At 72.7% G+C, this 225633-nt stretch carries 198 protein-coding genes and 4 pseudogenes (1 of these 202 cut by a window edge); 92 read left to right on the top strand and 110 right to left on the bottom strand.

The annotated features are described in order from the left end of the window. Positions 1–33 carry the 5' end (the start) of a protein kinase gene (locus tag ACIQU4_RS20385; RefSeq protein WP_403732404.1) on the bottom strand. It extends 1797 nt beyond the left edge of the window, so the window shows 33 of its 1830 coding nt (coding positions 1–33); it begins with the start codon at positions 31–33; its stop codon lies off the left edge, out of view. 114 nt (positions 34–147) lie between these two features. After that, positions 148–780: a TetR family transcriptional regulator gene (locus tag ACIQU4_RS20390; protein WP_403732407.1), complete on the bottom strand. Its 633-nt coding sequence runs from the start codon at positions 778–780 to the stop codon at positions 148–150. Between the two features lie 94 nt (positions 781–874). Between ACIQU4_RS20390 and ACIQU4_RS20395 the strand changes: the two genes are divergently transcribed. Together ACIQU4_RS20395 and ACIQU4_RS20400 are read left to right on the top strand one after the other, a co-directional pair. Then, complete coding sequence (locus ACIQU4_RS20395; RefSeq protein ID WP_385583619.1) at positions 875–1051, top strand: hypothetical protein; 177 nt, start codon at positions 875–877, stop codon at positions 1049–1051. Between the two features lie 2 nt (positions 1052–1053). Next, on the top strand, positions 1054–1353 hold the full coding sequence (locus ACIQU4_RS20400; protein WP_403732409.1) for a DUF4190 domain-containing protein: 300 nt from the start codon (positions 1054–1056) through the stop codon (positions 1351–1353). 21 nt (positions 1354–1374) lie between these two features. Here the strand turns inward: ACIQU4_RS20400 and ACIQU4_RS20405 are convergent, their stop codons facing one another. The 3 genes from ACIQU4_RS20405 to ACIQU4_RS20415 form a co-directional block, all read right to left on the bottom strand. Next, complete coding sequence (locus ACIQU4_RS20405; protein ID WP_403732412.1) at positions 1375–2334, bottom strand: aldo/keto reductase family oxidoreductase; 960 nt, start codon at positions 2332–2334, stop codon at positions 1375–1377. A gap of 274 nt (positions 2335–2608) precedes the next feature. Beyond that, positions 2609–4330 carry an acyl-CoA dehydrogenase family protein gene (locus ACIQU4_RS20410; protein WP_403732417.1) on the bottom strand — a complete coding sequence of 574 codons (1722 nt, stop codon included), beginning with the start codon at positions 4328–4330 and terminating at the stop codon, positions 2609–2611. A gap of 96 nt (positions 4331–4426) precedes the next feature. Beyond that, a complete protein-coding gene (locus ACIQU4_RS20415) occupies positions 4427–4993 on the bottom strand; it encodes a PadR family transcriptional regulator (protein ID WP_403732423.1) in 567 nt (188 codons plus the stop codon). A gap of 237 nt (positions 4994–5230) precedes the next feature. On the opposite strand from ACIQU4_RS20415, the gene ACIQU4_RS20420 reads away from it, so the two are divergent. From ACIQU4_RS20420 to ACIQU4_RS20430, 3 genes are all read left to right on the top strand, one after another. Further along, positions 5231–7093, top strand: a complete 1863-nt coding sequence (locus ACIQU4_RS20420) for a M1 family aminopeptidase (protein ID WP_403732427.1) — start codon at positions 5231–5233, stop codon at positions 7091–7093. Between the two features lie 118 nt (positions 7094–7211). Next, the gene (locus ACIQU4_RS20425; protein WP_403732430.1) at positions 7212–8288 is read left to right on the top strand and encodes a HEAT repeat domain-containing protein; all 1077 of its coding nucleotides are present in this window, start codon (positions 7212–7214) and stop codon (positions 8286–8288) included. Then, a complete protein-coding gene (locus ACIQU4_RS20430; RefSeq protein WP_403732432.1) occupies positions 8213–8590 on the top strand; it encodes a hypothetical protein in 378 nt (125 codons plus the stop codon). Before ACIQU4_RS20425 ends, ACIQU4_RS20430 begins: the two co-directional genes overlap by 76 nt. On the opposite strand, the gene ACIQU4_RS20435 is transcribed toward ACIQU4_RS20430, so the two are convergent. Then, positions 8587–9807 (bottom strand): GDSL-type esterase/lipase family protein, encoded by a 1221-nt coding sequence (locus tag ACIQU4_RS20435; protein WP_403732435.1) that lies wholly within the window; start codon positions 9805–9807, stop codon positions 8587–8589. The genes ACIQU4_RS20430 and ACIQU4_RS20435 overlap by 4 nt on opposite strands. Before the next feature lie 181 nt (positions 9808–9988). Here ACIQU4_RS20435 and ACIQU4_RS20440 point away from each other — a divergent pair, with 181 nt between their 5' ends. From ACIQU4_RS20440 to ACIQU4_RS20485, 10 genes are all read left to right on the top strand, one after another. Beyond that, positions 9989–11437: an alpha/beta hydrolase family protein gene (locus tag ACIQU4_RS20440; protein ID WP_403732438.1), complete on the top strand. Its 1449-nt coding sequence runs from the start codon at positions 9989–9991 to the stop codon at positions 11435–11437. A 117-nt stretch (positions 11438–11554) separates the two neighbouring features. Then, positions 11555–12166, top strand: coding sequence for a DapH/DapD/GlmU-related protein (locus tag ACIQU4_RS20445; protein ID WP_403732441.1), 612 nt, complete (start codon positions 11555–11557; stop codon positions 12164–12166). 431 nt (positions 12167–12597) lie between these two features. Further along, positions 12598–13776: a hypothetical protein gene (locus ACIQU4_RS20450; protein ID WP_403732444.1), complete on the top strand. Its 1179-nt coding sequence runs from the start codon at positions 12598–12600 to the stop codon at positions 13774–13776. Further along, the gene (locus ACIQU4_RS20455) at positions 13773–14594 is read left to right on the top strand and encodes a WecB/TagA/CpsF family glycosyltransferase (RefSeq protein ID WP_403732447.1); all 822 of its coding nucleotides are present in this window, start codon (positions 13773–13775) and stop codon (positions 14592–14594) included. The genes ACIQU4_RS20450 and ACIQU4_RS20455 overlap by 4 nt, the downstream gene beginning before the upstream one ends. Continuing rightward, complete coding sequence (locus ACIQU4_RS20460; protein ID WP_403732450.1) at positions 14594–15850, top strand: nucleotide sugar dehydrogenase; 1257 nt, start codon at positions 14594–14596, stop codon at positions 15848–15850. Before ACIQU4_RS20455 ends, ACIQU4_RS20460 begins: the two co-directional genes overlap by 1 nt. Before the next feature lie 4 nt (positions 15851–15854). Next, positions 15855–16964 carry a non-hydrolyzing UDP-N-acetylglucosamine 2-epimerase gene (gene wecB / locus ACIQU4_RS20465; protein WP_403732453.1) on the top strand — a complete coding sequence of 370 codons (1110 nt, stop codon included), beginning with the start codon at positions 15855–15857 and terminating at the stop codon, positions 16962–16964. A gap of 146 nt (positions 16965–17110) precedes the next feature. Beyond that, entirely contained in the window at positions 17111–17836 is a 726-nt protein-coding gene (locus tag ACIQU4_RS20470; protein ID WP_403732456.1) for a chain length determinant protein, read from the top strand. Continuing rightward, positions 17833–19308: an oligosaccharide flippase family protein gene (locus ACIQU4_RS20475; protein WP_403732459.1), complete on the top strand. Its 1476-nt coding sequence runs from the start codon at positions 17833–17835 to the stop codon at positions 19306–19308. Before ACIQU4_RS20470 ends, ACIQU4_RS20475 begins: the two co-directional genes overlap by 4 nt. Positions 19309–19313: 5 nt before the next feature. Next, entirely contained in the window at positions 19314–20432 is a 1119-nt protein-coding gene (locus ACIQU4_RS20480; protein WP_403732462.1) for a hypothetical protein, read from the top strand. A 61-nt stretch (positions 20433–20493) separates the two neighbouring features. Beyond that, positions 20494–21300 (top strand): glycosyltransferase family 2 protein, encoded by an 807-nt coding sequence (locus ACIQU4_RS20485; RefSeq protein WP_403732465.1) that lies wholly within the window; start codon positions 20494–20496, stop codon positions 21298–21300. A 13-nt stretch (positions 21301–21313) separates the two neighbouring features. Here the strand turns inward: ACIQU4_RS20485 and ACIQU4_RS20490 are convergent, their stop codons facing one another. Together ACIQU4_RS20490 and ACIQU4_RS20495 are read right to left on the bottom strand one after the other, a co-directional pair. Next, a complete protein-coding gene (locus ACIQU4_RS20490; RefSeq protein ID WP_403732468.1) occupies positions 21314–22276 on the bottom strand; it encodes a glycosyltransferase in 963 nt (320 codons plus the stop codon). Next, the gene (locus ACIQU4_RS20495) at positions 22228–24246 is read right to left on the bottom strand and encodes an O-antigen ligase family protein (RefSeq protein ID WP_403732471.1); all 2019 of its coding nucleotides are present in this window, start codon (positions 24244–24246) and stop codon (positions 22228–22230) included. The genes ACIQU4_RS20490 and ACIQU4_RS20495 overlap by 49 nt, the downstream gene beginning before the upstream one ends. Before the next feature lie 109 nt (positions 24247–24355). Between ACIQU4_RS20495 and ACIQU4_RS20500 the strand changes: the two genes are divergently transcribed. Next, a complete protein-coding gene (locus ACIQU4_RS20500) occupies positions 24356–25036 on the top strand; it encodes a hypothetical protein (RefSeq protein WP_403732474.1) in 681 nt (226 codons plus the stop codon). A gap of 14 nt (positions 25037–25050) precedes the next feature. On the opposite strand, the gene ACIQU4_RS20505 is transcribed toward ACIQU4_RS20500, so the two are convergent. The 7 genes from ACIQU4_RS20505 to ACIQU4_RS20535 all read right to left on the bottom strand — a co-directional run bounded on the left by ACIQU4_RS20505 (position 25051) and on the right by ACIQU4_RS20535 (position 34780). Beyond that, positions 25051–26097 (bottom strand): glycosyltransferase, encoded by a 1047-nt coding sequence (locus ACIQU4_RS20505; protein WP_403732477.1) that lies wholly within the window; start codon positions 26095–26097, stop codon positions 25051–25053. Then, complete coding sequence (locus ACIQU4_RS20510) at positions 26094–29393, bottom strand: DUF4082 domain-containing protein (protein WP_403732480.1); 3300 nt, start codon at positions 29391–29393, stop codon at positions 26094–26096. The genes ACIQU4_RS20505 and ACIQU4_RS20510 overlap by 4 nt, the downstream gene beginning before the upstream one ends. A 38-nt stretch (positions 29394–29431) precedes the next feature. Continuing rightward, positions 29432–30547 carry a DegT/DnrJ/EryC1/StrS family aminotransferase gene (locus tag ACIQU4_RS20515; protein ID WP_403732483.1) on the bottom strand — a complete coding sequence of 372 codons (1116 nt, stop codon included), beginning with the start codon at positions 30545–30547 and terminating at the stop codon, positions 29432–29434. Further along, positions 30544–31359, bottom strand: coding sequence for an acetyltransferase (locus ACIQU4_RS20520; RefSeq protein WP_403732485.1), 816 nt, complete (start codon positions 31357–31359; stop codon positions 30544–30546). Before ACIQU4_RS20520 ends, ACIQU4_RS20515 begins: the two co-directional genes overlap by 4 nt. Beyond that, the gene (locus tag ACIQU4_RS20525; protein ID WP_403732486.1) at positions 31356–32540 is read right to left on the bottom strand and encodes a DegT/DnrJ/EryC1/StrS family aminotransferase; all 1185 of its coding nucleotides are present in this window, start codon (positions 32538–32540) and stop codon (positions 31356–31358) included. Before ACIQU4_RS20525 ends, ACIQU4_RS20520 begins: the two co-directional genes overlap by 4 nt. After that, a complete protein-coding gene (locus ACIQU4_RS20530) occupies positions 32537–33544 on the bottom strand; it encodes an SDR family NAD(P)-dependent oxidoreductase (RefSeq protein WP_403732488.1) in 1008 nt (335 codons plus the stop codon). The genes ACIQU4_RS20525 and ACIQU4_RS20530 overlap by 4 nt, the downstream gene beginning before the upstream one ends. A gap of 114 nt (positions 33545–33658) precedes the next feature. Continuing rightward, positions 33659–34780 (bottom strand): Gfo/Idh/MocA family protein, encoded by a 1122-nt coding sequence (locus ACIQU4_RS20535; protein ID WP_403732491.1) that lies wholly within the window; start codon positions 34778–34780, stop codon positions 33659–33661. Positions 34781–35194: 414 nt separating this feature from the next. Here ACIQU4_RS20535 and ACIQU4_RS20540 point away from each other — a divergent pair, with 414 nt between their 5' ends. From ACIQU4_RS20540 to ACIQU4_RS20555, 4 genes are all read left to right on the top strand, one after another. Then, positions 35195–36070: a glycosyltransferase gene (locus ACIQU4_RS20540; RefSeq protein ID WP_403732494.1), complete on the top strand. Its 876-nt coding sequence runs from the start codon at positions 35195–35197 to the stop codon at positions 36068–36070. A gap of 133 nt (positions 36071–36203) precedes the next feature. Further along, a complete protein-coding gene (locus ACIQU4_RS20545; RefSeq protein WP_403732496.1) occupies positions 36204–37544 on the top strand; it encodes an MFS transporter in 1341 nt (446 codons plus the stop codon). Continuing rightward, positions 37541–38554 carry a TolB-like translocation protein gene (locus tag ACIQU4_RS20550; protein WP_403732499.1) on the top strand — a complete coding sequence of 338 codons (1014 nt, stop codon included), beginning with the start codon at positions 37541–37543 and terminating at the stop codon, positions 38552–38554. The genes ACIQU4_RS20545 and ACIQU4_RS20550 overlap by 4 nt, the downstream gene beginning before the upstream one ends. A 74-nt stretch (positions 38555–38628) precedes the next feature. Then, positions 38629–39417, top strand: coding sequence for an SDR family NAD(P)-dependent oxidoreductase (locus tag ACIQU4_RS20555; RefSeq protein WP_403732502.1), 789 nt, complete (start codon positions 38629–38631; stop codon positions 39415–39417). A 30-nt stretch (positions 39418–39447) separates the two neighbouring features. Here ACIQU4_RS20555 and ACIQU4_RS20560 read toward each other — a convergent pair whose 3' ends face one another. Beyond that, complete coding sequence (locus tag ACIQU4_RS20560) at positions 39448–39621, bottom strand: hypothetical protein (protein ID WP_385586132.1); 174 nt, start codon at positions 39619–39621, stop codon at positions 39448–39450. Positions 39622–39763: 142 nt separating this feature from the next. Here ACIQU4_RS20560 and ACIQU4_RS20565 point away from each other — a divergent pair, with 142 nt between their 5' ends. Beyond that, on the top strand, positions 39764–40570 hold the full coding sequence (locus tag ACIQU4_RS20565; RefSeq protein ID WP_403732507.1) for a hypothetical protein: 807 nt from the start codon (positions 39764–39766) through the stop codon (positions 40568–40570). A gap of 31 nt (positions 40571–40601) precedes the next feature. On the opposite strand, the gene ACIQU4_RS20570 is transcribed toward ACIQU4_RS20565, so the two are convergent. From ACIQU4_RS20570 to ACIQU4_RS20580, 3 genes are all read right to left on the bottom strand, one after another. Next, a complete protein-coding gene (locus tag ACIQU4_RS20570) occupies positions 40602–41000 on the bottom strand; it encodes an SHOCT domain-containing protein (protein WP_403732510.1) in 399 nt (132 codons plus the stop codon). A 192-nt stretch (positions 41001–41192) separates the two neighbouring features. Further along, positions 41193–42614, bottom strand: a complete 1422-nt coding sequence (locus ACIQU4_RS20575) for a DUF2252 domain-containing protein (RefSeq protein WP_403732513.1) — start codon at positions 42612–42614, stop codon at positions 41193–41195. Positions 42615–42762: 148 nt separating this feature from the next. After that, positions 42763–43677, bottom strand: coding sequence for a YhjD/YihY/BrkB family envelope integrity protein (locus tag ACIQU4_RS20580; protein WP_403732516.1), 915 nt, complete (start codon positions 43675–43677; stop codon positions 42763–42765). A 228-nt stretch (positions 43678–43905) separates the two neighbouring features. Between ACIQU4_RS20580 and ACIQU4_RS20585 the strand changes: the two genes are divergently transcribed. After that, the gene (locus tag ACIQU4_RS20585) at positions 43906–45228 is read left to right on the top strand and encodes a chloride channel protein (RefSeq protein WP_403732519.1); all 1323 of its coding nucleotides are present in this window, start codon (positions 43906–43908) and stop codon (positions 45226–45228) included. Here ACIQU4_RS20585 and ACIQU4_RS20590 read toward each other — a convergent pair. The 6 genes from ACIQU4_RS20590 to ACIQU4_RS20615 all read right to left on the bottom strand — a co-directional run bounded on the left by ACIQU4_RS20590 (position 45222) and on the right by ACIQU4_RS20615 (position 53729). After that, positions 45222–45467: a winged helix-turn-helix domain-containing protein gene (locus tag ACIQU4_RS20590; RefSeq protein ID WP_403733093.1), complete on the bottom strand. Its 246-nt coding sequence runs from the start codon at positions 45465–45467 to the stop codon at positions 45222–45224. The genes ACIQU4_RS20585 and ACIQU4_RS20590 overlap by 7 nt on opposite strands. A gap of 86 nt (positions 45468–45553) precedes the next feature. Continuing rightward, entirely contained in the window at positions 45554–45973 is a 420-nt protein-coding gene (locus tag ACIQU4_RS20595) for a hypothetical protein (protein WP_403732521.1), read from the bottom strand. Between the two features lie 96 nt (positions 45974–46069). Continuing rightward, the gene (locus tag ACIQU4_RS20600) at positions 46070–46858 is read right to left on the bottom strand and encodes a GNAT family N-acetyltransferase (RefSeq protein ID WP_403732524.1); all 789 of its coding nucleotides are present in this window, start codon (positions 46856–46858) and stop codon (positions 46070–46072) included. Between the two features lie 213 nt (positions 46859–47071). After that, positions 47072–49123, bottom strand: a complete 2052-nt coding sequence (gene kdpB, locus ACIQU4_RS20605) for a potassium-transporting ATPase subunit KdpB (protein ID WP_403733096.1) — start codon at positions 49121–49123, stop codon at positions 47072–47074. Between the two features lie 41 nt (positions 49124–49164). Beyond that, positions 49165–51093, bottom strand: coding sequence for an amino acid permease (locus tag ACIQU4_RS20610; RefSeq protein ID WP_403732527.1), 1929 nt, complete (start codon positions 51091–51093; stop codon positions 49165–49167). Positions 51094–51200: 107 nt separating this feature from the next. Then, the gene (locus tag ACIQU4_RS20615; protein ID WP_403732530.1) at positions 51201–53729 is read right to left on the bottom strand and encodes an ATP-binding protein; all 2529 of its coding nucleotides are present in this window, start codon (positions 53727–53729) and stop codon (positions 51201–51203) included. Positions 53730–53847: 118 nt separating this feature from the next. Here ACIQU4_RS20615 and ACIQU4_RS20620 point away from each other — a divergent pair, with 118 nt between their 5' ends. Continuing rightward, positions 53848–54642, top strand: a complete 795-nt coding sequence (locus ACIQU4_RS20620; protein ID WP_403732532.1) for an aminotransferase class IV — start codon at positions 53848–53850, stop codon at positions 54640–54642. An 18-nt stretch (positions 54643–54660) separates the two neighbouring features. Here the strand turns inward: ACIQU4_RS20620 and ACIQU4_RS20625 are convergent, their stop codons facing one another. Next, complete coding sequence (locus tag ACIQU4_RS20625; RefSeq protein ID WP_403732534.1) at positions 54661–55176, bottom strand: hypothetical protein; 516 nt, start codon at positions 55174–55176, stop codon at positions 54661–54663. Between the two features lie 216 nt (positions 55177–55392). Here ACIQU4_RS20625 and kdpF (ACIQU4_RS20630) point away from each other — a divergent pair, with 216 nt between their 5' ends. From kdpF (ACIQU4_RS20630) to ACIQU4_RS20665, 8 genes are all read left to right on the top strand, one after another. Beyond that, positions 55393–55482, top strand: a complete 90-nt coding sequence (gene kdpF, locus ACIQU4_RS20630) for a K(+)-transporting ATPase subunit F (protein WP_037836698.1) — start codon at positions 55393–55395, stop codon at positions 55480–55482. A gap of 72 nt (positions 55483–55554) precedes the next feature. After that, a complete protein-coding gene (locus tag ACIQU4_RS20635; protein ID WP_403732536.1) occupies positions 55555–56316 on the top strand; it encodes a DUF4118 domain-containing protein in 762 nt (253 codons plus the stop codon). A 244-nt stretch (positions 56317–56560) separates the two neighbouring features. Next, positions 56561–56650 carry a K(+)-transporting ATPase subunit F gene (kdpF, locus tag ACIQU4_RS20640; protein ID WP_037836701.1) on the top strand — a complete coding sequence of 30 codons (90 nt, stop codon included), beginning with the start codon at positions 56561–56563 and terminating at the stop codon, positions 56648–56650. Between the two features lie 8 nt (positions 56651–56658). Then, positions 56659–58323, top strand: a complete 1665-nt coding sequence (kdpA, locus tag ACIQU4_RS20645) for a potassium-transporting ATPase subunit KdpA (RefSeq protein WP_403732539.1) — start codon at positions 56659–56661, stop codon at positions 58321–58323. Then, complete coding sequence (kdpB, locus tag ACIQU4_RS20650) at positions 58320–60419, top strand: potassium-transporting ATPase subunit KdpB (RefSeq protein ID WP_403732542.1); 2100 nt, start codon at positions 58320–58322, stop codon at positions 60417–60419. Before kdpA ends, kdpB (ACIQU4_RS20650) begins: the two co-directional genes overlap by 4 nt. 8 nt (positions 60420–60427) lie before the next feature. Beyond that, positions 60428–61105 carry a potassium-transporting ATPase subunit C gene (locus tag ACIQU4_RS20655; protein ID WP_403732545.1) on the top strand — a complete coding sequence of 226 codons (678 nt, stop codon included), beginning with the start codon at positions 60428–60430 and terminating at the stop codon, positions 61103–61105. A 100-nt stretch (positions 61106–61205) separates the two neighbouring features. Continuing rightward, positions 61206–61889, top strand: coding sequence for a response regulator (locus ACIQU4_RS20660; RefSeq protein WP_053691963.1), 684 nt, complete (start codon positions 61206–61208; stop codon positions 61887–61889). A 76-nt stretch (positions 61890–61965) separates the two neighbouring features. After that, complete coding sequence (locus ACIQU4_RS20665; RefSeq protein ID WP_403732549.1) at positions 61966–64512, top strand: ATP-binding protein; 2547 nt, start codon at positions 61966–61968, stop codon at positions 64510–64512. Here the strand turns inward: ACIQU4_RS20665 and ACIQU4_RS20670 are convergent. Then, a complete protein-coding gene (locus tag ACIQU4_RS20670; protein WP_403732552.1) occupies positions 64505–65698 on the bottom strand; it encodes a cytochrome P450 in 1194 nt (397 codons plus the stop codon). The genes ACIQU4_RS20665 and ACIQU4_RS20670 overlap by 8 nt on opposite strands. Before the next feature lie 115 nt (positions 65699–65813). On the opposite strand from ACIQU4_RS20670, the gene ACIQU4_RS20675 reads away from it, so the two are divergent. Further along, positions 65814–66503, top strand: a complete 690-nt coding sequence (locus tag ACIQU4_RS20675) for a TetR/AcrR family transcriptional regulator C-terminal domain-containing protein (RefSeq protein WP_403732554.1) — start codon at positions 65814–65816, stop codon at positions 66501–66503. A 302-nt stretch (positions 66504–66805) separates the two neighbouring features. Here the strand turns inward: ACIQU4_RS20675 and ACIQU4_RS20680 are convergent, their stop codons facing one another. From ACIQU4_RS20680 to abc-f, 10 genes and pseudogenes are all read right to left on the bottom strand, one after another. Then, positions 66806–68014, bottom strand: a complete 1209-nt coding sequence (locus ACIQU4_RS20680; RefSeq protein ID WP_403732557.1) for a PP2C family protein-serine/threonine phosphatase — start codon at positions 68012–68014, stop codon at positions 66806–66808. 124 nt (positions 68015–68138) lie between these two features. Beyond that, positions 68139–71003: a hypothetical protein gene (locus ACIQU4_RS20685; RefSeq protein ID WP_403732560.1), complete on the bottom strand. Its 2865-nt coding sequence runs from the start codon at positions 71001–71003 to the stop codon at positions 68139–68141. Next, positions 71000–72112: an AAA family ATPase gene (locus tag ACIQU4_RS20690; protein WP_403732563.1), complete on the bottom strand. Its 1113-nt coding sequence runs from the start codon at positions 72110–72112 to the stop codon at positions 71000–71002. Before ACIQU4_RS20690 ends, ACIQU4_RS20685 begins: the two co-directional genes overlap by 4 nt. 37 nt (positions 72113–72149) lie before the next feature. Further along, positions 72150–73514, bottom strand: a complete 1365-nt coding sequence (locus tag ACIQU4_RS20695) for a VWA domain-containing protein (protein WP_403732567.1) — start codon at positions 73512–73514, stop codon at positions 72150–72152. Next, a pseudogene (locus ACIQU4_RS20700) lies at positions 73511–74948 on the bottom strand (hypothetical protein). The gene ACIQU4_RS20695 and the pseudogene ACIQU4_RS20700 overlap by 4 nt, the downstream one beginning before the upstream one ends. Positions 74949–75568: 620 nt before the next feature. Continuing rightward, the gene (locus ACIQU4_RS20705) at positions 75569–75853 is read right to left on the bottom strand and encodes a hypothetical protein (RefSeq protein WP_387292899.1); all 285 of its coding nucleotides are present in this window, start codon (positions 75851–75853) and stop codon (positions 75569–75571) included. Positions 75854–75974: 121 nt separating this feature from the next. Then, positions 75975–76388 carry an ArsR/SmtB family transcription factor gene (locus ACIQU4_RS20710; RefSeq protein ID WP_403732570.1) on the bottom strand — a complete coding sequence of 138 codons (414 nt, stop codon included), beginning with the start codon at positions 76386–76388 and terminating at the stop codon, positions 75975–75977. A 181-nt stretch (positions 76389–76569) separates the two neighbouring features. Beyond that, positions 76570–76944, bottom strand: coding sequence for a hypothetical protein (locus tag ACIQU4_RS20715; protein ID WP_403732573.1), 375 nt, complete (start codon positions 76942–76944; stop codon positions 76570–76572). 183 nt (positions 76945–77127) lie between these two features. Then, positions 77128–78066 (bottom strand): virginiamycin B lyase, encoded by a 939-nt coding sequence (locus ACIQU4_RS20720; protein WP_403732576.1) that lies wholly within the window; start codon positions 78064–78066, stop codon positions 77128–77130. A 39-nt stretch (positions 78067–78105) separates the two neighbouring features. After that, positions 78106–79812: a ribosomal protection-like ABC-F family protein gene (gene abc-f, locus ACIQU4_RS20725; RefSeq protein WP_403732578.1), complete on the bottom strand. Its 1707-nt coding sequence runs from the start codon at positions 79810–79812 to the stop codon at positions 78106–78108. A 119-nt stretch (positions 79813–79931) separates the two neighbouring features. Between abc-f and ACIQU4_RS20730 the strand changes: the two genes are divergently transcribed. Beyond that, the gene (locus ACIQU4_RS20730; protein ID WP_403732581.1) at positions 79932–80564 is read left to right on the top strand and encodes a TetR/AcrR family transcriptional regulator C-terminal ligand-binding domain-containing protein; all 633 of its coding nucleotides are present in this window, start codon (positions 79932–79934) and stop codon (positions 80562–80564) included. 14 nt (positions 80565–80578) lie between these two features. Here the strand turns inward: ACIQU4_RS20730 and ACIQU4_RS20735 are convergent, their stop codons facing one another. The 5 genes from ACIQU4_RS20735 to ACIQU4_RS20755 are packed head-to-tail and all read right to left on the bottom strand — an operon-like array spanning position 80579 to position 88029. Next, positions 80579–83107, bottom strand: a complete 2529-nt coding sequence (locus ACIQU4_RS20735; protein ID WP_403732583.1) for an aldehyde dehydrogenase family protein — start codon at positions 83105–83107, stop codon at positions 80579–80581. Then, the gene (locus ACIQU4_RS20740; protein ID WP_403732586.1) at positions 83104–84312 is read right to left on the bottom strand and encodes an acyl-protein synthase; all 1209 of its coding nucleotides are present in this window, start codon (positions 84310–84312) and stop codon (positions 83104–83106) included. The genes ACIQU4_RS20735 and ACIQU4_RS20740 overlap by 4 nt, the downstream gene beginning before the upstream one ends. Next, positions 84309–85445, bottom strand: a complete 1137-nt coding sequence (locus ACIQU4_RS20745) for a GNAT family N-acetyltransferase (protein WP_403732589.1) — start codon at positions 85443–85445, stop codon at positions 84309–84311. Before ACIQU4_RS20745 ends, ACIQU4_RS20740 begins: the two co-directional genes overlap by 4 nt. After that, positions 85442–86746 (bottom strand): MFS transporter, encoded by a 1305-nt coding sequence (locus ACIQU4_RS20750; RefSeq protein WP_403732592.1) that lies wholly within the window; start codon positions 86744–86746, stop codon positions 85442–85444. The genes ACIQU4_RS20745 and ACIQU4_RS20750 overlap by 4 nt, the downstream gene beginning before the upstream one ends. Next, the gene (locus ACIQU4_RS20755) at positions 86743–88029 is read right to left on the bottom strand and encodes a phenylacetate--CoA ligase family protein (protein ID WP_403732595.1); all 1287 of its coding nucleotides are present in this window, start codon (positions 88027–88029) and stop codon (positions 86743–86745) included. Before ACIQU4_RS20755 ends, ACIQU4_RS20750 begins: the two co-directional genes overlap by 4 nt. Positions 88030–88341: 312 nt before the next feature. Here ACIQU4_RS20755 and ACIQU4_RS20760 point away from each other — a divergent pair, with 312 nt between their 5' ends. After that, the gene (locus tag ACIQU4_RS20760; protein WP_385586036.1) at positions 88342–88962 is read left to right on the top strand and encodes a molybdopterin-dependent oxidoreductase; all 621 of its coding nucleotides are present in this window, start codon (positions 88342–88344) and stop codon (positions 88960–88962) included. Between the two features lie 76 nt (positions 88963–89038). Next, entirely contained in the window at positions 89039–89365 is a 327-nt protein-coding gene (locus ACIQU4_RS20765; protein ID WP_403732598.1) for a hypothetical protein, read from the top strand. 29 nt (positions 89366–89394) lie between these two features. On the opposite strand, the gene ACIQU4_RS20770 is transcribed toward ACIQU4_RS20765, so the two are convergent. Continuing rightward, the gene (locus ACIQU4_RS20770) at positions 89395–90387 is read right to left on the bottom strand and encodes an alpha/beta fold hydrolase (protein WP_403732601.1); all 993 of its coding nucleotides are present in this window, start codon (positions 90385–90387) and stop codon (positions 89395–89397) included. Positions 90388–90498: 111 nt separating this feature from the next. Further along, entirely contained in the window at positions 90499–91944 is a 1446-nt protein-coding gene (locus tag ACIQU4_RS20775; protein ID WP_403732604.1) for an MFS transporter, read from the bottom strand. Positions 91945–92083: 139 nt separating this feature from the next. Here ACIQU4_RS20775 and ACIQU4_RS20780 point away from each other — a divergent pair, with 139 nt between their 5' ends. After that, complete coding sequence (locus ACIQU4_RS20780) at positions 92084–92905, top strand: helix-turn-helix transcriptional regulator (RefSeq protein WP_403733100.1); 822 nt, start codon at positions 92084–92086, stop codon at positions 92903–92905. A 65-nt stretch (positions 92906–92970) separates the two neighbouring features. On the opposite strand, the gene ACIQU4_RS20785 is transcribed toward ACIQU4_RS20780, so the two are convergent. Further along, complete coding sequence (locus tag ACIQU4_RS20785; protein ID WP_403732607.1) at positions 92971–93357, bottom strand: hypothetical protein; 387 nt, start codon at positions 93355–93357, stop codon at positions 92971–92973. Positions 93358–93690: 333 nt separating this feature from the next. Here ACIQU4_RS20785 and ACIQU4_RS20790 point away from each other — a divergent pair, with 333 nt between their 5' ends. Then, positions 93691–95136: a glyceraldehyde-3-phosphate dehydrogenase gene (locus ACIQU4_RS20790; RefSeq protein WP_030159005.1), complete on the top strand. Its 1446-nt coding sequence runs from the start codon at positions 93691–93693 to the stop codon at positions 95134–95136. Between the two features lie 65 nt (positions 95137–95201). Further along, positions 95202–95741, top strand: a pseudogene (locus tag ACIQU4_RS20795) (hypothetical protein); the annotation flags it as partial. Between the two features lie 422 nt (positions 95742–96163). On the opposite strand, the gene ACIQU4_RS20800 reads toward ACIQU4_RS20795, so the two are convergent. The 3 genes from ACIQU4_RS20800 to ACIQU4_RS20810 form a co-directional block, all read right to left on the bottom strand. After that, positions 96164–96397, bottom strand: a complete 234-nt coding sequence (locus tag ACIQU4_RS20800; protein WP_403732609.1) for a superinfection immunity protein — start codon at positions 96395–96397, stop codon at positions 96164–96166. A 61-nt stretch (positions 96398–96458) separates the two neighbouring features. Further along, positions 96459–97262, bottom strand: coding sequence for an NPP1 family protein (locus tag ACIQU4_RS20805; RefSeq protein ID WP_403733103.1), 804 nt, complete (start codon positions 97260–97262; stop codon positions 96459–96461). 185 nt (positions 97263–97447) lie between these two features. After that, a complete protein-coding gene (locus tag ACIQU4_RS20810; RefSeq protein ID WP_403732612.1) occupies positions 97448–98332 on the bottom strand; it encodes a methylenetetrahydrofolate reductase in 885 nt (294 codons plus the stop codon). Between the two features lie 113 nt (positions 98333–98445). Between ACIQU4_RS20810 and ACIQU4_RS20815 the strand changes: the two genes are divergently transcribed. From ACIQU4_RS20815 to ACIQU4_RS20835, 5 genes are all read left to right on the top strand, one after another. Then, complete coding sequence (locus ACIQU4_RS20815) at positions 98446–99417, top strand: hypothetical protein (RefSeq protein WP_403732614.1); 972 nt, start codon at positions 98446–98448, stop codon at positions 99415–99417. Between the two features lie 48 nt (positions 99418–99465). After that, positions 99466–100191 carry a response regulator transcription factor gene (locus ACIQU4_RS20820; RefSeq protein ID WP_403732616.1) on the top strand — a complete coding sequence of 242 codons (726 nt, stop codon included), beginning with the start codon at positions 99466–99468 and terminating at the stop codon, positions 100189–100191. Continuing rightward, positions 100188–101633, top strand: coding sequence for a sensor histidine kinase (locus ACIQU4_RS20825; RefSeq protein ID WP_403732619.1), 1446 nt, complete (start codon positions 100188–100190; stop codon positions 101631–101633). The genes ACIQU4_RS20820 and ACIQU4_RS20825 overlap by 4 nt, the downstream gene beginning before the upstream one ends. Before the next feature lie 114 nt (positions 101634–101747). Next, on the top strand, positions 101748–102164 hold the full coding sequence (locus ACIQU4_RS20830) for a hypothetical protein (protein WP_403732622.1): 417 nt from the start codon (positions 101748–101750) through the stop codon (positions 102162–102164). Further along, positions 102161–102391, top strand: coding sequence for a hypothetical protein (locus tag ACIQU4_RS20835; RefSeq protein WP_403732625.1), 231 nt, complete (start codon positions 102161–102163; stop codon positions 102389–102391). Before ACIQU4_RS20830 ends, ACIQU4_RS20835 begins: the two co-directional genes overlap by 4 nt. A gap of 70 nt (positions 102392–102461) precedes the next feature. Here ACIQU4_RS20835 and ACIQU4_RS20840 read toward each other — a convergent pair whose 3' ends face one another. Beyond that, positions 102462–103166, bottom strand: a complete 705-nt coding sequence (locus ACIQU4_RS20840) for a TetR/AcrR family transcriptional regulator C-terminal domain-containing protein (RefSeq protein WP_403732627.1) — start codon at positions 103164–103166, stop codon at positions 102462–102464. A 75-nt stretch (positions 103167–103241) separates the two neighbouring features. On the opposite strand from ACIQU4_RS20840, the gene ACIQU4_RS20845 reads away from it, so the two are divergent. Continuing rightward, positions 103242–104828: a monooxygenase gene (locus ACIQU4_RS20845; protein ID WP_403732630.1), complete on the top strand. Its 1587-nt coding sequence runs from the start codon at positions 103242–103244 to the stop codon at positions 104826–104828. Here ACIQU4_RS20845 and polX read toward each other — a convergent pair. Continuing rightward, the gene (gene polX / locus ACIQU4_RS20850; protein WP_403732633.1) at positions 104773–106497 is read right to left on the bottom strand and encodes a DNA polymerase/3'-5' exonuclease PolX; all 1725 of its coding nucleotides are present in this window, start codon (positions 106495–106497) and stop codon (positions 104773–104775) included. The two genes, ACIQU4_RS20845 and polX, sit on opposite strands and share 56 nt — an antisense overlap. 147 nt (positions 106498–106644) lie before the next feature. Here polX and ACIQU4_RS20855 point away from each other — a divergent pair, with 147 nt between their 5' ends. Further along, entirely contained in the window at positions 106645–108018 is a 1374-nt protein-coding gene (locus tag ACIQU4_RS20855) for a GH1 family beta-glucosidase (protein ID WP_403732636.1), read from the top strand. After that, complete coding sequence (locus ACIQU4_RS20860) at positions 108015–109271, top strand: MFS transporter (protein ID WP_403732638.1); 1257 nt, start codon at positions 108015–108017, stop codon at positions 109269–109271. The genes ACIQU4_RS20855 and ACIQU4_RS20860 overlap by 4 nt, the downstream gene beginning before the upstream one ends. A 91-nt stretch (positions 109272–109362) precedes the next feature. Here the strand turns inward: ACIQU4_RS20860 and ACIQU4_RS20865 are convergent, their stop codons facing one another. Further along, a complete protein-coding gene (locus ACIQU4_RS20865) occupies positions 109363–109596 on the bottom strand; it encodes a chaplin (RefSeq protein WP_403732641.1) in 234 nt (77 codons plus the stop codon). Between the two features lie 416 nt (positions 109597–110012). On the opposite strand from ACIQU4_RS20865, the gene ACIQU4_RS20870 reads away from it, so the two are divergent. The 3 genes from ACIQU4_RS20870 (at position 110013) to ACIQU4_RS20880 (ending at position 114130) form a co-directional block, all read left to right on the top strand. Continuing rightward, positions 110013–111896 (top strand): ABC transporter ATP-binding protein, encoded by a 1884-nt coding sequence (locus tag ACIQU4_RS20870; RefSeq protein WP_403732644.1) that lies wholly within the window; start codon positions 110013–110015, stop codon positions 111894–111896. After that, positions 111893–112789, top strand: a complete 897-nt coding sequence (locus ACIQU4_RS20875) for a serine/threonine-protein kinase (protein WP_403732647.1) — start codon at positions 111893–111895, stop codon at positions 112787–112789. Before ACIQU4_RS20870 ends, ACIQU4_RS20875 begins: the two co-directional genes overlap by 4 nt. 69 nt (positions 112790–112858) lie before the next feature. Further along, positions 112859–114130 (top strand): pyroglutamyl peptidase, encoded by a 1272-nt coding sequence (locus ACIQU4_RS20880; RefSeq protein WP_403732650.1) that lies wholly within the window; start codon positions 112859–112861, stop codon positions 114128–114130. Between the two features lie 5 nt (positions 114131–114135). Here the strand turns inward: ACIQU4_RS20880 and ACIQU4_RS20885 are convergent, their stop codons facing one another. After that, positions 114136–115869: a DUF885 domain-containing protein gene (locus ACIQU4_RS20885; protein ID WP_403732653.1), complete on the bottom strand. Its 1734-nt coding sequence runs from the start codon at positions 115867–115869 to the stop codon at positions 114136–114138. Between the two features lie 209 nt (positions 115870–116078). Here ACIQU4_RS20885 and ACIQU4_RS20890 point away from each other — a divergent pair, with 209 nt between their 5' ends. From ACIQU4_RS20890 to ACIQU4_RS20900, 3 genes are all read left to right on the top strand, one after another. Beyond that, the gene (locus tag ACIQU4_RS20890; RefSeq protein WP_403732655.1) at positions 116079–116504 is read left to right on the top strand and encodes a hypothetical protein; all 426 of its coding nucleotides are present in this window, start codon (positions 116079–116081) and stop codon (positions 116502–116504) included. A gap of 82 nt (positions 116505–116586) precedes the next feature. Next, entirely contained in the window at positions 116587–117237 is a 651-nt protein-coding gene (locus tag ACIQU4_RS20895; RefSeq protein ID WP_403732657.1) for a hypothetical protein, read from the top strand. A 73-nt stretch (positions 117238–117310) separates the two neighbouring features. Next, the gene (locus ACIQU4_RS20900) at positions 117311–117511 is read left to right on the top strand and encodes a hypothetical protein (protein WP_403732660.1); all 201 of its coding nucleotides are present in this window, start codon (positions 117311–117313) and stop codon (positions 117509–117511) included. A 77-nt stretch (positions 117512–117588) separates the two neighbouring features. On the opposite strand, the gene ACIQU4_RS20905 is transcribed toward ACIQU4_RS20900, so the two are convergent. The 8 genes from ACIQU4_RS20905 to ACIQU4_RS20940 form a co-directional block, all read right to left on the bottom strand. Further along, positions 117589–118386: a hypothetical protein gene (locus ACIQU4_RS20905; protein WP_403732662.1), complete on the bottom strand. Its 798-nt coding sequence runs from the start codon at positions 118384–118386 to the stop codon at positions 117589–117591. A 166-nt stretch (positions 118387–118552) separates the two neighbouring features. After that, positions 118553–118972, bottom strand: coding sequence for a hypothetical protein (locus tag ACIQU4_RS20910; RefSeq protein ID WP_403732665.1), 420 nt, complete (start codon positions 118970–118972; stop codon positions 118553–118555). Positions 118973–119063: 91 nt separating this feature from the next. Next, the gene (locus tag ACIQU4_RS20915) at positions 119064–120434 is read right to left on the bottom strand and encodes an MFS transporter (RefSeq protein ID WP_403732667.1); all 1371 of its coding nucleotides are present in this window, start codon (positions 120432–120434) and stop codon (positions 119064–119066) included. Between the two features lie 74 nt (positions 120435–120508). After that, positions 120509–122533, bottom strand: a complete 2025-nt coding sequence (locus ACIQU4_RS20920) for a prolyl oligopeptidase family protein (RefSeq protein WP_403732670.1) — start codon at positions 122531–122533, stop codon at positions 120509–120511. A gap of 83 nt (positions 122534–122616) precedes the next feature. Further along, positions 122617–124266 carry a glutamate synthase subunit beta gene (locus ACIQU4_RS20925; RefSeq protein ID WP_403732672.1) on the bottom strand — a complete coding sequence of 550 codons (1650 nt, stop codon included), beginning with the start codon at positions 124264–124266 and terminating at the stop codon, positions 122617–122619. A 44-nt stretch (positions 124267–124310) separates the two neighbouring features. Continuing rightward, positions 124311–125177, bottom strand: coding sequence for an alpha/beta fold hydrolase (locus tag ACIQU4_RS20930; RefSeq protein WP_403732675.1), 867 nt, complete (start codon positions 125175–125177; stop codon positions 124311–124313). 92 nt (positions 125178–125269) lie between these two features. Beyond that, a complete protein-coding gene (locus ACIQU4_RS20935) occupies positions 125270–126046 on the bottom strand; it encodes a nucleotidyltransferase domain-containing protein (RefSeq protein WP_403733106.1) in 777 nt (258 codons plus the stop codon). Positions 126047–126124: 78 nt separating this feature from the next. Continuing rightward, positions 126125–126562 carry a MarR family winged helix-turn-helix transcriptional regulator gene (locus tag ACIQU4_RS20940; RefSeq protein WP_403733109.1) on the bottom strand — a complete coding sequence of 146 codons (438 nt, stop codon included), beginning with the start codon at positions 126560–126562 and terminating at the stop codon, positions 126125–126127. 91 nt (positions 126563–126653) lie between these two features. Here ACIQU4_RS20940 and ACIQU4_RS20945 point away from each other — a divergent pair, with 91 nt between their 5' ends. Next, on the top strand, positions 126654–127550 hold the full coding sequence (locus tag ACIQU4_RS20945) for an alpha/beta fold hydrolase (protein WP_403732679.1): 897 nt from the start codon (positions 126654–126656) through the stop codon (positions 127548–127550). Here the strand turns inward: ACIQU4_RS20945 and ACIQU4_RS20950 are convergent. Together ACIQU4_RS20950 and ACIQU4_RS20955 are read right to left on the bottom strand one after the other, a co-directional pair. Beyond that, entirely contained in the window at positions 127529–127810 is a 282-nt protein-coding gene (locus tag ACIQU4_RS20950) for a DUF6225 family protein (protein ID WP_403732683.1), read from the bottom strand. The two genes, ACIQU4_RS20945 and ACIQU4_RS20950, sit on opposite strands and share 22 nt — an antisense overlap. A 74-nt stretch (positions 127811–127884) precedes the next feature. Then, positions 127885–128448 carry a TetR/AcrR family transcriptional regulator gene (locus ACIQU4_RS20955; protein ID WP_403733112.1) on the bottom strand — a complete coding sequence of 188 codons (564 nt, stop codon included), beginning with the start codon at positions 128446–128448 and terminating at the stop codon, positions 127885–127887. A 12-nt stretch (positions 128449–128460) separates the two neighbouring features. Here ACIQU4_RS20955 and ACIQU4_RS20960 point away from each other — a divergent pair. Then, positions 128461–128685 (top strand): annotated as a pseudogene (locus ACIQU4_RS20960) (indole acetimide hydrolase); the annotation flags it as partial. 57 nt (positions 128686–128742) lie between these two features. Here ACIQU4_RS20960 and ACIQU4_RS20965 read toward each other — a convergent pair. The 4 genes from ACIQU4_RS20965 to ACIQU4_RS20980 all read right to left on the bottom strand — a co-directional run bounded on the left by ACIQU4_RS20965 (position 128743) and on the right by ACIQU4_RS20980 (position 134036). Then, positions 128743–130398, bottom strand: coding sequence for an isovaleryl-CoA dehydrogenase (locus tag ACIQU4_RS20965; protein ID WP_403732686.1), 1656 nt, complete (start codon positions 130396–130398; stop codon positions 128743–128745). Continuing rightward, complete coding sequence (locus ACIQU4_RS20970; RefSeq protein WP_403732688.1) at positions 130382–130996, bottom strand: TetR/AcrR family transcriptional regulator; 615 nt, start codon at positions 130994–130996, stop codon at positions 130382–130384. Before ACIQU4_RS20970 ends, ACIQU4_RS20965 begins: the two co-directional genes overlap by 17 nt. 97 nt (positions 130997–131093) lie before the next feature. Further along, positions 131094–132416 carry a cytochrome P450 gene (locus ACIQU4_RS20975; protein WP_403732691.1) on the bottom strand — a complete coding sequence of 441 codons (1323 nt, stop codon included), beginning with the start codon at positions 132414–132416 and terminating at the stop codon, positions 131094–131096. A 162-nt stretch (positions 132417–132578) separates the two neighbouring features. After that, positions 132579–134036: an MFS transporter gene (locus tag ACIQU4_RS20980; protein ID WP_403732694.1), complete on the bottom strand. Its 1458-nt coding sequence runs from the start codon at positions 134034–134036 to the stop codon at positions 132579–132581. A gap of 100 nt (positions 134037–134136) precedes the next feature. Between ACIQU4_RS20980 and ACIQU4_RS20985 the strand changes: the two genes are divergently transcribed. Further along, complete coding sequence (locus ACIQU4_RS20985; RefSeq protein ID WP_403732697.1) at positions 134137–135036, top strand: helix-turn-helix domain-containing protein; 900 nt, start codon at positions 134137–134139, stop codon at positions 135034–135036. Between the two features lie 45 nt (positions 135037–135081). Here the strand turns inward: ACIQU4_RS20985 and ACIQU4_RS20990 are convergent, their stop codons facing one another. Further along, on the bottom strand, positions 135082–137415 hold the full coding sequence (locus tag ACIQU4_RS20990) for a HelD family protein (RefSeq protein WP_403733114.1): 2334 nt from the start codon (positions 137413–137415) through the stop codon (positions 135082–135084). Positions 137416–137626: 211 nt separating this feature from the next. On the opposite strand from ACIQU4_RS20990, the gene ACIQU4_RS20995 reads away from it, so the two are divergent. The 7 genes from ACIQU4_RS20995 to ACIQU4_RS21025 all read left to right on the top strand — a co-directional run bounded on the left by ACIQU4_RS20995 (position 137627) and on the right by ACIQU4_RS21025 (position 144259). Continuing rightward, a complete protein-coding gene (locus tag ACIQU4_RS20995) occupies positions 137627–137818 on the top strand; it encodes a hypothetical protein (protein WP_037845637.1) in 192 nt (63 codons plus the stop codon). Positions 137819–137963: 145 nt separating this feature from the next. Continuing rightward, positions 137964–138746: an aspartate/glutamate racemase family protein gene (locus tag ACIQU4_RS21000; protein WP_403732701.1), complete on the top strand. Its 783-nt coding sequence runs from the start codon at positions 137964–137966 to the stop codon at positions 138744–138746. A gap of 2 nt (positions 138747–138748) precedes the next feature. Further along, entirely contained in the window at positions 138749–139099 is a 351-nt protein-coding gene (locus ACIQU4_RS21005; RefSeq protein ID WP_403732704.1) for a hypothetical protein, read from the top strand. Between the two features lie 47 nt (positions 139100–139146). Further along, on the top strand, positions 139147–139902 hold the full coding sequence (locus tag ACIQU4_RS21010; protein WP_403732707.1) for a hypothetical protein: 756 nt from the start codon (positions 139147–139149) through the stop codon (positions 139900–139902). Positions 139903–139992: 90 nt separating this feature from the next. After that, positions 139993–142002, top strand: coding sequence for a hypothetical protein (locus ACIQU4_RS21015; protein WP_403732710.1), 2010 nt, complete (start codon positions 139993–139995; stop codon positions 142000–142002). A 166-nt stretch (positions 142003–142168) separates the two neighbouring features. Beyond that, positions 142169–142543 carry a CU044_2847 family protein gene (locus ACIQU4_RS21020; protein WP_403732713.1) on the top strand — a complete coding sequence of 125 codons (375 nt, stop codon included), beginning with the start codon at positions 142169–142171 and terminating at the stop codon, positions 142541–142543. A gap of 33 nt (positions 142544–142576) precedes the next feature. Further along, positions 142577–144259, top strand: coding sequence for a hypothetical protein (locus ACIQU4_RS21025; RefSeq protein WP_403732715.1), 1683 nt, complete (start codon positions 142577–142579; stop codon positions 144257–144259). Between the two features lie 50 nt (positions 144260–144309). Here the strand turns inward: ACIQU4_RS21025 and ACIQU4_RS21030 are convergent, their stop codons facing one another. Continuing rightward, the gene (locus tag ACIQU4_RS21030; protein ID WP_403732717.1) at positions 144310–145098 is read right to left on the bottom strand and encodes an SGNH/GDSL hydrolase family protein; all 789 of its coding nucleotides are present in this window, start codon (positions 145096–145098) and stop codon (positions 144310–144312) included. Then, complete coding sequence (locus ACIQU4_RS21035; RefSeq protein ID WP_403732720.1) at positions 145085–145654, bottom strand: PadR family transcriptional regulator; 570 nt, start codon at positions 145652–145654, stop codon at positions 145085–145087. The genes ACIQU4_RS21030 and ACIQU4_RS21035 overlap by 14 nt, the downstream gene beginning before the upstream one ends. A 119-nt stretch (positions 145655–145773) precedes the next feature. Here ACIQU4_RS21035 and ACIQU4_RS21040 point away from each other — a divergent pair, with 119 nt between their 5' ends. The 3 genes from ACIQU4_RS21040 to ACIQU4_RS21050 are packed head-to-tail and all read left to right on the top strand — an operon-like array spanning position 145774 to position 147445. After that, on the top strand, positions 145774–146217 hold the full coding sequence (locus ACIQU4_RS21040; protein WP_403732722.1) for a nuclear transport factor 2 family protein: 444 nt from the start codon (positions 145774–145776) through the stop codon (positions 146215–146217). Positions 146218–146261: 44 nt separating this feature from the next. Next, a complete protein-coding gene (locus ACIQU4_RS21045) occupies positions 146262–146576 on the top strand; it encodes a MazG-like family protein (protein WP_403732725.1) in 315 nt (104 codons plus the stop codon). Continuing rightward, positions 146576–147445 (top strand): hypothetical protein, encoded by an 870-nt coding sequence (locus ACIQU4_RS21050; protein ID WP_403732728.1) that lies wholly within the window; start codon positions 146576–146578, stop codon positions 147443–147445. Before ACIQU4_RS21045 ends, ACIQU4_RS21050 begins: the two co-directional genes overlap by 1 nt. Here ACIQU4_RS21050 and ACIQU4_RS21055 read toward each other — a convergent pair. Beyond that, positions 147414–148418, bottom strand: coding sequence for an endonuclease/exonuclease/phosphatase family protein (locus tag ACIQU4_RS21055; RefSeq protein ID WP_403732731.1), 1005 nt, complete (start codon positions 148416–148418; stop codon positions 147414–147416). The two genes, ACIQU4_RS21050 and ACIQU4_RS21055, sit on opposite strands and share 32 nt — an antisense overlap. Before the next feature lie 40 nt (positions 148419–148458). Then, on the bottom strand, positions 148459–150573 hold the full coding sequence (locus tag ACIQU4_RS21060) for a SpoIIE family protein phosphatase (protein WP_403732734.1): 2115 nt from the start codon (positions 150571–150573) through the stop codon (positions 148459–148461). 208 nt (positions 150574–150781) lie between these two features. Here ACIQU4_RS21060 and ACIQU4_RS21065 point away from each other — a divergent pair, with 208 nt between their 5' ends. The 3 genes from ACIQU4_RS21065 to ACIQU4_RS21075 all read left to right on the top strand — a co-directional run bounded on the left by ACIQU4_RS21065 (position 150782) and on the right by ACIQU4_RS21075 (position 156788). After that, positions 150782–151246 carry a hypothetical protein gene (locus ACIQU4_RS21065; protein WP_403732737.1) on the top strand — a complete coding sequence of 155 codons (465 nt, stop codon included), beginning with the start codon at positions 150782–150784 and terminating at the stop codon, positions 151244–151246. 174 nt (positions 151247–151420) lie between these two features. Beyond that, complete coding sequence (locus tag ACIQU4_RS21070) at positions 151421–155350, top strand: helix-turn-helix domain-containing protein (RefSeq protein ID WP_403732740.1); 3930 nt, start codon at positions 151421–151423, stop codon at positions 155348–155350. Between the two features lie 130 nt (positions 155351–155480). Beyond that, a complete protein-coding gene (locus tag ACIQU4_RS21075) occupies positions 155481–156788 on the top strand; it encodes a serine hydrolase domain-containing protein (protein WP_403732742.1) in 1308 nt (435 codons plus the stop codon). A 65-nt stretch (positions 156789–156853) separates the two neighbouring features. Here ACIQU4_RS21075 and ACIQU4_RS21080 read toward each other — a convergent pair whose 3' ends face one another. The 9 genes from ACIQU4_RS21080 to ACIQU4_RS21120 all read right to left on the bottom strand — a co-directional run bounded on the left by ACIQU4_RS21080 (position 156854) and on the right by ACIQU4_RS21120 (position 164378). Further along, complete coding sequence (locus tag ACIQU4_RS21080; protein ID WP_403732745.1) at positions 156854–157627, bottom strand: class I SAM-dependent methyltransferase; 774 nt, start codon at positions 157625–157627, stop codon at positions 156854–156856. Between the two features lie 47 nt (positions 157628–157674). Continuing rightward, entirely contained in the window at positions 157675–158622 is a 948-nt protein-coding gene (locus ACIQU4_RS21085) for a transporter (RefSeq protein WP_403732747.1), read from the bottom strand. Continuing rightward, entirely contained in the window at positions 158619–159557 is a 939-nt protein-coding gene (locus tag ACIQU4_RS21090; RefSeq protein ID WP_403732750.1) for an ABC transporter ATP-binding protein, read from the bottom strand. Before ACIQU4_RS21090 ends, ACIQU4_RS21085 begins: the two co-directional genes overlap by 4 nt. After that, positions 159554–160000 carry a GntR family transcriptional regulator gene (locus ACIQU4_RS21095; RefSeq protein ID WP_403732752.1) on the bottom strand — a complete coding sequence of 149 codons (447 nt, stop codon included), beginning with the start codon at positions 159998–160000 and terminating at the stop codon, positions 159554–159556. Before ACIQU4_RS21095 ends, ACIQU4_RS21090 begins: the two co-directional genes overlap by 4 nt. Before the next feature lie 86 nt (positions 160001–160086). Further along, positions 160087–160926: a hypothetical protein gene (locus ACIQU4_RS21100; protein ID WP_403732755.1), complete on the bottom strand. Its 840-nt coding sequence runs from the start codon at positions 160924–160926 to the stop codon at positions 160087–160089. Then, on the bottom strand, positions 160910–161836 hold the full coding sequence (locus tag ACIQU4_RS21105) for a sigma-70 family RNA polymerase sigma factor (protein WP_403732757.1): 927 nt from the start codon (positions 161834–161836) through the stop codon (positions 160910–160912). The genes ACIQU4_RS21100 and ACIQU4_RS21105 overlap by 17 nt, the downstream gene beginning before the upstream one ends. Further along, positions 161833–162060 (bottom strand): hypothetical protein, encoded by a 228-nt coding sequence (locus ACIQU4_RS21110; RefSeq protein ID WP_403732761.1) that lies wholly within the window; start codon positions 162058–162060, stop codon positions 161833–161835. Before ACIQU4_RS21110 ends, ACIQU4_RS21105 begins: the two co-directional genes overlap by 4 nt. A 145-nt stretch (positions 162061–162205) precedes the next feature. Continuing rightward, positions 162206–163579: an ATP-binding protein gene (locus tag ACIQU4_RS21115; RefSeq protein ID WP_403733116.1), complete on the bottom strand. Its 1374-nt coding sequence runs from the start codon at positions 163577–163579 to the stop codon at positions 162206–162208. Between the two features lie 121 nt (positions 163580–163700). Beyond that, positions 163701–164378, bottom strand: a complete 678-nt coding sequence (locus ACIQU4_RS21120) for a response regulator transcription factor (protein WP_048479473.1) — start codon at positions 164376–164378, stop codon at positions 163701–163703. 132 nt (positions 164379–164510) lie between these two features. Here ACIQU4_RS21120 and ACIQU4_RS21125 point away from each other — a divergent pair, with 132 nt between their 5' ends. Further along, positions 164511–165155 (top strand): hypothetical protein, encoded by a 645-nt coding sequence (locus ACIQU4_RS21125; RefSeq protein ID WP_403732766.1) that lies wholly within the window; start codon positions 164511–164513, stop codon positions 165153–165155. Positions 165156–165192: 37 nt separating this feature from the next. Here the strand turns inward: ACIQU4_RS21125 and ACIQU4_RS21130 are convergent, their stop codons facing one another. Further along, the gene (locus ACIQU4_RS21130) at positions 165193–166098 is read right to left on the bottom strand and encodes an aldo/keto reductase (RefSeq protein ID WP_403733119.1); all 906 of its coding nucleotides are present in this window, start codon (positions 166096–166098) and stop codon (positions 165193–165195) included. Between the two features lie 87 nt (positions 166099–166185). Between ACIQU4_RS21130 and ACIQU4_RS21135 the strand changes: the two genes are divergently transcribed. Next, positions 166186–167178 carry a DUF5937 family protein gene (locus ACIQU4_RS21135; protein ID WP_403733122.1) on the top strand — a complete coding sequence of 331 codons (993 nt, stop codon included), beginning with the start codon at positions 166186–166188 and terminating at the stop codon, positions 167176–167178. Between the two features lie 3 nt (positions 167179–167181). On the opposite strand, the gene cynS is transcribed toward ACIQU4_RS21135, so the two are convergent. After that, the gene (gene cynS, locus ACIQU4_RS21140) at positions 167182–167652 is read right to left on the bottom strand and encodes a cyanase (RefSeq protein ID WP_403732768.1); all 471 of its coding nucleotides are present in this window, start codon (positions 167650–167652) and stop codon (positions 167182–167184) included. 49 nt (positions 167653–167701) lie between these two features. Continuing rightward, complete coding sequence (locus ACIQU4_RS21145; protein ID WP_403732771.1) at positions 167702–168331, bottom strand: carbonic anhydrase; 630 nt, start codon at positions 168329–168331, stop codon at positions 167702–167704. Between the two features lie 124 nt (positions 168332–168455). Here ACIQU4_RS21145 and cynR point away from each other — a divergent pair, with 124 nt between their 5' ends. Beyond that, positions 168456–169343 carry a transcriptional regulator CynR gene (cynR, locus tag ACIQU4_RS21150; RefSeq protein ID WP_403732774.1) on the top strand — a complete coding sequence of 296 codons (888 nt, stop codon included), beginning with the start codon at positions 168456–168458 and terminating at the stop codon, positions 169341–169343. Between the two features lie 9 nt (positions 169344–169352). Here the strand turns inward: cynR and ACIQU4_RS21155 are convergent, their stop codons facing one another. Beyond that, positions 169353–169832, bottom strand: a complete 480-nt coding sequence (locus tag ACIQU4_RS21155; RefSeq protein WP_403732776.1) for a hemerythrin domain-containing protein — start codon at positions 169830–169832, stop codon at positions 169353–169355. 117 nt (positions 169833–169949) lie between these two features. Between ACIQU4_RS21155 and ACIQU4_RS21160 the strand changes: the two genes are divergently transcribed. Then, positions 169950–170693: an IclR family transcriptional regulator gene (locus ACIQU4_RS21160; protein ID WP_403732778.1), complete on the top strand. Its 744-nt coding sequence runs from the start codon at positions 169950–169952 to the stop codon at positions 170691–170693. An 88-nt stretch (positions 170694–170781) separates the two neighbouring features. Further along, on the top strand, positions 170782–171108 hold the full coding sequence (locus tag ACIQU4_RS21165) for a putative quinol monooxygenase (RefSeq protein ID WP_403732780.1): 327 nt from the start codon (positions 170782–170784) through the stop codon (positions 171106–171108). Positions 171109–171133: 25 nt separating this feature from the next. Here ACIQU4_RS21165 and ACIQU4_RS21170 read toward each other — a convergent pair whose 3' ends face one another. Beyond that, the gene (locus ACIQU4_RS21170; RefSeq protein ID WP_403733125.1) at positions 171134–172717 is read right to left on the bottom strand and encodes an AMP-binding protein; all 1584 of its coding nucleotides are present in this window, start codon (positions 172715–172717) and stop codon (positions 171134–171136) included. 193 nt (positions 172718–172910) lie between these two features. Continuing rightward, complete coding sequence (locus tag ACIQU4_RS21175) at positions 172911–174752, bottom strand: hypothetical protein (RefSeq protein WP_403732783.1); 1842 nt, start codon at positions 174750–174752, stop codon at positions 172911–172913. 260 nt (positions 174753–175012) lie between these two features. On the opposite strand from ACIQU4_RS21175, the gene ACIQU4_RS21180 reads away from it, so the two are divergent. Next, positions 175013–176554, top strand: coding sequence for an alpha/beta hydrolase (locus ACIQU4_RS21180; RefSeq protein WP_403732785.1), 1542 nt, complete (start codon positions 175013–175015; stop codon positions 176552–176554). Between the two features lie 69 nt (positions 176555–176623). Here the strand turns inward: ACIQU4_RS21180 and ACIQU4_RS21185 are convergent, their stop codons facing one another. The 3 genes from ACIQU4_RS21185 to ACIQU4_RS21195 form a co-directional block, all read right to left on the bottom strand. Continuing rightward, positions 176624–177316, bottom strand: a complete 693-nt coding sequence (locus tag ACIQU4_RS21185) for an RraA family protein (protein ID WP_403732788.1) — start codon at positions 177314–177316, stop codon at positions 176624–176626. Between the two features lie 99 nt (positions 177317–177415). Continuing rightward, on the bottom strand, positions 177416–177664 hold the full coding sequence (locus tag ACIQU4_RS21190) for a hypothetical protein (protein ID WP_030160982.1): 249 nt from the start codon (positions 177662–177664) through the stop codon (positions 177416–177418). Positions 177665–177738: 74 nt separating this feature from the next. Then, positions 177739–178851 carry an alpha/beta hydrolase gene (locus tag ACIQU4_RS21195; RefSeq protein WP_403732790.1) on the bottom strand — a complete coding sequence of 371 codons (1113 nt, stop codon included), beginning with the start codon at positions 178849–178851 and terminating at the stop codon, positions 177739–177741. A 391-nt stretch (positions 178852–179242) separates the two neighbouring features. Between ACIQU4_RS21195 and ACIQU4_RS21200 the strand changes: the two genes are divergently transcribed. Then, positions 179243–179449, top strand: coding sequence for a hypothetical protein (locus ACIQU4_RS21200; RefSeq protein ID WP_403732792.1), 207 nt, complete (start codon positions 179243–179245; stop codon positions 179447–179449). Positions 179450–179617: 168 nt separating this feature from the next. Next, positions 179618–180118: a hypothetical protein gene (locus tag ACIQU4_RS21205; protein ID WP_403732795.1), complete on the top strand. Its 501-nt coding sequence runs from the start codon at positions 179618–179620 to the stop codon at positions 180116–180118. A gap of 101 nt (positions 180119–180219) precedes the next feature. On the opposite strand, the gene ddaH is transcribed toward ACIQU4_RS21205, so the two are convergent. Beyond that, entirely contained in the window at positions 180220–181056 is an 837-nt protein-coding gene (gene ddaH / locus ACIQU4_RS21210) for a dimethylargininase (protein WP_403732797.1), read from the bottom strand. 191 nt (positions 181057–181247) lie between these two features. Then, the gene (locus tag ACIQU4_RS21215) at positions 181248–182915 is read right to left on the bottom strand and encodes a phospholipase D-like domain-containing protein (RefSeq protein ID WP_403732800.1); all 1668 of its coding nucleotides are present in this window, start codon (positions 182913–182915) and stop codon (positions 181248–181250) included. A 308-nt stretch (positions 182916–183223) separates the two neighbouring features. Between ACIQU4_RS21215 and ACIQU4_RS21220 the strand changes: the two genes are divergently transcribed. Continuing rightward, positions 183224–183877: an RDD family protein gene (locus ACIQU4_RS21220; RefSeq protein WP_403732803.1), complete on the top strand. Its 654-nt coding sequence runs from the start codon at positions 183224–183226 to the stop codon at positions 183875–183877. A gap of 207 nt (positions 183878–184084) precedes the next feature. After that, positions 184085–186367, top strand: a complete 2283-nt coding sequence (locus tag ACIQU4_RS21225; RefSeq protein WP_403732806.1) for an alpha-N-acetylglucosaminidase — start codon at positions 184085–184087, stop codon at positions 186365–186367. A 10-nt stretch (positions 186368–186377) separates the two neighbouring features. On the opposite strand, the gene ACIQU4_RS21230 is transcribed toward ACIQU4_RS21225, so the two are convergent. Together ACIQU4_RS21230 and ACIQU4_RS21235 are read right to left on the bottom strand one after the other, a co-directional pair. After that, positions 186378–187331, bottom strand: coding sequence for an MASE1 domain-containing protein (locus tag ACIQU4_RS21230; RefSeq protein WP_403733128.1), 954 nt, complete (start codon positions 187329–187331; stop codon positions 186378–186380). A 45-nt stretch (positions 187332–187376) separates the two neighbouring features. Continuing rightward, complete coding sequence (locus tag ACIQU4_RS21235) at positions 187377–188210, bottom strand: PP2C family protein-serine/threonine phosphatase (RefSeq protein WP_403732809.1); 834 nt, start codon at positions 188208–188210, stop codon at positions 187377–187379. Positions 188211–188420: 210 nt separating this feature from the next. Here ACIQU4_RS21235 and ACIQU4_RS21240 point away from each other — a divergent pair, with 210 nt between their 5' ends. From ACIQU4_RS21240 to ACIQU4_RS21265, 6 genes are all read left to right on the top strand, one after another. Beyond that, the gene (locus ACIQU4_RS21240; RefSeq protein WP_385591514.1) at positions 188421–189341 is read left to right on the top strand and encodes a MurR/RpiR family transcriptional regulator; all 921 of its coding nucleotides are present in this window, start codon (positions 188421–188423) and stop codon (positions 189339–189341) included. 316 nt (positions 189342–189657) lie between these two features. Beyond that, on the top strand, positions 189658–190029 hold the full coding sequence (locus tag ACIQU4_RS21245) for a hypothetical protein (RefSeq protein WP_030160958.1): 372 nt from the start codon (positions 189658–189660) through the stop codon (positions 190027–190029). Between the two features lie 59 nt (positions 190030–190088). Further along, positions 190089–191015: a ketopantoate reductase family protein gene (locus tag ACIQU4_RS21250; protein WP_403732815.1), complete on the top strand. Its 927-nt coding sequence runs from the start codon at positions 190089–190091 to the stop codon at positions 191013–191015. A gap of 224 nt (positions 191016–191239) precedes the next feature. Then, positions 191240–191431 carry a DUF5302 domain-containing protein gene (locus tag ACIQU4_RS21255; protein WP_030160954.1) on the top strand — a complete coding sequence of 64 codons (192 nt, stop codon included), beginning with the start codon at positions 191240–191242 and terminating at the stop codon, positions 191429–191431. A gap of 219 nt (positions 191432–191650) precedes the next feature. Beyond that, positions 191651–192064 (top strand): rodlin, encoded by a 414-nt coding sequence (locus ACIQU4_RS21260; protein ID WP_403732818.1) that lies wholly within the window; start codon positions 191651–191653, stop codon positions 192062–192064. 173 nt (positions 192065–192237) lie between these two features. Beyond that, the gene (locus ACIQU4_RS21265) at positions 192238–193155 is read left to right on the top strand and encodes a glycoside hydrolase family 19 protein (protein ID WP_403732821.1); all 918 of its coding nucleotides are present in this window, start codon (positions 192238–192240) and stop codon (positions 193153–193155) included. 21 nt (positions 193156–193176) lie between these two features. Here ACIQU4_RS21265 and ACIQU4_RS21270 read toward each other — a convergent pair whose 3' ends face one another. From ACIQU4_RS21270 to ACIQU4_RS21290, 5 genes are all read right to left on the bottom strand, one after another. After that, positions 193177–195978 (bottom strand): AAA family ATPase, encoded by a 2802-nt coding sequence (locus ACIQU4_RS21270; protein WP_403732823.1) that lies wholly within the window; start codon positions 195976–195978, stop codon positions 193177–193179. A gap of 209 nt (positions 195979–196187) precedes the next feature. Continuing rightward, on the bottom strand, positions 196188–197972 hold the full coding sequence (locus ACIQU4_RS21275) for a S8 family serine peptidase (RefSeq protein WP_403733131.1): 1785 nt from the start codon (positions 197970–197972) through the stop codon (positions 196188–196190). 578 nt (positions 197973–198550) lie between these two features. Beyond that, positions 198551–202708 (bottom strand): trypsin-like peptidase domain-containing protein, encoded by a 4158-nt coding sequence (locus tag ACIQU4_RS21280; protein ID WP_403732826.1) that lies wholly within the window; start codon positions 202706–202708, stop codon positions 198551–198553. A gap of 4 nt (positions 202709–202712) precedes the next feature. After that, on the bottom strand, positions 202713–203060 hold the full coding sequence (locus ACIQU4_RS21285) for a CU044_2847 family protein (RefSeq protein ID WP_403732829.1): 348 nt from the start codon (positions 203058–203060) through the stop codon (positions 202713–202715). A 276-nt stretch (positions 203061–203336) separates the two neighbouring features. Further along, complete coding sequence (locus ACIQU4_RS21290; RefSeq protein ID WP_403732832.1) at positions 203337–204080, bottom strand: DUF1838 family protein; 744 nt, start codon at positions 204078–204080, stop codon at positions 203337–203339. Positions 204081–204204: 124 nt separating this feature from the next. On the opposite strand from ACIQU4_RS21290, the gene ACIQU4_RS21295 reads away from it, so the two are divergent. The 6 genes from ACIQU4_RS21295 (at position 204205) to ACIQU4_RS21320 (ending at position 209579) form a co-directional block, all read left to right on the top strand. Further along, complete coding sequence (locus ACIQU4_RS21295; RefSeq protein WP_403732834.1) at positions 204205–205200, top strand: DUF1996 domain-containing protein; 996 nt, start codon at positions 204205–204207, stop codon at positions 205198–205200. Between the two features lie 99 nt (positions 205201–205299). Continuing rightward, entirely contained in the window at positions 205300–205905 is a 606-nt protein-coding gene (locus tag ACIQU4_RS21300) for a sigma-70 family RNA polymerase sigma factor (RefSeq protein WP_403732837.1), read from the top strand. Beyond that, entirely contained in the window at positions 205902–206633 is a 732-nt protein-coding gene (locus ACIQU4_RS21305) for a zf-HC2 domain-containing protein (RefSeq protein WP_403732840.1), read from the top strand. Before ACIQU4_RS21300 ends, ACIQU4_RS21305 begins: the two co-directional genes overlap by 4 nt. A 265-nt stretch (positions 206634–206898) precedes the next feature. Further along, positions 206899–207831: a RimK family alpha-L-glutamate ligase gene (locus ACIQU4_RS21310; protein ID WP_403732842.1), complete on the top strand. Its 933-nt coding sequence runs from the start codon at positions 206899–206901 to the stop codon at positions 207829–207831. Next, on the top strand, positions 207828–208631 hold the full coding sequence (locus ACIQU4_RS21315) for a RimK family alpha-L-glutamate ligase (RefSeq protein WP_403732844.1): 804 nt from the start codon (positions 207828–207830) through the stop codon (positions 208629–208631). The genes ACIQU4_RS21310 and ACIQU4_RS21315 overlap by 4 nt, the downstream gene beginning before the upstream one ends. Before the next feature lie 93 nt (positions 208632–208724). Beyond that, on the top strand, positions 208725–209579 hold the full coding sequence (locus tag ACIQU4_RS21320; RefSeq protein ID WP_403732846.1) for a DMT family transporter: 855 nt from the start codon (positions 208725–208727) through the stop codon (positions 209577–209579). On the opposite strand, the gene ACIQU4_RS21325 is transcribed toward ACIQU4_RS21320, so the two are convergent. From ACIQU4_RS21325 to ACIQU4_RS21365, 9 genes and pseudogenes are all read right to left on the bottom strand, one after another. After that, complete coding sequence (locus ACIQU4_RS21325) at positions 209576–210409, bottom strand: PaaX family transcriptional regulator C-terminal domain-containing protein (RefSeq protein ID WP_403732849.1); 834 nt, start codon at positions 210407–210409, stop codon at positions 209576–209578. The two genes, ACIQU4_RS21320 and ACIQU4_RS21325, sit on opposite strands and share 4 nt — an antisense overlap. Before the next feature lie 61 nt (positions 210410–210470). Then, entirely contained in the window at positions 210471–211196 is a 726-nt protein-coding gene (locus ACIQU4_RS21330) for an Asp/Glu racemase (RefSeq protein WP_403733134.1), read from the bottom strand. Between the two features lie 88 nt (positions 211197–211284). After that, positions 211285–212190, bottom strand: coding sequence for a fumarylacetoacetate hydrolase family protein (locus ACIQU4_RS21335; protein ID WP_403732852.1), 906 nt, complete (start codon positions 212188–212190; stop codon positions 211285–211287). 16 nt (positions 212191–212206) lie between these two features. After that, positions 212207–213403 carry a cupin domain-containing protein gene (locus ACIQU4_RS21340; protein ID WP_403732855.1) on the bottom strand — a complete coding sequence of 399 codons (1197 nt, stop codon included), beginning with the start codon at positions 213401–213403 and terminating at the stop codon, positions 212207–212209. Beyond that, complete coding sequence (locus ACIQU4_RS21345) at positions 213400–214485, bottom strand: carbon-nitrogen hydrolase family protein (RefSeq protein WP_403732858.1); 1086 nt, start codon at positions 214483–214485, stop codon at positions 213400–213402. The genes ACIQU4_RS21340 and ACIQU4_RS21345 overlap by 4 nt, the downstream gene beginning before the upstream one ends. 10 nt (positions 214486–214495) lie before the next feature. Beyond that, on the bottom strand, positions 214496–216799 hold the full coding sequence (locus ACIQU4_RS21350) for an FAD-dependent monooxygenase (protein WP_403732861.1): 2304 nt from the start codon (positions 216797–216799) through the stop codon (positions 214496–214498). 52 nt (positions 216800–216851) lie between these two features. Then, complete coding sequence (locus ACIQU4_RS21355; RefSeq protein ID WP_403733137.1) at positions 216852–217283, bottom strand: acyl-CoA thioesterase; 432 nt, start codon at positions 217281–217283, stop codon at positions 216852–216854. A gap of 147 nt (positions 217284–217430) precedes the next feature. Beyond that, positions 217431–219068: pseudogene (locus tag ACIQU4_RS21360) on the bottom strand (AMP-binding protein); the annotation flags it as partial. A gap of 172 nt (positions 219069–219240) precedes the next feature. Then, the gene (locus ACIQU4_RS21365) at positions 219241–219744 is read right to left on the bottom strand and encodes an ATP-binding protein (protein ID WP_403732864.1); all 504 of its coding nucleotides are present in this window, start codon (positions 219742–219744) and stop codon (positions 219241–219243) included. Between the two features lie 244 nt (positions 219745–219988). On the opposite strand from ACIQU4_RS21365, the gene ACIQU4_RS21370 reads away from it, so the two are divergent. After that, positions 219989–220951 (top strand): alpha/beta hydrolase fold domain-containing protein, encoded by a 963-nt coding sequence (locus ACIQU4_RS21370; protein WP_403732867.1) that lies wholly within the window; start codon positions 219989–219991, stop codon positions 220949–220951. A 172-nt stretch (positions 220952–221123) separates the two neighbouring features. Further along, positions 221124–221843, top strand: a complete 720-nt coding sequence (locus ACIQU4_RS21375; RefSeq protein WP_403732869.1) for a phosphatase PAP2 family protein — start codon at positions 221124–221126, stop codon at positions 221841–221843. Positions 221844–221890: 47 nt separating this feature from the next. Here ACIQU4_RS21375 and ACIQU4_RS21380 read toward each other — a convergent pair whose 3' ends face one another. From ACIQU4_RS21380 to ACIQU4_RS21390, 3 genes are all read right to left on the bottom strand, one after another. Then, positions 221891–222922, bottom strand: coding sequence for a LacI family DNA-binding transcriptional regulator (locus ACIQU4_RS21380; protein WP_403732871.1), 1032 nt, complete (start codon positions 222920–222922; stop codon positions 221891–221893). Between the two features lie 63 nt (positions 222923–222985). Further along, on the bottom strand, positions 222986–224521 hold the full coding sequence (locus tag ACIQU4_RS21385) for a carboxylesterase/lipase family protein (RefSeq protein WP_403732874.1): 1536 nt from the start codon (positions 224519–224521) through the stop codon (positions 222986–222988). Positions 224522–224647: 126 nt separating this feature from the next. Beyond that, positions 224648–225379, bottom strand: coding sequence for a phosphatase PAP2 family protein (locus ACIQU4_RS21390; RefSeq protein WP_403732876.1), 732 nt, complete (start codon positions 225377–225379; stop codon positions 224648–224650). Between the last annotated feature and the right edge of the window lie 254 nt (positions 225380–225633).

The following is a 225633-nucleotide window of genomic DNA, read 5'->3' on the forward strand; positions in this document are numbered from 1 at the left end:
TCGGTCTCCAAGGACCGTCCCCCGCCCCCACATATGTCCCCCTCGTGATCCGGTGCTTGCTGGTGGTCAGCCGAAAGCCCGTCCGGCAGAGGATACTTGGGCGCCCGGGAGCGCCCGGCCCCGGCTATCGGGAGCGCCCGCCCCCGGCTAGGCCTGGTTGGTGGGCCAGTGCACCCGTCCCGCGTGGATCAGCCGGAGCTGGCGGCGGGCGGTGCGCGTGACCGCCGCCCGTTCCCCGTCGTCCGGGCCCGCGGCCAGGTAGGCGGACACCGTCATCACCATGTGGTCCACATAGAGCCGCGCCAGCATGAGCAGGTCGTCCGCGCTCCAGCCCCTGCTCAGCGGGTCGGCGCCGAGCCGTTCGGCCACCTCGACGGCGAACGCGTCGAGCTGTCCCGCCACCGCCTCGCGCACCCTGCGTACGCCGCCGTGGCGTTCGCGCACGATGAAGCGGATGTGCGCGGGGTACTCCCGTACGAGTTCGGCCATCAAGTCCACCGTCGTGTCGATCCGCTGCGCCGCCTCGCCGGACGCGGCGAGGGTCGAGCGTACGGTGCCGTGCAGGCTCTGCAGCGCCTCGTCCACCAGGGCGATGCCCAGCTCCTCGGTGTCCCGGAAGTGCCGGTAGAACGCCGTCGGGGTCACCCCCGCGACCCGGGTCACCTCGCGCAGACCGAGGCTGCCCAGGCTCTGCTCCTCCAGCAGCGACAGGGCCGCGTCCAGCAGGGCTCTGCGGGTTTTGTGGCGTTGGGCCTGGCGTGCCCCGATGGTCTCACTCATGACGAAAAGTCAACCCCCGATTCTCGAAATCTGCGCGCTTGCATTTAGACTGAGCAGTCAGTGCACAACTGTCTCCTATTTTGGAGGAAGCACGATGCTCTTCCTGATAGCGGCCCTCATGCTGATGGGGATCGCCCTGGGAACCGTCGCCCACGTGCCCGTTCACGTATCCCTCGTCGCCACGGCCGCCATCGCCTGCTGGCTGCTGGTCTTCGCGGTCCGCGAGCGGACAACCCGCCGGCACCGGCCGGCCGGCCGACAGGAGGGATGATCATGAACGTACCCGACACGGCGCTCCGCTCCCCCGCCGCCACACCCACACCCACACCCACCCCCGCCGTCCGTCAGGCCGACGGGATGGCGGTGGCCTCCTTCGTGTTCGGCCTTGTCGGCCTCCTGGCGATGAACCTGCTCCTGGGGCCGACGTCGATCGTCCTCGCCGCCCTCGCACTGCACCGCGGTACGAGCCGGCCCGGCCGCGCCCGGCTCGGTCTCGCCCTGGGCATCGCGGACCTCGCCGTCCTCGCCTGGCTGGTCAGCGCGGACCAGACCTGGTCGTGGAGCATCGGCTGAGCCACCCGCGCGCCGGCACCGCTACGGGAGCGGGGCCCCGCGGGCGGTGAGCCACAGGTCGTACCACTCCTCGTGCGTGAGGTCGGGCTCGCGCAGCGCGGCGTCGCGGCAGGCACGGATGCGCTCGGGGCGGCCGCTGCCCACGACGGGGGCGATCCGCGCCGGGTGCCGCTGGAGCCACCACAGCAGGACCGTCTCCGGCGTCGTGCCCTTGGCGTCGGCGAGGTCCCGTACGAGACGGCCCGTCGCCCGCTCGGCGGGGCTCTCCTGCCGTCCGGTGAAACGGCCCTGTGCCAGCGCGCCCCAGGCCTGGAGGCGGACCCCGTACTCCAGGCAGTACTCGACCGTCCCGGCCGGGAACCCGCCCGCCGCTGCCGCGGGCGTGTTGACGAGGACGCCGTCCTCCAGCCAGTCCCTGCGGTCCAGGCTCATCTCCAACTGGTTGGCGACCAGCGGGAATGCGAGGTGCCGCTGGAGGCGGGCGATCTGCGCGGCGTTCATGTTCGAGACACCGAAGCGGCGGACGAGCCCCTGCTCGCGCAGCGAGGTGAGCGCCGCCGCGACGTCCTCCGGGTCGGCCAGCGGATCGGGCCGGTGCAGGAGCAGGACGTCGACGGCGTCGGTGCGCAGGCGCCCGAGGCTCTCCTCGACCCGCCGCACGATGGTGGAGCCGCGCAGGTCGTAGATCCCGGGGCGGTCCCCGTCCGCCAGTCGGATCCCGCACTTCGTCTGCAGCACGATCCGCTCGCGCAGGCCGGGGGTGCGGGCCAGGACCTCACCGAAGACGGCTTCCGCCTTGCCGCGGCGGTAGATGTCGGCGTGGTCGAAGGTGTCGATGCCACTGTCCAGCGCCGCCACGATCGCCGCCTCGGCCGCGTCGATGTCGGCCGGTCCGTACGCATCCGTGTCCCAGCTGCCGCCGAGCGCCATGCATCCGTACAGCAGCCGGGTGCCGTCCTTCTCCGGTGGTGTGATCGCCATGCCGCTCACCCTACGAGGCCGCAGGCTTCGTGGCGGGCCGGGGGCGGGGGGCCTCCACGGGCTTCCTCTGCGGCGGAGGCGTCCTCGGCGGGTAGGAGGGCGGCACCTTCGGTCCGCTCGTACGGGTCGGCATCGTCGTCATGCGACCACGCTACGGGCTGGGGCGCCTTGCGGGCCGGTGAGTTCCCGAGGGAGGGCCGCGGCAGGCCCACCACCGCGCGGGTTGCGCGGTGGTGGGCCCCCAGCGGCTCCTGCGGCTCCTGCGCTGCCCTCGTTACGGGGCCATCTCGTACGCCCCGGACAGCGCCTCGACGCGGTCCCAGACCCGGGCCGAGCGGGCTTCGTCGACGACCGGGCGCCGGACCGCGCCGAGCGCCCAGCCCTGCTGCTGCTCGGTGGCGGAGTCCTTGCCGTGCAGTTCGACGGCGTGCGCCGAGAAGTCCCGTACGAGCACGGCGAACAGCTCGTCCAGCACGTCCTCGTCGAGGCCGGTCAGCCGCGCCTGCTCCAGGATCAGCTGGCCGTGGACGACGAGCGCGAAGAGCTGGCCGACGGCGAGCAGGAGGTCGAGGTCGCGGCTCTGCTGCTCGTCCGGGGCGGCGGTGGTGACGAACTCGCAGAGCGCGTCGGCCTGTTCGCGGAACCGGGCGACGTTCGGCACCGCGGCGTACGCGTCGAACGCGGGGCGCCAGTCGTGGAAGCGGACGGAGCCGAGGCCGCGGGCCGGGCCCTGCCGGAAGAGGAAGTCGTCGTCGGCCGCGTCGAGGCGGGTCGGCACGGCGGGGTAGTCCACCGGGTCCAGCAGGTGGTTGCGCATGAACTTGAGGATCAGCGCGAGGTTGACGTGGACCGTGCCCTCCAGCTTGGGCAGTCCGCGGATCTCGACGGCGGCCTGGGCGAAGTAGTTGTCCTTCTCGAAGCCCTTGGCGGCGATGACGTCCCACATCAGGTCGATGACCTTCTCGCCCTCCGTGGTCACCTTCATCTTCGTCATCGGGTTGAAGAGCAGGTAGCGGCGGTCGTCGGGGCCCGCGGTGCGGAAGTAGTCGACGGCGCGGTCGCTGAACAGCTTCATCCCGACGAGGCGTACGTACGCGTCCGCCAGCTCGCGGCGCACGTGCGGGAAGGCGGTGACGGGGCGGCCGTAGAGGATGCGGTTCTGCGCGTGGGTGACGGCCTCGTACATCGCGTGCTCGCAGATGCCGATCGAGGCGGTGCAGAGGTTGAACTTGCCGACGTTGACGGTGTTCAGGGCGGCGTCGAAGGCGGCGCGGCCGGTGTGCAGGACGTCGTCGGCGCCGACCGGGTACTCCTCCAGGCGGAACTCGCTGACGTACTTGGAGGAGTCGACGACGTTCTTCACCAGATGGTAGGCCGGATGGCGGCTGTCGGCGGCGAAGAAGACGTACCCGTCCGGGCCCTCGACGTCCGTGCGGCGGCCGAAGACGGAGACGAGGCCGGCGGCGTTGCCGTTGCCGATGTAGTACTTGGAACCGGTGGCGCGGAAGCCGCCGTGGCCGTCGGGCTCCAGCAGCATGTCGGTGGAGTAGATGTCGGCGCCGTGGGTCTTCTCGGAGAGGCCGAACGCGAACACCTCGCCCTGGGAGAGGAGTTCGGCGGCGCGGGCGCGGGCGGCGGCGTTGTCGCTCTGCCAGACGGGGCCGAGGCCGAGGATCGTCACCTGCCACGCGTACCAGTAGTCCAGGCCGTAGAACCCGAAGATCTCGTTGAGGGCGGCGATCCGGGCGGTGTCCCAGCGCTTGTCCGGCCGGCCCTCGGCGTCGGCGGACGGGGTGAGGAAGGTGGCGAACAGGCCTTCCTTGGCGGAGAAGGCGAGGAAGTCGCCGAGCCAGGCGCGGGTGCGGTAGTCCTCGATCAGCTTGCGCTTGCCGCGCTCCTCGAACCAGTCGACGGTGGCGCGCAGCAGCCTGCGGGTCTCGGGGTCGAAGTGCTGCGGGTCGTAGGTGCGCGGGTTGAACAGGAGGGAGTCGGCCATGGAGGTTCGCCTTCCGGAGAGGGTTGAGGGGTAAAGGTGCCGGTTCCGAAGGTGCCGGTTCTGAAGGTGCCGGTTCCGAACCGGGGGGGCAGCGGCTCAGGCGCGCGGGCGGGGCGCTGCGAGCCGGTGGACGGTGGCGAGTACGTCGTCGAGCCAGGCGATCGTCATGCGCTCGTACGCGATGCCGCCGCGGAGGACGACGTGCTGCAGTTCCTGGCCGGCGTCGAGCGGTGCGGGGGCCTCGGGGCCGGTGAAGTCGCGCAGTTCCCCGGCGAGGTAGCGGGCGAGCCGGTCGCCGTGCGCCCGGCGGTGCCGCTCGACCTCGCGGACCAGTGCGGCCGGGTCGTCGAAGGCCGCGCCGCGGATCTTGACGGCGAGGTCGTGGCGGAGGCTCTCGGGTTCGATCGGCTCGTGCAGCCACCGCGAGAGCGCGGCGCGGCCCGGGTCGGCGACGGAGTACTCCTTCTTGTCCGGCCGGCCCTGCTGGGCCACCTCGCGGGCGGCGAGCAGGCCGTCGGTCTCCATGCGCTTGAGGACGCGGTAGATCTGCTGGTGGGTGGCGGTCCAGAAATAGCCGATGGACCGGTCGAAGCGCCGGGCGAGCTCATAGCCTGACCCCGGCTTCTCCAGCAGCGAGACGAGGATCGCGTGTTCGAGCGCCATGCCCCCGATCCTTCTATGCAACTCGTTGCATAGACAAGTGGCAGCGCCCGGGTGAGACGCGGCTCACCCGGGCGCTGACGGCGTACGAACCTTTTACCCGTCCCTGATGGCATGCCCCGGTCAAATCTGCCAGGCTCTTCCGGCACACGCACAGCCCGCGGCTGCCCTCCGGCGCACCCGAGCCGACCGGGCGGCCACCGAGCAGGCCGGAATCCGGCCGCCTCAAAGGAGTTCCGCGTGAGACCGACCCCCCACAAGGCCCTCGCAGCGTGCATATCCGCCTTCGCCGCGTTGGCCACCGCCGCACTGTCCATCACCCCGGCCACGGCCGCCCCGCACCGGGCGTCCCCGGCGGCCACCGCCTGCACCCCGGGCCAAGTGGTCGCCAACGGCGGCTTCGAGAGCGGCACTTCGCCGTGGACCCAGTCGCAGACCAGCATCATCACCAGCCGCGCCGGTCAGGCCGCGCACGGCGCCACCACCTTCGCCTGGCTGAACGGTGTAGGCCGTACGCACACCGACACGCTCTCCCAGAACGTCACGATCCCGTCGGGATGCAGCACCGCCACCCTCACCTTCTGGCTGCACATCGACACCGCCGAGACGACCACGTCGACGAAGTACGACAAGCTGACGGCGAAGATCGGCAGCACGACGCTGGCGACGTACTCGAACCTCGACAAGAACACCGGCTACGCCCAGAAGTCGTTCGACGTGTCGGCCTTCGCGGGGCAGACCGTCAGCGTCGCCTTCACCGGTACCGAGGACTCCAGCCTCCAGACGAGCTTCGTCGTCGACGACGTCGCGCTCGACACCTCCGGTGGCACCACCCCGCCCGGGGACTCCACGCGCACCCCGGCCGCCCCGTCGTACACCGTCAACCTCAGCAGCAACACGAGCGGCACCGTCTGGACCGGCCACGAGAGCGCCAGCTTCACCAACGCCTCCCCCACCCCGCTCAGCGAGGTGTACCTGAGGCTGTGGGACAACTACCACGGCACCTGCTCCGCCATGCCGATCACGGTCAGCAACGTCACGGGCGGCACCGCGGGCGCCCTCTCGGTCGCCTGCACCGCGCTCAAGATCGACCTGCCGACGCCGCTGACCCAGGGTCAGACCGCCACGATCGGCTTCGACTTGGGCATCACGGTGCCCAGCGGCGCCGACCGCTTCGGCTACGACGGGGCCTTCAGCATGCTCGGCAACGCCCTGCCCGTCCTCGCGGTCAGGGACGGAGCGGGCTGGCACCTGGACCCGTACACCAACAACGGAGAGTCCTTCTACTCTCTGGCCTCCGACTTCCGCGTGGCCCTCGACCACCCGAACACCCTGCTCGTCCCGGCCACCGGCGCGTCGGTGGACACCCCCGGCACGAGCGGGCGTACGGTCACCACGGCCACCGCGACCAAGGTCCGTGACTTCGCCTGGGCGGCCGGCCCGTTCAGCAAGATCTCCGGCACCTCCGCCGCCGGCACGCCGATCAACATCTACTCCGTGTCCGGCATCAGTTCGGCCGACTCGCAGTCGATGCTGACCACCGCCAAGTCCGCCGTGGACGCGCACTCGGCGCGGTTCGGCGCCTACCCGTACGGCGAACTGGACGCCGTCATCGACAACAACTACTGGTTCGGCGGGATGGAGTACCCCGGATTCGTCCTCGACCTGGTCAGCACCACGGCGCTCACCCACGAGATCGGCCACCAGTGGTGGTACGGCATCGTCGGCGACGACGAGTACACCAGCCCGTGGCTCGACGAGGCGTTCACGGACTACGCCACCGACCTGGCCCTGAACAAGACGGGCGCCAGCTGCTGGAGCAGCGTCTCGTGGGCCTCGTCCGCCGAGAAGATCACCAACTCCATGGGCTACTGGGACGCCCACTCCTCCCGCTACTCCACCGTCGTCTACGGCTACGGCAAGTGCGCCCTGCACGACCTGCGGCGCGTCCTCGGTGACACGGCCATGGCCAACCTGCTGAAGGGCTACGCCACTTCGCACTGGTACGGCGTCTCCACGACCGCCGAGTTCAAGGCCGCCGCGCAGGCCGCCACGACCACGGACCTGACCTCGTTCTGGACCCAGCACCGTATCGACGGCTGACCTGACGAAGGCCGGGAACCGGCCTGGCAACGATTCGCCGCGGTGGGCGCCTCTTCCGGCGCCTGCCGCGGCGAACTCATGCGTGCCGAAGGAACCCTGGCCGCGCGAGAATCGCCTGATGAACGATATGGGTGGGACGACCGGGGATCTGAAGGACAGCGTCGACGCGTGTGCCCAGGGGTGGCTCGGCGGGCTGATGATCAATCCGGCACTGCCCAACTCGGCGCCGGCGCGCTTGCTCACCGTCGAGGAGCTGCCCGGCCACTCCTCGTTGTGGCTTCAGTGGCGCACCCTCGACGCCGAAGCCACCGGCATGCTGGTCACCTCGCCGCATGCCGGTCACCGGAAGCAGGCTCTGGAGAACCCGGACGCCGACGTCGACGTCCTGGCGGGGCTCGCGCACGATACGGAGCCCCGGATCCGCTTCGCCTACGCCGTGCTCGTCGGTGACTTCGGCCGGCGCATACCGGACGGCGTGCTGGAGACCCTGGCCGGGGACGGCGAGGCACGCGTCCGGCGGGCGGCGACCGGCCATCGGGGACTTCCCCTGGCCGTACGGGCCCGGCTCGCCCGGGACGAGAACGGCTCGGTACGGGCCGCAGCCCTCACCCCGGAGGTGTGGCCCCTGCTCGGCGCCGACGTACGCGAGGCCCTCCTCGCCGATCCGGAGCCCGAGGTCCGCAAGGCCGTCGACAGCCTGCTCGCCCCTGAGCCCGAGCCCGTGCCCGTGCCCGTGCCCGAAGTCGCTCCCGGGCTCCGCGTCGAGGACCCCGACCCGTACGTACGCCGGGCGGCCGCCGAGGATCCGAGCGTGGAGACGGGTTTGGCCCTGCGGCTCGCGGACGATCCCGACGACGGCGTCCGCCTCGCCCTCTCCCTGCGGGAGGACCTCACCGAGGAGCAGCGCTCCGCGATCGCCTACGTCGTACCGGACGGCTACCACACGCCTCCCCGCTGGGTGGTGGAGCGCGGCCACGAACCGGAGGTCGCCCGCCGGGCCGCCGCCTCCGGCCATGTCCTGCTGCGGCGGAGCATCGCCATGCAGGAGCGGCTCCCCGCCGATGTGGTGGAGCTGCTGGCCGAGGACGAGGACTTCTTCGTCAGGCTCACCCTGTGCGAATGCTGCCACGACGCACCTCACGAGCTCGTGGTCGAGATGTACGCCAACTGCACGGGCTCAAGTGGAGCTTCCTGAGCCGCCATCCGAACTTCGCCAGGCCCGGCCTCGCCCGCTACGCCGACCACCCCAATCCCCGGCTGCGCCATGCCGCACTGTCCGATCCCGACGGCGGCCCCGATCTGGTGCTGCGCCTGGCCGCCGACCCGGCCGTCTCCACCTGGGCCGTACGGGACCCCCGGCTGCCCGCCGGCGAGTTGCTCCGGCGGCTCGCCCTCCCCGCCGGCGCACTCGCCGCCGCGGCCAACCCCGCCCTGCCGCCCGCGGTGATGCACCGGCTCCTCGACCTGGCCGGGGTGGCCGCCGGGCCGCCGCGCTAGGCCGTGCCCGAGGGAGCGAAGGGGCCGATCGTGCCGAAGGCTCGTTCGGCGAAGCGGGTGCCGATGCGGTGGTGGGAGGCGGCGTCCGGGTGGAGCTGGTCGGGGAGCGGCAGTTCGGCGAAGTCCGCCTCCCCGTACAGTTCGCGGCCGTCCAGGTAGTGGAGGTTCGCGTCCTCGGCGGCTCGCTGCTCGACGATGCGGGCCAGTTCCTCCCGGATGACGCCCAGCGTCAGCTTTCCGGCGGCGCGCTCCGCCGGATCGCCCGCGGCGCGGAACTGGAGCCTGCCCTCGCCGAGGGTGCTGAAGTCCGGGGCCGTGGGGCCGGGGGTGTCCTCGTGGATCGGGCACAGGATGGACGAGACGACCAGCAGGGGCACGGTGGGGTGCCCCTCGCGGAGGGTGTCGAGGAAGCCGTGCACGGCCGGGGTGAAGGCGCGCAGCCGCATCAGGTCGTGGTTGACCAGGTTGATACCGATCTTGACGCTGACCAGGTCCGCCGGGGTGTCCCGCATGGCCCGGGCGACGAACGGGTCGAGCAGGGCGCTGCCCCCGAATCCCAGGTTGACCAGGTCCACACCGCCGAGGGAGGCGGCCAGCGCCGGCCAGGTCGTGGAGGGGCCGGCGGCGTCCGAGCCGTGGCTGACCGAGCTGCCGTGGTGCAGCCATACCCGGCGGCTGCCGTGCGGTGCGGGCTCGACGGGGGCGTCGGTGCGCAGCGCGACGAGCTCGGTGAACTCGTTGTACGGAAGCCAGATCTCGACGTCCTTCGGGCGGTCGGGCAGAGCGCCGAACCGGACGGTGCCGACCGGGCCGGGCCGGGTCTCCACGGACCCGGTGGTCATGTCGACCGTACGGACGTTGCCGCCGGTCACACCGGCCTGCGCGGCGAGCCGCCCGTCCACGAGCAGGTCGTACAAGCCGTCGGGACGGGGCGGGGCGCCCACGTAGGCCATCTTGGTGCGGAGCGTGTCGAGCTCGATGACGGTGGCCCGGGTGCGGAACACCAGCCGTACGCCGGAGGGCTGTGCCTCAGCCATCGCCATTTGCCCGTCGGTGTTCTGCGCGCGGGCCCACGCGGGGAGCCGGTGCGGGAGCAGGCCGTGCCCGGTGCGCTCCAGGTCGAGCGCGCCGCGCAGGAGGTCCGCGGTGAGGGGCGTGGTGAGGGGTGCGGTGGTCCCGTCGGAGGGGCCGGGTACGGATGCGTGCTGGTGGTTCATGGCCCCAGCGTGTCAACCGGATGCCTGATCGGCACATCACTTTCCCCGGCCTGCCCAGCCGATGTCGACCACGCGGGCCCGAATGCGAACGCGCCGGGTGCGACTCGGGTCGCAGGGGCCACCAGACCTGAGGGGGACGCCGCGGTCGGGGCGGGCCTCGGACCATGGCGAGGTGAATGCGATGAACGCGCACGTGCAGATGTCCCCCTGGGAAGCCCTCCTCGTGCTGGGCGCCTTCGCGCTCGTACTGGTGCGGTGGCTTCCTCCCCGCCCCCGGCGGCCGGTCGCCTTCGGCGCGGCGGGCGTGGTCGTACTGTCCGGGGCCGTGCTCGGCGTACTCGGGCTGCGCTGGCAGATGGTGCCGGTGCTGGCCGGTGCGGCCGTCGCCCTGCCGTTCGCCGTGTCGCCGTTCCTTCGGCGCGCGCCGCGCAGGGCTCCGTGGTGGCTGGCGCTGCCGGGGTCGGCGGTGTGCCTCGCGCTGGTCGCCGCGGGCCCGGCGGCGCTCCGGGCCCTGCCCACGCCGGTGTTCCCCGAACCGACGGGCAGCTTCGCGGTCGGCACCAGCGTCATCGAGCTGACCGACCCGGAGCGCCCCGAGAGCGCCACCGCCGCCCCCGACGACCGCCGTACGGTCGTCGCCCAGTTCTGGTATCCCGCGCGGAAGCCCCCCGCGGGCGGTCGCCGGGCCCCGTACCTCGGACGCACGGAAGACGAGGCACGCGTGGTCTCCGAGGCGCTCGCCGACTACGCCGGTCTTCCCGGGTTCCTGCTGGACGGGCTCCCGCGCGCCCGCACGCACGCCGCCTACGACGTCCCGGTGGCGGACACCGCGGGCGGCAACCGCAACGCGGAACGGTTCCCCGTCGTGCTGTTCTCCCCCGGCCTGGGCGGGGTGCGCACCCAGAACACGGCCTGGGCCGAGGAGTTGGCCGGCCACGGCTATGTCGTGGTCGGCCTCGACCACCCCTACGACTCCGCCGCGGTCGTGCTCGCCGACGGCCGCACGATCCGTACGGAGGTCTCGGCGACGGGCGACGACGCCGAGGACGAGAAGCGGGCGGCCGCCTGGACGGCGGTCCGCGCCGCCGATCTGAGCTTCGTACGGGCCCAGTTGGGCCGCATCGACAGCGGAGAGGTCGCCGGCCCGCTCACCGGACACCTCGACACCGCCCGCGTCGCGGCGGCCGGCCACTCCCTCGGCGGCGCCGCCGCCCTCCAAGCCGCCCGCCAGGACCCCGCCTTCGCCGCCGTCATCGACCTGGACGGCTTCCCCCACGACCCGTCCCCGCAACCCTTCCGCCAGCCGGTGCTCGCGCTCACCCAGGCCATCGGCCCGGACACCGACCCGGACTACCTCCCGCGCCTCACCCGCGTCCTCGGCCTCAGCAGCGCGACGGCCTACCGGCTCACCGTCCCCGGAGCCGCCCACCTCACCTTCACCGACGCCCCGCTGTACCTGCCGCCCCTCCCCTCGCTCGTCGGGTCCCTGGACCGGACGGAGGGCCCGCGCATCACCGCCGCCGCGAGCCTCGCCTTCCTCGACGCCGCCCTGCGTGACGGCCGGGGCGATCCGACCGCGGCCCTGTCTGCGTACGGCACCCTCGCCGTCCACCGTCCCGGGGGCCGATGAGGTCTCAAGTCCGCCGCGTGAACAGTCGGTTGAACTCCGGGGTGGGTCGGTCGCGCCGTGCATATGCTCCCTCCGTACGTCGTACGCCAGTACTTCGAAACGTAAGGGGACCGCTTCGTGAGTGTCCGCATCCAACCCTCCTCCCAGGTCGACGAGAGCGCCGAACTCGGGGACGGGACCACGATCTGGGATCTGGCGCAGGTACGGGAGGGCGCGCGGCTCGGGCGCGACTGCATCGTCGGACGGGGGGCGTACGTGGGCCCCGGCGTACGGATCGGCGACAGCGTGAAGCTCCAGAACTACGCGCTCGTCTACGAGCCCGCAGAACTCGGCGACGGGGTGTTCATCGGCCCGGCCGCCGTGCTCACCAACGATTTCTACCCACGGGCCGTCGACCCGGACGGCAAGCAGAAGCGCGGTGGCGACTGGGAGGCCGCCGGTGTCGTCGTGGCCGAGGGGGCCTCGCTGGGGGCCCGGTCGGTGTGCGTGGCCGGGGTGCGGATCGGGCGGTGGGCACTGGTCGCGGCCGGCGCCGTCGTGTCCCGGGACGTACCGGACTTCGCGCTGGTCGCAGGGGTACCGGCCCGCCGCATCGGCTGGGTGGGCCGGGCCGGGGTCCGCCTGGTGGAGCGCGAGGGCGAGCCGGGCGTGTGGGAGTGCCCGCGCACCGGCGCACTGCACGAGGAGAAGGACGGAACCCTGGCCGAAACGCCGGACAAGCGGAACTGACGGTACGTCCGCACTTTAGGTCAGTGGCATTTCCGCAAAACCGCAATCAACGAACATCCTTGGGCATACCTTGTCCCTGTACACGGGATCTGAGCAGGCAACAGGCTTTGTTCAGTGGGGGGTTGTACACGACGAGGGCATCGCGGACCAAGTGACGACGGACGGCGCGCAACGCGCCCGTCCGGCGCTGCCGTTCGCGCGTGCTCCGGTCCGGGGCATCGCTGGGGGGATCCAGTGGGCGGCCTCGGACGGTCCGTGCCATCCGGGGGAGTCACACCGTCGGCACGTGCGCCGTCATGCGCAAACCCCTCCGCCGAACGACGACCGCCGGGTCTGTCCGAGGAGCGATCAGAGGGGGTAGGTGTGTTGGAGCCGTACAGCTCGGACATACGAAGTGCGCGCAGCACGCGGAAAGCCTGGGTGGGGACCCGGTGACCGCGACACGAGCCGCACGATTAGGGGCACTGGCCCACGAGGACCCGTCGCTGCACGCCCTCGCCGAGCGGCTGCTCGCGCTGGCCGAGGCGGGACTGCCCGAGATGTACCTCCCGGGCGCCGACACCTTCGTGTTCACCCGGGTGGGCACCGTCACCTCCGACGGCGTCCGCCGGATGGAGGCCCGCGGGACCAGCACCCGGTACGCGGCCATCACCGCCCTGGGGGCACGGTTCCTGCCCGAGGACCGGCAGCGCGCCCTGTTCGGCGGACACGGCGTCGAGGAGTACGCGGGTCTGCTGGTGGAGCGGCTGCCGGCGGTGACGAACCTCGGCGACGCGGCGCTCATCGCCTGGGCGGCCGCCGAGACCGGCCACCCGAAGCTGACGGACGCCCTCGCACGGGTGGCCGTACTGGACGTCCCCGGACGTCCGCAGTACACGGTCGAGGCGGCCTGGGTGCTCTCCGCCCTCGCCGCGGCCCGCAGCGCGGCGGACGTGGAGGACCGGCTGGCGGTCGCCCGCGACCGGCTGCTGGCGGCCAGGGCGGCCGGCGGTCCGCTGTTCCCGCACGCCACCGGTCCGGGGCTGGTCCCCGGATACCGCTCGCACGTGGCCTGCTTCGCCGACCAGACCTATCCGCTCCAGGCGCTGGCCCGGCTGCACGCGAGCGGCCCGGACCCGGAGGCCCTCGCGGCCGCCGAGGCCTGCGCCGCCCGGATCTGCGAGCTCCAGGGGGACGGCGGACAGTGGTGGTGGCACTACGACGCCCGCACGGGCGGCGTGGTGGAGGGCTACCCCGTCTACAGCGTGCACCAGCACGCCATGGCGCCGACCGCGCTGTTCGACCTGGCCGAGGCGGGCGGCACCGACTTCGGCGCCGCCGTCCGCCGGGGGCTGCGCTGGATGACGGACGTGCCCGAGATCAGCGGACCCGACGGCACCCCCCGCGAGCCCATGATCGTCGAGAAGTACGGGGTCACCTGGCGCAAGGTCTACCGCGGAGACCCCGCCAAGGCCGTCCGCGCCGCCCGCGGGCTCACCACCAAGGTGGCCCCGCGGGCCCGGCTGGCCCCGCTCGACCGGGTATTCCGCCCCGACGTGATCGACCGCGAGTGCAGGCCGTACGAGTTCGGCTGGCTGCTCCACGCCTGGCTCGGGGGGCTGGAGAGATGACCCGAAGGCACGACCTCCATGGCCGACCATCCCGCCACACCCTCTTCGGGGTCACGCTCGACGCCCTGACCATGGACGAGACCGTGCAGCGCTGCCTCGACGCGGTGCAGCGCGGCGAACAGATCGAGATCGGCATGGTCAACGCCGCCAAGCTGGTCAACATGCGGCGCGACCCCCGCCTCGCGGCGGCGGTCTCCGGCTGCGACCTCGTCCTCGCCGACGGCCAGGCCGTGGTGTGGGCCGGCCGAGTCCTCGGCGTCCGGCTGCCCGAACGGGTCGCGGGAATCGACCTGTTCATGCGGCTGCTGGCCGCCGCCGAGACAGCCGGCGTGCCCGTCTACCTGCTCGGCGCCCGGCAGGACGTACTGGAGCTGATGCTCGGCCGGATCGCGGAGCGCTTCCCGGCGCTGCGCGTGACCGGCAGCCGCAACGGCTACTTCGACGACGCCGACCAGCCGGCGATCGCCGACGCCGTCGCGCAGAGCGGGGCCCGGCTGCTCTTCCTCGGCATGACCTCGCCCAAGAAGGAGATCTTCACCGCCGGCTACGGCAAGCGCACCGGCGCCCACGTCGTGCACGGCGTCGGCGGCTCCTTCGACATCCTGGCCGGCGTCACCAAGCGGGCCCCCGTGGTCTGGCAGCGCATGGGCCTCGAATGGTTCTACCGCGCCCTCCAGGAGCCGCGCCGCCTCGGCAAGCGCTACCTCACCACCAACACCGCCTTCCTCCTCATGACGGTCCGCGAACTCATCCGCCGTACGCCGTCCGCACTGCCGCCCGCCACATCGTCTGCCGGTTCCGCGAACAGGAGTCACTGATGCGCGTCGTCGTCGTGGGACAGGGATACGTCGGCCTCCCGCTGGCCGTCAGGGCCGCCGAGGTCGGGCACCAAGTGATCGGGTACGACGTGGACGCCCGGCGGGTCAAGAGCCTCGCCGCCGGCGAGTCGTACGTGGAGGACGTCTCCTCCGAACGGCTGACCCGGGTGCTGGAGCGCGGCGCGTACCAGCCCAGTGAACTCGCGCGCGACTGCGGCGGCTTCGACGTCGCGGTCGTCACCGTCCCGACCCCGTTACAGGACGGTGCCCCCGACCTGCGCTACATCGAGGAGTCGGCGCACACGCTGGCCCGCTTCCTGCGGCCCGGCGCGACCGTGATCCTCGAATCCACCACCTACCCGGGCACCACCGAGGAGCTGTTCGGCCCGATCCTGGAGGACGGTTCGGGCCTCACCGCCGGCGCCGACTTCCACCTCGGCTACAGCCCCGAGCGCATCGACCCCGGCAACACCGTCTGGGGCTTCCAGCAGACGCCCAAGGTCGTCTCGGGCGTGGACGCCCGCTCGCTCAAGGCCGTCGAGACCTTCTACGCCGACCTCGTCGACAAGACGGTGCCGGTGAGCTCGCCCAAGGAGGCCGAGCTGGCGAAGCTGCTGGAGAACACCTTCCGGCACGTGAACATCGCCCTGGTCAACGAGATAGCCATGTTCGCCCGCCACCTCGACATCGACGTGTGGCAGTCCATCGAGGCTGCGTCCAGCAAGCCGTTCGGCTTCATGAAGTTCACCCCGGGCCCCGGGGTCGGCGGCCACTGCCTGCCGATCGACCCGTCGTACCTGTCCTGGCGGGTCCAGCGCGAGCTCGGCCAGAGCTTCCGCTTCGTCGAGCTGGCCAACGACATCAACAGCCACATGCCCGAGTACGTGGCGCGCCGCGTCATGGACGCGCTCAACACCAAGCGCCGGTCCGTCAACGGCTCGAAGATCCTGCTGCTGGGCCTGGCGTACAAGAAGAACACCGGCGACGCCCGCGAATCGCCCGCGGTGCGCATCTCCCAGCTGCTCCTGGACATGGGCGCCAAGGTGCGCGCGGCCGACCCCCACGTGGTGGAGGGCCTCAAGGTCGACTCCCGTCTCGTGCGGGTGGAGCCGACCCGCAAGGAGCTGGCCGCGGCCGACGTGGTCGTCCTGCTCACCGACCACGACTCCTTCGACTACGCGATGGTGACCGAGCACGCCTCGTTCGTACTCGACTGCCGCAACCGGCTCTCCGGACCCACCGTGGAGGTGCTCTGACACCATGCCCAGGATCATCTGCGTGGCCGGAGCACGGCCCAACTACATGAAGATCAAACCGGTGATGGACGCACTGGAGCGCCGCGGCGCCGAGGTGGTCCTCGTCCACACCGGCCAGCACTACGACGAGTCCATGAACGACGTCTTCTTCCGCGACCTGGGCATCCGTCCGCCCGACCGGTACCTGGGCGCCGGGTCCGGTACGCACGCCCAGCAGACCGGCCGGGTGATGGCGGCCTTCGAGCCGCTGCTGGACGAACTGGCCCCGGACGCGGTGGTGGTGGTCGGCGACATCAATTCCACGCTGGCCTGCGCCCTGGTCACCGCGAAGGCAGGACCGCTGCTGGCTCATGTGGAGGCGGGCCTGCGCAGCCGGGACTGGAGCATGCCGGAGGAGGTCAACCGGGTCGCCACCGACCGCGTCAGCGACTACCTGCTGGCCCCCTCCCCCGACGCGGCCGCGAACCTGCGGGCGGAGGGGTACCGGGAGGACCAGATCCACGTCGTCGGCAACGTCATGATCGACACCCTGCTCGCCAACCTGGACCGGGCCAGGGCCTCGGACGTACTGGACCGCTACGGGCTCACCCGGGGCGGGTACGGACTGGTCACCCTGCACCGGCCGGCCAACGTGGACGATCCCGCGGCCCTGCGCGGTCTGCTGAAGGCACTGGGCGAGGTCTCCGACCGCTGTCCGCTCCTGCTGCCCGTGCATCCGCGGGCGGCCGAGCGGCTGGCCGAGATCGGAGTCCCGGGCGGGATCCGGATGGTCCCGGCCGCCGGATACCTGGACTTCATCGCGCTGCAGGACTCCGCCCGGGTGGTGCTGACCGACTCGGGCGGCGTCCAGGAGGAGACCACCGCCCTCGGCGTGCCCTGCGTGACGCTGCGGGAGAACACCGAGCGGCCGATCACCGTCGAGGAGGGCACCAACGTACTGGCGGGCACCGATCCGGAGCGCATCACGGCCACCGTGAACCGGGTGCTCGACGATCCGCCCGCGCCGCGCTGCCCCGAGCTCTGGGACGGGCGCGCGAGCGAGCGCATCGCGCAGGTCCTCATGGACGGCGGGACGGCGGGGACGCGGCCGCGGCCCACCGATCTCGCCCCGTAGGACCGGCGGCACCGCACCACCGCAGGACCACCGCACCACCGCACCACCGCACCACCGCAAGAACCGAACAAGAGCAAGAACCGTAATCCGCACATGAAGAGAGCGGCGGCGCGTGGACGACACGACGCCGCCGCGAGGGGGAAGACGTGGATCTCGCGGAGATCTGGCGGGTCATGCGCAGGCGCTGGTACGTGCTGCTGCCCGGACTGCTGCTCACGGCCGCGCTCATCGCAGGCGTGTACGTGCTGGTCCCGGTGGAGTACCGGTCGCAGAGCACGGTGACGCTCCTGAACTCGAAGAAGGCCACGGTGGCCTTCGACGGCAACCCCTTCCTGAGCACCCAGGCCTCGCTCACCGGCATGGCCGACGGCCTGGCCCGCAACCTCAACTCCGACGACTCCCGGGCCGGCCTCAAGGCCCAGGGCGTCACCGGGGAGTACGAGGCGAAGATCGCCGACAACGCGCAGGGGCCCTTCATGTGGCTGAGCGTCACCGGAACCGATCCGGCCGCCGTCCTCAAGTCGGACCAGGTCTTCACCGCCTACGCCGAGAAGCGGCTCCAGGAGTTCCAGTCCCAGCAGTCGGTGACGCCCGAGGCCATGATCCGCATGGCCACGATCGTCCCGCCCCAGAAGCCGGAGGCGCAGACCAAGACCCGGCTCCAGTACCTGATCATGGCGGGGGCGCTGGGCTTCGTACTGAGCCTGGTGGCCACCTTCTTCGTGGAGGCGCGGCGCCGCAGGTCGGACAAGCCGGGCCGGCACCGGCCCGCTCCGGCCGAGAGCGCCGAGTCCGACGCTGTGCCCGACGCCGCCGGCTCCGGAGCCGGTGCCTCCCGTACCGCCCGGACATCCGCCGGAGCCTCACCGTGACCGGGACCGGGACCGACGCCGGTGTCCGGGCCGCCCCGCCCGAGGCGCCCTCGCTGGCGCGCAAGGTCGGCTCCGCCGCCCGGTGGAGCCTGGTCAACACCGTGGTCATGCGCCTCGGCAACTTCGTCACCGGCATCATCCTCGCCCGCTTCTTCCTCGGTCCCGAGGCCTGGGGCGTGTACGGGATCGCCCAGACGGTGCTGCTGGTGCTGCTCTCCGCGAACGAGCTCGGCGTCTCCCTCGCCATCGTGCGCTGGGAGGGCGACCCGCGCCGCTTCGCCCCGACCGTGCTCACGCTGAGCGCCACCTCCAGCTGCCTGCTGTACGCCGTGCTGTTCGCGGCGGCTCCCGCCGTGGCCCGGGTGCTCGGCTCGCCCGAGGCCTCCGGGATCCTGCGGGTGATGTGCGTGTGCGTGGTCCTGGACGGTCTCTCGCAGGTGCCCGCCGGATTCCTCACCCGGGAGTTCGCGCAGGGCAGGCGGATGGCCATCGACGGCGCCAACTTCGTCCTCAGCACCGGTGTGACCCTGCTGCTGGCCGTCCAGGGGTGGGGCGCGATGAGCTTCGCCTGGGGCTCCGTGGCCGGCAACGCGGCCGCCCTCCTCGGATGCTGCCTCGCCGCGCCCGGCACCCTGAAATTCGGCTGGGACCGGGAGCAGGCGAAGGCGCTGCTCCGCTTCGGGCTCCCGCTCGCCGGGGCCAGCATGCTCGCCCTCGGCGTCGTCAACGTCGACACCATGGTGGTGGGTTCGTCCCTGGACCAGCTGGCCCTCGGCTTCTACGTGCTCGCCTTCAACATCTCCGGCTGGCCCGTGCGGATCATCTCCGAGGCCGCCCGCCGCGTCTCCTTCGCCGGGTTCTCCCGGCTGGCCGATTCGCCGGGGGCGCTGGCCGGCGGCTTCGGCCGCGCCCTGGGCGTGGTGATGACGGGCACCGTCCCGCTGTGCGTGCTGCTGGCCGCCCTGGCCGCGCCGATCGTGGGGCTCGTCTACGGTGACCGCTGGCTGCCCGCGGCCGCCGCGCTGCCCTGGCTGATGGCGCTGGGGCTCGTACGGATCGGCTGCGAGCTGGCGTACGACTGTCTGGTGGCCATCGGCCGGCGCCGCTCCCTCATCGGAGTGCAGGGACTGTGGCTCGTCGTCCTCGTCCCGGCCCTGGTGATCGGCGCCGGCGCGGGCGGGATCGTGGGGGTGGCCCAAGGGCACGTCCTGGTCGCCTGCGCCGTCGTGGTGCCGGTGTTCCTGTTCGCGCTGCACCGCGGCGGCGTCGGCCTGGGGACCGTGGCAAGGGCCTGCGCCTGGCCGTTCCTCGGCGGCGCCGTGATGGCCGCCGTGGTCCTCGGCCTGGAGCGGCTGCTGGGCGACGGGGTCCTCGCGCTCCTCGCGACCGGGGCCGCGGGCACCCTCTGCTACGTCGTGTGCATCCTGCCGAGCCGCGGCTTCCTGCGCGGCTCCGCGCAGGCAGAGGGGTAGCCGCAGTGACACGCGACCGGAGGCGCCTCGTGGCCTGGCTGCTGGCCGGGATCGTACTGGCCGTCGTACTCGCACTGTACGACGCCGATCGGACCGGGGTCAGCGAGCCCTCGGCCGGGCCCTCGGCCGGGCCGTGCCCGGACAGCGCCCTCCAGTGCCCCGGCGCCACTCCCCCGCCCGAGCCCGCGCCGTCCGCCTCGCCGTCCGCGGACCCGTCCGCATCGGACGGTCCGGATCCCTCCGCCAGTACGGCTCCGACCTCGGCCACGCCCGCGCCGGGCACGAGCCCGGGGCCCGGGGGGCCTTGCTCCTCGCCCGGCGCCTGCGGATTCCCCGAGGCCCGCACCACCGGCCCGCGGATCGCGCTGGAGCGGCACGACACGGGCAACATGTCCGTGAAGACCGACGGCATGGTCATCAAGGGCTGGGACATCCGCGGTTCCCTGGACGTCTACGCCAACGACGTGACCGTCATCGACAGCCGGATCACCTCCACGAACTGGTGGGGGATCAACCTCCGCCCCGGCTTCAGCGGCCTGCGCGTCCTGCACACCACCATCACCGCCGTACCGGGCAAGGGTCCCGACAACGGCGGCGTCGACTACGCGGTCTCCAACATGGGCGGCAGCTCGATCGAGGTCGGCTGGTGCGACATCTCCGTGTTCGGCAACGCCCTCTCGATGGGCCAGGGCGAGATCCACGACAACTACGTGCACGACATCGTCCCCTTCCGCAACCAGGGCGGCGAATGGCAGCACACCGACGCCGTCATCAGCGGCGGCGGCAACAAGGGCCACCTCACCATCCGCCACAACACCCTCCTGAACCCCGTCCCCGTGCACCAGGGCGCCAGCGCCGCCGTCGGGCTCTTCGCGGACACCGGCAACGTCTCCTCCGTGGTCGTGGACGGCAACTGGCTGGCCGGCGGGGCGTACGCGCTGTACGGCGGCGGGCCCGGCGCGACCGGCATCCAGGTCACGGACAACGTGTTCTCCGCCGAGTACCACGCGAACGCCGGCGCCTACGGGCTGGTCGCCGCCTGGAACGCGGGCGGCGCCGGGAACGTGTGGCGCGGCAACCGTACGGCCGACGGCCGGCCCGTGGTCCCCGAGCCCGCCCCCTGACGACCTGACGATCCGACGACCTGCCGACCTGCCGACCTGCCGATCGAACCGAGAGGACATCATGCGCCGCATCGCCCGGTCCCCCTGGGAGCTGCTCAAGCGGGCCTTCGGCTGGCTGGTGCTCTTCGAGGCCAGGAACAAGGTCCTGCTCGCCCCTTCCGCCGTGCGGTTGCGGTTCTTCGAGGACGCCGAGACCGCCCGGCTCGCCGCCGTCCTGGGTGGGGCGCCGACCGCCCTGGTGGCCACCGTGATCGCCACCCACCGGCGTCCCGAGGCACTGCGCGCGGCGGTCCGCTCGGCTCTCGGGCAGAGCGTCGCCGACCAGGTGGTCATCGTGGTCGACGACGGTGCCGGCCTGCCCGAACTGCCGCAGGATCCACGGCTGTTCGCGGTGTCGCTGGCGCGCAACACGGCGACGGCCGGAGTCGTGCGCAACGTGGGGATACGGCTGACCCGCTCGCGGTACGTGGCCTTCCTGGACGACGACAACCTCTGGGAACCCGACCACCTGGAGCAGGCCCTCGCGGTGCTGGAGCCGCCCGGCGGGCCGGAGGCCGTGTACACCGCGCTGCGCCGGGTGCTGCCCGACGGCTCCGAACGGGACGTGCTGTCGGTGCCGTTCGACCGCCGCCGGGCCGCGCACGAGGCCTTCCTCGACACCAATGCCTTCGTGGCGCGCCGCACCCGGTCCCTGTACTTCAGCCGGCTGCGGCGTACGCCCGAGGTGCTGCCGCGCGAGGACTGGGAGCTCGTACGGCGCTACGCGCGCCGTCACGAGGTCCGGCACGTGCCCCGGCCCACGGTCCGCTACCTGGTCAACCCGGAGAGCTTCTACACCGCCTGGGACGGGCAGACGCCCGCCGGGTGACCCGGCTTCCGGCTCAGGGACCGGGCGTGGCGCGCAGCGCGGACGGGCTGGCCAGGGCCCGCGCCGCCGCCAGGCTCGCCGGCCGGCCGAGCGCGGCGCGCGAGGTCTCGCGCAGCAGTACGGCCCCGCGGAAGGCGGCGGTCGCCGCCGCTCCGTGCCGGCGGCCGTAGAGCCGTACCCGGTTGAGGGTCAGCAGGGTCCACAGCCGGGGCGAGACCTGCGAGTCCCCGCCGAGGTGGACCGCGGAGGCGGCGGGTTCGAGCCGGGTGGCGAAGCCGCGGTCCCCGGCCCGCAGGCAGTACTCGGTCTCCTCCGAGTACAGGAAGAAGGATTCGTCCCAGGCCCCGCAGGCGTCCAGGCAGTCCCGGGAGAGGGCCATGAGGGCGCCGGTCGCCCAGTCGGCGACCGTCGCCCGCTCGTACGCGGCCGGGTCGGTGACCAGCTCGCTCCAGCGCGGGAAGCGCCCGGCCCGGCGGTTGCCGATCACCGCCTCGCCCAGGGCCCGCGTCACGCGCGATTCGCGGCGCAGCGAGTGCTGGAGGGCGCCGTCCTCCTCGTGGAGCAGCGGGACGCTGATCCCGACGCGGCGGCCGCCGGACAGGGGTACGTCGAGCGCGTCGACGAGGAGTTCGGCGCAGCCCCGCCGCATCCGGACGTCCGGATTGCACACGAGGGCGGCGCGGAAGCCGCCCTCCCACGCGGCGGCGGCCTGCAGGGCGGCGTTCACCCCGGCCGCGTACCCGGCGTTGCGGCCGGTCTGGACGACCGTCGCCCCGGGGGCCAGCGAGCGGACGACGTCGACGGTGTCGTCGGCGGAGTCGTTGTCGGCGACGACCAGGCGCCAGTCGAGCCCTGCCATGCCGTCGGGCAGGGAGGCGAGGAACTCGGGCAGCACCCGGGCGCTGTTCCAGGTGACGACGAGGACGGCTACGGGACCGGCCGTACGAGATCGGTCCGGGTTGCGGCGGGAGGGCATGCGGACTCCACGGTCGGGGGCTTCGGCGGCGCGCCGCGCCGGATGAAGCCGAGGTAACTGCCCCCGGCGGCGATCGTCAGGAAGAACATCCCGGCGAACATCGGAAAGCTGAGGGCGTCGAAGGTGGCGCTGCTGACGAGGGCGACGAGGGCGGAGGCGAAGAACGCCTGGCCGAGCTCCCGGTCGGACTCGTCGGCGGCGAGGCGGCGGATGGCCCCGCCCTGGTGGATTCCGGTGAGGAACAGCGCCAGGAGGGCGAGCAGGCCGAGCAGGCCCATCTCCGCCAGGGTGAGCATGTACTGGTTGTCGGTGAAGAAGTAGAGGTCCGGCGTGAAGGTCCCGAGGCCCCGCCCGAACAGCGGGCGCTCCTCCAAGTAGGGGACGATCGCGCTGTACTTGACGGTACGGGCCTGGGTGCTGCTGTCGGAGTTCGACAGGAAGGACCCGAAGAGCGTGGTGATGGTGCCGATCAGCCCGGGTACGGCGACCTTGAAGCAGGCCACGGAACCGAACAGCAGGCCGATCGCGGTCCAGCGCCGCTGCGGCTTCCACCGCGGCACCATCACCAGGACCACGATGAGCACCCCGATGATGGAGGTGCGCGACACGGTCAGCGGCAGGGCTCCGCCCATGAGGGCCACCGGCCCCCAGCGCTGCCGGCGGCTGAGGTGGCTGCGGACCGGGTCGAAGGCCTGCTGGACGGCGAAGGGCAGCATCAGGGCCAGCATGCCGCCGAACTCCAGCGGCTGGGCGGTGGTGGAGCGCGGCCTGGTGAACGCCCCGCGGTCGAGCGTGGTGATCTGCGCGACGCTGGAGTGGAGCCCGGGGATGCTGATGTGTTCGGCGATGTTCGTCGCGGTGAAGAAGTCGTAGTAGCCGATGGCGGCGACCACCGACCCCATCACCACGGCCCGGCGCAGCAGGACGTCGAGGCGGGCCCGGTCCTGGACGCCGGCGGAGACCAGCACCACGATCGACACCCAGACGAGCAGTCCGATCAGGCCGCGGTCCGCGCCGAGCACCTCCTTGTGGGTGCTGCCCCGGGTGGCGTTCGCGAGGTACGAGGCCAGGACGGAGACGGCCAGCAGCCACATCACGACCCGGGGCAACCGGGTGCCCGCGGCCGGCCGGATCCGGCCGGTCAGCCAGGTCGCCAGGTACCAGAACAGGCCGAGGAGGGCGAACACGTTGGCCGGGGTACCCACCCCGCCCATGCCCGGGAGGGTCAGGTTCGAGGGGATGAAGAAGGCCAGCCCCAGGTAGCCGCTGAGCAGCGTGGTGGCGTCCGGCTGCCGGCCCGGCAGCCTCCTGCGGACGCGCGCCTTGGGTGCGCCGGCCGCGGCCGCCGCCTCGCGCCTGCGGCGGCGGGCCACCAGCAGGGTCTCCGTCACGAAGGAGAGCGTGAAGCCGGCGGTCACGCCGGCGATGACCACCCCCAGCACCTGCTGGTAGCGGCTCTTGAGCTGGGGCACCGGGGTCTGCGGCAGCACCACCGGGGCCGTCTGGACGAAGTACGCGGGCTGTACCTTGGCCGCCGCCTGGAGTGCGTTGAGCTGCTCGCCGGCGAAGGTGGTGAGCGTACTGGTCTCCTTGAGCACCTTCGTACGGTCGGTGCCGGTGACGGTCAGCGTGAGCATCGGGCCCGAGGTGTTCGCGGCGAAGCCGACCGTGTACGGGTCGCTCACGCCGAGGCCGTGCAGGTCTCGCGCCGCGTCGGCCCCGGACAGGGTCCTGATCAGCACGTCGGCGGTGACGACCAGCGAACCGCCCGCGTTGGAGATGGGGTTGCCGAAGGCGGGGGCCAGTTCGGCCACCGCCGTGGAGTCGAGCAGCGCCACCGAACTCTGCGACTGGTACGCCACGGGCACCGAGCGGTACAGGTGCAGGCCCGCGAGGAGTCCGATCACCGTCAGGGGGACCATCACGTACCAGCGGCGCCGCAGCACGGCGGCTATCTCACCGATGCTCACGAATGCCCCCTCACGAATGCCTCCTTGCGCCTGCCGGAACCGATGGCGGGCGGACCGGCGTCCTGGAAAGATCGAACGCGACGGAAGGAATCCTGTGTCGCCTGGTGAGTTGTTCCGCACGCTTCGCCGCCGCTGGTACGTCCTGGTCCTGGTGGCGGTGCTCGCGGCCGCCGGGGCCGTGCAGGTGCTCCGCCCCACCCGGACCTATGTGAGCTCGGCGATCGTCGTGCTCAAGCCGCCGGTCACCGGCAGCCAGCCCAATCAGCTCGCCAATCTCCAGCCGCCGCTGGCCGCCGTGTCGTACGCGGCGGTGCAGCAGCTCGAATCGCCCGCCGCGGCGGCCGAGTTGCACGCCGCGGGGGTCGACGGCACCTATCGGCTGATGCCGCGCAACAGCGGCACCAGCGTCACCCCCCGCTATCTGATCCCCTCGCTCCAGGTGCAGGCGGAGCACGCTGATCCGGCCGCCGCCAACCTGGCCGTACTGAAGGTCGTCGAGGCCTATACGAAGCGCATCGCGGCCATGCAGGCCGAGCAGCGGATCCCGGAAGCGGCGCGGATGAGCGTGACCCTCCTCGTGCCGCCGACCGCGGTGGCGCAGACGGGGACCAAGAGCCGCGCACTGGCCGGGACGGCGCTGCTGGCCGGGGTCTGCGGGATGGCCGCCGCGCTGTGGACCGATCGGCTCGTGACGCGCCGGAACCGGCGCCGGCGCGAGAGCGCCGACACCGGTCCGGGGGACGAGAGCGAAACCGAGAGCCGCGTCCTCGTGACCGCGGCAGCCGGCTGAGTACTGCTGGTTCATCAAATCCCTCGGCGTTTCCAGGACTGCCACCAGAGCCACTCGCGCCCCCGGTCGGCGACGGCCGAGAGCACCAGCGGCTGGAGGTACGGCATCGCGCGGGCCCCGATCCGCCGCCGCCTGCGCAGCGCCCGGTACTCGGGGAGCCCGGTGTACTGCGGCAGGCACTCGGCGGCGAACGCCTCCAGCTCCTCGACCGGCACCACCCCGGTGCGCCCGCGGTCGTACGCGCGGTAGGCGCGCCGCAGCGCGTACCGGGCGAGCCGGGTCCGCGCCAGGGCCGACAGCCGGCCGGCCTCCGGGAGCAGGCCGGCGCACTTGTCCAGGACCGAGTCGAAGGCGACGAGGCGCTGGCGCAGGTCGTCGAGCTGCCCGCCGAAGTCGGTGGTGGACATGTTGTTGCCGTGGACGCGGTAGAAGGCCTGGTCGGCCCCGCGGACGTAGCCCACGTCGGCGTGCGCCGCGAGCCGCATCCACATCTCGATGTCGCCGGCGTGCGGGAGCTCCGGGTCGTAGCCGCCGACCTTGCGCTGGAGGCTGGTACGGACGACCACCTCGGGCGAGGTGATGCACCCGGTGCCCTCACGGAACCGCCGCTCCAGCCACCACCGGCCGGGGTAGACCACCGAGCCGGTGCTCCGGGTGCGGGCCGCGGGAAGCGGTCCCCCGTGCTGGAACCGGAGCGGCCGGCCGTAGGCGAAGCCGGCCTCCGGGTGGGCGTCGAGCAGGGCCGCGGCGCGCACCAGGGCTCCGGGGACCAGCCGGTCGTCGGCCGAGAGCAGGGCGACGTAGTCCCCGTCGGCCCACTCCAGGAGGCCCTCGTTGTAGGTGGCGATGTGGCCCTGGTTGCGCTCGTGGACCCGGACCTCGATCCGCGGGTCGGCGGCGGCGAGGGCCCGGGCGACGTCGGCGGAGTCGTCGGGCGAGGCGTCGTCGATGATCAGTACCCGGACGTCGACGCCCGGCTGCTCGTCCAGGACGCTCTTGACGCAGTCGGCCAGGAAGTGGCCGTACTTGTAGCAGGGGATCACCACGCTGACGGTGCTCACTGGCCGCTCACCTCCGTCGAGCCCTCCGCCGCGAGGCCGTTCGGCGCCGTGGTGGTGAAGACCGGGCCGACCCAGTAGTTCACGGAACCGAAGGTGTTGGTGGGGAAGGCGGTGGAAGCGCCGTACTTGTAGAGGCCGTTGGCGCCGCCGCTGCCGTCGGCCGGGGCGACCAGCGGGTAGGAGCGGTGCGCGGCCGTGAAGTAGCCGCCGTCCACGGAGTACTTGCCGTTCGGCGCGTGGTAGGAGGCCACGTAGCTGGTGCCCGCGGTGATGGGCACCGGGGTGGCGAAGTGGAGCTGCTGCCAGCCGGACAGGGTCTCGCTGCCGAAGGTGCCGGTGGCGAGGAGGGTACCGTCGGCCGACCACAGGCTGCCGGTGTGCGTACCGGTGTTCCCGGGGCCCTTGTAGAAGGTGATGCCCGTGACGTATCCGCCGACCGCGGACTGGAAGCGGGTGCCCAGCTCTACGGAGTTGGTGTCGTCGCCCACGTTGGCGGTGCTCGGCTCGGCGGTGGGTCCCCACAGGGTGCAGGGGCAGTTCACCGTGGGCGGGCTCGCGCTGGTGCTGAAGGTCCAGGTGACCGGCGCGGCCATGGTGTTGCCCCACAGGTCAGCGGCCTGCACCGAGGCCGTGTAGGTGGTGTTCAGCACCAGCTCGGTGGACGGGGTGAAGGTGGCGCTGTTGGAGGCGGTGAGGACCTTGCTGCCCGGGACGGTGGCGCCGCCCGGGTCCTTCAGGGCGAAGGAGAGGGTGTCGGAGTCGATGCCCTCGCTGAAGGTGGCCTTGACCGCGGAGGTGATCGCGGTGCCGGTCGCCGCGGACTGCGGGGTGATCGAGGTGACGGTGGGAGGCGTCGTGCTCGCGGTGGAGGTGTCCAGGACCGCGTCGACCCAGTAGTTGCTGCCGGACGCGGCCGTGGACGGGAACCCGCCCGTGGCGCTGTAGCGGTAGACGCCGTTGCCCCCGTCGGTACCGCTGCGCAGCGCGGTCAGCGGGGCGAGCCCCGCGTCGGCGGAGGCGAAGGTGTTGTCGAAGGAGTACCCGCCGTGCGGGGCGAAGTAGGAGGCGATGTACGTGGTGTTGGCCTTGACCGGGACCGGCGAGGAGAAGTTCAGCTGCTGCCAGCCGGACGCCGTCTCGTTGGTGAAGGTGCCGGTGGCCAGGCGCTGGCCCGAGCTGCTCCACAGGCTGCCCGTGTGGGTGCCGGTGTTGGCCGGGGACTTGTAGAAGCGGACGCCCGTGATCGAGCCGGGCGCCGAGGAGCGGATCTTCACGCCGAGTTCGACGGCGCTGCCGTCACCGGCGTTGACGGTGCCCGGTACGGCCGCGGCCGGCCAGACGGTGCAGGGGCACTGCTGGGGTCCCACGGTCAGCGGCACGGTGGTGGTGGCGCCGATGTTGACGCTGTCGTCCACCGCGCGGACCTTGATCTGGACGGGTCCGGGGGTGGTCGGGGTCCACTTGTAGTTCCAGGACCCGACTCCGGTGGCGGCCTTCCAGGTGGTGCCGCCGTCGGTGGAGACCTCCACGCGGGCCACCACGCCGCCGCCGCTGTCGCTGGCGGTGCCGGTGACGGTCACCGGGCGCAGTGCGGGCACCGTGGCGTTGGCCGCCGGGCTGGTCACGCTGATGGCCGGGCCGGTGGTGTCCGTGGACGCGCTCGCCGCGATGAGGTTGCTCTGGAGGGACTTGGTCTGGACGCCCATGTCGGCGAAGACGTTCACCGTCGCCTGCTGCATCCGCTTGTCCTCGGTGACCACCGTGTCGTCGGGGTTGCCCGTCGGCATGTTGGTCAGGCCCCAGGACCACTGCACGGTGCCCGCGCCGAAGACCAGGGCGTGCGAGGTCGGGTCACGGAAGGCGACCAGGCTGTGCGTCGCGGTGCCGTTCCCGTACGTGTTGCCGTAGTCGAGCCGGAGCTTGCCGTCGTTGATGTCCACCGTCGTGGAGGACATCGCGATCTGCCCGGGCGGCCGCGCCGCGTCCTCGATGTCGCTGTCCCATTCGTAGCCGAGCGTGCCGGCCGGGAAGGTGGCGGTCTGGGAGGGGGTCAGGCTCGCTACCGTGGTGCCCCGCCACAGCCGCATCTTGGCGAACGAGCCGGGCACGGTGATCGCGTCGCTGCGGTAGCCGTTGACGCTGAACAGCGAGCCGGTCAGCTGGTTCTGCGGCTGGTACGGCCGTCCGTTCGTGGAGCCGGCCGGGTCCATGAAGGTGCCCGTCCAGATCCCGCTCGGGTCCGGGATGCCGTTGGGCTGGGGGAAGGAGAGCTTGGTCTCCTTGTAGCAGACCAGCGTCCGGTTGGCGGTGGCCGCGCCGTCGATGCTGGGCGCCAGCCGGGTCTTCCAGAAGACCTCGTTGCCGCTGAAGTACGTCTGGTGGACCCCGGCGCGCCGCGCGTTCAGCGCGTTGGTGAACTGGTCCTGGGTCCAGTACTCGTCGTGGCCCGAGGACATGAACACCTTGTGGTTGCCCAGCTGCGTCGCGCCGCGTGTCGACATGTCGATGCCGGACATGTAGCTGACGTCGTACCCGTTGCGCTCCAGCCACGAGATCATCTGGTACTCGGACCCGTAGATCCCGTTCTCCCCGCCGATGTCCATCGGCCGGTTGTAGCTCACCTCGTACGCCCGGCCGTCGGGCGCCGGTCCCCCGCCGTCGTACAGGTCCTGGCCGCCGTAGTTGTTGTACGCCTGCCAGGTCTGGTCGCTGGTCTGCACGACGATGTCGGAGTGGCTGGAGTCGTTGCGGACGACGAACGGGTACGGCATCACCCCGTTGCCGTCCGCCTGGTCGAGGTTGGCGATGTACAGGCCGGACACGGCGTCGGCCGGCACGGTCCACGTCGCGGTCACGGGCCAGTTGCCGCAGTCGACCAGGCCGGTGGCCGCCTTGGTGGTGCAGCTGCGCGGGTTCCCGCCCGGCTGGAAGTTCGCCGGGTAGGTCTGGGCCGCCTGCGCCGCGGTCGACATCAGGCGGGCCCCGTCACCCCCGTAGTGGCCCAGCCGGTAGACCGACACCCGGTACGGGGTCGGCGACTGCACCTTGAACTGCACGGTCTCGCCCGCCTGGACGCTCATCTGGGCGCTGAAGCCCTTGATGTCCCCGTAGGCGCTGGGCGAGAACCAGTCGGACATCGGCGTGCCCGGCTTGGAGTTCTCGCACACGATCGCGTTCGTGCCGGGACCGCAGGGGTCCACCGCACCCGCGACCGAGGACGGAGGTAAGACCGTGGCCATCAGGGCGGCGACCACGGTGAAGAGGCCGTACCGGAGCAACCTTGTCCGTCTGTTCATCTGTACCTCTTTTTTGTGCGTCGGCGCGGCGCAGGGCGTCAGCGCAGCGCGTCGGTGAGCGCGTCCACGACCCGCTGCTGTTGGGCGGCGGTGATCTGCGGGAAGAGCGGGAGGGAGAGCATCCGGTCCGCGGCCCGCTCGGCGTGCGGGAAGTCCCCGCGGCCGTGGCCGAGGTGGGCGAAGGCCGGGGTGAGGTGGACCGGGGCCGGGTAGTGCACGCCCGCGCCGATGCCCTCCGCGTTGAGCTTGCCGACGACCGCGTCGCGGTCCGCGCCGCTGACCCGGACGACGTACAGGTGCCATACGTGGACGTTGCCCTGCGCCGTGACCGGCAGGGTGACGCGTCCGGCGGCGGCCAGATCGCCCAGCAGCCCGTCGTAGCGGGCGGCGGCGGCACGGCGGGCCGCGTTGCCGTCGGCGAGCCGGGCCAGCTTGGCCCGCAGCACCACGGCCTGGAGGCCGTCCAGCCGGCTGTTGAACCCGGCCACGTCGTGCCGGTATTTGGCGATACCGCCGTGGTTGGCCAGGGCCCGTACGAGGTCGGCCCGCTCCTCGTCGTCGGTCACCACCGCGCCGGCGTCGCCGTACGCGCCCAGGTTCTTGCCCGGGTAGAAGCTGGTGGCGGCGATCCCGCCGCTGCCGGGGGTACGGCCTTCGCGGTCGGCGCCCTGGCTCTGCGCGGCGTCCTCGACGACCTTGGCGTACGAGGGCAGCTGTGCGGCCAGCTCCGCCGCGGGGGCGCACTGCCCGTACAGGTGGACCGGGACCACGGCGCGCGTGGCCTTGCCGACCGCGTCCAGGGCGGCCTGCGGATCCATGAGCAGGGTGTCGGGGAGGCAGTCGACCAGGACCGGGCGGGCGCCGATCCGGGCGACGGCTCCGGCGGTGGCGATGAACGTGTTGGCGGGCAGCACCACCTCGTCGCCCACGCCCACCCCACTGGCGCGCAGGGCGAGTTCGAGCGCGTCGGTGCCGTTGGCCACGCCGACGCAGTGGCCGACCCCGGCGAAGGCGGCGTACTCGCGCTCGAAGGCGCGGACCTCCTCACCGCCGATGAAGGCGGTGTCGGCCAGCACCCGGTCGAATCCTGCGCGTAATTCCTGCGCGACCTCGGCGTGCGCCGCCTTCAGGTCCACGAGCGGTATCTGGTTCATCCGACTGTGCTCCCCATCCGTGTCTCCGGCCTCGTGCGTGTCTCGGGCCTGATCCGTGTACCCGGCCCCCGGCCGGTCTCCTCGCCGTCGGCCCGCAGCTCGTCGAGCGCCGGGCCCCCCGCCTCGCGCAGCCGGCGGGCGGGGCTTCCGGCCCACACCTCGCCGGGCGGCACGTCGGCCAGGACCGTGCTTCCCATTCCGGTCAGCGACCAGGCGCCGACCGTGGTGTTCTCCCGTACGAGGGCGCCCGCGCCCACGTACGCCCCGCGCCCCAGCCGCACCCCGCCGCCCAGGCGGACCCCCGAGGCGAGGGTCGCGAAGTCCCCGACCGTGTCGTCGTGGGTGAGGACCGCGTGCGGCATGACCGCCACGTGGGCCCCCACCCGTACGGCCGCGGTCAGCACGCAGTGCGCGAGCAGCACCGAGCCCGGGCCGAGCACCGAGGACGCCGAGACCGCGGCCGTGGGGTGGACCACGGTCGCGTACCGGCGCTCGGGCAGGGCCAGGCGCCGCACCAGGCGGGCCCGTACCGCGTAGTCGCGCGGGCTGCCCACGCAGACCACGACGCGGGCGCCTTCGTACCGGTGCTGGTGCAGCAGCTCGCTGCCCCCCAGCACCGGCACCCCGTCGGCGTCCCGGCCGTGCAGGGCCGGGTCGTCGTCCAGGTGCCCGGCGAGCCGCCACCTCGGGGCGCGGCCGCGCTCCCCGTCGGCGGTGACCGTGTCCCGTACGGCCTGGGCGGTCTCGCGGGCGAACCCGCCCGCGCCGACGATCAGGAGGTCCTCGGTGACCCGGGCGTGCGGGGCGGTCATCCGCCGGCCTGTTCGCGCAGCACCGCGACCACCCGGTCCTGCTGGTCCTGCGTCATGGTGTGGAACAGCGGCAGGATCAGCGAATCGCGGCTGATCCGCTCGGTCACCGGCAGCGGCGCCGCCGCGTGTCCGGCGTACGCCGGCTCCAGGTGCGAGGCCATGATCCCGCGCCGGGCCGAGATCCCGGCCTCGGCCAGCACGGCAAGCAGCTCGTCCCGGCCGACCGGGAAGTCCGCGGTCAGCAGCACCCAGTACGACTGGAAGTTTCCCTCGCCGTGACCGGGGTCGCGGACCGGGCGCAGGCCCGGGACGCCGGTGAGCAACTGGCCGTACCGGGCTGCCAGTTCGCGTCGGCGGGCCACGATCGCGTCCAGTTTGCCGAGCTGCACCAGGCCGACCGCGGCCTGGATGTCGGTCATCCGGTAGTTGTAGCCGACCTCCAGATAGGCCTCGGTGATCGGCTTGCTGCTGGCGTGACGCTGCGCCGCGGACACGTTCATGCCGTGCTCGCGCAGCCGGCGCAGGCGCGCGGCCCACTCGGCGTCGTCCGTGGTCACCATGCCGCCCTCGCCGGTGGTGATCACCTTGCGCGGGTGGAAGGACCAGGCGGCGAGCAGGGCTCCGTGGCCGACCGATTTGCCGCCCACCGTCGCGCCGATCCCGCAGGCCGCGTCCTCCACCAGCGGGACACCCCAGTCGGCGCAGGCCGCGCGCAGGGCGTGCACGTCCGCCGGCACCCCGCCCTGGTGGACGGCGAGGACGGCCTTGGTGCGGGGGGTGCGTACGGCGTCCACGGTGTCGGAGGTCAGGTTCCCGGTGGCCTCCTCGACGTCCGCGAACACCGGGTGCGCTCCGACGTAGCGCACGGCGTTGGCGGTGGCGATGAAGGACAGCGAGGGGACGATCACCTCGTCGCCGGGGCCTAGGTCCAGCGCGATCAGCGCCAGGTGCAGGGCCGTGGTGCACGAGCTGACGGCGATGCCGTGCTCGGCGCCCACCCGTTCGGCGAAGGCCCGCTCGAACGCGGCGACCCGGGGGCCCTGGGCGACCCAGCCGGAGAGCACCGCCTCGGCGGCGGCCTGCGCCTCCTGCTCGCCGAGCCACGGGACCATGACGGGGATGCGGGCGGGGGCGGGGGCGGGGCTCCGGGCGCTGATCGGGGCGGGGCGCTGGGCGCTCATCGGCCGGCCTCCCCGGCCGCCGCCTGAGCGGCCGCGTCCGCCGCGCGCTCGGCCCGCCACCACTCCACCAGGTCCCGCAGCCCGCGGCTCATGTCGATCTCGGCGGTGAAGCCGAGCCGCCCCGAGGCCTGCGAGGTGTCCGCGAGGCGCCGGGTGACCCCGTTCACGGCGCGGGCCGGTCCGTGCTCCGGCACCATCCCCTGCGCGCCCATGGCCTCCAGCAGTCCGACGGCCAGGTCGCGCAGGCTGGTCTCGGACCCGCTCGCGACGTTGAACACCTCGTCGGTCAGGTCCGATTCGGCGGCGAGCAGGTTGGCCCGCGCGATGTCCCGTACATCGGCGAAGTCCATGGTCTGGGTGCCGTCGCCGAGGATCAGCGGCGGTTCGCCCGCGGTGATCCGCTCCATCCAGCGGATCAGCACCTCGGTGTAGAGCCCGTGGATGTCCATCCGGGGCCCGTAGACGTTGAAGTAGCGCAGCGCGACGTAGTCCAGCCCGTACATGGCGTGGAAGCTGCGCAGCATCCCCTCGTTGAAGGCCTTCGCCGCCCCGTAGAAGGTGTCGTTGTTGTACGGGTGGTGGCGCTCGGTGGTCGGGAAGGTCTCCGCGAGCCCGTAGACCGAGGCGGAGGACGAGGCGACCACCTTGCCCACACCGGCGGCCACCGCCGCCTCCAGTACGTTGAACGTGCCGTCGACCAGCACCTCGTTCGCCAGCCGCGGCTCCTCCGCGCACTGGGTGATCCGGATGGCGGCGAGGTGGAAGACCAGCTCGGCGCCCTCGGTCGCCTTGCGTACGGTCTCCCGGTCGCGGATGTCGCCCTCGACGACGTCCACCGCGCCGCTCTTGAGGGCGCGGGCCAGATTGGCGGCCCGACCCCGCACGAAGTTGTCGAGCACGACGACCTCGCGCGCCCCGTTGTCCACCAGCAGGTCGACCACGTGCGAGCCGATCGTGCCCGCCCCGCCGGTGACCAGAATCCTCTTGCCTCGTACGCTGCTCAACGCCCTGCCCCTACTGAGTCGGTCATGGTGTTTCGTGCCGGTGCGCCCGGCGCGGTGTGCACGCCGGACGAGGTGGTGCGGGTTGCGGGTTGCGGGTTGCGGGTGCGCTAACGGTCAGCGTCCGGTGCGCAGTCCGACGACCGCGCCGCGGAATTCCAGGCTGCGGGAGGCGGCTTCGAGGATGTCGAGCACCTGGAGGCCCGCCCGGCCGTCGGTCAGCGCCGGCCGCCGCGTCCGGACGGCGGCGGCGAACTCCTCGACCATGCTGCGCAGGGCCTCCCTCTCGCCGAGCGCGGGCGCCACCATGTCGCCGGTCCGGTAGGAGACGAGCATGTCCCGGCGCTCGTCCGCGCCGATCTCCTGCGGGGCCGTCATGTCCACCCCGCGGTCGAAGACGGCGACGCGCTGCGTGGGGTTGAGGTCGTCCCAGACCAGGGTGCGCTTGGAGCCGCCGACCATCGTCGTGCGGACCTTCACCGGGGACAGCCAGTTGACGTGGACGTGGGCGATGGCGCCGGTGTTGAGCGTGAGCGTCAGATAGGCCACGCAGGACTGGCCGGCGCCGATCGGGTCGGCCCCGTGGGCGGCGACGGCGACGGGGTGCACGTTGTCCGGGAGGATGAAGTCGAGGACCGAGAGGTCGTGGGGGGCCAGGTCCCACAGGACGTCGATGTCCTTCTGGACGAGCCCCAGGTTGATCCGGACCGAGTCGACGAACTGGATGTCCCCGAGTTCGCCGGAGCGGACCATGTCGCGGATGCGGGCCACCGCCGGGGTGTAGCAGTAGGTGTGGTCGCACATGAGGGTGAGGCCGCGTTCCTCGGCCTCGGTCACCAGGCGCAGCCCGTCCTCGTAGGTGGCGGCCAGCGGCTTCTCCACGAGGACGTGCTTCCCGGCGCGCAGGGCGGCCAGCGCCACGTCGAGGTGGGTGCCGGCCGGGGTGGCCACGGCGACCGCGTCGACGGCCGGGTCGGCAAGAACGGCCGCGTAGTCGGCGGTCGCCTCGACGGTGGAGTAGCGGCCGAGCACCTGCCGCGCCCGGTCGACGTCCAGGTCGCAGAGCCAGCGGAGCCGGAACTGTGGACTGGACTGGAAGTTGCGGACGAGATTGGGGCCCCAGTAGCCCGCGCCGACGACGGCGACGCCTAACGGCTCCACCGGCCCCGCAGCCGTGGCTCCGGCGTCGCGCACCGCATCTTTCGCGGTGTCCTTCGCGGTGTCCTTCACAGCGTTCACCTTTCCTTCCGCGCCCGCCCGCGGGCGTATCGACAACCCATGGCCGGGACGCGTGCGAAGGAAGGGGGTGCCGCCGACGGCCGGAGCCGGGGCGCATGCGCGACCCGTGCGTGACGACCTGCCCGACGGTGATGGCCCCCCACGACCGATGCCCTACGTGTTGCGACGTACTTCCGCCCCCCGGCCGCCCGGCACCCCTCGCACCGGTCCGGCCACGGGCAGGCGGCCTGTTCCCCCAAGCCGCCCTACCCGCATGTACCCCAACTGCCCAACTGCCCTGCTCCGACTGGATTTCAGCGTCGCCGAAGCACCCCGAATCCGGTCGGCCGCGTTCAATCTAGACCACCGGGAGTACCCCCGGGGAGAGTTGGAGGAAACGGTCGGCTCGGGTGTTCGAGCGTGCATACTTCCGGGGTGACCAGCATCGTGATCCCGGCCCACAACGAGGGCCGGGTCATCGGCCGGCTCCTCGACGCGCTCCTGGCCGATGCCCCGGAATCGGGGCCCGGCATCGTCGTGGTGTGCAACGGCTGTACGGACGACACCGCCGCGGTGGCGGGCGCGCGGGGGCCCCGCGTACGGGTGGTGGAGATACCGACTCCCTCCAAACACACGGCACTTCGGGTCGGCGACGAGCACGCGCAGGGCTTTCCGCGCCTGTACGTGGACGCCGACGTCGAGGTCGGGGCGGCCGACGTACGGGCGCTGACCGGCGCCCTCGCGGCCCGTCCGGACCTGCTCGCCGCGGCCCCCGGCCGGGACATCCCGCTCTCCGGGTGCGCCTGGCCGGTCCGTGCGTACTACCAGGTCTGGCAGCGGCTGCCCGCCGTCCGCGAGGGGCTGTTCGGGCGGGGCGTCATCGCGGTGACCGAACCGGGGCACGCCCGGATCGCCGCCCTGCCCCCGCTGATGGCCGACGACCTGGCGGCGTCCCTCGCGTTCACGCCGCAGGAGCGGGGCGTGGTCGAGTCGGCCCGGGTCGTGGTGCATCCGCCGCGCACCTGGGGGGACTTGATCAGGCGGCGCGTCAGGGCGGCCACCTCGTCCGCCGAACTGGAGCGCTTCCAGGCCTCGCGGGCGCCCGGGGGTGCGGAGGGGGCGCATGCGCCGTCCGCGCGCACCGGCACGGGCGATCTGCGCGCCCTGCTGCGGGCCCAGCCGCGGCTGCTTCCCGGGGTGGTGGTGTTCGTGGTGGCGGCCCTCGCCGCCCGGCGGGGGGCCCGCAAGGCCATCCGGTCCGGGGACTTTTCGACGTGGCTGCGCGACGAGAGCAGCCGACAGCAGAACTGAGCTGGGCCGAGTTGAGCCGAGCACCTGCGTTCCGCCGAATCAGGCCGTGCGCCGTCCAGTTGGCCCGTACAACCACTAGGGTCTCACTCACACGTACGAGTGACCAGACCGTCGGCACCGGGAGCTCCAGAGCATGTACCTCGCGGACCGCTCCGCGCCCGCCGGCGCGAAGACCGCACCGGACGGCGGGCCCGTCCGGGCCCGCGCGGTCGCCCAGGCCGTCCTCGCGCTGGGCACGGTCAGCCTGATCACGGACGTCTCCTCGGAGATGGTCACCGCGGTGCTGCCGCTGTACCTGGTCGCCGGGCTCGGGCTGAGTCCGCTCGGCTTCGGCGCGCTCGACGGGGTCTACAACGGGGTCAGCGCGCTGGTGCAGCTGACCGGCGGCCACCTCGCCGACCGGGTCCGCAACCACAAGCTCGTCGCGGGCATCGGCTACGGGCTGTCCGCCCTGTGCAAGCCGCTCCTGCTCCTCGCGCACAGCCTGGGTCCGGTGGGCGTGGTCCTCGCGCTGGAGCGCACCGGCAAGGGCCTTCGCACCGCTCCGCGCGACGCGCTCATCTCCCTTTCCACACCCGCCGAGTTACAGGGCCGCGCGTTCGGCGTGCACCGTGCCATGGACACCACCGGGGCGCTGCTCGGCCCCCTCGCCGCGTTCTTCATCCTGAACGTGGCGGTGGGCGGGTACGACGCCGTCTTCGGCGTCAGCGCGTGCATCGCCGTGCTCGGTGTGGTGGTGCTGATGCTGTTCGTCCCGTCGGGGGCGGGCCCGGGCCCGGATCACGTCGAGACGGTGAAACCGGGCGGCGCGAAGCCCGCCGGGGCGAACCTCCGCGAGGCGGCGGCGCTGCTGCGCCTGCCCCGGCTGCGCGCCCTCGCTCTCTGCGCCGCCCTGCTGGGCCTCACCACCGTCAGCGACGCCTTCCTCTACCTCCTGCTCCAGGACCGCACCGGCATCCGCGAGCAGTGGTTCCCGCTGCTCCCCCTGGGCACCGCCGCCGTGTTCCTGCTGCTGGCCGTGCCGGCCGGCGCCCTGGCCGACCGGATCGGCCGCCGTAGCGTCTTCCTCGCCGGGCACGCCCTGCTGCTGGCGGGGTACGGGCTGCTGCTGTGGGCCCCGCACTGGCCCGCCCTCCCGTACCTGGTCCTCGCCCTGCACGGCCTGTTCTACGCCGCGACCGACGGGGTCCTGCCCGCCGCCGTCGGCGCGACCGTCCCGGCGAAGCTGCGGGCCACCGGCCTCGCCCTGGTCGGTACCGGACAGGCGCTGGCCCGCTTCGTCTGCTCGCTCGCCTTCGGCGCCGCCTGGACGGTGTGGGGCGCGGGTCCGGCGCTCGCCGCCGCCGCGGCCGGTCTGTGCTGCTGCGCGGCCGTCGCCGGATTCGTACTCCGCCCGTCGGCCCCGGAGCCCGATCCGCAGTCCGCTCCGGAACCCGCTCCCGACCCCGCCCGACTCCCCCGAGGAACCCGATGACCCGCTCACGCCGGCTGCTCGTACTCGCGGTGGCCGTGCTGCTCCTCGGGGGCCTCGCCGCCGCGCTGGTACTGCGCTCCGCCGCCCGCGCCGAGCAGACGCACGAGGGGGACCCCACGGTCGCCCAGGGCCGGGTCACGCTCGGGCAGCAGAACCGGCTGGCCTTCCTCAACGGCGCGCAGGGCCCGCACCGCGGGGCCCTGGTCTCGGTCCCGGGGCAGACACCGCAGACCGAGCGGACCGCCTCGGGCCTCACCTGCCAGCGCTTCCACGCCGCCGCCGGCACCGGTGTGTGCCTGAACTCCTCGCCGGGCGCGCTCGCCCAGGACAACAAGGCCCTGATCGTCGACTCGGATCTGCGCACGCTGCACGCCTTCCCGCTCGCGGGCACCCCGTCGCGGGCCCGGGTCTCGCCGAGCGGCCACTTCGCCGCCTGGACGGTGTTCGTCTCCGGCGAGTCCTACGGCGCCGCGTTCTTCTCCACCCGTACGACGATCGTGGACACCCGGACGTGGGCGGTCGAGCCGGACCTGGAGAAGTTCTCCATCGTGCTGGACGGCCGCCCCTACTCCTCGGGGGACGTGAACTTCTGGGGCGTCACCTTCTCCAGGGACGACGACACCTTCTACGCCACCCTCGCCACCGCCGGCCAGACGTACCTGGTGAAGGGCTCGGTCTCGCGGCGCAGCGTCACCACCCTCGCCCAGAACGTCGAGTGCCCGTCGCTGTCCCCGGACGAGACGCGGGTCGTGTACAAGAAGCGCGTCATGCGCGGTGCTTCGCTGTGGCGCGAGCACGTACTGGACCTGCGCACGCTGCGGGAGCAGCCGCTCGCGGAGAAGCGCAGTGTGGACGACCAGGCGCTGTGGCTCGACGACCGCACGGTGGCGTATGCCCTGCCCGCCGAGGGCGCGCCGGACACCACCGACCTCTGGACGGTCCCGGCCGACGGCTCGGGCACCCCCCGCCTCCTCACCCCGGCGGCCTCCTCCCCGACCCGCCTGGGCTGATACAGGGCCACCTGCCTGACGTCGCGGCCCTGTCGGGACCGCACCGGGCCCGTATGCGTGCAGACTCGGTCCTCGTGGATCTGCATCTCACGGACAAGGTGGCCCTGGTCACCGGAGCGAGCAAGGGCATCGGCCTGGCGATCACGCGGGCGCTGGCCGGCGAAGGCGCCCTGGTGGTCGCCGCCGCCCGTACGGTGGGCGGCCCCCTGACGGAGCTGGCCGCGGGCGGGCGGGTCCGGCCCGTCGCGGTCGACCTGGCAACTGCGGACGGACCGGAACACGCGGTACGGGAGGCGGTCGCGGCCTTCGGCGGGCTGGACGTCCTGGTCAACAACGTCGGCGCCGTCCGGCCCCGGCTGGGCGGGTTCCTGTCGCTGACCGACGAGGACTGGACCTGGGCCCTGAACATCAATTTCCTGACCGCCGTCCGCACCACCCGGGCCGCCCTCCCCCACCTGCTGGAGCGCGGTACGGCATCGATCGTCACGGTCAGCTCGGTCAACGCGTACCTGCCCGACCCGGGGGTGATCGACTACTGCGCGGCGAAGGCGGCGCTCGCCAACTTCTGCAAGGCGCTGTCCAAGGAGGTCGGACCGCACGGCGTACGCGTCAACACCGTCAGCCCCGGCCCGGTCGAGACGGCCCTGTGGCTCGGGGATCAGGGCGTCGCCGCCACCGTGGCGGGCGGTACCGGGAGCACGCCGGACGACATCGTCGCGGGCGCCGCCGCGCAGTCCGTCACCGGGCGCTTCACCCGCCCCGAGGAGGTCGCCGACCTCGTGCTGCTGCTGGCCTCCGACCGGGCCGGCAACACCACGGGCTCCGACCACACCATCGACGGCGGACTCGTCACCACGCTCTGATTCCGGCCGCGGTCCGGGCGCGGGCAGGGATCAGGTCCGCTTGTCGGCGAGGATGCGGTCCGCCGCGTAGTGGGGGCATGAGGCCGTGTGCCAAGTGACCGTCAGGATGCCGGCCTCCGCCGACAGGGTGCGCGCGGTGCCGTCCTTCGGGCCCGCCTGGCAGTACGTGCACACCACGGGTCTCGGCTTGGGGAACTCCAGCATGGTCGGCCCTTCCCGCTCAGACGCACCGGATACGCCAACTCCTATCAAACCTGGGCGGAACCCGGCCCGATACCTGCCGGTAGGCCCGGAATTCCTGCAACCCGGGCGGAGATGTGATCCGGGCGTGAAGTAGTTTTTGGGCATGAGCATGCCGCCGCCGTCCCCGTACTCCCCCGGTCCGTACGGACCCCCGCAACAGCCCGGTCCGTACGGCGGTCAGCAGTACCCGTACCCGCCCCCACCGCAGCCGTACCACGGTCAGGGCGGGTGGGGGCAGCCGCCGATGGGGCCGCCGCCGGGCGGGCGCCGGACCGGGAAGAGCGCCGGCGTCATCGCGGCCACGGTGGTGGGGCTCGTGGTCGCGGGATTCGTGCTGAACCGGATGAACGAGGTGAACCAGCACACCGGCGGAGTCGGATTCCCCGCGGCCAAGTACCGGCTCACGGTGCCGAAGACCCTGCTGGGCGGCGCGTACACGCTCTCCGAGGACCTGTCGCAGACCCAGGGCAAGGAAGCGATCAAGGGCTACGACCCGCAGATCCGCAACCCGAAGCCCGCCACCGGCCGGTACACGTCCGGATCTCCGACGGAAGCGGACGGGGTCCTCGTCCTCTCCGGGATGTACGGCCAGTTCAAGGACCCGGCGGATGCCCGCAGGAAGATGATGGACGGAGCCTCGAAGGCCGACGGCGCGAAGACGGCGGTCCACCCGCGGGACATCACACCGACCGGCACCGGCATCACCGTGACGTGCCAAGTGCTGACATCGGCCCAGGAGGGTGAGACGACCACCCTGCCCATGTGTTCCTGGGCCGACGAGAACACGAGTGCCGCGGTCGCCCTGGTCACGCCCGAGACCGCCCGGCAGGACCCCGCCTCCGTCGACCTCGACGGCCTGGCCAGGACGACCCTGAAGGTACGCGCCGAGGCCAGGCAGCCGATCGACTGACCGGGCAGGCCGGGTGGCGGGGGTGGCGGGGTCAGGCCAGGAGCTTCGCCTTGGCCTGCTGGAATTCGGCCTCGCTGAGCGCGCCCTTGTCCTTCAGGTCGACGAGCTTGGCCAGCTCGTCGACGTGCGATCCGCCGGCCGGGGCCGTCCCGGCCGTCTTGCGGATGTAGCTCTGGAACGCGGCCTCGTTCTCCTGGGCGCTCTTGACGTCCCGCTGGGTCATGCCCTTGCCCCGGACGATGACGTAGACCAGGACACCGAGGAAGGGCAGGATGATCACGAAGATCAGCCAGCCCGCCTTGCCCCAGCCGCTCATCTCGTGATCACGGAAGATATCCGTGATGATCTTGAAGAGCAGGAACAGCCACATGATCCACAGGAAGAACCAGAGCATGGACCAGAACACACTGAGCGCGGGGTAGTCGTCCATGGACGCCTCCTTCGGGCGGGCCCGATGCCCGCGATCAGCAGTATTGGCGCGCGTACCGCCTTCCGCATGTCGAGCCGGCCCCTGACGGTCCCCTTCGCACGGCCGTAACGGCGCCACCGCCGATGCCCTCCGGGCATATCGCACGTTCCGCGGGACTCACCCGGTCGGGTCCCTCCGCCGTGGCGGCCGCCGTCACGCCGACTCCGTCACCACCCGGCCGGAGGCCACCGCCTCCACCAGCGCCTGGTGGTCGCGCTCGTTCCGGTCGGCATAGGACTCCGCGAACCGCACCAGCGCCCGGTCGAAGACGTCCCCGCTGCCCAGATAGGCGGCGATGGCGATCCGGTCCCCGGACCGGGCATGTGCCCGGGCCAGCGCGGTGCCGCACACTCCGCCGTACGTGCGCATGCCGCGCGGCACCATGAGCGCCGGCTCGACGCTCCCCTTCCAGTCCCGCAACTGCCGTACGTAGAAGTCCCGTTCGCGGCCGTCGATCCCCGTCACCCGGTGCCAGCCGAGGAAGATGTCACTGGCCGCCTGCATCAGGCGCTGCCCGGCCACCACCCGCTCGCCCTGCATGGCGTACTCCCCGGGGCCGGCGTACGGGGCGAGGACCGACTCCCCCGCCTCCTTGGCCTGCAGGATCAACGGGTCGCCGCCGTCGCGCCCCAGGAGCAGGATGATCCAGCACCGGGTGCCCACACTGCCGACGCCCACCACCTTGCGTGCCATGTCGACGACGGTGTACTGCCGCAGCAGGTGCCGCCGGTCCGACGGCAGGGTCTGCCCGTAGCTCTCGACCAGGTCGCGGATCTGCTCCTCCAGCGAGCTGCGCTCCTCGCCCGGCAGCAGCTCCGAGAGGGGTGTGACCAGCGGCGGAAGCGACCTGAACCGGCGCTCCCCGGCGACCACCTCGGTGAGCTTCCCGGCGGCCTGGAGACTGTCGCGCCCGCGCGCCTTCGCCAGCGCCTCGGCCAGCTTCCTGCGGCCGCGCGAGCGCAGTTCGGCCGTCGCCAGCGTACGGAGCTGTTCCGCGTCGACCCGCGCGTACCAGACGTCGAGGTGACTCATCGCGGCATAGCGGCGCATCTGCTCGCGGTAGGACCTTGCCGTGGACCCGACGATCGCGGCTCGCTCGCGATCGTCGAAGCCGTTCTCCCGCCCGGCGATGGCCAGGCTCACGGCAAGCCGCTTGACGTCCCATTCCCACGGTCCGGGCAGCGTCTCGTCGAAGTCGTTGATGTCGAACAGCAGATTGCGCTCCGGGGAGCCGAGGAGCCCGTAGTTCAACATGTGGGCATCGCCGCACAGTTGGACGCGCAGTCCCGAGTCCGGTGTGTGGGCCAGGTCTGCCGCCATGACGGCGGCGGCACCCCGGTAGAAGCGGAACGGCGACTCCACCATCCGCCCGTACCGGATCGGCACCAGGTCCGCCACCCGGCCGTCCGACTGCCGTTCGAGTACGTCCACCGGATCCTGGCGGTGCGCGGGCGGCTCGAACTCCCCGTGATCGGAGCGGGGTGCCTTGCGTCGGGCGGATCGGCCGCGTACGGCCCGCTCCTCGGCGGACAGCCGCCGGATGTCTTCCTCCGCCCTTGCGGCACGCATTGCCATCGCCATGCACCTCCAGGCCACGTCACTCGGCCCCCGCTGCCCAGCATGGCACTCCCGGCAGTGCGCTGCCGTCCGTACGAAGCGGCCCCTGGAGGCGCTCGGCCCTGCTCGGCTCTACGCGGCCCTGCTCAGCCCTGCTCAGCCCTGCTCAGCCCTGCTCGGCTCCCTGCCGGTTCGGAGTCGGACTGCCCAGCCGGCGGGCGAGGAACGGCTCCTGCGCCATGACGGCCCCCGTGGTGATGCCGATGGCGACGGCCGCGCACACCACGATCAGCCAGGACAGCAGAACGAAGACCGAACCGGCTGAGCCGAATTCGTCCAGTGCCCGGTTGAGGGCGATCGGCATGTAGAAGCGCGCGGTGATCGAAAGGGCGGTGAGGCCAACGGCGGTGAACACCGCTCCCGGCAGCAGGGCGAGCCAGCCGACCAGTCCGCCCAGCAGCAGGTGCTGGGTCCACCACCACACCAGCGTCTGGAAGACGAGGGTGAGCGGAATGCCCAGCCAGAGCCCGAGGCCGAACCCGTTGCGTATGGGGCCCTGCACGGCGAGCAGGCAGATCCAGACGGCGATCCAGACGAGCCAGCGCCAGACCGCGATCCGCGCCCCCTTACGCGGAATCTCCCACGCCCGCTTGCACAGCCGCTGCATGGCTCGGCTGACGGCGGTCGCGGACAGCAGCACCATCAGGGCGCCCACCAGGCCCACCGCATTCTGGAAATCTCCGTGGGAGCCGGCGAAGATGTCGTTCAGTTGCTCGCTCGCCGCACCGTTGAGCCCGAACACCGCGCGCACCGAGGCGACCAGTTGCTCCCGTACGGCCTGCGGGGCGAACGAGGCGAGGACGAAGAGCAGCGGCACGGCCGTCAGGAAGCACTGCGCGGCGAGCCGTGTCGCGGAGTCGAAGATGTCGACCGCCAGCATGCGCTCCGCGGCGTTGGTGACCACCGGGAAGCGGGACTCGGTCTGGTGCTTGAGCCGCCGGGCCTCCGCCGTCGCGGCCCGCGACCGGGCCCGCCACCACGAGGGGTGCAGGGCACTGCGCACGTTCTTGCCGGAGGGCATCAGTGCACCGACAGCACCGGCGGGGTGGTCGTCGTCATCGGGGGTCTCCTCAGAGAAGGGCCTCGCCTTCATTCTGGCCCGGCCGACCTGGCGCGTCGCGGTGATCGGGCGGATGGCCGAACAGGCGAGGTTCCGGGGCGCGCGAAGGTGCGGGCGTACGGGCACGGTGCTGCAATGGGCTCAGGCCGCACGCACGGGTGAGGACGGGGGACGGGAAGGAACGGCTCCATGACGCAGCCGGCGGAAGCCGCGAAGCTCGGCGAGCTGCTCCGGGCACCGGGGTACCTCAAGACGCTGCTGTTCTGCGGGCTCGTCGGCATCCCGGTCTCGCTGGCCGCCTTCTGGTTCCTCGCCGGGCTCCAAGAACTGGAACGCCTGGTGTGGGTGGACCTCCCGCACGCCGCCGGGTTCGACTCACCACCCTGGTGGTGGCCGCTTCCGCTGCTGCTCGTCTCGGGCATCTGCGTCGGGCTGATCGTCACCCACTTCCCCGGGGCCGGCGGGCACATCCCCGCCTCCGGTCTGCACCCGGGCGCTTCCAGCCCCGCAGTCCTGCCGGGGGTGCTCCTCGCGGCCGTGTTCAGCCTCCCGCTCGGCGCCACGCTGGGCCCCGAGGCCCCCCTCATCGCGCTGGGCGGCGGACTCGCGGTCGCCCTCCGGCACCTCACGGGTACCCCGGAGACACCGATGAGCACCGCGTTGCTGGGCGCGGCCGGATCGGCCGCGGCGATCGCCGCCATCTTCGGCAATCCGCTGATCGCCGCCGTGCTGCTGATGGAGATCGCGGGCGTGGGCGGGCCCCAGCTGTTCGCCGTGATGCTGCCGGCGCTGCTGTCCAGCGGCATCGGCTCGCTCGTGTTCACCGGGTTCGGCCGCTGGACCGGTCTGTCGACCGGCAACCTGAAGCTGAATCCGGGCGTGGAGTTCCCCCGGCTGGACATCGGTGACGTGGTCTGGTCGATCCTCATCGCCGTGGTCATCTCCTGCGCCGTGCACCTGATCCAGCACGGGGGCCGGCTGACCGCCGTCCACGTCGCCGGACGGCCGCTGCTCGTCACGACCCTCTGCGCGCTCGCCGCCGGCGCCTGCGCGGCCGCCTACGCGCTGGGCACCGGCCTCAATCCCGCGGACGTGGCCTCCTCTGGCCAGGACACGATGGGCCGGCTGGTCGGCGATCCGCACGCCTGGGGCGTGGGCGCGCTGATCGCCGTCCTGCTCTGCAAGGGCGCCGCGTTCTCCCTGTGCCTGGGCAGCCTGCGCGGCGGCCCCATCTTCCCGTCGCTGTTCCTCGGCGCGGCGGCGGGCGTCCTCTGCTCGCCCCTGCCCGGCCTGGGCGTCGGCGCGGGACTGGCGGCCGGTATGGCCGCCGCCACCGTGAGCGCGCTGCGGCTTCCGGTCAGCACGGTGGTGCTGGTCGTCCTGGTGCTGGGCAGTACGGCGATGATGCCGGTGGCGATCCTCTCCACGGTCGTGGCCTTCGTGACGGCCGAACTCCTCCCCCCGGGCCCCCCGATCCCCCCGGTCGGCCGCAGCCCCCGACCCGCTCACTGACCCCAGTCGCCGGCGATCGCCCTCAGGGCCGCGAGATGCCGCTGGTACGCGGTGCGGCCCTCCGCGGTCACGGCGATCCAGGTCCGCGGACGCCGGCCCACCCTTCCCTTGTGAACCTCGACGTATCCGGCGTCCTCCAGAGCGGCTACCTGCTTGGAGAGCACCGAGTCGGTGACCTCCACGAGGTCGCGCACGAAGCCGAACTCCGCCTTGTCCAGAGGCATCAGGGCCGCCATCACCGAGATCCGGACGGGTGCGTTGAGCAGCGGATCGAGCCCGTGCCGTGGGTGGGAACCAGCGTGGGGTCCGCCGCCGGGGTCCGCCGTCACGACGACCGCCGCTGTTCGAGACCGGCCCCGATGGCAAGCGGCAGGGCGCAGGCGAGCGCGCCGACAGCGGTGAACGGCACGCTGTCGGCGAAGAGGGTGCTGCCCAGCGCCACCGTCCCGGCGAAGACCAGGCCCCACGTCGCCACGATGACCCCGTGCCTGGCACCGAACCCGCGCCGCACGACCGGCTGCCGGGCGGCGTACGCACTCAGCCCGCCGACCAGCAGTACCTGGGCGACCGCCAGGGTGGCGGCTGCTGCGAACCCGTGCCACAGCAGTGCCGCCGGGACCAGGAGCAGCTGGCTCCCACCGAACACCGCGAGGTAGCGCGCATACCACCCACTACGCCGCCGCGCGGCCTTCTCCAGCGTTGCCGCCCGTCCCAAAGCCCCGACGGCGTTTCCCGACGTACCCACAGCAGCTCCCCCTCAACTCCACCATCAATCAACTACTTTCCAGAATGACCTCTACTTTCCACTTTGGCAAGTAAGATGGCGGGCGGTCTGGTGCGGCTACGCGTGAGCGGGGGCCGGGTGGGGTGGGGAGGGTGTGCGGGGGCCTCGGGTGGCGTAGTGGACGTACTCGTGCTCCAGGCGGAAGCCCGCCCGCCAGGCCAGGAGGCGGCTGGGGCGGTTGTCGCGGGCGCAGGACCAGGTCGGGGTCCGGCCGCGGGCCTCGATGTCCTCGCACAGGGCGCTCACGCAGGCCAGTCCCAGGTGCCGGCGCCGGTGCCCGGGATCGGCGAGCACCGCGACGTCCTCGTACCGGCTGCCCGCGAAGTACACGCACGCCACCGCCAGCAGCTCGCGCCGGTGGAAGGCGCCCCATGCGGCGCCGGAGCCGGACAGGCCGTGCGGAGCGCCCCAGGTCCCGTGGATCCACGACGCCTGCGGCCCGAGCGCCGCCAGTGCCTGCGCATCGCCCGCGCGGAGGCGCCGTACGGTCACCCCGCGCGGCGGACGGGCCGGCAGGGCGGGGGCCCGGCGGACGTACATCATCCGCTCCCAGGGGGTGACGCCCTCCAACGCCGTGTGCAGCGAGGCCGCGAACCCGGCCGAGGCGTGCACGTAGTGGGCTGCCAGCGGGCGGAGTTCCTCGGCGGCGAGGCCTCGCGGGTCGCCGCGCAGCAGCGCGTGGTCGCCGCAGGAGACCGCCAGGACCCGGGGGTTGCGGGGGCGGTCGCACCACCAGCGGCCGTTCCCCGTTCTCAGCACGTGCTCGGCGAGCGCGCCGATGCCCGGGGATCCGGCGGGGAACCACGGGGCGAGGGACGGGAGACGGGAAGGGTGCAGCTCGATCACGGGGCCACCTCTGGGGCGGAAGGGAGGAGGCCGGGGCGGCCGGACGGGGGCCGCCCCGGCAGCGGAGCCGACGGCGCGCGGACGCGCAGGCCGAGGTCCGTGGACTCATCCAACCCGAGCCGCGAGCGATGCCTCAAGGCCTCTTGCGTGTCCCTGATCCGGCGTTGACGGAACTCGTCCACGGAACTCCTCCACGGAGCTCGTCCACCGAGCTCATCCGAGCCCGGGGACCGCGGAGACCACCAGGTCGATGAGCTTGATGCCGACGAACGGCAGGACGAGGCCGCCCAGCCCGTACACGGCGAGATTGCGGCGCAGCAAGTCGTGCGCGGACGCGGGCCGGTAGCGGACGCCGCGCAGCGCGAGCGGGATCAGCGCCACGATGATCAGGGCGTTGAAGATGATCGCGGAGGTGATCGCGGAGGTCGGACTCCGCAGGCCCATGACGTTCAGGGCCCCGAGCCCGGGGTAGGCCGACGCGAACATGGCGGGGATGATCGCGAAGTACTTCGCGACGTCGTTGGTGATCGAGAAGGTGGTCAACGCACCCCGGGTGATGAGGAGCTGCTTGCCCACCTCGACGATCTCGATGAGCTTGGTGGGGTTGGAGTCCAGGTCCACCATGTTCCCGGCCTCCTTGGCGGCCGAGGTGCCCGTGTTCATCGCGACACCGACGTCCGCCTGGGCGAGGGCCGGTGCGTCGTTCGTACCGTCACCGGTCATCGCGACCAGCTTGCCGCCCGCCTGCTCCCGCTTGATCAGGGCCATCTTGTCCTCGGGCGTCGCCTCGGCCAGGTACTCGTCGACTCCCGCCTCCGCGGCGATCGCGGCCGCGGTCAGCGGATTGTCGCCGGTCACCATGACCGTACGGATGCCCATGCTGCGCAGTTCCGCGAAGCGGTCCCGGATGCCCTCCTTGACCACGTCCTTGAGGTGGATGATCCCGAGCGCCCGCGGCCCCTCCCAGTCGTGGACGGCGACCAGCAGCGGCGTGCCGCCCGACCGGGACACCTGCGCGGCCCGGTCGGCGGTCTCGGCCGGTACGCTCCCGCCCCGCATCGTCACCCAGTCGCAGACCTCCTGCACGGCCCCCTTGCGGATGGCGCAGCCGTTGCCGCCCGCCCAGCTCAGGTTGATGCCGCTCATCCGGGTCTTGGCGCTGAAGTGGACGAAGCGCGGGTTGCTCAGCTCGTGCTCCGCGGGGGCCTTCAGGCCGTACCGCTCGGCGAGGGCGACGACCGAACGACCCTCGGGGGTGTCGTCGGCGAGGGACGACAGCTGCGCGGCGTCGGCGAGCTTGCCATGGTCGATGCCGGGCAGCGGGACGAAACGTTCGGCTTCGCGGTTGCCGGTGGTGATGGTGCCGGTCTTGTCGAGGAGCAGGGTGTTCACATCTCCCGCCGCTTCCACCGCCCGGCCGCTCATGGCCAGGACGTTGCGCTGGACGAGCCGGTCCATGCCGGCGATGCCGATCGCCGACAGCAGCGCCCCGATGGTGGTGGGGATCAGGGTGACCAGCAGGGCGACCAGGACGGGCGTGGCCTGGGCGGCGTGCGCGTACCCGGCCATCGGCTGGAGGGTGATCACGACCAGGATGAAGATGACGGTCAGGGCGGCCAGCAGGATGTTGAGGGCGATCTCGTTCGGGGTCTTCTGCCGGGCCGCGCCTTCGACCAGGGCGATCATGCGGTCCAGGAAGCTGTGTCCCGGGCGCGAGGTGACCCGTACGACGATCGAGTCGGACAGGACGGTCGTACCGCCCGTGACCCCGGAGCGGTCGCCGCCCGACTCGCGCAGCACGGGCGCCGATTCGCCGGTGACGGCCGACTCGTCGACCATGGCGGCGCCGTCCACGACGTCCCCGTCGGCCGGGACCGTCTCGCCCGCCTCGACCAGGACGAAGTCGAAGGGCTGGAGTTCGGCCGGGGTGACGGCCTCGGCCGGCGCGTGGCGCAGGTTCGTTCCGTACGTCCAGTGCTGCAGCCGCAGCGCCACCGTGTCCGTACGGGCCTTGCGCAGCGACTCGGCCTGGGCGCGGCCGCGGCCTTCGGCGACGGCTTCGGCGAGGTTCGCGAAGAGCACGGTCAGCCAGAGCCAGACGCTGATGACCCAGGTGAAGACCGACGGGTGCAGCAGTGCCGACAGCGTGGTCAGTACGGAGCCGACGGCGACGACGAACAGCACGGGTTTGCGGACGAGTTCGCGCGGGTGGAGCTTGCGGACGGCCTCGCGTGCGGAAGCGGCGAGCTGGTCGGGCTCCAGCATGCCGGCGGGGCCCGGGCGTTGGTGCTTGCGGGATCGCTGGGTCACCGGGGCCTACGCCCGTCGTCGGTGATGCCGGTGGCGCCGGTGGTGTCGGTGACACCGGTGATGCGGAACCGCAGTCGGCAGATCACCGCGTCCGTGTCTCGGCGTACCGCGTGGGCCACGACCGAGCCGCGCTGGTTCTGCAGGAGCCGCTGCCACAGGTGCGCCGGCTCGGTCTCCGGGATCAGTACGGTGACCTGCGCGTCCGGGTTGGTCGCGGTGAGTTCGCGTACGTAGCCGGAGACAGGGCGGCCGAGGGCGCGGGTCGGCGAGGTGACCTCGACGAGCTCGACTCCCGGGTTCCACAGCTCCCAGTCGCGGCGCAGAGCCTCGGCCGCCTGCCGGTCCTCGGACGCGGAGTGCGTGACGGTGACGGCGAGGACCTCGTCGCCCAGCGAGCGGGCGGCGGTCAGTGCCTGGCGGGTCAGCTTCGACAGCCCGGAGACGGGTACGACGACCAGCGAGCGGGACCGAGTCGGGGACTGCGGGATCCGGCCGAGCTCCAGGCGCTCCCCGATCTGTGCGTACGTCCGCTGGATCTTCTCGAAGCCGAGGACCAGCAGCGGCAGGGCGAGGACGATGATCCAGGCGCCCTCGGTGAACTTGGTGGCGGTCACGACGACGGCAGCGACACCGGTGAGGACCGCTCCGAAGCCATTGAGCGCCGCCTTGTTGCGCCAGCCCGCGGGGCGTTCCCCGTACCAGTGCCGGACCATTCCGACCTGGCAGATCGTGAAGCCGACGAACACGCCGATCGCGAAGAGCGGGACGAGGGTGTTGGTGTCGCCGCCCGAGAAGACCAGCAGGGCCGCGGAGACGGCGGCCAGTGCGAGCACGCCGTGGCGGTGGACCTGGCGGTCGGCCTTGAGCGAGAAGAGGTGCGGCAAGTAGTTGTCGCGGGCCAGCAGGCTCATCAGGACGGGCAGTCCGCCGAAGGAGGTGTTCGCGGCGAGCGCCAGCAGCACCATCGTGGCGAACTGGACCACGTAGAAGGCGATGTTGTGCCCGAAGGAGGCGTCGGCGAGCTGGGCGAGGACGGTGACGCCCTCGACCGGCTGGAGGTGGAAGCGGCCGATCAGGATGGACAGGCCGATCAGCATCACGCCGAGCAGGGCGCCGAGCGCGACCTCGGTGCGCTGCGCGCGCCGCGCGGCCGGGGCACGGAAGGACGGCACGGCGTTGGCGACGGCCTCGACACCGGTCAGGGCCGAACAGCCGGCAGCGAAGGCCTTCAGCAGGAGCAGCGCGCCGACGGCCCCCGAACTGTGTTGCAGTGCGCCCTCGCCGAGGGCGGAGGCGTGCCCTGCGGCGGACGCCGTGCTGACGGGCCCGTCCCGGAAGAGACCGACGGTGATCATGGCGAGGATCGAGCCGACGAACACCGCGGTCGGTATCAGGAAGGCCTTCGCCGAGTCGACCACGCCGCGCAGGTTCACGACCGTGACCAGCACCAGGACGGCCAGGCACATCCAGACCCGCTCGCCGTACAGCTCCGGGAACGCCGAGGTCAGCGCGGCGACTCCGGCCGTGACCGACACGGCGACGTTCAGCACGTAGTCCAGGATCAGCGAGGCCGCGGCCACCAGGCTCGTACGCCGTCCCAGGTGCCGCTTGGCCACGGCGTACGAGCCGCCGCCGTCCGGGAACGCCGCGATCACCTGCCGGTACGAGGCCACCAGCACCGCCAGCAGCACCGCGATCGCCACGGTGACCGGGAGCGTGAACCCCATCCCGTACGCGCCGGCCGCCGCGAGCACCAGAACGATCGACTCCGGCCCGTAGGCGACGGACGCCATGGCATCCAGCGAGAGCGCGGCGAGCCCCTGGAGCGCGGTGAGCTTGTGCCGGTCGCCGGCCCGGGCATCGGGGGGCTCCTCCGTGCCGGGGACCCTGGTCGCCGTGTCCGTCTTACCTGTGTGCATGGCCATGTTGTTGCCGGTCCCTCCGATTGAGCAAAGACGAGGGACAGCGTCTGGGCGGGAACGGGGCATCGCCAGCCGTCTTGGCGACATCCATACGTCCGCCACCCCACTCTTCACGCCCTCCTGACGACAGCGGGCACCTCGGCGGCGGGGAGGGCGAGGACCATGGTCAGGCCGCCGCCGGGGGTGTCCTCCGGTGTGAGCGTGCCGGCCATCGACTCGGTGAGGCCGCGCGACAGGGCGAGGCCGAGCCCGACGCCGGTGGTGTTGTCGGTGTCCCCCAGCCTCTGGAACGGTACGAAGGCCTTCTCCCGGTCGGCGGCGGGCAGCCCGGGCCCGCGGTCGACGATCCGGAACTCGACGCGGCCGCCGAGCGCGCTGGCCGTCAGCAGCACCGACGTTCCCGCCGGGGCATGGCGGGCGGCATTGCCGAGGAGGTTCGCGATCACCCGTTCCAGCAGCGGCGGGTCTGCGAGCACGGCGGGAACCGTCTCCAGCCCCCGGGTCTCGACGGCGGGCGCATCGGGCGGCAGGCCTTCGAGGGCGGCCGGCAGCACCTCCTCCAGTACGGTGGGGCGCAGGCTCAGGGTCAGCGCCCCGGCCTGGAGGCGGCTCATGTCGAGCAGGTTCTCGATCAGCCGGTTGAGGCGGGCCATGGACTCGTCGGCGGTGGCGAGGAGTTCGGCCCGGTCCTCCTCGCTGAACTCCACGTCCCTGCTGCGCAGGGAGCTGATGGCAGCCCAGCCCCCGGCGAGCGGTGTGCGCAGGTCGTGGCTGACCGCGGCGAGCAGCGCCGTACGCATCCGGTCCGCGGCCCTGACGGGTTCCACTTCGGCGGCCGCCTCGGCGAGGCGGGCCCGCTCCACCGCGGCGGTCACGTGAGCGGCGAAGGCGGTGAGGACGCGGCGCTCGGAGGACGGCAGCGTACGGCCGCGCAGGACCAGCCTGGCGTCCTGCCCGATCGGCACCTGCGTCCCGGGAACGCCCGTGCGCGCAGGTGGCGTTGACGCCTCGGCCGCCGGTACGTCCAGCAGCTCGACGGAGTCCATGCCGAAGGTCTCCCTCGCCCGTTCCAGGAGCGCGGGAACCGTCTGGTCGCCGCGGACGATCGACCCGGCGAGCGAGGACAGCGTCTCCGCCTCGGCCGTCGCCCGCGCCGAGCGGCGCGAGAGCCGCAGTGACCGGTCCACCACTGCCGCCACCGTCCCGGCCACCACCGCGAACACCACGGTGGCCAGCACGCTGTCGAGGGTCGACGTGAACGCGCCGACGGGCGGGATGAACCAGTAGTTCAGCAGCAGTGAGGCGGTGACGGACGCGACGACGGCGGAGACCACCCCGCCCACGCAGGCCACGCCGACGACGGTGAGCAGGAAGAGCAGGGCCTCGCTGGTGAGGTTGAGGCTGCCGCGCGTGTGGTCGAGGAGGAAGGTGAGCGCGATCGGCAGGACGAGGCCCAGCACCGGCCCCGCGATGAGGCGTGACGTCGGCAGCGTGCGCCGGCGGGACGGCAGCAGGCGTCCGCTGCCCGCCCGTTCGTGGGTGACCATGTGGACGTCGATGTCGTCGGAGTGCCCGACGACCGTCTCCCCGATGCCGCGCCCGGTGAGGAAGCGTTCGAGGCGGCTGCGGCTGCTGGTGCCGAGGACCAGCTGGGTGGCGTTCTCGGCGCGGGCGAACTCCAACAGCGCGGTCGGGACGTCGTCGCCGACGACGCAGTGGTAGCTGCCGCCGAGACTCTCGGCGAGGGCCCGCTGCCCGGCCAGCGCGGCGGACGAGGCCCCCGCGGCCAGGCCGTCGCTGCGGGTGATGTGCACGGCGAGCAGGTCGCCGCCGGCCGACCGGGCGGCGATCCGGGCGGCCCGGCGGATGAGGGTCGCCCCCTCCGGGCCGCCGGTGAGCGCGACCACGACCCGCTCCCGGGTCTCCCACACCCCGCCTATGCCGTGCTCCGAGCGGTACTTCTGCAGGGCCTCGTCGACGCGGCCCGCCACCCACAGCAGCGCGAGCTCCCGCAGGGCGGTCAGGTTCCCGACCCGGAAGTAGTGGGCGAGCGCCGCGTCGACCTGTTCCGGCGGGTACAGATCGCCGTGGGCCATCCGGCGCCGCAGCGCCTCGGCGGGCAGGTCGACGAGTTCGAGCTCGTCGGCGCGGCGCACCACGTCGTCGGGCACGGTCTCGTACTGCGGCACACCGGTGATCTTCTCGACCACGTCACCGAGGGACTCCAGGTGCGCGATGTTCACGGTGGTGACCACGTCGATCCCGGCGGCGAGCAGCTCCTCGACGTCCTGCCGGTGGGCGGAATCGGGGCCGCCGGGGGCATCGGTGTGCGCGAGCTCGTCGACCAGCGCCACCTCGGGCCGCCGGGCGAGGACCGCGTCCAGGTCCAGCTCCCCCTGGGCACGTGGCAGGAGTTCGAGACCGGCGAGCTTCTCCTGCGTACGACGGCGCCCGCGGCAGTCGACGTACGCGACCACCACATCGGTGCCGCGCTCGGCCCGGCGCCGGCCTTCGTCGAGCATCCGGCAGGTTTTGCCCACCCCCGGTGCCGCGCCGAGAAGGACCTTCAACCGCCCGCGCCGGACTTCCGCCGCCACCACCGAACCCGCCTCCTCGTTCCCGACGCGCGCGTAGGACACGACACCGCCAGGTCATCATCGGGCGAGTGCGGCGCCCGGCGGGGTCCGGCCCGGGGACCTTGACGCGGTTCTGTCGCGGCCGTCCGGTGCGCGGGGCCACGACGTGCAGACTGCGGGTATGGCAACCCTGAACGGCTCCCCCGCCTCCCCCGCGGCCCTACAGGCCCTCGCACTGACCAATTACGGGCATTTCACCACCATGAAGGTCGAGGACGGCGGGGTGCGGGGGCTGGCCCTGCACCTCGCCCGGCTCGTCGCGGACTGCCGTGCGGTGTTCGGGGCGGAGCTGGATCCCGAGTGGGTGCGGGAGTGCGTACGCAGGGAGGCCGGCGGCGGGCGGGCCGGGGCGGTCATGGTGCGGGTCACGGTCTTCGACCCCGAGCTGGACCTGACGGCCCCCGACCGTGCGCGGCGGCCGGGCGTGCTGGTGACGACACGCCCCGCCGCGGGCACTGCCGACCGCCCGCTGCCGGCGCTGCGCGTGCAGCGGCTCCCCTTCCACCGCGATACGCCGTCCGTGAAGCACGTGGCGCTGTTCGGGCAGCTGCGGCTGCGGCGGGCGGCACGGCTCGCCGGGTTCGACGACGTGCTGTTCGCCGGTGCGGACGGGCCGGTCTCCGAGGGCTGCACGTGGAACATCGGCTTCGTGGACGAGGCCGGGGCCGTGGTCTGGCCCGATGCCGAGGTGCTTGCGGGGACGACGATGCGGCTGCTCCGGGCCGCCGGGGCCGGACATGTCACGGCTGCGGTGACGGATGTCCGGCTGCGCTCGATGCGGGCGGCGTTCGCCACGAGCACCGGCCTCGGCGTACGGGCGCTGGCGGCGGTCGACGACATCGCCTTCCGCGCCGACGACCCGGTGATCGGCGCACTGCGGGAGTCCTACGCCGCCGTACCCCTGGAGCGTCTGTAGCGGGGTGGTGGAACCCCTTCAGGCGGTGTCCATGTCGGAGATCTTGAAGACCGTCCTCATGGTCTGCCGGTCGATGAGGCGCGCGAGCCGCCGGAGCGCGTCCGAACCCTCCCTCAGGGTGCCGAGGGACAAGCTCACCTGGACGCCCTGGTCGAACAGGTGCCACAGGGCCGGGTTCGCCGCGAGGACCCGCGGATCGACCTCCAGCCGGTTGCCGTCGAGGTCCCTCAGGACCAGTCGCTGCGCGACACCGTCGTGCCAGGCGACCGAGACGAGCCGGTCGGTGCGGACCCGGCGGTGGTGGAGCGGTCCCCGGGTCATGAGCATGCCCGGGGTGGCGCGGACCCGGGTGGGCCAGAGGACGGCGAGCAGTGTGAGGCCGAGGGCCGTCCAGAGCAGGACGCGCTGCCAGTGGGTGCAGCCGGCCGCGGCGTCGACGGCGAGGAGCAGTCCCGGGAACAGCACGGCGATACCGGCTGCGGCCCGGGCGTCCGGCGCCCAGTTGTGGTCCTGCACGAGTTTCGGTCCAGGCATGCGGTCCATGGAACGGCGGCGGTCGGGCACCGGCCCGCATCGCTGACGTTCTTCTGACACCGGAACCGCAAACCCTGACGTCCTTCTGATGCGCGGGAGTGGAAACCGTATGAAACGCATCAAAAGGCCGTTCCCCTCCGATACGCCGGCGGACCGCGCGGGCACTGTGGAGGTGGCGGAGCACCGCCCCCACCAGGAGAATCGGAGACATGATCCATGGACGCTGAGAACGTGGTCGGGCTGATCATCGCCCTCGCTCTGCTCGGCTACCTCATTGCGGCCCTGATCAAGCCCGAGAGGTTCTGACAAGGTTCCGATCGACCCGACCGACCCGACCCACCCGAATCGTGACCAGCGCGTCCGGACGGGAGGCAGCACATGTCCGGGTATCGACTCCACGACAGCCTCGCCCTGATCGCGGCCCTCGTGGTCCCCTTCCTCGTGGCCCTCGCGCTCGTGCCCTTCCGTACGGATCTCTCGGCGACGAACGCCGCCCTGATCCTGGTCGTCGCCGTGGTCGCGGTCGCCGCGTTCGGCACCCGGGCGGCCGGGGCCCTCGCCGCGCTGTCGGCCGCGGCCTGGTTCGACCTCTTCCTGACGCAGCCGTACGGTCGCTTCACGATCACCGAAGGTGACGACGTCCAGACGGCCGTCCTCCTCCTGATCGTCGGCCTGATCGTCTCCCAGCTGGCCGTCCGCGCACGCCGCCTCCAGGGCGCCGTGGCCACCGATGCCTCGCACCTGTCCCAGCTGGAGGGCACGGTCCGGCTCGCCGAGGGCGGGAGCTCCCCCGAGGCCGTCGTCGAGCACGTGCGCCACGAACTCATCGGCCTGCTGGACCTGCGCGGCTGCCGCTTCGAGTACGGGTCGCTCATCGGGCACCTGCCCCGGCTGGAGCACGACGGCACCCTGTGGCTCGGCCTCGACACCGGGGAGAGCGAGGCCACGTACTGGCCCGACCTGTGGCCGGAAGGCGAGACCGAGCTGCGCGCCCTCGGCGGCGGGCACTACTACGGACGCTTCCTCCTCGACCCGGTACCGGGGCCGCTGCCCCCGGAGCAGGCCCGGCTCGTCGCCGTCGCCCTCGCCGCGCAGGCCGGCGCCGCCCTGGATTCGGCCGGGCTGGCTCACGGCGGCTGAGCCTCACCGCTGCCGAACCGGTTCTGCGTCAGGGTGGCATCAAGAGATCCGGCCTGCCCGTATGGAGCCCGTCAAGAGGTCTTAACGCCCGCCTGAGCTCGCGGTTTGCTCTACATCGGCCGTCTGGCCGAAATCCATTTCATCACTTCATCCAGGAGCTCACGATGGCCGATCTGGCCTTCGTCGTCACCACGGTCGCGGTCTTCGCGCTGGTGGCTCTCATCGCCCGAGGGGTGGCCAAGCTGTGACCGCCGAGAACATCGTCGGCCTGCTCGTGGCCGTCTCCCTGCTGGGTTACCTCGTCCTCGCCCTCGTGTACCCGGAGAGGTTCTGAGCACCGATATGAGCCCCGTAACCGCTGGTGTGCTGCAGCTGCTCGCGCTCGTCGCCGCGCTCGCCCTCGCATACCGTCCGCTCGGCGACTACATGGCCCGGGTCTACTCCTCCGAGAAGCACTACCGCCCGGAGAAGTGGATCTACAAGGCCATCGGCGCCAACCCCTCGGCCGAGATGCGCTGGCCCGCGTACCTGCGCGGCGTCCTGGCCTTCTCCGCAGTGAGCGTCCTCTTCCTCTACGCCCTGCAGCGGCTGCAGGGCAGCCTGCCCGGCTCGCTCGGCTTCGTGTCGATCGACCCCGACCAGGCGTTCAACACCGCCGCGTCCTTCGTGGCGAACACCAACTGGCAGTCGTACTCCGGCGAGCAGGCCATGGGCCACGTCGTGCAGACCGGCGGCCTCGCGGTGCAGAACTTCGTCTCGGCCGCGGTCGGCATGGCCGTCGCCGTGGCCCTCGTACGGGGCTTCGCCCGCTCGCGCACCGGCGAACTCGGCAACTTCTGGTCCGACCTGGTGCGCGGCACCGTCCGGATCCTGCTGCCCATCTCCGTGATCGGCGCGCTGGTCCTGGTCGCCTGCGGTGTCATCCAGAACTTCGCCGGCATCCACGAGGTCGGCCAGTTCTTGGGTGGTAAGCAGCAGTGGAACGGCGGGGCGGTGGCCTCGCAGGAGGTCATCAAGGAGCTGGGCACGAACGGCGGCGGTTACTTCAACGCCAACTCGGCCCACCCCTTCGAGAACCCCACCCCGTTCTCCAACCTGTTCGAGATCTTCCTGATCCTGGTCATCCCGTTCGCGCTGACCCGCACCTTCGGCCGCATGGTCGGCAACCTGCGCCAGGGCTACGCGATCCTCGCCACCATGGGCATCATCTGGCTCGGGTTCACCGCCCTGATGATGTGGACCGAGTTCGCCCACCACGGCCCGGCCTTCGACATCGCCGGCGGCGCGATGGAGGGCAAGGAGACCCGCTTCGGCATCGGCGCCTCCTCGATCTTCTCCGTGGCGACCACGCTCACCTCGACCGGTGCGGTCAACTCCTTCCACTCCTCCTTCACCGGACTGGGCGGCGGCATCCAGCTGCTGGGCATGCAGCTCGGCGAGATCGCGCCCGGCGGCGTCGGCTCCGGCCTCTACGGCATGCTGATCATGGCGATCATCGCGGTGTTCATCGCGGGTCTGATGGTCGGCCGCACGCCGGAGTACCTGGGCAAGAAGATCGGCACCCGCCAGATCAAGCTGGCCGCCTGCTACATCCTCATCACCCCGGCGCTGGTGCTCTGCTTCACCGCCGCCGCGATGGCGCTTCCGACGCCCGGCAACTCGATGGCCAACCCGGGTGCGCACGGCTTCTCCGAGATCCTCTACGCCTACACCTCCGGCGCCAACAACAACGGCTCCGCGTTCGCCGGCCTCAACGCCGACACGCAGTGGTTCAACAGCACCATCGGCATCGCCATGCTCCTGGGCCGCTTCCTGCCCATGGTGTTCGTCCTCGCGCTGGCCGGCTCGCTCGCCGAGCAGCAGCCCGTACCGGAGACGGCGGGCACCCTCCGTACCGACAAGCCGCTCTACGCGGGCCTGCTCGTCGGCACGATCGTCATCATCACCGGTCTGACCTATTTCCCCGCCCTCGCGCTGGGTCCGCTCGCTGAAGGGCTCGCCTCATGAGCACCATCACCCCCACCCGTGCTCCGCACGAAGACCTGCCCACCGGACACAAGCCGCCTGCCGGCCGTGTCGGCGGCGGTCTGTTCGACCCCAAGGCGCTGCTCAAGTCCTTCCCCGACGCGGTGAAGAAGCTCCACCCGCGCGTCATGGTCAAGTCGCCGGTCATGTTCGTGGTCCTCGTGGGGTCGGTGGTCACCACCGCCCTGGCGATCAAGGACCCGACGGACTGGTTCGGCTGGGCGATCACCGCCTGGCTGTGGCTGACCACCATCTTCGCCAACCTCGCGGAGGCCGTGGCCGAAGGCCGCGGCAAGGCCCAGGCCGACACCCTGCGCAAGGCGAAGACGGACACCGTCGCCCGCCGTCTGACCGACTCCGGCGAGGAGCAGGTCCCGGGCACGGAGCTCCGTATCGGCGACCTCGTGGTCTGCGAGGCCGGCGACATCATCCCCGGCGACGGTGACGTCGTCGAGGGCGTCGCCTCGGTCGACGAATCGGCCATCACCGGTGAATCGGCCCCCGTCATCCGCGAGTCGGGCGGTGACCGCAGTGCGGTGACCGGTGGTACGAAGGTCCTCTCGGACCGGATCGTCGTCAAGATCACGACGAAGCCCGGCGAGACCTTCATCGACCGCATGATCGCGCTCGTCGAGGGCGCGGCCCGCCAGAAGACGCCCAACGAGATCGCCCTCAACATCCTGCTGGCGTCGCTCACCATCGTCTTCCTGCTCGCCGTCGTCACCCTGCAGCCGTTCGCGATCTACGCGGACGCCAAGCAGTCGATGATCGTGCTCACCGCGCTCCTGGTCTGCCTGATCCCCACCACGATCGGCGCCCTGCTCTCGGCCATCGGCATCGCCGGCATGGACCGGCTCGTCCAGCGCAACGTCCTGGCCATGTCGGGCCGTGCGGTCGAGGCCGCCGGCGACGTGTCGACCCTGCTGCTCGACAAGACGGGCACGATCACCCTCGGCAACCGCCAGGCAGCCGAGTTCGTCCCGGTCAAGGGCACGACGGAGGCCGAACTGGCCGACGCCGCCCAGCTGTCGTCGCTGGCCGACGAGACCCCCGAGGGCCGCTCGATCGTGGTCCTCGCGAAGGAGAAGTACGGGCTGCGCGAGCGCCACCAGGGCGAGCTCGCCCAGGCGGAGTGGATCGCCTTCACCGCCCAGACCCGTATGTCGGGTGTGGACGTCGACGGCAAGAAGACCCGCAAGGGCGCCGCCGGTTCGGTCATCACCTGGGTGAAGGAGCAGGGCGGCGAAGTCTCCGACGACGCCGACCTCCTCGCCAACCGGATCTCCGAGGCCGGCGGCACCCCGCTCCTCGTGGCGGTCGAGGACGAGAAGGGTGCCCGGATCCTCGGTGTCATCCACCTCAAGGACGTCGTCAAGGAGGGCATGCGCGAGCGGTTCGACGAACTGCGCCGCATGGGCATCAAGACGATCATGATCACGGGCGACAACCCGCTGACGGCCAAGGCCATCGCGCAGGAGGCCGGCGTCGACGACTTCCTCGCCGAGGCCACCCCCGAGGACAAGATGGCCCTGATCAAGCGGGAGCAGGCGGGCGGCAAGCTGGTCGCGATGACCGGTGACGGTACGAACGACGCACCGGCCCTCGCCCAGGCGGACGTCGGTGTCGCGATGAACACGGGCACCTCGGCCGCCAAGGAGGCCGGGAACATGGTGGACCTGGACTCCAACCCCACCAAGCTCATCGAGATCGTCGAGATCGGCAAGCAGCTCCTCATCACCCGGGGCGCGCTCACCACGTTCTCCATCGCCAACGACGTCGCGAAGTACTTCGCGATCATCCCGGCCATGTTCGCCGTGGTCTACCCGGGCCTGGACAAGCTCAACGTCATGGGCCTGCACTCGCCGAACTCGGCGATCCTGTCCGCGGTCATCTTCAACGCGCTGATCATCATCGCGCTGGTGCCGCTCGCCCTGAAGGGCGTGCAGTACAAGCCCACCAGCGCCGACAAGATGCTCCGCCGCAATCTGGGGATCTACGGACTCGGCGGCCTGATCGCCCCGTTCATCGGCATCAAGCTCATCGACATGCTCATCACCCTCATCCCCGGAATCGGCTGATATCCGCCATGAACAACTCCGTAGGCAACACCGCCCGCCTGCTCGGCGCCGGGCTGCGCGCCCTCCTCGTCCTGACCGTCATCTGCGGCGTGCTCTACCCGCTCGCCGTCACCGGCATCGCCCAGGTCGCCTTCGGCGACAAGGCGAACGGTTCCGAGATCAAGGACAAGAGCGGGCAGGTCGTCGGATCGTCCCTCATCGGCCAGACCTACAACCTGCCGAAGCAGAACCCTGACGACCCCGAGGAGGCGGCCAAGCCGGACCTGAAGTGGTTCCAGCCGCGCCCCTCCAACGGCCTCGGCTCCAACAGCGTCAACCAGCAGTACTCCCTGATCCTCTCCGGCGCCACCAACAAGGCGGGCGACAACCCGGATCTGGTCAAGCTGGTCACCGACGCCAAGGACGCCGTGATCGCGGACAACTCCACGGCGACGTACCAGGTCAAGCCCTCGGACGTACCGGCCGACGCCGTCACCTCCTCCGGCTCCGGCCTCGACCCGAACATCTCCCCGGAATACGCGAAGATCCAGGTCCACCGGGTCGCGGACCGGAACGGCCTCGACGTCAAGCAGGTCGAGAAGCTGGTGAAGGACAACACCACCGGCCGCACCCTCGGCTTCATGGGCGAGCCCCGCGTCAACGTCCTGGAGCTGAACACGGCGCTCAAGGCACTGACCAAGAGCTGATGGCCGTCCTGCTCACTCGGACGGGAATCCGGTGGGGCGCGGAAGCTCCGCGCCCCACCGGTTCCTTATCCGCCCGCAACGAAGAAAGGCTGTACACCCCATGACCCGGGTGCTCGTGGTGGAGGACGATCCGCAGCTCGTACGCGCCTTGAAGATCAATCTTCAGGCGCGCAAGTTCGAGGTGGCGGAGGCAGGTGACGGCCGCGCGGCCATCCGGCTCGCCGCCGACCGCAAACCGGACGTCATCCTCCTGGACCTCGGCCTGCCGGACATGGACGGCGTGGACGTGATCAAGAGCGTCCGCGGCTGGAGCCGGGTGCCGATCCTCGTACTGTCCGCGCGCCACACCTCCGAGGAGAAGATCCGCGCCCTGGACGCCGGCGCGGACGACTACGTGACCAAGCCGTTCAGCATGGACGAGCTGCTGGCCCGGCTGCGGGCCGCCACCCGGCGGCAGGAGGACCCCGCCTCCCCCGCCGGCCCCTCCGGGATCACGACCGACGAGTTCACCGTCGACCTCGCGGCCCGGAAGGTGGTGCGCGGCGAGCGCACGGTCCGTCTGACGCCCACCGAGTGGCATCTGCTGGAGCTGCTGATCGCCCATCCCGGTCATCTCGTCTCCCAGCGCAGGCTGTTGCTGGAGGTGTGGGGGCCGACGTACGCCGAGCACACCAACTACCTGCGCGTGTACATGGCCCAGTTGCGGCGCAAACTGGAAGCGGACCCCTCGCACCCCCGATACCTGATCACCGAGCCGGGCATGGGCTACCGCTTCGAACCCTGACGGACCTGACGGACCTCACGGACCTGACGGACAGACACGGCACAGCACATCGAGTGGAACGAGAAGTCGGCACCAGATGAGACGCGGAAAGCTCCGGATCTACCTCGGCTCGGCACCGGGCGTCGGCAAGACGTACGCCATGCTGTCCGAGGCACACCGCAGGATCGAGCGCGGCACCGACTGCGTCGTCGGCTTCGTCGAGCACCACGGCCGGCCGCGTACGGAGGTGATGCTGCACGGCCTGGACATGACTCCGCGACGGGAGATCGCGTACCGCGACAGCACGTTCACGGAGATGGACGTGGACGCCCTGCTGGCGCGCAGGCCCGCGGTCGCGCTCGTGGACGAGCTCGCGCACACCAACGTCCCCGGCTCGCGCAACGCGAAGCGCTGGCAGGACGTCGAGGAGCTGCTGCAGGCGGGCATCGACGTCGTCACCACGGTCAACATCCAGCACCTGGAGTCGCTCGGCGACGTGGTGGAGGCGATCACCGGCGTCCGGCAGCGCGAGACCGTTCCCGACGAGGTCGTCCGGCGCGCGGACCAGATCGAGCTCGTCGACATGTCCCCGCAGGCCCTGCGCCGGCGGATGGCGCACGGGAACATCTACAAGCCCGACCGCGTCGACGCCGCGCTGTCGAACTACTTCCGGCCCGGCAACCTCACCGCCCTGCGCGAGCTGGCGCTGCTGTGGGTGGCCGACCGGGTGGACGAATACCTCCAGGAGTACCGGGGCGAGCACAACATCCGCTCCACCTGGCAGGCCCGCGAGCGCATCGTCGTGGGCCTCACCGGCGGGCCGGAGGGGCGCACCCTGATCCGGCGCGCCGCCCGGCTCGCGGAGAAGGGCGCCGGGGGTGAGGTCCTCGCCGTCTACATCGCGGCCAGCGACGGCCTCTCCTCGGCCTCCCCGAAGGAACTGGCCGCCCAGCGCACGCTGGTGGAGGACCTGGGCGGGACCTTCCACCACGTCATAGGCGACGATGTCGCGCACGCCCTGCTGGAGTTCGCGCGGGGCGTCAACGCCACGCAGATCGTGCTGGGCGTCAGCCGCCGCCGGCCCTGGCAGTACGTGTTCGGGCCGGGAGTCAGTGCCACGGTGGCCGTGGAGTCGGGCCCCGACCTCGACGTCCACCTGGTCACTCACGACGCCGCGGCCCGGGGGCGGCGCAGCCTGCCGGTCGCGCGCGGCGCCCGGCTGGGCCGCTCGCGCCTCATCTGGGGCTGGCTGACCGGCGTCGTCGGCCCGGCGCTGCTGACGCTGCTGCTGCACGAGGTCGTACCCGAGCTCGGGCTCGCGAACGACATGCTGCTCTTCCTGACGTTCACCGTGGCCGCCGCGCTGCTCGGCGGGCTGCTCCCGGCCCTCGCGTCGGCCGCGTTCGGCTCCCTGCTGCTGAACTACTTCTTCACGCCACCGCTGTACCAGCTCACGATCTCCGACCCGCGCAACATCGTCGCCATCTCGATCTTCGTCGGCGTGGCCGTGTCGGTGGCCTCCGTCGTCGACCTGGCCGCGCGCCGCACCCACCAGGCGGCCCGGCTGCGCGCCGAGTCCGAGATCCTGTCCTTCCTCGCCGGAAGCATCCTGCGCGGCGAGGACTCGCTGGAGGCCCTGCTGGAGCGGCTGCGCGAGACGTTCTCCATGCGGGCCGTGGCCCTGCTGGAACGTGCCGACGAGGTCGAGCCGTGGACGACGGCCGCCACCGTCGGCACCGATCCGGTCAGCCGTCCCGAGGACGCCGACGTGGACATGCCGATCGGGGAGAACATGTCCCTGGCCCTGTCCGGGCGGGTCCTGCCGGCCGAGGACCGCCGCGTCCTCGGCGCCTTCGCCGCGCAGGCGGCCGTCGTACTCGACCGTCAGCGCCTGGTCGACGAAGCGGGCAGGGCCCGCGAACTCGCCGAGGGAAACCGGATCCGTACGGCCCTGCTGGCGGCCGTCAGCCACGATCTGCGCACCCCGCTCGCCGGGATCAAGGCGTCCGTCACCTCGCTCCGTTCCGACGACGTCGAGTGGTCCGAGGAGGACAAGGGCGAGCTGCTGGAGGGCATCGAGGAGGGCGCCGACCGGCTCGCCGCGCTGATCGGCAACCTCCTGGACATGTCCCGCCTGAACACGGGCTCCGTCGTTCCGCTGATCCGGGAGACCGACCTCGACGAGGTCGTCCCGATGGCGCTGGGCGGCGTACCCGACGGCAGTGTCGAGCTGGACATCCCGGAGATCCTCCCGATGGTCGCCGTCGACCGCGGGCTGCTCGAACGGGTCGTGGCCAACGTCGTCGAGAACGCGGTCAAGTACAGCCCGGACGGGCAGCCCGTCCACGTGTCCGCCAGTTCGCTGCTCGACCGGGTCGAGCTGCGGGTCGTGGACCGCGGACCGGGTGTTCCCGACGAGGCCAAGGACCGGATCTTCGAACCCTTCCAGCGGCACGGGGACGCCCCGCGCGGCGCGGGGGTCGGCCTCGGGCTCGCGGTCGCCCGCGGTTTCACGGAGGCGATCGGCGGCACGCTGACCGCCGAGGACACCCCGGGCGGCGGGCTCACCATGGTGCTCACCCTGCCGACGGCCGGGGACACCCCGGCGGCCGCGGCGGAACTGCCGGCGTCGGCGGTCACGTAAGGGTGACCGGGAGGCGGTGCACGCCGTAGATGTTCATGCCGGTCCGCAGGGGCACGTCCTCGGCGGGCACGGCGAGGCGCAGCCGCGGAAAGCGGGCGAGGAGCGCGGGCAGGGCCACGCGCATCTCGGCGCGGGCGAGTTGGGCGCCGAGGCACTGGTGGATGCCGTGGCCGAAGCCGAGCTGCCCGGCGGCCTTGCGGCGGACGTCGAGGGTGTCGGGGTCGGCGAAGCGGAGCGGGTCGCGGTTGGCGGCCTCGACGGAGAGGGTGACGCTCTCGCCGGCCTTGATCACCTGACCCTCCAGTTCGACGTCCTCCAGGGCCACCCGGACCATGGTGTGGGCGACGCTGAGGTAGCGCATCAGCTCTTCGACGGCGCTGTCGGCGAGGCCGGGATCGGCGCGCAGGGCGGCGAGTTGGTCCGGGTGGCTGAGCAGGGCGAAGGTGCCGTGGGCCAGCATGTTGGCGGTGGTGTCGAGGCCGGCGCCGAGGAGGAAGCCGCCGAGGCCGGCGAGTTCCTCCTCGGTGAGGTCGCTCTCGGTCAGATCGCCGAGCAGGTCGTCGGTCGGGGCCGTCCGCTTGGTCCGGACGAGCCGCGTCATGTACTCCTGCAGCCCGCCCATGGCGGCGAACCGTTCCTCCGTGCTCGCCTCCACGCTCATCAGGGCCACGGTGAAGTCGTGGAAGGTCTTGCGGTCCGCGTAGGGCACGCCGAGCAGCTCGCAGATGACCAGGGCGGGGATGGGCTGCGCGAAGGCCTGGACCAGGTCGGCTTCGGCGCCCTGCCGCTCCATGGCGTCCAGGTGCTCGGCGGCGATCTGCTCGATCCGCTCGGTCAGCAGGCGCATGCGGCGGGCCGTGAACCTTCCCGCGAGCAGCCGGCGGTAGCGCGTGTGGTCGGGGGCGTCCATCCCGGTCATGTCGCCGACGGGGGCCGGGGGCAGCGCGCCTTCGGGGCCGCCGGGGAAGGGGAAGTGCATCAGCTCGTAGCGGGAGCTGAAGCGGGGGTCCGCCAGCACGGCGCGTACGGGGCCGTAGCCGGTGGCCAGCCAGCCCTGGTGGCCGTCGGGGTAGACCATGCGGCGGACGGGCTGCTGCTCCCGCACCTCGGTCAGTTCGGCGGGCGGGGCGAAGGGGCAGCCGGCGGGGCGTGCGGTGGGCAGTGAGGTCAGCGGTTCGTGGTTCACGGTTCGGTTCCTCCGCGCTCGACTTTTACGGTGTGCAACTGCTTGGACTTGCACACCGTAAAAGAAGACTTGCACGGCGTGCAAGAGGTTGCGGGAACTGAGCTACGCTGACGCCATGCCGCGTGAGACGTTGAACCGTGACCAGATCGTCCGGGCCGCGATCGAGCTGCTCGACGCCGAGGGCATCGAGGGCCTGAGCATGCGCCGCCTCGGCGGGCGACTGGGCTCGGCGCCCACCGCCATGTACTGGCACGTGGGCAACAAGGAGAACCTCGTCGTCCTCGCCGCGGACCGGGTGTGGGGCGAGATCGAACCGCTGGACCCCGGTACGGCCGGCTGGCGCGCCGCGGCGCGGGCCCTGGCGTTCGACGCGCACGCGCTGGCCGCGCGGCACCCCTGGCTCATCAACGCCATCAGCACGCACTTCGTGTACGGGGACGGGGTGGCCCGGTTCCAGGACCACAGCTACGCGGTGTACGAGGCGGCCGGGTTCACGGGATGGGACCTCGACTGGGCGGTGAACACCGCTTACACGTTCGTGGCGGGCTCGGCCATCGACGAGGCGGTGACGGCGGCGATGGCGAAGGCGCAGATACGGCCGGGCAGGGGCGCGGAGGGCGACGGTCCGGTGCAGGACGTGGTGACCTGGGCGACCGGGATCGCGTCCCGGTACCCGCGGCTGCGCGCCCGCCTGGAGGAACAGGCGGTGGCCGACCCCGCCGAGACGACGCGCCGGAAGTTCGAGTTCGGCATCGAGGCCATCCTGGACGGCCTGGAAGCCCGACTCGCCCGCGGGACCACGTAGGCCGCCCGGCCGCAGCACCCCCCTGGGGCTGCGGGCCGAGCGGCCCTTGTGTCGTGCGACGGCGACGATCGGGAGCGCGTTCCGTCGCTTCCGGCCCCCCACGGTCCGGTCCGGTGGGCGTCATCCCGGCAGTGTCAGGTCACTGGCCGCTCAGCCGCCGCCCGGTCGCCCGCGAACCTGTCTCGCGCTACCGCCGCGAGATCATTCTGCCCGCCGAACCCCCCACCACCAGCCCGCCTTGACGCCCCCCTTCCGCCCAACCCCCCATCCTTGACGCCGTACTGACGCCTCTTAACAAAGCACTACTGGGGCCTGCGGGGGCGGATGCGGGCGGCCAGTACGGCGACGTCGTCCTCGGCGTGGCGGGCGTCCAGGGCCGCCACCACCGCGTCCACCATCTCCTCCACCGTCTCCCCCGCCGGCAGCCGCAGCCCGGCCAGCCGGGCCAGCGAGACATCGATGTCCTCGCCGCGCCGCTCCACCAGCCCGTCGGTGAACATCACCAGGGTCTCCTCCGTGGTGATCAATCGGGTCACGCCCTCGTAGCCGCCCACCCCGGTGCCCAGCGGCGGTCCCACCGGCACGTCGACCAGGACCGCCGTGCTGTCCGCCCCGAAGATCGCCGGCGGCAGATGGCCGGCGCTCGCGAAGTCCGCGACCCCGCGCGAGGGGTCGACCCGTACGAGCAGGCAGGTGGCGGGCCGCCGGGCCGGGTCCTCGGCCACCAGCGCGTCCAGCTGGCGCAGCACTCGGTGGGGGGCGAGATCCGTCGAGGCCACGTCGCGCAGCGTGGAGCGGTAGGCGTTCATGTCTACGGCGGCGTCGAGCCCGTGACCCATCACGTCCCCGACCACCAGCAGGGTGCGGCCGAAGTGCAGCCGGACCGTCTCGAACCAGTCCCCGCCCACCAGGGCCCGGGAGCCGACCGGCAGGTACCGGCTGGCCATCTCCAGATTGGGGTGCGGCCGGCCCGGCTCCGACACCAGCGCCCGCTGCAGGTTCAGTGCGGTGTCCTCGGTGGCGGCCAGCTCCCGGGCATGGCCCAGGTACACCGCCGCCAGCCGGGCCGCGAAGTGGACCGTCGCCGCCTCGTGGTCGCTGAAGCCGCCGTGGGCCCGTACGGCCAGCACCGCGCCGTGGACCCGATTCCGGGCCAGCAGCGGAACCGACACGAGGTGCACCCGGGTGCCGCCGGAGACCACCACCCACTCGGAGAGGGCGTGCCCGCCGTCCATGGCGCGTACGGAGGGCGACTCGTCGGTCTGCGCGGTCAGCAGCCCGACGGCCCCGGCTACCGCGACCCGGCTCAGCGTGCCGTCCTCGGCCCGCAGGTCCACCGCCACGGCGTCGCACAGATTGCGGAACAGGAAGCCGGCCAGCTCCTCGCACGTGGTGTTCTCGTCGAGTCTCGTCCCGATCTGCTCGGCCGCGGCCTCCATCGCGCGCAGCCGCGCGCGCAGCGCCTCGTACTCCCCTGGTGGCCCGGCGGACCTCCCGTCATGCTCCGACAAGACACCTCCCCGGCCCCGGCAGCCGAAGAAGCCATTCCACCAGCACCACCCGCCGCCCGTACGTTCGCCGCGCGCCTGCCGGGCCGGCGGATCACCGTGGCGTCGCTGCAGGCCACCCCGACGACTACCGCTGACGGGCGGCCAACAGCGCCTCCAGGGCCTGCGCGGTGTCCGGATGGCGCGTGACCAGGGCCGCGCCCGCCCGGGCCGGATCCGGCGCGGTCCACGTGCCCCCGCACCCCAGCAGGACGGCGACGGCGTCGCAGGTCTGCGGGCGGGCCCTCAGCAGCGCGGCGGCTCTGCCGCCGGCGGGCGGCACGGCTGCCACTGCCGGCTGGTCCAGCCACGGCGGCACCCACGTGTCCAGCGCCGCCAGCCGACCGGGGAAGATCCGCCCGGCCTCGCGGATCAGCAGCGGAGCCAGTTCAGCGCCGTCGGACCGCAGCGTCGTGATCAGGGTCGGCAGCCAGGGCAGCAGCACCGGATCCGGGAGCCGCGCGAACGCGTTCGACACCGCCTCCACGACGAAGTCGGCCAGCTGCGGCACCGGCTCCAGCGCGTGCAGGAATCCGCTGAGGTAGCGCGGATAGGCGGGCACGACGAGGGGGTTGCCCAGCAGTTCGTCGCACCGCGCCCGCAGCTCCGTACGGGAGAGCTGTCCGAGGTGCACCCGGGCCGCCCACAGCAGCGCCACCTTGGCCGGCTCCTGCGGATGCGACTGCGCGAAGGCCAGCTCCAGCTGGGTCCGGTCGCAGCCGAGCGACAGGGCCAGGCCCTCCATGCTGAACAGGAAGCCCAGCATCGCGGCGACCTGCCGGACGGTCGCGTCCTCGTCGGTGAACGCCGTCGGCAGCAGGGTGCAGTAGTGCGCGTAGCCCGTCTTGGCGAACGACTCGATCCACGCGGGCAGCACCGGTTCGCCGGTCCGGTAGTAGGCCAGCAGCCTCCGCACCCGCCGCAGTACCTCCGGCGCGCCGTCGACGCTGCGCTCGGTCGCCAGGATCTCCAGGGCGCGCGTGCCCAGTTCGTCGGCGAGGCGGCGGCTGCGCAGGTACAGCGTCGCGTCCTCCACGGCCTGGAGCACCGTCGCCGTCGTCGCCTGCGGCGCGTACGCGGTGCGCCGCAGGCGCTGCTCCAGGACCTGCTCGATGCTGACGCCCTCGTAACCGAGCTCGATCAGCGCCCGTTGGTGCGTGCCCAGTGCGAGGTCCCAGGACTCCTGGATGGGCCGCTCCCCGAGCCGGCGCTCGCCCATGATCGGCCGCGCCGTCCCCTGCGGCATCAGGTGGCGCAGCATCCACAGGACGTCGGAGCACTTCTCCAGTTCGGGGCGGGAGGCCATGTCCAGCAAGGCCCGCTGCACACCGCGCTGCTGGAGCCGCAGACCCAGCGGAGCGAGCCGGTCGTGTACGTCGCGCGCCAGCGGCGGCAGCGCGTCGTAGCCGACCTGGCCGATCCGGTCGCCGCCCATCATGATCTCGACGAGGCGGCGCACGTCGCGCCGGCCCGGCACCGTGTCCTTCTCGATGCAGGTGATCGCCGCGTCCTGGAAGTCGTACGGTGTGGGCTTGGCCCGGTCGCGCATGCCGGCCAGCAGGATCGACGTCTCGAAGACGGCGATCGCGTCGGCGGTGGAGGCGAGGTAGCCGGCCCGGCGGGCGGCGCGCACGATCTCCACCGACCAGCCGAGCAGTTCGGCCTCGTCCAGCCGGTCGAGTACGGGCGGACGCCGCAGGAACCCGGAGAGCATGTCGGCGGCCGTATCGGAAGCCGCCTCCGGCGCCGCCGGGGCGGGAGCCGCCTTCCGCGGCTTCGCCGCCTTCTTCGTGCCCGCCTGCCCCGCGAGCCGGAACGGCCGTATCCGCGTCCGCTTGAGGTTCTTCGCCCACTGCGTGGCCGCGATCGACACGGAACCGGCCGCGAGGCCGAACTGCTCCTCGATCGCCGCGTGACTGGACGGGATGAGGCCGTATTGCCACGTACTCGCGCTCGGCGCGCTGATCTCGAACTGGTCGGCGCCGTGGACACCGAACTCGGCGACGCGGCTGGCCGCGTGGAACGCGCCGCAGACGTACAGGCAGTCGGCGGGATCGGTGCCGGACGCGGCGAGGTGCTCGCGCATCCTGGTCCACATGTGGCGCTCGCGGTCCTCGTCCACGCGCACCCGTGCCGGGTCCCCCGGCGCCAGCCGCCGGAACAGGCTCCCGATCAGCAGCATGACCTGCCGGTACGTGTCGTGGTCGCTGTCGCCGAGGGGCAGTTCGACGTACTGGTGCCACCACTCCGACCAGTGCCGCACCCGGCCGTGGTGCAGCAGGTGCTCCTCCAGTTCGGCGAAGCGCGGGCGCAGGTCGCCGATCTCCACGCCGACCGCCTCGCCGTGCAGCGCGGCCTCCTCCTCGGCCGCCGGGGCCGCGTCCGGGTCGGCCGGCTCCCCGGCCGACCGCGCCCCGTCGTCGTCCGCCTGCCACTGGAAGACGTGGTCCGAGGAGCGGTCGACCAGGACCAGCTCGACCCCCGGCGTGTCCAGCGCGTAGGCGATGGCCTGGTACTCGGCCGAGGCCTCCGTGATCGGTGCGACCACCGACAGCGGCGCCCATTCGGCCGGGAAGCCGTCGACCTCGCTCGCGAACGCCTGCACCGCCACCGGGAGCCGGCAGTTGCGCAGCTCGGTCAGGAGCGGCGCCATGTCCTCGCAGAGCTCCAGGTAGACGACCTTGGGCTGCTTCTCCCGCAGCCGCCGCGCCATCGCGACGGCCGAGGCCGGCGAGTGGTGGCAGACGGGGAAGACCTCCAGCGGTTCGCGTACGGCGCGGTCGACGTCGTCGACGATGCCGAGGAGGATCCCCTCCAGCGCGTCGGGTCCGTCGGCGAAGGCCGTGGCGGCTTCCTGGAGCTGCGTGCGCAGCGCGTCGAAGGTCGTGCCGTGCTGTACGGGGCTCTCCTGTACGGAGGTCTCCTGTACAGGGGTCTCCTGTACAGGGCTCATGACAGGGTGGCGATCGCGTCGCGGCCGCCCTCCAGGAACTCCGGCCAGGAGCCGCCCTCTTCCTTGCTGCGCGGCTCGACGACTCCGTGCAGGTACTTGTTGAGGATGGCCAGGTCCTCCGGCTCGCGCCGCGCCAGCGATCCGACGAGCGAGGAAGCCAGCGTGTGGGCGGTCAGGGTGCGCTCGCCGAAGAAGTTGCTGTGCAGGATCGCGTCCTCGAGCACGCCGATCTGCTCGGCGGTCGACAGCGCCGACTCCAGCTTCTCGTCGTCACTGCCGGCCGCGGCCGTCGAGGCGCGCAGATCGCTGAAGCTCTGGAGCAGTACGTCGAGCAGGGTCGGCGGCACGTCCAGCTCGATCTGGTGCCGGCGCAGCAGTTCCTCGGTGCGGAAGCGGACGATCTCCTCCTCGCTCTTCTTGTTCGTCACCACGGGGATGCGGACGAAGTTGAAGCGGCGCTTGAGCGCGGAGGACAGGTCGTTGACACCGCGGTCGCGGCTGTTGGCCGTCGCGATGATGGAGAAGCCGGGCTTGGCGAAGACGATGTTCTCGCTGTCCAGCTCGGGGACCGAGATGTACTTCTCCGAAAGGATCGAGATCAGGGCGTCCTGGACGTCACTGGTGGAGCGGGTCAGCTCCTCGAAGCGCCCGATCGCGCCGGTCTCCATCGCGGTCATGATCGGCGAAGGGATCATCGACTCCCGCGACTGGCCCTTGGCGATCACCATGGACACGTTCCAGGAGTACTTGATGTGGTCCTCGGTGGTGCCTGCCGTACCCTGCACCACCAGCGTGGAGTTGCGGCAGATCGCGGCGGACAGCAGTTCGGCCAGCCAGCTCTTGCCGGTGCCGGGGTCTCCGATCAGCAGCAGGCCGCGGTCGGAGGCCAGGGTGACGATGGACCGCTCGACGAAGCTGCGGTCGCCGTACCACTTCTGGGAGATCTCCCGGTCGAGGCCGTCGGAGCGCTCGGACCCCAGGATGAACAGGCGGACCATCTTCGGGGAGAGGCGCCAGGAGAAGGGCTTGGGTCCGTCGTCGACGGACTCCAGCCAGGCCAGCTCCTCGGCGTACTTGATCTCGACAGGAGCGCGCAGCAGGTCGGACATGTCAGGGCCTTTCTCGGAATTCGCACTATTGAAGGTGTCAGGCGAGGAACGTCTTGAGCTCGTGGACGAGCTTGCGGATGTGGCCGGAGAGCACCGGCGTGCCGAGGTCCTTGAAGCGCTCCCGGAACCACGGATTGACGCTGCCTCGGCCGGAGCTGGTCACCGAGCCGACCGGGATGAACTTGGCGCCCGAGCGGTGGATGGCGGCCATGCTCTCGAACAGCGGCTCGGTCTGCCATTCGTAGAAGTCCGAGATCCACACCACGACGGTGTTGCGCGGCTCGGCGATCTTCGGCTGGGCCAGCGCCATCGCGACGGTGCCGTCGGTGCCGCCGCCGAGGTTGGTGCGCAGCAGGGTTTCGAACGGGTCGTGCACCCACGGGGTGAGGTCGAGCGCCTGGGTGTCGTACGCGATGAGGTGGACGTCCACCTTCGGCAGTCCGGCGAAGATCGAGGCCAGGATGGTGCAGTTGACCATCGAGTCGACCATCGATCCCGACTGGTCGACGACCACGATCAGCCGCTGCGGGGTCGTCTTGCGCGCGGTGTGCCGGTAGTAGAGGCGGTCTACGTAGAGCCGCTCCTCCTCCGGGCTCCAGTTGGTGAGGTTCTTCCAGATCGTCCGGTCGAGGTCGAGGTTGCGGAACACCCGCTTGGGCGGGACCGAGCGGTCCAGGGCGCCGACCGTGGCCTTCTCCACCTGGGTGCGCAACACCTCGGAGACCTCGTCGACGAAGCGGCGGATCAGGGCCTTCGCGTTGGCCAGCGCCACGCCGGACAGATTGTTCTTGTCGCGCAGCAGCTGCTCGATCAGCGACATGCTCGGGGTCAGCCGAGCGGCGAGCACGGGGTCGGCCAGCACCTCGCGCAGATGCATCCGCTTGACCAGATCGGCCTCGATGGCGCCGAGTTCCGGGCCGATTCCCCCGGCCCGGGCGCCGCGCAGCTCGCCGGGCCTGCAGCCGAGCGAACGCTCCAGCCAGCCCGCGTCGGACTGCCAGCGGGACAGCTGCCCGGCCGTGACCGTACCGGAGCCGGAGGAGAAGACGTTGAGCAGCACCTTCGAGACGAGGGCCGCGTGCCGTACCTCGGCGGCCCGGTCGCGTCCGCCGTCGCCGTCACCGGCTGCCGCGGAGTCCGGCCCGGGCTCCGGCGGTGCCATCAGACCGTCGAACTCGGCGGCCAGCTCCGGGTGGCGCTGCACGATCGAATCGACGGACGCCTGCGGGTCCAGCAACGCCGTCGGCAGGCCGAGGTCCTCGACCACGGCCAGGCTCGCGGACTCCAGCGTCACCTGCTCCTGCGGATCGAAGAGCCGGGCGAGGAGGCGCCAGTACAGCACCTGCCGGCGGTTGTCGTCGGGGACGGGAGGCGCCTCGGCTCCCTGTTCCTGTCCGGTCATTTCCGCAGCAGCCTTCCGGCTCGTTCGCGCAGCACCGCCGCGGCGTCGGTGGCGGCCTTCTCTGCCTTCACCCCGGCCTTGTCGGCCGTGCCCCCGGCCCATGCCCCGGCGTGCACCGCGACCGCCTTCTTCCGTACGGTGGTTTCGACGGCGAGCGGCTGGACGGTGAAGGTCCCGGCGTCCCAGCGGAGCAGGCCGATGCACGCGTTCGACGTGGCGACGGCTTCCGGGGTGAGGGGTCCGGCGGTCGGGATCCGGTCCGCGTCCACGGCGAAATCGGCCCCTGCGACGGTCAAAGTGAGCGCACCCTCATCGTCCGTACGGGTGGCGTAGCCCTGCAGGAAGACGGGTGCGGCGATCCGCGCCGGGTGCCGGTCCAGGGGCGCGGCAGCCGAAGCGCTCGCGGCGGACAGGGACACGCGGGCGGTGGCGAAGGCGTCGACGGCCTCGCCCGGGCGGGCGTACGCGTCGCTCCAGATCAGGTCGCCCTCGGCGGTGACCGGCATGTCGGCGAGGTCCATCGAGCGGCCTTCGCCGACCGCTGCCAGGAGCGACATGTGCGGGCGGAGCAGCTGCCACAGGCCGGCCCCGACGATCGTGTCGGGCTTCGGCGCCGAGACGCCGGCCCGCACCAGCCGGGGCGTAGTCCCGTCCGCGGGCTCGAACACCGCGTGGACCTGGGCCTGTACGGCGGTCGCGTGCTCGTGCAGGTCGACGCCGAGCGGCAGGAGCCGGCCGGTGGCCGTCCCGGTCACGGGTACGTCGGCGGCGCCGGGCAGCGTCAGCAGCAGCGCACGCGACCACAGGTCGGCCCAGCGGCGTACGGGGAAACGGTCCAGGGTGGCACCCGGGCAGGAGGCGGCCAGTTCGGCGGCGAACCCGTCGAGGAGCGTCGCCGGGCGGCGCAGCGCCGGGTCGGGAAGCATCGCGGAGACCACCGGGGCCGACGCGGAGACCAGCTCGTGGTCGATGCCCTGCCAGCCGGCGCGGGCGAGGTCGCAGAGCCAGGAGCGTGCGGCGGCGAGCAGGTTCGGCGCCTGCGGCTGCGGCCCGCCGGGGGCCGGGACGCCGTCCTCGGCGCGGGGCCGGCCGGTCACCTCCTCGACGCGGGTCGTCAGCGCATCGTGGACGGAGCCGAGCAGTGCGGTACGGGCGGCGGCGAGGGCCACGAAGTGGTCTTCGCCCGCGGCTCCGGCCGCCGTCTTCTCGGCGGCTTCGGCGACCCTGGCGGCCAGCGGGCTCCCCGCGACGGCGTCGGCGAGCTCGGACAGACCGGCGGCCTGGGCCGGCCGGGGGCGCAGGAGGCCGGCGACGAGGACCTCGTCGAAGGCGTCGACGGCGGCCAGGGCTTCGTCGAGCCCGGCGACGGTCTCGACGAGCGGGCCGGCGCGGTCCCCCGCGCTCGTGGCCACCTCCCTGGTCGGCGGGAACCACTGCATCTCGGGCAACGGTGCGGTGGTCGGCGCGAGTTCCAGGTAGGCCAGATGGCGCAGGAACCGGCTGAACACGGGCGCGGCGGCCGCGGTGTCCCCCTGCGGAGGACGGACGCCGACCATGTCGGCGGTGATGCCCGCCGCGGTCGGCTCACCGTCGGCGGCCGGGGCGTGCAGGTAGCGGGCGACGCGCGGGGCCCCGTACTGGAGCACCGCCTCGTTGATCATGGCCCGGATGTGGTTGCAGAACGAGCCCCGCGCGCCTCCGCAGGGCCGGTTGTTGTTGGTGCTGCAGGCGAACGCGTAGGTACCGGCCGCGACCGACGAGACGTAGACCCGCTCTATGTCCGATCCGCTGGACACCACGCCCTGCAGGCGTCCGTCGGCGAGTTCGACGAACGGGACCTTGGCGAGTTTGCGCGGCCGCGCGGGTGGCACCACCCGGGCCGTGCTCGACCTCTCCCAATCTGACAACGCACCCATCTCCTATGCAGCAAGGCGAGTTCCGCGCCATTCGGCGGACACTGCTGAACATAGGTGCGAGCACTGACAACGCCCTGGTCGCGGGCGGTCCTAGGCCGTGCCTTTCGGATCAGGCCGGCATGAGCCGAAAGACACGGCCTAGCCTTCCGCCAGCTGCGCCACCCAGCCGTACGGAAGCTCCGCGCCGTCGAGCGTCACCGCTTCGACGGTACGCGTCAGGGGGTCGATGTCGGCCTGCACGCCTTCCCCCGCGTACCGCGGATAGCCGGAGGCCCCGAAGTCACCGGTGGCCTCGACCACGGCGGTGCGCAGCACGCCACGCCGGGCGGAATCGCCGGGCTCGGCGAGCCCCGGGCGCAGGACGACGGTGTACCGGTCGGGGGCCGATGCGGAGGCGGGGTCGGGCTCGGCTGAGGGGTTCATGCAGCCCAGGCTAGCCACCGCCCGGCCGATCGGCCGGTATCCCGAGGCCGCGCCCCGTTCGCGTCCACCGTCCACCGTCCGGCGTCCGCCGCCCGGCCCGACCCCGCGGCGTTCGGGCGGCTCAGCGTCCCGGCCCCGCACCGGTTCCGGCACCGGTTCCGGCACCGGTTCCCGCATGACCGGTGCCGGCACCGGTGCGGGGTTCCACTTGGCGCAGTTCGGCGAGGAGTTCGCTCTGGCCTGCCAGCAGCTCCGTCAGGATGCGGCGGGCCGCGCGCAGGAGCTCGGCGACGTCGCCCCCGGCGAGGGCGTAGTTGACGGTCGCGCCCTCGCGCGTGGAGACGACGATGCCGGAGCGGCGCAGGACCGCCAGTTGCTGGGACAGGTTGGACGGCTCGATGTCGATCTCTGCCAGGAGTTCGCGTACGGGCCTCGGACCGTTCTGCAGGAGCTCCAGAACACGAATCCTGACGGGGTGTCCGAGCATGCGGAAGAACTCGGCTTTCGCCTGGTACAGGGGTACCTGCTTGCCCACGAACGCTCCCGCCGTTGCTTCGACCCGTATATGCGGTCCGGGGCCGGTGAGTTGCCCGCGCCCCTTGCACCCATCATTCCGCCCGGCGGGCCCACGCGCGTCCCTGCTTGACCAATTTCGGATGTGCCGGATTGAAGAGTTCTTCAATTCGTGGGCATGCGTGGGCTCAAGGAAGCGGCGCCTAGAGCTCCAAGGCGGATTCGATGCGCTTGAGCTGGTGCCGGGCCATGGCCAGATTGGAGTTCGCCTTGTTCAGCACGACATACAGGAACAGCCCGTTGGTCCCCCGGCCCCGCAGCAGCCGGATCAGGTGGTACTGATTCCCGAGGGTGATGAGCAGGTCTTCGATCTCGTCGTCCAGGCCGAGCATTTCCATCGTGCGGACCTTGGCCCGGATCACATCGGTGTTTCCCGCCGCGGCGACCGCCAGGTCGAGGTCCTTGCCGCCACCGAGCGTCCCCAGTGCCATTCCGCTGGTGTAGTCGACCAGGGCAACCCCCAGGGTGCCCTCGATCGAGGTCATCGTCTCCTTCAACGAGACTTCCACATTCGCCATCGGCGCCCGCTCCCTCATCTCCGCGTTCACGGCCGGCGCCCGCTTGCGCTGCACACCGGACCACTTGTGAGGCTGACGCTACTGAGCGTGCGCGGAAGCGTGGGGAGAACGGGAGATTTGACGGAAAACCTCCCATCCTTCGTCTAAGATCCGCCCGGCACAAACGACCGTGCCCGCGTCCGGTCAGCGGTTCCCGGACCGGCCGACGTCGAACCGCGTGATCGCGCCGTGCTCCAGTGCCACGTACAGGGCGCCGTCCGGACCGAAGGCCAGGCCGTGGGGCTCGCTCCCGGGCGGGTCGAGCGGGTACGAGCCGACCCGGCCCGCCGGGGTGATGCAGCCGATCCGGCCCGAGCCCCACTCGGTGAACCACAGGCGGCCGTCCGGGCCGGCGGTGATCGCGTGGGGGCGGCAGGCCGCGTCGGCGAGCGGAAACTCGGTGATCTCACCGAGGGGCGTGATCCGTCCGATCCGCCCGGCCCCGATCTCGGTGAACCACAGCGCCCCGTCGGCGCCCGCGCAGATCCCCACGGGGGCGGCCTGTGCGGTGGGCAGCGGGTGCACGGTGACGTTCCCGTCAGTGGTGATCCGCCCCACCGCGTGCGCCTGGTTGAGGGTGAACCACAGCGCGCCGTCCTCCCCCGCCGTGATCATGGATGGGAACGCGCCGGCCACGGGCAGCGGGAACTCCCGGACCTCGCCGTCCGTGGTGATCCGGCCGATCCGGTCGGTGTGCAGCTGTGTGAACCAGAGGGCGCCGTCGGGGCCCGCGGTGATGCCGTACGGGCCGCCGCCGGGGCCGGGGAGGGCGTACGAGCAGGCCTCGCCGCCGGTCGTGATGCGGCCGATCCGGTGGTCCTGGGTGCGGGTGAACCAAAGGGCGCCGTCCGGTCCTGCCGTGATGATCGATGGACCGCAGGAGGCCGAGTCCAGTGCGTAGGTGGCGAGTTGTCCGTCGGGATCCAGGCGGGCGACGGCGCCGCCATGGACGAGGGTGCACCACAGCGCGCCGTCGGGGCCGACGGTGAGCGCGTACGGGCCCGAGGCCGGATCCGGGACGGGGAACGCGGTGAGTGCGCGCCGCCCGGGGGACTCGGGAGACGTCGGAGAAGGTACGGGCACGGTGCCCCTTTCAGGGAGTGGGACGTGGACACAAGGGCGTCATGCGGCCGGCGGGGCCGCCTGGGCGTGCGCGTGTGCGTGTGCGTTCGCGTGTGCGTGTGCGTTCGCGTGTGCGCTCGCGTGCAGCGCCAGCCGGCGCCCCCGCCACCGGGCACGCAGCATCCGGTCGTGGCTGACGAGGACGACCGCTCCCGGGAAGCCGGCGAGGGCGGCCTCCAACTCCTCGACCAGCGCCGGGGAAAGGTGGTTGGTCGGCTCGTCCAGCAGGAGCACATCGGCCGGTTCGCAGACCATGCGGGCCAGCGCGAGCCGCTGCCGCTGCCCCGCGGAGAGGTCTGCGATCCGCACGTGCAGGCAAGACCGGTCGAACAGGCCCAGGCCCAGCAGCCGTTCGGCGTGCTCCTCGGCGCTTCCCGCCCGCTGCCGCCCGAACGCGGCGAGCGCACTGTGGCCGGCCGGACCGGGCTCGGCCAGCTGCGGCAGGTAAGCCGTCCGCACCCCGCCGGAACGTACGACGTGCCCCCGGTCCGGGACGACCGCGCCGGCCAGGATGTCCAACAGGGTGGTCTTGCCCGCCCCGTTCGCGCCCGTGACCAGGATGCGGTCACCTGCCGAGAGGCTCAGGCCGACGGGTGCCAGCCGCCCCGCCACCTCGACGCCGTTCGCCTCCAGCAGCAGGCCCCGCGCACCGCCGCTCCGCAGCGAGGGTGAGAAGCGCAGCGGCTCCGGCGGCGCGGGAACCGGGTGCGCGAGGAGCCGGTCCAGGCGCTCCCTGGCGTTGCGGACCCGGGAGGCCAGCGAGGACTGCACCCGGCCCGCCGCACGGTCGTACGCCATCTTGTTTCCGTCCTTCATCGCCCGGCCGGGCGCCACCCGGCGGGCCGTGACCGAAGCGGTCTCGCGCAGCCGGGCCACCTCTGTGCGCCAGGCTGCGTGGGCGTCGGCCCGGCGCTGCCCTTCGGCGGTCCTGCCGGCCAGATAGCCGGCGTAGCCGTTGCCGTACCGGGTGACGACGTGGCGGTCTCCGTCCACCTCCCACAGCGCAGTGGTCACCCGGTCGAGGAACACGCGGTCGTGCGAGACGGCGACCGTCGTGCCGGCGCGGCCCCGCAGGTGGTCTTCGAGCCAGTTCAGGGCGTTGTCGTCGAGGTGGTTGGTGGGTTCGTCGAGGAGCAGAACCTCGGGAGCGGCCACGAGCAGGGCGGCGAGGCGCAGGCGGACCTGTTCCCCGCCCGAGAGGCCGCCGACGGCGCGGTCCCGGTCCAGTTTCACCAGGCCGAGGCCGTTCAGGGTCCGCTCGACGCGGGCGTCTGCGTCGTAACCGCCGCGCAGTTCGTACGCGGCCAGCAGGTCGGCGTACTCCGCGAGGACGGGGGGCCGGCCCGCGTCCTGTCCCGGCAGGTGCTCGATCCCGTCGGCCATGGCCGCTTCGAGCAGGCGCATCCGCCGCTCCATGGCACGCAGTTCGCTCAGGGCGCGGCCGAGGATCCGCTGCACGGTGTGGTGGGCGGGGAGCTGCTCCTCCTGCGCGAGGTGGCCGATCCCGCCGTCGGCGTGAGCGAAGACCTCGCCGCGGTCGGGTACCTCCAGCCCGGCGAAGAGGCGGAGCAGGGTGGACTTGCCGGAGCCGTTCTCCCCCACGATGCCGAGGCGGCCGCCGGCGGGAACGGAGCAGCTGACCGCGTCCAGGACGAGGCGGCCGTCGTAGGACTTGGTGACGTCAAGGGCGCTGAGCTGTGGGGTCATGGGGGTCTGCCGATCCGTCGCGGTGGGTGGCGGGCGCGGGTGCATGCGTGGTGTGCGCACTGCTGTGGACCATCGGAACCACTCCCTAAAAGCGACGTCGGTTGCGTTAAGATCCTGACATGGACTCTCCTTCCTCCGCAAGCGATCTTCCTGAACCGGCCGTCCGCAGGCGCACCGGCGGCCGCACCGCACGTGTCCGCGGCCAAGTCCTCGCGGCGGTCGGGGAGCTGCTGGTCGAGGACGGCTGCGACAGCCTCACCGTGGACGCGGTCGCGGGCCGCGCGGGCGTCCACCGCACCACCGTCTACCGCAGGTGGCGGGACGTGGGCGGGCTGCTCGCCGATCTGCTCGACTCCGCGGCGGACGACTCCTGGAGCCCACCGGACACGGGCTCACTGGAGGAGGATCTGGTGGCCCTGAACCAGGAGGTGTTCGACGCCCTCGCCGACGGCCCGACCCTGACGACGGTCCTGATCACGGCGTCCTTCCGGTTCGACGAAGCCGCCCGGGCCCTGAGCCGCTTCTGGGACGACCGCCACGCACGCTCGGCGCCGGTCGTCCTGCGGGCGGTGGCCCGGGGTGAGGCTCCCGCGGCCACCGACCCGCGCGCCGTGCTCGTCACCGCGACGGCCCCGCTCTACCACGAGCTCCTGCTGCTCCGGGCCGCACCGGACCCCGCGCTCCCGCGCCGCGCCGCCCGCGCCGCGGCCGCGGCGGCGCGGGCGGGCGCCTTTGCCGCCCCAGCCCCCTAAGGCAGTCGCCGGGACTACCGCCTGCGGTCCACCACCGCCAGCAGCTTCCCGCTGGTCGCCGTACGGTCCAGATCGGCTCCGTCCACCACCTCGACCGCGAAATCGAGCAGCTTCTCGCCCACCGCCGACCCCAGCTCCGGGTACGCGGCCAGGAACGCCTCCCGCGCCCGCTCCGGATCCGGAGCGTGGGCGCTCTCCAGCCTTACGGTGAGGCCCTCGCGGGCCGCCCCGGCCGTCAGGACGGCCTGGAGCTCACCGCCGTACCCTAGGTGCTCCCCGGCGATGGCCACGAAGCGCCGGTAGTTGAGGAAGTACGTCGCCACCCGCATCACCTCGCCCAGCCGGCCCAGCAGCTCGAAGCGCGGCGCGTGGCTGCCGCACGGGCAGCGCCCGGGCAGCGCGCGCCCGAGGTCTCCGATCACGTACCGGTCGAGGTGCTGGCCGCGCCGGGCGCGGGTGGTGAAGACGAGCCTGCCGGTCTCCCCCGGGGCCACGGGCCGGTCCTCGTCGGCATCGACGATCTCCAGCGTGTGCAGGTCGGCGTGGAGGTGGTGGACGCTGCCGCCGCTCTCCGTGCACTGGTAGCCGAGCGGGCCGAGGTCCGTGCTGCCGTAGGTGATGGAGTGGATGACCTCGATGCGATAGGTCTCGGTCAGCGTCCTGCGCTGCTCCTCGGTGAAGTGCTCCCCGCCGTAGTAGATCTTACGGAGGCCTCCGTACGAGCGGAGCAGGTCCGCCTCCTCGTGCAGGAGCTGCCAGAGGTACGAGGGCATGCCGAACAGCGTGTCCACCTCGTACGCGGCGATCATCTCCGCGGTGGCGCGGTGGTCGGAGCCGGCCGCCATCGGCATCTGGACGCCGCCGAGCCGCTCCAGGATGGAGAAGAAGCTGATGAACCCGCCGTACATGCCGCCGCAGTAGAAGAGGTTGGCCGTACGGTCCCGGGCCGGGTCGTAGCCGGCGGCGAGGAGACCGCGGGCGGCGGCGTGCATCTGCGTGTCGTAGTCCTCGTACGTGAACAGCGACAGGGCGGGCGTACCGGTACTGCCACCGCTGCGGAAGTACAGCTCGGCATCTCCGCGGTCGACCTCGCGGTTGAGGTCCTGGACGGCGGCCTTGTCCAGGAGCGGCCCGGTGGGCGGCGCGAAGACGGCCGGCCGGGCGAGGTCGTCGAGGCAGGCGGTGGCGGCGAAGCGCGCGTCGGCCTGGACGGCGACGCGGCGGCTGTAGCGCTGGAGGGCGTAGACGCCGTCGTGCGGTTCACCGGCGTAGCCCGCGGTCATGGCCCCGACGGGGGTGACGCGGGTGGCTCCGGCAGCCAGTACCAGGGCGGAGAGCTCGGCGATGTCGGTGCGGCTGCCCGCGACGCCGGCCGTCTGGAGGTAGCGGCGCATGGGGCGCAGCGCGGCGATGAGGTCCTTGCGGGGCAACGGCTTGACCCAGACGCTCCGGTGCAGCGGTGAGGCGGTGAGGGCGGGGCGGGTGTCGGCCATGACGCGCCAGGTGCCGTCGGGGGCGGCCAGGACGCGGGTGAGACCCAGGTGCTCCTCCAGACGGGCGAGGTGCTCGGTCGTGGTCAGTTCGGCGTACTCGGCCGGATCGAGGTCGCGATCCGACGCGGCGGGCGCGGGCTGCGCGGCCAGGGCGGCGGCGAGGCGCTCGGCGAACGCGTGCAGGACCTCGGTGTTCGCGGCATCGGTGTCGAGGTAGACGACCTGGGGGCTGGAGCAGGCCTGCTGCTCGAAGAGGCAGACGTCCCCGGCCAGGGCGGTCACCGTCGCCTCGTCGGCCCAGGCGTCCTGCGTGACGTAGGCGAAGGAGATCTTGTGTCCCCACTCCACCAGGCGGCAGCCGGCCGGGACATGGGCGGCGACGCCCTCGACGGCGCTCTCGCCGCCCCAGACCGCGACGGCGTCGGCGGGTGCGCACATCAGGCGCAGCCAGTCCTGGCGGGAGGAGGGGAAGCGGAGCACGATGATGCGCTCGGCGAGGGCGCCGGTCGGGTCCTGCGCGGCGAGTTCGGCGAGGAGGTGCTGGGCGAGGAAGGTGTCGGCGCTGCTGGTCTTGAGGACGTTGACGTTGCCGGCGAGGAGTCCCTCGATCAGGCTGAGCGGGGCGACGGTGGCCGCATTGCCGGGGGCTATGTGGGCGACGAGGCCGACGGGCGCCCAGGCCTCGTACACCGTTTCCTTGGCGTCGGGGCGGTTCAGCCGCTGCGGGGCGGTGCCGCCCAGCTCGCGGCGGAGCTTGCGGGTGAGGGAGGAGCGGCCGAGGAACTCGGCGAGTTCGGCCAGGAGTTCCTCCCGGTCCGCGTCACCGCCCTCGGGCAGGTGCGGAGCCAGCCGCTCCCGTACCCGGTGGCCGGGGTCGCGCAGGGCGCGGGAGAGGGCGTCGCAGGCGGCCAGTACGGTCTCGGTGTCCAGCGGCGCGGCGAGCGCGGTCTCGACGGCGGCGGGCAGGGTGGCCAGTCGGCGGGCGGCCTCGTCGTCCCCGATGAAGGTGCCCTGCCAGTAGTGGTGGTTGAGGTTGATGGTGTCGGTCACGACATTCCCTTCATCAGTTCGGCGGCGGCCACGGCACAGCTGCGGTTGCGGCTGACCCCGGCCCGGCCGTGGATGGTGAACCACGGGGTGGTCAGCTCGCAGCCGCACTCCTCGCCCGGGTGGAGCGAGGCGAGGTCGCCCATGACGACGCTCTGCGCCGGTACGGAGGTGATGTACGGGGACACCAGGTGCAGGTATCCGCGCTCGCCGTACGGCAGCGGTTCGAGGGTGCGGGTCGAGCGGATGAACACGCGGGACCAGACGGGCGCATGGAGGTTGTGGTGCGCGCACTCGATGTACGGGATGCAGTGCTCGACCGAGCCGAAGGTGTCCCGGATCCGCTCCGAGGGGACGCCCAGCTGCTCGGTGACGCGGGCGTACAGCTCGTGTTTCCCGATCTGCCGGTCGGTGTGGCCCTTCCAGCCGCCGCCGAGGATGATCAGGGAGCCTTCCGGCAGCTCCAGCGGCGGGAGGCCCATGGCCCGCATCCGCTCCAGCGTGAACCAGAGGAACGCCGGGAAGCCGAGGATGCGGACGGGTACGTCGTCCTCGGCGAAGCGGCGCAGCGCGGCGACGCAGCCGAACGGGTCGAACTCGTGCCCGTTTCCGGTGTTGCGCAGGGCGTACTCGACCTGCCGGGCCGGGGCGAAGTCGCACAGGTAGTTGTCGGTGAACGAGGTGCCCAGGTTGAGGTCGCGGGCGGGCTCGTAGCTGTAGAGCAGGTAGTTGACCGGCTGGTCGGGGGTGATCCAGCCGTTGTGGTCGAAGATGCGGGCGACCATGCGCTGGGCGGAGCGGATGGTCCACTCGTCGAAGAACATCTGCGACTTCTGTCCGGTGGTCCCGGAGGAGGTCAGGTGGAGGTGGACCTCTTCCTCGGGTATGGACAGGACCTCGTGGCGCTTGAAGAAGTTCGCGTGCACCAGGGGCGCCCGGTACGGGGTGTCCGGCCGCGCGCCGTCGTCGTACAGGCTGCGGAAGAACGGGGAGCGCTCGCGGTGCCAGTCGTTGATCTCCGCCATGGCGGCGGTGAACAGCTCCTCCTCGGCGGGACCCGAGGTGTAGGGCCCGGTCAGGTCGCAGAGCTGCTGCACCCGGCCGAGGGCGGCGGCGTCGGGGACGTCGACGGGGGCGAGATGGGGTTTCGCGGGGGTCGCGGAAGGGGGCGTGGAAGGAGTCGCGGAAGGGCGCGTGGAAGGGGTCATGAAGCAACCTCACGTACGGGCAGATGCGTCGACGCCCAGGCCGACACGTAGGAATCGAGGAAGGGCCGCAGCGGCGGGTCGACGACCAGCCCGCGGAAATCGATGTGCTCGGCGGTCCGGGACATCACCACGTAGTCGTGGAAGCCGTCCCCGTCCCGGCGCATGGCCGGATACAGGGCACCGGCGATGAAGCCCTGGGCGGCGAAGGCGGAGAGCGCGGCGTGGTGTTCCAGCGGGACGAGCGCCTCCACGTAGCCCGCGCCGGCGCGGGTCAGGGTGCGGGTGACCGGCTCCAGCCAGCCGGCGGCGGCCGCCGGGTCGGGGTGGGCGGTGACCAGGGCGCAGTAGCCGCCGGTGCGGTTGAGGTAGGCGTACACCTCGAAGCCGCCGTCGTCGGGGGTGAGCAGGATGTTGGGGGTGTGCAGCGGGTAGAACCAGCGGCCGGTGTCGGGGAAGTGCTCGTGGAAGCGGCGGCGGACGAAGGCCGGCGCCTCGATCATCTCCAGTCGGCGGGGGGCGGGCCCGGCGGGCACCGGTCGGGGCGGTGTGGGCCGGGCGTCCGCGTAGCTGATGCCGAGGCTGGCCTCGGCGGTGCGCAGCAGGGGCAGCAGGGAGGCGGGGACCTCGGCGACGGGCACCCGGCGGTCCAGCACCCCGGGCGAGTGACGCGCGTAGAGTGCGAGGCTTTCGCGGCTGCTGAGATCCACGGCGTTGGGCAGGATCCCGAGCGGGCGGAAGCCGTTGCGGGCCACGACGCGCTGGGGTCCGGCGCTGACGGTACGGACGGTGGCGTACACCGAGTCGAGCTTCCCGGCGTCGAGGGTGCCGGCGCACACGGCCTCGGTCAGCTGCCCGGCGAGCCCGGATCCGCGCTGGTCGGGGTGGACGGCAAGCCCTTCGAGGCGGCCGATGCGGCTGCCGGGTTCGCTGTGGACCGCCGCCGATCCGGCGAGGGCGCCGGTACGGGGGCAGCGCGCGACGAGCCAGAGCGTGTGCGGATCCTGGATCAGCCGGGACATCTCGGCGGGGTCGGTGCCGAGGGCGGTCGGGTAGTGCGGGCCGTAGACGGCGTAGTAGAGCTGGCGGAGATCGGCGATGTCGGCCGGGGTGGCCTGCTCGATCGCGGCGGTCATCGCGTGCCTCCTGCGGGGGTGGGCTCCGGCGCGGGAGCCGGGTCTGGTGCCTCCGCCGGGCGGGAGTGGCCGGGCAGCAGGGCCAGGGCGAGGGCGGCGGGCACGAGCCCGGCCGCCTGGATCAGGCAGAGCGTCTGGGCGGAGAGGTGGTCGCCGAGGAATCCGAAGAGCAGCGAGGCGACCGGGAAGGTCGCGCCGAGCACGGCCTGCATGACGGCGAAGAACGCGGGCTTGTCGGCGGCCGGGACCAGCCGCTGGAACAGGGCCACGAAGCGGACTCCGATCACCCCGACGCACCAGCCGGTCAGCAGCAGGGACCCGGCGATGACGGGCCGTGCGGCGATCAGACCGGGGACGGCGAGGGCGGCCGCCATCACGCCCAGGCACGCGGTGCCGACCACGGCGGGCCGGCCGGGCACCCGGGCGCCGGTGAAGGAGCCGACGAGCGTGCCCACGCCGAGCGAGGCCTCCAGGAGGGCGACGGTGCCGCCGTCGCCGTGCAGCACGGAGGCGGTGTACAGCGGCATGACGACGAAGACGGCCGTGGTGAAGAGGTTGGCCGCGGTGAAGCAGAGCAGGATGCCGCGGACGTACGGCATGGAGCCCAGCAGCTGACGCAGTGTCCGCCGCGGCGCCCGCTCCCCACCGGCGGCGGCACCGGCGGCGGCATCGGCGGCGGGGTGTTCCGCGGTGCGGAACCGTACGGTCGCGATGAGCAGGGCGGCCGTCGCGTAGGCGGCGGCGCAGCCGACGGCGAGGCCGGCCACCCCGGCCGCGTCCACGACGAGGGCGCCGAGCAGGGCTCCGCCGAGGCTCGCCAGCGACTGGGTGGACAGCTCGAAGCCGGTCGCGGCCTCGATGTCCGCGTCGTCGACCAGCTCGGGCACGGAGGTGGTCAGGCAGGGGTCGAAGAAGGCCTGGCAGGTCGCCAGGGCGAGGGCGGCGGCGTACGCCGCCGCGACCGGGAGCTCGCTCGCGCCGGCCCACACGGCCAGCGCGGCGGCGGCGGCTCCCGCTCCCCCGGCCGCGGTGCGCAGCAGCGAGCGGTGGGCGAAGCGGGCGATGGCGCGGGCGACGAGCGGGGCCAGGACCACGGCGGGCAGCGTGCTGACGGCCATGAACAGGCCGGCCGCGAAACCTCCGTCACCGGAGGCGGCGTCGCTGATGAGCCACCAGGAGACGCCCACCTGGAACATGCGTACGGCGGCCTGGGTGAGGACTTGGCCGAGCCATACGGTGCCGAAGGCGCGGTTGCGCAGGACGAGGGGCAGTCGGCGGGCGGGCACGGTGGGCGTCGTCATGCCGTCGGCCTCTCGTCGAGGACGCGCACCAGCTTGCCGGAGCGGGAGTTGACCACCAGGTCGCGGTGGCGGACCCACTCGACGCGCAGCGGGTGCACGAATCCGCTGGCGACACTGTCGGGGTAGAGGGGCCGGGTGGTGTTCAGCCCGGTGACGACCGCCTTGGCCAGGACCTCCAGGCCGGCCGCGTCCTGGCCGGGGGCGGTGCCGGGGGCGGTGGCCAGGCGCAGGACGAGGCCGTCGCGCCCCTCCCAGCGGCGTACGACGAGCTGCATGCCGGTGACACGGCAGTCGGCGTCGGCCTCGGCGACGGCGTTCGTGACGTCCTGCCAGTACAGCGAGACGGGGCCGACGCGTACGCCTTCCTCGGCCCGGCCGAGGATGCGGAACGCGCCGCCTTCGGTGTCGGTCCACTCCGCGCGGTCGCCCGCGGGGTAGCGGATGACGGGCATGAGGCGGCGGTAGAGCTGGGTGACGACGACCCTTCCGGGGCGGCCCGGCTCGTGGATCGGTTCGCCGGTCGTCTCGTCCAGGATCTCGACGAGGGTGTGCGGGGCGAACGGGCGGTGCGTACGCGTGTCTTCGCCCGCTCCGGGCACGGGCCGGCCGAGGAGGCCGCCGTCGACGCTGGCGTAGCCGAGCGAGCGGGGTGTGGCCTGGGGGAAGGCCGCCGAGAGGAGGCGGCGCTGGTCGTCGAAGAGGGCTTCGCCGCCGAAGAACAGGAATTCCACGCCGGGCAGTTGGCGGCCGGCCGAGGTCAGGTGCTCGGCGAGGCGGCACAGCGTGGTCGGCGTACCGGCGACGACGTCGGCGGCGAAGTCCTCGATCGTGGCGAGCGTCGACTCCAGCGGTGCGCCGCCGCCTATGGGCAGGCGGACGTTGGCTACGGGGGCGTGCGCGAGCGAGTCCAGGATGAACAGGAAGCTGGCGTAGAGCTCACCGGCGTAGAAGAGGTCAGCCACCCGGTGCCCGGGCCGCAGGCCCGCGTCGACCATGCCGGAGCCGAATGCGGTGACGAACTCCTCCCATTCCTCACGGGTGTAGCAGGAGAACCGCGGCGTGCCCGTGGTACCGCCCGTCTTGAACACGACCGCTTCCCCGAGGGGGGCGGTCAGGACCCGGTTGTCGCTCAGGGTATTGGCGGCCCAGAACGCGTCCTGGTCCACTACGGGCACGTCGGTGATCCCGCTCACGTGCGGTGGCAGGTCCGCGTAGAGCTCGGCGTAGAAAGGGGAACGGTCGCGGGCGAAACGCACGAGGTCTGAAAACTGCTGGACGGGCATGCTGCCTTTACCTCGAAAGATGAAAGATGAAAGTTGGAATAGGCGGGAGACAGGCGGCGCACGCGTCGGGGAGTGGTGGAACTCACACCACTCTCATCCGTTGATCAGTCAACAATGCGGACGTTGCGCACAGTTGGCGAGCGCGGCGCTGACCTGATGTCTGTTCACATGATGAGACAAGAGGAACGCACCGCCAAATCGATCGATGGCGGGACCACGGACTTCCGGCCCCCGGGGCCGAAACCGCACAGTCCGGCGGTTTCCTTTCGAAGGGATTCGGCGCGCCATTGCGAATGCGCCCGACCGGCCATAATGAAGGGAAGGGCAATCTCTAGCGAACAGGACGACGACCTCGTGGGAACCGCACCCCTGCCTCCGGGCCAGCGCCTCGCCAAGGGCTGGCCCGTCTCGCACTACGGCCCGGTCCCGAAGTTCCGTCCCGAGCGCTGGTCCCTCCAGGTCTTCGGCGCCACCGCCACGGGCGACAAGTACGCCTGGTCGTTCGACGAGCTCTCGGCGCTGCCCTGCGTCACCATCGAGACCGACCTGCACTGCGCCTCCGGTACGACCTCGACGGACCACGAGTTCTTCGGAGTCGCCGCCCGGACGATCCTGGAGCTCGCTCCCCCGGCCCCGCAGGTCACGCACGTCATGGCCTGGGCGGAGTACGGGTACAGCGCCAACCTGCGCCTCGGCGACTTCACCTCCGACCGGACCGTTCTGGCCACCCACCACGGCGGCGAGCCCCTCACCGTCGAGCACGGGTTCCCGCTCCGCCTGGTCGTCCCGCACCTCTACGGCTACAAGGGGCCGAAGTGGCTGCGCGCGATCGAGTACATGACGGCCGACCGGCGCGGATTCTGGGAGGAGCGCGGGTACCACAACATCGCCGACCCCTGGACGGAGCAGCGCCACTCCTACCAGGAGGAATAGCCGGTCCGACCAGGCACTGCGCCCCCGGCACACGGCCATCCGTGTCCCCGGCGCCCAGCGAATCGTTTGCGCAGGCATGACGACGACGCGCTCCACGCTCGCCACCACGGCGCGACACCGGGCAGTTGCGGATGACGGCGACGACCCCCCGTACGTCCCCGCCGCCCGGCAGCCGGCCCACGCGGCCGTGTCCGCCCCGCTGTTCGAGCAGCTCGCCCGGGAGTGGGCGGCGCGCGGGGCCACCGTGCCGGGGCGGCCGGATCCGGCCTGGCGGCGGCTGATCTCCTGGGAGCACTTCGAGCGGGAGACCGCGGCCACCGTCCGCGACCTGCACCTGCGCGGCCCGGAGCCGGTGCCCGTGCCCGCCTCCCCGGGGAATCCTCCCCGGTGGTTGCGGGCTTGAGGCCGTGACGGGCCGGGGCGTCCGGAAGGTCACCGACCGGCGCGGATCCGGCCCGCGATCAGCCGGATGGCGCTGACCGTCAGGTCCGGGTCGTGCAGCTGTACGTAGTGGTCGCTTCCGGTGGCCAGGAGGTGCGGGGTCTGCTGCCCCAGCTCCACCAGTCCCTGCTGGACCGCGGGCCAGGCGCGCTCCAGCGGTGCGAGGAGCACCTTCGGACTCCCGGCCGGGGCCGCGAAGGGCTCCGTCTTGCTCAGTACGGCCATCGGTACCTTCGGCAGCGGCTTCGCCGCCCGCACCGCGCCGACCGCGCCGTCGATGTCGGCCTTCTCGAACCCCGGGTCGGCGTCGAAGGGCGTACCGGGGTTGTTGAGCAGCCTCACGTACGCGGGCCACTGCGCGCCGAAGTACGGCCCCATGTCCGTGCCGAACGCGTCGACGAAGACGAGGCCGGCCGTCTTCTCCGGATGCCGCTGGGCGTACAGACGGGTGAGCATTCCGCCGAAGGAGTGGCCGACGAGCAGATACGGTCCGGGCACGTGCGCCGCCGTCAGCACCCGGTCGAGGTCCGCGGCCATGGCGGCGAGGGAGCGCGTGCCGTTCCGGGGCGTGCTGCGGGTGGTGAGCGCCGGCGGGTTCGCGTAGCGGATGGTTCCGGGCCGGTCGTACGTGCACACCCGCGCGAAGGCCGCGACGCCCGGGAACACCGCCGGTGACTTGGGGACGGGCGGGCGGGTGTCGGTGAGGTTCCAGGTGTCGGAGGAATCGTGCAGCCCCGATTCCAGGACGACCGTGGGGCTGCCGCTCCCCTTGCAGCTCAGCCAGAGCCTCCGGCCGCCGCCCACGTCGACCTGGCGGGAGAAGTCCTGAAGGGCCCGGCTCGGCCCGGAGGCGGATGGGGACGCGGAGGCGGAGGCGGAGGCGGCCGGGGCGCCGCGCAGGGACGGCGGGCCGCCGCACCCGGGCAGGGCGGCCAGTGCCGTCGCCGCCAGGGCGGCGGTCAGGAGCGGGATCCGCTGTCGCATCGGTGCTCTCCGGTTCCTCGTGAGCCACCCCGCCCCGTACCGTCCCGCCCGATCATCCGGTACGAGCGGCCCGACCTCCGGGATCGCCGCACGGGCAGCCGCCGCTCCCGGTCAGGCCTTGCGCGTACGGCCGCCGCCCAGGCCGAGGCCCACCAGGACCGCCGCCGCGACCACGATCGCCGCGTCGATCACCAGGACCGTACGGACCCCGCCGAACAGCGAGGCCTGCGTGGTGGCGAGGACACCGAGCAGCGGGATCCCGATCGTGAGACCGACCTGCTGCGTGGTGGTGACCAGGCCGGTCGCCAGCCCCTGCTCCGCGTCGGGCACGCCGCTCGTCACGGTGAGCCCGTACGAGATGATCGCGCCGAGGTGGAACATGCTGGCCAGCGAGACGGCGACGGTCGCCACGAGCGCGCCCGACTCGGCGCCCACGGCGAGCAGCGCGGCGGTGAACAGCCCCTGGCCGAGCAGCGAGCCGGTCAGCGTGCGCCGGGCGCCGAAGCGACCGATGACCTTCGGTGCGTACGAGCCGGCGAAGGCGGAGGCGATGCCCTGGACGCCGAAGACCAGACCGGTGCGGAAGGAGGACAGCCCCAGCGTCTCCTGGAGGTACAGGGTCAGGACGAAGACGACCGTCGACATCATCGAGAAGGTCACCAGACCGCCGATGTTCCCCCAGGCGATCGTGCGCCGCTTCAGCATCGGCAGCGAGACCAGCGGGGCCGGGCTCTTCGACTCGACCACGGCGAAGGCGACGAGCAGGGCCAGGCCGGCGAGGAGCGTGCCCCATACGTCCACGCCGCCGAATCCGCGCTGGGCGGCCGTGGACAGGGAGTAGATGAGCGCGAGCAGACCGCCGGTGACGGTGATGGCGCCGGGTACGTCCAGGCGCGGCCGGTCGGGGGTCCGCGATTCGGGCAGCAGGCCGGGGGCGAGGGCGAGCACGATCACGGCGGTGACCGCGAGCAGCCCCATCGTGGAGCGCCAGCCGAGGGTGTCGGTCATGACGCCGCCCAGGAGCATGCCGATGGTGAAGCCGAGGGAGAGCAGGGTGCCGGAGATGCCGACGGCCTTGTCGCGCAGCGGGCCCTCGGGAAAGGTCGTGGTCAGCAGGGACATGCCGGTCGGCACGATGACCGCCGCGCCGAGGCCCTGGAGGGCGCGCCCGGCCAGGAAGGACGCCGGGTCCCAGGTAAGGGTGGCCAGCAGCGAGGCGGCGGCGAAGAGGGCGAGGCCGAGCAGGAACAGCTTCTTCCTGCCGTACAGATCGGCGATCCGGCCGAAGAGGAGCAGGAAGCCGCCGGACGGCAGCGCGAAGGCGGTGACCGCCCACTGGAGGGCCGACCGGCTCAGGCCCAGGTCCTTGCCGAGCACCGGAAGGGCCACGTTCAGCACGGAGAAGTCCAGCGCCACCATGAACTGGGCGGCGCAGAGCACGAAGAGGACCAGCTTGGCCCGGCCGGTGAGCCGCTCGGGGGTCCGGGGGTCTGCAGCCCTTGCTGTGGTCTTCGTCGCTGTCGTCGTTGTCGTCGTTGTCTGAGAATCGATCGCCATGGCCACACCCTCGCGGCCCGGGAATGCCCGTGGAGAGTGGGAACTTATCCTGTTGGTGGCACCACCAGGCAGCCGACAGGGGGATTGAGTGGCTACACCGATCGACAAGCACCGCCGTTCCGAGCTGCGCGAGTTCCTGATGAGCAGACGGGCGCGGGTCACCCCCACGGCGGCGGGCCTGCCCGACGGCGGGGCCCGGCGCCGCACTCCGGGCCTGCGCCGGGAGGAGGTCGCCGTGCTCGCGGGGGTCGGGGTGTCCTGGTACCAGTGGCTGGAACAGGGCCGCGACATCACGGTGTCCCCGCAGGTGCTCGACTCCGTGGGCCGGGTCCTCAAGCTGTCCAGCGCCGAGCGGCGGCACCTGTACGTACTGGCGGGGCTCAACCCGCCCGCGCTCGAAGTGGCGCCCGCCGACCGGGACATGTGCCAGGGACTGAAGCGGCTGATCGACGCCTGGATGCCGTTCCCCGCGCACATCATGGACGCGTACTGGAACACCGTGCTGTACAACGACGCGGCCGCGCTCGTACTCGGCATGCGCCCGGAGATCGTGCAGAACTGCCTCATCGCGTACTTCACCGACCCCATCTACAAGGCCCGTTCGCCGCGCTGGGAGGAGAACGCCTGCAACGTGGTCGCCCAGTACCGGGCGGCGAGCTCGGAGTGGCCCGAGGACGAGGGGTTCCGGGCCGTCATCGAGGAGGCGCGGGAGCTCAGCCCCGAGTTCGCCGTGCTGTGGGACCAGCGGGACATCCGGCCCGGCGGCCAGATGCGCAAGGAGATCGAGCACCCGGTCGTGGGGACGCTGTTCGTCGAGTCGACGCAGCTGCGCGTACCGGCCCGGCCCGACCTCTCGATCGTGCTGCACACCCCGCTGCCGGCCACCGACACGGCGGAGAAGCTGGAGTGGCTGACCTCGGCGGAGGGGCGACGGGGAACCATGTACCCGATCGCCGGCTGACCCCGTACGCGGGTGCCCGGACCGGCCGTGAGGCCGGCCCGGGCACCCTGGCGACCGGCGACCGGCTACCGCTCGCCGGACACGGTGCGGGTGATCTCTTCCTCCACCGCGCGCAGCTCTTCCTGCCGGCCCATGAGGATCAACAGCTCCCGGTAGTTGGTCAGTGCGGTGACGAGAAGATCGCCCCAGCCGGGTTCCATCGCGTACATGCGCCGCGCGGCGGCGACGGACTCTGCGCGCAGGGCCAGCGCGATCTCCGGCCGGTGCGCGAACTCGTAACGGCTGAACTTCCACAGTGCGGCGGACAGCAGGGGCAGATAGGCCAGGGGGCTCACCTGGACCAGGACGCGGTAGGCCGCGACCCGCTCGCGGACCGGCGGCTTCGCCGATCCGAGGAGGGCGACCCGGGCTCGGAGGACTGCGTCGTGATTGATGTTCGCCGAGTGATTCATGACGGTGATTCTCAAAGCCGCAGGGGGGCCCAAACAAGGGCAATCGACTGTGCCCTTGATCCTACGAAAACACCCTCTGACCTGTCATGATGGGTACGTCTTCACCCCTGCGCCCCCGGACGGCCCGCCGGCCTCCGCGACGGGATGCCGCCCCCTCGCTCCTCCCCCGCCTCCCTCCCCCGCCCTCTTTCGCGTACACGTGGGCCACTCGGAGGATCACCCAGGCGTGAATGCGACATATCACCCCAAACGATCACCCGGGAGGTACCCCCTGAGTGGTCAAAGTGGCGTGGGGTTAGCATGTGAGCGCCGCCTAGCTCGAAAGATAAGCCTGTGACTGTCAATGACGACTCGTTCACCAACTGGAAAAACCGCGAGGAGATCGCGGAGTCGATGATCCCGATCATCGGGAAGCTGCACCGCGAGCAGGACGTGACGATCCTGCTGCACAGCCGCTCCTTGGTGAACAAGTCGGTGGTCAGCATCCTGAAGACGCACCGATTCGCCCGGCAGATAGCCGGCGAGGAGCTCTCCGTCACGGAGACCCTGCCGTTCCTGCAGGCGCTCACCACGCTGGACCTGGGCCCCTCCCAGATCGACATCGGCATGCTCGCCGCCACCTACAAGGCCGACGACCGGGGCCTGTCGGTGGAGCGCTTCACCGCCGAGGCCGTCGCCGGGGCCACCGGTGCCAACAAGATCGAGCGCGGCGAGGGCCGCGACGTCGTCCTGTACGGCTTCGGCCGGATCGGCCGCCTCGTCGCCCGCCTCCTGATCGAGAAGGCCGGCTCCGGCAACGGGCTGCGCCTGCGCGCCGTCGTCGTCCGCGGTGGCGGCGAGGCGGACCTGGTCAAGCGCGCCTCGCTGCTGCGCCGGGACTCCATCCACGGCCAGTTCCAGGGCACGATCACGGTCGACGAGGCGAGCAGCACGATCATCGCCAACGGCAACGCGATCAAGGTGATCTACGCCAACGACCCGAGCGAGGTCGACTACACGGCGTACGGCATCAAGGACGCCATCCTCATCGACAACACCGGCAAGTGGCGCGACCGCGAGGGCCTCTCCAAGCACCTGCGCCCCGGTATCGACAAGGTCGTCCTGACCGCTCCGGGCAAGGGCGACGTCCCGAACATCGTGCACGGCGTCAACCACGACACGATCAAGCCGGACGAGCAGATCCTGTCCTGCGCCTCCTGCACCACCAACGCGATCGTCCCGCCGCTGAAGGCCATGGACGACGAGTACGGCGTGCTGCGCGGCCACGTGGAGACCGTCCACTCGTTCACCAACGACCAGAACCTGCTGGACAACTACCACAAGGCCGACCGCCGCGGCCGCTCCGCGCCGCTCAACATGGTCATCACCGAGACCGGTGCCGCCTCGGCCGTCGCCAAGGCGCTGCCGGACCTCAAGGCACCGATCACCGGCAGCTCGATCCGCGTCCCCGTCCCGGACGTCTCGATCGCGATCCTGAGCCTGCGCCTCGGCCGCGAGACCACCCGCGAGGAGGTCCTCGACTACCTCCGCGACGTCTCGCTGAACTCCCCGCTGAAGCGCCAGATCGACTTCACGACCGCGCCCGACGCCGTGTCGATGGACTTCGTGGGCTCGCGCCACTCCTCGATCGTCGACGCCGGCGCCACCAAGGTCGACGGCGACAACGCGATCCTGTACCTCTGGTACGACAACGAGTTCGGCTACTCGTGCCAGGTCATCCGGGTCGTCCAGCACGTCTCCGGCGTCGAGTACCCGACGTACCCGTCCCCGGCGGTCTGACCCCGTCGCACCCCCGCTCCACCCACGGCCCGTTCCACCGCCCACCCCGGCGGCGGAGCGGGCCGCGTGCGTGGGCGGGGACGCTGACGCGGCTGTTCGACGTGACGGCGACGAAGGACTGGGCGAACCGCACGGCGGCCGCGGACGTCGTCGTCGACGGTACCGTCCTGCTGCCCCAAGTGCCGGTCCCGTACCTGCTGTTCCTTGAGAAGCAGCTCACCGACCTGCACACGTTCGTACGCAAGCTCCCGGTGCTGGACGCGTCGGAGGCGTGGAACCTCGACCCCTCCACGGACTCGTGGAAGACCGACCCGGTCCGCACGATCCGCACGATCCGCACCAAGAAGGTGCCGCGCAACCACGTGAAGGCCGAGGCCACCGAGAAGCACCCGGCACAGGTCGAGGTGTACTACGAGGACGTCCCGGTCGGTTACTGGACGACGGTGAAGTTCTCCGGAGCGCTGCCGGCCCGCCGGGTCAACGAGCTCCTCGACCGCGTCGAAAAGCTCCAGCAGGCCGTCAAGTTCGCCCGCGAGGAAGCCAACGGCACCGAGGTCACCGATCAGCGCGTCGGGGATGCGGTGTTCGGCTACCTGTTCCGGTAGCCTCAAGATCGCCCCTTGTGCGAGCGAGGGGGTGCGCGCGCAGCGCGCAAAGCTGAAACTGATGTTGAAGCTGACCAAGGGGTGTCAGTTGGGGGTTCGAATCCCTCCCCCGGCACACGTGCCGGGGTGGCCCAAGCCGGGCAGAGGCGGCCCCGTGAAACTCAGATTCTCGCTCCAGTCTCAGCATTCGCCGCCGAACGCCGGATCGACCGAGCGCGGACGATCATCGATGGATGGGGGTTCAAGTCCCCTCTGCGCCTCTCTCGTGGCGCGGTAGTTCAAAGGCAGAACACGTCGATCTCAGAATGATCCGCGACTCTTGAACGCCGCCGGTGTGCGCAATTGGGTGGCAAGCAGGAGCCCGGGAGCTGGATATGCTCCCGGGCTCCGTCACGTTCCCCGTCCCGCCCCGCCCCCGCCCGTCAGAGGTCTCGGCTCGGAGCCGGGGTGGGTGTGGATGTGGGTGTGGGCGTGGGTGTGGGTTTGCGGAGGGTCAGGTACAGGGCCAGGAACCAGCCCACGAACGTGCCGCCGAAGAACAGGTTGATGACCAGCACGAGCCAGCGGTTGTCCGTCTCCCGGTTGAAGGCGAGGATCGACGGGAGGAAGTAGAGCCCCACGCCGATCACACCGATGGCCACCGTTATCAGGTCCATGCCCCTACCGCCCCCCGCCTTGGTCGTGTACAGCACCAGGCTAACGGGTGGTTGCCGGGCGTTATGCGTAAGGGTCGAAGGGGATCGGGGGCTTCGAGGCGTTCAGGGCGTCGTTGAAGCGGCTGTCGGTGATCTTGATGGTGGCGGAGCCGAAGTCCGCGTTCATGAGCTTGTCGCGCAGGCCCGCCGGGTAGCCGTTCCAGCCGACGAGGCGCGGGTAGAACCAGTTGCCGGTGTGGTTCTCGGCAGGCTCGTCGTTGCCGTTGGCCAGGCGGTAGAAGTGCGTCGAGGCGCCGTCCTTGTGGTAGACGACCTTGGCATGGGTCCCGTCGAAGCGGACCTGCGAGCGCGGGTACCACTTCCAGCCGCTGTGCTGCGAAGTCGACACGTACTGGACCTCGTTGTCCTTGATCCAGACGACCACGTGCTCGAAGTCGTGCCGGTGCCCGATGGCCAAGGGGCCGAGCGTGGCCTGGTCCTTCTCGAAGTAGCCCGCGTACATGACGGCGCACCAGCCGTTGTTGCACTTCGCGCGGGAGTACGTGTTGGAGTTCTGCAGCTGTACGAGGTCACGGCAGTGGCCGTTCACCGCTCCACCGGGCTTGAGCCCGGGGTTGAGCACACCGCTGCTGCTGATCGCGGCGGTGGCGTAGCAGCCGTCCCCGTCGTAGTCGAAGGCGGGCGAGAAGGTCTGTTCGAGGCCGTCCGCGTTCTGCGGCAGGGCCGGTATCACGTCGGCCACGGCGACGGCCGGAAGGGCCAGCACGAGCGCCGCGGCCCCGAGCCCGGCGGTGGTCACGGTCCGGCGGAATCCGGCCCACCGCCGCCCCGGGCGGGAGGCCTCGACCCCGGCCTCTTCGTTCATCGTCCTCGTCGGTGACAGCAGGCTGCGCACATCATCTCCTGACCTGTACATGTAGATCCGGGCACCGAGGCGAACGCTAGCCGGGCAGCGTTCAAGTCCGGGTCGAGTCAGGAGAATTCGAGATGTACTCCGACGGCTCCGACGGCTCCGACAGCTCCGACAGCTCCGACGGGACGTGCCTCCGCTCAGCCGCCGACGCGGTCCAGCATCGCGCGGCGCCAGCGCTCCGTCTCGGCGATCTGGTTGAACGTGAACAGGTGCAGACCGGCCACCGCCGCCTCGGGCGCTCCGAGCGCGGGGGCGCTGCGGCGCAGCAGCCGCTCCGGGGAGTAGCCGCCCGGTGCCGCGAAGCGCAGGAACCACGAGGGGTGCCGGGTCAGGAACTTGGCCGACTCCCCCACGCCGATCTTCGTGGCCATGGCCAGCAGCTTCGCGCGCTCGACGGGGCCGGCGACCCCCACGTGCACGGGCAGCGTGATCTGCCGGCGCCGTACCTGCCCGATCCACTGCCGCAGGGTCGCCGGGTCGAAGCACAAGTTGCTGACGATGTACGTCGCGTGCGGCTGCTTGTCCCACATCGCCCGCACGGTGACCTCGTCGTCGATGAGGGGATGGCTCTCCGGGTAGCCCGTGATGCCGACGTGCGCGAACGGGCTGCCCAGCTCGCCGAGCCGGCGCAGTACGGGCAGGGCCGCGTCGTACGCCCCGGCCGGCGGGTCCGCGTCCCCGGCCGGTACGAAGACGTCCTCGATGCCGGCGGCGACCAGCCGGTCCACGATGTCCCTGAGGTGGCCGGCGTCGGTGATCTGCCGGGCCGGGAGGTGCGGGACGACCCGGTAGCCGTGCCCGGCCAGGCGGGTGGCGAGTTCCAGGGTCGGGCCGATGCCCTTGGCCGGGGAGGCGGTGACGGTGACCGGCACGTCGGCCGGGACGTGCGCCAGGACCTTGTCCTCGGTGGCCTTCGCCGGCAGGACCTCGTAGCGGACCCTGCGCAGGAGCTCCGCGAGGCCGCCCCCGGTGACCGGGGCCTGCGCGGGGCGTTCGGGATACGGCGTGGGCCGGGCGGACATGCCGCTCCTCCTCGGGTGGCGGTGGTGCCGCATCGGCGGCTTTCTCGGCCCCCATCATGCCGGGTGGGCAAATGTCGTCGTTCGCCGCGTACGGAAGGCCGCAGGCTTGGACCATGGAACACGTTGCCGCACTGACCGCGGAGCTCCTCGAAACGGACCGGACGGCGGGGGCCCGCCGGGCCGCCCCGGCGGCGCTGCGGGCCGTGGCTTCCGTCCGACCCGCCACATCCGCCAAATCCGCCGCATCCGCCGCGTCCGTCGCCGCCCTCGGCCGAGCCCCACTGCGCAGCGCCGGCGCCTGCGCCGCCGAACGGTCGGCGCTGATGGAGCTCTTACAGGTCGCCGCCTGGATCCTCTTCGACGCCGAGCGGCACAGGATCTCGCAGCGGCTCAGCCGCCGGGCGCTCGCCCTGGCCCGCACCCTCCCGGAGGAGGCCCGCTCCGTAGAGCTGCTCGTCCTGTCCGTGCTGTGCCTGCAGGAGGAGCACCTCGGGCGCCCCGCCGCATCGCTGCGCATCTCCTCGTCCGTCCTGGCCGGCCGGGACCTCCCGGCGCGGGTGGCCGCCATCTTCCACGTACGGGAGGCCCGCGCCCGTGCCCGGCTCCGGCAGGGCCACCGGGCGCTGCGGTCCCTCGCCGCGGCCAGGGAACTCCTGGCGGACGGGCCCTGCGAGCGCGATCCGTCCTGGACCTGGTGGTTCGACCGGTCGGAACTCGACGGTCACCACGGTCTGGCCCTCGCCGACCTGGGAGATCTCGACGGCGCCGCGTCCCTCCTCCACGAGGCGGCGGCCGCGGGTGACGCACCCGCCTACCGGTCGCTGTTCTCCACCGAGCTGGCCTCCGTACTCGCCCGGGCCGGCGCCTGGCGCGAGACCGACGCGTGGCTGTCGGGCCTGGTCGAGTCCGTCCCGGACATCGGCTCCGTCCGCGCCCTGAACGCCCTGGCGCGCACGACCCGCACCATCGAACGCGGCCCTCGTGTCCCCCGCGCCCTGCGGGACACCAGCAGGCACCTCGCCGCGAGCCTGCGCAAGGAGACCGGCCCTGCGCACCCCGCCTTCCGGACGGTCCGGCGGCCGTGAGATGGTCGCCCCGGCCTCCGCGACGGGGCCGCGCGCGAGGAGGGCAGTGTGACCGGCACCGGCAGTACATCCACCGGACGGGTACTGGTGGCGGACGACGACGCCGCCATCCGACGCTCCCTGGAGCGCGGGCTGCGGCTGAGCGGCTTCACCGTGCTGCTCGCCGAGGACGGGCCCGCCGCAGTCGCCCTGCTCGCCGAGCGGACCCCGGACGTCCTCGTACTGGACGTCTCGATGCCCGGCCTGACCGGCACCGAGGTCTGCCGCGGCCTGCGCGCCCGCGGCGACGAGACTCCCGTCCTGATGCTGTCGGCCCTCGACGAGGTCGCGGACCGGATCGCCGGACTGCAGGCCGGCGCCGACGACTACCTGGTCAAGCCGTTCGCCCTGGAGGAGCTCGTCCTGCGCCTGCACGCCCTGCTGCGGCGCCGCCCGACCCCCGCTCCCGCCTCGGACGTACTGCGCGCCGGCCCGCTCGTGATCGACGAGGCCCGCCGCCAGGTACACCACAAGCAGACCGAACTCCACCTCACCCGGCGCGAGTTCGAACTCCTGCTCCAGCTGGTGCGCAACGCCGGGATCGTCCTCACCCGGGACCAGCTGCTGGACCGGGTGTGGGGCTACGACTTCGAGGTCCGCAGCGACGCCGTCGACACCTTCGTCAGCTATCTGCGCCGCAAGCTGGAGGAGGGCGGGCGCCCGCGTCTGATCCACACCGTGCGCGGCGTCGGCTTCGTCCTGCGCGTCCCCGGGGCCCGGGAGAGCGGGTCGTGAAGCTCGCCACGCGCATCGCCCTCTCGGTGACGGTGGTGGTGCCCCTGCTGGTGCTCGCCGCCGGCCTGCTGGTGCTCGGGCTGGTCAGCCGCGATCTCCACCAGCAGCAGGACACCCGGCTCCAGGACCGGGCCTCCGCCGTCCTCCCGGACGTCAAGACGCTGCTCACGGCCGACCGCAACGGGAAGCCGAAGGTGGAGCAGAACCAGCACCGCAAGGTCCTCGGTGACGTCCTCGACGCCGGCCTCCGCGTCCGTTCGGCGGACGGAGCCGTCGTCCTGGAGGGCGGCCCGCAGCCCGCCGACCCGGTGCGACTGCCCGAGCAGACCCCGGACGGACCGGTCACCGTCCGGGCCAAGGGCCGCGCCTGGCGGGTGCTGACCGTCCCGGTGGCCGGGCCGGCGCCGGGCACGCTGTGGCTGTTCACCCCGGCCTCGGCCGCCGACCCGCAGGTCGTCGCCGTACGCCGCCGGGTCCTGCTGGTGGCCCTGCTGTCGGCGCCGGTCGCCGGGCTGCTCGCGTACGGGCTGGCCGGCCGCGCCACCGCCTCCGTACGCAGGCTGAGCCGTCGGGCCGCCGAACTCGACCCGGGAGCGGGCGCGGCCGCCTTCGCCAGCGCGCCCGTGAACATCGCCGAGGTGGACGAACTGTCCTGCGCCATCGGCCAGTTGCTGGACCGGTACGAGGAGCAGGCCGCCCGCACGGCGCAGGCGCTGGACACCGCCCGCTCGTTCTCCTCCGCCGCCTCGCACGAGCTGCGCACCCCGCTGATGAGCATGCGGACCGACCTGGACGTCCTGGCCGCCCACCCCGACCTCTCCCCCGCCGAACGGGCCGAGATCGTAAGGGACTTGCAGCGCGACCACGCCCGCCTGCTGGACCTGCTCACGGCCCTGCGGATGCTCGCCCGGGGCGATCTGGTGGAGGTGTCCGCGTTCGCCTCCCTCGACCTGTCCGAGCTGGTGGACACCGTGGTCGGCGAGAGCGCCCGCCGCCATCCCGAGGCGCAGCTGGATGCGGAACTCCCCGCGGAACTGGGGGTGTTCGGGTGGGATGCCGGGCTGGCCATCCTGCTCGCCAACCTGCTGGGCAACGCGGCGGTGCACGGCCACCAGCCGGACGAGCCGGCCAGGATCGCGGTACGGCTGCACGCGGAGGGCGGGCACGCGGTGCTCACCGTGGACGACGCGGGGCCCGGTATCCCGCCCGGCGAGCGGGAAGCCGTCTTCCGGCGGTTCCACCACCGCCCCGGCAGCCCCGGCTCCGGGCTCGGGCTGACGCTCGTCGCCCAGCAGGTCGCGCTGCACCAGGGCACGGTCAGGATCGGGACGCCGCCCGGCGGCACGGGCACCCGCTTCGAGGTGCGCCTGCCGCTGTCGGCTGCGGACGCCCCGACCCTGCGGCTGCCGAAGCGACGCGACTGGATCTCCCGGGGCGACTGAGGACGCCGGCGACGGCCCCTGTGCACTCACAAAGTTTCCACAAAGACACGCCCTACCGTCCTGACGGGTCGGCCGCCAGTGAGCCGGCCCGTTCGCACCGAAGGGGATACAGCCATGCTCCCGAACCGTAGGACCGCCGCCGCCACGATCGGCGCCCTCGCGCTGGCCGGCGCTCTGATCTCCGCCGCTCCCGCGCAGGCCGAGTCGGCAAGCCCCGCACCCGCCGCGCCGAAGACGGCCAAGTCCGCACCGAAGGGCGACGGCGCCAAGGCGATCTGCAAGCGCCTGCCCAAGACGGAGACCCGCGTCAGCACGGCCATCACCCGGCTCAAGGGTGACGCCACCGTCCCCGGCTCCGTCGCACGCCTGGAGCAGCGCGTCGTGAACGCCCAGACCGCCGGCCACACGGAGGTCCACACCTACCTGAACGACCGCCTGACCTTCCGCAAGAGCCTGCTGCCCACCCTCCAGAAGCGGCAGGACGACCTGAAGGCCGTCAGCACCTGGTGCTCCGCGCAGGAGTCCAAGTGACCCCAGTGACCGTGCCCCGCCGCGCCGCCACGGCGCTCGCCACCCTGGCCGCGGCGACGGCGCTGCTGCTCACCGGCTGCTCGCCCGGCGCGAGCGGCGCCGAGCCCGGCGGCGCCCAGTCCGTGAGCGGCGCCGACGAGGCCACGGTCAAGGACATGCAGCAGAAGCTGGACGACGCCGAGAGCGCCGCCGCCCAGGCGGACTCGGACGCCACCCAGAACAACTGACGAACAACTGACCCACCCCGCACACGCAGCCGGCCCGCCCCCGATCCTCGGGGGCGGGCCGGCTGCGTTTTCAGGCGGCGGACTCGGGCTCGGGCCGGTGCAATGTGCGCAACCCCTGGAGCAGCAGGCCCAGGCCGAACTCGAACTGCGCCGCGAAATCGGCGCCGGTCAGCACGGGCAGGGCCGCGGTGAGGTGCGGGTAGCTCGCCGCCGTCACCGCCTCGCGCAGCTGCTCGGGGTCCGCGGGCCCCTGATCGCCGGGCTGGAGGGCGGCCTGCTCCTCCAGGGTGTGTCCGACGGTGAAGTGGACGACCGTCAGCGCCGTGCGCGCCGCCTCCTGCGGACCGAAGCCCGCCGCGCTCAGGACCCCGATGAGGGTCTCGGCGAAGCCGAGGGTGTTCGCGCCGGTCGAGTGGGTTCCGGCGTAGACCCGTGCCCCGTCGCGATGGGCGAGGAGCGCCGCACGCAGCCGACGGGCCAGGGCGGTCAGGCGTCCGCTCCAGTCGGGGTCCGGCGGCGGGGTGGAGCAGCCCGCCAGCATCCGTTCGGCCATGGCGGTGAGCAGGTCCTGCTTGGTGGCGAAATGCCGGTAGAGCGCCCCGGCCTGGACGCCCACCGCGTCGGCCAGCCGCCGCATGGTGAGCGCGTCCAGTCCGGATTCGTCCAGCAGCACCAGGGCGGCCTCGACGGTACGGGCCTGGTCCAGTCTCGGGGGCCTGCCCCGGGCCGGGGGGCGGGCCGCGTCGGCGGAGGACGGGATTGACGGTGAGCTCATCGACCCCACTATAGTGAACAGCGTTCACGTGAACGCTGTTCACTAAATAGGGAAGACCCGGAGAAGAGGTTCCCGATGGACACCGATGTGATCGTCGTGGGCGCCGGGCCGACCGGCCTGATGCTCGCCTGCGAGCTCGCGCTGGCCGGCGTACGGACCCGGATCGTGGAGCGGCGGGACGCTCCGCAGCTCGATTCGCGGGCGCTGACCCTGCACCCGCGCAGTGTCGAGCTGATGGACCAGCGCGGGCTGGCCGACCGGTTCCTCGCGCTCGGCCGGACCGTTCCCGGCTGGCACTTCGCCGACCTCGACACCCGGCTGGACTTCGGCGCCCTCGACAGCCGCCACGGGTACACCCTGTTCCTGGCCCAGGCCCGTACGGAGGCCCTGCTGGAGGAGCGGGCGCGCGAACTCGGCGTGGAGATCCACCGCGGGCGCGAGACCACCGGGCTGCGCCAGGACCCGGACGGCGTGGAGGTCGACGTGCGCGGCCCGGGCGGAGCCCGGACCGTACGCGCCTCCTACGTGGTCGGCTGCGACGGCGGGCGCAGCATCGTGCGGCAGGAGGCCGGCATCGACTTCCCCGGCACGGACGAGACGCTGACCGGGATCCTCGGCGACTTCGCGGTGGCCGACCTTGAGAGCCTCGGGCGGGCGCGGGCCGAGGGCGTACTGGCCGTCCCGCTGGAGGGCGGTCTGACCCGGTTCGTCCTGATCGATCCGGAGCGGATGCGGACGCCCGCCGCCGAGCCGGTCACCGTGGAGGAGTTCCGCGAGTCCCTGATCCGGATCTGCGGGAGCGACTGCGGGATCGACCGGCCCCGGTGGCTGTCCCGGTTCGGCAACGCCACCCGGCTCGCCGAGCGCTACCGGACCGGGCGCGTGCTGCTGGCGGGGGACGCGGCGCACATCCACTTCCCCGCGGCCGGCCAGGGGCTCAACACCGGGCTCCAGGACGCGATGAACCTGGGCTGGAAGCTGGCCGCCGAGATCCACGGGTGGGCGCCGCCGGGGCTGCTCGACACGTACCACGGGGAGCGGCACCCGGTGGGCGTGGCGGTCACCGAGAACACCGAGGTCCAGACCCTGCTGGCGGAGCTGCCGCTGGTCCCCTCGTACCAGCGGCCCGCCTCGGCCCTGCGCAGACTGCTCGACGAACTGCTCGGCATCGAGGAGGTCAACCGCCGGCTCGCCGGGCTGGTCTCCGCGCTCGGCGTCGGATACCCGGCCACCGGCCCCGGCGCCGATCCGCTGGTGGGCACGCGGATGCCGGACATCCCGCTGAGCATCGCCGGTTCCCCCGCTTCCCGGGTGTACGAGCTGCTCCACGAAGGCCGCTTCGTGCTGCTGAACCTCGTGCAGGAACGGGGCTTCGACGCCGGGGAGGGATGGGCCGACCGGGTCACCGCGGTCACCTCGGCCACCTCCGTCACCGCGGACGGCGCCCGCCACGCCCGCCTCGACGGGGTGGCCGAGGTCCTCGTCCGTCCCGACGGGCACATCGCCTGGGCCACCCGGACCGCCGGCTCCGCGGCCCGCCGGACCGAGCGGTACGAGGCCCTCGCCGCCTGGGCCGGCCGACCGCAGGACGGGCTGCCGGGGGGTGTCAGGCCCGCTTGCCCTGCAAGAACCGGTGCAAGCGGGTCAACGGCCAGGTGTTGATGACATCGTCCTTGGTCAGCCAGCCGCGCTGCGCCGTGCCCACCCCGTAGCGCAGGTACGGCAGGTGCGTCGTGGCGTGCGCGTCCGAGTTCACCGCGAACTTCACCCCGTGGCGCTTCGCCCGCAGGATGTCCTCGTCGCCGAGGTCGAGCCGCTCCGGATGCGCGTTGATCTCCAGGGCGGTGCCCGTCCGCGCGCAGGCCTCGAACACGGCGTCGAAGTCGGCGTCCACGCCCGGACGCCGGCCGATCCGCCGGGTGGTGGGGTGGCCGATGACGCGGACGTACGGGTTCTCGCAGGCCCGGATGAAGCGCCGGGTCATGGCGGCCCGGCTCTGGCCGAAGTGGGAGTGCACGGAGGCCACGCACAGGTCGAAGCCGGCGAGGAAGGAGTCGGGCCAGTCCAGGCCGCCGTCCGGGCCGATGTTGAGTTCGGTGCCGTGCAGCAGCCGCATCCCGCGCACCGTGCGGTCCAGGGCCCGTACCCGCTCGCGCTGCGCCAGGATCTTCTCCTCGGTCATGCGCTGCATGGCGAGGTCCGGCGCGTGGTCGGTGACCGCGTAGTACGCGTAGCCGCGCGCGGCAGCGGCGGCCACCATGTCCTCCAGGGAGGCCAGGCCGTCGGTGAGGTCGGTGTGGGTGTGCAGGTCGCCCCGGATGTCGCCCTCCACCACGAGGGCGGGCAGTTCGCCCCGCAGCCCCGCCGCGACCTCCCCGCGGTCCTCGCGCAGCGTCGGCGGGATCCAGGGCAGGCCGAGCCGGGCGTAGACCTCCTCCTCCGTCTCCGAGGCGAGGCTCTTGCCGCTCTCCGCGTCGAAGAGCCCGTACTCGGAGAGCTTGAGCCCCTGGCGCACCGCCAGGGCGCGGGTGCGGATGTTGTGCGCCTTGGAGCCGGTGAAGTACTGGAGGCCCGCTCCCCAGGAGGCGGGCGGCAGGACGCGCAGGTCGACCTGGAGGCCGGCCCCGGTGCGGACGGAGGTCTTCTTCGCGCCGTGCGCGATGACGTCGGCCACGAGCGGGAGCTCGGTGAGGGCCGTCATGAACGGCGCGGACGTGTCGGCCGCCACCAGGATGTCGACGTCGCCGATGGTCTCGCGCATCCGGCGCAGCGAGCCCGCGTACGTGCACCGCACGCACCCCGGGATCCGCTCCATCTCGGCGACGATCTGCTCGGCGATGTCCATCGCGGCGCCGAGCAGGATGCGGCCGTCGGCGTTGCGCAGTACGGAGATTCCGTGCAGGATGTTCTGCTCGGTCTGCTCGCCGAAGCCCTTCAGGTCGCGCAGCCGTTCCTTGCGGATGGCCTCCTCCAGCTGCTCGACGGAGGAGACGCCCAACTCCTCGTACAGGACGAGGGCTTTGCGGGGGCCGAGCCCGGGGATCGCGGTCAGTGCCCGCACCCCGGCCGGGACGGCGGACCTGCGCGCCTCGATGTCCGGGACGTGCCCGGTGCTCAGGTACTCGACGACCTTCTCGGCGATCGACTTGCCCACGTTCGGTATCTCCCGCAGGCCCTTGACGTCGAGCCGGGCGACGTCGGCCGGGTGGCCGCCGATGGCGCGGGCGGCCTTCTCGTACGCGCGCGCCTTGAAGGCGTCGCCGCCGCTGATCGAGATCAGGTCGGCGTACTCCTGCAGCAGCGCCTCGACCTCCTCGTTGGCCCTGGCCATGTCTCCAGGGTGCCTCTTGTACCGGGACCCGGCTCGGTGTACCGGGAGAGAAGATGAGGATTGTTCACTTTCCATTGACAGGGCGGGCGCCGCGGGCCAACAGTGTGCCGTCAGCGCCCGCGCACGCCTCGACCGAAGTGAGCCCGTATGACAGCGTCCGTACCCGCGTTCCCCGCCGATTTCCTCTGGGGCGTCACCGCCTCGGCGTTCCAGATCGAGGGCTCGCCCACCGCCGACGGCCGGGGCCCCTCCTCCTGGGACGCGTTCACCAAAGAACCCGGGCGCATCAAGGACGGCTCGCACGCGGACGTGGCGACCGACCACTACCGCCGCTACCGCGAGGACGTCGCCCTGATGGCCGGACTCGGCGTGGGCGCCTACCGGTTCTCGGTGTCCTGGTCCCGGGTCCTGCCGGACGGCCACGGGGAGGTCAACGGCAAGGGGCTGGACTTCTACGACCGCCTGGTCGACGCACTGTGCACGGCCGGCATCGCCCCGGTGCCCACGCTGTTCCACTGGGACACCCCGCTCGCCCTGGAGGAGAAGGGCGGCTGGCTCAGCCGCGACACCGCCGAGCGGTTCGCGGCGTACGCCTTGGTGGTCGCGGAGCGGCTCGCCGACCGCGTCCCGATGTGGATCACCATCAACGAGCCCGCCGAGGTCACCCTCCTGGGGTACGGCATCGGGGAGCACGCCCCCGGCAAGGGCCTCGTCTTCGACGCCCTGCCCGCGGCCCACCACCAGTTGCTGGCCCACGGCCTGGGCGTACAGGCCCTGCGGGCCGCGGGCGCCCGGCAGATCGGCATCGCCGCCTCGCACAGCCCGGTGTGGCCGGCGAGCGACAGCGCGGAGGACCGCGGCGCGGCCGAGCTGTACGACCTGCTCACGAACCGGCTCTTCGCCGATCCCATCCTGACCGGCGCCTACCCCGACGAGGGCCTGGCCTCGCTGCTGCCCGGACCGGTGGCCGAGGACCTGAAGGCGATCTCGGCCCCGCTGGACTGGTACGGGATCAACTACTACAACCCGATGCTCGTCGGCGCCCCGCAACCGGCCGCCGCCGCAACCGAGTTCGGCGGCATCGAGATACCCGCCGACCTCCCCTTCGCCTTCCGGCCGGTCGAGGGATACCCGCACACCGACTTCGGCTGGCCGGTGGTCCCGGACGGACTGCGCGAACTGCTCGTCTCCCTGCGCGAGCGCTACGGCGACCGCCTGCCCCCGCTGTACATCACCGAGAACGGCTGTTCGTACACGGACTGCCCCGATCCCGTGACGGGGCGGATCGCCGACGCCCGCCGGATCGCGTACCACGAGGGCCATCTGGCCGCCCTCCACCGGGCGATGGAGCAGGGGGTCGACGTCCGCGGCTACTTCATCTGGTCGATCCTCGACAACTTCGAGTGGGCGGAGGGGTTCCGGCAGCGGTTCGGGCTGGTCCACGTCGACTACGAGACGCTGGAGCGGACCCCGAAGGAGTCGTACGCCTGGTACCGCGACGTGATCAAGGGCGGCAGATGACCGTCGGGGGGACGGCGGCGAAGACCGCCGGCCCGGCCGATCCGGCGGGCCCGGTCGGCGGGCGGTGGGTGAGCGCGCTGTCCCTCGCCAACCTCGGGGTGTGGGTCGGCTGGTTCGGCCCGCTCCAACTGCTCCTGGCCCGCCAGGCCGAGCAGCTCACCCCGGACCACAAGGCGGCCACGCTCGCCCTGGTGACGGGGGTGGGGGCGGCCGTCTCGATGGTCGCCAACCCGGTGTTCGGAGCCCTGTCGGACCGTACGACGGCCTCGGTGGGCCGGCGGATCCCCTGGGTGGTGGCGGGGGTCGCGGGCGGGGCGGCCGGACTGCTCGTCCTCGCGCGGGCTTCGAGCGTCGCCGTGGTGATCGCGGGCTGGTGCCTGGTCCAACTGGCCCTCAACGCGGCCTTCGCCGCCCTCACCGCCGCCGTGCCCGACCAGGTCCCGCCCCGTCAGCGCGGGCTGGTCGGCGGCTGGCTCGGGGTCTCGCAGGTCGGCGGCATCCTGGTCGGCACCGCGCTGGCCACGGTGGCGGGCGGCATCGCCGCCGGGTACCTCGCGTGCGCGGCCTTCTCGGTGCTCGCGGCCGTCCCGTACGTGGTGATGCGGCGCGACGCGCGGCTGTGGCCCGCCGCCCGGCCCGCGTTCTACTGGCGGACCTTCCTCACCGGCTTCTGGATCGACCCGCGGCGCCATCCCGACTTCGGCTGGGCCTGGCTGACGCGCTTCCTGATGAACCTGTCGTACTCCCTCAGCACCATGTACCTGCTGTACTACCTGACCGACGCGGTGCACTACGAGGACGACGCCGAAACCGGCGTCCTGATCCTGACGGCGCTCAACGCGCTCACCCTGCTGGCCACGGTGGTGGCCGGCGGTGTCCGCTCGGACCGTACGGGCCGCCGGAAGGTCTACGTCATCGGGGCGGGGCTGGTCATCTCGGCGGCCACCATGCTGCTCGCCGTCTGGCAGACCTGGACCGGGGCGATCGTCGCCTCGCTGGTCCTCGGGGTCGGCTTCGGCGTCTACACGTCGGTGGACTTCGCGCTGCTGACGGACGTGCTGCCGACGGCGGAGGACCGGGGCCGGGACCTCGGCGTCATCAACATCGCCAACGCGCTGCCCCAGGTGCTGGCTCCGGTGATCGCCGCACCGGTGGTCACGCACTTCGGCGGGTACACCGCGCTGTACGCGCTCGCGGGCGCTCTGGCGCTGGCGGGATCGGTGCTGGTCCGCCGCATCCGCGGGGTCCCGTAGGTGATGTCCTACGGATCAGGCCGGGCCGCCGCGGAACCGGGCGCGCCCGCGGTGTCGCCGGACGGACCGGTGACACCGCGGGCGCGGCGGATCAGGTGTTGATGCAGGTGTTGCCGGCGGTCGGGTTCAGCAGCCCGATGATGTTGACGCTGTTGCCGCAGATGTTGATCGGGATGTGGATCGGCACCTGGACGACGTTGCCCGAGAGGAAACCGGGCGAGCCGATGGCGTAGCCCTCGGCCGTGGCGTCGGCGGAGGCGCTGCCGATCCCGCCGAGCGTCGCACCGAGCAGACAGGCCGCAACGGCCAGGGTACGGATCTTCATGATGTGGGTCTCCCATCGCATGAGGGTGTTGCGGGGGCCATCCCATACCAGCCCGGCCGGAACCCGGCCGATTCACCCGGTCGTGGGCCCCGTCCGCGGAGCGCGACCGCCGATCGGAAGACATTCCGGAGACGTCCCACGAGATTCCGGAAGGTGAATTTTTCCGGAAAGGGCAATCTCCCGAGCCCTCTGGAGCGTATGCCCCTGTGGAAGCCTCTCCAGGAGACAACTCATGGAGGAAAACTCATGGCGATCTTCACCCACCTCCTTCCCGCAAAGCACCGCCGTCGCGGAAAGAGGGACATGACCTCGGGACGTGACGACAACACCGGCAGGCGCCGTCACCGTCGCCGCCACTCCAACAACAACAACGACAACGGCAACCACGGCCACCACGGCCACAACTGGTAAGCACCATGGGACGGGTCGCGCGGCATGCCCTGCGGCGGCTGCTGTCGGTGGCAGAAGACCCCGACGCGGTCGTCGCCGCCGCGCCCCCCGTCACCCCGCGCGAGGCGTTCCGCCGGTTCTGGCCCTACACCCGGGGCGGCCGCCGCTGGCTGGTCCCGATCCTGCTCTTCAGCATCATCGGCCCGCTCATCGACGCGGCCGAGATCTGGCTCTTCAAGGTCGTGGTGGACGAGGTCCTCGTTCCGCGCGACCTGCGGCCGTTCCTCTGGATCGCCCTCGCCTACCTCGGGCTGGTCCTCGCTTCGGGCATTCTCGAGTTCGCCGACGACGTGTTGTCCACGTGGGTCGGCGAACGTTTTCTGCTGGCCCTGCGGTCGGATGTCTACCGGCACGTCCAGGGGCTCTCCCTCGGGTTCTTCGAGCGGCGGCGGCTGGGTGACGTCCTGTCACGCATCACCGGGGACGTCGACGCGATCGAGACGTTCCTCCTCTCCGGCGTGGCCAACGCCCTCTACTACGTCATCCAGTTGGGCGTCTTCCTCGGCCTGCTCCTCTACCTGAGCTGGGACCTGACCCTCCTCGCGCTCGTGATCGTTCCGCTCTTCTGGGCCGCGGCCCGGCGCTTCTCCCGACTGATCAAGGCCGCCTCGCGCGAGCGGCGGCGGCGCAGCGGCTCGATCAGCGCGATAGCCGAGGAGTCGCTCGGCAACATCGCGCTGGTGCAGGCGTACAACCGGCAGGGGACGGAGGAGAGCCGGTTCGCACGCGAGAGCGTGGGCCGCTTCCGCGCGGCGATGGTCTCGGCCCGTATCCGCTCCGTGTACGGGCCGATCGTCGAGGTGATCGAACTGACCGGCGTGCTGGCCGTGATGGGCCTGGGTACGTGGAAGCTGGCGCAGGGGCAGCTCACCCTGGGCGGGCTGCTGGTCTTCGTCGCCCTGCTGGGCCGGCTCTACAGCCCGATCCGCGACCTGTCCCAGCTCACGAACACCTTCTACGCGGCGTCCGCGTCGGCCGAGCGGATCATCGAGCTGCTCGACCAGCACCCCCAGGTCGCCGAGGTCGAAGCCGCCCGTGCCCGGAGGATCGGGCGCGCCCGGGGCGATGTCGAGTTCCGCGGCGTCTCGTTCCGCTATCCGGGCACGGCGCGATGGGCGCTGCGCGAGGTGTCGTTCCGCGTACGGCCCGGTACGACGCTGGCGCTGGTCGGGGCGAGCGGCGCCGGCAAGTCCACGATCGGGAAGCTGCAACTGCGCTTCTACGACCCGGACGAGGGGGCGGTCCTCCTCGACGGCACCGATCTGCGGGAGCTGCGGCTGGCCGAACTGCGCGAGAACGTCGCGGTGGTGCTCCAGGAGACGCTCGTCTTCCACGGCACGGTACGGGAGAACATCGCGTACGGGCGGCCCGGCGCGAGCGAGGCCGACATCGTCGCGGCGGCGCGCGCCGCCGATGCCGACGGGTTCATCCGGCTCCTCCCCGAGGGCTACGACACCGTCGTGGGCCAGCGGGGCCGGACGCTGTCCGGCGGGCAGGCCCAGCGCCTGGCGATCGCCCGCGCGATGGTCAGGGACGCGCCGGTACTGCTCCTGGACGAACCGACCACCGGTCTGGACGCCGAATCGGCCCGCCGGATCATGGAGCCGCTGCGCCGGCTGATGGCCGGGCGGACCACGGTCGTGATCTCCCACAACCTGCTGACCGTCCGCGACGCCACGACCACGGTGGTGCTGGACCGGGGCCGGGTCGCCGAGTGCGGTACGCACGAGGAACTGCTCGTACGGGGCGGTGTCTACGCCCGTCTGCACCGTATGAACGGCGGCGTGCCCGGCATGAACGGCGCCGTGCCCGGCTCCGGTCCCCCCTCCCCGCTGAAGGTCCCGTCATGAGCCTCGCGACCACCACCTCGACCCGTCCCGCGGGCCCGCCCCTCACGCCCGGTACGAAGCCCGCGCCCGGGTACGAGGTCCTGGCGCACCTGGCCCGGACCGGCTGGCTCGACCTGTACGACGCCTGGAGCGAGGAACGGGACTGCCGCTGCGTCGTGAAGGTCCTGCGCCCCGACCGCCGCGACGATGCACGGCTGGCCGAGCGGCTGGTCCGTGAGGGCCGCTGGCTCCAGCGCTTCACCCATCCGCACCTGGTCCGCGCGTACGAGACCTTCGCGTCGCCCGAGCCGCTCGTCGTACTCGAAACGCTGACGGGCGAGACGCTCGCCCACCTCATCGACCGGCTGCCGCGGCGGGCGGCCGCCGATGACGTGGCCGTCCTGGGCGTCCAGTTGTGCTCCGCACTGCACTACCTGCACGGCCAGGGCCTGCTGCACCTGGACCTGAAGCCGGCCAACGTCGTGGTGGAGTGCGCCCGCGCGAAGGTGCTCGACCTCAGCGTCGCCCACGCGCCCGGCATCGCCCCCGCCGGCGTCGGCACGTTCGGCTACATGTCCCCCGAACAGGCCCGCGGCGGGGCCCTGTCGGCGGCGGCCGACGTATGGGGCATCGGCGTCACACTGTACGAACTCGCCACCGGGAACGTTCCGTTCGACATCGGCGACACGGCGGACGGGACGACCACGGACGGCGCGGCCGCGGACTGGTATCCGCAGTCCGAAGAAGCGGCCCCGCCCGTCTGCGCCCACCGTCGTCTGCCCCCGGCCCTGGCGGCGGCCATCGACGGCTGCCTGCGCCCCGATCCGGCGGACAGGCCGTCGGTATCCGAGCTGTCCGCCGCCCTCGACACGACACTGCGCAGGCGCCGCCGCGATACTCCCGAGGCGGGGTGACGGGAACCGGCCAGACCTGCAAAAAGGCGTCTGGTGGGGCGTGGCGCCGGCTATGTAATGTCACATCGCATGATGCTTTTACGGCGCACCGCCTCGCTCGCGGTCCTTCTCGCCACCGTCCTCCCCCTGGCCGTCACCGCGCCCGCGCACGCGGACGACACCTCCTCCTGCCGTACGACACCCTCCGCTCCCCTCGACACCGAGCAGGCACGGCTCGCGGATGCGCGGAGCACCGCGCTCGTCGAACGCGCCGGGTTCGGGGACTTCGTACGGCGCTTCCCCGCCGCACTGTGCGCGGTCCGCAACCCCGCCGAGGCCGGCCGGCTGCTCGACGGCTGGGGAGAGGCGCTCTGGCAGTCCGCCGTACGCCGCGCCCAGGGGCAGCGGCCCGGCGGCGACCTCCCGGCCGGGGACGACCGCCCGCTGTACTGGACCCGGCTGGCCATGACCACCGCGCTCGCCCGCTGGGAGCCGGGATTCCCCGTCGACCGCGCCGCGCTGCGCGCCCGCTTCGAGGACGCCTCCCGCGGCCTCGCCGACAACGGCTTCCGGACGCCGGCGGGCATACGACGCGTCTTCATCAGCGGCTTCGACCCCTTCGGGCTCGACACCGAACTGCGCCGCGCCAACCCCTCCGGTTCCGCCGCCCTCCAGCTCAACGGACGCCGGATCACCCTCGCCGACGGCAGCCGCGCCGAGATCCGGGCCGTCGTCCTGCCGGTGCGGTACGCCGACTTCGACGCCGGCATCGTGGAGCGGGCCTTCGCCCCGCGCCTGGCCGGCGGCTCCGGCGCGGCGGACGTCATCACCACGATCAGCCAGGGCTACCCCGGCGTCTTCACCCTGGAGGCCTGGGCGGGCCGGTCCCGGTCGGCGGATCCGTACCCCGACAACACCGGCTCCCTCTCCGGCGGCACCCGCGAGCACCCGGTGACCGCCCCCGGTCTCGGCCCGGGCGCGGAGTTCATCCGGACCACGCTCCCGACCGAGGCGGCGACCGGCGCCGTGCAGAGCCCGTACCCGGTACTGCTCAACACCGCCGTCACCGAGATCCCGGCGGGCGCCGCCGGGCCGGTGGACCGCGCGGACGGTCCGACCCCGGGTTCGCGGGCGGTGGAGGGCGGCGGGGGCGGCTACCTGTCCAACGAGGTGGCCTACCGCTCCAACCGCCTCCGCGGCGAACTCGCCCCGCAACTGCCCGGTGGCCACCTGCACACCCCGGTCCTCACCGGCCTCCCGGCGGACCCGAGCCTGCTGACGGGTCCCGAGTTCGAGCGCAACGAGACCGCGATCACCGCGGAGGTCCGCGCCGTCCTGGAACACACCGCCGCCCGCCCCTGATCCGCCTACAGGGATCCGAGTTCGTCGCTCAGATCCGTCAGACCGAGTGAGCCGAGCGAGAGCGCGGCCATGTGCCAGCGTTTGAGGTCGAAGTCCGGGCCCTGCTTGGCCCGGGCCCGCTCCCGCCCCTCCAGCCAGGCCCGTTCGCCGAGTTTGTACGAGATCGCCTGGGCGGGCCGGCCCAGATAGCGGACGACCTCGCTGTCCAGGTAGGCCGCGGGCCGGCTGGAGTAGCGGCCGAGGAACTCCCGCGCCAGCGCGGGAGTCCACCGCTCCCCCGGCCGGAACGGCGAGTGCGCGGGGATGCTCAGCCGCAGGTGCATGCCGATGTCGATCACCACGCGGACGGCCCGCATCATCTGGGCGTCGAGGTGGCCCAGCCGGTGGGCCGGGTCGGTGAGGAACCCCAGCTCGTCCATGAGGCGTTCTGCGTACAGGGCCCAACCCTCGGTGGTGGCACTGACCTTGGCGACGTTCGTCTGGTAGCGGGAGAGGCCCGCCGCGACGAACGTCCAGTGCCCCAGCTGGAGATGGTGCCCGGGGAAGCCCTCGTGGTACCAGGTGGAGACGAGGTTGTGGGTCGGGAAGCGGGTCCGGCCCAGCGTCGGCAGCCAGGTCCGGCCCGGGCGGGCGAAGTCCAGGGACGGCTGCGAGTAGTACGGGGCCGCGGGGCCACCGGGCGGCGCGATGCACGACTCGACGTGCCGGACCGGCTCGGCGATGTCGAAGTGCCGCCCGTCCAGGGCCGCCACGGCCTCGTCCATCAGGGACTGGAGCCAGACCCTGGCCTCCTCCACTCCGTGGACGCTCTTGCCGTGGTCGCCCAGCCAGGCCAGCACCACCCAGGGGTCCTGCCCGCCCGGCAGGATGCGCGTGGCCTCGGCCCGCATCTCGGGCAGCAGCCGGTGGAACTCCTCCCAGCCGTACGCGTACGCCTCGTCGAGGTCGAGGTCCGCGCCGGTGTAGTAGCGGGCGAAGCGGCCGTACCGCTCGCGCCCGACGGCGTCCTCGGCGCCGGCCCCGGTGGCCTGCGCCTCGTACTCGCGCCGGAACCACTCCCCCAGCTCCGCGAAGGCGCCCGTCGCCACCCGCGCCGCGGCCTCGACCTCGGCGCGCAGGTGCGCCGGCGCGCCGGCGGCCAGCGGGCCGAACCCACCGCCCTCCGAGCCCGTGGAGCCCGTGGAGCCCGTGGAGCCCAGCCACTCCTCCAGTTGGGCCACGTTGGCCCGTACCTGGCGCGGCGCCGCGGCCAGTCCGCGCCCCACGCCCTCGGCGAGGGAGGCCCGGTAGCCGCTCAGGCAGTCCGGCACGGCCCGCAGCCGCTGCGCGATCGCCGCCCAGTCCTCGGGCGTACGGGTCGGCATCACCGCGAAGACCTTGCGGACCCGGTGCAGGGGCGAGGAGATGTTGTTCACCGCGCGCACGTGCTCGCCCGCCTCGTACTGGGCGAGTTCCGCGTCGAGCCGCTCCCGCAGCAGCCGTGCGCACCGCCGCTCGACGTCGGCGTCCGCGTCGGCATCCGCTTCGGCATCCGCTTCGGCGTCGCTCCCGGCGAGCCGTACGAGGGTCTCGCGCGCGAGAGAGGCCTCGGCGTCGGCCCCGTCGGGCGAGAAGTCCGGCAGTCTGCCGGCGCCGACGGAGGTGCCGAGGTACGTGCCGGTGATCGGGTCGAGCGCTACCAGGGCGTCGACATGCGCGTCGGAGATCTGGCGGGGCAGCTCACGCTGAGGCCTCAACATGCCCGAAGCCCTGCCCACCGCCTCCCCCCGACAAGCCCCGGGCCCCTGTCTTTGGCCGGTATCCCGCACCCGGCCACCCGGCCGCTCACGCTCTGCGAGCAGGGCGGTTACGCCCCGACGTGCGCCGAGCGCCGCCGGTACGCACGATGGACTACGGGACCGATGTGGCACGAAGACCTGGGTCCCGCACCCGAGAGAGAGGCGGCGCGATGAGCAGCACGCCGAGTGGAAGTGGCACGCCGACCGGTACCAGCAGTCCCTGGGCGGCCGGCGGCACGACGTTCGCAGGTGTCCTGATGATCGTCGGCGGCGTCTTCGCCATCATCGAGGGCATCGTCGCCATCGCCAATGACGAGGTGTACCAGCGCGTCGGCGACTACACCTTCAAGTTCGACCTCACCGCCTGGGGCTGGATCCATCTCATCATCGGCATCCTCGTGCTCCTCGCCGGTGCGGCGATCCTCAAGGGCATGGAGGCCGGCCGGATCGCCGGTATCGCGCTGACCTGCCTGTACGTGATCGCCCACTTCATGTGGCTGCCGTACCAGCCGCTCTGGTCGATCGTCGCCATCGGCATCGGCGTGTTCATCATCTGGGCCCTGTGCACCGACACCCCGCGGCAGGCGCGGCCCTGACGGGGTGACGGCGGCGGCCGGACACCGCCCGATACCCTCGTGCCGGTACGCGTACGTCACCGGCACGAGGAGCAGGGACAGCATGACGATTCACCGGCCGGGCCGGCCCAAAGACCTGCCGACGGCGGAACTGCTGTGGGCCCGGTGGGCGTTGGTCGCCGTACTGGAGGCGACCACCGAGGCGGAGAGCCGCGGCATCCACCGCACCGGCCACTGGATCAACGGCTCCGCGCTCCGTCTCGACGACGCCGGCTGCACGTGGTGGGCCCTGGCCCGGATGGGCCAGGGCCGCTTCGTGCTCTACGGCGAGGACGAGTCGAGCGGCGTCAAGTGGCACAAGCCCGCGGTCGACATGCTGGCGCAGGGCCCGGACTGGCTCCCGTACGACAAACTGCGAGACCTGCTGGAGGGCTGGGAGCTGGGGTGCGTCTACTGGTACGAGAACGGCGCCTGGGCCCGCGCGCCCTACCCGGAGGACCTCACGGACGACGGCCTGGACTGCGGTATGGACCGCTTCGTCGAGCGGCGGAAAGTCCTCGAACTGCTGGCCGACCACGGCCCGGCCGCGGAGGAGCTCCTGGAGGCCGCCGAGGAGTACCGGCTGGCGCCTCGGGCACTGGACGCCCTGGTAGCGGCCACCGGCAACGAGGACCGGGACGAGGACTGGGACCTGCCCGCCATGCACCGCGCGCTGCACCTGGCCGGCCTCGCGGGGGAACCCGTCACCACGTAGTGCACGGGTTCCCGAAGTGTTCTAGCGTCGTATGAGGCGTCCGCGTGGAGGTGAGAACGTGGAGGTGAGAAGGGTGGCCAGTCCGACTCCGGCCCAGTTCCGGGCCGTGCACGGCGACATGGGCCGGTGGCAGGCCGTCGACTTCGAGGTGTACGAGCACCTCGTCGAGAACCAGTACGTCGTCCACCCGTGGCCCCGGCCGGAACCCGGCGACCGCCCGCCGCCCCGCCAGGGCCCGAACCCGACGACCGGACTCGGGCCGCCGCCCGACTAGGACCTGTCCGGCCGAGCACGCCGAACTGCTCGGGCGCTCGGCATCCGCGAGATGCCGGGGAAGGTGCGCGAGGCGCGTCAGGTGCGCTTCTCCGAGGTGGTGCGGAATTGCAGGGCGATCCCGGCGGCCTCGGAGAGGCTCTTCTCGTCCGCCAGTATCACCTGGCCGGATGTGCCGGAGTCGGTCCATGCGCACACGATCGGGCGTCCGGCGGCCGGCAGAAAGCCACAGCTCAACTGGCCGCCCCAGGGGCCCGCTTCGAAGCTGGTGACCTCGGTCGCCCGTGCTCCGGCGAAGAAATTGCGCGACTCTTGCGTCATGGTGTCCGAGCGCTTCTCCTCGGCCAGCCGCGCGTCCCACTCGACGGCGTTGATCTGAAGCACGGCGCCTACCGGCCCCTCACCGGGACCGTCGTAGAACCAGCGCTTGCCCGAGGGCGCTTTCTCGGAGGTGAGCCGGTCGTATTCGGCGGCCTCCGTGCCGGTGAGCAGCCGGTAGGCGCCGACGTTGGCGGCGGGGTCGATGACACGCTTGGGCGCCGGGGGCTTCGCCGCATCGGAGGGAGCCTGGGCTGCGGGCTCCTGGACGACGGGGGCCGCTTCGGCGGCAGGCGGCTCTCCTTCGGGGAGGGTGAACGCCCGCAGGAGACCCACTGCGGCAACGGCCAGCAGGACGCCGCGGATGATGTTGCCTCGGCGCACCGCCTCCGCACCGGCTCGCTCGGCGTCAGCCGCACTGGTCGCAGCGGGACCACGGCGCCAGGTCCGGGTGGCGAACCAGATGACGGCCATGGCGATCGCGGTGGCGAGAAGCGCCCCCAGCCACTGCCCATCGGCGTAGCTCTGTGAGTTGGTGTCGACGGACAACGTGATCATGCCGGAATCGTAGACGGACTCGCACGCGTGTTCGTATCCGGGAGTGGTCACGATCACGCATCGACAAGCGTGGCCCGGGCGGGCCCGACCGACCGCTCGACGGTGCGGTGTTGCGCTTCTTGTATCGCTCTTCGCCGAAGCCAGGCGGCCGCCCGCCGGACAAGTCCTAGGCGCAGACCCGCCCGGCGCGCGGGGCGGCTAGCCGCCGGGCCCCGCGGACCAGGCCGTACGTGCCCAGCGCCGCCACCGGGACGGCCGTGACGGCGACCGCGGCCCACTGCTGCGCGTAGTGCACGGCCTGGGTGGGCGTCCGCTCGAAGGTGATCATCGGGCCCCAGGTGTAGTAGCCCCAGATCATGAGCAGCTGGGAGAGCACGGCGCGCAGGACGGCGTGCACCGCCGTCGGCGCCGTGGCCGAGACCAGCAGCACGACGGCCGCGTACGGCACGTACCCGGATGCGAAGCGGCTCGCCGCGGTCACGTTCATCCCGTCACCGTCGCCCGCGACGGCGATCCAGGCGGACAGGGCTCCGGCGGCCAGGGCCACGGCCGTGGTGACGGCTGCTCGCTGCGCGCCCCTCTTCATCTCGTTCTCCTCACCTGCCACGTACCGACGCGATCTCCTCCACCCTCCATCGCCGGTATGCGCGGAGAATGACAGGAATGTGACCGTTTCGTCACGAGGTGGTCGTGGGGAGCGGCCCCGTCTCCTCCCCGGCGCGGTCCTCCTCGGCGCGGCCCTTCGCGGCGCGGCCCTTCGCGGCGCGGCCCTTCGCGGCGCGGCCCTTCGCGGCGCGGCGCCGCAGCGCGTCCTCGTCCCTGTCGGCGTCGTACGTCACCAGCTTGGGCAGCATTACGGACAGGGCCGCCACCGCCGCCACGCACATCAGGCCTCCGCTCCAGAACGCCGGCCGCGTGCCCGTCCAGCCCGCGACCGTGCCCGCGCGGACCTGGCCCAGCTGCGGGCCCACGCTGTACGAGAGCACCTCGATGCCCGCCAGCCGCCCGCGCAGCTCCTCGGGGATGGTCTGGTTCCAGATCGTCGCCCGGCCCAGGCCGCTCAGCATGTCGCCGGCGCCCGCGACCGCCAGGCACGCCAGCACCACCCAGATGTCGGTGAACCAGCCGGCCGCCGCGATCGCCACGCCCCAGACCGCGGCTCCGCACACCACGAACAGGCCGTGCCGCCGCACCCGGGAGGTCCAGCCGCTGGTCATCCCGAGGGCCAGGGAGCCCACGGCGCCCGCCGAGTACATGAGGCCCAGCGCCCACACCGCGTCGAGCTCGTCCGCGAGGAAAGGGAAGATCGTGTTCGGGAAGGCGAAGAACATGGCCGCCAGGTCCGCCGCGTACGTGCCCAGCAGCACCGGCCGGCTCCACGCGTAGCGCGCGCCCTCGGCGATCCCGCGCAGCGAGGGCCGCTGCGCATCGGGCGAGGGCGGCGCCGGGGCCAGCCGGGTGCACAGCAGGACGGACAGCGCGAAGCCGGCGACGGTGACGCCGTAGGCGGCCGGATAGCCGGCGTAGGCGACGACCAGCCCGGCGAGCGCCGGTCCGGCGATCGCACCGATCTGGTAGCGCAGCGCGTTGAGCGCGGCGGCCGCGGTCATCTGCTCGTGCGGCACGATCCGCGCCATCATCGAGTCCAGGGCCGGGCGCTGCAGCCCGGCCAGCGCCGAGACGCCGGCCGCGACCACGTACAGGGGCCACAGCAGCGGGTTCGGCAGCAGGGAGTTCACGAGCAGGACCAGGGCCAGTACCCCGAGCCCGGCCTCGCTCAGCAGGATCATCCGCCGCCGGTCGATCGCGTCGGCCAGGGCCCCGCCGTAGAGGCCGAAGACGACGAGCGGGACGAGTTCCACCGCGCCCATCGCACCGACCGCGAGCGGCGAGTCCGTCAGGTGCTTGATCTGGAGCGGGAGGGCGATCATCGCCATGACGGACGTGAAGAACGTGATGGCGCCCTGGAAGAAGAGCAGCCGGAAGTCGCGACTGGAGCGCCACGGGGCGAGGTCGGGCAGCAAGCGGGACGAACGGGTGGTACTCACAGCGGATCATCGTGCGGGAGCCGCCCGCGCCCGGGCAACGCATTTTCGTGTTCCCGGGCGCGCGGCGGTGCCGGTCACCTCGTGCCGGCGCCCAGGTGCTGCCACAGGAACGTGTACGCGAGCGCGTGGTTGACGGCGGCCTGTTCGTTGTCGCTGGCCCCGCCGTGGCCGCCGCCGGTGTTCTCGTGGAAGAGCACCCGGTGTCCCAGCTCCCGCAGCCGGGCGGCCGCCTTGCGGGCGTGGCCGGGGTGGACGCGGTCGTCGCGGGTGGAGGTCATCAGCAGCAGGGGCGGGTACGGCCGGTCCGCGGCGAGGTTGTGGTACGGGGAGAGGGCTTCGAGGTGGGGCCGGTCGTCCTCGCTGTCGGGGTCCCCGTACTCGGCGACCCAGGAGGCCCCGGCGAGCAGGCGGTGGTAGCGCAGCATGTCCAGGAGGGGCACCTTCGCCACGACCGCGCCGAACAGCTCCGGGTGACGCACCAGCATGGCGCCCATCAGCAGACCGCCATTACTGGCTCCGGTGATGCCGAGCCGGTCGGGGGTGGTGACGCCCCGGGCGGTGAGGTCGGCGGCGACGGCGGCGAAGTCCTCGAAGGCCCGTACCCGGTTCGCGCCGAGGGCGGCCCGGTGCCAGGCGGGGCCGTATTCGGAGCCGCCGCGGATGTTGGCGACCGCGTACGTACCGCCGCGGGCGAGCCACGCCCGACCGGTGAGCGGGCTGTAGCCGGGGGTCTGCTGGTCCCGGAAGCCGCCGTACCCGTAGAGGAGCGCGGGCCCGGGCCCGTCCTGGCCGGCGGGGCCGACGACGAAGTACGGGACCCGCGTACCGTCCGCGGACCTCGCGAAGAACTGGCGGACCGCCAGCCCGCGCGCGTCGAAGCGGGCGGGGGCCTGCTTGACCGGCTCGGAGTCGGCGCCGATGTGCCCGTACGCGAGGGTGGAGGGCTGCAGGAAGCCGTCGACGTTCAGGAAGTACTCGTCGCTGACGTCCGCGTCGGTGTCGGTGACGGTCGCCGAGGACAGGGCCGGCACGTCCGCGAGCGGCCGGCGGCTCCAGCCGTCCGGGCCCGGGGTGAGGACCTCGATGCGGGTGGCGACGTCGGCCAGCGTCTCCAGGATCAGGTGGTGGCGGGTCCAGCTGTGCCCGGCCAGCGCGGTGCGCTCGTCCGGCGCGAACAGCACCTGCGCGGTGCGGTCACCGGCGAGGAACGCGTCGAAGTCGAAGGCGAGGAGCGAGCCCGCCGGGTGTCCGAGCCAGGGGGTCTTCGGGGTGACGATCAGCCACTGCCGGTACGCGTACTTCCCCGCGTCGTCCGGGACCTCGATGCGGACGAGCCGGTCGCCGTCGGCGAGCAGGTACAGCTCGTCGTGGAAGAAGTCGGTGTGGCGGGAGACGAAGTCGCGCTCGTGACCGGGGGTGGGGTCGTGCCAGCCCGCAGCGGACACGTCGCCCGCCTCGGCCTCGAAGACGAGCTCGGCGTCCGCCGGCGGGGTGCCCCGGCGCCAGCGGCGGACCGTACGGGGATAGCCGGAGGCGGTCAGCGAACCGGGTCCGAAGTCGGTGCCGAGGAAGACGGTGTCCTCGTCGATCCAGCCGATCCGGGTCTTCGCCTCCGCGATGTGGAAGCCGCCGTCCTCGCCGGGGACGAAGACCCGGCCGTCGAGGTCGAACTCGCGGACCACGACGGCGTCGGAGCCGTCCCGGGACAGCTGGACCAGAGCCCGGCCGTAGTCCGGGTACCGCACCCGGGCGCCCGCCCACACCCACTCCTCGCCCTCCCGCGCCGCGAGGGCGTCGATGTCGAGGAGCACTTCCCAGGCGGGGTCGTCCTTGCGGTACTGCTCCAGAGTCGTACGCCGCCACACGCCCTTCGGGCGGTCCGCGTCCCGCCAGAAGTTGTAGAGGTGCGCCCCGCGCCGGGCGGTGTACGGGATGCGGTCGGCGTCGTCGAGGACCTCGCGCAGTTCGTCGCGCAACGCCTCGAAGCGCGGGTCGGCGGCGAGCGCGTCGGCGGTCTCCGCGTTCCGCTCCCCCACCCAGGCCAGCGCGGCCTCGCCCTCGACGTCTTCCAGCCACAGGAAATGATCTTCAGCAGTCACCCCACGATTGTGCAGCCCCGCGGGGCGGGCCGGAGCCGCGTCGGGTCAAGCCTGGTCTTCGAGTCCGGTTCCGGCGGGGCCGGTCAGGCCGACAGCGGCCGGTCGTGGGCGGCGACGGGGGCGGGCAGGGCCGTGGAGCCGGTGAGGTAGCGGTCCACGGCGGCGGCCGCCGCCCGGCCTTCCGCGATGGCCCACACCACCAGGGACTGGCCGCGCCCGGCATCGCCCGCCACGAAGACCCCGTCGGGGCGGCGCCGGGAAGGCCGCTCCCTCGGCGGGCCCCAGGTCGGCGGCACGCCCGCCGCCGGGGCCTCGGCCCAGGGCGGCGCCTTGGGCGTCGCGGGACGGCCCGGCGGCGGGGAGGCGCCGGGTTCGCCGAGCTTGCCGGAGTTAGCGGACCTTCCGGACTTGCCTGGTTCGCCGAGGGCCGCGTAGTGCGCGTCCCGGGCGAAGTTGCCCCGGTCGTCCCGGGTGAGCCCGAGCTGTTCGCCGAGCCGGCAGGCCCGCTCGGGGCCGGAGAAGCCGAGTGCCAGCAGGACCAGCTCCGCCTCGATGACCCGCTCGGTGCCCGGCATGGGCCTGCGCCCCACGGGCTCGACCGCCGTGAGGTGCAGTGCCCGTACCCGGCCGTCCGCACCGCCCTCGAAGTGCAGGGTGGCGCTGGAGAAGAGGCGGGGATCGGTGCCGTGGCGCCCGCGCGCCTCCTCGTGGGCGTGGGAGATCCGGTACACCTGCGGGTGTACCAGCGGCCACGGCTCTCCCTCCGGCCGCTCGGGGCCCGGCTCCGGGCGGATGTCGAGCTGGACCACCGACAGCGCTCCCTGCCGCAGGGCGGTGCCCAGGCAGTCCGAGCCGGTGTCCCCGCCGCCGACGATCACCACGTGCCGGCCCTCGGCGGTGAGCGCGGGCGCCGCACAGTCCCCCTCGCCGACCCGGTTGGAGCAGGTCAGGTACTCCATGGCCTGGTGGATGCCGGGCAGCTCGCGGCCCGGCGCGGCCAGCTCCCGGCGCTCCTCGGCCCCGACGGCGACGACGACCGCGTCATGGCGCCGGCGCAGTTCCGCCGCGTCCACGCGGCCGCCTATGTCGGCGTCCGTACGGAAGATCGTGCCCTCGGCCCGCATCTGGGCGATCCGGCGGTCCAGGTGGATCTTCTCCATCTTGAACGCGGGGATCCCGTAGCGGAGCAGGCCGCCGATGCGGTCGGCCCGCTCGTAGACGACGACGGTGTGCCCGGCCCGGGTCAGCTGCTGGGCCGTGGCGAGCCCGGCCGGGCCGGAGCCGATGACGGCCACGGTCTGCCCGCTGAGCCGGCCGGGCGGCGCCGGCGGGGCGTACCCGAGCTCCCAGGCCTGGTCGGCGATGGTCTGCTCGACGTTCTTGATGGTCACCGGGTCGGCGTTGATCGCCAGTACGCAGGAGTCCTCGCAGGGGGCCGGGCAGAGCCGGCCGGTGAACTCGGGGAAGTTGTTGGTGGCGTGCAGCCGCTCGGCCGCGGCCCGCCACTCGCCGTGCGCGGCGTACGCGTTCCACTCGGGGATGAGGTTGCCGAGCGGGCAGCCGCCGTGACAGAAGGGGACGCCGCAGTCCATGCAGCGGTTCGCCTGCTCGGACACCAGGGGCAGCAGCGTCTGCCCGGCGTACACCTCGCGCCAGTCGCCGAGCCGCTGGTCCGCGGGGCGCGACGGAACGGAGCTACGCGGGGTCCGGAGGAACCCGTACGGGTCGGTCATACGCCGCCTCCCTGGTCACAGGCGGATACGGCGGTCAGACCAGGTTACGCCGGGTTCGCGGCTCCCGCGGTGGCCAGGAACGCCGCGATGACCCCGGTGAACCGCTCGGGGTCGTCGAGCCACGGGGCGTGGCCGGCTCCGGGCTGGACGACGAGCCGGGCGTGCGGGAACAGACCGGCGTACTCGGCGGCGGCCGGCTGCGGCAGCGATACGTCGAACTCGCCCGCGAGGACGAGCACGGGAGCGTCGAACCCTGCGAGTGCCGTACGGGTGGCGTCGGGGTCGAAGGCGCCTTCGCCGGCGTAGCCGGCCGTGGCCCCGGCGTTCTTCTGGGCCTCGTCGGCGGCATCGAAGGCCCGGGCGGCGTCGTCCCAGCGGCCGTGGAGGAAGGGGGCGATCGCCTGCCAGCTGTCGGCGGTGCCCCGGCCGGCGACGACGGCCTCCAGGGCGGCGTACGCGTCCGCGTACCAGGGCTCGCCCCGGCGCAGACGGGCGGTCTCCAGCCTGGCCTCGCCCGTGATCGTGATGCCGACGCCCATGACGCTCGGGGTGAGCAGGACGAGCTTGCCGACGCGCTCGGGGTGACGGCCGGCGTACAGGGCGGCCAGGTTCGCGCCGGCCGAGTGCGCGAGCAGGTCCATCCGGTCGAGGCCGAGATGTGTGCGCAGGGCCTCGACGTCCTCGACCTGCCGGTCGCAGCGGTAGGAGCCGGTGTCCGCGGGCACTTCCGATCGGCCGGTGCCGCGCAGGTCCAGCATGATCAGCTGCCGCTGCGCGGAGAGCCCGCCGAGCCCGCCGAGGTAGACGGAGTCCCGCATCGGCCCCCCGGGCAGGCAGACGAGCGGCGGTCCGTCCCCGCCGAGGAGGCGATAGGCGAGCGTGGTCCCGTCGGGCGCGGCGAAGGTAGGCATGCCGCAGACCCTGCCAGCGCCTTGCCCCCCGGACAACCGGGTTTCCCCGTACCTTCCCCGCACCCTCCCCGCACCCTCCCCGTACCTCTCGGTCAGAGGCCCGCTCGGGTCCGGGCGACCAGGGCGCGGGCCTCGGCGACGGTGGCCGTCAGCGCCTCGGCGGTGGTGCCGGGCGCGCCCAGCAGGTCGCGGACGCGGTGGCCGAAGCCGGCGGGTGCGCCGGGCAGCGTCTCGGCGACGGCCAGCGCGCCCTTCTCGTTCAGGCACCAGCGGCGGTCCGCGGCGAACAGCGCCTGCACCAGCACGCCCACGGCCCGGGACAGGCACAGCGACACGTACAGGGCGTCCGCCCGGGCCGCGCCCTTCGCCGCTCCCTCGACCAGGAACTCCGCCTCCCAGGCCCCCGCCGTCAGCGCCTCCCGCAGCGGCTCCGGATAGTCGGCGGTCTGCCGTCGAAGGTCCGTCAGCTCGTCCGTCGGATCGGCGAGTACCCGCCCGAGCGCCACCTCGCCCGCGTAGCAGGGCGACCAGAACCCGAGCGGATGCCCCGCCTGTACGCCGACCTCGTACCGTCCCTCGCGGCACTGCTCCCACACCTGCCCGACCCGGTCCAGATCCCGCAGGATCCAGTCCACGGCGGTCCCCTCGACCCGCAGCCACGCGCCGCCGTTCACCCAGGGGCCCCAGTCCCCGGGCGCGGCCACGTCCACCCCGGGTCCGGCCGACGCGCGCAGCGCGTCGAGATCGAGGTCCCCGCGGTAGTAGACGCCGAGGTCCCAGTCCGATCCGGGCCGGTGCTCTCCTCGGGCCCGGCTGCCGCCGAGCATCACGCCGACCACACCGGGCACCCCGGTCAGGCGCCGCGCCATGTCGTTGATGATCGTTTCCACCGCGCGAGTCTCGCACCGCACGCCCGCGCCGAGCCATCGGATTCCGGCCGGGCGGCCCTACGCACCCTGGCCGGCGAGGTCGGCAGCATCCAGGGCCGCAGTCAAGTAGCGCTGTACGACGTCCAGTTCACCGGGAGTGAACTCCTCGGCCACGTCGACCATGCCGCCGATCAGCGGGCCGAAGAAGGACCAGCCCAGCTCGACGGCCTTCGGCTCGACGACGAGCAGGATCCGGCGCCGGTCCTGCTCGTCGCGGCTGCGGCGGACCAGACCCAGCCGTTCCAGCCGGTCGAGGAGCCCGGTGGTACCCGCCGAGTTGAGCCGCAGCGCCTCACCGAGCCGCCCCGGGGTGACCACCTCCCCCGCCCGGTCGGCATCGAGCAGCCGGATCAGGGCCCGCAGATCGGTCGGATGCAGACCGTTGCGCGCCGCGAACTCGGCGCCGCGCAGGTGGAGTTCCACCGTGACCGCGCGCAGGAGGTGGACCAGACGCATGGCGGGGGTGTCGGTGTCGTCATTGCTCACTCGACTATTCTCTCGCCGAACGAGATAATCGGTCAACAAGACGATATTCGGGGGGCCTGCCGTGACCGTGTCCGCATCCGCATCCGCATCCGCATCCGCATCGCAAGAGTTCTTCGCTGCCTACGACGCGCTGCTCGCGCGCTGGCCGGCCGGCACCGCCGAGCTCGACGTCCCGACCCCGTACGGAACGACCCGCGTGCACGCATACGGGCCCGCCGGGGCCCATGCGGTCCTGCTCCTCCACGGCGGCGGCTCCACCGGCACCGTCTGGTTCGCCAACGCCGCGGCGCTCGGCGCGCACCACCGGGTCCTCGCCGTCGACATCCTCGGCGACGCCGGCCGCAGCGTGCGCGCGGGCCGCCCGCTGCGCACGACCGCCGACCTGATGGCCTGGCTGGACGCGCTCCTGGACGGGCTCGGTGTCCGGAGCGCCGCGCTGCTGGGGCATTCGTACGGTGCCTGGATCGCCCTGACGTACGCGCTGCACGCCGCGGAGCGGGTCGACCGGCTGGTGCTCCTCGACCCGACCCAGTGCTTCGCGGGGTACCGCCCCGGATTCCTGCTGCGCTCACTGCCCGTGCTGGTGCGCCCGCGGGCGGCCGGCGTGCTCGCGTACGTCGACCGCGAGACGGCGGGCACGGACACCGACCCGCAGTGGAAGCGGCTCTTCGCTCTGGCGGCCTCGGATGTCGCCGACCGGAAGCTGGTCGTCGGCCGGCGCCCGGACGCCCGGGCGCTGAGGGCCCCGCTGCTGGTCCTGCTCGCGGGCCGCAGCGGCGCCCACGATCCGCAGAAGGTCGCGGCCCGCGCCCGCGAGGCCGTACCGCACGCCCGGATCGAGACGTTCCCGCAGCTCACCCACTACGCGCTGCCCACAGCGGCGCCCGCGGAGACGGACCGTCTGATCTCCGAGTTCCTCGGGGCCGGCCGGGAAGGTCAGTCCAGGTCGAGGTGGTAGGCCCCGGCCGCGGCGTCGGCGAACAGCGTGAACTGGACCCGGTGGCCCGGCTCGCCGTCGTGGTCGCCCGTGCCTTCGCAGTCGACGTCCACCTCGACGGGCTCGGCGTCCACGAGGACGTACTCCCCGTAGCCCTCGAAGTCCCCGGGGCCGTCCGCGACGCCGATGTGGATCGGGGTCTCGTCGGGCAGCGCCGCCAGCGCCTCGCGGAGCCGGCCAGCGGTCCACACCTGCGGTTTGTGATCGAACATGTCAGCCATGCCGCGACATTAGAGCGCGAAAGGTGCACCACGGCCACGGCGCGCCGGAACGTTTCCCGCATCCGCGGCGACCGTCACCCGGAGTGCGTCCAGAGGCTGCCCAGGTGCGCGTGGAGGGCGTCCTGCGCCTCGTGCGGGGTGAGGTGGCCGGTGAGGACGTGCGCGGTGAGGCCGTCCGCGAGGGCGAGGAGGGTGCGGGCCTCGGGCTGCGGATCGAGGGGGGTTGCGCGGCCGGCGTCTTGCGCCGCCTCGGCGACGAGCTGGGTGAACGACTCCTGCAGGGCCGCGCAGTTCGCCTTCGGTGTCCCGGCGAGGGGCTCGCTGACCGCCGCCTGCGCGACGAAGGCCGGCCAGACCCCGGCCTCGGCCCGGTGCTCCTCCCGCAGCAGGGAGATCCCGGTGGCCGCATGGCCGAGGGCGGTGGCCGCCGACCGGGCCGGGCTCCTGGCGATCCGGGCCCGTACGCGCTCGCCGATGCGCTCGCCCACGTACCCGACGGCGAAGACGAGCATCTCGTCCTTGGTGCGGAAGCACCGCTGCACGGCGCCCGTCGACACCTGCGCCCGGGCGGCGACATCGCGCGGAGTGACTCCTTCGAGCCCGCTTTCGCCGGCCAGGCGGCAGACCGCCTCCGCGATGAGGCGTCGCCGCGCGACCGGGCGGGCCGCGCCCGGGTCGGGGCGGGCATGCGCCTGTGCACCGTGACCAGCTTCGTGGGCGTGCCGGCGGTGGCCGTGCCGAGGGGTGTGGCCGACGGGCTCCCGTGCGGGGTCCGGATCGTCGGGCGCGCGTTCCGGCAGGACCTGTGCCTGGACGCCGCCCAGGCGGTCGAGGACCAGCTCGGAGTGCTCACGCCCGTGGACCCGCGCGGGTGAGCGCGGGCCCGGCGGCGTCAGGGGCCCCGGGGCCGTGCCCGGCCTCGCCGCAGTCCGTCAGACGGCGGTCGTGGTCGCGGTGGCGGTCGCGGTCGTGGCCCGGGCCAGGATGGTTTCCGTGTCCACGCCCGTCGGGAGCGTCCCGTACGCGCCGCCGTGCCCGCCGCCCAGGCGGGAGCCGCAGAAGGCCTCGGCCACCGCGCCCGGGGCGTGGCGCAGCAGCAGCGATGCCTGGAAGACCAGGGCCATCGTCCCGGTGAGCTGGCGGGCCCGGTACTCGGCCTCGGCCGGATCGGCCAGTTGCTTGTGGAGTCCGGCCACCGCCGCGTCGAGGTGCCGGTCGGCGCCCGCCGCCCGCCCGACCTCCTCGAAGAAGGCCTCGACGGTGTCCGGCTGCCGGGCCATGGCCCGCAGCGAGTCCAGGGCGGCGACGTTGCCGGAGCCCTCCCAGATCGACGACAGCGGTGCCTCCCGGTAGAGGCGCGGCATGCCGGAGTCCTCGATGTAGCCGTTGCCGCCCAGGCATTCGAGGGCTTCGGCGGCATGCCCGGGGGCGCGCTTGCAGACCCAGTACTTGGTGACGGCCAACCCCAGCCGCCGCAGCAGCGCCTCGTCCTGGCTGCCCCGGGAGACCCGGTCCGTGGCGCCCGCGAGGCGCAGGGCGACGGCGGTCGCCGCCTCGGATTCGAGGGCGAGGTCGGCGAGGACGTTGCGCATCAGGGGCTGGTCGATGAGCGCCTTGCCGAACGCCCGCCGGTGCGTGGCGTGGTGGACGGCGCGGATGACTCCGAGGCGCATGCCGGAGGCCCCGCCGAGCACGCAGTCGAGGCGGGTCATGTTGACCATCTCGATGATCGTCGCGACGCCGCGCCCCTCCTCCCCCACCAGCCAGCCGAAGGCCTCGTCGTACTCGATCTCGGCGGAGGCGTTGGACCGGTTGCCGAGCTTGTCCTTGAGGCGCTGGAGCAGCAGACGGTTGCGGCTGCCGTCCGGCAGCACCCGGGGCAGCAGGAAGCAGGACAGCCCGCCCGGGGCCTGAGCCAGCGTCAGGAAGACGTCCGACATGGGCGCGGAGGTGAACCACTTGTGCCCGGTCAGCCGGTAGGTGCCGTCCGGGGACGGGACGGCGGTCGTGGTGTTGGCGCGTACGTCGGAGCCGCCCTGCTTCTCGGTCATCGACATGCCCGCGATCAGGCCCTGCTTGGTGTCGGGCCGGCGCAGTCCGTAGTCGTACGTGCGGGAGGCGAGCAACGGCTCCAGCCAGGCGGCGAGTTCCGGGGTCGCGCGCAGCGCGGGTACGGCGGCGTAGGTCATGGACACCGGGCAGGAGTGGCCCGCCTCGACCTGGCCCCAGACGAGGAACTTCGCCGCCCGCGCGACGTGCGCTCCGGCCCGGTCGTCCGCCCAGGGCGCGGCGTGCAGCCCGTGGGAGACGGCGGTGCCCATCAGCTCGTGCCAGTACGGGTGGAACTCCACCTCGTCGATCCGGTGGCCGTAGCGGTCGTGGGTGCGCAGCACCGGCGGGTTCTCGTTGACCACGCGGCCCCACTCCGCAGCCTGTTCGGAGCCGGCGAGGGCGCCGAGCCGGTGGATCTCGGGTATCGCCCACGCGGCGCCCTCGCGGGCGATCGCCTCCAGCAGGGCCGGGTCGGCGGCCGCGTCGTAACCGAGGTGCGGCGGCACCTGGTTGGTGACCTCATGCGTCTGCGGCATCGTGTCCTCCAAGGGCACGCAGGGTGAAGGTGATCAGACCGGGGATGACGTCCCCCGGGGCCGCGTCCCCGTCGGCCAGCGGGCCGACGAGCGCTTCGGCGATCGCGCCGACGAGCGCGGCGGCCGTCAACTCGGGTGATTGAGGCGGGAGTTCACCGGAGGCCACGCCAGCGGCGATCTGTTGCGCGTACACGTCGCGGAACGCCCGCCGGAAGACGAGGCGTTCGGTGTCGACGGCGGGGTCGGCCGGCTCCGCCAGCAGGGCGAAGGCCCGGCGCGGCGCTTGCAGCGCCCGGTACGCGAAGGTTTCGACTGCGGCCGCCACCCGCTGCGCGGCGCCGCCCGGGCGCTCCGTCGCGGCGGCCACCGCCTCCAGTTCCCGGGCCACGAGCGTACGGAAGAGCGCGGCGGCCAGCTCGGACTTCCCGGAGAACGACTGGTACACGCTGCCGGTGGAGATCCCGGCCTCGGCGGCGATGGCGGCGACCGAGCATCCGCCGTACCCCTCCCGGGAGAGCAGGTGGACTGCGGCTTCGAGCACCCGCTCGCGCCTGGCGTCGAGGCGGGCCTGCACGGAGGGCGGGCGACGGTAGGGCATGGAAGGATTGAAGCACCGATTCACTGCTTCACGCCAGACCCCCGGAAGCCCTCAGGAGCGCGGCGGGGCGGGGCGGGCGCAGTCCGGGAGAGGCGCTCTACGAGGCGAGGGCCGCCGGGGTGGGGCCGTCCGGGCGGACGGTGATGCTGTACGCGGCCTTCGTGGGGACGGAGTGGAACACCGGGACGTGGGCGGGCAGCAGGTGTTCCAGGAGGACGGTCGACTCGCGGAGGGCGAACCGGAGGCCGAGACAGGCGCGCGGGCCGATACCGAAGGGGAGGTACGCGCCGGGGTGGGTCGGGCGGCCGTCCGGGGCGGTGAAGCGGCGGGGGTCGAACCGCTCGGGGTCCGGCCACAGTTCGGGGTCTCGGTGCGTGAGGTACGGGCAGACGACCACGTCGGAGCCCGCTTCGACGGCGTAGCCGGTCAGCACGTCCGCCTCGGCGGCGTACCGGGGCAGGATCCACGCCGATGGGTAGAGCCGGAGCGTCTCGTGGACCAGGGCCTGGACGGCGCGGTGGCGTTCCGCCGAGCCGGGGGCGCCTGCGGCGAGGGCCTCCTCGCGGGCCGCGGGGTGGCGGTCGAGCAGGAGGTAGAGCCAGGTCAGGGTGGTGGCGGTGGTCTCGTGGCCGGCGACGAGCAGGGTGACCAGCTCGTCGCGGACCAGCCGGTCGGTGTACTCGGGGCGTTCGGCGGCCGCACCGAGCAGCAGGTGCAGGAGACCCGGGCCGTCGGGCCCGGCTTCGCCGCCGCGGGCGGCCTCGATGGCGTGGTGCGCGACGGCGTCGATCCTGGCGAGGTCGGCGGCTACGGCCTCCCTGGCGCCGGCGGTGTCGGCCGGCAGCTCGGGCATCGCGGCCACCACGGCGGCGAGGGCGCCCAGTTCGCGCTCGGTGCCGTCGTCGAGGGGGTGGCCGGTGAGGGAGCGCCAGATGGTGTCCAGGGCGAAGCGGCGCATCTCCAGGCCGACGTCGAACGGCTGCCCGGTACGGGCGTACGCGGCCCAGCGGCCGGCGGTGACCCGGGCGGCCTCCGCGATCCGCTGCTCGTAGCGGCGCATGCCGGTGCCGGTGAACTGGGATTGCAGCAGCCGCCGCTGGCTCTTCCAGGCCTCACCGGTCGCGGCGAGTACGCCGTCGCCGATCAACAGGCGGGCGCGGTGGGAGCGTTTGACGTACCGGTCGGGATGCAGGGCCAGCACGTGCCGGACCGCCCCGGGGTCCGTGACCAGGACCGTGGGGCCCGGCCCGAGACGGAACGCCGCGACTCCGCCGTGCCGTTCGCGCACCAGGGCCAGCAGGTCGACCAGTTCGGCCCCGTCGGAGCGCCACCGCTCCACGAGGGTGCGATCCAGCTCGGGGACCGGCCGTCCCGTACGGGCGGAGGGCGGACGGGGGTCGAAGCCGGCTTCGGTGGTCACGGATCTTCTCCTGTTCGCCGCTGGTCCCGGCCCCTGGCGGAGCCCGGGCATCACGGACTGTACGGGAGCGGACGCACCCGGGGGGTGTCTTACGGACACCCCGCCCCGGTCCGCAGCCCGGGGCCAAGGGGGGGTGGCCGGTGAGGCCGAGTGGGAGCGTCCCTACCGCACGACCCGCGGCAGGCGCAGGCTCAGGAGCACCGTCAGGGCGATCATGCCCAGCTGGACCAGCAGGGTGACGGCGAGCGCGTCCCGCATGCCTGCCGACGGGACCAGGGCGAGGAACAGGCTGCCCAGGGTCGCGACGCCGAGGGCGAGCGCGGACTGCTGGGTGGTGATCATGACCCCGCCGCCCACGCCCGCCCGGTCGGCCGGTACGTCGGACAGCATCAGCCGCATCAGGACGGGCAGTTGGAGCCCCTGGCCGAGGCCGGCCACGGCCACGCCCGGAGCGAGCGAGATCAGCCCGAGCTCCGGCCAACCGCGCAGGACCGCGAGGACGAGCAGGGTGACGCCGACACCCTGGAGGACGCCGCCCGCGGTGACGACGCGGCTCCCGAACCGGCCGACCAGCCGCGGCCCGGCGAGCGAGGCCGCGAAGAAGGCCACTGCCATCGGCACCAGCGCCAGTCCGGCCTCCACCGGGCCCATCCGCAGACCCTGCTGCAGGACCACCGCGATGACGAACATGAAGCCGCTGAAGCCGATCGAGAACGGCACCAGCAGGACCAGGCCCCGCCGCAGCGACTGCAGGCGCAGCAGGCTCGGCGGCACCAGCGGGGTGCGGCCGAGCCGGTCGGCGCGGCGCTCGGTCCGGTAGAAGGCCGTGGCGGCGAACGGGAAGACCGCGAGCGAGACCCACGTCCACAGCGGCCAGCCGGCGGCCCGGCCCTCGGTCAGCGGCAGCAGCAGTGACACCAGGGACAGGGCGAGCAGCAGCGTCCCCGGTACGTCGACCGAGGCCGGCCGGTCCGAGCGGGTCTCCGGTACGGCGCGGGTGGCGAGCACCAGCCCGAGGACCACCACCGGCACGTTGACCAGGAACACCGAGCGCCAGCCGAAGCCGGCGACGTCGGCGGCGACCAGGACGCCGCCCAGGATCTGCCCGGCAACCATGGACAGCCCGGCGGTGGCCCCGTACAGGCTCATCGCCCGGGCCCGGCGCGGCCCCTGGGTGGTGGCCTGGATGGTGGCGAGCACCTGCGGCAGCATCAGCGCGGCCGCGGCGCCCTGCGCCACCCGCGCCCCGACCAGGGTCCAGGCGGTGGGTGCGAGCCCGCAGAGGAGCGAGGTGACGCCGAAGGCGGTCATGCCGATCAGGAAGAGCCGGCGCCGTCCGGCCATGTCGCCGAGGCGGCCGCCGAGCACGAGGAGCACGGCGTACGCGACGCCGTAGCCGCCGACGATCAGTTCCAGCGTGGCCGGACCGGCCGCGAGGTCGCTGTCGATGGCGGGCAGCGCCACGTTGACGATGAAGAAGTCGATCAGGGGCAGGGCCGCGCCGAGCAGCACGGTGAACAGCCCGAGCGGGCCGATCACGGCCGGGGCCGGCCCGGAGGCCGGGCGGCCCGTCGGGGCGGACGGGGAGGGACGGGTGGTGCGTACGGTCGTTTCGCTCACACCGATACGATCGCCCTGCGCTCAGCCTGGTACCAGAGTCTTCCTATCCTGGTACAAGGACTACCTGGCAACGGGATGAGCGGTGCGGCACCCTGGTTCCATGACCACTGTTGCCTCCGACAGCGACGTACGCCGGCACGAGCTGGCCGATTTCCTGCGCAGCCGCCGGGAGCGGATCACGCCCGAGCAGGTGGGGCTTCCGCGCGGCCGCCGCCGGCGCACCCCGGGGCTGCGCCGCGAGGAGGTCGCCCAGCTCTCCGCCGTCGGTGTCACCTGGTACACCTGGCTGGAGCAGGCCCGCGAGATCCAGGTCTCCCCGCAGGTGCTGGACGCCCTGGCGCGCGCCCTGCTGCTCGACGCCAGCGAGCGCACGCACCTGTTCGCGCTGGCCGGCAGCCTCGATCCGACCCCGCACGCCCCGTGCCCGAGCGTGACCCCGGCGCTGCGGGCGATGCTCGACCAGCTCGGGCCGATCCCGGCCTGCGTCCAGAACAGCCGGTACGACATCCTCGCGTACAACGCCACCTACGGACGGCTGCTGTGCGACCTGGACGCGCTGGCGCCCGAGGACCGCAACTGCCTGTGGCTCGCGTTCACCAACGCGGACTGGCGGGCGTCGATGGCCGACGTGGCCGAGGTGAACCGCACGATCGTGGCCAAGTTCCGGGCCGCGATGGCGGAACACCTCGCCGAGCCGGCCTGGAAGGCCCTGCTGGCGCGGCTGGAGGCGCAGTCGCCGGAGTTCCGGGAGCTGTGGGCGCGCCATGAGGTGCTCGGCGTGGGCGCCAAGACGAAGTACATCCGCAACGCGCGCGTCGGCCTGCTGCACCTGGAGCACACCAATCTGTGGCTCGGGCCGGCGGCGGGCCCGCGCCTGGTGACGATGGTGCCGGTCGACGAGGAGAGCCGGGCGGGCCTGGAGCGGCTGGCGGGGCTGGAGCTCCGGGACCGCCGCGGACGGCCGGAGCCGCTGGAGCTCCTCGTGCCGGCCGCGGTCTGACGCACCCCCGGCCCGCCCGCACCCCCGGCCCACCCGCGGCCCCTTTTACGGCTGCCCGGCCAGGCCCTCGGGCAGCCGGCCCGTGTGCACCACCCCGAGGGTCTGCGTGGCCCGGGTCAGGGCGACGTACAGGTCGCTCGGCTCGTGGTCCGCGGGCTCCACGACGATCACCGAGTCGAACTCCAGCCCCTTGGCCTGGCGCGGGTCCAGCAGGACGACCGTACGGGTCAGGTCCGGCTCCTCCCCCGCCCGTACACCGGGCAGCGCGGCCGCCAGCGCCGCGTGCAGCGGGCGCGGCGCGATCACCGCCAGCCGGCCGCCCCGCCCCTCGGCCGGAGCGCCTTCGCTCACGGCGTCCGCGACCGCGGCGGCGAGGTCGTCCGTCGCCCGGATCCAGGGCCGCCGCCCCGTGGACCGTACCGAGCTCGGCGGCTCGAATCCGGGGTGGCGGGCCCGGAGCACGGCGGCCGCGAGGTCCATGATCTCGGCGGGCGTACGGTAGTTGACGCCGAGGCGCACCAGTTCGAAGCGGTCGCCGACGTACGGGTCCAGGATCCGCTTCCACGATCCGCAGCCGGCCTCGTCGCCGGTCTGGGCCGGGTCGCCCACCAGCGTCATGGACCGGGTCGGGCAGCGCCTCATCAGCAACCGCCAGGCCATCTCGGACAGTTCCTGCGCCTCGTCCACGATGACGTGCCCGAAGGCCCAGGTCCGGTCGGCGGCGGCCCGCTCGGCCGCACTGCGGTGGTCGGCCTCCTCCTGCCGCACGGCCATCCGCTCGGCGTCGATGATGTCGTGCGCGGCGAGGAACTCGTTCTCCATGTCCTCGAACTCGTACGACTCGGACCCCTGTGACAGGTCCAGGACGCCCTGGGCGTAGGCGATGCGCTCCTGCCGTTCGCGCTCCTCGGCGGCGCGCTGCGCGCTGTCGTCGAAGCCGAGCAGCTCGGCGGCCTCGTCGAGCAGCGGGATGTCGGCGGGTGTCCAGTCGTCCGTCGTGCGCCGGATCAACCCGGCCTCGTGGGAGGGGAGATGGGTGGGGTCCGCGAGGAAGTCGGTGATGAGCTGCCGGGGGGTGAGGGGCGGCCAGAGGCTGTCGATCGCGCCGTGCACCTCGATGCTGGTCGCGATCTCCTTGCCGAGCTGCGCGATGTCGTCGGCGCCCAGCAGGTTGGGGCCGCCGTACGGGTCGGCGCCGAGCCGGTCGGCGAGCTGCTGCGTGAGGGAGTCGATGACGCGGAACGCGAAGTACGGGCGGGCCAGGTTGTGCGGCAGCCCGGTGGCGCGGGCCCGGTCCCGCGCCTCGTACGCCATGGTCCGGTCGAGCCGCAGGGTGCCGTAGTCGTCGTGGTCGATCTCCAGGGCCGGCTCGGGGAGCACGGCGCTGTCCTCGCCGCTGCCGGCGGGGACGGTCTCCGGCAGCGCCTGCCGGTCGCTTACGACGCGTGCGAGGACGTCGGCCATCTCGGCGCGGCCCTTCACGGCGGCGGCGCCGGGCCGGTCGGTGCCGGTCGCCCGGATGCCGGGGAACAGCTCGCCGAGGGTGGAGAGCAGGACGCCGGTCTCACCGAGGGAGGGGAGCACCTCGCCGATGTAGCCGAGGAACGCCGGGTTGGGTCCGACGATCAGCACGCCGCGCTTGGCGAGCAGTTCGCGGTGGGCATAGAGGAGGTAGGCGGCCCGGTGCAGGGCGACGGCCGTCTTCCCGGTTCCCGGACCGCCCTCCACCACCAGTACGCCGCGGTGGGGCGAGCGGATGATGCGGTCCTGCTCGGCCTGGATGGTCTGGACGATGTCGTGCATGCGGCCGGTGCGGGCGGCGTCGAGCGCGGCGAGCAGCACGGCGTCGGCGTCCGCCCCTTCGTGGCCGGTGCGCTCGGTGTCGGCGAGGTCGAGGATCTCGTCGTGCAGGGCCGTGACCTCGCGGCCGCGGGTGGTGATGTGCCGGCGCCGGCGCAGGCCCATGGGGAAATGCCCGGTGGCGAGGTAGAACGGGCGGGCCACTTCGGCCCGCCAGTCGAGGACGAGGGGGGTGCGGTCCGCGTCGTCCTGCCTGATTCCGATACGGCCGATGTGGTGGTCCTGTCCGTCGGAGAACTCAAGGCGGCCGAAACACAGACCGTTCTCGCCCGCGTTCAGCGCGGAAAGCAGACCGGACTGCTCGGCGACGACCACGTCCCGCTCCAGCCGCGCCTGAAACCCGGTCCCCGCCCCGGACAGAGCCTGTTGCACGGCCCGTTCGGCCTGGTCGCGCAGGTCGTCCAGGCGCGCATAGAGCTCGTCGATGAATTGCTGCTCATTACGGAATTCCACGGTTGACAATGCCACTCCCGACCCGATACGGTGTCCTCGTAAAGCTTTTTCATGCCCTGCTGTCATCAAGGCGTGAAACATCAAATATACGCTGATGAATACCCCGGCCGTCAATTGGTCCGGGGTATTTCTGTATCGCGACATCCATACCGCACGCGTCGCACAGGTGAACGAATCCGGTGGGTGGATGTCACCCGGACGGCTCACCCGTCAGGCTTCCGGCGCCATGCACTGCTTTGGTGGAGACACAGAGCTGTCCACCACATGGAGCACTCTCATGTATGAAATGCAGGTCGGTGAGGCGGCCACAGGGCCTGGCCTCGTATGGCACGTCGTCGCCCGTGACCGCCGGGCCACCCTGTGCGGCCGCCCCCTCCAGCCAGGAGGCAACGCCGAAACGGACCACCACTGCATGCCGTGCATGACGGCCTTCCAGGACGTCATGCGCGAGGGCTCCGCGGAGTCCTGACAGTTGGGGGTGATCAACCACTGCACCCGAACCACGAGCCGCCGCCGGCGCCGGCACCCCCGGCACCGGCGGCGAGTGGTTCACCCACCCGAACAGCACCTCAAAGGAATCCTTATATCTAAGGCGACTGTTACCGTATCCGCTTATGAAGACGATCGGACTGCTCGGAGGAATGAGCTGGGAGTCGACCGCCCAGTACTACCGGCTGTTGAACGAGCTCACCCGTGACCGGCTCGGGGGCCTGCATTCGGCCCGCTGCGTGCTGTACTCCGTGGACTTCGCGGAGATCGAGCAGCTCCAGGCCGAGGGGCGGTGGGCCGAGGCCGGTGAAGTGTTGGCGGCGGCCGCCCAGCGGCTGGAAGCCGCTGGTGCGGATCTCGTCCTCATCTGCACCAACACCATGCACAAGGTCGCCGACCGGGTCCAGGCCGCCATCTCGGTGCCGCTGCTGCACCTCGCCGATGCCACCGCCGACGCCGTGAAGGCGGCGGGGCTGACGCGCGTCGGCCTGCTGGGCACCGCGTTCACGATGGAGCAGGAGTTCTACCGCGGCCGACTCGCCGCGAGCGGGCTGGAGGTGCGCGTCCCGGACACCGAGGGGCGCGCGCTCGTGCACCGGGTGATCTACGAGGAGCTGTGCCTGGGCGTCGTCCGCGAGGAGTCGCGCGCCGCCTACCAGCACGTCATCGAGGAGCTCGTGGCCGCCGGCGCCGAGGGGGTCATCCTCGGCTGCACCGAGATCGAGCTGCTCATCGGCGCCGGGGACAGCCCCGCACCCGTCTTCCCCACCGCACGGATCCACGCCGAAGCCGCGGTCGAGGCGGCGCTGTCGGCACATCCGCACATGGCTCGAATCCATCGGTGCTCGGAATCGAGCGGTCCGCCCCGTGCCATCATTCGGCGCTATCAAGCCAACCGAGGGGGGTAGGCGTGGTCATCGAGAACTGGCAGCAGGCCGCCGTGGCCGTGGTCGTCGTGTTGGTGCTGGGCCTCGTCCTGTGGTCCATGCGGCACCGGATCAAGAAGTTGCGGGTGCGGCTGTGGGGCGTCGCCTTCGAGGCCGCCCCAGAGCCGGACCCGGGCCAGCATGACGTGCACACGAAGCGCTCCAAGATCCTGAAGTCCCTGGTCAGCACGGTCAAGGGTGCAAAGGTCGGACTCGTGGACACCAAGGTGGAGGACAGCTGGATCGTCGTGCGCAAGGACGACGACCCCGAGCCCGGAACGGGGACGGGACCTGGCAGCGGCGACGGCAGCGGCAGCGGGCAGCCCGCGGGCTGATCCGGTCGGTCGGCAGCGCACAGGGGACTTCCGGGGGGAAAGACAGCGTGCACGTAGACCGCGCCCAGCAACTGGCGGACGCCGCCCGCGTGATCGGCGACGGCGCCTCGCACCGGGCCCTGTTCTTCGAGGGCGACGAGGGAATCGGCAAGACGGCCCTGCTCATCGAGGTCCACCAGCGGCACGACGGTGACAGCACGGTCTGCTACGTCGACCTCGCCACCACCTGGGCGGCGTTCGACGTACTGAACCACATATGCTGGCAGGCATCCGATCAGGGCATCCGCATGGACTCCTTCCGCGCGCTCAAACAGCGCTACGGCGAGGTGCCGACGGTGAACTTCCACGGCATGTCGATGGACCGTTCGTACCTCGACCTGGCACTGAGCGTCAACGCCGACCGCGAGACCCAGAACTCGGCCCTGAGCGACGAACTCGTCGCGAGCCTGGCGGAGTCGGCGACCGGTCCCGGCTCCGGCCCGATCGTGCTCCTGGACGGTTTCGACCGCTGCGAGCCCCCGCTGCAGAGCTGGATCAGCACCAGCTTCCTGCCGAACCTGCTGACCACCCGCCGCATCACCGTCTTCCTCGCCGGGCGGAGCGTACCCAGCCTCTCGCACCCCTACGCCGGCGCCGTCCGGAACCTCATCCTGCCCCCGTTCGACGCCGCGACCGTCCAGGAGTGGATCGACCTGGTCGGCGTCGAAGAGCTCAAGGGGTTCGCCGAGGAGCTGTGCAGCAGACTGGACGGGCTGCCCTCCGCGATCTCGGAGTTCCTGTCCCAATTCCCCCGGGAGGGCTGACCCCTGGACACGGACCTCGTCCTGCGCCGCATCCGCGACACGTTCGCCGCGCTGCCGCCCGCCCGGCGCTCGCTGCTCGAACACCTCTGCGTGTACGACTGGTTCGATCCGGACATCGTCGAGTACACCGCCGATGCGCTCGGGGTCCCGGCCGACAGCGGGCCGCTGGTGCGGCTGCCCGTGATCGAGCCCCGCCCGATGGCGGCGACCGAGGAGTTCCGGATGCGGCCCCTGCTGCGCAAGGACCTCCTCGACCGGCTCGGCGAAGAGAACGACGCGACGCTCAGACGCGCGCACCGGCTGGCCGCCGCGTACTACCACCAGCCGCTCGACCCGTTCAACGCCGACAGGATCGGCTGGTACGTCGAGCAGGTCCGCCACCTGGCCTGTTCCAATCCGGACCGGGCCCTTGGCCGGCTGGCGGCCGTCTCCCACACGGCCCTGCTCGCCGGCCATCCGGAGGCGGCGAGCCGCGCGGCGGCCGCGGCTCTCAAGTCGGGGGTGGACACCCGCGAACTGACCCTGCTGGCGGAGGTCGTACGGTCCGTCGCGCTGATCCTGGCCACCCAGACGGAGGTCGACGGCCGGGTGATCGTACGGCTGGACGGACTGCTGGCCGGTTCCCGGCCCCCGCGCGACCTGGCCGCGGCGCGGATCGGCCGGCTCGCCCGCGACCTGGTCACGTACTACAGCGAACGCCAGGCCCCCGCCCCGACCCTGACGGCGGCGCTGGCGCTGGAGGCCGGGCGGGGCTCGGACCGGCGGGGCATGCCCGAGGTGTCCGCGAGCCTGTCCGTCGCGGAGGAGTTCGCGCACTTCCCGCACACCGTCATGCGCCGCGACCACATGGTCAAAGTGGTCGCCCGGCGCAGGGCGCGCCACTCGGTCACCTCGACGCTGCACGCCTCCGGTATCCAGAACACCCGCGCGGTGATCGACATCTTCCCCTGGAACTACGGCGAGACGCTGGACAAGCTCGACATCAGGGATGCGAACGGCGGGGTGGTGCCCTCGCTGAAGCAGATCGAGGTGCGGTCGTACATCGCGAACGCGGTCTCGTACTGGCTCGCGGACGACAGCGGGGAGGACGGGGACGACGACGGCGACACCGGCCGCGGACGCGGCCGCGGCATCGAGGCCCGCACCTCGCACCGGGAGATCTCGCTCGCCCTCAGCTCCGCCGTGCAGAGCCGCCAGTACGAGACCGTCCAGACGCTGCTGACGACGGCGACCGAGATCACGGACGGCGAGCTCGGCGCCCGGATCCTCGAAGCCACCCGCTACCTCCCGCTGGTCGCCGAGTTGGGCACCGCGTACGGCACCTCCCCGCGACTGCACTACGGCTACGACGGCAAATGCGTCCTGCGCCGGCGCGGGCTGCTCGGCGTATCGGCGGAGCTGGAGCTCTGCCTGCCGACCGAGGCCCGCAACCAGCTGGCCGTCCCCACTCCCGACGGGGTCGAGCTGGCCGGCATCGGGACGTCCGATGCGCGGTGGGCCATCGAACCGGCCCACGCCCCGTCCGACTGGGACGACGAGGCCCCGCAAGGGCTGCCGGAGCAGTTCGTCGTCCGATTCGAGGAGTCCCGGGCCGCGGAGTCCGCGGAGGGCGAGGGGCTCGCCGGAGAAGAGGCACACCGGGTCGAACGCACCACGCTCCGGCTGTACTACGTGCCGCGCCGCAAGGACGTCGTCCGGGTCATCTGGGTCAACCTGTTCTGCCTGCTCGTCTGTCTGATCGCGACGTTGCTGCCGCTCTTCGTGGACTACTCCGAGTGGTCCAGCGTGATCCCCATCGCCGTGGCCATGGCCAGCCTCGCCCTGGAACGGTTCTCCCAGACCCGGCGTCAGCACCCGTCCGGCGGCGCCGAGGTGCTGCACGCGTACGCGAGCCGCCGGCTCAACGTGATGCACGGCACCGGCATGGTCGCCGCCCTGCTGGCGATCTCCGCCATCTCGGTGGGCAATCCGTCGGTGTTCCTGTCGCTCACCGTGTCGTCCCTCGTCGTGTGCCTCGCCTCGACCGGCGTGCTGCTCGCCTCCGCCTCCGGACGCCGGCACCCCCTGGAGGCCCGTACCGCGTCGCACGCCCTCGACTAGTCATACCGTGATGTCACACGGGGAAGCAGGCCGCGCGGGCGCGCTCCCTTGCCCTCACCTCGAAGTACCGAGGTACTTTCGCGCCAGGATCTTGATGGCCCGTCATCTCCTGCCCCGAAGGACATCGGCCTGGCTACGATCCCAGCTCCCAGCGAAGGAGGCTGCAATGAGCGAACGCCTGGTCCACACGGTCGAAGTGCCCCTGTACGACGATGGCGCCGAAACGATCCGGGTGCAGATCCGCGAGGTGGACGAGGCCCTCGTCCGAGTCGGCCGAGGCAGCGGCTCCATAGCGCGGGCCGGGCGGTCGTTCGGCCAGATGCTGGACACCGTACGGCCCGTGGCAGAGAGCTTCGTGGGGCGGTTCAGGGAGCTGGCCAACGCACCGGACGTCATCACCCTGGAGTTCGGGGTGTCGCTGTCGGCCGAGGCCGATGTCGTCATAGCCAGCACGGCGACAGCGGCCAATTTCACCGTAAGTCTGACGTGGAACAGGAGTGACACTCCGAGCGCCGCTGCCGATAATTCGCCGCAGAGCTGACCAGGAGTTCTCGCCGGAGCTACGGGGGTCGCGGTGACGGGGACAGAATCGCGCAGCACGGAAGAGGCATTGGCCTCGGCGGTCGTTCGGATCAGGGGGCAGGACGGCGCGGTCTGCGGCGCCGGCGCCCTCGTCGCACCGGAGCGGGTCGCCCGTCTGGAGGAAGTGTGGTTCGGGCCGGACGGGAACACGCTGGTGGCCACGCAGGGCCAGGCGTCGGGGGCGAAGTCTTCACTGGTCACGGTCGACATCGGTGCCGCGACGATGCGTGAGCTGGCAAGCGGTCTCGCGTTCTCGGGCACCGGAGTGTCGGGGGACGGCGGTGTGGCCGTGGTGTGCCAGGAGGAGAGGCCCGATCCGAATGCGACCGGGACGGCTCACTACCAGGTCATTCGAGTGACGGACGGGCGCGTACTGCGTCGCTACGATCGCGGGAGCGACACGTCGTGCGCGGACGTGGCGGTCGCCGAGAAGGGCGAGCGCTTCGCGGTGCGATCCGGAGCGGGCTCCACGAGTCTGGTCGACACCACGGCGGAAACAGCAGCCCCAACGCCGTTCATCAGCGCCTCGCTCGCTGCGGCGGCCCCCAATCTGCCCCTCCTGGGGACGGCACGCGAGCCCGTTCTCGTCACGCAGAGCAAGAGCGGGGTGACTGGATGGGCCATGGTGAAGGACTCCGCCGACACTGCCTACAGCCCTCCCAAACTGCTCGGTGACGGCAGCAGGATGGTGGTCCGAGTAGGCCGGAACGGGGAGAGCCTGCGGGTCGCCGAGACCGAGGGCGAGGACCGAACCCTCGCCGAAGTGAACAACACCGCTGAAACACCTCCCGATGCGAAGCAGGAGATCCAGGTCAACGGCGCCGAGACGCTGATGGCGGACGTGTCGAACCGGAATCGGATCACGATTCGTGAACTGCCCTCGCTGCGTCAGGTGAGCGAGTTCACCGCGGCGGATCCGGCAGCGGGAAGGGACGGGAAGCCGGAGCTGCTGGAGTTCCACTTCCTCGACGACGACCGGCTGTTCACGGTGTCCGGCACGCGGGTCGAGTACTGGGACGTGCGCGAGGGCCGCCGGCTGTCACAGCCGTTCGACCTGCGTGACCTGCAGCTCACCACCAAGGACCAACCGACCTACTTCGTGGGTCGCCATCCCGAGCCGGGCCATGTGGGGGTCACCGTTCAAGGCGAACCGGACGCGTACGCCGTCGACCTGACCACCGGCAAGGAGAACGAAGAACTTCGCCTGCGGCTCGGAGCCGACCTCAACGTGGCCGTCTTCCTCAAGGACCCGCGCTACGCGGCCGTCATGACCACGGGCAGCATGGTCGAACTGTGGTCGGTCCGTCCCGGCCAGACCCCCAGGAGAGTGGCGGGCCCTCTCGGCCCGCTGAACCCGAACCGGTGGGCCGCAGGCATACCCGGAGGCGCGGGGTTCTACCTTGCCAACGACAGTTCTGTGAACTTCCTTCGGGCGGACGGGTCCGGGTACCGGGAGACGTATCAGTTCGCGGACCGTCAGGGCTTCCTGGCGGCGCCCAGGGACGGCAAGGCACTGCTGAGGACGCCCGTTCTGGGCGGCCGCATGACGTTGTTCCGCCTCGATCCCGCCCTCTGGAAGCGCCACCTGTGCGCCGTGGTCGGCCGACAGCTCACCGCCGACGAACGCGGCTCCCTCCCTTCCGGCCTGCCCGCCGAGATCTGCCCCGCGCCGTAGAAGGAGCGGCGCGAGGACGGCCTGGCCGGGTCCGGCCAGGCCTCGCGGCGCTACGGCCGCACCGGGAGGAGCTCCGGGCGCCTGGCCGTGCGGGCGTCGCCCGAGGAGCGGCCGCGCAGGCGCCTGCCCAGCCAGGGGCCCAGGAACGCGGCGGCCCAGCGCAGTTCGGCGGCGACCGTGGGGCGGGCCGCCCGGTCGGGGGGCAGCGGGTGCGTCCAGGAGTCGTCGCTGCCCGGCAGGCCGAGGGCGTCCGCGAGCGAGGCGGCGATCCGCTCGTGGCCGAGCGCACTGGCGTGCAGCCGGTCCGCGCTCCACAGCCGGGGGTCGGTGACCACGGGATGGTGTCCCGTCTCGACGACGACCACGCCGTGGCGCCCGGCGGCCGTGCGGATCCGGTCGTTGAGGACGCTCACGCGCGGGGCGAGCGGGCGGGCGAGCGGGGTGATCCGCGCGAGGTCCGGGAAGGTCAGCGTGAGGACCCGGGCGCCCTGGGCGGTGAGCGCGCCGAACATCGCCTCCAGGTGACCGGCGACCTCGTCGGCGTCGAACCGCGGCCGCAGCACGTCGTTGACCCCGGCGACCACGGTGGCCAGGTCGGGGCGCAGGGCGAGCGCGGGGGCGAGCTGCTCGGCGCGGACCTGCCCGGCGAGCCGGCCGCGGACGGCCAGGTTGGCGTACCGGACACCGGGGTCGTGGAGCGCGAGGTGCTCGGCGAGCCGGTCGGCCAGCCCCCGCAGGCCGGTGGTGTCGTCGCCGTCCCCGAGTCCCTCGGTCTGGCTGTCGCCGAGGGCCACGTACCGCAGGTACGGGTGCACGTACGGGTGCTCAGCGCGCGGCACGGGCCGCCTCCCGCTCCCGCAGGACCGCGATCGTACGCTCGCACCAGTCGCGGTTGCCCTGCTCGAAGGCGAGACCGCGCAGGCAGGTCAGGTACGGGCCGACGCGCTCGCCGTACCGCAGGAAGTCCTCCTCGGAGCGGTCGCGGCGCATGGTGCGCAGCAGGCCGCCGAACAGGTCGACCTTGGCCCGGGCGAAGGCGGCGCGCTCGGTGAGCTGCGCGACGAGCGTCGCGGTGTCGACGTGGTCGGCGGCCTGGACCTTGACGATGAGGTCGTCGCGGATGGAGGAGGGCTTGGTGGCGGAGGCGGTGAACTGCTCCAGCTCGGCGAGCCCGGCGTCGGTGACGGTGAACAGGCGCTTGTTGGGCCGGGTGTCCTGGACCACCTCCCGGCCCGTGATCACCCCGTCCTGCTCCAGCCGGGTCAGCTCGGCGTAGAGCTGCTGCGGGAGGGCGTGCCAGAAGTTCGCGACGCCGAGGTCGAAGGCCTTCGCCAATTGGTACCCGCTCAGCTCCTCGTCCAGCAGCGCCGCCAGTACGGCGTGGCGCAAAGCCATCGGATCGCCTCCTTCTCGCCTCTGTTTCCGGGGTCGCCCCTGTGCACGGACGCCCCTCGCATGATACTCAAGAAACTGACTAATCACATTGATGAGTAGAAGACCCTCAGGGAGAAGCCGTGACCGCAGCAGACCGCTTCCGCGCCGCCGTCGACAGCCGTGACCTCGCCGCGCTGGAGGCCCTGTTCACCGAGGACGTGCGCCTCTACAGCCCCGTGAAGTTCACGCCGTTCGAGGGGCGGCCGATGGTGCTGGGGCTCTTCGGGGTCCTCCTGCGCACCTTCGAGGACTTCCGTTATGTCGGCCAGTACACCGGCAGCGCCGAGACCAGCGTCGACGGCTCCGTGGCCCCGTCGGAGGTCCTGCTGTTCCGGGCGACGGTCAACGGCAAGGCGATCCACGGCATCGACCTGGTCCACTTCGCCGAGGACGGCCGGATCAAGGAGTTCACCGTGATGGTCCGGCCGCAGTCCGCGGTGCACGCGCTGGGCGAGGCGGTCCTCGCGGGCCTGGTCGCCGACGGCCTGGCCCCGGCCACGGCCGGGGGGTCCGCCGGTCGTTAGGCTGCCGGGACAGCCAGCTCCCGTACGCACGCCCGGAGGAACCGGTGGACATCCGCTCGGCCCAGCAGCTCGCCTGGGACAACAAGCTCACCAAGGGCTTCAACACCACCGACGTGCCACTGGAGTTCGGGCTGCTGACGGCCGAGGTCGGGGAGGCCTTCACCGCCTGGCGCAGGAAACTGCCCGACTTCGGCGAGGAGCTCGCGGACGTGTTCCTGTACCTCGCGGCGCTCGCCGAGATGAACGGCATCGACCTGGAGTCCGAGGTGGAGCGGAAGCTGGCCAAGAACCGCGACCGCGTCTACGTACGGGACGAGCGGGGCGTGCTGCTGCGCGTCGAAGAGAAGGGGAGTTGCTGATGGCCGTCACCACACGGGTCGCCCTGGCCACGTCGGAGCCGGGCCTGGCCTGGGACTCCGACCTGCCGCTGATGCTCGGTGCGCTGCGCGACCGCGGGGTCGACGCCGTGGCGGCGGCCTGGGACGCCCCGGACTTCGACTGGTCGCGGTGCGCGGCCGTGGTCGTACGGTCCACCTGGGACTACGCCGCGCGGTGGCCGGAGTACCTGGCCTGGGCCGACGCGGTGCAGGGCGCGACGCGGCTCGACAATCCGGCTGCGCTGGTGCGCTGGAACACCGACAAGCGGTACCTCGGGGAGCTCGCCGGCCGCGGCGTCCCCGTCGTGTCCACCCGGTTCATCGCCCCCGGCGAGGCCGTCGTCCTGCCCGGGGAGGGCCAGTTCGTCGTCAAGCCGACCGTTTCGGCCGGCGCCCGCGACACCGGGCGGTACACGGAAGACCACCACGAGGCGGCCGCCGGGCACGTCGCGGCACTCCACGCGGCCGGATCGACCGCGATGGTGCAGCCGTACCTGACCCGGATCGACGAGGGAGAACGGGCGCTGGTCTTCCTCGGCGGCGCCTTCAGCCATGCGATGCGCAAGGGGCCGGTGCTGACCGACCTCGGGGGCGTCGACAACGACCGCGTGCCGCATCCGGATCTGGTGCCGCACCGGCCTTCCGCGGCCGAACTGGCACTGGCCGAGGCCGCGCTGGCGGCCGCACCGGGGGCGCGTGCGCTGCTGTACGCGCGGGTCGACATCGCGACGGCGGACGACGGGACGCCGGTTCTGATGGAACTGGAACTCGTGGAGCCCAACCTCTTCCTGGGCCACAGCGAGGACGGGCTGCGGCGCTTCACCGACCTCGTCCAGGAGCGCGCCACGTGATGTGAGCGGCGACGGGCAGGTGGTCGCTGCCCGTCGCCGGCAGCGACCGGATCCTCGTGACGGTCGCCGAGCGGGTCATGACCTGGTCGATCCGGGCCAGCGGCAGCGAAGCGGGCCAGCTGAACGCGAAGTCCCGGCTCGGCGGGTCCATGCGCGAGGTGACCGTGTCCAGCCCGCGGTCCTCCACGGTGCTGTTGAGGTCCCCGAGCAGGATGAGCGGGTCCGTCGGCTCGGCGGCGATCGCGGCGCCGAGCAGTGCGGCGCTCTCGTCACGGCGTACGGAGCCGAAGCCGTGCGTCGGGCTCAGGCGTACGGAGGGCAGGTGCGCCACGTACACGGCGACTTCGCCCCGCGCTGTGCGGGCGGTGGCGCGCAGTCCGCGGTTCCAGTCCTGTCCGAGGCCGGCCGGCCTGATGTCCACCGGTCGCACGTCCGCCAGCGGGTGCTTCGACCAGAGTCCGACCGTGCCCGCCACCGCGTGGTACGGGTACCGCGGCGCCAGCACCGCCGCGTACGCCGGCTCGGCGGCGGGCGTCAGCTCCTCCAGCGCGAGGAGATCGGCGCCGGTGGCGGCCAGGGCGCGGGCGGTGCCCGCCGGATCGGGGTTCTCGTCGCTGACGTTGTGCTGGACGGCGAGGAGATCGGGTGCCCTGTCCTCGCCGGGGAGCAGGTGGCCGCCGAAGAGGGCGAGCCAGGCGGCGGCGGGCAGCAGCGCCGCGAGAGCGGCCACGGTCGAACGGCGCAGCAGCGCCAGGGCCGCGAGGACCGGGACGGCCAGGCCGAGCCAGGGCAGGAACGTTTCGACCAGGCTGCCGGGACGCCCCGGCAGCGCATCGGGCGCCGCACCGTGGAAGACCAGCAGGCAGGCGACGAGGACCGCGGCCCCCGCGAGGACGCGCCCCCGGCCGCGCCACAGCCACGGCCCGGGCCGTGGCCCGCGCCCGCGCCCGCGCCCCGCCCCCTGCTCATCCACGCGCCCTGCTCCCGATCGGCTCTCCGTCCCACGTCGCACGCTACGACGACGCCCGGCGCGGTGATCCGGTTCCCGTACCCGGCGTGCGGCCGGGGACCGCGCTGATGCGGGCGAGGACCAGGACCGTGTCGTCGGTCGCCGTGTCGGGCAGCAGGTTGGCGAGAATCCGGTCGGCCCCCTCCTCCAACGAGCCCATCGGAGCGCGCAGTTGATCGCGCAGTGCGTCGATGCCGGTGTCGATGTCCTGGCCGCGGGCCTCGACGAGGCCGTCGGTGTAGAGGGCCACGGTGGCGCCCTCGGGAATCTCGATCTCGATCGACCGGTACGGGACGCCGCCCACCCCGAGCGGGACCCCCAGCACGTCGCCGATGGCGTGCACGGTCCCGTCCCGGTGCCGTATCAGGGGCGGCGGGTGGCCGGCGTTGGCGAGGCGGGCGCGGCCGGTGTGGGGGTCGTACAGGAGGTACAGGAAGGTCGCCCACTCGATGCCGGCCTCCTGCGCGCAGGCGTCGAGTTCCTCGATCAGGGCGGCGGGCTCGGCGGTGTGCCGGGCGATCGTCTTCGCGGTGATCCGCAGCCGGCCCATGGCCGCGGCGGCCGGTACGCCGTGTCCCATCACGTCGCCGACGACGAGGGCCACCCGGTCGTCGGGCAGGGTGATCGCGTCGTACCAGTCGCCGCCGACCTCGGTGCCGCGGCTGCCGGGCAGGTAGCGGTGGCTGATGTCCACGTACGGGCCCGCTGCGGGGGCGCTCGGCAGCAGGGCCCGCTGGAGGGTGAGCGCGATGTCCCGGACCCTGCCGTACAGCCGGGCGTTGTCCAGGCACAGGGCGGCCCGCGAGGCCAGTTCGCCGGCGAGGCCGAGATCCTCCTCCGCGAAGGCCGGGCGGGCGGCGGAGCGGCCGAACATGGCGATGCCCTGCACCGTGCCGCGCGCGATGAGCGGTGCCATGAGGATGCAGGTCAGCCCGCTGTCCAGCAGCAGCTGCGCGCGTTCTCGGTGCACCACGGTCCGGGTGGCGAAGTCCTCGTCGACCGTGAAGCAGAGCGGGCGGCCCGTGCCCAGCATCTGGTGGATGTGGGAGCCCGGCGGGTACGTGACCTCCTCCAGGCCGCCGACGAGTTCGACGGCGGGCTCGGGGAGGGTGGTGCCGGAGGCGATCCGGCGGGTGGTCACCGGCAGCGCCGGGTCGAAGGCCTCGTTCTCGTCCATCCACTCCACGAGTTCGACGACGGAGGCGTCGCAGAACTCCGGGACGACCGCGCCGACCAGCTCGCGCGCGGTGGTGTTCAGGTCCAGGGTGGTGCCGATGCCCGCCGCTGCCCGGTCGAGCAGGGCCAGGCGCTGCCGGGCGGCCGTCGCCTCCAGGATGGCCTGCTCGCGGTCGGTGACGTCCAGCAGCAGTCCGCCGAGTCCGCGCCGGGTGTCGCCCGCGCCGCTGAGCGGGAAGAAGCTGACGGAGCGCACCTGGTCGCGGTCCGGGTGGCCCGGTGTGCGCAGGCCCACGAGGGTGCCGATCACGGTCCGGCCCTCCTCCGCGACGGACCGCAGCATGCGCTGGTACTCCCCGCCGTCCGAGGTGATCATGATGTCCGCCATCCGGCGGCCCAGGTGCGCGTCGAGCGGGATCCCGTCCATGTCGGCCAGGGCCTGGTTGAGGTGGACGTAGCGCAGCTCCTCGTCCAGCATGACCAGGCCGATCGGGCAGGTCTCGAAGAGGGCGTCGAGGAAGGACAGGTTGGTCTTGACCCGGTCCAGCTCGTCGCCCCGGCTGGCCAGCCCGATGACCACGGAGGCGCCGGAGGCCCCGGTCATCGGGAAGACCCGGAAGCCGCAGTCGAACACCGAGCCGTCCCGGTGGAGCGCGGGCAGCCGTACGCGCCAGTAGCCGAGGGTCCGGGCGCGCTCCGCGAGGTGCGCGGCCGTGCCGGGGCCGTCGCCGGGGGCCGGCTCGGGGAAGAGGACGGCCGCGGGCCGCGTCAGTACCGACCCGGCCTCGTGGCCGAAGAGGTTCTGCGCTCCGGGACCCCAGTAGCAGACCCTGTCCTCGCCGTCGATGCCGAAGACCGCCACGACCACGTGTTCCAGCAAGGACCCCGGTTCGGACCGGATCGGGCCGGGTTCCTCCGCGCCCCCCAGCCGGTCCGATGGCATCGGCAGGCCCCCTTCTGCGCGCGTCTCGCCGCGCACGTCACTGACCGGCGCCCGCGCGGCGGGCACGGGCTGCCCCCTCAATTCTGCCCGCCATCGGGGAGGACGACATCACGGCGCCGGACGGGAGCCGGCCGGTGACCGCCGGTGACGGTTGCCCTCGGTCCGGCGACCGGGCAGGTCAGGGAGGGTTTCCCGGCCGGGCCCGCCGATGGGCGACGGGAAACCCGTCGACCCCCGCGGGCCACCGGGCAAGGCTGAAGGCGTCGACACCGACGTCAACACCGAGGCAACCCAACAGGGGGACATGATGCGCAAGATGATCCGCGGCGCCGCCGCGCTCGCCACCGCCGCCGCGGCCGTCGTGGCACTGAGCGGCCCGGCCGGCGCCAGGCCCGCCGACGACTGGGCCGGCTGTCCGTACGGGTCGGTCTGCGTCTACCCGCAGGACCAGAACCCGGCCGTCAAGCCGAGCCACATCTTCACCAGCTACGGAGCCCACAACCTGAGCAACCAGTACGGCCGCCACTGGGTCCTCAACAACCAGTACGGCGGGGCCACCGCGAGCCTGTGCACCGGCTACGACGGCAAGGGCTGCGGATCCCCCATCGCCCAGGGCACGGGCGTCTACGCCGACCTCGGGCCGATCAACTCCATCACCCTCAATCGCCCGTAACCGGGCACCTGTTCGCGGCCTTCCGGGTCCGCCGCTCCCCCGGCGGCCCCGGAAGGCTGCTGTACTGCGCGTTTTCCGCCACGCCGACCCGACGCGCGTTCTGCCGTCCGACCCCCGCGGTAGCCTGGGACGTTCCATCTCACAACCTGGGCGCGCTCTGCCATGGGGGATGCCGTGGGGGACCCGGACCGCGGACGCGACACCGATCACCACACCGATCACCAGCCCGATTCACCCGAAGCGGCCGCCGCCGCCGGATCCGCCGCGGCCTTTCCCGCCCAGTTGCGGCGGTTGCGGGTGCAGCGCGGTCTGTCGCTGGCCGATCTGGCCCGTCGTACGCACTACAGCAAGGGCTACCTGAGCAAGATCGAGACCGGTGCCAAGCGCGTCACCCACGACGTCGCGCTGCGCTGCGACCGGGTGCTGGAGGCGGGGGGCACCCTCCTCCAGCTGGTCCCGGAGGCCGAGGTGCCCAAACCCCGTAGTGCCGCGCCGGCCGGGCAGCCGCAGTCGCAGTCGCAGTCGCAGTCGCAGTCGCAGTCGGCGGGCGAATGCCCCTACCGCGGCCTCGCCGCGTTCACCTCGCGCGACGCCGACTGGTACTTCGGCCGCGACCGGGTGACCGCCGCCCTGGTCGAGCGGGTCTTCGAACGGATCGGCAGCGGCCCCCTGGTGCTCGTCGGCCGGTCGGGCGCCGGCAAGTCATCCCTGCTCAGCGCGGGTCTCGTACCGGCCCTGCGGCGCACCGGCGGGTTCCCGATGGCGGGCGCCGACCGGTGGCCGGTCGTACGGTTCACCCCGACCGCGCATCCGCTCCAGGAGCTGCTGGACCGCACCTCGAAGGTGCTGGGCGGCGATCTCGGCATCACCGTACGGGAGCTGCGCGACCGGCCGCGGCGGCTGCTCGAAGCCGTCCGCGGACTGGCGGACGACACCCCGGACGGATCCGGGGAGGGCCGGCCGCCCTCCGTACGGCCGGTATTGCTCGTCGACCAGTTCGAGGAACTTTTCACCCTCTGCTCCGACGAGGACGAGCGGCAGGGCTTCGTCCGCGTCCTGTGCGCCCTGGCCACGGCGGGGCCGGAGCCGACGACGCCCGACCCGGCCGTCGTGGTGCTCGGCGTACGGGCCGACTTCACCGGCAGCTGCCTGGACCTGCCCGGACTGGCCGCGGCCTGCACCGACGGGCTGTTCGTCCTCCCGCCCATGTCCGTGGCCGAGCTGCGCGAGTCGATCACCCGTCCGGCGGAGCTCGCCGGGCTCACCCTCGAACCGGGCCTGGTCCAACTGCTGCTGCGTGACGCGGGCTTGCGGGAGGAGCCCGCGGCGGACGCCGACGCCGTGGCGGCCGCGCCCGGTGACACGGCTTCGGGTGCGTTGCCGCTGGTCTCCCACGCGCTGATGGCCACCTGGCAGCGGCGCACCGGGGCCACGCTGACCGTCGCGGGGTACGAGGACACGGGCGGCATCCGCGGCGCGGTCGCGCACACCGCCGAGAGCGTGTTCGCCCGCCTGTACCCGGAAGAGCAGCGGACGATCCGCCGCATCCTGGTGGCGCTGGTCCATGTCGCCGACGGCACGGGGGCGACACGGCGGCGCACGGCCCGTACCGAACTGATGGAACAGCTCTCCGACGGGGACCGGGCCGCGGCGGCCCTCGACGCGTTCGTCCGGGCCCGGCTGATCACGATGGACAGCGACACCGTCGAGATCACCCACGAGGCCCTGCTGCACGCCTGGCCGCGGCTGCGCGGCTGGATCCACGCCGACCGGGACGGGCTGCTGGTCCACCGGCAGCTGGCCCACGCCGCCGAGGAGTGGGAGCGCGAGGGCCGCGATCCGTCCGTGCTGTACCGCGGGAGCCGGCTGGGGGCCGCCCGCGCCTGGGCCGACGAACTCGACGGCAGGAGCCGGCTCGGCCCCCGGGAGGCGCACTTCCTGCGCGCGAGCCGGGCCGCCGAGGACGCGCGGCGAACGCAGGCCCGGCGTCAGGTCCGGCTCCGGCAGCGGATGCTGGCCCTGCTCGTCGTCCTGCTGGCTCTGGCCCTGAGCGCCGGGGCCGTGGCGTACCAGCAGCGGGCGGGCGCGCTCGGCCAGGAGCGCACCGCCCGTTCGCAGGCCCTAGCCGTCCGGTCCACCTCCCTCGCCGCCGGTCGGCCCGAGGACTCGATGCGGCTCGCCCAGGAGGCGTACCGCACGGAGGCGAACCCCGAGTCGCGGGGCGCGCTGCTGAGCACGCAGTCCCAGCAGTTCCTCGCCCGGCTCGGGGGGCACGGAGGACCGGTCAACGCGGTGGCGTTCGCCCCGGGGAGCCGGCTGCTGGCGAGCGCCGGTTCCGACGGGAAGGTGCTGCTGCGGCGGGTCGCGGACCGGCGGACGACGGTCACCCTGACCATGCCGGGCCGGGTACGCGCGATCGCCTTCGGGCCCGACGGCCGGACCCTCGCGGCGACGTCGACGGAAGGGCCGGTCCGGGTGTGGGACACGGACGGGCACGGCATCGCGGTGCTCCCCGCGCAGACGGCGGACGCCCGGGCCGTGGCCTTCGCGCCCGACGGGCACACACTCGCCGTCGCGGGCGCCGACGGGACGGTCCGGCTGTGCGATCCCGCGGGCGGCGGGGCGGCCGTGACCGAACTGGCCGGGCACACCGGGAGGGTCAACGCCCTGGCGTACGCGCCGGACGGCCGGACGCTGGTGTCGGCGGGCGCCGACCAGACCGTACGGCTGTGGGACCCGGTGGCGGCGCGTCAGCTCGCCGTCCTCGCGGGGCACACCGGTGAGGTGCTGGGGGTAGCGTTCGCGCCGGACGGGCGGACGGTGGCCTCCGGGGGCGTCGACCGGACCCTGCGGCTGTGGGACGTGGCCGAGCGCCGTACCACGATGGCGCTGACGGGGCACAACGACGACATCAACGCCGTCGCCTACACCCCGGACGGCACCACGGTCGTCAGCGCGGGCGGCGACGGCACCACCCGGCTGTGGGACGTGCCCAGCGGCCGGCCGGTCTCGACGCTGGCCGGGCACACCGACTACGTGCTCGGGGTCGCGGTGGACTCCGGCGGCGCGATGCTGGCCACCGCGTCCTTCGACCAGTCGGTGGTGCTCTGGGACCTGCGGGGTGCGGTGCTGACCCCGCGCCCGTTCACCGAGATCTGGCACGCGGCGTACAGCCCGGACGGGAAGCTGCTGGCCACCGCGGACGCCGATCACACGGTGCTGCTGTGGGAGGTGACCGGGCGGCAGGTGGTGGGGACGCTCGCGGGCCACACCGGGACGGTGTTCTCGGTGGCCTTCTCGCCGGACGGCCGGCTGCTGGCCTCGGCGGGCTCCGACGGGACGGTCCGGCTGTGGGACGTGGCCTCCCGTACGGCGCTGGGCACGCTCACCGGTCACAGCGGGATCGTGTACGCGGTGGCCTTCTCGCCGGACGGCCGGCTGCTGGCCTCGGCCGGATCCGACCGGACGGTCCGGCTCTGGGACGTGGCCTCCCGTACCGCCCTGGACACGCTCACCGGTCACACGGACTTCGCGAACGACGTGGCGTTCAGCCCGGACGGCCGCACCCTCGCGAGCGCCGGCGACGATCTGACCGTACGTCTGTGGGACGTGCCCGGGCGGCGGCCGCTGGCCACGCTGACCGGCCACGCGGGCGCGGTGCGGGCGGTCGCGTTCAGCCCGGACGGGCGGACGCTGGCGAGCAGCGGCAACGACGGCACCGTACGCCTGTGGGACGCCCGGCGGTCGGGGGCGGGGGCCGACGCCGGGGCCGACGCCGGGGCCGAAGCCGTGCTCTCGGGCCACACCGGCTCCGTCCGCGCGATCGCCTTCTCCCCCGACGGGCAATGGCTGGTCAGCAGCGGCAACGACCGTACGGTGCGGCTGTGGGACGTGGCCGGGCGGCGGCTGTGGGCCGCCCTGACGGGCCACACCAGCGCGGTGTGGGGCGCGGTCTTCTCCCCCGACGGGCGGACGGTGGCCAGCAGCAGCAACGACGGAACGGTGCGGCTGTGGAACCCGGATCCCGGCGCCCGGCTGGCGGAGATCTGCCGGCCGCTCGCGGGCACCGCGTGGCTGAAAACCGCCCCTGCCTGCACGTTCTGAGGCGGCGGGTGCGCGGGCCCTACCCGGTGGGCACGTACGATCGCAGCCCGCGGACTTGACCGCCCCGCGGCGGCGAGTTCGCGACTGCGACAGCTAAACCCTTTCCGTTGCCCCGTAGTTGAGGAACACCGTGCGCCTGCCTATCGACCGACGCCTGACTCTCAGTGCCGCCCTGCTCGCCGTCGTGGCCGGGGTGGTGCCGGCGACCGCCGCCCACGCGGCCGCGAACCCGTTCTCCGCCCCGGCGGCGGCGCGGACCGGCGCCGCGACGCCCGCCCCGACGCCCGATATGGAGGCCGTGACGCAGGCGTTGAAGAACACCACCGCGGTCGGGGCCCCCGGCGCCATGGTCCGCATCACCGGTTCCGGTGCGCCGCTGACCAGTGCGGTGGGCGTCCAGGACCGGACCACGGGCGCGGCCATGGACGTGAACGGCCGCTTCCGGATCGGCAGCGTCACCAAGACGTTCTCCAGCGTCGTACTGCTCCAGCTGGTGGACGAGGGGAAGTTGAGCCTGGACGCCCCGGTCAACCAGTACCTGCCCGGGCTGCTGCCCGACGACCGCATCACGGTGCGTCACCTGCTCACCCACCGCAGCGGGTTGTCGGACTACACGAACGCGATGTTCGACAAGACCGTTCCCGGCTTCGAGGCCGTCCGGAACAAGGTCTTCACCTACCAGGAGCTGGTCGCCCTCTCGCTGCGCGAGCCGCGCACGACCGAGCCGGGCGTCTCGTACCAGTACTCCAACACCAACTTCGTGGTCGTCGGCATGCTCATCGAGAAGGCCACCGGGCACGGCGTGGCCAAGGAGTACGAGAGCCGCATCATCAAGCCGCTGAAGCTGAAGAACACCTCGTACGTACACCCCTCGACGGCGATCAAGGGTGCGCACCTGCACGGCTATCTGCACCCGGACGAGGCGGGGGCGCCGCTGGTCGACTCCACCGAGCAGACGGTGTCCTGGGCGCAGTCCGCCGGTGCGATGATCTCGAACGCGGCCGATCTGAACACCTTCATGTCCGCGCTGCTCGGCGGCAAGCTGCTGAAGCCGGGCATGCTGGACGCCATGCTCACGATGACCCCGACGGACGCCGCGAAGACCCGCTTCTACGGGCTGGGCCTGCGCCGCTACGACCTGTCGTGCGGTACCTCGGTGTACGGGCACACGGGCACGGTGCAGGGCTTCTACACGTACGCCTTCTCCACCCGTGACGGGAAGCGCAGCCTGGCCGCGGTGGCTAACACCTCGAACAAGGGCGAGGCAAACACGGCCCTGGGCGGCACGCTCGAAGGCGCGTTCTGCGGGAAGAAGACCCCGGCGGCGGCCCCTGCCGCGGCTCCGTCGGCGGCCCCCGCCCGGCGCAGCTTCGCGCTGCTCCCGGCCCTGACCGCGGCCCCGGCCGAGCAGGACCTGCCGGAGCACGGCTCGCGCTGACCCGGCCGGCCCGACCGCCCGCCCGTGCCGCTCGACGGTTTTCCGCCGAGCGGCACGGGCGTGGTTCAGGCGGTGACGCGGATCTTGGACTGGCCGTGGCCGAAGCGCTCCCAGTCCTCCATGAACCGGGCCTTCAGCCCGTGCCGGGATGCGAGGTCGACGAGGGTCCGGGTGCGGTAGTAGAAGTCCTCCCGCAGGACCTGGTGCTCGGCGCCCTCGGTGCGGTCGAAGGTGAAGTCGAAGAAGCCGCCCGGGGCCAGGATCCGGCCGACGTGGGCGAAGCACTCCTCGATGATCTCGATCGGCGAGTGGGAGAACACGCTGTGGGCGTGCACGACGTCGAAGTACGCGTCGGGCAGGAAGTCCAGCGTGAGGTCCTGGGTGAGCGTCAGGTGCGGCAGCTTGCCCTGCAGCTCCTGGCGGGCCAGCGTCTGCTTGGCGGATATGAGGATGTCGGGCGAGATGTCGATCCCGTAGTAGTGGCCGGGGTCGAGGTGCTCGATGAACCGCCATCCCGCGCGCAGGTTGCCGCAGCCGATGTCCAGCATCGTGTGGTGCGGGGCGAGGCCGTGCTCCGCGAGGTAGTCGAACTGCATCTTGCCGAGGGCCAGCCAGCGGTCGTGCGTCTGGCTGCCGACGGCGGCTTCGGGACTGCGGGCGGTGTCGGAGGCCATGACCGCCCGGTAGTAGCCCACGTGGTCGGGGTGCTTGAGCCGCAGCCAGCTGTCGCGGGCGGCCCGGCGGACGTACGGGCCGATGCGCGCGGGGTTGCGTGCCGCGTAGCGGACCTTGTGGGTGAGGGTGGTGCGGTTGGCGACGAGGTTCTTCTTGGTTGCCATGGGAGGTTCCTCCGGAAGAAGCGGTGGAGAGGGCCGGACCGTGGCGCTCAGCCGAGGCGGCGGCGACGCAGCAGGCCGGCCGTCAGGATCACCAGGGCCAGGGCCAGGAGCAGGTAGACCGTGGTGTCGATCCCCTGGAAGGTCCAGAAGTCGGAGCTGGGGTACACCTTGTGGACCCGGCCCACGAAGCCGTGCTCGTCCATGCACCGGCGCAGCTCCTCGCCGGAGAACAGGCAGTTCTCCAGCGGGTGTTGGGCCCCGTCGGGGGTGAGGTAGCGGTATCCCGCGGACCAGGCGCTGCCGATGAGCTGTTTGGGCGCCATCCCGGCGGTGACCCGGTCGACGGGGGTGACGAAGTCCCGGCGGAAGAAGGTCAGTACGGCGGCCGTGCCGAGGACCACGGCGAGGGTCAGGCCCATCGCGGGGAGCGTACGGCGCACCAGCAGGCCGATCGCGGTGCCGGCGGCCAGGGCGAACAGGGCGCCGGCGACGGCCGAGGGGCCGGACGCGTTGAGGATGTACGCGTCGTGCCAGTACACGCCGTCGTACATGTTGGAGATCGGCGCCCACCACCAGGCGATGAGTCCGGCGACTGCGGTGGAGACGGCGACGGCGCAGAGCGCGGCGAGGCCGAACCGGGCGGCGAACCAGCTGCGGGCGCCGGTGTCCTGGGTGAGGACGACCTTGATCGTGCCGCCCTCCAGCTCGCGGCCGATGAGCGGGGCTCCCCAGAACATGCCGATGGCCGCCGGGAGGGCCAGGCCGATGGCGCCCAGGGTGCGGATCCCCCCGTTGCTCTCGGTCATGGCGTTGTAGGTCTCGGGCGGGCAGACACCGTTCCAGCCCTTGCACTGCGAGAGGTCGTAGCCGCTGAGGGCCTCGATCAGGTCCGCCCGCCGCAGGGCGACCCAGACCGTGAGGACCGTGACGAGCACGGCTCCGGTGATGATGAGCAGGCGCTGCTGGCGCCAGGCGAGCCACAGGGTGCCCGTCATGCCGCGGCCTCCGTTACGTGTGCGGCGCTCTGGCTCTGGGGCGCGGAGCGCAGGTGGGCCAGCAGGAGCTCTTCGAGGGAGGGTGCCCTGGTGATCCAGCGCTCGTCGACCCCCGAAGGGAGGGACGTGCCGGGCGCGTTGCGGACGAGCGCGGTCAGCTGGCGGCCGGTGGTGTTCGCGTGGACGACCGCGCCGCGGTCGGCGCCGCGCGGCAGACCGTCCGGGGTGTCGGGGTCGGCGCGGCCGGTGAGCCGGGTGTACGCCTCCCGCAGGTCCTGGGTGTCGCCGGCGAGCCGGATCCGTCCGCCCTGCAGGAGCAGGACGTGGTCGCAGACGTTCTCCAGCTCGGGCAGGACGTGCGAGGAGATCACGACGGTGATCCCGCGGTCGGCGACCTCGGCCATGAGCAGGCCCATCACCTCATGGCGCACCAGCGGGTCGAGGTCGGCGAGCGGCTCGTCCAGCAGGAGCAGGTCGGCCTGTTTGCCGAGGGCCAGGGCCAGCGCGACGCGGGTGCGCTTGCCTCCGGAGAGGGTGCCGATCCGGGTCTTCGGCGAGATCCCGCCCTCGCCGACGACGCGCTCGGCCTTCGCCTGGTCCCAGCGGCCGGGGCTGAGCCTGCGGCCCACGGTCAGCATGTCGGCGACGGTGAACTGCGGGTAGAGCGGCTTGTCCTGGCTGACGAAGGCCGTCCGGGTACGGGCGGCGCGGGTGCCGGGGAGTGCGCCGAAGACCCGTATCTCTCCGCTGGTGGGCCGCAGCAGGCCGGTCATGAGGTGGAACAGCGTGCTCTTGCCGGCCCCGTTGGGGCCGACGAGCGCGGCGATCCGGCCCTTCGGCAGTTCGAAATCGCAGTCGTGCAGGGCCCGGTTCCCCCGGAAGTGCTGCCCTATCGCGGTTGCCCGGAGCGCCAGTTCGGCGGTCGGGTCGTTCACGTGGTGTCCTCTCGTGACGGTCGTTCCGTGCCGGACCCCGCGGACCCCGCCGATCCCCGTGGCCGCGCCGCCGCCTCGGCCAGCGCCGCCTCTACGAGCGCCAGGACGTCCTCGCGCCCCAGCCCCGCGGCGTGCGCGCGGGTCACCCAGGCGACGAGGTCGGCGCGCAACGGCGAATCGGCCGCGGCCTCGGGGCGGGAGAGCGAGCGGGTGACGAACGTGCCCTGTCCCGGGCGGGGTTCGACGAGGCCTTCGCGCTCCAGCTCGCGGTAGGCCTTCAGCACGGTGTTGGGGTTGATCGCGGTGGCCTCCACCACGGCCCTGGCGGTCGGCAGCCGGTCCCCCGGTTCCAGGACGCCCAGTCGGAGCGCCTGTTTCACCTGGTTGACGAGCTGCAGGTACGTGGCGACACCGCTGTGCCGGTCCACCTGAAACTCGATCATGCGCCTGCCTCATTCCACTAATGCCTTAGTGGAATGGTGCAGCGCAGGGTCACGGTCCGTCAAATCGTTGACCGGCTCCTACCCGATCACGTGGTCCGGAGGCGGGGCGGGAGCCGGGGCGGGGTGCGGGGGCCCGACTTCGGCGGGCGGCCGGGCGCGGCCGTCAGATCGCGGATGCGGTCGGTGAAGTCCGGGTCGGGCAGGGGCAGTTCGAGGTCGTCGTCGACGTAGCTGACGGCGGCCGAGACGTACTCCATGACGGCTTTGACGGTGCCGGCGCCACGCCTGGTCCCGGCTCCGCCGGGCCGCAGCGCCCGTAGGACGCGCAGGGTGGTGGGCAGGCTCGCATCGGCGGCGAGGTCACGCTCCGCCCCGTCGAAGACCACCGTGGCCGCGTCCCGTGCGTCCCGTGCGTCCCCTGAGTCCGATGCGTCCGATGCGTCCGATGCGTCCGGCGCGTCCGGCGCGTCTGCCGCCTGCCCGGTGGCGGTCGGCGCCGTCTGGCGGCGCCACCAGACCGCCTCGTGGTTCTCTCCGAGCGCGAGGTGGTGGAGGTACAGGCAGTACGAGGCGATCGAGTCCCCGGCGCCGGCGGCGTACTGCCACCAGAAGCGGGCGGAGTCCTCGGCGTCGGTGAGCAGCAGGATGCAGCCGAGGACGCGGGCCCCGGAGGGCTGGGGCAGTTTGTGGGTGAGGAAGTCGCCGAGCGCGGCGACGGCGGTGCCCGTGACGGCCGTCTCGCACAGGGCCCGGAGGTCGCGGGCGGCTCCCCGCATGCCCTTCTGCGGTTCGCCGGCCGCGGCGCCGGGCGACCGGGCGCCCACCCCGTGGTGGGGTGCGCCGCCGGTGTCCGCGATGTCGGCGGGCGCGTGCGAAGTGGTGTGGAGTCGGGCGCGGGCCAGTAGCTGGTCAATGGTCGAGGTCACCGGAGACCTCCTCCTCGGCGGTGGTGTCCGGGTACAGGGCGGTGTGCAGGTTGCGCTTGGCGTGCCGTGCGGTGGACCGTACGGAGGCCAGGGAGACGCCCAGTTCGTCCGCCGCCCGGGCCTCCTCCAGTCCGCACAGGTAGAGCAGGACGATGACGTCCCGCTGCATCGGCGCGAGCGCCCCGACGGCCCGGAACAGGGCCATCGACTCCTCGACCTGCCCGATCGGGTCCGGGGCGAAGTCGAGGGCGACCGTGTCGAAGGCGGCCTCGACGAGGGAGGGGCGGCCGTTCTCCTTCGGGGCGCGTTCGAGCACGGTCTGGCGCAGCATCGGCCACGCGAACCGCTCGGGGTTCTCGCTGGCGAGTGCGTCGTGCCACAGCATCAGCAGGAGCGTGAAGACGTCGTCGACCGCCTTCTCGACCAGACCGCCCCGGCGCAGGAACGCCGAGGCGTAGCTGGTGTAGTGCGGGCGGTGCATCTGCTGGAAGGCCCGGAAGTCCAGCGGGGCCGAAGCGGTCGCGGTGCGGTGGCGGGCGCCGCCCTCGTGGAGGCAGTCCTTGATCCACGAGGTGCGCTTGCCGATGTCCTGGGCCGCGATCACCCAGCGCAGCCGCATCGTGTCGTACGGCAGGCCGGGCCGCTCCAGCGCGAGGAGCACCGTACGGACGAACACCCAGCGGGGGTAGCGTCCGACGGCCCGCAGCAGTTCGGAGATGTGCCCTTTGTCCCGGCCGGTGCGTGCCTGGAGCTCGTCCAGCGTCACTCCCCTGCCGTGGATGGCATCGCGCAGCGGCTCCAGCCAGGCGCGGTGCGCCGGTCCGGTGCCTTCGGTGATGGGGCCCAGCGGCCGGCCGGGCTTGCCGCGCCGGCCCTGGGGGAGGTCCTGGGGTGCCGAGTGGAGGTTCATCGCCGCGGCTCCTCGTCCCGGTCGGGCACCTGTGCGGCGGCCCGCTCGCGGCGGCTCTCGGCCACCCCGGTGCCCGCCTGCACGATCTGCTGCACGCCCAGTGCGACCGACGGGATCAGGGCGGTGATGGCTGCGACGGGCTGTCCCGCCACCACCATCACCACGCTGAAGGCGAAGATCGCTAAGAGCGCCACCACGGTGACGATCATCCGGTTGTTCTTCATCGCGCCGTCCTCTGGCTGCTTTTGCGCCTGGTTGGTGTCTGTCCGGGATGCGGCTCATGGCGTTGCCACGCCCCCCTTCAGGAGCCGAAGCAAGCATGGAGTGAACAGAGTTGGACAGGTGCGAAAAAAGCAGAACGGGGAACAATCAGAACCCGGTGTCCGCCCCGCTTCCGTCAGGTTCCAGGGGGATCCTCGCCACCAGGCGGGCGCCCGCCGGCGCGTCCTCGACCGTGAGGGATCCGCCCAGGCGGGTGGCGATGTCACGGGCTATGGCCAGGCCCAGGCCCGTACCTCCCTCGTCCCGGCTGCGGGCGTCGTCGAGGCGGGTGAACCGCTCGAAGACCCGCTCCCGGTCGGCCGCCGCGATGCCCGGCCCGTCGTCGCGGACCTCCAGTACGGCGGTGCGCCGGGGCCCGTCGACGCGCAGGACGAGCCGGACCCGCCGGTCGGCGTGGCGCTGGGCGTTGTCCAGCAGGTTGGTGACGAGCCGGGAGAGCCACAGCGTGCTGCCGCGTACGACGGCCTCGGGAGCGATCTGCACGTCGACGGGGATCCGGTCCCGGCGGCGCGAGCGGGCCGCCTCCCGGGCCACGTCCGCCAGGTCGACCGCGGCGTCCGGCGGCGCCTCCCCGGTGTCCAGACGGGCCAGCAGGAGCAGGTCGGCGGCGAGGTCCTGCAACCGTACGGTGTCCTCCAGGGCCCCGCTGACCAGCTCGCCCCACAGCGCCGGGTCGGGGTGCGCCTGGGCGACCTCCAGCTGGGTGCGGAGCACGGTGATCGGGCTGCGGAGCTCGTGCGAGGCGTCGGCGATGAACCGGCGCTGACGGATCCCGGCGGCTTCCAGCCGGTCCAGCGTGGTGTTCATGGTGACGGCGAGCCGGGCGATCTCGTCCTGGCTGGGCGGCACCGGGACCCGCCGGTGCAGGTCGCGGTCGCTGATCGCGGCGACCTCGGCGCGGATCGCCTCGACGGGCCGCAGCGCCCAGCCGGTCACCCGCCAGGTGACCAGGGCCACGGTGAGCACGAGCAGCGGAGCCACGACGGCGAGCACACCGGTGATGGCGTCGGCGGCGGTGTCGGCCTCCCGCAGGGAGGTCCCGGCGTACACGGTGACCAGCCCGTCCGCGGTGACCGTGGTGACCTGGACGACGCGGTGGCGGCGGTCGCCGCGCGCCGGGCCCTCCTTCCAGGTGTCGCGGACCGTGCCCGGTCTGCCCGGCCGGGCCGGGGAAAGGGCGGGACGCCCGGCGAGGTTGGGGCTCGCCGCCAGCACCCGGCCCTGGGCGTCGACGACCTGGACGAAGTCGGCGCCGCGCCCGGGGGTCACCACGGTGTCGAACCGGCCCGCGGCCACCAGCCCTGCGGTGGAGAGGGCCTGGCGTTCGGCCGCGGCCTGGGCGTCGCGCATCAGGTTGCCGTCGAGGATCCCGAGCAGGGCGAAGGACGCGGCGCCGAGGGCCAGGGCCACCACCGTGGAGGCGCCGAGCGTGGCCCGGGCACGGACGGACCGGGGGCGCAGACGCCGCGCGAGGCCGCGTACGGAGTGCGGGCGCGGGCCCCGCGCGAGGCCGCGGATGCGGCCGCAGGCGCGCAGGAGGACGCCGCCGGGGAAACGGGCGGCGGCGCCGGCCGTTCTCCGTTCAGCCACCGTCGGCCGCCAGCCGGTAGCCCGCCCCGCGGACGGTCTCCACGGCGGCCCGGCCGAAGGGTGCGTCGATCTTCCGGCGCAGGGCGCTGACGTGGACCTCGACGACGTTGAGATCGCCCTCGTACGCCGCGTCCCAGACGTGCTCCAGTATCTCCCGCTTGGGGACGACCTCCCCCGCCCGCCGGGCCAGGTACACGAGGACCGCGAACTCGCGCGAGGTCAGCCGGGCCTCGGTGCCGGCCCGCGTGCACCGCTGCCCGGCCGGGTCGATCACCAGATCGCCGAACTCCATGATCTGCGGGCTGCGGCGGCCGGTGCGCCGGATGAGGGCGCGCAGCCGGGCGACGAGGACCACGTAGGAGAAGGGCTTGGAGAGGAAGTCGTCCGCGCCGGTGTCGAGGGCCTCGGCCTCGTCGTACTCGCCGTCCTTGGCGGTGAGCATCAAGATCCCCGACTCGCAGCCGCTCGCGCGCAGCCGGGCGCAGACCCGGTAGCCGTTGAGTCCGGGCAGCATGATGTCGAGCACGATGGCGTCGTAGTCGTGCTCGCCCGCCAGCCACAGGCCCTGCGGACCGTCGTGGGCCACGTCCACGGTGAAGCCCTCGGCCCGCAGACCCCGCTGGAGGGCAGCGGCGAGCCGCCGTTCGTCCTCGACCACCAGTACGCGCATGGGGACAGGTTCTCAGGTCGTGTCGGCAGCTTGCTGAAGAGGTCTTCAGCCGGCTTCAGCGGAGCTTCAGCATCCGGCGCGCACGATCTGCCCAGCCGGGCAGCGTGCCCGGAGAACGCGAGGAGCATGTCGATGACTCAGTCCAGTCCCCAGCCCGCCGAGCCGCCCGCAGGCCCGGGCGAGGCCAAGACCGCGGCCGACGCGACCGGTGCGGCGGCGGGTCGCCGCGGCCGGCTGGTCCGGCTGGCCCGTGAGGGGCGTACCAGATGGGTGGCCCTCGGGGCGGTCGTCGTGATCGGCGGCGGGTTGGCGGCGGTGGCGGTGGCCGAGCACGGCCACCACGACCGCATGCGGGGCGGTTTCGCCGCCAAGGTCGGTGCGCACGGCCCCGGGGAGAAGCCGATGGAGGGCTGGGCGGGCCCGATGCCGCACAAGGGCGGCGAGCCCGAGGTCGTCGACGGCGACCGCGGCTTCCCGGGCGGAAAGGGAGCGGTGGGCCGCGGTCCGGGCGGCGGCCGGGCGGACGGCTCCGCCAAGGCCGCCCCGGTGCCGCTGCCCGCACTGGCGGCGGCGCAGGCGGTGGAGAAGGCCACGGCCGCCGTCGAGGGCGGCAAGCTCGAATCGCTGCGGGCCGTGGCCCAGCAGGGCGGCGGGAGCGCCTGGCTGGCCGTCGTCCTCGGTCCGGACGGGGTCCGGCATGCCGTGACCCTGGCCGGCGCCGACGGCGCGGTCACCGGCAACACCGTCGCCGGGAAGGGCCCGATCGGTCCCCGCTGACGGTGTGAGGGGGTGGGGGCCGCGTGCCACCCGGCCGTCAGTCGCTGCGGCCGAGGGAGTCCAGGACGGCGAGGTCCTCGGCCGAGAGGCGCAGGGAGGCCGCGGCCACGTTGGCGGTGAGGTGGTCCGGGTTCCCCGTCCCGGGGATGGCCAGGACGTGCGGTCCGCGGTGCAGTGTCCACGCCAGCCGGATCTCGGCGGCGCCCACCCCGTGGGCGCGGGCCACGGCGAGCACCTCCGGGTGCTCGGCGCCGCCCGCGCCCGCTTCGCGTCCCGTGCCGGCGATCGAGTAGAACGGCACGTACGCGACCCCCTGCTCGCCGCAGGTGCGCAGGAACGCCTCCTGCTCGGGCAGGGCGCCGAGTCCGTACAGGTTCTGCACGCAGACCACCGGTGCGATGGCCAGGGCTTCGGCGAGGTGCTCGGGCTGTACGTTGGACAGGCCGAGGTGGCGGATGAGTCCCGCCTCGCGCAGGTCGGCCAGGGCGCCGAAGCGCTCGGCGATCGAATCGGTCCCGACGATGCGCAGGTTCACCACGTCGAGGTGGTCGCGGCCGAGCTGGCGCAGGTTCTCCTCGACCTGGCCGCGCAGTTGCCCGGGGGTGGCGTGCGGCAGGAACTCCCCCGACAGGGCGCGGCCGGGGCCGACCTTGGTGGTGATGACGAGGTCGTCCGGGTAGGGGGCCAGGGCCGCGTTGATCAGCTCGTTCGCGGAGCGCAGCGGGGAGAAGTAGAAGGCGGCGGTGTCGATGTGGTTCACGCCGAGCTCGACGGCGCGGCGCAGGACGGCGATCGCCCGGCCGCGGTCGCTGGGGGTGGCGCCGGGGGCGAACGCCGGGCCGTCCTGGGTCAGGCGCATCGCGCCGAAGCCGAGGCGGTTCACTTCGAGGTCGCCGAGCCGCCAGGTGCCGGATGCCGCCGCGGTGAGGGTCTGAGAGGTCATGGAGGTCATGGAGGTCATGCCGGAATGATCTGCGGGCGGTAGGGTCGGGGCCATTGATTCGGGCATGTGTGAATCCAAGGGGTGGTCCTGCTGGTGGAGTTGGCGTTCTCGGCGGGCGATCTGGCGCAGATGCGGTTCGCTGTCTCGCCTCTCTGGGAGGTGGTGACCAGCTTCCGCCGGCTGCTGAACGACGGGGCCGTGTCGCCCGTGTACCGGCCATGGGCGGAGCAGGTACGGCCCCGGCTGGCGGCCGCCGGGCTGGACCGGGGGTGGCTCGCCGAGCTGATCCCGTCCTCGAAGTACGTGCCCCACTTCCTCAACCCCGCGCCCGCCGGACCGGCCCCCGCCCTGGCGGCGGAGCTGGCCGAGCTGGTGGCGGCACCCGCCGAAACGGTTCGCCGCAATCTCGACCACCTGCGCTACCACCAGGGTCCGCTCGGCCCCCGAGCCCGGGCCCTGCACGCGGACCCGCCGGCCCGCCTGCCGCGGCTGGCGCAGGAGGTCGAGGCGTACTGGAAGCTGGCGCTCGCCCCCTACTGGGCACGGATCCGCGCGGTGCTGGAGGCGGATGTCTTCCACCGGGCCCGGCAGGCCGCCGAGCAGGGCGCGGGGCGGGTCATCAACGAGCTGCACAGCGCGGTGCGTTGGGATGAGAACGCGCTGAGCCTGGTGCGCCGCACTCGGCCGCTGACCCGGGAAATGGCGGGCCGGGGGCTGCTGTTGGTGCCCTCGGCCTTCCTCGGGCCGGGCCTGCTGACCCGGATGACTCCGCCGGATCCGCCGCAGATCGCCTACCCGGCGCGCGGGGTCGGGGCGCTGTGGGCGTCCCGGCCGCCGACCGCGAAGGCGGATGCCGTCGCCGCGGTGCTCGGCCGTTCCCGGACCCTGCTGCTGACGGAGCTGGACGCCCCGGCCTCCACCACCGAACTGGCCCGGCGTACGGGGCTGTCGGCGGCCGGGGTGTCCCAGAGCCTGACGGCGCTGCGCGACGCGGGGCTGGTCAGCGCGCACCGGGCGGGCCGCTCGGTGCTGTACGCCCGCACCACGGTCGCCGAGGCACTGCTCGGCGCCTCCGCGTAGAGCCTAGAACGGCTTGGTCGGGAGGTACTTGCCGTCGAGGGTGATGACGGCGCGCTCTCCGCCGTCCGGGTCGGCGACCTTCTGGACGTCCAGCTTGAAGTTGATCGCGCTGATGATGCCGTCGCCCAACTGCTCGTGGACCAGGGCCTTGAGGGTGGTGCCGTAGACCTGGAGCATCTCGTGGAAGCGGTAGATCGTCGGGTCGGTCGGGATGCCGCCGGGGATCGAGCCGCGGGTCGGGATGGTCCGCAGGAGCCGCGCGGCGTCGGCGTCGAGGCCGAGGAGCTCGGCGACGGCCTCGGCGGAGGCTGCCGGCAGGGGGTGCTGACCGAGCACCGCGGCGGTGACGAAGGCGACGGACAGCCCGGCCGCGTCGGCGATCTGCTGCCAGGAGAGGTCCTTGCGGATCTTGGCGTCGACGGCGGCGACGGCCAGGGCCTGGCGGGCGGAGGGGTCGAACTGGGCGTGGATCACGGGAGGTTCCTCTACGTGGTGGGGTAGCTCAGGGAAGTCGGCAGGGGGTTCAGGCGGCGAGGGCGGTGGACCGGCCGGCGGCCGCGTCGATCCGCTCGACCGTGCCGGTGGGGATGTCGTACACCCAGCCGTGCAGGGTGACGGCCCCGGCGGCCAGGGCGCGGGCCACCGCCGGGTGCGTGGCGAGGTTCGCGAGCTGCGCGGCGACGTTGCCGCGGATCAGGGCCCCGAGCTCGCGCTGCGGCGCCCCGGCCGAAGCCTCCATGGGCGCCCCGGCCGGGGCCGCGTGGCGCAGCCAGCGGGCGATGGCGGGCAGCTCCGCGAGGTCCTGTCCGGCGGCGAGCGCGGTCATGGCGCCGCAGGCGGAGTGTCCGCAGACCACGATGGATCGCACGCCGAGGACGGCGACCGCGTACTCGATGCTGGCGGCGACGCCGTCGCTGCCGCCGGCGCCTTCCACGGCGTGCGGGTGGGCCGGTACGAGGTTCCCGGCGGTCCGGATGACGAACAGCTCGCCCGGCTCCTGCTGTGTGATCAGCTCCGGGACGACGCGGGCGTCGGAGCAGCCGATGAAGAGCGTCTGCGGCCGGTGGGTGGTCGCCAGGTGGGCGAAGAGCTCCGCCTTGGCCGGGAAGACGTCCTGTTGAAAGTGCGCGAGGCCCTCGGTGAGGTCGTGCACGGTCACTCCCTTCGGTGGTGCCGGCCCTGGTCGGGCTGACGAGATCCACCATGCATGACCTGTATCTATAGTGTCCAAGACGTAGTGAGCATGATCGTTATTGCTGCGATCTATACTCGCTTCCATGCCTCTGGAACTGCGCCATCTCCGCTATCTGCTGGCCGTGGCCGAACACGGCAGCTTCACCCGCGCCGCCGAGGAGCTGCACATCTCGCAGCCCACGCTCTCGCAGCAGATCAAGCAGCTGGAGCGGACCGTGGGCGCCCAGCTGCTGGACCGCACGGGGCGCGCCGTACGCCTGACCGACGCCGGCGCGACCTTCGTCCCGTACGCGCGCCGCGCACTCCAGGACCTGGCCGCCGCCGAGCGGGCCGTACTGGACGTCGCGGACCTGTCCAGCGGCAGCCTGCGCCTCGCGATGACCCCGACCTTCACCGCGTACCTACTGGGCCCGCTCGCCGCGGAACTCCACGCCCGCCACCCCGGAATCACCCTGAACGTCAAGGAGGTGACGCAGGGTCAGCTGGAGTCGGCGCTGCTGGCCGACTCCGTCGACCTCGGCATCGCCTTCTCGGGCACGCACCTGCCCGGGATCGGCGCCACCGACCTGTTCACCGAGACCCTCGGCCTCGTCGTCGGCCCCGACCACCCGCACGCCGGCCGCACCGAACCCCTGCCCGTGTCCGAACTCCCCGCCTGTCCCCTCGCGTTGCTCAGCGGGGACTTCGCCACGCGGGCCCACATCGACGCGTACTTCCGCCGGCACCGCGTCGCGCCGCGGATCGCGGTCGAGGCCAACTCCATCAGCGCCCTCACCGAGATCGTCCGGCGCACCGGACTGGCCACGGTGCTCCCCGACGCCCTCACCGGCGACGACACCCCGCTGCACCCCGTCCCGCTCGCACCCGCCCTCCCCGCGCGGACCGTGGTCCTGCTGCGCCGCGAGAGCGCGTACGAGAGCGCCTCCGCCCGCGCCTTCACCACGCTCGCCCGGCAGTGGGCGCACCCCTGAACCGGCCGGTCAGCCCGCGAACACCACCGACGCCTTCTCCTCGGCTCCGATGCGCGCGGCCAGCAGGTCCCGCTGGTCGGCGAGGAGCGCGGCCAACCGCCCCGCGTGGCGGCCGGGTTCGGCGGCGGAGCGGGCGGCGACCGCGTCGCGGTCGGCCCGGAGCGCGTCGGGCGCCCGGTGGTCGGCCACGAAGCGGACGATGCCGGCCACCGCCCCGGCGGCGTCGGGCAGGGCGTCCAGGACGACCGGCCACAGGATCTCGTCCTCGCGGTGGTGGCCGCGTACGACCTCGTCGTAGCGGTGCACGTACCCGGCGATGGCCTCCGCCCGTGCGGGCTCGGCCGGTTCGGCGGCCGCGGCGAGAGCGGCGAGCAGCCCGGCGAGGCGCTCGATGTCGGCCAGGATCGCGCGATGGGCGACCCGGACGCCGGTGAGATCGGCAGCCGCCGGGCCGTGCGGCCTCGCGCGTGCGACGTGTTCGCTGTCCATACGGACGACTGTGCGCGCCCCGTCTCAGCGTCGGGTCAACGTCCGATGAACGCCACCCGTCCACCGCGTCATAGGCTCGGGGGTCCGTCCGGTCACCACCCCGGGAGAACCCCCGCCATGCCGCCCACCGGTCCGCAGTCCGTCGACCGCGCTCTCGCGATCCTCGACGCCGTCGCCGACGCGCCCGGACCGGTCGGCGCCAAGGCCCTGGCCCGCCGGACGGAGTGTTCGCTGTCCACCGCCTACCACCTGCTGGCTCCGCTCACCGCACGCGGATACCTCGTCCGCACCGCGCGGGGGTACGTGCTGGGACCGCGGATCCCCGGGCTGCAACGGAGCCTGCTGCGCCATCTGGAGCCCGCGCCGCGCATGGCCGACCTGCTGACCCGGCTGCGCCGCACCACCGGCGCCGAGGCGTACTACACCGCCTACCGGGGCGGCCTGATCACGGTGGTCGACACCACGGCCCCGGTCACGGACGCGGCGAATCCGTTCACCCCCGGCCGGGAGACCCGGGCGCACGCCACCGCACACGGCAAGGCGCTGCTCGCCGAGCTGCCCCGGCCGCTGCGGCGGCGGTATCTGGCGGAGCACGGGATGGCCCGCCTGACCGGGGCCACCATCACCAGCGCCGAGCTGCTGGAGGCGGAGCTGTCCCGGGTCCGCGGGCAGGGCTTCGCCGTGTCGATCGGCGAGGCCGATCCCGCGTACACCTGCCTGGCCGTCGCCCTGCCGCGCGGCCGGGACCACGACGGCGACGTGGTGCACGCCCTGTCGGTGTCGCTGCCGACCGAGGAGTTCCGGCGGCGCCCGCGGGAGATCCGCACCGCGCTCGGACAAGCGGCGGCGGACTGCGTCTGAGACCGCCCGGCGCGCGGTTTTCCGACGCTGCCGGAAATACGGCGCGATGGGGGTGCGCCGGGCCCGGTGGGGTGCCAGGCTGGTCGGCATGATCTTCATCGCCGTCAGGTTCGACGTCCGTCCGGAGCACAGCGACAACTGGCTCACGCTCGTCGACGACTTCACCCGGGCCACCCGCAACGAGCCGGGCAACCTCTTCTACGACTGGTCGCGCAGCGTCGACGACCCCACCAAGTACACGCTCCTGGAAGCCTTCACCGACGCCGAGGCGGGCGCCGCGCACGTGGCGTCCGACCACTTCAAGGCCGGTATGGACACCCTCGCCGGCGCCATCGCCAGCACGCCGGAGATCATCCACGTCGAGGTGCCCGGCCAGGGCTGGAGCGCCATGGCCGAGCTGTCCCCCCGTAACTGAACCGCCCGGGCCGGCGGCACCGCCGCTACGTGGAGAGCCCCAGCAGGCGGGCCGCCGCCGCGCGCATCTCGACCTTGCGGACCTTGCCGGTCACGGTCATCGGGAACGCCTCCACGACGTGCACGTACCGCGGGATCTTGAAGTGGGCCAGCCGTCCGTCGCAGTACGCGCGGACGGCTTCCGCGCTCAGCGGCGGCGCCCCCTCGCGCATCCGCACCCACGCCATCAGCTCCTCGCCGTACTTGGCGTCGGGGACGCCGATGACCTGCACGTCCAGGACGTCCGGATGGCCGTGGAGGAACTCCTCGATCTCCCGCGGGTACACGTTCTCCCCGCCGCGGATCACCATGTCCTTGATGCGGCCGGTGATGCTCAGGTAGCCGTCCCCGTCCATCACCGCCAGGTCCCCGGTGTGCATCCAGCGCGCGGCGTCGACGGCCTCGGCGGTGCGCTCCGGCTCGCCCCAGTAGCCGAGCATCACCGAGTAGCCGCGGGTGCACAGCTCCCCCGGCTCCCCGCGCGGCACGGTCCGCCCCGACTGCGGATCGACCACCTTGACCTCCAGGTGCGGTCCGACGCGGCCCACCGTCGACACCCGGCGCTCGACCGAATCGTCGGCGCGGGTCTGCGTGGACACCGGCGAGGTCTCCGTCATCCCGTAGCAGATGGACACCTCGCGCATGCCCATCCGGTCGATGACCTCCTTCATGACCTCGACCGGGCAGGGCGAGCCCGCCATGATGCCGGTACGCAGGCTGGAGAGGTCGTACGTGTCGAAGCCGGGCGCGGCGAGCTCGGCGATGAACATCGTGGGGACCCCGTACAGGGAGGTGCACGACTCGGCCTCGACCGCGGCGAGGGTGGCCGCCGGGTCGAACGCCGGCGCCGGGATGACCATCGCCGCGCCGTGGCTGGTACAGGCGAGGTTGCCCATCACCATGCCGAAGCAGTGGTAGAAGGGCACCGGGATGCAGACCCGGTCCTGCTCGGTGTAGTGACACAACTCGCCGACGAAGAAACCGTTGTTGAGGATGTTGTGGTGCGAGAGGGTCGCCCCCTTGGGGAAGCCCGTGGTCCCCGAGGTGTACTGGATGTTGACGGGGTCGTCCGGGCTCAGCTCCGCCGCCGCGCGGACGAGGTCGGCCGGGTCACCGCGGCGGCCGCGCTCCAGGAGGGAGGTCCACTGCGGTGCTTCCAGCAGGACGGTGAACTCCAGATCCGGGCAGCGCGGCCCCACCTCCTCGATCATCCCGGCGTAGTCGGAGGACTTGAAGCGCTCCGCCGCGACGAGCAGCCGGATCCCGGCCTGGCGCAGTACGTACTCCACCTCGTGCGAGCGGTACGCCGGGTTGACGGTGACGAGGATCGCCCCGATCTTGGCGGTGGCGTACTGCACCAGCGTCCACTCGGCCCTGTTGGGGGCCCAGATGCCGACCCGGTCCCCCTTGGCGATGCCCAGGTCCAGCAGGCCCAGCGCGAGGGCGTCGACGTCGGCGGCGAGCTCCGCGTAGGTCCACCGGCGCCCGGCGGCGAGGTCGACGAGGGCGTCGCGGTCGGGGTACCGGCGGACGGTGCGGTCCAGGTTCTCGCCGATCGTGTCGCCCAGCAGCGGTACTTCGAAGACCCCGGATGCGTAACTCGACGACGCTGTGTTCGACGACGCCGTGTTTGACGACGCCGTGTTTGACGACGCGGTGCTCGACGACGCGGTGCTCGACGCGGCAGACACACGTACCTCCTGGACTCGGTGGCGGGGCGGGCCCGGCGGGCCGGCGCCCCATCATGATCCTCTTCGTCGGTCTTCAGCGCAGGCAGCCGACGATCCTGACGGAGGTCTCCGCACTCCCGCTGAGTCCGGACGCCGGATCGGTGGCCGTGAACACCAGCTTGTACGTCCCGTCGGGCAGCAGGGGGACCAGGAAGCGGCCGGCCGCGCCCGCGCCCAGCGTCACCGGCCCGTTCGGCCCGTTGATCCGCCAGCTCGTGTACTGCGGGTCGGTGAGGGGCTGGTCGCCCGGGCGGGTCCGGGCCGTTGCGGCGAACGACTCCTCGCAGCCGCGCCGCAGCCGGCCGCCGCCGGACGGCTGCTGGATGGTGACCGCCGGTGCCTGCGGCTGCTGCCGGGTCGGCGAACCGCTCTGCGACGGGGTTCCCGGCCTGCTCGGGCCGCCCCTGGTCGGGGTCCCGGGACTGTTGGGGCTGCCGGGTGTCGGAGACGTACCGGGCAAGGCGGGCGGGCTCGTCGTGGGCGAAGCACCGGACGTCGGGGCGAAGGGGGAGGAGGAGGGCGGCGCGGAGCCCGTGCCGTCCGTCGGACCCGGCGCCGGGTCGAGTGCGTGCGGCAGTTCCGGCTTGGTGACGGCGGGCGGCGAGGGTGCCTTCGCGGGCTCGGTGGCCTTGGCGTCGATCGTGGCGCAGACCGCGCCGGCGACCAGCTCCTGACTGTCCGGCACCGGCGAGACGTGCAGCTCCTGGTCGTCCGGGCCGCGGCGGTGCGTGTCGAAGTAGCCGTTTCCGGTGAGCGTCTCCGGGTCGCTGTGCTCGACCCAGACCGAGTTGTAGTAGTCGAGACCGGCCTTCTGCTGGTTCCTGCCGGTGACGTGCCAGGCCGTCACCTTGTGGCCCGATGGCTCACCGGCCGCCGGCGCGTCGGCCGGGGCATACAGCCAGCCGTCGCCGAAGAAGCGCGTCGGGGCCTCCGAGGTGCCCGCCTCGTTGGCCGCGGGGAACTGGAAGCCGCCGCCGACCACCAGCTTCCCCTTGGGACAGGACACGGACACGTCCGCGCTGCCGCCCGCGCTCACCGCCACCTTGACGGTGGCCACGGACACGCTCCCCAGCCGGACGCAGATCGGGCGGACGGTGACCGCGTAGTTCGCCTCCGGTGGCTGCGGGTCCTCGATCCGGGTCTGGTGCGTGATGAACTCGGACGAGCGGAGCGGGAACGTGCCGCTGCTCAGCCGACTGCCCGGGTTGAGCGTGACGTAGGGCACGGCCTTGGCGGCGCCGGAGAGCGCCGACTTCGTGGTCAGGCTGTCGAGCGGGACCGGCGCGACCGCGCGGCCCGCCACGCTGCGGCCCGACCGGAACTCGGTGCCCAGCGAGGTGAAGTCGCCGGGGCAGGAGGGCGAGGCGGAGGCGTGCGCGGCCGCGTCCGCGAACGGCCCGTCGGTCGTGAGGTCGTGGATCGTCCCGCCGCCGCCGGCGCTGGTCATCTTGTTGCCCCGGTCGTGGAAGGCGTGCGCCTGCTCCGACCATGTGACGCCGCCCAGGAACTCGGGTTTCGCGTTGACGCACAGCGCGTACGAGGTGAGGGTGGCGGGCGCGGCGTCGGGGTTGTACGCGGCCACCAGCCAGGCATCTCCCGCGAAGAGGCTGCTCGTGGCGAAGCCCGTACCGGTGACGGCGTACCCGCCGCCGAGCGCCTTCTCATGGGGCAGGCAGGCGGCGACCGCGGACTGCTCCCCGCCCGCCGCGACCGGTACGGAGACGCTGCGCTGGACGACCGCCGGGTGCGCTCCGCCGCCCAGCGCCCAGACGCCGGCCCCCACCGCGCCCGACACCACCAGGGCGCCCGCGGTGGCCACGGCGGCCGTTTTGACGGTGATCGCGCTCCCCAGCTTCGCGAGGACTCCAGAGCCCATCGTCGATGCCTCCCCCGGCCGCACGGCCCGCACCTCCCCGCAGCCGCGGGGCGTGGGCAATGTAGCGCTGCGTGCGATACACGTCACAGAGGCTTGAAGTATCGGTTCTGCTACGGACTCCCCGCCCGCAGGCAAAGCCGTCGCACCGCCGCACGGTGGCACTGGTGCCACCCCGGATACGGATGGCAGCGATATCGAGCGCGCGGTCGCCGGCGCGGGACGATCAAGGGGACCGGACGTACCCCAGGGGGAGTTCAGACATGCACGTGTTCAAGAAGCCCGGACGTTGGCTCGCGGCCGCCGCCTGCACGCTGCTCGCCGCAGCGGCCGTGCCCGCCGGCCCGGCGAGCGCCGCGGGCCCCGCGGGCCCCGCGGCAGCGAGCGGCGCGACACCGCCGGCGCCCGGCCGCTACCGGCAGCAGCAGCTCGACTGGCAGCCCTGTGCCGACGGTTCGCTGGAATGCGCCTCGATGTCCGTGCCACGGGACTGGTACCACCCGGACTCCGGAACGGACCTGACGATCGCACTCTCCCGGCACCGGGCGGCGGATCCGGCGAAGCGCCGGGGCGTGCTCATGATGGCGGCCGGCGGCCCCGGGGCCTCGGGGCTCCCCCGGCCGGCCCGGCTCGCCTCCTACAGCCCGAAGCTGGCGGCCGCGTACGACATCGTCAGCTTCGACCAGCGGGGCGTGGGGGCGAGTACACGGGTCGTCTGCTCGGACCAGGACAAGGTCGACGCCATGTTCGGCGGCGCCGATCTGCGCGACCGCTCGGCGGCCGCCGTCCGGCGGACCTTCGACCGCGCGCGGGAGTTCGTACGGGACTGCGAGCGCAACTCGGGCGGGTTGCTGCCGTACATCACCACCGATCAGGCCGTCCACGACATGGACCTGTACCGGGAGTTGCTCCGCGCGGAGCAGATCTCGTACTACGGGCCCTCGTACGCCACCTTCCTCGGTGCGTACTACGCGACCGAGTTCCCCCGCCGCGTGGAGCGGGTCGTCCTCGACAGCAACATCGACTTCACCGGGGACTGGCAGTCCTTCCTGACCGGGCAGCCGATGAGCTTCCAGCGCCGCTTCGAGCAGGACTTCCTGCCGTGGCTGGCGGCCAACGACGCCACGTACCACCAGGGGCGCACCCCCGAGGAGGCCAAGGCCTCGTACGAGCGGGTGCGGGCGGCCCTGCACGACCGGCCGCTGGACGTCGAGGGGACGGTCATCACGCCCAACCACCTCGACGCGGCGGCCACGAACGCCCTCTACAACGCCGGCCAGTTCGCGGATCTCGCCTCGCTCCTGGGCTTCCTGGAGCATCCGGAGCAGGCTCCGGCGCAGACGCGGAACGCGGTCGCCGCGAAGCTCAAGCACCTCATGGGCGCGGAGTTCGTCGCCGACTTCACCTCGGTCACCTGCGGCGACACCCCGTGGAAGCGCGACAGCCGCTACTGGGTGAAGGAGAGCGCCGAGGCCACGCGCACCCATCCGCTGGCCGGGGCACGGGAGTTGACCTATGCGGCGGTCTGCGCGAACTGGCCGCGCTCCAAGGCGCCGCACATCAAGGTCACCGGTGAGGGGCTGCCGCCGGTGCTGATGCTCAACTCGAAGAACGACCCGGCGACGTACTACGAGGCCGCCGTGCGCGCCCACCGGGGGCTGGCCGGGTCACGGCTGGTCACCGTCGGGGGCGGCGACCACGGCCAGTTCCAGAACGGCAACGCGTGCGTCGACGCCTACGTCGAGGGCTATCTGCTGGACGGCGCCCTCCCGGCGGAGGACACCGCGTGCCCGGCGGCGCGGTGACCCGGCCGCCCGCACGAGGACCCGCCGCCGGGTGACCGGTCCTCGCCCGCCTTCCGTACGGGGGCGCCGTCACTCCTCGATGGCGCCGCCCATCCGGCGCAGGTGCCGGCGGAAGGTGTACGAGGGGTCGGCCTCGCGCAGGACCAGGTAGTCGGCGAAGGCCGTCTGGCTGCGCAGGGTCTCGCCCGAGCGGATCCGGCGGGCCTGTTCGCGCTCGGTCTCGCGGATCGCGAGCGCGGTGTCCAGCACCTCCTCGACGCGGTCCGCGGGCACGAACAGCACCCCGTCGGCGTCGCCGAAGACGAAGTCCCAGCCGCCGACGAGATGCGGCCCGAACCGGGCGGTGACCAGCGCCTCGGGCTCGCGTTCGTCCAGCCGCACCGGCCCGGGCGGGTGGCTTCCGTAGCTGAAGACGGGCAGGCCGATCTCCGCCAGCTCGGGCGTGTCGCGGTGCAGCCCCCACACCACGAGGCCCGACAGGCCGGCGGTCTCGGCCTCCAGTGCGGTGAGGTCGCCGACGCAGGCCTCGTCCGTCCGGCCGCCGTTGTCGATGACCAGGACGTCGCCGGGCTCGGCGGATCCGTACGCCTCCAGGAACACGTCGACGCTGCCGTAGTGGCGCACCGGCAGCGCGCGCCCCGCGACCCGGTGGCCGGGCAGCACCGTGCGGATGCCGGGCGGTGCCACGCGCAGCGGCACGCCGCCGCGGACACAGGCATCGGCCACGAGCGGCGTGGACAGGTCGGTGAAGGCCTTCAGCATGCCGTCTCCCCTTCTTCTCCCGAACGGACGGCTTGGGTCAGCCACCGCTCCCCATGGTGCCTTCCCGGTCGCCCGGGCGCGGGGGTTCGGGGGACGAAGTCACGGGATGTCGGTGTCCGAGGGCTGCGCCTCGTAGGTGTGCGGCTCATCGCCCTGCCACTCCACGAGCTCCGAGTCGCCGAGGACCACGTCGTCGGGGTCGGGTACGCCGGCCCGGCGCAGGAACTCGATCACGTCGGCGTCGTTGAAGGCCAGGCCGAGGGCGTTGTCCCGGCCCTCGGCGCGCAGGGAGACGCGGCGGCCGCCGGCCGGGGCGATCGGATGGACGAGGATCGGCGCGTGGTGCATGGCCCCAGCCTCCGCCCGGACGCCCGGCGCCGCATCCGCGGGGCCGCGGGCTGGTCCGGTCGGGTGAGACCGGCTCATTCGGCGGCGATGCGGCCGCCGAGCCATTCCAGTGCGGGCGGGATCTCCCGCCGCCATGTGTTGAAGCCGTGGCCGCCGCTGTCGAGCGTGATCGACGAGACGCGTGCCGGGGCCTTCACCTTCGCGATGAACTTCTGCGTGTCCTTCTGGTTCGGCTCGCCCTGCTCCGAGGTCGCCACCAGGAAGGAGGACTTGCCCTGCGGCAGGTTGTCCAGGCTCCACAGCAGGTCGGATCGTTTCTCTTCGGCGGTGTTCCCGTGGAAGAGGTCACCCGAGTCCTGGTCCAGCTCCGGCTTGTAGTCGGTCGACAGGCCCACTCCGGCCGCGTAGTTCTCCGGGTGCTCCAACGCGATCTTCAGCGCGCAGTAACCCCCGGTGGAGTCCCCCATGATGGCCCAGTTCGAGGGCGAGGCGGCGACGCGGTAGGCGCCGGAGACCGCCTTGCGCAGGTCCGTACCGAAGAAGGTCTCGCTGAGCGGGCCGCCCGGCACGTCGACGCACTGGCTGTTGCGGGTCGGTATCACCGAGGGCTGCATCATCACCAGGATCATCGGCGGCATCTTCTTCTGCTTGGCGAGCTTCCACGCCGTCTTCGGGTAGTCCAGCCCCTTGATCAGGTTCTCGGCCATCCCCGGGAATCCGGTGAGCACCACGGTGGCGGGGAACTTCCTGTTCTCGTTCCCCTTCTGGAAGTACTCGGGCGGCAGGTACACGTACGCCTGGACGACGGCCTTGGACCCCTCGCCCCGCACCGTGACCTTCTCGATCTCACCGCCGATGTGGGGTGTTCCGCCGCCGGGCACGTCCGTCGGCTGCCGGCCGAGGACGCGAACCGCCGAGGCTCCCGGCGCCTCCTGGCCCATGGAGGGCGTCGACCCTTGCTTCCCGGCGAGGTCCGCCCAGGATCCGTAGAGCAGGAAGGTCCGGTTGGCGGTGAGGCCGACGGAGGCGAGCAGCAGCACCTGGAGCGTCAGGACGACACCGACCCGCCCGAGCGCCGGCCACCCGCCCCGGCGGCCGAGGCGTGGCCAGAGCCACACCGCGGCGGCGAAGGCCAGCACCGTGGCCAGTACGACGAGGGTCAGGAGCGTGCTGCTGGTGAGACTCACGGATCAGGGAACTCTCTGCGCTGGCCGGGTCGGCACGGACCTGCGGTCCGGCGGCGCCGCCTGTGCGGGCGCACAGGACTAGACAGCAACGGGAATCCATCCGTTCCATACCGTTCGCAGGAGAAGAGAAAGCCGCCCACACGCTCGCGTACCTTTTGCGCCATCCCGGCCTGCGTCGGCGCTTGTTGGTCACGCTGTGCGCCCCCGCGGGCACCGCGCTCGCCCTGCGCCTGGGCGAGCCGGCCGCCGTGGCCGCCTCCCGGCGGGCCGAGCGGCGCATACCGGTGCAGTACGCGAAGCGGCTGGTCGGCCGCAGGGCCTTCGGCGGCACGTCGACGTACATCCCGATCGGGATCGGGGGGGCCGGGTTCACCTCCTGGCCTGCGCCGCGTTGCCGCTCTGCGTACCCGCGGCGGCCGCCCGGCTGTGGCCCGGGGCCGGCCGGCCGGGCGCGCTCGCGGCGGGCCTGGGGCGGAGCAGCCCCTGGTACCTGGCGGCGGTCTTCGTCCTCGGCGTCCTGTTCGTCTTCTACGTCAACGTGGTGGCGGCCGGGCACGTGACCACCCGCGTCCAGGGCGAACTCCAGCCAATAGCTTGACATGCGCCTGACATTTCAAGGTCCCTGTGGGACGTTCCCTGGCGTGTCTCGAAAGCTCTCTCCCCCAGCCGGTACGGAACCGCCACCGTCGGGCCGGGCGCACGCCGGCGAGGCCCCCCAAGGCCCCGCTTCACACCCCACGAGGACGTGGCGAAGAGGAGCGACAGCATGAAGATCTCGACATGGCCGGGCGCGACCGTACTGGCAGCAGCGGTGCTCGTCGGCGGAGCGACGTCGGCGACGGCCCAGGGCCCCACCGCGGACCAGCGGCTCGACGGCGTCATCGTCGTCGCCGGAAACACCTGTACGTGGACCAACGCACACACCAGCGCCAACCCCCCGAGCGCGCTGACCGTCGACCGCACCACCATCAACACGCCCGGCGGCAACCTCGGCTGCAACGGCGGCATCACCGCTTCCCTCAACAACAACCCCGCGTTCACCTTCGACGACGCCGCCGGCCTCGCGAGGACGGACGCGATCGACATCACGGGCAAGCAGAGCTTCATCTCCTGCCGCTACAAGGCCACGAACATCACGTGGAACCGGGACGGAGCCACCCGCAAGTACGTCAACCAGGCCTTCACCGCGACCAAGACCTCGGGCAGCTTCCTGTGCCCCGGCTCCGTCACGACGGCGGCCGGCGACGCCTCGATGCTGTTCCACTGACCCGTATCCACTTGACCCGTATCCACTGACCCCTATCCACCTGCGCGGCAGCTCTGCCGCAGCCCCGCCCAGGGCTGCGGCAGCAGCGGTTTCGACGCAGGTCAGGGCCGAATCTCAAGGGTGCAGCACTTGACGCTGCCGCCGCCCTTGAGCAGTTCGGACAGGTCCACGCCGATGGGATGGAAGCCGCGCGTGCGCAGCTGCCCGGCAAGACCCTCGGCGGCCTCGGGAAGCACCACGTTCAGTCCGTCGCTGACGGCGTTCAGCCCGAATACGGCGGCATCCTCCGCGGATACGGGCAGCGCGTCGGGGAAGAGCGTCTCCAGGAGGGCGCGGCTGCCGGGGGCGAAGGCCTCCGGGTGGTACATGATCTCGTCCCCGTCGAGCACGGCGAGCGCCGTGTCGAGGTGGTAGTAACGCGGGTCGACCAGCTCCAGGCTGATGACGGGCCGGCCGAAGAACGCCTCCGCCTCCTGGTGGCCGCGCTCGTCGCTGCGGAAGCCGTATCCGGCCAGGACGTGGCCTGCGGTGACCAGGAAGTCGCCCTCGCCCTCGTTGACGTAGTCGGGGTCGTGCAACTCGGTGAACCCGTTCTCGCGGAACCAGTCCAGGTACGCGGGACCCTCGGCGATGCGCTCGGCGTTGCGGAATCGGGCCCCGAGGACGCGGCCGTCGACGACGGTGGCCCCGTTGGCCGCGTACACCATGTCGGGCAGACCGGGCACCGGGTCGATCAGGTCCACGGTGTGCCCGAGCTCGCGGTACAGCTCGCGCAGCCGCTCCCACTGGAGGACGGCCAGGTCGGCGTCCACCGGCTTCTCCGGGTCCATCCAGGGGTTGATCGCGTACACCACCTCGAAGTGGGAGGGGCGGCACATCAGGTACCGGCGCAGGCGCTGTTCGCGCGGACGGGCGGACGGCGTCGGGGCAGAGGTCATGGTCGCTCCCGGGCGGGGGCCACGGTGGTGGCCGATATGAGGGGGTCCTTCCCGGCCGAGCTTGCGCGCCCCGGGCGAACGGCAGATGAAGCCGGCACGGCCGCCGGGGGCGCACTGCGCGAGCAACTCGGCGCGAAGCCGCCCCCGGCGGTGACGGCCGGGGGCGGCTTCGTGTGGGCGTCGGGCGGGGGTCAGGCCTGGCAGAGGGCGCGTTCGTGGTCGATCGTGGCCGTCGCGCGGGAGTACTGCCACTGCGGGGCCAGGAGCCCGGTGTTCAGCTGGGCGGCCGCCGCCGGGCTCTCCACCACGTAGCCGAAGTCCTGGAGCCACGCCGGGTAGAGGTTCTTGGAGCCGATGTAGAAGGCCGAGTCGTCGACGGAGACCACCTTGTGGTGCTGCGCGTACGGGTGGCCGTCGGCCCAGGTCGGGCTCTGGGAGCTGCGGAAAGTGGCCAGCTGGAGGTTCGAGCACATCGTGGCCTTGGCCGTGCCCTGGTCGCCGGTCAGCAGGGCGAGGCGGTCGCGCAGGGTGTCGCTGATCTCCGAGAGCGACTTGATCTGCGAGTATCCGCCGCTGCCCACGGCGCCGCGGTTGGCGGGGTCGCTGACGACGATGCGGACCTTGACGCCGGCCGCCATCCGCGCGGCCAGTGCGTCGTAGACGCGGATGTCGTAGCGGGGCAGCGGCGGGCAGGTCGCGTTGACGTCCTGCTGGGAGATCTCGATGTGCCGGTTCGCGCTGGAGATCAGCGTCCGCAGCGCGCTCTCCTCCGGATTGACCGTGTCGTAGTCGCGGTCGGCGTTGGTGTTGTCGTGCAGGCCGACGACGCACTTGGTGTCGGGGGCGCTGGGCAGCGTGGGCCGGAACGCCGACGACGGGTCGCTGCGCTTGATTCCGACGCCGAGTCCGCCGACGGCGACGGCCGGTACGTCGCCCGGGCCGGCCGCAGGCGTGGCGGGGGCGGTGTCCTTGGCCATCGTGGCCATGCACGCGGCGCCGTTGGAGGAGGCGAACCAGACGCTGGCGATGTTGGTCTTGTTCTGGCAGGTCCAGGACCACAGCTCGTCGAGGTAGCGTCCCGCGGACGCGGCGGCCGGCCCGCGCAGGGCGAGGTCGACGTCGGCGACCGGGTGGGCGGTCTCCAGGTAGTCGTCCTTCCAGTCGTTGATGCCGCCGGTGATCACGGACTGGCCGTCGACCACGAGGAGCTTGGAGTGGTTCCAGGAGAACGCCGTCTTCGAGGTCGTCATCGAGGCGACGTTGAGGTCGACGTTGCGGGCGTCCGCGCCGAGTTTGGCGACGAGCTCGTCCCGGTACTTCGACGGCAGCACGTTGAGGTGGTAGACCGGCGCGGCACCGACCAGCACGCGCACCTTGACCTTGTTCCCGCGCGCGGCCGAGGACTTGAGGCCCGCGACGATCGCGTCCTGGAACGCGCCGTTGGGGAACGGCGCCAGGGTCGATATGTCGACCGTCCGCGTCGCCTGGGAGATGTTCTGCGTCATCTTCGAGAGCAGCCGCTCGGCCCCCGGGCGCGCGGTGCACTTGTCGTCGCCCCAGCAGCCGGGGGTCTGCAGCAGCCAGTCGCCGCCGCCGGGCGTCGAGGCGTCGAGGACGTTGCCGCCGGTGCGTTCCCACACCTGGCCTTCGAGGCCGGGGGAAACCTGGCGGAGCGTCTGCTCCACCGCGTCGAGGTGGGGTGCCGGGGCGGCGGCGGTGCCGGAGCCGGCCGCCGGGGCGGCCGAGGCCGGGACGGCGGCGAACAGGGCCAGCAGGGCCGCCGGAACCGCCGCGCGTACGGTGAGGGCTGACGGACGGTGAGCGGACGGGCGGCGGAGCGAGGGGGTATGGCGGTGCACGGTGACTTCCTTGCGAGAGGGATCGCCGTCGCCGCGAGGGAGCGACCGGCAAGATCAACTCGCGGAAGTTACCACCGGGTCAGAAGGCCGGGGAATTCGCACATATCGGATTCGGCCACCGTGGCGCGGCCGCCACGCGGGAGCGACCGAAAAGAAGCGGATCTGGCCGGATTGGACAAGTGGTCGACGGAACGACCACGATGATGCGCGCTAGATCGCGGCAGCTCAGGGGGGCAAACCGGATACATGGTGATGTTCCTCCGATCCATCCGCTACGTCCCCGTTTCCGACCCCGGAGAGTTTTCGCCATGAGCTTCGGCGACCCGAACAACCCGTACGGCCAGCAGCCCCCGCAGGGTCAGCCCGGCCACCCGCAGCAGGCCCCCCAGGGCGTGCCCCCGCAGTACGGCTACCCGCAGCAGCCCCCGCAGGGTGTGCCCCCGCAGTACGGCTACCCCCAGCAGCCCCCGCAGCAGACCCCGCCGCCGTACGGCGCCTACCCGCCGCCCGCCATGCCCGGCATGCCGGGTTCGGGCATGCCGCCGCTCGCCCACTGGGGTCAGCGCTTCGGTGCGTACCTGCTCGACGGGCTGATCATCGCGGGTCCGATGTACGCCCTCGGCTTCATCGACCTGGCCACCAGCAGCGACCCCGCGAACGCCGGCCCCGGCGTGTTCTTCATCATCGGCTGGCTGTACGCCATGGGCATGGCCATCTTCCAGCTCTACAAGGAAGGCACCACGGGCCAGACGATCGGCAAGAAGGTCGTGGGCATCAGCCTGCGCCGCGAGGCCGACGGCGCCTTCCTCGGGTTCGGCATGGCGTTCGTCCGCAAGCTGGCCCACATCCTCGACGGCCTCCCCTGCTACATCGGGTTCCTGTGGCCGCTGTGGGACGACAAGAAGCAGACCTTCGCCGACAAGGTGTGCAACACCGTAGTCATCCAGGTCCCGAAGGGCTGAGTCCCCGAGGGCTGAGGCCGCCCCTCTCCCCTCTCTCCCCACCGCCCACCGGGCAGCGGAGCTCCTCCGTTGCCCGGTGGGCGCGTTTGCGTCCCCGTATCGGCTCGGGGAACACGCTCCCCTCATCCGTCGGCCCGTCACCTCCGCGCTCCAGGCCGCGTTATCGGGCTGCCGCCCTGCGGGGACGCCGACCCGGGAGGACCCCCGATGCCACGATCCGACCGGCCCCGGCCGCCCCTCCGGGCCGGGCTTTCGGCCCTCCTCGCGCTGCTCGCCCTGGCGGCCGCCCCGGGCGGGGCCGCGGCCCTGCCCGTCCTCCGGCCGGCTGTCGCGCCCGAACCGGCGCCGGCCGCCGCGTCCACCGGGTCGGCACGCACCCGTGTCCCCGCCGCCGAGGCCGCGGTCCGCCGGCTGCTGCCGCCGCGCCACGCCCTCCAGTTCACCCTCCTGCCCGGACCCCGCAGCGCCGAGGGCCAGGACAGCTTCACGGTGTCCGGCCGGGCGGGCGCCGTCGTCGTCCGGGGCAGTACGCCCGCGACCGTGCTGGCCGGGGTCGGCTGGTACCTCCGGCACGTGGCCCAGGTGGACGTCGGCTGGCCCGGCGACAGCCTGGACGCGCTCCCCGACCTCCTGCCCGGCGTCCCGCAGCCCGTCACCCGCACCGCCCTCGTCCGCCACCGGTACGCCCTCAACGACACCGACGAGGGGTACGCGGGCGCGTACCGCACGTGGGAGGAGCGCGGGCGGCAGATCGACCTGCTCGCCCTGCACGGCGTCAACGAGGTACTGGTCCAGGTCGGCGCGGAGTACCCGTACTACGCGGCCCTCCAGCGGCACGGGTACACGGCGGCGGAACTGCGCGCCTGGATCCCGGGCCCCGCGCACCAGAGCTGGTGGCTGCTGCAGAACCTGAGCGGGTTCGGCGGGCCGGTGAGCGAGCAGCTGATCGAGGAGCGGGCGGCGCTCGGCGGGCGGGTCGCCGACGAGCTGCGCGCCCTCGGCATGACCCCGGTCCTGCCCGGCTACTTCGGCACCGTGCCGCCCGGCTTCGCCGACCGCAACCCCGGCGCCCGGGTCCACCCGCAGGGCACGTGGGACGGTTTCGCCCGACCCGACTGGCTGGATCCGGCCGGGCCCGTCTTCGCCGCGCTCGCGGCCGACTACTACGCCGCCCAGCGCGCCCGGTTCGGCGACAGCGCGATGTACCGGATGAGCCCGCTGCACGAGGGCGGTACGGCGTCCTCCGTCGACGTGAAGGCGGCCGCGGGCGCGGTACAGCGGGCCCTCGACACGGCGCACCCGGGTGCGGTCTGGGCCGTACTGGGCTGGCAGGACGATCCGACGAGAGAACTGCTCTCCGGGGTGGACACGTCGCGGATGCTGATCGTGGACGGAATGTCCGAGCGCTACGAGAACCTGGACCGCGAGACCTCCTGGGCGCACACCCCGTACGCGCTGGGCACGATCCACAACTTCGGCGGGCACACGACGATCGGCGCCAACACCGGCGTCTGGCTCCGGCGGTTCGACCAGTGGCGGGCCGCGCCGGACAGCGCGCTGACCGGCATCGCCTACATGCCGGAGGCGGCCGGGGTCGATCCGGCGGCCTTCGCGCTCTTCACCGATCTGGCCTGGGAGCCGCGCCCCCTCGACCGGAAGGAGTGGTTCGCCGCCTACGCGCGCCGCCGCTACGGCGCCGAGGACGGGTACGCGGCAGCCGCCTGGGAGGCGCTGCGCACCGGCCCCTACAGCACCGGGACGGACTCCGCGCAGCCCCAGGACGGCCTGTTCACGGCCCGCCCGAGCCTGACGGCGAACAAGGCGAGCGCCTGGACGCCCGGGGACATGCGCTACCCGGCGGCATCGGTGCGCACCGCGCTGGACGCGCTGCTGAAGGTCGCGCCCCGGCTGCGCCGTTCGAGCGCGTACCGCTACGACCTCGTGGACACGGCCCGCCAGGCCCTCGCCAACCACTCCCGGGTGCTGCTGCCGCAGATCAAAGCCGCGTACGGGGCCGAGGACCTGGGCCGGTTCCGGCTGCTGGTCGGGGAGTGGCAGCGCGACGAGCGGCTGCTGGCGGCCGTCACCGGATCCGACCGGCACTTCCTTTTCGGGCGGTGGACGGCCGGCGCCCGGTCCTGGGGCGCGGACGAGGCGGAGCGCGACCGCTACGAGTACGACGTCCGCTCCCTGCTGACCACCTGGGGCACCCGTACGGCCGGCGAGCGGCCCTTCTCGCTGCACGACTACGCGAATCGCGAGTGGGCCGGGCTGCTGGAGGAGTTCTACGCGCCGCGCTGGGCGCGGTACTTCGCCTCGCTGGACCGGGCCCTGGTCTCGGGAGCCGCGCCGCAGGCCATCGACTGGTACGCCGTCGAGGACGCCTGGGCACACCGTACGACGGGCCATCCGACCGAGCCGAGCGGGGATCCGTACGCCCTCGCGCGCGCCGTCGCGGACGCGCTGCCGCCCGCGGGCGCGCGTACGTGAGCGGGGCCGGTCAGTCCCCCGGCCGGTGCGGGGCGAGCCGTTCGACGACCTCGGCCAGGTCCTCGCACACCCGCTCGATCTCCTCGCGGATGTTGTTCTGTTCGGTGACCAGTGCGGACAGCAGCAGCGCGGTCAGGGCCGCCGAGCCGTTGAGCGCCTGGAGGTTGACCATGACCTCGAAGAGGGTGTGGCCGGCGAACGGTCCGAGGCTGTTGGTCGCCGCCGAGATCGCCACGACGGACACGAGCAGGACGCAGGGCGCGCTGCCGGCCAGTTGGAAGCGTACGGCCGACCAGATCAGCAGCGGGAAGACGAGGAAGAGCAGCGACAGCGAGCTCCGGGTGGCCACGAGGGCGACGGCCCCGGCGGCGATGGCCAGCCCGGCCGCCTCGGCGACCCGGTAGGCGTCCTGCGGCATCCGCACCCGGGGCACGACGAGCAGCAGCGGGGTCAGCACCAGCACGCCCATCGCGTCGCCGGCCCACCACGCCGACCACACCGGCCAGAACCCGGAGGGCGCAAGGTCCCCGGTGGCCACCAGCACCCCGGTGCCGATGGACGCGCTGAGCAGCATCGGCACCAGCCCGCCCAGGAAGACCAGGGCCAGGCCGTCCCGGAGCCGGTCGATCTCGACGCGGAAGCCCACGCGGCGCAGCAGCACGTACGCGCACAGCGGCGCGAGGGTGTTTCCCACGATGATGCCGGCGTCGGCGATCTGGAAGGTGGCGAGGTGTTCGATGGCGAAGTACGTCCCGAGGGCGATGCCCGGCCATATCCGCGGCCCGAACCACAGCAGGGCGGCGACCGCGATGCCGGTGGGCAGCCACAGGGGCGTCACCACCGCGCCCTCGACCTCCACGCGTAGCAGGAGGCCGATCCGTCCTGCGGCGTAGTAGGCGGTGGCGACGATGAGGATCCCGAGAAGGGTTCCGCTGAAACGTCGCCATTCCTCGGTGCGCACCACTGCATCAGACAACAACCGCCGCCTCCGCGCGGTCCGTGACACGCGCTACCGAGGCGGGGGTCCTGCCGCGTCGTGGCTGAGGACGAGCACCGCCGCGTCGTCGGCGTGGCCGGTGGAATCGGCCACCTTCATGATTTCGGCGGCGATCTCGTCGGGGTCGGCGCCCGCCGCCTCCCTGACCACGCGGGCGACCCGGTCCAGTCCGACGTCGATCGGGAACGAGGGCCCCTCGACCACGCCGTCGGTGAGCAGGACGATGGAGCCCGCCCGGTCCAGCCGGCGCCGGGACACCGCGTACCGGGCCCCGGGCTCGACTCCGAGCGGCAGGCCGCCCTCGTCGTCGGTGATCCCGTAGCGGCCGTCGACCGTGGCCCAGATGGAGGGCACGTGGCCGGCCCGGGCACTTTCGAGCTGCCAGGTCTCGGGGTCGAAGCGGAGCAGGGTGCAGGTCGCGAAGAGCTCGCAGTCCATCGACAGCAGGACGTCGTTGGCCCGGCTCAGCACCTCGCCCGGGTCCACGACGACGGTCGACACCGCGCGCACGCCGACACGGACCTGCCCCATGAAGGCGGCGGCCTCCACGTCGTGCCCCTGTACGTCGCCGATGGAGAAGGCGAGCCCGCCTCCGGACAGCCGGAAGCCGTCGTACCAGTCACCGCCGATGTCCAGGCCGTGCCGGGCGGGCGCGTAGCGGGCCGCGCTGCGCAGCCCGGGCAGGGCGGGCAGCGAGGCCGGCAGCATCTCGCGCTGGAGGGCCTCGGCGAGCTCCACCCTGGCCAGTTGCAGTTCCGTTCCCGCGCGGGCCCGGGCGGTGAGCCGTCCCAGGGTGCTCAGGAGGTCGGCGGCGCTGACCGATTTCGGGGGGCGGCGCGGGGTCATGGACCGCTCCCGGGTGCATGCATATGTCCCTGCTCTCGGCACTCGGCACTCGGCTTTCGCGGTGGGGGCCGCGCCAAAGATCCGCGCCCATCATATTTCCGCCGTCCGGCAGTCGCGAGAGATGCGGCCCGGGCCCCCGGCACCGGCCCGGCCCGACCACAGGGCGTGAGCTATGTTTGAAGACGAGTGACATGAGAGGGAGGCCCATCGGTGTCATCGGGGCAGCAGGCACGCGCACAGGCGGCTGCGATCACGCCGAGTGGGCAGGCGCCGCCGGTCCATGAGCGGGCCCCCGGCGACCGGGTCCGCGCCCTCTTCGACGGCCACCGGCTGTCTCCGGGGCAGCGGCGGATCGCGCAGTACCTGGTCGACCACCTCACGGAGGCCGCGTTCCTCTCGATCACCGAGCTGGCGGAGCGGGTGGGCGTCAGCCAGCCGTCGGTGACACGTTTCGCCACCTCCCTCGGGTTCAGCGGCTATCCGGCCCTGCGCGACGCCCTGCAGCCGATGGCGCTGAGCGCGGTCGCGGGCTCCCCGGAGAGCCGCGAGCAGTTCCGCCGCAACGAGCTCCAGGCGGCCGTGGACGCAGAGATCCTGAACCTGGAGAACGTACGGCGCCTGCTCGCCGACACCGACCAGGTGCTCGACATCGGCCGTGAGCTGGCCCGCTCGGTGCCGCTGACGGTCCTGGGCCTGCGGATCTCGGTCTCGCTCGCGGAGTACTTCGCGTACGCGGCACGACGCATCCACCCCGATGTCCGGCTGGTGACACGTGGAGGCAGCGTCGCCTACGACGCCCTGCTCCAGTCCCGGGAGGCCGGCGGGACCTGGGCGCTGGCCTTCGCGATGCCGCGGCACGCCAAGGAGACCCTGTCGGCGCTCCGGGCGGCCCGCAGCGCAGGACTGAAGATCGCGCTGATCACCGACACCACCCTGGGCCCGCTGGTGGACGAGGCGGACGTGGCACTGACCGCCGGGACCGGGGCGCGGCTGGTGTTCGACTCGTACGCGGCCCCGGGGATGCTGTCGGCGGCCCTGCTGCAGGCGATGGCCGACGCGGATCCCGAGCGGACGCAGGCGCGGCTCGAAGGGTACGAGCAGGTCGCCGACCAGCACGGATTCTTCCTGTAAGGCCGATTTTCAACCGGTACGGGGCAGTCCACTTTCACGCCCTGCACGCGTATGTAATTTTTCATTCTCTTGTCTACTCGACGGTATATATGTTTACTAAGCAGCGCGCCGGATCCACGGACGCCAAGGAGAGCGACCCCACGCCCTCCCAGAACGGACACCCGCGCGGGACGGCTCCTCCTCACGCCCCGCGCCGGGTGCCCGTTCCCGGCACCGGTATCCACCAGAGCGCTTGTGGCGGCCTCGGTCAACCCCTGGGCCGAGGCCGCCCACCAACGTCTCGATCAGAGTTCGACACCATTCGGAAGCGACGAGAATGCGCCAGACGGTCTCCACCACGCTCAGCCCGGACTGGCCCTGCCAGGTCAAGGCCCCCGGCACCCATGACTGGGAACGCACGGCCATGCGCTGGCTGCGTGATCTGCTCCCGGCCCGCTACGGCAGCTACTCGACGCTGACCCGCAGCCCCGCCCTCCTCACCCGGCACGCCCAGCTCCAGCTGCAGCACGAGATGCGCGCGGTCCGGGTCGCCCTGGAGACCAGCCGGGCCGAACTGCCCTCGATGGGCGTGGCCGAGATCGTCATCGAGAGCTCGATCCGGATGTACGCCGTCGAACTCCAGCAGCTGGGCCGCCTCTCGCGCGCGGTACGCCTGGTCGGCGACGCGCTGCGCGTCACACAGAGTTGACGCCATTCCCGTCGACGGGGGCCTGCGGGAGCGCGTAGTCCCATGACAGGCTGTCCCGTATGAGAATCCTGACAGTCGGCGCCGGCGCCGTGGGCGGCTGGTTCGGCGCCCGTCTCGCCCGGGCCGGGCAGGACGTCACCTTCCTGGTCCGCCGGGAACGCGCCGCCGTCCTGCGCGAGCGCGGGCTGCGGGTGACGGGCCTCGGTGAAGAGCTCACGCTCACTCCCGAGTTGGTGACCGCGGACGCACTGTCGGGCCCGTACGACCTCGTCCTGCTCTCGGTGAAGTCCACGGCGCTCGACCGCGCGGCGAAGGACCTGGCCGCGGCGGTCGGGCCGGGGACCGCGATCGTGCCGCTGCTCAACGGCATGGCCCACCTCGGACACCTCAGGGACCGCTTCGGCGGGGCGCCGGTCCTCGGCGGCGTCGCCAAGGTGGTCACCACCCTGAACGAGCACGGCGACATCGTGCGCATGGCCCCGCCCTCCACCGTGGTCACCGGCGAACTCGACGGCCGGCCCTCCGCCCGTGTGGACGCCGTACGCGCCGTGCTGAGCGGGGCGGGCATCGACAGCCCCGAGACCGCGGACGTCGTCGGCGCGATGTGGCACAAGTGGGTGTTCATCAGCACCCTGGCGGCCGTCACCTGCCTGGGGCGCGGCTCCGTCGGCGAGGTCGCCGCCGTGCCCGGCGGCGCCGAGCTCGGGCGGGCCGTGCTCGCCGAGGCGGCGGCCGTCTCGGCCGCGGCGGGCCATCCCGTGCCGGACGCCGAGCTCGCCTTCACGGCCCGTACGGTGACCACGCCCGGCTCCCCGCTCACCCCGTCGATGTACCGGGACCTGGCCGCCGGCCGTCCCACGGAGGTCGAGCACGTCTTCGGCGACCTGATCGCCCGGGCCCGCGCGCTCGCCGTGCCCACCCCGCTGCTGGACCTCGCCACCCTGCAGCTGCGGGTACACCAACGTCGCGTGTCCCCCGGGGCGTGACCTCGGGGGCGGTCCGTCGTTGAACACGGCGGTCAAGCGAAGTGCACCAGTGAAGTCCCGGGTCTCCCCGCGAGGCCCGGGACTTCGCGTGTGCCCACCGGCCGCCGATCCGGTCGGTCGGGGCCCCGACCCGGTCCGGCCCGGGCCCCTGGAACGGAACCCGCTGGTCAGGGGGGACGGTGGGTGACAGACTGAGACGGCTTCAGGTCGACCCAGGAGGACACATGGCACAAGAGTCGGACACCCCGCAGGACGAATCGCCGGCCGAAGAGGCCAAGCGCAAGTTCCGGGAGGCCCTTGACCGCAATGCCCGCAGTGCCCATGCACAGCAGGCTCACCAGAGCCGGGCGAAGATCCAGGGCGCGAGCGGTGGCGCGGGCGGCAAGAACAAGAAGACCCGCCGCAAGACGGGCTGACCGCCCGCGGCCGTCTCCACGGCGATGCCCTGAAGATGTCGGACGAAGGGGCCGTCTCCAGCTGAGCTGGGGGCGGCCCCTTTCGCGCGCCCCGGTCACGGGGGACGTGCTGGGCCACTCGGGTGACAGGCGATAACCAAGCGCGCGGATTGCAGTTGATCAGCTCGTCCCGCCGGGGGCAGCCGTCCCACGCAACAGCGCTACAGAAGGAATCTCCTCATGCTCAAGAAGCTCATGGCCACCACTGCGGTCACCGCCTCCGTGCTGGGCCTCGGCGCCGCGGTTGCCGCCCCGGCGATGGCGATCGGCAACGACAACGGCATCAACACGGTCAACGGCAACGGCGCCTCGCAGATCTACGGCAACCAGGAGACCGAGGGCGCGATGAGCCCGCAGCTCAGCGCGGTCCAGGGCTCGCTCAACAAGCTCTGCGTCGGCCTGCCGGCGAAGGTCAACGCCCAGTCGCTGGTGGCCCTCATCGCCAACATCGGCGTCCAGGACATCAACGTCCTGTCCAACCCGATGAACCAGCAGTGCACCGAGAACTCCACCCAGGCCAAGGGTGACGAGTCCCTCTCCCACATCGTGGACAACATCCCGGTCCTCTCCGGCAACCTCTCCGCCGGCAGCTGACCGCCCTTCGGCAACCGGCAGGGCCCGTATGCGCGTCGGCGCGTACGGGCCCTGCCCGTTTGTTGTCCGAAAGGAAGGAATGCTGGTCTAGACCTTGACAGGTCCAGACCAGTTTCGCTTCAGTGGCGAGGAATGCCCCCCACGGCAATTCCCCCCACTGAAGGAGCAGTTACGTGATACGTGCGCTTCGCCGCCGAGCACTCGCCCTGGCCGCCGCCGCTGCCGCCACCATCGGCCTCGCGGTCGCCCTCCCCGCCTCGCCCGCCTCCGCGGCCGCGGCCTGCGTCACCCCGTGGTCCTCGTCCGCCGTCTACACGAACGGCATGAGCGCCTCGTACAGCGGGCACAACTGGCAGGCCAAGTGGTGGACGCAGGGCGAGACGCCCGGCACCACCGGGCAGTGGGGCGTCTGGTCCGACCAAGGCACCTGCGGCGGTGGCGGCGGCCAGGACCCCGACCCCGGCAACCCCTCCGGATTCGTGGTCTCCGAGGCCCAGTTCAACCAGATGTTCCCGAACCGGAACTCCTTCTACACCTACAACGGCCTGGTCGCGGCCCTGTCGGCGTACCCCGGCTTCGCCAACACCGGTGACGACACCGTCAAGCGGCGCGAGGCGGCGGCGTTCCTGGCGAACGTCTCGCACGAGACGGGCGGGCTCATATACATCGTCGAGCAGAACACCGCCAACTACCCCCACTACTGCGACGCGAGCCAGCCGTACGGCTGTCCCGCCGGACAGGCCGCCTACTACGGCCGCGGCCCGATCCAGCTCAGCTGGAACTTCAACTACAAGGCCGCCGGCGACGCCCTGGGCATCAACCTGCTCGCCAACCCTTACCTCGTGGAACAGGATCCGGCGATCGCCATGAAGACCGCCCTCTGGTACTGGAACACCCAGAACGGTCCGGGCACGATGACCGCCCACGCCGCCATGGTCAACGGCGCCGGCTTCGGCGAGACGATCCGCTCCATCAACGGCTCCCTGGAGTGCAACGGCGGCAACCCCGCCCAGGTCCAGAGCCGGATCAACGCCTACCAGTCCTTCACGCAGATCCTGGGCGTGAGCCCGGGCGGCAACCTCGGCTGCTGAGTCCCGCACCCTGCGCGCCCGTCAGCGGGTGCGCAGGGTGGTGGCCAGCTGGGCCCGGGAGCGTACGTCGAGCTTCTGGTAGATCCGGGTCAGCCGGGCCTCGACCGTCTTGACGCTGACGAACAGCTTCGCGGCCGCCTCCTGGTTGCTGGCGCCCTCGGCCACGAGCAGGGCGAGACGGGTCTCCGCCTCGGTCAGCGCCGCCAGGACCACGCCCGCGCCGCCGCCCGGGGCAGGTCCCGGCTCCCGGTTCTCCACGGCGAGTTCGGCCCAGGGCTTCGCGCCGGCCGCGGTGAACACCTCGGCGGCGGCCCGCAGGGCGGCGCGGGCGGGGGCGCGCCGGCGCCGGCGCCGTTCCACCCTGGCCAGGGCGAGCAGCGTACGGCCGCGCTCCATCGGGAGTTCAAGGGCGGCGAACCGCTGCGCCGTCGCCTCCAGCAGGTCCACGGCGGCGTCGGCGTCGCCGTGCGCGGACAGGCACAGGCCGCGGGCCCGGTCGAGCGCGGCGACCACCGCGGTGCGGCCGAGGCCGAGGGCCACCGTACGGACGGAGCCGATCAGTTCGGCGGCCTCGTCGGGCGCGTCGGCGGCCACCAGGGCCTCGGCCAGCTCTCCGTGCCAGCGCAGGATCGAGGGGTCGACGACCTGCTGGGCCTCCTCCAGTTCGGCGACCCGGCGCAGGGTGGCCACGGCTCTGGCGGCCTCCCCGGTCGCCAGCTCGGTCAGGCCGAGTGCGTACAGGCTGCGCGAGAGGAACACCTGGTCGTGTTCCTCCTCGGAGGCCTGGATGCCGCGCCGGGCGTAGCCCGCGGCGCGGGCGAAGCTGCCGCCCATGGCCTCGGCCATCGCGGCGGCGTACCAGGCGGGGCCGGGCGAGAGGCCCGCCTCGATGGTGAGTTCGAGGGCGCGGCGGGCGTGCGCGGACGCGGACGTGCACCGGCCGCGGCGCAGTTCCACCTCGGTGAGGCTGCGCAGGACCTCGAAGACGTCCTCCGCGGATCCGGTGCGCCGGACGGCGGGGAGCAGGACGAGGAGCTGGCTGCGGGCGTCGTCGAGGCGGTCGTCGAACAGGGCGTGCCGTACGGCGAGGTACTGCGGCGCGTTGCGCATGCCGAGCGGCACCTCGGGGGCGGGCAGGGCCAGGGCCTCGGCCAGGATGTCCTCGGCGTCGGGGTCCCCGAGGATGCGGCCCATCCGGGCCCGTACGGTCAGGGCCATCGCCTCGGCGACCTGGTCGCCGCCGAGGGCGGCGAGCGCGCCGGCCTCGGCCGCGGCGTCGCGGGAGCGCACGGGGTCGCCGTCGCTGAGGTTGTACTTCGTGGCGATGCGCAGCTGTACGGCCGCTTGGAGGGCGGGGTCCCCGGCGGCGTCGTCCATGGCGTACGCGAAGGTCTCGTCGAGGGCGGCGAGGGCCTGTCCCGCGGCGTCGATCACGGCGAGCCGGGCCCGTACCCGGTCGGCGGGCGAGGCGTCGCGGGCCAGTACGGCGCGGGTGGCGCGGCGGGCGAGGTCGGCGCGGCCGGCCCAGCCGGCGTCCTCGGCGGCGGCGACGAGGCGGGCCAGTTCGTCCCCGGCGCGGTTGGTCGGCGTACGTTCGGCCGCGAGCAGGCCGAGCTCGGCGGCCAGGGCGCGCTGACCGCGTCTGCGGCAGGCCGCGGCGGCCTCGGTGATCTCGGCGGCGAGCCACTCGTCGGGGGTGTCCACGGCCAGCGCGCGGTGGCGTACGGCCTGGACGGGGTCGTCGACGGCGGCGGCGAGCGCGGAGTGTCCGGCGGCGCGTTCCGGCCAGCCGGCGTCGGCGGCCAGGGCCATGGGCAGGGCCCCGGCGGTGAAGGTGACGGCACCGTCCTCCCGCACGGTGACCAGCGCGGCCCGTTCGGCTTCGGCGAGTTCGGCCTCGGCGTCGGGCCGGCCGGCCCGGCGCAGCAGGGCGGTGGTCGGGCTGGCCGCGAGGGCGGCGAGCAGCAGGGTGCGGCGCGCGGGTGCCGGGGCTTCGGCGAGGAGCCGGCGGGCGACCTCACGGGCCTGGCCGGACAGGGGCAGGGGGTCGGCGTGGTGGGCGCTGGCGTCGCGGGCCTCGGCGGCTTCGGCGAGGGAGTGGCCGAGGGCGAGGGCGAGGCGCGGGTTTCCGCCGCTGGCCTGGTGGATGCGGCCGGCGAGGCGGGCGGGGAGGCCGTGGCGGGCCAGGAGTTCGGCGACCTCGTCGGCGCCGAGCGCGGGGACGCGGATCGCGGGGGTGCCGGGGCCGCACAGGGGGCCGCCGACGGGGGCGCCGCCCTGGACGCATTCGGCTACGAGGACCCGTACGCGGGGCGGGGTCAGCCGCAGGGCGAACCTGAGCAGATCGGTGCTTTCCGCGTCCAGCCACTGGGCGTTGTCGAGGACGAGCAGGACGGGGGTGCGGGCGGCGAGGGTGCGCAGGACCTCGACGACGGCGAGGCGCAGCGCGACGTGGTCGCGGCCGGCGCGGGGCGCGTCGGTCTCCCGGCGCAGCAGGGCGATGGCGGTGCGCTGGGGTCCGGAGAGCCGTTCCAGCGCGGAACAGGGTACGGAGGCGAGGAGTGCGGCGGCGGAGGCCTCCGGTATCCACTGGTCGGCGGCCTCGGGGGCGAGGCGCAGCACGGTCTCGTGGCGGGTCGCGGCGGCGGCCGCGACGGCGCCGGCCACCTCGGTCTTCCCCGCGCCGGCGGGTCCGGTGAGGAGGGCCCGCCCGTGCGTGGTCAGCGCGCGTTCGACCTCCTTGATCAGTTCACCGTGTCCGACGGTCGTGTCAGCGTTCCCCGTCGCCGCCACCACGCACAGCCACCAGCCTCTCGTCCCCACTTCTGTGCATCTCCTGTGAGACGCGACAATACGAGGTCGGATGCCGGGTGGACCCGGATTGTGACGCAGAATTCAGTCAGCTGCCGGGAAACGGCTGCGGACCTGCCGATACGAGGTGTATCGGCAGGTCCGCGGGCTCAATGGTCCGTACTGGAACGCCCGGCCGGTGCACCTGGCCGGTGCGTCTGACGGCCGAGGCTGTCAGGCTCTCAGAAGCCGAGGCTCCAGGAGTCGATGAAGCCGGTGTCGCCGCCCGCGTTGTCGTTGACGCGGAGCTTCCAGGTGCCGTTGGCGACCTCGGAGGAGGCGTTCACGGAGTACTGCTGGTTGATGTTGGCGGTGCTGCCGCCCGCGCGGTTGTGCAGGGTGTAGACGGAGCCGTCCGGGGCGACCAGGTCGACCTTCAGGTCACCGATGTACGTGTGCACGATGTTCACGTTCACCTTGAGCGCGGCCGGGGCGTTGCCCGCGACTCCGCTGACGGTGATCGGGCTCTCGACGGTCGTGTTGTCGAGGATGTTCACGTTCGTACCGTTCTCGAAGCCCGGGGCGGGCGCCGAGGTGACGGCGGTGATGGTCGCGGCCGCGTCGGCGATGCCGGTGCCGCAGCCGCCGGTGCAGGTGCCGGGCAGCGGGCGGGCGTTGGCCTTGATGGCCGACTCGACCTGCGCCGGGGTCAGCGAGGGCTTGGCGGCGACGACGAGCGCGGCGAGGCCCGCGATGTGCGGGGCGGCCATGCTGGTGCCCTGGTAGGGCTTGTAGATCTCGGAGCCCGGGGTGGTGGCGCCGCTGTTCAGCGTGGAGAGGATGCCGTTCTCGGGGGTGGTGACGGTGCCGGGCGTGTCGGTGGCGCGGCGGGTCTCACCGCCCGGCGCGGAGACGTCGACGCGGCTGCCGAAGTTGGAGTAGAACGAGCGGTCACCGGTGCGGTTGGTGGCGGCCACGGAGACCACGTTGTTGCAGCTGGCGGGCGAGAAGCCGGCCGCGTCCGCGTTGCTGTTGCCGGCGGCGACCACGACCGTGGTGCCGCGGGCGACGGCCGCGTTGATGGCGTTCTGGTAGCTGGAGGTGCAGGCGCCGGAGCCGCCGAGGCTCATGTTGATGACCTTGGCGGGGGTGGCGTTCGCCGGGATGCCCGCGACGGTGCCGCCGGAGGCCCAGGTGATGGCGTCGACGATGTCGGAGGTGGCGCCACCGCACTTGCCGAGCACGCGGACGGGCTGGATCTTCGCGTTGTACGCGATGCCCGCGATGCCGTTGGCGTTGTTGGTGGCGGCGGCGATGGTGCCCGCGACGTGGGTGCCGTGCCAGGAGGAGCCGCTGGCCGGGGAGCCGGTGCCGCACTCGCCGGCCGCACTCCAGTCGCCCGCGTCGGCCGGGTTGTTGTCACGGCCGTTGCCGTCACGGGCGGCGGTGGCGTCGGAGATGAAGTCGTAGCCGGCGACGATGTTCGGGGCGACGTCGGAGTGGGCCACGTAGCCGGTGTCGATCACGGCGACGGTGACGCCGGAGCCGGTGGTCTTGTCCCAGGCGGCAGGAACGTTCATGCCGCCGGTGGGCTCGAAGAGGTCCCACTGCTTGGCGTACTCGGTGTCGTTCGGGGTGGCCATCGCGTAGGCGCGGGAGTCCGCCTCGACGTACGCGACGTCCGGGTCGGCACGGAACTGGGCCATCACGTCGGCCGCGGCGGCCGGGGCGACGGAGCCGCCCAGGTTGACGAGGGCGGCACCGGTGCCGAGACGGCGGTCGAACTTCGCCTTCTTGCCGGCCTTCTTGCCCTTGGCGGCCGCGTCGTCGGCGGCGGCCTTGTTGGAGCTGGCCTCGGTGGCCGAGGACTTGTAGCCGACGATCAGGTTCTGCACCGGCGCGGCGTCGGGAGCGGCCGGCGCCCCCGCGGCCGGCAGGGTGGAGGCGGCGGCCGGGGCCGGCGCGGGCTCCGAGCCGGCGAGGGCCACGGAAGCGGTGGCGGAGCCGGCGAGCAGGGTGACGGACATCGCCACCACGGATATGAGCCTGCGTCTCGTTGCGTGCACGGTGTTCCCTTTCGCGAGCCCTTTCCGGGCAGGCCGGAGCGGGCGGTTGGAGCAGTGTGGGAGGTGAACCGGCGACTACGGGGCCGGGGACGGGGCGGTCAATCCCGTCCCGGCCACCGCTGCTCGCCGCGCTGTCCCGGCCGCTTCGGCGGGGCTGGGACAACGGCGGTGCGGGCGATCCGCCCGCCCGGACGGCTTCACACCATGTGGGGTTGGCGCGGGGTCCGTTCGGAGCGGGAGAGATCGCCGGTGGGCAGACAGTAGGCAACGCGGGGATGAACCCGATACAGGGAAAACCCTTGTCCGCACCCCCGCAGCCCCCCTTACACCTCCCCCGGACCCTACCCCCCGCCCCCAGGGCCCCGACCCTCAGGTCCCCGGTATCCCACGGGCCTTATGCGAGGCAGGACGAACCACTCGAACCCGGACAGCCGGAAGCTCCCGGCCGCGGCCGGGAGCTTCGGCGGCGCACGGCCGTCCCGGGTTAAGAGAGCGGCCGTGCGGAAGGGCGTCCGTGCGAGGTCATGCGCATCGCGGCATCAGCGGGACGGGCACACGCGGCCTCCCGGTCCGCCCTGGAGGTACGCCGCCCGCTCCTTCGCGGTGAGGTCACGGCCGACGGCGTGACAGATCTCTTGGACGGCGGACGCGGGCGAGGGGAGGGAGGCACTCCACAACCGCACCGAGTCGTCGGTGCTGCCGGCGGCGAGGGTCCGCCCGTCGGGGCTGAACGCCACCGCCGTCGCCTCTCCGGCAGGGTTGGCATACGTGACCAGGGTCTGGCCGGTGGCCACGTCCCACAACCGCACCTTCGTATCGGCGCTGCCGGTGGCCAGCGTCTGCCCGTCCCGACTGAACGCCACTCCGTACACCGCGTCGGTGTGGCCGGTCAGCGTGGCGCGCACCTTGCGCGTCGCCACGTCCCAGAGCAGTACGGTGCTGTCGTCACTGCCGGTGGCGAGGATGTCCCCCTTGGGCCGGAACGCGACTGAATACACCGGTCCGTCATGACCGGTCAGCTTGGACATGGCGTGGGTGCGTACGTCCCACAACCGCACGATGCTGTCGGCGCTGGCGACGGCGAGCGTGCCCCCGTCGGGGCTGAAGGCCATGGACGTCACCGACATCTCGTCGGTGTCGACGAATTCGTCACGGACCCTGCGGGCGGCCACGTCCCACAGCAACACCTTCGCGTCACGACCGCCGGTGACGAGGGTGCGCCCGTCGGGGCTGAACGCCACGGATCCCACCGTTTCGCCGTGACCTCTCAGCGGGGCACGCATCTCACCTGTGGCCACATTCCACAAACGCACGGTGGTGTCGTCGCTCCCGGTGGCGAGGGTGCTCCCGTCAGGACTGAACGCCACCGCGTTCACCGTCCCGGTGTGGCCCTTCAGAACGTGCAGGACCTTGCCTTTGGCCACATCCCACAAGCACACCGTGTTGTCATCGCTGCCAGAGGCGAGAATGCCCTTCCCGGAGCTGAAGGCCACCGCTTCCACCCCGTCGGTGTGGCCGCTCAGCGGAGCGTGTTTCTGGCCGGTGGCCACGTCCCAGAAACGCAGGGTGGTGTCCTTGCTGCCGGTGGCGAGGGTGTGTCCGTCAGGACTGAACGCCACGGATTGCACCGTGTCGGTGTGCCCGGTGAGAGTGGCGCGGGGCGTGGCCGTGGGCACGTCCCACAAGCGCACCGTGTTATCGGCACTGCCGGTGGCAAGAGTCCGGTTGTCGGGGGCGAACGCCACGGAATACACGGAGTCGGTGTGGTCGGACAGTGTGGCACGGAGCTTGCCATCGGCCACGTTCCACAGCTTCGCCGTGTTGTCGTCGCTGCCCGTGGCGAGGGTGCGCCCATCAGGACTGAACGCCACCGAGAAGACCGTGTTGGTGTGGCTGGTCAGTTTGGCGCGGGGCGTACCGGTCTTCACGTCCCACAGCCGCGCCGTATTGTCCCAACTCCCCGTGGCGATCTTGCTCCCGTCGGGGCTGAACGCCACGGCGCCCACCGCCTCGGTGTGACCGGACAGGGTCTTGCGCCACGTACCCGAGTGCACGTCCCACAGCCGCACCGTCTTGTCGGAGCTTCCCGAGGCGAGGGTGCCCCCGTCCGGGCTGAACGCCACGGAGGCCACCGCGTCGCCGTGCCCCGTCAAGGAGCGGGGCTTCTCGCCCGGCATGTCGGTATCCCACAACAGCACCGAGGCGTCCGTGCTACCGGCGGCAAGGGTGTGCCCGTCCCGGCTGAACGCCACCGAGTTCACCTCCCCACCCTGCCCCTTCAGGATGTGGCGGACCTTGCCGGTGGCCGCGTCCCACAACAGCACGGTGCCATCGCCACCGGCGCTGGCGACGGTCTTCCCGTCAGGGCTGAACGCCACCGACCACACCGTGCCCGTGTGAGCCGGCAGGCGCAGCCGCAGCGGGAGGACTGCCGCGTCGTGAAGGCCTTCGACGGACTCGGGGGTCGGGCTGGTGCGGTATGCCTGGATGGCCAGCAACGAGGCCACGTCGGGGTTCGTACTCATCAGCGCACCGGCCTTGGTGGCGAGCTGCCGTGACGAAGCCGCCTCACCCCTGACGTCGGCTCTGCGCCACTGCCAGACGGTTCCTCCCACGGCCACGAGCGCGAGGGCGAGCAGCGCGGCCAGGATCATGTTGAGGCGTCTGCTGCGCCGGATGACGGCCTGCTGGCGCTCCTGGCTCGCGGTGAGGAAGGCTGCGACGTCGCCGGGCAAGTGCCGCTGGTGCGACCAATCGAGGCCTTCCGCAAGTGCCGTTCCCGCAAGCAGGTCCCCGGGGTTGCTGCCTTCCACCCAGCGCGCGCGCCGTTCACGGGTGTGCTCGAACCACTCCCGGAAACGGTGGTCCTGGCTGACCCACTCGCGCAGCGTTCCCCAGTCCTGGATGAGTGCGTCGTGGATCAGCTCGGCGACGGGCGGCCCGGCCGGGACCTCGGGGCGGCCGGGAGTGCGGGGCGTGTGCGTCGTGATGATGCGGTGATGGGTGAGGGCCGCCAGCACCTGGTCGAAGGCTTCACCCACGTCGCGCGGGGCGTCCGGGTCTGCCGCCAGCTCGCGCAGTTCGTACAGCGGGACCTGGGCGCGGATGGCAGGGATGTGGTGGGCGACGTCCGCCGGCCGCACCAGGGAGGTCAGGATCCGCTGGGCGATGGGCCGGTGCTCCGGGGGCAGCTGGTTGAGGGCCGTGTCGCAGAACGTGGTCAGGCTGCCGGTGACCCCGCCGATCCGCCGGTACGCATCGTGGGTGAGGTACCCGTCCTGGCGCCGCTGCCACAGCTGGCTGAGCGTCAGCTCCAGCAGGGGCAGCACCGTGACGGGTGCCTGGCGGGCGGCGCCCTGCTCCGGTGTGATGGCCAGGACATCGCTGATGATCTGCTCGGGCAGCCCGTGCTGGAACCGGGCCCCCATGTCCTGCGCGGGCAGCGTGATGATGTCGTGCAGGTCCTGCTGGCTCAGGGCGCTCGGCACGTTGAGCAGACCCGGCATCGCCGCCTCCAGCATGCGGGCCAGCGCGGCCAGCTGGGGGTAGAAGTCGTCGCGCATGATCAGGATGACGCTGAGCTCGGCCTGTGACTGGACCGCCGCGGTGATCTGGTTCGTGGCGGCCAGCCGGCGCTCGTGCTGCGGGCCGGCGGCGGACTGGGCGAGGAGCTCCTCGAACTGGTCGATGACCAGGACGACGCGCTGGTACGAGGGTTCGGCCTGCAGCTTGCGGGTGACGGCCGCGGCGATGCCGAGTGTGGTGGTCTCGGGGAGGCCGGCGCGCTCGATCTCGACCAGGAGGTCCTCCCGGGGTCGGGCGAGGACCGGCAGCCACCGGTCGCTTCCCGGCAGTTCACCGGCTGCCAGCGCGGGTAGCACCCCGGCTTCGACCAGGGACGACTTGCCCGAGCCGGAGGGCCCCAGCAGCAAGGTCAGCCGCTGCTGCCGCGCCAGGTTCGCCAATACCTGCCGCACCGCGTCCGTCCGGCCCTCGAACCACCGGACCTCGTCCGCGGTGAACGCCTCCAACCCCTGGTAGGGGCACACCTCCTGCTCGGCCAGGCCGGGCCAGACCTCCCGCAGCACCTGGACGGGGGTGACGTAGGCGATGCCCTGCCCCCGCTCGTACGCGTCCGGGGCGGTGATCTCGGTGAGCATGCCGATGACCAGGCCGGTCACCTCGTCGACCACCGGGCCGCCGCTGAATCCGGTGGTCAGGTCGTTCGCGGCGGTCAACTGGAGGTAATCGCCCCGGCCCTCGCCGGCCGGCAGCAGGTCGCCGGCCACCCCGAAGCCGAAGTGGCCTCCCGGCGGGGCCTGGGCGGGGAACCCGAACGAGCGCACCGGGTGGCCCCGGCAACCTGCCGCGGAGCCCAAGGGCAGCGCCTCGGCATCCGCCGGGGTGCCGCTCAGGCGCACGATGGCCACGTCCTCGCCCTCGGGAGCCCGCCAGGCCTCCTCCAGGACGTGCCCCTCGACCCGGGGTGCGCCGGCCGCGTGCGGGAAAACCAGCTGCACGCTCGCGCCCGGCCCGGATCCGGCCGCGGTGACGACGTGCGCACAGGTGGCCAGGACGTCCCCCGCCACCAGGAAGCCCGCCCCGGCCACTTGTCCTTCGGATCCCAGGATCTGGGCCACGGCGGGCGGCAGCCGAGACGTACCGTCCCGCTCCGGCCCGGGCGCTGCGGTGCCCATCGGATCAGCCCGCGCCCTCGTGCGGGGCCGGAGGGTCGGGATCCTTCCGCGTCCACGTCATGGTCACGTTGAGGTGGCACTGGGCGCCGGTCTTGGTGATCACGGCCCCCGCCTCGACCGCGAGGTCGACGCCGAACCCGACGACGATCTGGTCGGGCCGGGCCTTGCGCAACTGTTCGAGCGTGACGCGCGCCGCCTCCGTGACCGGTACCAGAGCCTCTTGCAGGGTCTGCGGGAGCTCGTGGATCGCGTCGCCGAGACGGCCGGCCTTCACCGGCCCGTCCAGCCCGGCCGGGGCCTCGATCAGGAGACTGCCCCCGCCGCCCAACGGAATCCGTGCCAGAGGTGCCACAACTCCTCCTCCGCCCGACGAACGCGCCGACGCCGCCGGCCCCTCGGGACGAAGGGCGTCAAAGCGCCCTGCCGCCGGTGGGAACACGCTGTGGGGTCGGAGGCGCCCGGCCGCGAGCGGGAGGGCGACGGCCTGCAGCCTGCGCAGGCGGTCGACGCTCGCGTACCGGCCCTCTACGGGTCGTAACCATCATCGGCTCATCCGTCACGCGCCGCATCCCGGGGGACGTACCGTACGAGGTCGGAGGCCCTTCGGAGCGGCTGCCGCCCGGGTCCGCTACCGCGGCGGGGAGCCCTGGTGGGTGCGGAAGTAGGTCCAGCTCGTCTCGTTGGGTTCGGTCCACTTCTCCGGGGCGTGGGCGTACTCCGGGTGGCGGGCCGCGATGTACGCGCGGGTGCGCTCCGGGACGTCGGCGTACGAGCCCAGCTTGCGGCCCCGGCAGTGGAAGGTCAGGCCGCCCGGGCGTTGGCCCTGCTCCATCCACGGGAGCCACGGGGACATCCGCGTCCAGGACATGGTGCAGGGGACGCTCGGCTCGTCGGTGGTCAGCACCGTGCCCGGGGTGAAGAACTGGAAGAGCTCCAGGGCCCGGTACGTGTCGTCGGCGGAGTTGAGCGGATAGTCGGCGACCGGCAGCGGCGACGGATAGGCGAGCGGGATCTCCAGGCTGAAGCAGACCTGGTCCCCGAGCTCGGTCAGGGGGACGGGGAAGGGACGCAGCCTCAGGTTGGCCGGATCGTTCCAGATGTGGATGACCGGCTTGTCCTCCCAGGTCTCCAGGATCTCCCGGGTCTGCGGATCCAGGTAGAAGGCGGCCTCCCTGGTCAGCAGTTGGAAGCCGTCGGTCTCCGGGTCCGGGACGAGCCGGGAGACGTTGAGGCCCTCGAAGCCGAAGAGACGCCGGTACGGCTGCTCCGGGGCCCAGGAGTAGATGTCCCCGGACCACCAGAAGGCCACCTCGCCGCCGTCGAGCGAGGCGCGGGTGCGGGCGAACGCGTGCAGGAGCTCAGCGGGTGTCATGCCGGTCACTGTGCGCGGTCCCCCGACCGCTCGGCAAGCTCGCGGGCCCCCCGGCGGCGGGGCTCCGGCCGACATACGGGACGTCAGGTTGACGCTGCGGCGCGCAGCGGCAACCGTGACCCGCATGGGGAACGAACGCCGACTGCTCACACTGCTCGTCTGCCTGGTGCTCGGCATCGGACTGACGGCCGCCGTGCTGGGCGCCACCCGGGTGGCGAGCCCCGACGGGACCGCGCATTCCGGGATGAACTCCCGCGATTACGTGGACATACGGGATGTACCACCCGGCCCCCGCGATCCGTCGGCGATCGGACCCGACGCCTCGACGGGCACCGTGACGGTGGACTGCGGGCGCAACGAGGAGCGCCACTACAACGAGGACAACCTCGTGGTGTCGCCGGGGCTGCGCTCGGGCGCCCACCACACCCACGCGTACGTGGGGAACCTGTCCACGGACGCGATGTCGACCGACGCCTCCCTGGCCGCCGCCGCGACCAGTTGCCTTGGCGGCGACCGGTCCACGTACTACTGGCCGGTCCTGCGCCGGCCGGACCGGGTGAGCAGCCACCCGCACGAGAGCTCCGCCGGGCACGGCAACACGGGCGAGATCCTGCCCGAGGCGGCGGTCACCGTGGAGTTCCGCGGCAACCCGGTGGGCAAGGTCGTGCCGATGCCGCGCTTCCTGCGCGCGATGACCGGCGACGCGGTGGCGTACACGGCGGCGAGCGACGCGGACGTACGCGCCCGCTGGGGCTGTTCCGGCTCCCCGGACCGGTTCACCACCCGCTACCCGCGCTGCCCCGCCGGCGAACGCCTCACCCGTACGCTCACCTTCCCCAGTTGCTGGAACGGGCTGGACACCGAGAGCCCGGGGCACCGCGCGCACCTCGGCTTCCCCGCGGCCAACGGCGTCTGTCCGCAGGGCACGTTCGCCGTGCCCCAGCTGCGCATCTCCCTCGCGTACGAGGTGCCGCCGGGGGTACCGGTCGCCGTCGACTCCTTCCCCGAGCAGCGGCACAGCCCCAAGACGGACCACGCCATGTTCGTGGACGCGATGACGGACGCGCAGATGGCCGCCGTCGCCGGCTGCCTCAACGAGGGGCGCGCCTGCCGCACCTGAGCGTCACCCGTCCGAAGTGACGGGGGTCACATGAACCGGGCCCCGCCGGGGCGCGTGTTCTGACCGCACCAGATGGGCGAGGAAGACGGAGAGGGTGAGATGGCCGGACCACTGTGGCCCCGTACACGGCGGGGCTCGACCGATGAGGCACTGATCAGGTCGGTGTACGAGGAGCACGGTCACGCCCTGCTCGCGTACGCCACCCGGCTGACCGGAGACCGGGCCACGGCAGAGGACGTCGTCCAGGAGACGCTCATCCGCGCCTGGCGCCATTCCGACGTGCTGGTCAACGGGAAGGGTTCGGTGCGCGGCTGGCTGCTGACGGTGGCCCGCAACATCATCACCGACCGCTACCGGGCCAAGGCGGCCCGCCCCGCGGAGGTTTCCGGGGAGGCGGCCGCTCCCCCGGTGGAGCTGGACCACGCGGACTCCATCGTGGACACGATGACCGTGTTGGGGGCCCTCGACCAATTGTCCCCGGAACACCGGGACGTGCTCAAGGAGCTGTACTACCGCCAGCTGAGCGTGGCCGAGGCGGCCGACAGCCTCGGCATCCCGGCGGGCACGGTCAAATCACGCGCGCACTACGCGCTCAAGGCACTGCGCGAGGTGTTCCGCCAGGGCGGCGCCGCGGAGGGCCGGGCGGGCAATCGAATGGGCAGGCCACCCCGGCAGGGTGCTGGACTGCGGGAGGTGGTGGCATGAACCGGCAGCGGCACGAGGAGGAGGAACTGCTCGGCCCGTACATTCTCGGCGTCCTGGACGAGGAGGAGGTCCGCCGGGTCGAGCGGCACATGAGCGGCTGCGTGCAATGCCGAGAGGAGGTGACCGCGTTGCGCGAGATGGAAGCGGCGTTGGGCGAGGTGCCTGCGGAGGCCTTCCTCGACGGACCGCCACAGGGCGGTGACCTGCTGCTCCAGCGCACGCTGCGGCAGGTGCGGGGTGAGGCGGCGGGCGAGCGGCGCCGGCGATGGGGCATCGCGGGACTGGCCGCCGCGGCCTCGCTGGCCGCCGTGTTCTGGGCCGGTGCGCAGTTGGGCTCGGCGGACGGCGCGCCGGTCGCCCAGCCGCTGCCGCCCACCCCGTCGGTCTCGGCGCAGCCTTCGCCGCCGCCGGCGGGTACGAAGGTGGCCTCGGCGACCGACGCCCGCACCAATGCGCGGATGACCGTGCAGGTCACGCCCGCGGCCAAGTGGGTCCGGGTGCACGCGGCCGTGGCGGGGATCCCGCCGGGCGAGCGCTGCATGCTGATCGTGGTCGGGAAGGACGGCAAGCGCACCTCAGCCGGCAGTTGGGTCGTCGGCGGCCAGATGGGCGAGGGCAAGGGCGCGTCGCTGGACGGCTCGGCGGCGGTGGACCCGGCCGACGTCAAGGAGGTCGTGGTCGAGAACGAGTCGGGCAAGCGGTTCGTATCGGTGCCCATGCCGGTGTGACCGGCGGGCCGCGTCGCGGCGGGGGGCCCGGGCGGCCGTGATGACGGCCGCCCGGGCCCCTCGCCGTGCGCGGCCGTCCGCGGCCACGGGGAAGGTGCGGGACGCGGCACTGGTGGCGTTCACGCGCGGCGGGTGACCGGCCGGCAGGGCCTTGGCGAAGCCTTCTCCAACCGGACCGATCATCACATTGCGCTCCATGACATCCTGTGACGTCACAACTCGCCGGACGGGATCGGCGGACGTCCGGGGAATATGGGGAAGGTCGATGAGGCTCTGCTTCCTGGTGGAGGAGCACTACCGCCACGACGGAATGCCGAACGAGGTGATCCGGCAGCTGACCGCATGGGGGCACCGGGTGGACGTGGTGCGGCCGGGCGGCTCGCTGCTGCGCATGGGCGAGGTCGTGGCCTCGGGCACGCACGACGCCTGGGTGCTCAAGACCGTCTCCGGCGGCCCCGGGCTGACCCTGCTCGAAGCCGCCGCCGCGGCCGGCATGACCACCGTCAACGACGCCCGCTCGATCCGGGGCGTACGGGACAAGGCGCTGGCCGCCGCCATCGGCCGGGCCGGGGGGCTCCCGATGCCCCCGACGTACGCCGTGGCGCGGCCGGAACTGCTGCGGGAGATACCGGCCGCGGAGTACCCGCTCGTCGTCAAGCCCGCGGACGGCAGCTCCGGGCGGGCCGTGCACCTGGTGTCCGCGCCCGGGGAGCTCGAAGCGCTGCTCCCGGAGCTGGCGGGCGAGCACATGCTCATCGCCCAGCCGTACGTGGCCAACTCGGGCACCGACATCAAGGTGTACGCGGTCGGCGGGGAGCTCTTCGCCACCGAGCGGTGCTCGCCCCTGCACCCGGATCCGGCGGTGCGGGAGCGGCGCGTGCCGCTGTCGGCCGAAGTGGCCGCGATCGCCGCGCAGGTGGGGGCGGTCTACGGGCTCGACCTGTACGGGGTGGACGTGCTGCTGGGTCCGGACGGGCCGGTGGTGGTGGACGTGAACGACTTCCCGAGCTTCCGTCAGGTCCCGGACGCGGCGGCCCGGGTGGGACGGGCCGTGCTGGGGCTGGCGCGGACGGGCAGCCCGGCCGCAGCGGCGTCGGCGGCGGCCTGCCCCGTGCCGGCTCGCGGACTGCCCCTGTCGATCCCGGCGCAGGCGTCCGCGGCGCAGGCGTCCGCCCGGGCCGGCGAGGCCGCCCTGTGAGGATCTGCCTGGTCACGCCGGAGCCCGGCCATCCGCTGCTGGCCGCCGCGACGGCGCTGCTCGAAGCCGCGGGGCACCGGGTGGACTCGCTGGATCCGGGTGCGGCGGACGCGGCCCCCGCGGACCTGGCCGACGTATACCTGCTGAAGGCGCGGACGCCGCGGGCGCTGGACCTCGCTCGGGAGCTGGAGCGGCGCGGGGCCCCGGTGCTGAACTCGGCCGCGGCCACCGCGCTCTGCCAGGACCGCACGCGGATGGCGGAGTCGGCCCTGCGCGCCGGTCTGCCGTTCGCGGGCACCCGTACCCACGGCTCCCTCGCGGCCTGGGCGGCCGGCGCGCCGCTCGGCGGCACGCCCCTGGTGGTCAAGAGCCGGCACAGCCGCCGGCATGACCTGGTCGCCCGGGTCGACGACGGGGCCCGGCTGCGCGAGCTCGCGGACGCCTGGCCGCAGGAGCCCGTCGTGGTGCAGGAGTTCGCGCCCAACAGCGGCTGGGACCACAAGCTGTGGGCGATCGGGGACCGGGTCTTCGCCGCCCTGCGCCGCTCCGAGCTCGCACCGGAGGGCCGGGGTCCGACCCGGCCGCTCCCCCTGGCCGAACTGCCGCCCGGCTGGGCGGACCTGGTCCGCCGTACCGGCGAGGTGTTCTCGCTCGACGTCTACGGGGTGGACCTCATCGACACCGGCGACGGCACCCCGCTCATCGTGGACGTCAACGCCTTCCCCGGCATCCGGGGCCAGGCCGGCGCCCCGGAGGCCCTGGCGGCCCTCGCCCTGGACCGGGCCGCCGCCCCTCGCTGATCCCGCCGGGGCGGGAGGACCGGACAGGGGGAATCCGCGCCGCGTGGCGTGTCGGCGGGCCGGGGCCGCCGCGGGCGCCGTGAGGATCGGCGGATGGGCGTCGTACTGCCGGTCATCTTCGCGCTGTTCGCGGCGCTCAGCAATGCGCTCGCCACCGTCCTCCAGCGGCGGGCCGCGCTCACCGTGCCGCAGAGCAAGGGCTTCCGGTTCGGGCTGGTCCTCGACCTGCTGCGGCGGCCCGTGTGGGTCGTCGGGATCCTGGCCGTGATCGCGGCCGGGGTGGGGCAGGCCGCGGCGCTGGCCACCGGTGCGCTGGTCCTCGTACAGCCGCTGTTCGTACTGGAGCTGCCGCTCGCGCTGCTGATCGCCTCACTGGTGGCGCGGCGGCGGCTGCCGGGGGCCCTGTGGCTGGCCGTGGCGGGGGTGGTGGCCGGGCTGGGGGTGGCGCTGGCCGCGGCCTCCCCGGCCGGGAACCGGACGCAGGTGCCGGTCGACCGGTGGATCCCGGCCCTCGTGGCGTGCGCGGCCGTCGTCGCGGGCCTGACGGTGGCCGGGCTGCGCCGCCCGCCGGGGCGCGCCCGGGCCGGCTGCCTCGGTGCGGCCACCGCCGTCTGCTACGCGATCACGGCCGCCCTGATGAAGCACTCCGTGTACGTGCTGACCGAGCACGGCATCGTCGGGTTCCTGACCGCGTGGCAGACGTACGCCTTCGGAGCGACCGGCATCTGCGCCCTGCTCCTGCTCGAACACGCCATGCAGGGCGGGCCGCTGGTCGCCTCGCAGCCCGCGCTGACCCTGGGCGACGCGAGCGTCAGCGTCGCGCTGGGCGTGGTCCTGTACGAGGAGCACCTGCGGTCGGGCTGGTGGGTGCTGCCCCAGCTGCTGGGCGTGGCGCTGATCTGCGTGGGCGTCGTCGCGCTGGCCCGGGCCGGCACGGGCGCCCCCTAGGAGGCCCCTTCCTCCAGGCCCGTGATCGCGCGGACGTGGCGCAGGCTCGGGTCCAGCAGGACCGCGTGGAGCCGCTGGAAGAGCTGGCGGGCCGCCACCGCGTTCCAGTCGGCCGGCAGGAGTTCGGTCGGCAGGCCCGGGTCGAGGTACGGGAGGCGGCGCCACTGCGTGAGCAGCGGCACGTAGTGGCGGAAGGCCTCGGCCGGGTCGGGCTCCCCCTCGGCCGCCAGGCGCGCGGCGACGGGGGCGTACGTGTCGGTGAAGGCCGCGTACTGGGTCTGGATCGCCGGGAAGTCCCACCAGTCGCTCACCGTCTGCGCCAGGTCGCTGAAGGCGGCGTAGTCGGCGGCGAACAGGTGCACGTACTCGCTGAGCCCCAGCCGTACGAGCATCGCCCGGGCGTCGTCGAGCAGCCGCCCGGGGGCCAGCCACACGCCCGGCGCGATGTTGCCGAAGCCGAGCCAGGTCAGCCGGGTGCGCAGCTGGTAGCGGTGGGAGCGCTCGGACTCCGGTACGGAGAACACCGCCATGGCCCAGCCGTCGGCCAGGTCGGCGGGTTCGAGGCTGGCGAAGATGCGGCGGTCGCCCTCGTCGAAGACGGGGTGCACCGCCGGGCTGAGCCGGTACCCGGTGGCACCCCGGCGCTCCGGTTCCAGTACGCCGCGCTTCTTGAGCCGCGAGATCGCCGACCGCACCGCCGGGCCGTCGACGTCCAACTCGCCCATCAGCGTGATCAGGTCCGCGATGGAGATCCAGCCGCCGAGGCGGCGCAGGAACGCTCCGTAGACCGTGTTGATCAACGAGCTGGGCCTGAGGGGGCTGTCCGACATGATCGCCTTCCGTTGTGCGCGGTCGCGATCATATCCAGCCGCTCCCCCGCGGCCCCTGCCCCTACTGCGGAAGCGGCGTCTGCGCGTACGCGCCGGAGAGCAGATGGCCCGCGCCCGGGGCCACCGCCGGCAGGTCGAGGGCGCGCATCATCTGGTGGGCGGTACAGACGGCCGCCGACACCACCGGCTTGCCCAGCAGCTGTTCGGCCTCCTCGATGGCGCCCAGGGAGGGCATCTGCACGCAGGCGGAGAGCACGACCGCGTCGGCGTCCGCGTACTCCAGCGCGCGGGCGAGCCCGGGCAGCTTGGCCGGGTCGTGGGCGGCCACGTCGAGGTTGTCCGGGATTTCGAGGGCCTCGTAGTCGAGGACCTCGATGCCCTCGTGCGTGAGGTAGTCCACGACGGTCCGCGTGAGCGGGCGCATGTACGGGGCGAGCAGGGCGATCTTGCGGGCGCCCATGGTGTGCAGTCCGTGGACGAGGGCGCCCGCGCTGGTGACGACGGGTGCGGGGGCGCCGTTCTCGACCGTACGGGTGTGCAGGCGCTGCTCCGAGGTGCGGTGGTAGCCGAGGCCCATGCTCATGATCGCGACCAGGCAGGCGTAGCCGAGCACGTCGACGCGGGCGTCGGACAGCTCCACCGCGCAGCGGTCGGAGTCGGCGTCCATGGCCTTGAGCTGTTCCGGGGTCACATGGGTCATGCGCATCCGGCTGGAGTGGAAGGTGAACCTCTCGTCGGGCAGGACCGCCTGGCGGGCGCGCAGGATGGCGGGGACCTCGGTCTCCATGGTCACGTTCGAGCTCGGCACGATCTGGCCGATGCGGTAGGTGCGGGGCGGCACGGGTACTCCTCGGTGCTTGCTGGGCCTGCGGCGGTCAGCGGGCGTCGACGACGGGGTTGGCCAGGGTGCCGATGCGCTCGACGGTCGCCTCGACCATGTCACCCGGAACCAGGAACTCCGGCGGCACCATGCCCGCGCCGACCCCGGACGGCGATCCCGTCGCGATGACGTCGCCGGGCTCCAGGGTCACGCCGGAGCTGATGTCGGCGATGAGGCGGGCGATCGGGAACAGCATGTGCCGGGTGTTCGACTTCTGCTTGGTGACGCCGTTGACGCGCAGCGAGAGGTCGAGGGCCATCGGGTCGGGGATCTCGTCCGCCGTGACCACCACCGGGCCGAAGGGCGCGTACGAGTCCTGCCCCTTGGAGAAGAACCACTGGCCGGAGCGGCGCTGGTCGCGGGCGCTGATGTCGTTGACGATGCTGTAGCCGAAGATGTGCTCGTACGCGTCCTCCTCGCTCACCCGGAACGCGGTACGGCCGATGACGACGGCCAGTTCGCACTCCCAGTCGAGCTGCTGGGTGAGGTCGCCGTTGTGCAGGATCGGCGCGCCGGGGCCGGTGACGGCGGTGGCCGGCTTGCTGAACAGGACGGGACGGGGCGGGAGTTCCTTGTCGGTGTCCAGGCTGCGGCTGGACTCCTCGACGTGCTCGACGTAGTTGAGGCCGACACCGATGATCTTGCCGGGGCGCAGCGGGGCGGCCAGGGTGACCTCTTCGAGCCGGTGCACGGCCCCGGCCGGGCGGGCGGCGGGGTCGGCGTCGGCCAGGCGCCGGGCGGCCTCCTGGGCTGCGGGGCCCGCCTGGACGAAGGAGAGCAGATCGCGCGGGAGGTCCACGCCGGCGTGGTCGGCCAGGACCCCGAGGTCGAGGACGAGGCCGTCGACCTCGGCGCCGAGGCGCGGGGCGGCATCGCCGGTGGTGAAGGTGAGCAGACGCATGGTGGGGCTCCTGGGGTCAGGCGGTGGCGGTCGGGGCGGCGGCAGCGGTCGGGGCGGCAGCGGTCGGGGCGGCAGCGGTCGGGGCGGCAGCGGTCGGGGCGGCGGGCATCGGCTGGTGGCCGTCGTTGTCCGGGTACGCCTCTTCGCGGTGGAAGCCGAGCGAGCGCATGACCGGGAAGTCGTTGAAGGAGAACAGGCAGGCGTCCTCGGAAGGGTCCAGGTTGTGGTGCTCGTGCCAGGCCCAGGACGGGACGCAGAAGATGTCGCCCTGGCGCCATTCGAAGCGCTGTCCGGCGATGACCGAGACCCCGTGCCCCTTGGCGGCCGTGTAGATCACCGAGCCGGTGTGCCGGTGGGCGCGGGTGGCCTGCCCGGGGCGCAGCAGCTGCATGTGGGCGCCCATGGTGGGCATCACGGAGCCGCCCGTGACCGGGTTCGTGTACTCGGCGATGACCCCGTCGTACGGGGAGCCCTCGCTCGCCCTGGCGAGGCCGAGCAGGGCCTCGTACGTCGGCTCCCAGGGGTAGGCGAGCAGCGGCGAGTAGGGCCGGCTCCAGCGCTCGGATCCGTGCGGGAGCAGGTTCGCGGCGTACTGGAGCACGGAGGAGTTGACCACCTTGCCGGGCGTCTGGTGGAGCTCGGGGTGGACCTCGTAGAACCCGGCGTCCAGGGCGTTGACGAGCGGGATGTCGAGGCCGTCCTGCCAGATGACCGGCCCGTCCTCGCCGTCGTTGCCGTGCTCGTGCCAGGTGCCGTTGGGGGTGATCGCGAAATCGCGCGGGCCGACCTTCAGCTTCTGGCCGTCGACGACCGTCCAGGCGCCGGTGCCCTCGTGGACGAAGCGCAGGGCGGCGGCCTGGTGGCGGTGGGCGGTCATGGCCTCGCCGGGGCCCATGATCTGGAGCCCGGTGTAGAGGAGGCCGGCGGCGGCGCTGACGTCCTTGCGGCCGGGGTTGACGAGCATCACGACGCGGCGGCCCGCGTCGTCGGCCTTGACCAGGCCGAGGGCCTTGTGGACGAGGGGCCGCAGCTCCTCGTAACGCCACAGCACGGGAACGGACTTGGGCTGCGGGTACCAGGGCTCGATGTCGTTGGCGACGGTCCACAGGGCGCCGGCGTCCAGGGCTTCGAGTTCGCCGTAGTACGCGGTGAGCTCGGGGGTGTCGGAGACCCGGGCGCGGCCGAGCATGGTGTCGTCCTGCTCGATGGTCATACGTCCTCCTCAGGCGTGGTGATCCGGGGGCCCGCGGGCGGCGCGGTGAAGGTCACCGGCAGGCGCGGGCGGTTGTCGACTTCGAGGCGGAAGATGTCGAAGCGGTTGTAGTGGCCGGTGATGTCGTGCATCTGCTTGGGCTGGATGCACCGGCCGAGGTCGATCTCGCCGTAGACGATGCCCTCGTCGTCGACGAGCGGTTCGGTGACCGGGCGGCCGTCGGGGCCGAAGATCCCGGACAGGGCGCTGCGGGGCCGCCGGAACAGGGCGCGCAGCTCCTCGTCCTCCCCGGCGAGCAGGTCCACGATCTCCGGGGAGATGGTGGAGCAGGCGACGACGGAGAAGACCTTGCCCTCGAAGCTGTGGGCGGCGGTGCGGACGGCGATGGCGTCGGCCATGTCGTAGTCGGCCGGGGCCACGGGCAGGGCGATGTAGCAGGAGGCGTGGACGAGTTCGCCCTGTGCGAGCAGGGTGAACCGGGCCAGCGTGTTGGTGTTCTCGCCGCAGGCGAGGGCGCCGAGCGGGCCGACGGGGGTGGAGTGGACGCGCAGGGAGCTGCCGTCGCCGCCGGTCCAGGTGAGCTTCTCGGCCCAGGTCGGCACCAGTTTGCGGTGCACGCCGAGGAGTTGGCCGTCGGATCCGATGGTGAGCAGCGTGTTGTAGAGGACGCCGAGGCTGTGCGCGGCGCGCTCGTTGACGCCGATGACGAGGACGACCCCGTACTGGCGGGCCGCCGCGCGCAAGGCGTCGACGTACGGGCCGGGGACGTCGACCGAGGCGCGCTGGAGGCGCTCGAACCAGGGCGAGCCCTGGACTGGGTTCATCGTCCAGTTCCAGTAGGGGTATCCGGGGACGAACACCTCCGGGAAGACGACGAGTTCGGCGCCGTTCGCGGCCGCCTCCGCGATGAGCGCGACGGCCTTGTCGACGGTGGCGGCGGGGTCGAGGTAGACGGGCGAGGCCTGGACGGCCGCCGCCGTGAAGCGGGGCAGGTGGCTCAGGGGCAGCGGCGGGCGGCTCGGGGTCGCGCCGCTCGGGTACGGGCTGTTCGGGGACGGGCCGTTCGGGGGCAGGGTCTCCATCGGGGTCTCCTCAGTTGGCCGGCGCGGTGGCGGCGAGGCGCGGGAGCCAGCGCTGGTGCACCGGCGCGGCGGGCTGCCGCAGCAGTTCCAGGCGCGGCGGGACCCGGTCGGTCCGGGCGGCGGGCGGTCTGCCGCTGCCCGCCTGCCAGCCGGGCGCCCAGGGCGCGGCCGGCCCGCGGTAGCCCTGCGCGGCCGCGGCGTGCAGGGTCCAGAGCGGGTCGTGGAGCTGGGCGCGGCCCACCCCGCAGAGGTCGGCCCGGCCGGCCAGGATGATCGAGTTCACGTCGTCGTACGTGGAGATCGCGCCGACGGCGATGGTGGGCACCCCGGTGGCGTTGCGGATCAGGTCGGCGTACGGGGTCTGGTAGCTGCGGCCGTAGCGGGGCCGTTCGTGGGCGACGACCTCGCCGGTGGAGACGTCGATCCCGTCGGCCCCCGCATCGGCGAGGGCCCGGGCGACGGCCACGGCGTCCGCCTCGCTGATGCCCCCCTCGGCCCAGTCGGCGGCGGATATCCGCACGAGCAGTGCCTTGCCGGCGGGCCACACCTCCCGTACCGCGCGCAGCACTTCGAGCGGGAAGCGCAGCCGCCCGGCGAGGGTGCCGCCGTACTCGTCGGTGCGCAGGTTGGTCAGCGGCGAGAGGAACCCGGAGAGCAACTGCCCGTGCCCGTACTGGAGTTCCAGTACGTCGAAGCCGGCCCGGTCGGCGCGCCGGGCCGCGCGGACGAAGTCCCGTACGACAAGGTCCATATCAGCCGCGGTGGCCTCCCGCGGGACCGGGCTCCGCTCGTCCCAGGCGACGGCCGAGGCGGCGATCGGCGGGGCGTCGCCGGCGGCGGCGCGGCGGCCGGCATGGGTGAGCTGGACGCCGAGGCAGGTGTCGGACTGGCCGTGGACGAAGTCGGTGATCCGCCGCCAGGCGGCCTCCTGTTCGTCGGTGTAGAGGCCGGGGCAGCCGGGGGTGGTCCGGCCTTCGGCGCTGACCGCGGTCCTCCCGGCGAGGACCAGCCCGGAGCCGCCGAGGGCCTGGGTGCTCAGGTGGACGAGGTCGAAGTCGCCCGGGATGCCGTCCTTCGCCGTACCGAGGGCGGTGGGCGGCACCACGACCCGGTTGCGCAGGAGCAGTCCGCCCAGGGGGAAGGGGGTGAGCATCGGCGGCACGGGAGCGGAGGAGTTGACGGTGGTGGTGAACTCCTCGTCGCGCACCCGCAGGCTGTCGTACGTGACGCGGCGGCTGCGGGTCAGCAGGTTGAAGGCGAACTGCGGCGGCTCCTGGTCCACGTAGCGGCCGATGTTCTCGAACCATTCGAGGCTGGCCTGGGCGGCGCGCTGGGTGGATTCCACCACCGGGCGGCGCTCGTCCTCGTACGCGGCGAGCGCGCCCGGCACGTCGGGGTGCTCGTGCAGGCAGGCGGCGAGGGCGAGGGCGTCCTCCATGGCCAGCTTGGTGCCGGAGCCGATGGAGAAATGGGCGGTGTGGGCGGCGTCCCCGAGCAGGACCACGTTCTCGTGGCGCCAGGTCCGGTTGCGCACGGTGGTGAAGCGCAGCCACTTGGAGTTGTTGGGGAGGAGCCGGTGCCCGTCGAGGTGATCGGCGAGCAGCTCCTCGCAGCGGGCGATGCTGTCGAGGTCACTGGTACCGGGCGGGTGGTCGCGGTCCGCGAACTGCGCGAAGCCCGCGCGCCGCCAGGCGGCCTCGTCCATCTCCACGATGAAGGTGGAGCGGGTGTCGTCGTAGGGGTAGGCGTGCACCTGGAGGGTGCCGAAGTCCCGCTCCTCGACGAGGAAGGTGAAGGCTTCGAAGACCTTGTCCGTGCCGAGCCACATGTAGCGGCCGGTGCGCTCGTCCAGGTCGGGCCCGAAGGTGTCCGCGTAGGCGGCGCGGGTGGCGGACCGTACGCCGTCGCAGGCGACGACGAGGTCGTAGGAGGCCGCCAGCTCGGAGGCGGGCGGGGACTGCGTGCGGTAGCGGACGTCCACGGCGAGCGCGGCGCAGCGCTCCTGGAGGATCCGCAGCAGCCGCCGGCGGCCGAGGGCGGCGAAGCCGTGGCCGCCGGAGGTGAGGGTCCGGCTCCGGTAGGTGATGTCGATGTCGCTCCAGCGGGCGAACTCCGCCGACATGGCCGCGTAGATCTCTGGATCGGCCTGCGCGATGCCGTCGAGGGTCTCGTCGGAGAAGACGACGCCGAAGCCGAACGTGTCGTCGGGGGCGTTGCGCTCCCAGACGGTGACGTCCCAGTGGGGGGAGAGCTGCTTGGCCAGGGCTGCGAAGTACAGCCCGCCGGGCCCTCCTCCGATGACTGCTACGCGCACGGCGTACCTCCTCGTGGCTCCGGAACAACATATGTCGTAGATTTAGCGACCGTCAACAATGCTCGACATCTCTCGCGGGGAGGGTGAGGAGTTCGGGCGCCTGCGGGCCCGATTTCGTCAGCACCTCGCGTACGTCGGCCGGCCAGGGGGTGGTCCCGGTCGCGCGGGCGGCGGAGTGGGCGATGACCATCCGCCCGGTGGCGGCTTCGACGCCCTCCTCTCCCTGGACCGTGAACACGTACGTCAGGGAGCTGGAGCCGACCTTGGCGATGCTCAGCTCGATCCGCACGGCCTCGCCGAACCACAGGCGGGCGCGGTAGTCGGCCTCGAAGTGGACGCGCGGGGTGCTGCCGAAGAGGTGCGCCAGGCCCAGGCGGCGCAGCAGTACGGCCTCGGCCGCTTCGACCCAGCGCACGACGGTGGAGTGGTGGTAGTGGCCGGCGGCGTCCGTGTCCGGCCATTCGACGCGGCGCTCGACGACCACGCTGGGGAGGTGCGGGACGAGGGCCTCGGGGCAGCCGGCGGCGCAGCCGCCATCGGCCTTGACGGGTGGTTCAGCGGGTGCTTCGGCGCGTGCTTCGACGGGTGCTTCGACGGGTTGCGGCTGCGCCGGGACCGGCTGAACCGGTACCGGAGCGGAGGCCCGGGCCCACTCGCGCAGTTCGCCGCGCTGGAGCTTCCCGTTGCCGGTGCGCGGGAGCCGTGGGACGAACTCCACGGCACGGGGGTACTTGTAGGGGGCGATGGCCCCCTTGACGTGGGTCTGGAGCTCCCGGGCCGTCGCCTCGTCCGCCGGGACCCCGGCGCCGAGCACGACGTACGCCTTGACCAGCATGCCGCGCCGCTCGTCGGGCGCGCCGACGACCCCGCACTCCTCGACGTACGGATGGGCGGCGAGGGCCTTCTCGACCTCCGGGCCGGCGATGTTGTAGCCCGAGGAGACGATCATGTCGTCGCTGCGGGCGACGTACCAGTAGTAGCCGTCCGCATCCCGGATGTAGGTGTCGCCGGTGATGTTCCAGCCGTTCCTGACGTACGCCGTCTGGCGCGGATCGGCGAGGTAGCGGCAGCCGGTGGGGCCGGTGACCGCCAGCAGGCCCGGCTGCCCGTCGGGGACTGGGTCGCCGTACTGGTCCACCACGGCGGCGCGGAACCCGGGCACGGGCCGGCCGGTGGCACCGGGCCGGATGTCCTCGTCGGCCGCGGAGATGAAGACGTGCAGCATCTCGGTGGCGCCGATGCCGTCGATGATGCGCAGCCCGGTGGCGCCGTGGAACTCCTCCCACACGGCGGCGGGCAGCGCCTCTCCGGCGGACACGCAGCGGCGCAGCCCGGCCAGTCGGCCCACCGCACCGGCCGCCATGATCGCGCGGTAGGCGGTGGGCGCGGTGAACAGGACGGTCACGCCGTGCGCGGCGACCAGGTCGGCCAGCTGCTCCGGGGTCGCCTGCTCGATCAGCAGGGTCGCGGCCCCGACGTGCAGCGGGAAGACCACGAGCCCGCCGAGCCCGAAGGTGAAGGCGAGCGGCGGCGTGCCCGTGAAGACGTCGTCGGGGCGGGGCTTGAGCACGTGCCGCGAGAACGTGTCCGCGTTGGCGAGGATGTCGCGGTGGAAGTGCAGGGTCGCCTTGGGCCGCCCGGTCGTACCGGAGGTGAAGGCGATCAGCGCCACGTCGTCCGCGGCGGTGGGGACGGTGGCGAACACGCCGGTCTTGGCCGCGCAGCGCGCGGTCAGGTCCATGACGCCGGGGCCGCCGTACGCGAGAACCGGCAGGCCGGCGGGGTCTTGGGCGGCAGCGGCGGCGGTGGCGAGCTCGTCGACGTAACGGTGGTCGCAGAGGGCGACGGTGGGGCGGCTGATCTCGCAGAGCTCGGCGAGTTCGGCGGCGCGCAGCAGCGGCATCGTCGTGACGGCGACGCCGCCCGCCTTGAGGACGCCGAACCAGGCGGCCACGAGCCAGGGGTTGTTGGGGGCGCGCAGCAGCACGCGGTTGCCGGGTACGAGGCCGAAGTCCTGGGTGAGCACCTGCGCGACCTGGTTGGCGCGCTGCTGGAGCTCGCCGTACGTCCAGCGCTCGGTCGGGGTGAGGAGACACGGGCGGTCGGGGCCCCAGCGCTCGACGGCTTCGTCGAGCAGGCGTGCGGCGCAGTTGAGGCGGTCCGGGTAGTCCAGTTCGGGTAGATCGAAGTGGAGTTCGGGCCAGAGGGGGAAGGCCGGCAGCCGGTCTCTGCAGAAGGAGTCGGCGTGGGCGGAAGGGGAGAGCTCCATGGGGCGGCACCTCAATCAGGGAGCAGCGGGGGAGATGCATGGAAGTTATCTCGATAATTTTGCGCCCGTCAAGATTGCGCGATATTTCGATGGACGCCGAGCCGGCTCCGGGGCACCTCCGGGCCGACCCCAGGACACCCCGCGGGACGCCGTGGGGCGCTCATGGGCGGGTTCAGTCAGCCGGCAGGCACACCCGCACGGAGGTACCGAACTCGTCTGCCACGACGGAGAGTTCGCCACCCGCCTCGGCCACGAGCAGTTGGACGATCAGCAGTCCGCGGCCACTTTCGGCGTCCGGGTCCACTTCTTCGGCGGGGTGGGGCGGCCGGGGCGGCCGGGCCCCCTGATCGACGACTTCCAACCGCAGCCGTCCCCCGTCGAAGGTCAGCCCGACCCGCATCCGGCCCCCTGCGGCGGCGTGCTGGACGACGTTGCCGGCGAGCTCGCTCACGGCCAGCAGCAGGACGTCCGCCACCTCGGCGGAGACCGGCCAGCCCTCCAGGACGGCCCGGACGCGGGTCCGCAGCAGCGGGACGGCGGCCGGGGCGGGCTCCGCCACCCAGCGGGCGAAACCTCGGATGCGGAGGCGGGGCGAAACCGGGGCACCGACGGCCGCGGTGCGTGCGGCGGCGCCTGCGGCACCCGCATCGGCGGGGAGGGTGGCGGTGGTGAGCATGTCGTGCTCCCGGAGGGGGAAGGCGACGCCGCTGCGCGTGTCTCGTGTAACTACCTGAGAACTCAGATGCCCCGTGGGCTTGTGGTCAGCGGAAATGCGTCGCTAGAGTCGTGATTACACGTGTAACACGCTAAGCCTCCCCCGGTGCCCGCGCAAGCATTTCGGACAAAACGTTACGAAGCCCGGGCCGCCCGCACCGGACCCGCCGGCCGCCGAGGCCGCACACCGAATTGGGAAGAGCTCAATGACGCAATCTCCCCCGTCCGAGTTCGACATCGCCGACATGACCTGGCCGCCCCCGCCGTACCAGCAGCCCGTCGCGGCCGTGACCGGCGCGGACGGCGTACGCCGCTTCGACGGGATCACGTACGCGACCACCCCCGGCTACCGGCCCCGCCTCCTCGACGTACAGCTCCCGGCGGGCGAGGGCCCCTTCCCGGCGGTCGTCTGGATCCACGGCGGCGGCTGGCTGGACGGCGACCGCCGCTACCCGCCGCCGACCGTGCCCGCCGCCCTGTTGCACGGTGCGGTCCTGGGCGCCGGGCTCGCGCTCGTCTCCATCGACTACCGGCACAGCCTCGAAGCCCCCTTCCCGGCCCAGCTGCACGACGTCAAGGCCGCGATCCGCTACGTGCGGCAGTTCGCCCCGGCCCTGGGCATCGACCCCGACCGGATCGGCGTCTGGGGCGAGTCGGCGGGCGGCCACCTGGCCGCGCTCGCCGGCCTCGTCCGCCCCGGCAGCACGGACGCCGAGACCCTGGCGGCGCTGGAGGGCTCCCACGGCGTCGGCTCCGGCGAGACCGGCGTCCTGGCCGTCGTCGACTGGTACGGGGTCCACGACCTGGTCGCCCTGGCCGACCACCCGCTGCCGATGCCGACCGGCGCCGAGTTCCCCAACCCGTACGAGGCCCTGCTCGGCGTTCCCGTGGCCGAGCAGGCGGAGCCGGCCCGGGCCGCGAGCCCGGTCACGTACGCCGTCCCCGGCTCGAACCCGCCGCCGTTCCTGCTGGTGCACGGGACCGCGGACGGGCTCGTCCCGTACAGCCAGAGCGAGGCCCTCGCCGAGGCGCTGACGGGCGCGGGCGGCGAGGTGACGCTGCAGCCCGTGGCGGACGCCGACCACATCTTCCTCGGCTCCGACGACATCCCGGCGATCGTCGCGCAGAGCGTGGCCTTCCTGACCCGCCACCTGGGCTCGGGGGCCTGACCTCGGCCGCGTCTTTCGGGTCACCCCCGGCTACCGCCGGGAGGTGCCCCCGGGCCCGCGGTGTCCGGCCTGATCCAAAAGACACGGCCTGGCCCGGACACCGCTTCGCAGACCAGTCCCATCGTGGGGGCGCGGCCCGGCCGCGCCCCCACGCGTACGTCGAAAGGCAGTCATGTCCCGGCACACACTCACTCCGCCGCGCGCCGCCGCGGCCGGGCCGGAGGCGGCGGACCTGCGCCGTCGCCCCGGCATCCTGCTCCTGGCCGTGCTGCTGCTCGGCTTCGCCGCGGCGCTGGCCCTCACCGTCCGCACGGACGTCGCGAACCCGCCGTTCCAGGGCGCGGACGAGCGGTGGCTGGAGTGGATGGGCGGCCCGCACGAGGGGCTGCCCGCGGCCGTCGCGGCCGTCCTCGACCGGTTCGGCGGCCCGCTGGGCGTCGTCGTACCGCTCGCACTGCTGGTCTTCCTGCTCGTCCGCAGGCGCTGGGTTTCGGCGGGCTTCCTGCTCGGCGTCCACCTCCTTGTCAACATGCTGGTGGTGCAGGGGCTCAAGCACCTGGTGGACCGCCCGCGCCCGGCGAACCCGATGGTCCGCGTCGACCACGGCTCGTTCCCGTCGGGCCATGCGGCGGGGGCGGCCCTGCTCGTCGTCCTGGTCGGCGTCCTGCTGGTCCCGGCCGCCCGGCGGCGGGCCTGGTGGGCCGGCGGCGCGGTGTTCACGCTGGCCATGATGTGGAGCCGCACCTGGCTGCACGCCCACTGGCTCAGCGACACGCTGGCGGGTGCGGCGGCCGGCGCCGGCGCCGCGCTGCTGGCGTGGTGGGCCTTCTCCCCCGCCCTCGCCCGGGAGCACGGCCGACGGGCCCGATCGGCCCCCGCGCAGACCCGATAGGCCGGGGCGCGACCGCCGTCGGGGGGGGCGGCGGTCGCTCGGGCCTCTCAGGAGGTGGCGCGGTGGATGAGGAGGGCCTCCATGGCGGGGACCGCGGGCGTCGCCCCCGTCTCGATCAGCTCGTGCACGGCGTCGGCGACCCGCGCCGGCGAGGGCAGGTCCAGGCGGACCGTGGTCAGGGCCGGCTGCTGGAGGGCGGAGAGGACCAGGTCGTCGGAGCCGACGACCGCGACCTCTTCCGGTACCGCGATGCCCTCGGCCTGGAGGGCGTGCAGCAGCAGCGCCGCGTACTCGTCGTTGTACGCGAAGACGGCGTCCAGACCCAGGCTCCGCCAGCGCCGGGCGAGGGCGGTCGCGGACTCCCTGGTGTACGCGAGCTCCACCGGGGTCACCGTCGCCATGTGCCGGGCGGCGACCGACTCGGCTCCGGCGAGGCGCGGGCGGGCGAGGGCGCCGAGGCCGCGTTCCCGGGGCATGACCACGCCGATCCGCTTCCGGCCCCTGGCGATGAGGTGCTCGGCGGCGGTGGCGCCGATGTCGGCGTGGTCGAAGCCGATGGTGTGGACGCCCGCCACCGGGCGGGCGGCGAACGCGAGCAGGCCGCGCACTCCGGCGCGGCTCAGCAGTTCGGCGGCCTGGGCGGTGAAGCGGTCGCCGTCGAGGGCGATGACGGCGGCCGGGCGCAGCTCGGCCCAGGCGCGGGCCGCGTCGAGGGGGTCGGCGAAGCGGCCCGCGTGCAGGACGGCCGTGTAGCCGTGCCGGTCGAGCTCGCTGTGCAGGTCGTCGACCCAGTCGCTGACGAGCCGGCCTATCGCGGAGACCGAGGCGGGCATCAGCACGAGGTTGCTGCGCCCGGCGCGCAGGGACCGGGCCGCGGCGTGCGGTACGTAGCCGAGCTGCCGGGCCGCGTCGAGTACGCGGGTACGCGTACTCGCGCTGACGCGGTGGCCGGGGGTGTCGTTCAGCACGAACGACACGGTGGCGCGTGACACCCCGGCGAGCCGGGCCACGTCCGCGCTGGTGATCGACACGGGCGACGCGGGGCTGCTCGCCCCCTTGGCCTTGGGCTCCCTGGGCATGGTCCTCAGTGCTCCCTCGGGGTCGACCGTGACCGTCTTTCTCCCCAGGTTACACGAGTTAGATCATTGCGCCTTCCGGGCTTCGTGCAGGCGGCGCGAGGCCCCGGCGAGGTCGTCGAGGGCGGTGACGGCCGAGTCGAAGCGCATCGTGGTCCGCGTCTGCGCGTCGTACGGCTGCCAGTGCGGCATGCCGGGGTGGTTCGGGTCGCCGGTGCGGACGAACGCGATCCACGCCCGGTGCATGGTGCGGGCGAGCCCGTCGCGTACGGCCGGGGTGAGCCCGGCGAGGAAGGGCGCGTGCGACCACTGCTCGAAGTTGTCGAAGACGAAGGGGAGTTCGAGGCAGTGCGCGGCGCCGAGCCGGCCCTCGTACGCGGCCGCCTGGAGGTCGAACTGGTAGGCCCAGACGGGGTGCTCCGAGCCTGCCCGGGCCTCGGCCAGCCCGACGGAGGGGACGCGGAAGAGCTCGTCCGAGATCAGGTCCATGAGGACGTCGGCCGGGCGGGCGCCGGGGCGGGCCGCCTCGTACGCGGCATAGACCCCGGGGGCGGCCTCGGGCCCGAAGGTCTCCGCGATCCGGTCGGTCACCCGCTCCCTGGTGGCGGCGGCGTACCCCTCGTCCAGGGCGAAGCCGAAGTTGGCCTCCTCGCGGGTCCAGCCGATCATGACGTCGACTCCGGCCGCGGCCCCGTGCAGCAGGGCCTCGACCGGGTGGCGCCGGAGGGTGACCCCGTCAACGACGGGCAGGAACGGAGTCGGCCAGTAGCCCCAGCGCATCGTGCGGGCGAACAGGCCGCCGGTCGCGCCGATGAGGGCCGGCCAGGGCAGGGCGCGCAGCTCCTCCGCGGTCTTTGCGCCGGCCAGCTCCCGGAAGGCGGCGGTGCGCTCCCGGTAGGTGCCGGGGTCGGGGAGGTCCAGCCCGAAGGGCGGGCTCTGCAGGATCACCCGGCGGATCAGCCCCTCGGCCAGCGGGTGCCCGGCGAGGGCTGCGGTGGAGACGGCGCCGCCGGACTGGCCGGCGACGGTGATGTCGTCGGGGTCGCCGCCGAAGGAGGCGATGTTCTCCCGCACCCAGTGCAGGGCGGCGAGCTGGTCGGAGAGCCAGGGGTTGGCCGCGTCGTCGTCCTCGTCCGGGGAGAAGTAACCGAGCGGCCCGATGCGGTAGTTGATGCCGACGAACACCAGGTCGCCGTCGCGCGCGAAGGTAGCGCCGCCGTAGCCGGGCAGCGAACCCGATCCGGAGACGAAGCCGCCGCCGTGGATCCACACCAGCACCGGGCGGCGGGCGTCGTCGGCCGCGGGCGTCCAGACGTTGAGCGTGAGGCAGTCCTCGTCGAAGGGGGGCGCCCCGTGGCCGCCGAGGAGCGGGTCGCCGCCTTCCATGTACATCTGCGGGGCGCTGGGGCCGTCGGCGCTCGCCTCGCGCGTTCCGCTCCAGCCGGGGTGCGGCCGGGCGGGCCGCCAGCGCAGTTCGCCGACCGGGGGTGCGGCGTACGGGACGGCCCGGAAGACGGAGAGCCCGTCCTCGACGGCCCCGCGCAGCCGCCCCGCGGGGAGGTCGACCACGGGCGGCGGAGTGCGGTGCTCGGTGTGTGCCATGGGGCCCTTCCTTCGTCGTTCCGGGGGCCGGGGGTGCGCTGGACGCAGGCCCGCCCCGATCACGAGAGTATGGCGAATCTTGGACGACCGTCAATGATTCTCGATATTCCTGAGGTCCTTCACCCCTCACAGCCACAGGCTGTCGGCCGCCATCCGCTCGGCCTCGATCCGCAGCAGCGGTTCGAACGCCTTCCACAGCAGCATGCAGCTGCCGGCTCCGGCCAGCGCCCCGGCGACGGTGTCGCTCAGCCACTGGGCGTGCAGCCAGGTCCGGCTGCCCATCATGGCGACGACGTACAGCGCCCCGAAGAGCCACCACCAGCGGCGGGCCCGCGGCGGGAACACGAGGACGGCGGCCACCATCACCAGCGTCACGGCGGTGAACACCTGTCCGGAAGGGAACGAGCCGTCGTTGACCAGGACCCACGGATGCGGCGGGCGGGGACGGTCGACGAGCTGCTTGAGCGGGAGCACCACGAGGACGTTCGCCACGATGCCGGCGGCGAGGGCGAACAGCCCCGACCGCCAGCGCCCGTAGACGCAGAGGCAGCCGACCAGACCGATCGGCAGGACCGTGCCGAGCGGGCCGCCGAGGCGGTCGAGAACGGTGGCGTATCCGGTGAGGGCATCGCCGGGCGAGCCGTTGACGGAGGCGGCCCAGCCGTCGTCGAGCCCCTGGAAGAAGGGGCGTTCGGCGACCGAGACCAGGAGGCCGATCAGCAGCGACCCGAGGAGGAGGGCGGCTCCGACGGCGACCGCATGGCGGGGCGGGGCCGCCGGGAGGTGGTGCCGGGGAGCGGGGATCAGGGAACGGGATGCGCGGTGCGCGGCCGGGGGTACGGCCGGGGGACGTGGCATGACGGGCCTTTCACGGTGGTCTCCCCGGGCGGTGGGGGCACGCGGGGAGCAGGCAGGCACGGGCGGGCGGAGGACGTCACGAGGGGCGGCGGGGGCCGTGGACCGGGGACGCCGGGGACGCCGAGGACGCCGAGGACGCCGAGGACGCCGAGGGTCGAGGACACCGGGGACACCGGGGATACCGGGGGTCGGGGACGCCTGGGATACCGGGCGGGCCGGCCCGCCGCGGACTCCCCCGGTGAGCGGCGGCGGGG

Source organism: Streptomyces sp. NPDC090741 (genome assembly GCF_044769045.1).
In the GTDB taxonomy this organism is placed as follows: domain Bacteria; phylum Actinomycetota; class Actinomycetes; order Streptomycetales; family Streptomycetaceae; genus Streptomyces.

Excerpts from the sequence above, each read along its gene's own strand:
- ACIQU4_RS21305 (WP_403732840.1), top strand. The coding sequence starts at position 205,902 with ATGAACCGGCAGCGGCACGAGGAGGAGGAACTGCTCGGCCCGTACATT.
- ACIQU4_RS21155 (WP_403732776.1), bottom strand. The coding sequence starts at position 169,832 with ATGGACAGCGAACACGTCGCACGCGCGAGGCCGCACGGCCCGGCGGCT.
- ACIQU4_RS21345 (WP_403732858.1), bottom strand. The coding sequence starts at position 214,485 with ATGGAGACCCTGCCCCCGAACGGCCCGTCCCCGAACAGCCCGTACCCG.
- ACIQU4_RS21245 (WP_030160958.1), top strand. The coding sequence starts at position 189,658 with ATGCGCCAGACGGTCTCCACCACGCTCAGCCCGGACTGGCCCTGCCAG.
- ACIQU4_RS20545 (WP_403732496.1), top strand. The coding sequence starts at position 36,204 with ATGTACCTCGCGGACCGCTCCGCGCCCGCCGGCGCGAAGACCGCACCG.
- ACIQU4_RS20610 (WP_403732527.1), bottom strand. The coding sequence starts at position 51,093 with ATGGCCATGCACACAGGTAAGACGGACACGGCGACCAGGGTCCCCGGC.
- ACIQU4_RS21020 (WP_403732713.1), top strand. The coding sequence starts at position 142,169 with ATGAGCGAACGCCTGGTCCACACGGTCGAAGTGCCCCTGTACGACGAT.
- ACIQU4_RS21290 (WP_403732832.1), bottom strand. The coding sequence starts at position 204,080 with ATGACACCCGCTGAGCTCCTGCACGCGTTCGCCCGCACCCGCGCCTCG.
- ACIQU4_RS20550 (WP_403732499.1), top strand. The coding sequence starts at position 37,541 with ATGACCCGCTCACGCCGGCTGCTCGTACTCGCGGTGGCCGTGCTGCTC.
- ACIQU4_RS20510 (WP_403732480.1), bottom strand. The coding sequence starts at position 29,393 with ATGAACAGACGGACAAGGTTGCTCCGGTACGGCCTCTTCACCGTGGTC.
- ACIQU4_RS20440 (WP_403732438.1), top strand. The coding sequence starts at position 9,989 with ATGAACGCGCACGTGCAGATGTCCCCCTGGGAAGCCCTCCTCGTGCTG.
- ACIQU4_RS20690 (WP_403732563.1), bottom strand. The coding sequence starts at position 72,112 with ATGTCCGACCTGCTGCGCGCTCCTGTCGAGATCAAGTACGCCGAGGAG.
- kdpB (WP_403733096.1), bottom strand. The coding sequence starts at position 49,123 with ATGCTGGAGCCCGACCAGCTCGCCGCTTCCGCACGCGAGGCCGTCCGC.
- ACIQU4_RS21330 (WP_403733134.1), bottom strand. The coding sequence starts at position 211,196 with ATGGAGACCGAGGTCCCCGCCATCCTGCGCGCCCGCCAGGCGGTCCTG.
- ACIQU4_RS20740 (WP_403732586.1), bottom strand. The coding sequence starts at position 84,312 with ATGACCCCTTCCACGCGCCCTTCCGCGACTCCTTCCACGCCCCCTTCC.
- ACIQU4_RS20390 (WP_403732407.1), bottom strand. The coding sequence starts at position 780 with ATGAGTGAGACCATCGGGGCACGCCAGGCCCAACGCCACAAAACCCGC.
- ACIQU4_RS20705 (WP_387292899.1), bottom strand. The coding sequence starts at position 75,853 with ATGAACCCCTCAGCCGAGCCCGACCCCGCCTCCGCATCGGCCCCCGAC.
- ACIQU4_RS21130 (WP_403733119.1), bottom strand. The coding sequence starts at position 166,098 with ATGACCTCTCAGACCCTCACCGCGGCGGCATCCGGCACCTGGCGGCTC.
- ACIQU4_RS20655 (WP_403732545.1), top strand. The coding sequence starts at position 60,428 with ATGAACAACTCCGTAGGCAACACCGCCCGCCTGCTCGGCGCCGGGCTG.
- ACIQU4_RS21175 (WP_403732783.1), bottom strand. The coding sequence starts at position 174,752 with ATGGGCTCTGGAGTCCTCGCGAAGCTGGGGAGCGCGATCACCGTCAAA.
- ACIQU4_RS20525 (WP_403732486.1), bottom strand. The coding sequence starts at position 32,540 with ATGAGCGCCCAGCGCCCCGCCCCGATCAGCGCCCGGAGCCCCGCCCCC.
- ACIQU4_RS21205 (WP_403732795.1), top strand. The coding sequence starts at position 179,618 with ATGAAGATCTCGACATGGCCGGGCGCGACCGTACTGGCAGCAGCGGTG.
- ACIQU4_RS21050 (WP_403732728.1), top strand. The coding sequence starts at position 146,576 with ATGGCCGTCACCACACGGGTCGCCCTGGCCACGTCGGAGCCGGGCCTG.
- ACIQU4_RS20930 (WP_403732675.1), bottom strand. The coding sequence starts at position 125,177 with ATGCCTACCTTCGCCGCGCCCGACGGGACCACGCTCGCCTATCGCCTC.
- ACIQU4_RS20805 (WP_403733103.1), bottom strand. The coding sequence starts at position 97,262 with ATGAACGAAGAGGCCGGGGTCGAGGCCTCCCGCCCGGGGCGGCGGTGG.
- ACIQU4_RS20410 (WP_403732417.1), bottom strand. The coding sequence starts at position 4,330 with ATGGCCGACTCCCTCCTGTTCAACCCGCGCACCTACGACCCGCAGCAC.
- ACIQU4_RS20715 (WP_403732573.1), bottom strand. The coding sequence starts at position 76,944 with ATGGCGAATGTGGAAGTCTCGTTGAAGGAGACGATGACCTCGATCGAG.
- ACIQU4_RS20985 (WP_403732697.1), top strand. The coding sequence starts at position 134,137 with ATGACCACTGTTGCCTCCGACAGCGACGTACGCCGGCACGAGCTGGCC.
- ACIQU4_RS20635 (WP_403732536.1), top strand. The coding sequence starts at position 55,555 with ATGTCCGGGTATCGACTCCACGACAGCCTCGCCCTGATCGCGGCCCTC.
- ACIQU4_RS21250 (WP_403732815.1), top strand. The coding sequence starts at position 190,089 with ATGAGAATCCTGACAGTCGGCGCCGGCGCCGTGGGCGGCTGGTTCGGC.
- ACIQU4_RS20860 (WP_403732638.1), top strand. The coding sequence starts at position 108,015 with ATGACCGTCGGGGGGACGGCGGCGAAGACCGCCGGCCCGGCCGATCCG.
- ACIQU4_RS20585 (WP_403732519.1), top strand. The coding sequence starts at position 43,906 with ATGACGCAGCCGGCGGAAGCCGCGAAGCTCGGCGAGCTGCTCCGGGCA.
- ACIQU4_RS21080 (WP_403732745.1), bottom strand. The coding sequence starts at position 157,627 with ATGGCAACCAAGAAGAACCTCGTCGCCAACCGCACCACCCTCACCCAC.
- ACIQU4_RS21085 (WP_403732747.1), bottom strand. The coding sequence starts at position 158,622 with ATGACGGGCACCCTGTGGCTCGCCTGGCGCCAGCAGCGCCTGCTCATC.
- ACIQU4_RS20785 (WP_403732607.1), bottom strand. The coding sequence starts at position 93,357 with ATGAATCACTCGGCGAACATCAATCACGACGCAGTCCTCCGAGCCCGG.
- wecB (WP_403732453.1), top strand. The coding sequence starts at position 15,855 with ATGCCCAGGATCATCTGCGTGGCCGGAGCACGGCCCAACTACATGAAG.
- ACIQU4_RS20695 (WP_403732567.1), bottom strand. The coding sequence starts at position 73,514 with ATGACCGGACAGGAACAGGGAGCCGAGGCGCCTCCCGTCCCCGACGAC.
- ACIQU4_RS20435 (WP_403732435.1), bottom strand. The coding sequence starts at position 9,807 with ATGAACCACCAGCACGCATCCGTACCCGGCCCCTCCGACGGGACCACC.
- ACIQU4_RS20815 (WP_403732614.1), top strand. The coding sequence starts at position 98,446 with ATGGAACACGTTGCCGCACTGACCGCGGAGCTCCTCGAAACGGACCGG.
- ACIQU4_RS20800 (WP_403732609.1), bottom strand. The coding sequence starts at position 96,397 with ATGGACCTGATAACGGTGGCCATCGGTGTGATCGGCGTGGGGCTCTAC.
- ACIQU4_RS21370 (WP_403732867.1), top strand. The coding sequence starts at position 219,989 with ATGACGCAATCTCCCCCGTCCGAGTTCGACATCGCCGACATGACCTGG.
- ACIQU4_RS20840 (WP_403732627.1), bottom strand. The coding sequence starts at position 103,166 with ATGAGCTCACCGTCAATCCCGTCCTCCGCCGACGCGGCCCGCCCCCCG.
- ACIQU4_RS21120 (WP_048479473.1), bottom strand. The coding sequence starts at position 164,378 with ATGCGCGTACTGGTGGTCGAGGACGAACGGCGGCTCGCCGCTGCCCTC.
- ACIQU4_RS21335 (WP_403732852.1), bottom strand. The coding sequence starts at position 212,190 with ATGCGTCTGCTCACCTTCACCACCGGCGATGCCGCCCCGCGCCTCGGC.
- ACIQU4_RS21035 (WP_403732720.1), bottom strand. The coding sequence starts at position 145,654 with ATGGCTTTGCGCCACGCCGTACTGGCGGCGCTGCTGGACGAGGAGCTG.
- ACIQU4_RS20870 (WP_403732644.1), top strand. The coding sequence starts at position 110,013 with ATGGGACGGGTCGCGCGGCATGCCCTGCGGCGGCTGCTGTCGGTGGCA.
- ACIQU4_RS21275 (WP_403733131.1), bottom strand. The coding sequence starts at position 197,972 with ATGTCCGTCACCCTGCTCGCCGGCTCCGCCACCGCTTCCGTGGCCCTC.
- ACIQU4_RS20580 (WP_403732516.1), bottom strand. The coding sequence starts at position 43,677 with ATGCCCTCCGGCAAGAACGTGCGCAGTGCCCTGCACCCCTCGTGGTGG.
- ACIQU4_RS20845 (WP_403732630.1), top strand. The coding sequence starts at position 103,242 with ATGGACACCGATGTGATCGTCGTGGGCGCCGGGCCGACCGGCCTGATG.
- ACIQU4_RS20395 (WP_385583619.1), top strand. The coding sequence starts at position 875 with ATGCTCTTCCTGATAGCGGCCCTCATGCTGATGGGGATCGCCCTGGGA.
- ACIQU4_RS21225 (WP_403732806.1), top strand. The coding sequence starts at position 184,085 with ATGCCACGATCCGACCGGCCCCGGCCGCCCCTCCGGGCCGGGCTTTCG.
- ACIQU4_RS20625 (WP_403732534.1), bottom strand. The coding sequence starts at position 55,176 with ATGCCTGGACCGAAACTCGTGCAGGACCACAACTGGGCGCCGGACGCC.
- ACIQU4_RS20770 (WP_403732601.1), bottom strand. The coding sequence starts at position 90,387 with ATGCGACAGCGGATCCCGCTCCTGACCGCCGCCCTGGCGGCGACGGCA.
- kdpF (WP_037836698.1), top strand. The coding sequence starts at position 55,393 with ATGGACGCTGAGAACGTGGTCGGGCTGATCATCGCCCTCGCTCTGCTC.
- ACIQU4_RS20745 (WP_403732589.1), bottom strand. The coding sequence starts at position 85,445 with ATGACCGCCGCGATCGAGCAGGCCACCCCGGCCGACATCGCCGATCTC.
- ACIQU4_RS20675 (WP_403732554.1), top strand. The coding sequence starts at position 65,814 with ATGCCGCGTGAGACGTTGAACCGTGACCAGATCGTCCGGGCCGCGATC.
- ACIQU4_RS21300 (WP_403732837.1), top strand. The coding sequence starts at position 205,300 with ATGGCCGGACCACTGTGGCCCCGTACACGGCGGGGCTCGACCGATGAG.
- ACIQU4_RS21160 (WP_403732778.1), top strand. The coding sequence starts at position 169,950 with ATGCCGCCCACCGGTCCGCAGTCCGTCGACCGCGCTCTCGCGATCCTC.
- ACIQU4_RS20995 (WP_037845637.1), top strand. The coding sequence starts at position 137,627 with ATGTATGAAATGCAGGTCGGTGAGGCGGCCACAGGGCCTGGCCTCGTA.
- ACIQU4_RS20455 (WP_403732447.1), top strand. The coding sequence starts at position 13,773 with ATGACCCGAAGGCACGACCTCCATGGCCGACCATCCCGCCACACCCTC.
- kdpA (WP_403732539.1), top strand. The coding sequence starts at position 56,659 with ATGAGCCCCGTAACCGCTGGTGTGCTGCAGCTGCTCGCGCTCGTCGCC.
- ACIQU4_RS20905 (WP_403732662.1), bottom strand. The coding sequence starts at position 118,386 with ATGATCACGTTGTCCGTCGACACCAACTCACAGAGCTACGCCGATGGG.
- ACIQU4_RS20880 (WP_403732650.1), top strand. The coding sequence starts at position 112,859 with ATGATGCTTTTACGGCGCACCGCCTCGCTCGCGGTCCTTCTCGCCACC.
- ACIQU4_RS20570 (WP_403732510.1), bottom strand. The coding sequence starts at position 41,000 with ATGGACGACTACCCCGCGCTCAGTGTGTTCTGGTCCATGCTCTGGTTC.
- ACIQU4_RS20830 (WP_403732622.1), top strand. The coding sequence starts at position 101,748 with ATGCTCCCGAACCGTAGGACCGCCGCCGCCACGATCGGCGCCCTCGCG.
- kdpB (WP_403732542.1), top strand. The coding sequence starts at position 58,320 with ATGAGCACCATCACCCCCACCCGTGCTCCGCACGAAGACCTGCCCACC.
- ACIQU4_RS20400 (WP_403732409.1), top strand. The coding sequence starts at position 1,054 with ATGAACGTACCCGACACGGCGCTCCGCTCCCCCGCCGCCACACCCACA.
- ddaH (WP_403732797.1), bottom strand. The coding sequence starts at position 181,056 with ATGACCTCTGCCCCGACGCCGTCCGCCCGTCCGCGCGAACAGCGCCTG.
- ACIQU4_RS21310 (WP_403732842.1), top strand. The coding sequence starts at position 206,899 with ATGAGGCTCTGCTTCCTGGTGGAGGAGCACTACCGCCACGACGGAATG.
- ACIQU4_RS21125 (WP_403732766.1), top strand. The coding sequence starts at position 164,511 with ATGACTCAGTCCAGTCCCCAGCCCGCCGAGCCGCCCGCAGGCCCGGGC.
- ACIQU4_RS21385 (WP_403732874.1), bottom strand. The coding sequence starts at position 224,521 with ATGGCACACACCGAGCACCGCACTCCGCCGCCCGTGGTCGACCTCCCC.
- ACIQU4_RS20665 (WP_403732549.1), top strand. The coding sequence starts at position 61,966 with ATGAGACGCGGAAAGCTCCGGATCTACCTCGGCTCGGCACCGGGCGTC.
- ACIQU4_RS20515 (WP_403732483.1), bottom strand. The coding sequence starts at position 30,547 with ATGAACCAGATACCGCTCGTGGACCTGAAGGCGGCGCACGCCGAGGTC.
- ACIQU4_RS21255 (WP_030160954.1), top strand. The coding sequence starts at position 191,240 with ATGGCACAAGAGTCGGACACCCCGCAGGACGAATCGCCGGCCGAAGAG.
- ACIQU4_RS21220 (WP_403732803.1), top strand. The coding sequence starts at position 183,224 with ATGAGCTTCGGCGACCCGAACAACCCGTACGGCCAGCAGCCCCCGCAG.
- ACIQU4_RS21180 (WP_403732785.1), top strand. The coding sequence starts at position 175,013 with ATGCACGTGTTCAAGAAGCCCGGACGTTGGCTCGCGGCCGCCGCCTGC.
- ACIQU4_RS20685 (WP_403732560.1), bottom strand. The coding sequence starts at position 71,003 with ATGAGCCCTGTACAGGAGACCCCTGTACAGGAGACCTCCGTACAGGAG.
- ACIQU4_RS21185 (WP_403732788.1), bottom strand. The coding sequence starts at position 177,316 with ATGCTGAAGGCCTTCACCGACCTGTCCACGCCGCTCGTGGCCGATGCC.
- abc-f (WP_403732578.1), bottom strand. The coding sequence starts at position 79,812 with ATGACCCCACAGCTCAGCGCCCTTGACGTCACCAAGTCCTACGACGGC.
- ACIQU4_RS20490 (WP_403732468.1), bottom strand. The coding sequence starts at position 22,276 with ATGCCCTCCCGCCGCAACCCGGACCGATCTCGTACGGCCGGTCCCGTA.
- ACIQU4_RS20910 (WP_403732665.1), bottom strand. The coding sequence starts at position 118,972 with ATGAAGAGGGGCGCGCAGCGAGCAGCCGTCACCACGGCCGTGGCCCTG.
- ACIQU4_RS20970 (WP_403732688.1), bottom strand. The coding sequence starts at position 130,996 with ATGCCCTACCGTCGCCCGCCCTCCGTGCAGGCCCGCCTCGACGCCAGG.
- ACIQU4_RS20405 (WP_403732412.1), bottom strand. The coding sequence starts at position 2,334 with ATGGCGATCACACCACCGGAGAAGGACGGCACCCGGCTGCTGTACGGA.
- ACIQU4_RS20765 (WP_403732598.1), top strand. The coding sequence starts at position 89,039 with ATGACGACGACGCGCTCCACGCTCGCCACCACGGCGCGACACCGGGCA.
- ACIQU4_RS20620 (WP_403732532.1), top strand. The coding sequence starts at position 53,848 with ATGGCAACCCTGAACGGCTCCCCCGCCTCCCCCGCGGCCCTACAGGCC.
- ACIQU4_RS20415 (WP_403732423.1), bottom strand. The coding sequence starts at position 4,993 with ATGGCGCTCGAACACGCGATCCTCGTCTCGCTGCTGGAGAAGCCGGGG.
- ACIQU4_RS21165 (WP_403732780.1), top strand. The coding sequence starts at position 170,782 with ATGATCTTCATCGCCGTCAGGTTCGACGTCCGTCCGGAGCACAGCGAC.
- ACIQU4_RS20890 (WP_403732655.1), top strand. The coding sequence starts at position 116,079 with ATGAGCAGCACGCCGAGTGGAAGTGGCACGCCGACCGGTACCAGCAGT.
- ACIQU4_RS20660 (WP_053691963.1), top strand. The coding sequence starts at position 61,206 with ATGACCCGGGTGCTCGTGGTGGAGGACGATCCGCAGCTCGTACGCGCC.
- polX (WP_403732633.1), bottom strand. The coding sequence starts at position 106,497 with ATGGCCAGGGCCAACGAGGAGGTCGAGGCGCTGCTGCAGGAGTACGCC.
- ACIQU4_RS21375 (WP_403732869.1), top strand. The coding sequence starts at position 221,124 with ATGTCCCGGCACACACTCACTCCGCCGCGCGCCGCCGCGGCCGGGCCG.
- ACIQU4_RS21365 (WP_403732864.1), bottom strand. The coding sequence starts at position 219,744 with ATGCTCACCACCGCCACCCTCCCCGCCGATGCGGGTGCCGCAGGCGCC.
- ACIQU4_RS20865 (WP_403732641.1), bottom strand. The coding sequence starts at position 109,596 with ATGAAGATCCGTACCCTGGCCGTTGCGGCCTGTCTGCTCGGTGCGACG.
- ACIQU4_RS20775 (WP_403732604.1), bottom strand. The coding sequence starts at position 91,944 with ATGGCGATCGATTCTCAGACAACGACGACAACGACGACAGCGACGAAG.
- ACIQU4_RS20855 (WP_403732636.1), top strand. The coding sequence starts at position 106,645 with ATGACAGCGTCCGTACCCGCGTTCCCCGCCGATTTCCTCTGGGGCGTC.
- ACIQU4_RS21280 (WP_403732826.1), bottom strand. The coding sequence starts at position 202,708 with ATGGGCACCGCAGCGCCCGGGCCGGAGCGGGACGGTACGTCTCGGCTG.
- ACIQU4_RS21110 (WP_403732761.1), bottom strand. The coding sequence starts at position 162,060 with ATGAAGAACAACCGGATGATCGTCACCGTGGTGGCGCTCTTAGCGATC.
- ACIQU4_RS21065 (WP_403732737.1), top strand. The coding sequence starts at position 150,782 with ATGGGCGACGGGAAACCCGTCGACCCCCGCGGGCCACCGGGCAAGGCT.
- ACIQU4_RS20730 (WP_403732581.1), top strand. The coding sequence starts at position 79,932 with ATGGACTCTCCTTCCTCCGCAAGCGATCTTCCTGAACCGGCCGTCCGC.
- ACIQU4_RS21095 (WP_403732752.1), bottom strand. The coding sequence starts at position 160,000 with ATGATCGAGTTTCAGGTGGACCGGCACAGCGGTGTCGCCACGTACCTG.
- ACIQU4_RS20565 (WP_403732507.1), top strand. The coding sequence starts at position 39,764 with ATGAGCATGCCGCCGCCGTCCCCGTACTCCCCCGGTCCGTACGGACCC.
- ACIQU4_RS21190 (WP_030160982.1), bottom strand. The coding sequence starts at position 177,664 with ATGCACCACGCGCCGATCCTCGTCCATCCGATCGCCCCGGCCGGCGGC.
- ACIQU4_RS21000 (WP_403732701.1), top strand. The coding sequence starts at position 137,964 with ATGAAGACGATCGGACTGCTCGGAGGAATGAGCTGGGAGTCGACCGCC.
- ACIQU4_RS20430 (WP_403732432.1), top strand. The coding sequence starts at position 8,213 with ATGCTGCCACGACGCACCTCACGAGCTCGTGGTCGAGATGTACGCCAA.
- ACIQU4_RS20485 (WP_403732465.1), top strand. The coding sequence starts at position 20,494 with ATGCGCCGCATCGCCCGGTCCCCCTGGGAGCTGCTCAAGCGGGCCTTC.
- ACIQU4_RS21235 (WP_403732809.1), bottom strand. The coding sequence starts at position 188,210 with ATGACCCCGCGCCGCCCCCCGAAATCGGTCAGCGCCGCCGACCTCCTG.
- ACIQU4_RS20885 (WP_403732653.1), bottom strand. The coding sequence starts at position 115,869 with ATGTTGAGGCCTCAGCGTGAGCTGCCCCGCCAGATCTCCGACGCGCAT.
- ACIQU4_RS21320 (WP_403732846.1), top strand. The coding sequence starts at position 208,725 with ATGGGCGTCGTACTGCCGGTCATCTTCGCGCTGTTCGCGGCGCTCAGC.
- ACIQU4_RS20965 (WP_403732686.1), bottom strand. The coding sequence starts at position 130,398 with ATGCCGCAGACGCATGAGGTCACCAACCAGGTGCCGCCGCACCTCGGT.
- ACIQU4_RS20755 (WP_403732595.1), bottom strand. The coding sequence starts at position 88,029 with ATGCCCGTCCAGCAGTTTTCAGACCTCGTGCGTTTCGCCCGCGACCGT.
- ACIQU4_RS20875 (WP_403732647.1), top strand. The coding sequence starts at position 111,893 with ATGAGCCTCGCGACCACCACCTCGACCCGTCCCGCGGGCCCGCCCCTC.
- ACIQU4_RS20575 (WP_403732513.1), bottom strand. The coding sequence starts at position 42,614 with ATGGCAATGCGTGCCGCAAGGGCGGAGGAAGACATCCGGCGGCTGTCC.
- ACIQU4_RS20810 (WP_403732612.1), bottom strand. The coding sequence starts at position 98,332 with ATGTCCGCCCGGCCCACGCCGTATCCCGAACGCCCCGCGCAGGCCCCG.
- ACIQU4_RS20940 (WP_403733109.1), bottom strand. The coding sequence starts at position 126,562 with ATGCGTCTGGTCCACCTCCTGCGCGCGGTCACGGTGGAACTCCACCTG.
- ACIQU4_RS20520 (WP_403732485.1), bottom strand. The coding sequence starts at position 31,359 with ATGACCGCCCCGCACGCCCGGGTCACCGAGGACCTCCTGATCGTCGGC.
- ACIQU4_RS20780 (WP_403733100.1), top strand. The coding sequence starts at position 92,084 with ATGAGCAGACGGGCGCGGGTCACCCCCACGGCGGCGGGCCTGCCCGAC.
- ACIQU4_RS20560 (WP_385586132.1), bottom strand. The coding sequence starts at position 39,621 with ATGCTGGAGTTCCCCAAGCCGAGACCCGTGGTGTGCACGTACTGCCAG.
- ACIQU4_RS20460 (WP_403732450.1), top strand. The coding sequence starts at position 14,594 with ATGCGCGTCGTCGTCGTGGGACAGGGATACGTCGGCCTCCCGCTGGCC.
- ACIQU4_RS20760 (WP_385586036.1), top strand. The coding sequence starts at position 88,342 with ATGAAGGGAAGGGCAATCTCTAGCGAACAGGACGACGACCTCGTGGGA.
- ACIQU4_RS20895 (WP_403732657.1), top strand. The coding sequence starts at position 116,587 with ATGACGATTCACCGGCCGGGCCGGCCCAAAGACCTGCCGACGGCGGAA.
- ACIQU4_RS20750 (WP_403732592.1), bottom strand. The coding sequence starts at position 86,746 with ATGACGACGCCCACCGTGCCCGCCCGCCGACTGCCCCTCGTCCTGCGC.
- ACIQU4_RS21340 (WP_403732855.1), bottom strand. The coding sequence starts at position 213,403 with ATGACCATCGAGCAGGACGACACCATGCTCGGCCGCGCCCGGGTCTCC.
- ACIQU4_RS21380 (WP_403732871.1), bottom strand. The coding sequence starts at position 222,922 with ATGCCCAGGGAGCCCAAGGCCAAGGGGGCGAGCAGCCCCGCGTCGCCC.
- ACIQU4_RS20950 (WP_403732683.1), bottom strand. The coding sequence starts at position 127,810 with ATGGCTGACATGTTCGATCACAAACCGCAGGTGTGGACCGCTGGCCGG.
- ACIQU4_RS21060 (WP_403732734.1), bottom strand. The coding sequence starts at position 150,573 with ATGCCATCGGACCGGCTGGGGGGCGCGGAGGAACCCGGCCCGATCCGG.
- ACIQU4_RS20925 (WP_403732672.1), bottom strand. The coding sequence starts at position 124,266 with ATGACCGACCCGTACGGGTTCCTCCGGACCCCGCGTAGCTCCGTTCCG.
- ACIQU4_RS21325 (WP_403732849.1), bottom strand. The coding sequence starts at position 210,409 with ATGTCGGACAGCCCCCTCAGGCCCAGCTCGTTGATCAACACGGTCTAC.
- cynR (WP_403732774.1), top strand. The coding sequence starts at position 168,456 with ATGCCTCTGGAACTGCGCCATCTCCGCTATCTGCTGGCCGTGGCCGAA.
- ACIQU4_RS20425 (WP_403732430.1), top strand. The coding sequence starts at position 7,212 with ATGAACGATATGGGTGGGACGACCGGGGATCTGAAGGACAGCGTCGAC.
- ACIQU4_RS21105 (WP_403732757.1), bottom strand. The coding sequence starts at position 161,836 with ATGAACCTCCACTCGGCACCCCAGGACCTCCCCCAGGGCCGGCGCGGC.
- ACIQU4_RS21260 (WP_403732818.1), top strand. The coding sequence starts at position 191,651 with ATGCTCAAGAAGCTCATGGCCACCACTGCGGTCACCGCCTCCGTGCTG.
- ACIQU4_RS20990 (WP_403733114.1), bottom strand. The coding sequence starts at position 137,415 with ATGACAGCAGGGCATGAAAAAGCTTTACGAGGACACCGTATCGGGTCG.
- ACIQU4_RS21295 (WP_403732834.1), top strand. The coding sequence starts at position 204,205 with ATGGGGAACGAACGCCGACTGCTCACACTGCTCGTCTGCCTGGTGCTC.
- ACIQU4_RS21390 (WP_403732876.1), bottom strand. The coding sequence starts at position 225,379 with ATGCCACGTCCCCCGGCCGTACCCCCGGCCGCGCACCGCGCATCCCGT.
- ACIQU4_RS20935 (WP_403733106.1), bottom strand. The coding sequence starts at position 126,046 with ATGGCGCGGCGCCTGACCGGGGTGCCCGGTGTGGTCGGCGTGATGCTC.